This window comes from Minwuia sp. (genome assembly GCF_048007105.1).
In the GTDB taxonomy this organism is placed as follows: domain Bacteria; phylum Pseudomonadota; class Alphaproteobacteria; order Minwuiales; family Minwuiaceae; genus Minwuia.
Genome location: NZ_CP180352.1, coordinates 2,083,369 through 2,307,836, shown reverse-complemented (window position 1 = coordinate 2,307,836; position 224,468 = coordinate 2,083,369). Strand labels below are relative to the sequence as shown.

The window sequence follows — 224,468 nt, the reverse complement described above, 5'->3', positions numbered from 1 at the left end:
GCCGAGCGCGGCCAGGATGGCGAGGGTCAGCAGGCTCCGTTCGCGCGGCTCCAGCCCCGGACGGGTCCAGAGCGCGCCCCAGGCATGTTCGGTGATGAATTCCTGGAACGGCCGGTCGAAGTCGCTGGCATTGCCCAGCGAGCGGTCGACATGCGCGTCCCCCAGCGTCTTCCGCCGCATCGCCATGCCCGCTTCGAAGACATCGCTTCCCGGTCCGCCTGACATTTCCGCCTCCCCGGTTGTTCTGGTTGCAGCGAGGATAGGCGAGCACGGCGTACCGGTCGAGTTGTGTCAGCCCCGGATGCGGGCGGCAGAGGAGCGGTAGAGATTGCGGCTGACGACCGACGGATGCGCCTGGGCGAAGTCGTCCAGCAGCTCGGCCTTGAGCTGGCGCGCCGCCTTCAGATCGGCATCGTCGCCGGGCGCCAGCGCCAGCAGATCGATCACATGCAGCGCCAGTTGCCGCTCGCCGCTGTCGCGGAGCTGGCGCGCCCGTTCCAGCACGGCGGCGCGGTCGGTGATCGCCGAGGCCACGGCGGCGGCGGAATCCTTCGGCGCGCTGGGGTGCAGATCGGTCGCGTTGCGGCTGGTCCACCAGCCGTTCTCGAAGCGGTAGATGTCCCGGACGATGTATTCCGGGCAGCCATAGACCGGTTTCATCGCCGGATGCTCGAAGATCTCCGGCGGGTATTCGATGTCGTGGATGATCTCCAGATCGGTCATGCCCGCATTCATCCGCTCGACCACCGCCTTTCGGAGGTAGCGCAGCGACCGCGCGCCGATGCCGAGCACGTCGGCTACCGCCGCCTCGCCGCGGATCGGCGCCCCCCATTCGGGAATGAGCAGTTCCGCGCCGCGGGCCATCATCGATTCCAGCGTCTCGGCCCAACGGATCGCATCGCGGATGGTCCGGAGCGGCGTCCCTACATTCGGGCAGGACTGGATCATCGCCGATCCGCCGTAGAGAATCCGCTCGCCGGGGATCCAGAAGCCGATGGCGTCATCGGTCTCCGACGGCGCATGGAAGACCTCGATCCGGCGATTGCCGCCGTCGATGGTCAGCGACGTCTCGAAGGTCTCGGTCGGATAGCAGAACTGATCGGCGGAAATGTTGTTACCCAGCCCGCCGTCCGGAAACTGCATCCGGTTGAGGTGCTCCTGAAGCCCGGCTGTCTCGATGTAGCGGTCGTAGCGCCGGACCAGATTGGCGTGGGCGATCAGACGCGGCGGCGGATCGCCCCGCTCCTTCGCGTGCGCCTGGTAATGCGGGATGCCGAAATTGTAACCAAGGTGGCCATGGCTGTAGAGGATCGCGTGCACCGGCAGATCGGTCACCGTGCGCAGCTTTCCGATCATGCGCAGCGGCAGCTTGCGCCCGCCGCCGGTATCGACCTGGACAACGCCGGCATCGGTCTCGACGGCGACGCTGTTGCCCATGGCGCCGATCAGATGGATCCCCGGCGCGATCGTGTCGAAGAATTCGGACGGCCGGACGACCTCCGTTTCGATGCTCATGTCCTGAATACTCCCGGAACGACGGACCGGCCGGACGGTTGCTCCGCCCGGCCGGCGCCGTACGTCACTCGCCCTGCGGCGGGACCAGTTCTTCCGGAATCTCGAGGCCCTGCTCCTTGTAGAAGCGGTAGGCGCCCGCATGCAGCGGCACGTTCATTTCATTGAGGGCGGTCTGCAGCGTGATGATCTTCATCCAGGGTGCGGTCTGGTGCACCTCGTCGAGATGCTCGAAGAAGACACGGACCATGTCGTAGGCCAGCTGTTCGTCGAGCCATTTCTGGGTCTGGATGCCGACCCATGAACCGATGGTGTTGACGGATTCCGTGTTCACCTGGTTCTCGTAGGATCCCGGAGGAATGTCCCAGATCGTGCGGCCCGGGTACTGCAGCGCCGCCTTGATCAGGTCATGCTCGAACTTGTCCTGTGGAATGCCGAGGATGCGGATCGGGCGGACCAGCGCGAACTGCTGGATCTGCGGGCTCGGGATGCTGGTCGGCACGATGTAGACATCCATCTGGCCGTCCAGGAACGCGGTCTCGGCCGAGGACCAGTCGTAGCGCATGGCCTCGTAGCCCTCGTCCGGCACAAGTCCGGTCACGGCTTCGACGACATCCTTCATGACCTTCGTGGCGGCGCCGGCCGGCGGACCCAGGAAGACCTTGCGGCCCTTGATGTCTTCCAGCTTCTCGATGCCGGAATCCGCGTAGGTCACGATCTGATACGGGCCGAGCGGGTAGTTGATCAGGCCGCGCAGGTTCTTGTTCAGCTCCGGCGCGTTCTCAACCTTCGAGTACATCGCCGCCTTGTTCTGCATGTACCAGTTGATGGTCGGCGCACCGGTGTAGAGATCCACCTTCTGCAGCGCCGCGTCGACTGCCGACTTGGTGGACGGCTTGCCGGTCGACATCTGGATCTCGATCGGCAGGTTCTTCTGAACCACCTGGGTGAACGCGATCATGAACTGACCGACCGTCGTGCCGGGCGGGTTGCTGTCCATGGTCAGGAATTTCTTGTCCTGCGCCTGCGCGGTCGCAGCCGCCAGACCCGCAGCGGCAAAGGCAAGGGCCCATGCCGTGGTTTTCAGCCGCTTGAGCATTTGGTTCGTCTCCTCCCCGAGCGAATTAACTCATGCAGGTTAGAGCATCCGCGCGGATTGGCAACAGGGATTCGCCGGGAAAGAAGGCTGATCGACGGCCCAATTCCTTGAAAGCCGGACGACAGCGGCGAATGAAGAAACAGGCTGCAGAAACTGCAGCCGCCGGCCGCAATTCACTCGGATACATTAACCGGCTGAAGCGGTCAGGCCTCTCCGGTCCGGCGCATGGCCGCCACCAGCTCCGGGGACGGCGCTGCGTCGAAGATGGCGACGACAGCGTCGACAAGAGTCACGAATTCTACATCCAGCAATGCCGGATCCGGCAGGGTCTCGGCCTCCTCGGCCACGCGCTCGATACGCGCCAGCGCATTGGTGACCATCTGCAGGGCCAGGCCGAAGCGCTGCCGGACCAGTTGTTCCGGCAGAAACGACCGCGATTCGATGAGCGCCTCCTGGGCCTGCTTCAGGCCGCTGGCTCGTGCATCACGGACGAAGTTCTTCCAGACAGGCCGGTCGAGCCAGAGCATGCACTGGAACCGGAGATAGCAGGTCTCGCCCAGATGGGCGCGCAGGTGATCGATCAGCGGACCGGCAATTGCCTCGGCGATGTCGCGTGACTCGAGAGGCTTGGCGCCCTGCCGCTTGCGAGCGTCCCGGATCATCCGCGTCCGCGCCTCGTTGATCGGCGCGGTCCGCAACTCGAGGATCGCTGCGACCAGCCCCTCGCGCGATCCGAAATAGTAGTGGATAGCGCTCTCGTTGCGCTGCCCCGCCGCCTGGTTGATGCGCCGCAACGATGTACTGGTGATGCCTTCCGCAGAAAAGATCCGCTCCGCGGCGAGAATCAGGGCAAGCCGCGTGTCGCCCGCCGCGTCCGGGCGCGGCTGGGCAGCGGCCGCCTTGGTGCGCGCGCGGTCCTCGGCCTCGTCGGTGAACTCCTGCCTGCTCATGCGCCCCAAGGATAGGCACGCAGCCTTGGCCCGTCGAGCGCGCCGGTGTGGACGGGCATCCAGGGCCCGGCCAGAATGCGTCGCGCATCTCCGGGGAGGAAGCGATGACCGAGACGCTGATCCCGACCATGCTGGTCGGCAGCTACCCGCAGCCCGCCTGGCTGGTCGACAAGGACAAGTTGCTGGGTTCCGGCCCGCCGCGCGTCCGCATGAAGGACGTATGGCGGCCGCCTGAGGAACTGGTCGATGAGGCCATGGAAGACGCCACGCTGATCGCCCTGCGCGATCAGGAACGCGCCGGCGTGACCTTTGTCGGGGACGGCGAGGTCCGCCGCGAGAGCTATTTCAACCACTTCGCCAATGCGCTGGAAGGCATCGATATCGACAACCCGGGCACCGTGCCCGGCAGGACCGGCAAACCCACGCTGGTGCCGCGCGTGACAGGACCGATCCGGCGGACCCGGGCGGTGCAGGCCCGCGAGGTCGAGTTCCTGCGCGGCCAGACCGACCGGCCGTTGAAGATCACCTTGCCCGGCGCCTTCACGATGGCGAAAATGGCGCTGGATGAATTCTACGGCGATCAGGGCAAGCTGATCGACGCCTATGCCGACGTGCTGAACGCCGAGATACGCGACCTGAAGGCTGCCGGGGCCGACGTCATCCAGATCGACGAGCCTCACATGCAGGCTCACCCCGAAGAGGCGTCGCGCTACGGGATCGGCGCCATCGACCGGGCGCTCGACGGGATCGGCGGCCTGACGATTGTCCACATGTGCTTCGGCTACGCCTATGTCGTGAAGGACAAGCCGTCGGGCTATTCCTTCCTGCCTGAACTGGATGCCTGCTCGGCCGATGCGATCTCCATCGAGGCCGCCCAGCCGAAGCTGGATCCGGCAATTCTGGAGAAGCTGCCGTCGAAGAAGATCGTCTACGGCGTCATCGATCTCGGAACCGATGAGGTCGAGACCGCGGAACTGGTCGCCGAGAGGCTGCGCGGGGCGCTGAAGCACATCCCTGCAGAGCGTCTGATGGCAGCGCCGGATTGCGGAATGAAGTACCTGTCCCGCGCAGTCGCCTACGGCAAGCTGAAGGCGCTGGAAGCGGGCGCAGCGCTGATACGTGCGGAAACCGGACGATCCTCCTAGAAGACCGGCGACGTGCCGCCCGGCCCCGCAATCCCGCTTGCCGTTTTTTGTGCAATGCATCATCATGATGCCGCAATGCACAACGAGACGCTTAAGGTAGCAGTCATCGACCGCAACCCGATCCGGGCGGCGATCCTGATCGACGGCCTGTCCGAGGCGGGCGAGGTCGACATCACGCTGATCTCCGACACGCGGGACCTGCTGCAGCGCATCTTCGCCATCGATCCCGATGTCGTCCTGATCGACCTGGAGGACAGCAGCCGCGACGTGCTGGAGCAGATGTTCCAGGTCAGCCGCGATGTCCGCCGTCCCATCGCCATGTTCGTCGATCAGTCCGACCGGGCGATGATCGACGAGGCCATCGAGGCCGGCGTCTCGGCCTATATCGTCGACGGCCTGGTCAAGACCCGGGTCAAGCCGATCGTCGACATGACCATCAGCCGCTTCAACGCCTTTGCGAAGCTGCGCGACGAACTGGAGCGGACCAAGGGCGCGCTGGAGGATCGGAAGATCATCGACCGCGCCAAGGGCATTCTGATGCGATCGAAGCGGATCGACGAACCGGCGGCCTACGCACTGCTGCGGACGACCGCCATGAACGAGAAGAAGAAGATCGCCGAGATCGCGAGAAGCGTGATCACGGCCGCCGACCTGCTGGGCTGACAGGCAGGCCGCGGGCTCAACGTCGAGCCGGCGGACCGAGAACGGAGCGCAACGGCGCGCGCCTTACAGAATGAAGAACGGGGCCGCCGTCCAGCGCGGGCCCGGCGCCGCATGGTGAGGACTGGACGACAATGACTCCGACGCAGAAAGGTACAGGCACGGGCCTCGAGCCCGTTCGCGCCGGCTTCGTGCCGCTGGCGGACAGCGCTCCGCTGATCGTGGCCGCCCGCCGGGGATTTGCAGCCGCGGAAGGCATCGACCTGATCCTCTCGCGGCAGCCGTCCTGGGCCAGTGTGCGCGACAGGATCAACGTCGGACACCTGGACGTGGCCCAGATGCTCGCTGGCATGCCCATCGCCTCTACCCTGGGCATTGCACATGTCACCGTACCCATGATCGCCCCCTTCGCCTTTGGCCGGGGCGGCAACGCCATTGTGCTCAGCCGCCGCCTCACCAGGGAGCTGGAGGCCACCGGCATTGCCTGGCGCGACGGCTCGATGGAGGCCGCGAGCGCCTTCGCCGCCCTGGCTCACAGGCGTTCGGCCGCCGACGAGGCGCCACCGGTGCTCGGCATGGTGTTCCCCTTTTCCAGCCACAATTTCGAGCTGCGCTACTGGCTGGCGGCCGCCGGCTCTGACCCGGACAGCGACGCAAGGCTGGTGGTGATCCCGCCCCCCATGATGGTCGACAGCCTCCGCGCCGGGCAGATCGACGGCTTCTGCGCCGGCGAGCCCTGGGCCAGCCTGGCCGTGGACTCGGGCCTTGCCAGCATCGTGGCGGTGAAACAGGACATCTGGGCCCGGGCTCCCGAAAAGGTGCTCGGCGTAACCACCGCCTGGGCCAGCGAGAACCCCGGCCTGCTGCAGCGCCTGCTTCGCAGCCTCAAGCGCGCCGGCGACTGGTGCAACAATCCCGACAATCTCGACGATCTCTCGAGCCTGCTCTCGTCGGAGGAGTTCGTCGGCGCCCCGCGCCGCATCCTGCGCCGGGCCCTTGCCGGCCAGCTGGTTCTGCATCCTGACATGGCAATGCGTCATGTGCCGGACTTCCTGTGCCTCGGCGGCAATGACGTGAACTATCCGACGCGCGAGGGTGCGCTGTGGATCTACAGCCAGATGGTCCGGTGGGACCAGACCCCCTACGACGCGCGCGACGCGGAGAGGGCGGGCGACACATACAGGCCCGATCTGCTGGCCGCCGCACTGGGGGAAGAAGCGCCTGCGGAAGCTGGCCGCGTCGAGGGCTTCATGGACCGTCTCGCGTTCAATCCGGCGGACCTGCCCGGCTACCTGCAGACCCTGAATGCAGGCAGCGCATGAATTGTGCATCTGCACAATGATGCAGCCACAATGCCCGGCAATTAGGCATTGTGGCGATTGGGCGTTTCAACGGTCCGGTCGCCAAGCAACTGATTTGTAAACAAATTCCTAACCAACCCCGACTGGCATGCGGCTTGCCAGTAGATGACCAGCGCCAACGACGGCGTTTCTGAACATATCGGGCCGCCGATGGCCCGGACGTGGCGAAGCTGCCACCTGCGTTTCCCGGAAAAGATCCGGGGGAGCGGGTTGGCGGCTTTTTTTGTGCCTGATCGCGCTGGAGCGCGGCGGGCGAAGACCCAAAGGAGTGCGGAAGATGGGGATCAATCTCTGGACATCGGTGAAGCGCGGCGCGCTGGCGATGACCGCCGTCATGGCGGTCGGGCTGGCCGGCACGGCGCAGGCCGAGATGCTCGACGTCGAGAAGGACGAGCTGAAGTTCGGCTTCATCAAGCTGACCGACATGGCGCCGCTCGCGGTCGCCTATGAGAAGGGCTATTTCGAGGACGAGGGACTGTTCGTCACCCTGGAGCCCCAGGCGAACTGGAAGGTGCTGCTGGACCGGGTGATCACCGGCGAGCTCGACGGCGCCCACATGCTCGCCGGCCAGCCGCTGGCCGCGACCATCGGCTTCGGCACCGAGGCACACATCATCACCCCGTTCTCGATGGACCTGAACGGCAACGGCATCACCGTCTCGAACGAGGTCTGGGCGGAGATGAAGAAGCACGTGCCGCTGCAGGATGACGGCAAGCCGGTGCATCCGATCAAGGCCGACTACCTGAAGCCCGTCGTCCAGAAGTACCGCCAGGAGGGCAAGCCCTTCAACATGGGCATGGTCTTCCCCGTCTCGACCCACAACTACGAGCTCCGCTACTGGCTGGCGGCCGGTGGGCTGCACCCCGGCTACTACTCGTCCGAGAACATCAGCGGCCAGATCCAGGCCGATGTGCTGCTGTCGGTGACCCCGCCGCCGCAGATGCCGGCGACGCTGGAGGCCGGCACGATCTACGGCTACTGCGTCGGCGAGCCGTGGAACCAGCAGGCCGTCTTCAAGGGCATCGGCGTACCGGTCATCACCGACTACGAGATCTGGAAGAACAATCCGGAGAAGGTCTTCGGCATTACCGCCGAATTCGCCGAGAAGTACCCGAACACGACGCTGGCGCTGACCAAGGCGCTGATCCGCGCCGCGATCTGGCTGGACGAGAACGACAACGCCAACCGGCCCGAGGCGGTCGAGATCCTCTCGCGCTCCGAATATGTCGGCGCCGACGCTGAGGTCATTGCCAACTCCATGACCGGCACGTTCGAGTACGAGAAGGGCGACCAGCGCTCGGTTCCCGACTTCAACGTCTTCTTCCGCTACTTCGCGACCTATCCCTACTACTCCGACGCCGTCTGGTACCTGAGCCAGATGCGCCGCTGGGGCCAGATCACCGAGGGCAAGTCCGACGCCTGGTACGACGAGGTGGCGAAGAAGGTCTACCGCCCGGACATCTACCTGCAGGCCGCGCGCATGCTGGTCGACGAAGAGATGGCGAAGGAAGCCGACTTCCCCTGGGAGACCGACGGCTACCGCGAGCCGCAGTCCGAGTTCATCGACGGCATCACCTTCGATGGCCGCAAGCCCAACGAGTACCTGCAGCAGTTCCCGATCGGCCTGAAGGGTGTCGAGAAGGTGGACGGCAACAGCGTGGTCGGCGGTTGAGCCGGCTGATCCGGGCACAAGGATCCGGCGGGCCGACGTCACCGCCCGCCGGACATCCCGACACTTCAGAATTCAGAGGACCGGTATCATGAGCGCCGCGACCGACATCGAGACCACAAGCGCCGAAGAGGCGCGCAAGCGCCGCACCGAGCGCATCTTCACAGTTATCGGCAAGGCCGACGCCTATCTGAACATGCTGGCCCTGGGCTGGGTGACGCCGCTGCTGAAGATCGCTGCCGGCGAGCCGGCGGGGCATCAGATGAAGGAATTCGGCCGGATGCTCGGCCTGCCCCTTCTCGGCATCCTGCTGTTCATGTTCGCCTGGGCGCAGACCGCGCCGATGGTCAACACCTCGCTGGGCGCCGTGCCCGGCCCGGTGGAGGTCTGGGAGCAGGTCGAGAACCTCTGGGCCGATCACCAGCGCGAGCGCGACAAGGAAGCCGCCTTCATGGAGCGGCAGGAAGAGCGCAACGCCAAGCTGGCCGAGGCAGGCAAGCACGACCGCATCAAGTGGCGCGACTACACCGGCGCGCCCACCTATGTCGACCAGATCTGGACCAGCCTTATCACCGTCGGCTTCGGCTTCCTTCTGGCGACGGTGCTCGCCGTGCCGCTTGGCATCGTCTGCGGCCTCTCCAAGGCGGTGAATGCCGGCGTCAATCCGCTGATCCAGATCTTCAAGCCGGTCTCGCCGCTGGCCTGGCTGCCGATCGTGACCATGGTCGTCTCGGCGGTCTATGCGGGCAATTCGGATCTGTTCCCGAAGAGCTTCGTGGTCTCGGCGATCACCGTGACGCTGTGCTCGCTCTGGCCGACCCTGATCAACACCGCGCATGGCGTGGCCTCGATCGACAAGGACCTGATGAATGTGGGCCGCGTGCTGCAACTCTCCTGGTCGAAGCAGGTCTTCAAGCTGGTCCTGCCCTCGGCGCTGCCGCTGATCTTCACCGGTCTCCGGCTGTCGCTCGGCGTCGGCTGGATGGTGCTGATCGCGGCCGAGATGCTGGCCCAGAACCCCGGTCTCGGAAAGTTCGTCTGGGACGAGTTCCAGAACGGCTCCTCGTCCTCGCTGGCGCGGATCATGGTCGCGGTCTTCACCATCGGCATCATCGGCTTCCTGCTCGACCGGCTGATGCTGGCGCTGCAGACCATGTTCACTCACTCGGCGACCCGTTGAGGAGGGCTGGATCATGGCAATTCTGGAAATCAGGAACCTGACCAGGTCCTACGGGACGGGCGTCGACCGGGAGGTGGTGCTGGACGGCATCGACCTCGCCGTCGAGGAAGGCGAATTCATCGCCATTGTCGGCTTCTCCGGCTCCGGCAAGACCACGCTGATCAACTCGATCGCCGGTCTGATCCAGCCGGACGAAGGCGAGGTGGTGCTGAAGGGCGAGACGGTGAACGGGCCGGGCCCCGAGCGCGGCGTCGTCTTCCAGAGCTACTCGCTGATGCCCTGGCTGTCGGTCCGCGGCAATGTCGCACTGGCTGTGGACTCGGTCTTCCGGAAGGAAGGCAAGGCCGAGCGCGCCGCCCGTGTCGAACGCTATGTCGACATGGTCGGCCTGGCGCACGCCGCCGACCGCAAGCCGGCCGAGCTTTCAGGCGGCATGCGTCAGCGCGTGGCCGTGGCCCGGGCGCTCGCCATGAGCCCCGAGGTGCTGCTTCTCGACGAGCCGCTCTCGGCGCTCGACGCCCTCACCCGCGCCAAGCTGCAGGACGAGATCACCGACATCTGGGCGCGCGACCGCAAGACCGTCGTCCTGATCACCAATGATGTCGATGAGGCGATCCTGCTGGCGGACCGGATCATTCCGCTCAATCCAGGCCCCAAGGCGACGCTCGGCCCGGAATTCAAGGTCACCCTGCCCCGGCCGCGCGAACGCACGGCGATGAACCACAACACCGAGTTCAAGCGCCTCCGCGCCGGCATCACGCAGTACCTCATGCAGGTCGGCATGGAGCGGTCGGCCGGCGCGGACGAGACGCTGAGCCTGCCGAACGTCGTGCCGATCACCCAGGAAGCCTCGGACCAGCCGCCCAAGGCCTATCTGGATGCGGCCGACAGCCCGCGCGAGGACCGCTATCTGGAGTTCATCAACCTCTCGAAGGTCTATCCGACGCCGAAGGGGCCGCTGACTGTCGTCGATGGTGTCGAACTGAAGATGAAGAAGGGCGAGTTCATCTCGCTGATCGGCCATTCGGGCTGCGGCAAGTCCACCGTCCTCTCGATGACCGCCGGTCTGAACTCGATCTCGTCGGGATCGGTGGTCCTCGACGGGCGGGAGATCGACGGCGCCGGACCGGACCGCGCCGTGGTCTTCCAGGCCCCGAGCCTGATGCCCTGGATGACCGCGCGGGAGAACGTCTCGATCGGCGTCGACCGCGTCTATCCGAAGGCCAGTGCGTCCGAACGTTCCGACATCGTGGAGTACTACCTCTCCCGCGTCGGTCTGGCGGACGCCATGGACCGCATGGCGGCCGACCTGTCCAACGGCATGAAGCAGCGCGTCGGCATTGCCCGTGCCTTCGCCCTGTCGCCCAAACTGCTGCTGCTCGATGAGCCCTTCGGCATGCTCGACAGCCTGACGCGGTGGGAGCTTCAGGAGGTCCTGATGGACGTCTGGAAGCGCACCCAGGTCACCGCGATCTGCGTCACCCATGACGTCGACGAGGCGATCCTGCTGGCCGACCGCGTGGTGATGATGACCAACGGCCCGAACGCCCGGATCGGCCGCATCATGGAAGTCGACCTGCCGCGTCCGCGCACCCGCAAGGCGCTGCTGGAGCATCCCGACTACTACCGCTACCGCGAGCAGCTTCTCTCCTTCCTCGAGGAATACGAGCACGGCGCGCGTCCGGCGCCGAAGCCCGATTCCGGCAATGGTTCGGGCCAGACGCAGGAGGAAGCGGCGTGAACAGCATCGTTCAGTTGATCGCCAGGGAACAACCGGTGACCGCCCCGCAATCGCGCACCTTCATCCGGGCCACAGAAGTCTGGACGCTGGATGAAGCCAGCCAGCGGCTGACCCTCGCCAGCGGCATCTATGGCGACATGACCCGCTTCGCCGAGGTCAGCCGCGGCCAGAGTTTCGGCTATGACGAGGGCCTGCCCGGCCGCGCCTGGGCCAGCGGTTGCACAGTCGTGCTGAACGGCTTCGGCGGCAGTTACTTCAAGCGCATCGAGGCCGCGGCTGCCGAGGGTCTCGGCACCGGTGTCGCCATCCCTGTCTTCCGCGCCCGGAAGCTGAAAGGCGTCGTCGTCTTCCTGTGCGGTCAGGATGCCGAGCACATCGGCGCCATCGAGGTCTGGCGCGCCACGTACCATCCCGGCGACACCATGTCCCTGGCCGACGGCTACTACGGCTCGGCGCAGCACTTCGAGTGGATCTCCCGCCGGACGCAGTTCCCGATGGGCCAGGGCCTCCCGGGACGTGTCTGGGAAAGCGGGCAGCCCTGCCTGATCCGCGATCTGGGCAACAGCCACCGCTTCATCCGCTCCGACGACGCCGGCGATGCGGGCATGACCATGGGTCTGGGCATTCCGGTTTCGACCAACGTGCCCGGCGCCGAGGTGCTTGCGCTGCTCTCGGCCCGCGGCACGCCCATCGCCCGGCGCTTCGAGATCTGGACCCATGCCGGCGGGGGACGGCTGCAGTTCGCCGACGGCATGTGCGAGGCGGAAGGCGCGCCGCACCGTGAAGCCGCCCAGGGCTTCATCGAGCCGGGCGAGGGCCATATCGGCGCCGTCGCCGCCACCGGCATTCCGGCTGCCGTGACCGACCTGGAAGCCGGTTCCAGCGCCTGCGAGCGCGCCGCGCTGCGCCACGGTTTCCGTTCCATCGTCGCCCTGCCGGTCTTCGGGCCGGAGGGGCTTCGCAACGTTGCGGCCTGGTACTTCTGATGTGCCGGGCCGACGCATGCACGCATCCGCAAGGAGGATGACATGACAGAGAAACTCGTCGTCATCGGCAACGGCATGGCCGCCGGCCGGGCGCTCGAAGAGCTCTTCGAGCGCGACCCGGACCGCTACGAGGTCACCGTCTTCAACGCCGAACCCCGCGTGAACTACAACCGGATCATGCTCTCGCCGGTCCTCTCCGGCGAGAAGACCTACGAGGAGATCCTGATCCACGACGATCAGTGGTACGCCGACAACAAGGTCAACCTGATCCGCGGCGAGGAAGTCATCGCCATCAACCGCGACGCGCGGAAGGTGATCTCCCGCGCCGGCACGGTCGCCGAATACGACCGTCTGATCGTCGCCACCGGCTCCCTGCCCTTCCTCATTCCTGTACCGGGCAAGGATCTGGACGGCGTCCTGACCTATCGCGATCTGGACGACGTCGACGCCATGCTGGCGGCAGCCGAGAAGGGCGGCCGCGCCGTGGTCATCGGCGGCGGTCTGCTCGGGCTAGAAGCCGCCGCCGGCCTGAAGATGCGCGGCATGGAAGTCACCGTCCTGCATCTGATGCCGACGCTGATGGAGCGGCAGCTGGACCAGAGTGCCGGCTACCTGCTGCAGAGCGCCATCGAGACCCGGGGGATCGAGGTCATCACCCGCGCCAACACCCACGAGATCGTGGATGACGGCACCGGCGCCGTCCGTGCCGTCCGCATGGACGACGGCACAGAGATCGCGGCGGATATCGTTGTCATGGCCGTCGGGATCAAGCCGAACACCGGACTGGCGAAGGAAGCCGGCATCGAGGTGAACCGCGGCGTTCTGGTCGACGACAACATGCGCACCTCCGATCCGGCCATCTACGCGGTCGGAGAGTGCGTCGAACACCGCGGCGCCTGCTACGGCCTCGTCGCCCCGCTCTACGAGATGGCGAAGTCGGTCGGCGCAGGCCTGGCCGGCGACGACAGCCTGACCTATGCGGGTTCGATCACGGCGACCAAGCTGAAGGTGACCGGCGTCGATCTCTACTCGGCGGGCGACTTCGCCGAGGGCGACGACCGCGAGGAAATCGTGCTGCGCGACGCCAGCCGGTCGATCTACAAGCGCCTGGTGATCCGCGACAGCCGGATCGTCGGCGCGGTGCTTTACGGCGACACCGCCGACGGCCCCTGGTTCTTCCAGCTGATGAAGGACCAGACCGACATCTCCGAGATGCGCGAGACCCTGATCTTCGGTCAGGGCTTCGCCGGAGCGGGCCCGCTGGACCCTATGGCGGCCGTTGCAGCCTTACCGGATGACGCAGAAATCTGCGGCTGCAACGGCGTCTGCAAGAGCAAGATCGTCTCCGCCATCGAAGGCGGCCAGAACTCGCTGGACGGCGTCCGGGCGACCACCAAGGCGTCGTCTTCCTGCGGCAGCTGCACCGGCCTGGTGGAGCAGCTTCTGGAGCTGAGCCTCGGCGACGCCTACGCCCGACCGGCCGTACAGTCCATGTGCGGCTGCACCGATCTCGGCCATGGCGAGGTCCGCCGCCTGATCGTCGCCAAGCAGCTGAAGTCGATTCCGGCCGTGATGCAGGAACTGCAGTGGACCACCAGCTGCGGCTGCGCCAAGTGCCGACCGGCGCTGAACTACTACCTGCTGGCCACCTGGCCCAGCGAGTATGTCGACGACCAGCAGTCGCGTTTCATCAATGAACGGGTTCACGCCAACATCCAGAAGGACGGCACCTATTCGGTCGTGCCCCGCATGTGGGGCGGCATCACCACACCGGATGAACTGCGCGCCATCGCCAATGTGGCCGACAAGTTCGCCATCCCGACCGTCAAGGTCACCGGCGGCCAGCGGATCGATCTGCTGGGCGTGAAGAAGGAGGACCTGCCCGCCGTCTGGGCCGACCTCAACGCCGCCGGCATGGTCTCCGGCCACGCCTACGGCAAGGCGCTGCGCACCGTGAAGACCTGCGTCGGCAACGAATGGTGCCGCTTCGGAACCCAGGCCTCGGTCGAGCTGGGCGTCCGGATGGAGCGGTTCCTCTGGGGCGCCTGGACGCCCCACAAGGTGAAGATGGCGGTCTCCGGCTGCCCCCGGAACTGTGCGGAAGCCACAGTGAAGGATTTCGGCGTCGTCTGCGTGGACAGTGGCTACGAGCTTCACTTCGCGGGCGCCGCCGGCATGGAGGTCAAGGAGACCATCCTGCTCTGCCGCGTCGATACGGCAGACGAGGTGATGGAGTACTGCTGCGCCCTGCTGCAGCTCTACCGCGAAGAGGCGCATTACCTCGACCGGATGCACAAATGGCTCGGCCGGGTCGGCATGGATCATGTCCAGAGCGCCGTCGTCGAGGACGCCGAGAGCCGCATTGCGCTGCACGACCGCTTCGTCTTCTCGCAGCAATTCGCCCAGACCGATCCCTGGGAGGAACGGGCGAAGGGCCGCGACGCGCATGAATTCATTCCCCTGCCCACCACCGGACTGGAGGCCGTCGCGTGATGAAACACGTCAACGAGAAATGGCTGGATATCGCGGCGCTGGAGGATATTCCGCGCCGCGGCGGCCGGGTCCTGAAAGCGCCGGACGGCTGCATCGCGGTCTTCCGGACCGTCGATGACCAGGTCTTCGCGCTGGAAGACCGCTGCCCTCACAAGCAGGGGCCGCTGAGCCAGGGCATCGTGCACGGGGCTTCGGTCACCTGCCCGCTGCACAACTGGGTCATCAGCCTGAAGACCGGCGAGGCCCAGGGCGCGGACGAAGGTGCGGTCCGCACCTTCCCGGTCCAGGTCCGCGACGGCCGGGTGCTGATCTCGGAGAGCTGCCTCCGTATCGAGAGGACGGAAGATGCCTGACAGCGGCGGCATGCCGGTCACCCGCACGACCTGCCCCTATTGCGGGGTGGGTTGCGGCGTGCTGGCCCGCCGCATCTCGCCCGATCGTGTGGAGGTGGCCGGCGATCCGGACCACCCCGCCAATTTCGGCCGGCTCTGTTCCAAGGGCGCGGCGCTGGGCGAGACCGTTGGGCTGGAAGGCCGTCTGCTGCACCCGGAGATCGAGGGCCGCCGGGCAGACTGGGAGACTGCCGTCCGTCATGTGGCCGATCGCTTCTCGGCGACCATTGCCGAACACGGCGCCGACTCGGTCGCCTTCTACGTCTCCGGCCAGTTGCTGACCGAGGATTACTACGTCGCCAACAAGCTGATGAAGGGCTTCATCGGCACGGCCAATATCGATACCAATTCGCGGCTCTGCATGGCCTCGTCCGTGGCCGGGCACCGCCGCGCCTTCGGCTCCGACACCGTTCCGGGCACCTATGAGGATCTGGAGTTCGCCGATCTGGTGGTGCTCACCGGATCCAACCTCGCCTGGTGCCATCCGGTGCTGTTCCAGCGTCTGATGGCGGCGCGCGAGAAACGGCCCGGCATGCAGATCGTCGTCATCGATCCGCGCCGGACTCCCACGGCCGACATGGCCGATCTGCATCTGCCAATTCGCGCCGGCGGCGATGTGGCGCTTTTCAACGGGCTGCTGACCTGGCTGCGCGCGAAAGGTCTGACCGACGAGGCCTACGTCGCCGCGCACACGACAGGGCTGGCGAATGCCCTCGACGCGGCTGCGCAGGATATCGACGAAACCGCGGAACTCACCGGGATCGACCGCCGCGACCTGAACACCTTTTTCCGGCTGTTCGCCGCCAACGAACGTGTCGTCACGGTCTACAGCCAGGGCGTCAATCAGGCCGCGGACGGGACCGACCGGGTCAACGCCATCATCAACTGCCACCTGCTGACGGGCCGCATCGGCCGGCCGGGCATGGGCCCCTTCTCGGTCACCGGCCAGCCGAACGCAATGGGCGGACGCGAGGTTGGCGGCCTCGCCAATCAGCTCGCCTGCCATCTTGAGCTCGAGGAGCCGGAACACCGCCGGCTGGTGCAGGAATTCTGGGCCTCCCCCCGCATCGCCGAACGGTCCGGCCTGAAGGCGGTCGATCTCTTCCGTGCGGTGGCCAGCGGCCGGATCAAGGCGATCTGGATCATGGCTACCAACCCCGTCGTCTCCCTGCCGGAGGCGGATCTGGTGCGCCGGGCCCTGGCGGACTGCCCTTTCGTTGTCGTCTCCGATGTCGAGCGCGGCTCCGACACGGCGGCGTTGGCCGATGTGCTGCTGCCTGCTGCGGCCTGGGGCGAGAAGGATGGCACGGTGACCAATTCGGAGCGGCGCATCAGCCGCCAGCGCGGCTTCCTGCCGCTGCCCGGCGAGGTCCACCCCGACTGGCGCATCGTCTGCGATGTCGCCGCCGCAATGGGCTTCGGCGAGGCCTTCGACTATGACGGACCCGCGGAGATCTTCGCGGAATACGCGGCGCTGTCGGCCGAGGGCAATGACGGCACGAGGGACTTCGATATCGGCGCGCTCTCCGATCTGACGCGCAATGCCTACGACGTACTGCGCCCCTTCCAGTGGCCCTTGCGGGCGTCCGGCGAGACGGAAGCGCGCTTCTTCGCCAGGGGCGGCTTCTACACGCCTGACCGCCGCGCGCGTTTCATCGCGACGGCCGCGCAGGCCCGGCCCTATCCGGCGGAAGAGACGCTGACGCTGAATACCGGCCGCATCCGCGACCAGTGGCACACCATGACCCGCACCGGCCGCTCCCCCAGGCTGTCGGGCCACCTGGCTGAGCCCTTCGCCGCGCTCAATCCCGCGGATGCCGCACGCCTGGGTATCGGAAAGGCGGAGCTGGTCGAATTGTCCAACGGTCTGGGCCGTGCGGTCCTGCGCGCGCTGATCACGTCGTCCCAGCCCGAAGGCACGGTCTTCGTCCCGATGCACTGGTCCGGCCAGTGGTCTGGCGCCGCGCGCATCGACGTTCTGGTGCCGGGCGCGACCGATCCCATCTCCGGCCAGCCGGCACTGAAGGCTGCGCGGGTCACGGCCAGCGCCTTCCGCCCGGCCTGGTACGGTTTCGGTGTTGCCCTGGAACGGCCTGCCGCCGATGACCTGGCCTACTGGGCCGTTGCACGGTCCGGTCCCGGATACCGCTTCGAATGCGCCGGCGACGGTGACATGGCCGATCCGGCCCTTGCAGCGTGCCTGCTCGGAATACCGCCGGAAGCCGGTCTGGAGACGCTTCACTATCTGGACAACGCCGCCGGCGCGTTCAGGGTCGCGGCCTTCGACGGCGACCGTCTCGCCGCCGCCTTCATCGCCGGTCCCGCCCCGGTCGCAGCGGAGCGGAACTGGCTGACGGGGCTGCTTGGCAAAAGGATGGCCGACAGCCGCGAGCGCGCACTGCTGCTCGCCGGCCGGCCCGGGGACGCCAATGCCGGACCGGGTGCGCTGATCTGTTCCTGCAACGGCGTCGGCGCCAATGCCATCCGCGCCGCCATCGCCGGCGGCGCCTGCACCGTCCGCGGCGTCGGCGAGGCCACACAGGCAGGAACCGGCTGCGGTTCCTGCCAGAGCGAAATCGGAAGGATGCTGGAAGATGCCCCGGTCGCAGAAGCCGTCTGAGCGCAAGCCCGCCCCCATTGGCCAGCTCGCCGTCCTGCCGCTGTTCCACAAGCTGGACGACCGCGAGGTTCTCGCAATCGGCGGCACCGCCGCCATGGCATGGAAACTGGAACTGCTGATCGCTGCCGGCGCGAGGCTGGTGCTGGCCGAAGGCGCGATGTCGGAAGAGGCAGCCGAAATCGCGGCCCGTGAGGGGCTGGATACGCTGACGCTCGACGAGGCTCTCGTCCGGCTATCGGATTTCGCACTGGTCGTGGCCGACATCGCTGACGAGGCGCTGGCCAGCCGGGTCTTCGACACGGCCCGCGCCGCCGGGGTCCCCGTAAACCAGATCGACCGTCCTGAATTCTGCACGGTCCAGTTCGGCTCCATCGTCAATCGTTCGCCCGTGGTGGTGGGTGTATCGACCGATGGCGCCGCACCGGTGCTAGGGCAGGCCATCCGCGCCCGGATCGAGACCATGCTGCCCCGCGTGCTCGGCGGCTGGGCCGACGCTGCGAAAGGGCTGCGGCCCGAGATTGCCCGTGAAATCGAGCTGCCCAGCCTCCGCCGGGCCTGGTGGCGGCGCTTCGCCGAACGCGCAATGGCGGCGCGTGACCTGCCTGAAACGAATTCGCCGGCGCTTCTCGGGGAGGAGACAGCGTCGGGCCGTGTCACGCTGGTCGGGGCCGGTCCGGGCGATCCCGACCTTCTGACGGTGAAGGCGATCCGCGCCCTGCAGGATGCGGACGTCGTGCTCTACGATGCACTCGTCTCCGACGAGGTGCTGGAAATGGCCCGGCGCGAGGCACGGCGGATGCCAGTCGGCAAGCGCGGCGGGCGGCCCTCCTGCAAGCAGGAGGAAATCAACCGCCTCATGATCCGGTTCGCGCGCGAGGGCCGGCACGTCGTCCGGTTGAAGGCTGGCGACCCGGCGATCTTCAGCCGCGGCGGCGAGGAAGTCCGTGCGCTGGCGGCACTCGGCATTCCCGTCAGCATCGTTCCGGGTATCACCGCGGCGTCGGCGGCAGCGGCCAATCTGCGGCTGACGCTGACCGACCGGCTGAAGGGCCGGCAACTCCTGTTCGTTTCCGGTCACGGTCGCGCAGGCGAGGACTCCGCTGTCGACTGGCGCGCCATCGCATCCGGCGACAGCACCGTGGCGCTCTATATGGGCCGCGGCCGGATCGCCGCCTTTGCGCGCCAGGCGATGGCCTTCGGGGCGGCACCGGACCTGCCGCTTTCGATCGGCGCCGATATCTCGCGGCCCACGGAAAGCTGGCGCCACGCGACACTCGCCACCGCCGCCGAAGCCGCTCTGGCGACGCCACCGGACGCACCCTGTCTGATCTTGCTGGGCAGTGTGCTTGAAGCGGCGCAGACGGCCGAGGTCAGGCCGCGCCCTGCTTCCGGCGAAGGTGATAGGTCAGCGCGTTTCGGATGAGCAGCCGGAGCGGCTCGGCCGGCGGCGGGACATCATCCGGAAAATGGATCGCCCGGTTGCCCTCGAAAGCGAAATCGTCGGGAAACAGGCTGCGGAAATCCGGGATGATGCTGGTCTGGCAGTGGGCGTAGATGGCGTAGCCGCCCTGCTTCGGCAGCCCGATGCGGATCGTCGATCCAGATTTCGTCTCCGGCGTCAGATAGGCTGGCTGGCCCCATTTCAGCGTTTCCTGCAGCGCGCCGACGCCCGGCGTTTCGGCCGCCGTTTCGAAGATCAGGCGGCGCAGCGCCAGCATGCCGGACCGCGCCGGTTCGGGCACGGCCTGAAAGCAGGCTGCGACCGCAGGATCGGCAAAGGGCGGGTCATTCCGGCTCATGATGGATCTCGGGCCTCCGTGTCATCGGCCCGGCAAGTCTAGCGATCCGGACCCTCAGCGCCAGACCGGGCGGCCTTTGCCAGCCTGACCCGCTCCCGCAGATCGGCAAGGTGAAAGACAAACGAGAGCGCCAGAAGCAGGGCCGTCCAGAACCACGGCTTGCCGGATGCGGTGGTCCAGATGGCCGCAGTCAGGCAAGCGCCGGGCAGCAACAGCGAGAACACCGGACGGACGCCCAGCCATCGCAGGATGAGCAGCAGCGCTGCCTCTGCCGCGATCACGGCAAGGACCAGCAGGGCCGCCTGCCCGGTTTCGAAGAACCCGGCCACGTCTCAGGCCCCGAAGGGCGCGTTCATGGCGACGACGGTGTAGTTCAGCCAGCCCGCGAAACTCACCCAAAGAAGATAGGGCACAAGCAGCGCGGCCGCCGACACCCTGTGCGGCCAGAGAAAGACGATCAGGACCAGCACCGACGCCCAGAGAGACAGCACCTCGTAGAGCGCCCAGTCCGGCCGTTTCAGACTGAAGAACAGCACGCTCCAGAAGACGTTCAGCGCACCGTTGAGGCAGAACAGCCCGACCATCCACTCGCGTTGCCAGCGCTTGCGGATGCCGCGCCATCCCGCAACCGCGGACAGTGCCGTCAACGCGTAGATCAAAGTCCAGGCGGGCCCGAAGGCCCACTCCGGCGGCTGCCAGTCCGGCTTGGCGAGCGACTGGTACCAGGGACCGACATCCGTGGCCGCGCCGCCGAGGATGGCAACAAGCAGGGCGGCCGCCCCGGCAACCGCAACGGGTAGCCAGGGGCGGCGGCGCCGGAAGAATGTCATGGCGTCACGAGGCCGAAGAGGTGCGCCATGTCTTTCAGGAAGATCCGCAGATGCGCCATCGGACGGGCCCGGACGAGTTCCTTGTCCATGTAGGCCTTCCAGGTCAGATACTGGACGTCTGGATCGGCGCAGATGTTCACGAACCGCTCACGGCGGCGCTCGGTCTGATACCAGTATTTCTGCATCATCCCGAGCATCCAGAAGATCTTGCCGTGCTGCTTCATGAAGCGCCGGCGGGCGCTGGCAAGCGCCCTGCCGTCAGCCGTTCGCAGGCATTCGTCGACGGCATCCGAGGCCAGACGTCCGCCCAGCATGGCGTAGTAGATGCCCTCGCCCGAAGCAGGCGCGACCATGCCGGCCGCGTCCCCGGCCAGGATCACGTCACGGCCATTGTCCCAACGCGGCAGGGTCTTCAACGGGATCGGCGCGCCCTCGCTGCGCACCGTCGCCTGGCCGTCCAGACCTGTGGTGCGGCGGAGCTCGGCGACAGCACCGCGGAGCGCGAACCCCTTCCGGGCACTGCCGACGCCGATGCTGGCCGTGCCTCCATGCGGGAAGACCCAGGCATAGAAGTCGGGCGACAGCTTGCCCTGATAATAGACGTCGCAGCGTTCCGCGCCGTAGTCGGCGCCTGCAACGCCTTCGGTATCGATGATCTCGTGGTAGGCGAAGACGAAGGGCTGTTCGGCCTTCTCCGGTATCGCCTGCTGGGCGACCGCAGAATTCGCGCCGTCGGCGCCGATCACGACGCGGCATCGAACCTCGTGCAGGTTCGACTTGTCGCCGTCGGCGGCGTATTTCACCAGCGGCGTGCCGTCATTGTCGTGCGCCAGGAATACAAACTTCCCTGTCCGCCGTTCCGCACCGCGGTGGACGGCCCGCTGGCGCAGCCATTCGTCGAAGTCGCCGCGGTCGACCATGCCGACATAGCCGTCGCCGATGGGCATGTCCACGTTCCGGCCGCTCGGTGCGATCACCCGCGCCGTGTCGACCCGGGCGCAGAGCAGGCTGTCGGGAATGCCGAATTCCCGGATCAGCGCCGGCGGCACAGCGCCGCCGCAAGGCTTGATGCGCCCGGCCTGGTCGAGCAGAAGGACCGACCAGCCCTTCAGCGCCAGATCGGCCACGGCCGTGGCGCCGCCGGCCCGCCGCCGACCACAACTGCGTCGTATGTGTGTTCCCTGGTCATGGCGTCACCCCATGCTTGCATCTGCAACGGATACGCCCGGCGGTAGAGACCGGGCGCGGGAGGCCGCCAGGGACTCACGTGCGATGCGGGCAGCGAGCAGCGCCGCCACAAGGAAGGTGAGGCCCTCGGCCGTGAAGACGATGGCGTAGGCGATTTCAGGCGCGGCGATCAGCGCCCGGACCGCATCGATGGCGAGTGTGCCGATGAAGCCGCCCAGCCCGAAGGCGATGGCCTGGGCCGCGCCCCAGAGGCCCATCCGGACCCCTTCGCGGCCGCCGCCGCCCTGGCTGACCAGTTCCATCATCGAGCCGATGGCCGCGACGGCGAACGCGCCGTTGGCCGCGCCGAGGGCGAAGACGGTGGCCTTCAGCGGCCATGTTTCGGCCATCAACCCGCCGGCGCCGACGAGGATCAACGCCGCCGCGGATGCGATGCAGCCGCCGATGGTCCAGGCGCGCAGCGATCCGAGCCGGCGGCCGCGGGCAAGGCTGCCCACGATCGCGACCAGGATCATGCCAACGAAGACACCGCCATGCTGCAGGCCGGCAAGCCTGGTGGACTCGCCCGGCGTCATGCCGAAGACGGTGCCGGCGAAGGGCTCCAGAATCAGGTCCTGGGCGCTGTATGCCAGCATCGAGACGAAGACGAAGACGGTGAAGCGCCGCGCGACCGGCTCACGCCAGACACTGGAAAGCGCCTCGACAAATGCGGGCTTTGGCGCGCCCGCTGCGGCATCGGGCGCCGGAGCGCGGTTCTCGATGCCCCAGATCGCGAGCACCGAGAGTGCAAACGCCGCGGCAGAGACGGTGGCGGTCACCGCAATCAGGCGCTCCGGCGAATAGGGATCGAGAAAGCCGCCGGCCAGTGTCGCCGTCACCGCGAAACCTGCGATCATCATCAGCCAGACGATGGTCGCCGCGGCAGGGCGGCGGCCGGGCGCGACCTGCTTGGCCAGCAGAACGAGCAACGAGGTGCCCGCCGAACCGACGCCGACGCCAATGGCCATGAACGCGATCAGCGCGAGCACAATTCCGGCCGTGAGGTGCGTCTCCATCAGCGCCGTGCCGCCGGCCGCACCCACGCCACCCAGCGCCAGCACAGCCATGCCGCCGACAATCCAGGGGGTTCGCCGCCTGCCTATGTCGGAACCATGGCCCAGACGCGGCCGCAGAAGCTGAACCGCGTAGTGCAGGCCGACCAGCAGGCCGGGCAGCATCGCCGGCAACGCCAGCTCGACCACCATCACCCGGTTCATCGTGGATGTCGTCAGAACGACGATGGCGCCCAGCGCGGTCTGCACCAGTCCGAGCCGGACGATGCCGATCCAGCCGAGCGGCCAGCGGGCTCATCCCGCCGCCTCCAGCCCGCCGGATATCGCGAAGGCAGCGACCAGCATGCCGAGCACATAGAGCGTCGTGCCCGTGGCGTTGTACCAGGGCGCGCGGCGTTCCGGATCATCGAACAGACGCGTCATCAACACGACCTGCACCGCCAGAAGCACGGCGATGCCGGCGGCGTGCCAGGGCCGGTCCCAGAGCATCAACAGGGCGATGACCACAACCTGCGGCGCCGCCATCACCAGACAGGCCAGCCGCGCCGCGCCGTTGACGCCGAGCTGCACAGGCAATGTCCGGATGCCGATCTGACGGTCGCCCTCGATCGACTTGAAATCGTTCAGGGTCATGATGCCGTGGGCGCCGAAGCTGTAGAGCCCCGCGACGGCGACGATCTCCCAGTCAGGCACCGTCGAGGCCAGGATCGCCGCACCGGTGAACCAGGGCAGCCCCTCGTAGCAGACCGCGACCGCGGTGTTGCCCCACCAGCCATTGCGTTTCAGGCGGACCGGCGGCGCGCTGTAGGCCCAGGCCAGTATCAGCCCGACCACCGCAGCGACAAAACCCCAGGTGCCCAGCGTCAGGGCGACGACGAGCGAGAGAAGCGTCCAGCCGACCGCCAGCATCAGGCCGCGGCGTCCGGGGACACGGCCCGACGGGATCGGCCGGTTCGGTTCGTTGATGGCGTCGACGTGACGGTCGAACCAGTCATTCACGGCCTGGCTGGTGCCGCAGACCAGCGGCCCGGCGATCATCACGCCGGCGATGATGACCAGCCAGTGATCGGCAATCGGGGCGCCCGCAGAGATCACACCGCAGCCGAAAGCCCACATCGGCGCGAACCAGGTGATCGGCTTCAGCAGTTCCAGATAGGGTGAGACAGCGGATTTCGACATACCAAAATGGTATGATTGACACTACATAGCGTCAACCAAGATTTACACTGTCAGGAATTTTTGACGATCAGTGGCGTTCCGGCTCGTCGCCCATGCCGAAGCGGCGCAGCTTGACATAGAGGCTCTGGCGGCTGAGGCCGAGCATATCCGCTGCCGAGGCCCGGTTGTCGCGCGTCAGATTGAGCGCCGAATTCGATACAGAGGCGCTCGATATGGTCGGTCGTCTGCCGCACGATATCCTTAAGCGAATGGCGACCGACCAGCTCGGCCATCTGCTCGACGGACTGCGGCATCCGTGTGCCGGGCGCCATATCGGACTGCAGCCGCTGCTTGGTTTCCCGGATCGAGAAGCCCAGGCACGGCGGCCAGCCCGGTCGGCACGGACACGGCGGACACCTCGACCTCGGTCACGCCGCCATACTCGCCGGCGACGACCGTCTGGAAATTGCGGATGGTGCCGTGTTCCTTGAGGTTGGTCATCAACACCTTCATGTCGACGCCGGGACGTCCGAGCCAGCGCTCCAGCCCCTCGCCCTTCAGATCGCCGGCCGACGACAGCTCGGTCATGCCAACGAAGGCCGGATTGATGCTGAGGATCTTGCCCGACGGGTCGGTGACGACGAATCCGTCCGGCGCGCGCTCGATCACCGACAGCATCGGGTTGGCGGCATTGCGGGCCGCGACGCTGGCGTCGGCCAGTTGCAGCCGCACCAGGAAGAAGGCCTCGTTGTCCTTGCGGAACAGGGTGATGGATCCCACCAGATCCTCGCCGATGCGGCTGCGGAACGGCAGTTCGTCGGCGCGGCCTGCCAGCGATACGGCATCCAGCAGGGCTTTCATCCGCCGCTCGCTGCCCTCGTCGAGACCGTAGGGGAAGAGCTGACCGGTGAGATCCAGCCCGTTGCCGGACAGGATGACGCCGGCGGCCTTGTTGGCCTCGATCACGCGGCGATTCTGGGCGTCGACGACAATCAGCCCGTCGCCTGCCATATGGAACAGCAGGCGGTAACGCCGTTCGTCCTGGCGCAGCCGGGAATAGTCGCGCTCCATCGTCTGCTGCGCGGAAACCAGCTGCTGCTGCATGTTCGCCAGCGGACGCATGTCACGGCCAATGGCGATCGACTGGCCCTCGGCGCCGACCCGCACGGCCGTGTAGGCGACGGGGATGTCGCCGCTGTCCGGCGTCAGGTGATTGACATGACGCCAGCGGGGTGCGGTCTTCTCGGCGGCCGAGCGGAGGATCTCGCCGATCTTCGGCCGACTCTCGACCGTGACGGTGTCCTGCCAGGGGCGTCCGCGCCACGATTCGAACATCTGAGGTGTCAGACTACCTTGACGCACCGTGATGTCGGTAATGATGCCATCGGAGTTGACGATCAGCGCCAGATCCGAGGCGGCGGAAACCAGCAGGTTGGCAGTCTCTGCATCCATGGGCCCGATCTGCGCTCCCTTCGAGGGCATGCTTCAGTCTCCGTGTCACGACGCCCGTGACGGACGCGTCAGTCTGGCCGGCGGTCTATCACCAGTTGGCAGCGTTGGAAACCGCTTGTTCTGCAACCCTCAAGGCCATGCGTCCGTCTGCGCCGGTCATGTCGGCGCCCACCGTGGCCGCCAGTTCCGGATCGTCATTGAACACGCGCCCGCCGACCATGACGGTGATGTCACGTTGCCGCGAAAGGTCCCGGACCCTGCCGATCGTCTTCTCCAGGCGCTCAACTCCACTGTCACAACTGAGTGACAGTCCGATCATGTCGAATTCCTGATAGCGGACCAGATCCGCGATCTCGTCTTCGTCCGGCGTATGGCCGCCCACCACATCCCAGCCGCCGCGGCGGAAGAAATCCGCCACCATCACGGCGCCGAAGGTGTGCTGTTCGCCAGGCGCGGCAACCACCAGCGCCAGCCGTCGTTCCCGGAGCACCCGGATCGGCGGTTCACCGCCGGCCGAGCGGGTCAGTTCGTGCATCAACTGCTGCAACCGCCCGAGACCGATCGTGACCTCGGCGAAATCCCTGGTGTCGTTGACCCAGTAGTCGCCAAGCAGCCGGGCTGTCGGCGCAAGCAACTCAAGAAGCAGGACCTCGAGCGAAATGCCGTCCCCGCGGAGCGTCTCTACATAGTTGGTCGCCACCCGGGTCTCGTGCGACAGCACCAGCCGGGCAAGCTCCTCGACGTCCGCCGGCGTCGGCTTCACTTCGGCGTCCCTGCGCCGTCGAAACGCCGCGCCATTCCGGCGTTCCATGCCGGAACCGAGCGCCATAAGCGGGATGATTTCCTGCTCTATCATTGATTTGAGCCGCGAATCGATGTCTGAAGCGGCGCCATCTTTTCGTTGAGCAAAAGCAAAAGCTTCTGCCGGTAGATGGAAGTCGCCCTCTTCTGTGCAGACGACTTTTGGACTTCGCGACGACAGGACATCTCTTTTCGGATATCCCATCCGTCTCCCCCAATCATTTCACCGGGAAAATACCCAGTAGCGTCGAGTGTGACTGAAATGTTGCGAGACATGAACCCCAAAATCGAGAGCAGGACGTGTTCCCAACTCCTTTCCCTCTTTTGACCTAACGTCATGACCAAGCTTGGGAGCACCTGAGGGGCAATGTCAATTAGAAATGACGTAAACTGTAATTGACACTCTGCGAGACCGCGATCTAGAGTCGAAGCTCCCGAAGCCCATCTGGGAGCCAACGCCGCATGGCGAAGCGTGGAACAGCGCGAAGGAGCCGGACACCGCTCTACACCGACGAGGAGCGGCAGCGGCGTGATGAGTCTCCCTGGACGCTGGTGCAGGGCATTCTGGCTCCGGTCCAGTTCCTGGCTTTCGCCGTCAGCGTCGTCCTGGTCGTCTACTACCTCCAGACCGGCGACGGGTTCGCCGCCGCGACGGCTTCGATCATCGTCAAGACGATGCTTCTCTACGCCATCATGATCACCGGCTCGATCTGGGAACGGGTCGTCTTCGGCAAGTACCTGTTCGCGCCCGCCTTCTACTGGGAGGACGTGTTCAGCATGCTGGTCCTGGCGTTGCACACGGCCTACCTGGCCGCGCTGCTGACCGGCACGCTGACCGGCCCGCAGCAGATGTACCTGGCGCTGGCGGCCTACGCGGCCTACGTCATCAACGCCACCCAGTTCCTGCTCAAGCTAAGGGCTGCCCGCCGCGATACAGGCCGCGCCGTCATGGAGGCGGTGTGATGACCGGGCTCGCCATGCGCACCGGAGAGGGGTCGGACATGCCGGGAGAGCGGGACATTCTCCGCGAACGCGGACAGCGGGAGGTCTTCTGCGGCCTCACGGGCATCGTCTGGCTGCACCGCAAGATCCAGGACGCCTTCTTCCTGGTCGTCGGATCGCGCACCTGCGCGCACCTGATCCAGTCGGCCGCCGGCGTCATGATCTTCGCCGAGCCGCGCTTCGCCACAGCTATCATCGGCGAGCGCGATCTCGCCGGCCTTTCCGATGCCGAGGACGAACTGGACCGGGTCGTCGAACGGCTGCTGGCCCGCCGCCCCGACATCAAGATGCTGTTCCTGGTCGGCTCCTGCCCCTCCGAGGTGATCAAGCTGGACCTGTCGCGCTCGGCGGCGCGCCTGAACCGCCGCTTCCATCCGGGCGTGCGGATCCTGAACTATTCGGGCAGCGGCATCGAGACCACCTTCACCCAGGGCGAGGATGCCTGCCTGGCCGCCATGGTGCCGGACCTGCCAGAGACAGATCGTCGGTCTCTGCTGGTGGTCGGAACCCTCGCCGATGTGGTCGAGGACCAGTTCCGCCGCCTGTTCGAAGCCATGGGTATCCGCAATGTCGAGTTCCTGCCGCCGCGGCGCTCGACCGAACTGCCCGCGGTCGGCCCCGAGACACAGTATCTGCTCGCCCAGCCCTTCCTGGCCGACACGGCGCGGGCGCTGGAAGACCGCGGCGCGACTCGGCTGGCCGCCCCCTTCCCCTTCGGCGTCGAGGGCACGACCGAGTGGCTGCGCGCCGCGGCCAACGCCTTCGACGTGAAAGGCGAACGGTTCCGCGCCGCCATTGCGCCGGCCCAGGAGCGGGCCCGCTTCGCCCTGCAGCGCTGGAAGGACCGGCTGGAAGGCAAGCGCATCTTCTTCTTCCCGGATTCGCAGCTCGAAATCCCGCTCGCCCGTTTCCTCAACCGCGAACTGGGCATGACGCCGACCGAGATCGGCACCCCCTACCTGCACCGTCAGCACATGGCCGAGGAGATGGCGCTGCTGCCGGAAACGGTCCGGGTCAGCGAGGGCCAGGACGTCGAGAAGCAGCTGGACCGCTGCCGCGCCGATGCGCCGGATCTGGTCGTCTGCGGCCTCGGCCTGGCCAATCCGCTGGAGGCCATGGGCGTCGCCACCAAGTGGTCGATCGAGCTCGTCTTCTCGCCGATCCACGGCTTCGACCAGGCCGGCGATCTCGCCGAACTGTTCGGCCAGGCCGCTGGTCCGCCGCGACAGGCTGAAGGTCTAGACGATGGAACTCACGGTCTGGACATACGAAGGACCGCCCCATGTCGGCGCCATGCGCATCGCGACGGCGATGAAGGGCGTGCACTACGTGCTGCACGCGCCGCAGGGCGATACCTATGCCGACCTGCTGTTCACGATGATCGAACGGCGCGACCACCGCCCGCCCGTCACCTACACCACCTTCCAGGCGCGCGATCTGGGCAAGGATACGGCGGAGCTGTTCAAGAACGCCGCGCGCGAGGCCTATGAGCGCTTCCGTCCCGACGCGATGCTGGTCGGCGCCTCCTGCACCGCCGAGCTGATCCAGGACGATCCGGGCGGCCTCGCGCGGGCGCTGAACCTGCCGGTGCCGGTCGTGCCGCTCGAACTGCCCTCCTACCAGCGCAAGGAGAACTGGGGCGCCGCCGAGACCTTCTACCATCTGGTCCGCGGCATCCTGACGGCCACGCAGACGGAAGCGGCAGCAGAACGCCCGGCGAACCGTCCCGTCAGCTGCAACATTCTCGGCCCGACGGCTCTTGGCTACAGGCACCGCGACGACCTGACCGAGATCACGCGTCTGCTCGGCGTGATGGGAATCGCCGTCAACGTGACCGCGCCGATGGGGGCGACCCCCGCCGACATCGCCCGCATTCCGGAAGCCGATTTCAACGTCGTGCTCTATCCCGAAACCGCCGACACGACGGCGCGCTGGCTGAAGCGCGCCTTCCGCCAGCCGTATACGACGGTCGTTCCGATCGGCGTGGGCGCGACCCGAGAGTTTGTCGCCGAGGTCGCGGAGCTTGCAGGTATCGATCCGGCGAAGGCCCGTGACGAGATCGAATCCCGCCTGCCCTGGTATTCGCGTTCGGTCGATTCGAACTATCTGACCGGCAAGCGCGTCTTCGTCTTCGGCGACGCCACGCACGCCATCGCCGCGGCCCGCGTCGCCAGCGAGGAACTGGGCTTCGAAGTCGTCGGCCTCGGCACCTATTCACGCGAATTCGCCCGCGACGTCCGCGCCGCCGCCGAACGTCACGGCGTCGAGGCCCTGATCACCGACGACTATCTGGAAGTCGAGGACAGGGTTCAGGAACTGCAGCCGGAGATGGTTCTCGGCACGCAGATGGAACGCCACATCGCCAAGCGGCTCGGCATTCCCTGCGCCGTGATCTCGGCGCCGGTGCATGTCCAGGACTATCCCGCGCGCTACTCCCCGGTGATGGGTTTCGAGGGCGCCAACGTCCTGTTCGACACTTTCGTGCATCCGCTGGTCATGGGCCTGGAAGAACATCTGCTGGGCATGTTCCGCGACGATTTCGAGTTCAACGACGAGGCGCGACCGTCGCATCTGGGCGGCGGCCAGCGGGTCGCCGATACCGCGCCGTCCGACGAAAACACCGCCAGCGACGAGTTGAACTGGGCCGGTGAAGCCGAGTCCGAGTTGAAGAAAGTGCCGTTCTTTGTGCGCGGGAAAGCGCGCCGCAACACCGAGGCCTACGCCCGCGAACGGGGCATAGCCACCATCACGATCGAGACGCTCTACGATGCCAAGGCCCATTTCGGGAAATAGCAGCACGCCGCTGCGCTTCGTCATCGTGACCCTGGACGGTCACCTGTCGAGCGCGCTCGAACGCGTGCGGCCTGACCTGAAGCGGGAGATGCCGGGCTTCGAGATCTCGCTGCATGCGGCTTCCGAGTGGGGCAAGGATGCGGGCGCGCTCGAACGGTGCCGCGCGGACATCGCCAGCGCCGACATCATTGTCGCGACCATGCTGTTCATGGACGACCACATCAAGGCGATCCTGCCGGCGCTGCAGGCACGCCGCGACGATTGCGATGCGCTGGTCGTCTGCATCTCCGCAGCCGAGGTCGCCAAGCTGACCCGCCTTGGCCGTTTCACCATGGACGGCAGTTCCAGCGGTCCGATGTCGCTGCTGAAGAAGCTGCGCGGCAAGTCCAAGCCTGGTCAGAGCGCCGGCGCGCAGCAGATGGCGATGCTGCGCCGCCTGCCTCAGATCCTGCGCTTCATCCCGGGCACCGCCCAGGACGTCCGGGCCTACTTCCTGACGATGCAATACTGGCTGAGCGGTTCGGACGAAAACCTGGTCAACATGGTCCGCTTCCTGGTCGGCCACTGCGCCGACGGTCCGCGCCGGCCCCTGCGGAGCAAGGTCAGTGCGAAGGCGCCGGCCCTCTATCCGGAGACCGGCGTCTACCATCCGCGGCTGAAGCAGAGGATCGCCGAGGACGCCGCCGCCCTGCCCCGGACCGGCAAGGCCGGCACCGTGGGCCTGCTGGTGATGCGCGCGCATGTGCTGGCCGGCGACACCGCCCACTACGACGCGGTGATCGCGGCGCTGGAATCCCGCGGGCTGAACGTCATCCCGGCCTTTGCCAGCGGACTGGACGCGCGGCCCGCCATCGAATCCTTCTTCCGCGACGGCGACACGCCGCGGATCGATCTGCTGCTTTCGCTGACCGGGTTTTCGCTGGTCGGCGGCCCGGCCTACAACGACGCCCGCGCCGCCGAGGATGCGCTTGCCGGTCTCGACGTCCCCTACATCGCCGCACATTCTGTCGGCTTCCAGTCGCTGCAGGAGTGGCAGGCCTCGGACAGGGGTCTGATGCCGGTCGAATCGACCATCATGGTCGCCATCCCGGAACTGGACGGCGCGACCGGACCGATCATCTTCGGCGGCCGTTCCGAGACCGCCACCGGCAAGACCGCACGCGACATGCACCCGGCGGAGGAACGCATCGGCACGCTGGCGGCTCGTGTTTCGAAGCTTGTCACGCTGCGGCGCTCCCGCATCGCCGAACGCAAGGTCGCCGTGGTGCTGTTCAACTTCCCGCCCAATGCGGGCAGCACGGGAACCGCTGCGCATCTGTCGGTCTTCGAATCGCTGCACAACGCGCTGAAAGCCATGGCCGCCCGCGGTTACACGGTCGAGGTGCCGGATACTGTCGACGCGCTGCGTGACGCGGTGCTGAACGGCAATGCCGAGCGCTATGGCACCGACGCCAATGTCTGCCATCAGATCTCCGCCGACGACCATGTGCGCGAGGAGACCTGGCTGAAGGAGATCGAGGCCCAGTGGGGTCCGGCCCCGGGCCGTCAGCTCTCCGACGGACGCTCGATCCACGTGCTGGGACAGCAGTTCGGCAACGTGCTGGTCGCCGTGCAGCCGGGCTTCGGCTACGAGGGCGATCCGATGCGCCTGCTCTTCGAGAAGGGCTTTGCGCCGACCCATGCCTTCTCGGCCTTCTACCGCTACCTGCGCAAGGGCTTCGGCGCCGACGCCGTACTGCATTTCGGCACCCATGGCGCCCTGGAATTCATGCCCGGCAAGCAGACCGGTCTGAGCGCCGAGTGCTGGCCCGACCGGCTGATCGGCGACTTGCCGAATTTCTACCTCTATGCCGGCAACAACCCGTCCGAGGGCGCGATCGCCAAGCGCCGGGCGGCCGCGACGCTGATCAGCTACCTGACGCCGCCGGTGACCGAGGCCGGGCTCTACAAGGGGCTGATCGACCTGAAGGCTTCGCTGGAGCGCCTCCGCGCGCTGCCGCCAGGCGACGATCCGGAACGCGGTCGTCTCGCCGAACTCGTCGCCGCACAGGCCGCAGAGCTCGACATCGAATCGAACGGCAAGACCGAGGACCTCTGGGCCGCTGTCCTGGAGCTGGAGCAGTCGCTTATCCCGCACGGGCTGCATGTGGTCGGCAAGCCGATGTCGGCCGAGGCCCGCGGCGACCTGATCCGCATCGCCGGCGAGGGCCAGGACGACCCGGAGATCGCCGCCCGCAAGGAAGCGCTGCTGTCCGAAGATCATGAACTCCCCGCCCTGATGCATGCGCTGGATGGCGGCTTCATCCGGCCCGCGCCCGGCGGCGATCTGGTGCGCTCGCCGGACGTCCTGCCGACGGGACGCAACATCCACGGTTTCGATCCCTTCCGCCTGCCCAGCGCCTTCGCCGTCGCCGAGGGCCGCGTCCAGGCGAATCTGGTGGTCGAGCGGCACATCAACGAAGGCCACGCCTTCCCAGAATCCGTCGCCCTTGTGCTCTGGGGCACGGACAATCTGAAATCCGAGGGCGTGCCCATCGCGCAGGCTCTCGCCCTGATCGGCGCCGAGCCTCGCTTCGACGGCTATGGCCGGCTCTGCGGCGCCCGGCTTGTTCCTCTCGACCGGCTCGGCCGGCCCCGCATCGACGTGTTGATGACCCTCTCCGGCATCTTCCGCGATCTCCTCCCCATCCAGACGCGCATGCTCGCAGAAGCGGCGCTTCTGGCCGCGGAGGCCGACGAACCGGTCGAGCAGAATTACGTGCGCAAGCATGCGCTGGCGCTGATGGAGGCCGAGGGCGTGCCGCTTCAGACCGCCGCGCTTCGGGTCTTCTCCAACGCCGAAGGCGCCTACGGCTCCAACGTCAACCAGTTGATCGACAGCGGCAGTTGGCAGGACGAGGACGAACTGGCCGAGGCCTACAGCCGCCGCAAGTGCTTCGCCTATGGCGCCGACGGCGAACCCAAGGCGCAGCCGGAACTGCTGCAGAGCGTGCTGGGCGGCGTGCAGCTGGCCTACCAGAACCTCGATTCGATCGAGCTCGGGATCACCACGCTCGACCACTACTTCGACACGCTGGGCGGTATCGGCCGCGCGGTGAAGCGGGCGCGCGGCGACGATCTGCCGGTCTATGTCAGCGACCACACCCACGGCGAAGGCAAGGTCCGCACGCTGTCCGAACAGGTGGCGCTGGAAACCCGCACCCGCGTGCTGAACCCGAAATGGTTCGAGGGGATGCTCAGCCACGGCTACGAGGGCGTCCGCCAGATCGAGGCGCACGTCACCAATACCATGGGCTGGTCGGCCACGACCGGTCAGGTCGCGCCCTGGGTCTACCAGCAGATTTCGCAGACCTTCCTGCTGGACGAAGACATGCGCCGCCGCATGGCGGAGCTCAATCCCAAGGCGTCGATGAAGGTCGCGAACCGCCTGATCGAGGCACACGAACGCAACTACTGGCAACCCGATGCGGCGACCCTGGCGGCGCTGCAGAAGGCCGGCGAAGAACTCGAGGACCGGCTGGAAGGGGTTGCCGCATGATTTTCCGGAAGGACACGCCATGACCTACATGAAACCGGCCGGCGCGCCGGGCCGTGAAGACGGCGAAGGCAGCGTCCAGGTGAAGATGGACCCGAACCTGCAGATCGACACGGCGCAGGTCTTCGCGGTCTACGGCAAGGGCGGGATCGGCAAGTCGACGACCTCGTCGAACCTTTCCGTGGCCTTCTCCAAGCTGGGCAAGCGGGTGCTGCAGATCGGCTGCGACCCGAAGCACGACAGCACGTTCACGCTGACCAAGGCACTGCTGCCGACGGTGATCGACGTACTGGAAAGCGTCGATTTCCACGCCGAGGAGCTGCGCGTCGAGGACTTCGTCTACGAGGGCTACAATGGCGTCATGTGCGTCGAGGCCGGCGGACCGCCGGCGGGCACCGGCTGCGGCGGCTACGTGGTCGGTCAGACGGTGAAGCTGCTGAAGGAGCATCACCTGCTTGAGGACACCGACGTCGTGATCTTCGACGTGCTGGGCGATGTGGTCTGCGGCGGGTTCGCCGCGCCGCTGCAGCATGCCGACCGGGCGCTGATCGTTACCGCCAACGACTTCGATTCCATCTACGCGATGAACCGCATCGTCGCCGCCATCAAGGCGAAGTCGAAGAACTACGATGTCCGCCTGGGCGGCGTGATCGCCAACCGCAGCAAGGACACCGACCAGATCGACAAGTTCAATGCCGCGGTCGGCCTGAAGACGATGGCGCACTTCCAGGATCTCGACGCCATCCGGCGCAGCCGCCTGAAGAAGTCGACCCTGTTCGAGATGGAAGAGACGCCGGAAGTGATCGCCACGCAGAACGAATACCTGCGGCTGGCGGAATCGCTTCTGACGCCCGGCGATCCGCTCGACGCGTCGCCGATGAAGGACCGGGACATCTTCGAACTGCTGGGATTCGACTGACATGCAGGCCGCCTCCTACGAAATCCGCCGTGGCGAACTTGAGACCTACTTCGACCGGACTGCCGTCGAGGCCTGGGCGAAGCTGACCTCCGACGCTCCGGTCAGCCGCATCCGCGCGACCGTACGCGCCGGGCGGGACCGGATGCGGGCGACGCTGCTCGGCTGGCTGCCCGACGACCTGTCCGGCGCCCGCATCCTCGACGCAGGTTGCGGCACCGGCGCGCTGGCGCTGGAGGCGGCGAAGCGCGGCGCCCATGTCACGGCGGTCGACCTGTCGCCATCGCTCGTGACGCTGGCATCCGAGCGGCTGCCTGCGATCCCGGGTGGCGGCCGGATCGATTTCCGCGTCGGCGACATGCTCGATCCGGCCCTCGGTCACTTCGACTACGTCGTGGCGATGGATTCGCTGATCCACTACCGCACCGCCGATATCGTCGGTGTGCTCGACGGACTCTCCCGGCGCACCGCGTCGGCGATCCTGTTCACCTTCGCACCGCGCACGCCCGCTCTGACGCTGATGCACACGGCGGCCGGCTGTTCCCGCGCAGCGACCGCGCGCCCGCCATCGAACCGGTCTCGCCCGTGCGTCTTGACCGGACGGTCGCGAAGAAGGCCGGTCTGGAAGGCTGGCGGCCGGACCGCACCGAGCGCATTGCCAGCGGTTTCTACACCTCACAGGCGAAGGAACTGATACGCAGATGAGACGCCTGACCCAGGGTATTGTCCGCGGATGGGCCTCGCTTGGCCCGCGGTTCCTGCCGTTCGCCGATGTGGCGACGCCGGAACTGCCGCTGGGGCGTATCCTGCGTCTGGCGCTCTTTCAGGTCACGGTCGGCATGGCTGTCGTTCTGCTGACCGGCACACTGAACCGGGTGATGATCGTCGAGCACGGCGTCTCGGCCTGGCTGGTCGCGGCAATGGTGGCGCTGCCGCTGGTCTTCGCGCCGGCCCGCGCCCTGATCGGCTTCCGCTCCGACCATCACCGTTCCTTCCTGGGCTGGCGGCGCGTTCCCTATATCTGGATGGGCACGCTGATGCAGTTCGGCGGCCTCGCCATCATGCCCTTTGCCCTTCTGGTCCTCTCCGGCGACGGCATCGGCGGCCCGGTCTGGGCCGGCCATCTCGGCGCAGCGCTGGCCTTCCTGCTGGTCGGCGCCGGCCTGCACACCGTCCAGACCGCGGGCCTCGCGCTGGCCACCGACCTGGCGCCGGAAGAATCCCGCCCGCGGGTCGTGGCCCTGCTCTATGTGATGCTGCTGATCGGCATGGCCGGCAGCGCCCTGGTCTTCGGCGCGCTGCTGTCCGACTACACCCACATGAAGCTGATCCAGGTGGTCCAGGGCGCCGCCGTGGTCACCCTGCTGGTGAACATCGTCGCGCTCTGGAAGCAGGAAGCCCGCGATCCCTCGAAGACCCGTCACGACCGGCCGCGGCCGACCTTCCGCGAAGCCTGGGCCGATTTCGCCGAGGGCCGACAGGTGCGCCGCCTGCTGATCGTCGTCGGCATGGGTACGGCGGCCTTCAGCATGCAGGACATCCTGCTGGAACCCTATGGCGGTGAGATCCTTTCGCTTTCGGTCAGCGCGACCACAGTGCTGACCGCCCTGCTCGCCGGCGGCACGCTGATCGGATTCGCCCTGGCCGCCCGCAGCCTGTCGCGCGGCGGCGATCCGCACCGTCTTGCCGCCCTGGGCGCACTGGCGGGCATCGTCGCCTTCTCCGCCGTGATCTTCGCCGCGCCGCTCGGATCGCAGCTTGTCTTCAGCGCCGGCACGGTGCTGATCGGCTTCGGCGGTGGCCTGTTTGCCGTCGGCATGCTCACCGCAGCCATGGCGCTCGCCCGCAACGGCGGCAGCGGCATGGCGCTGGGCGCCTGGGGCGCGGTACAGGCGACAGCTGCAGGCGGCGGCATCGCCCTCGGCGGTGCCCTGCGCGACATGGTCGCCAGCCTGGCCGATGCCGGCATTCTGGGCCCCGCCCTGACCGGCCCCGCGGTCGGCTACGGCGTGGTCTATACGCTCGAAATCGTTCTTCTCTTTGCAACCCTGGTCGCTGTCGGGCCGCTTGTACGCGTCGCCGGCCGCACGCGTCAGCGCCCACAATCCGAGTTCGGTCTGGCCGAGTTCCCGGGCTGATCAACTGCCACAGGAGGTATCCATGGTAGGCGCCATCACGAACCACATCGACGTTGCACAGATCGTGCTCTACGCGTTTTTCATCTTTTTCATCGGGCTGGTCGTGTACCTGCGCCGTGAAGACCGGCGCGAGGGCTATCCGCTTGTCTCGGAAGTCGCCGGCCAGTCATCGGTTACCGAAGGGCTGATCCAGTCCACGGCCGCGCCGAAGGAGTTCAGGCTGCACGACGGCACGAGCACCTTCGCGCCGCATGACGAAACCGACGACCGCGAGATCATGGCCGAACCGGTGGCGGGCCATACCGGCGCACCGCTGGTGCCGACCGGCGACCCTATGGCCGACGGCGTCGGTCCGGCGGCCTACTCGATGCGCCGCGACGTGCCCGATGTCACGCTGCACGGCGACCCGAAGATCACGCCGCTGCGCGCGGTGCCGGATTTCTCGATCGACGAGGAAAGCCCGGATCCGCGGGGCATGTCGGTGATTGGCTGCGACGGCGCTCAGGCCGGCACGGTCTCCGACGTCTGGATCGATCGCACCGAGTTCCTGGTGCGCTATCTCGAGGTCACGACTGCCGGTGACGAGGGCCGCAGCGTCCTGCTTCCGATGCCGCTGGCGGTCGTCAGCGCCGGCAGCGGCCAGGTGAAGGTCGACTCGGTGACCGCCGAACAGTTCGGGCGCGCACCGGGCACGCAGAATCCCGATCAGGTCACCTTCCTGGAAGAAGACCGGATCAGCGCCTACTTCGCCAGCGGTCATCTCTACGCGACCCCGGCGCGGCAGGAGCCGCTGCTGTGAGGGAGCATGACGACGAGCCGGTTCCCGGCCTGCCCGGGCGTCTGCCCGAAGGCGAGCATATCGTCTGGCAGGGCCGGCCGGACTGGCGGGCGATGGCCCGGCGAACCTTCCACGTTCGGGTTGTCGCAATCTACTTCGCCCTGCTGATCGCCTGGGGCCTCGCCTCGGCGCTGGCCGATGGCGGCGGTGTCGCCGCGGGGGCGGCCAGCCTTGCGACGTTGCTGCCGATGACCGCGGCCGGACTTGGACTGCTGGTCCTGCTGGCCTGGCTGAACGCGCGGACGACCGTCTACACCATCACCAACCGACGGGTCGTGATGCGTTTCGGCGTGGCATTGCAGATGGCGGTGAACTACCCGTTCGCGAAGATCGGCGGCGCCGCGCTGCGTGAATACCCTGACGGCACCGGCGATATCGTCCTGACCACCACCGGCAATGACAAGCTGGCCTATCTGCATCTTTGGCCGCATGCCCGGCCGTGGCGGTTCCGCAAGCCCGAGCCGATGCTGCGGACGGTGCCCGACGCGGCAAAGGCCGCAGAGCTGCTGTCGACGGCGCTGCAGGGTGGCGCCACCAGCGCAGCGCCGGCCATGGCCGACACGCGGCCTACCCGCCCTGCCCGGTCGGCAGGCGGTCTCGCGGCGGCCTCGCGCTAGGAGAACCGACATGTCTCATGCCCACATGCACGATCAGCAGTTCCCGAGAGGGATGCTCTTCGCGGCGGCTGCCCTCCTCGGGCTGGCGATCGCAACGGCCTGGGCCGGACGTGAGACCGACTACGGCACCGTACGCCTGCCCGCAGCGGCAACCGAGGTGACGCTGGAACTGCGCTTCGAGGACCGGGCCGACGGCTCGGTCGCCGCGATCTCGGCCGCGACCGGTGAGGAGATCCACCGCTTCGCGCCGGAGAGCAACGGCTTCGTCCGCGGCGTCATGCGCGGCCTTGCCCGCGAACGGCGGCTGAACGGCGTCGGCGCCCAGCCGCCCTTCCTGCTCAGCGCGCGGGCCGACGGGCGGCTGGTGCTGCACGATCCGGCAACCAGCCGGACCATCGATCTGAACCCGTTCGGCGAGACCAACGTGCAGAGCTTCGCGCTGCTGCTCCAGACGGAGCCGGCACGATGATCCAGCGCCTGTTCCGGAGCCAGAGCGAACGCCGGACCTGTACGGTGGATGTCGGCTACAGCTGGGAAGAAATGCACGCCGACGTGCTGATCGCCGACGACGGCATCCGCCCCGGCGACAGTGTCCGCGTCTTTGGCCGGCCGGTCTCCGTGACCGAAGGCGGACGCGTGGTCGAGACCCGCGAGGTCGAAATCCGCCGCGCCGGGCCGCTGATGCGGGCCTGGGCACGTTTCATGGGCCATTTCGAGATGGCCGAACTTATCGAAGTGAGCTTCTCGACGAGGAGACGACTATGAGCATGGCCACTGCAAACCCCGAGGAACTCGGGTTCGACACCACGTCGATGGCGAAGACGGAAACGATCCTCAGCCCGCGCTTCTACACCACCGACATCGATGCGCTGGAGAAGATCGACGTCTCCCCGGTCCGCGCCGAATGGGACTCGATGATCGCGGAGATGGTCGAGGACAACAACAAGGGCCACTTCAAGCGCGACGACAGCTGGGACGCCGATCTGGAGCGGCTGTCGCCGGAACTGCGCAAGGAGTTCATCGATTTCCTGGTCAGCTCGCTGACGGCCGAATTCTCCGGTTGCGTGCTCTATTCCGAGATCCGCAAGCGGGTGAAGAACAAGGACATGCACGACCTGTTCAAGTACATGGCCCGCGACGAAAGCCGGCACGCCGGCTTCATCAACGATGCCCTGAAGGATTTCGGAATCGGCGTCGATCTGAGCTTCCTGACCAGGACCAAGAAGTACACCTACTTCAAGCCGAAGTTCATCTTCTACTCTGTCTACCTGTCGGAGAAGATCGGCTACGCCCGATACATCACCATCTTCCGGCATCTGGAGAAGCATCCGGAGCACCGCTTCCACCCGATCTTCCGCTGGTTCGAGCGCTGGTGTAACGACGAGTTCCGTCATGGCGACGCCTTCGCACTGATCATGCGGTCGAATCCGCACCTGCTGCGCGGGCGGAACAAGCTCTGGGTGAAGTTCTTCCTGCTGGCCGTCTTCGCGACCATGTATGTGCGCGACCATTCCCGGACCGCCTTCCACGAGGCGCTGGGTGTGGACATCACCGAATACGACATGCAGGTCTTCCGCATCACCAGCGAGATCTCCCGCCAGACCTTCCCGCTGGAGCTGGATTTCGAGCATCCGTCATTCCGCAGGGGGCTCGACCGGCTGGTCGAGATCGCCCACGGCATCGAGAAGGCGAAGGAGCGCGGCGGGGCCATCGGCCTGATGAAGCGCGCCGCCCTGTCGCTGGCCGCGGCGGCCACTTTCGGCCGGCTCTACCTGCGCCCCGCAAAGAAGAACGCGCTGCCCGGCACCGTCCGGCTGCAGCCCGCCTGGTAGGGAAGCGCCGCCGCCGTGGATTACCTGCTGCCGCTCATCTACGTCCTGTTCGTCTGGTGGTTCTCCACCGGGGCGATCCTCTATCTGGACGGCCTGCCCGACTGGACACGTCCCTGGACGATGGCCGGGGCGACGGCGGTGCTGGGCGCAAGCTTCTATGGCCTGGCGGTGACGTCAGGCGATGCGACGATGACCGGCGCCTATGTCGGCTTCGCCTGCGCCATCGGAATCTGGGGCTGGAACGAGACCGCCTTCCTGCTCGGCTATGTCACCGGACCAAGGCGGACGGCCTGCGGCCACGGTTGCCGGGGGTTGCGTCACGCCTGGCATGCGACCGAGACCATTCTCTATCACGAACTCGCCCTCGCGGCCTCGGGCCTCGCCATGCTGGCGGTCAGCTGGGGCGCGGCGAACCAGGCCGGAATCTGGACCTTCGGCGTTCTCTGGGCGATGCGGCTTTCGACCAAGCTGAACATCTTCCTGGGCGTGCCGCAGACCGCCGAGGAGTTCCTGCCGCCCAGGCTGGATCACCTGAGGCGATATTTCACACGCAAGCCGATGAACGCGCTGTTCCCGGTTTCCGTTACGGCAGCCACGGCTGCGGCGGTGGTTTCAGGCATGGCGGCCGCGGATGCCGCCTCGGGAACCTATGCGGTGACAGCGCACACGGTCATTTGTACATTGATTGTGTTAGCACTTATGGAGCATTGGTTCCTGGTGCTGCCCCTGCCCGTGGCGGCATTGTGGACTTGGGGGATGCGGTCGCGTCAGACGGCGGATCGCACCAGGGAACGGAAGGGCGGCTGTCTCTCGCCGGTCCCGTCCGATGGTTTCGAAGGGAGACCGTGATGGATTACGAAGGCTTTTTCGAGGCGCAGATCGCGGCGCTGCACGATGAAGGGCGCTACCGCGTGTTTGCGGACCTCGAGCGTCACGCCGGCAATTTCCCGAAGGCCACGAGATATGTCGACGACGACACGCAGGAAGTCACCGTCTGGTGCTCCAACGACTATCTCGGCATGGGCCAGTCCGACCGCGTGCGCAAGGCGATGCACGACGCCATCGACAAGTGCGGCGCCGGCGCCGGCGGCACAAGGAACATCTCGGGCACCAACCACTACCACGTCCTTCTGGAGAAGGAGCTGGCGGACCTGCACGACAAGCCGGCCGCTCTGATCTTCACCTCCGGCTACGTCTCGAACTGGGCCTCGCTGCAGGTGCTGGGCTCGATGCTGCCGGGCTGCGTGATCCTCTCCGACGAACTGAACCACGCCTCGATGATCGAGGGCATCCGCCACAGCCGCGCCGACAAGGTGCTGTGGAAGCACAACGACATGGCCGATCTGGAGGCCAAGCTGAAGGCGATCGATCCGGCCCGGCCGAAGATGATCGTCTTCGAGAGCGTCTATTCCATGGATGGCGACATCGCGCCGATCGGTGCGATCTGCGACCTGGCCGACAAGTACGGCGCCATGACCTATCTCGACGAAGTCCACGCGGTGGGCATGTACGGCCCGAAGGGCGGCGGCATTGCCGACCGTGACGGCGTGATGGAGCGGGTCACGGTGATCGAGGGTACGCTGGCCAAGGCCTTCGGTGTGATGGGCGGCTACATTGCCGCCTCGCAGTCGCTCTGCGACTTCGTCCGCAGCTACTCCTCGGGCTTCATCTTCACCACCGCCCTGCCGCCGGCCGTCGCCGCCGGCGCGACCGCGGCGATCCAGCACCTGAAGCAGTCGGACGCCGAGCGCAACAAGCAGAAGGAACGCGTCGCCAAGGTGCGCGCGGCCTTCGACGCCATCGGCATCCCGCACCTGAGCAATCCCAGCCACATCATTCCGGTGATGGTCGGCGATCCGGTGAAGTGCAAGTGGATCTCCGACGTGCTGCTGGACAATTACGGCGTCTACATCCAGCCGATCAATTACCCGACCGTGCCCCGCGGCACCGAGCGCCTGCGTATCACGCCCGGCCCGCTGCACACCGACCAGGACATCGACCACCTGGTCCGGGCGCTGAACGACCTCTGGTCGCAGTGCGCCCTGGCGCGCAAGGTGGCCTGACCCGCCTCACATCGCGGGACGAGACAGCGGGCGGTGGCCGAAAGGCCGCCGCCCGTTTCCTTTTGGCGGGCTGGTCTCCCGCACTTCACGCTGCAGGCCGCTTGGCAGGTCGCCGAACCCTGAGGTTATTGCAGACAAAAAAAGGGGCCCGACCGTTTCCGGTGCGGGCCCATGGGGAAGAGATGGTGACGCCCCGGATGGGGCGCCGGTGGCCTTACTCCTGAAGGGAAGGGAAGCCTTCTGCCATCGCCTCGCCGTAGAGCGGCTTGAAAACACCCTGGTGGCAGGTCGCACAGTTGACCTTGGCCACGTCGCCGCCCGGGCCGAGCCTTTCGGGCGGGAAGGTACCCGTGAGCGGCTCGAGATGTGTGTTGTTCAGCGCCTGGACCATGTTGATGCCGTGCCAGGCCGTGATCCGCTGCGGCCGGCTCTGCGACCAGTCCGAGAAGGCGCGGCTGTTGTGGCAGTAGCCGCAGTTGACGCCCAGCGCCTCGGACATGTGTACCATCAGCGAGTAGGTCTGCTCGGTCGCCTGGATCGATGCTCCGCCCTTGCCCGTCGGCAACGGGGCCGTCGCGGCGACGCGAACCTCACCGTCATCCTTGAGCAGGGGACCGAACGGATCGTAGTGCATCGACGTCGTACCGATCCCGGCGATGTTCTGTCCGCCGCTGCGCGCCGCCATGCCGCGCGCCGCCTTCGGTCCAGGATTTGTGAACCAGACATTCGCCGGCACCGGTTGGCCGCCGTGGCAGCTGTAGCAGGTGACCCCGGTTGCGCCGACATGGTCCTTCCAGTTGGCGTTGATGTCGCGGGTCATCTGGATCATCTGACGCGCCACGATCTTGGTGTAGACGCTGTCGTCGGCCAGATTGTCCTCGTTGTGGCAGTAGGCACAGCCCTGGTCCGGCGACACCCACTGGGTGATCGCCAGCATCAGGCGGATGAACTCGCCGTCGGTCAGATCGCCGAGAACCTGGATGTTCTCGTAGATCTCGCCGACCTTGGGACCGTCCGGCTCCATCGGCGGGCCGACGTCCGGGATGTTCGCCAGACGGGCCTGTTTCGGCGCCTCGCTCTCGGGGTTGTTGATCTCGACCATGCCGACGCCGCGCATGCCGTACTGCTCGGAATCCATGGGCGGGAACTCGAAGGAAGTGAGCGCCAGTGTGACCAGCGCCACCACGCCGAGCGCGGCGCAGATCTTCAGGGTGAAGTTCATTGCGAGCCTCCCGCGGTCAGAGCCGGATCCGATGCCGCCGGCATCAGGTCAGGATAGGGCGGCGCGATACCGTGCTTGATGCCCCAGAGGTACCAGTTGTCGACCACGGTGCCGGTCAGCAGGATGCCGATGCCGCCGGTCAGCGGGCAGAGGACGGCGAACCACCAGGCCCAGCGGTGGATGGATTCCATCGAGGCGTTGAAGCCCATGGTCCAGCGCCAGAACAGCGCGCCGCGTTCGGAGGCCGTCCCGCGGTCCACGATCTGCTCGATCTCGCGGTCGCCGCCAAAGCGGCTGACGGCCAGGATGGTCGCCCCGTGCATGGCGAACAGCAGGGCCGAGCCGTACAGGAAGGCGATCGAGAGCATGTGGAACGGGTTGTAGAAGAGGTTGCCGTACCGGATCGAGAATGCCGCGGTCCAGTCGAGATGCGGGAAGATGCCGAACGGCACCGCTTCCGCCCAGCTGCCCATCAGCACCGGCCGGATGAAGCCCAGCACCAGATAGAGCCAGATGGCGGCGGCGAAGGCCCAGGCCACGTGCGTGCCCATGCCGAGCTGGACCGCGCGGCGATACATGCGCGCCCACCACAGCAGGATCGACGTGGTCAGGAAGAAGCCGGCCATAAGCCACCAGCCGCCCTCCGCGAGCGGTGGTATCGACAGGCCGTGTTCCGGGCCGGGCGGCTCGAGGGCCAGCCAGGGCAGCTGGCGGACGAACTCGATCGGGTCCCAGCCGACAGACGCCATCATGTTGAGACCGATGATCTCGATCGCGATGAAGCCGCAGATCAGCGAGGCAAGCCCCAGACTGCCGAGATAGATCGGGCCGATCTGGGCGTTGCCGAAGATCCCCAGCAGCCGGCTGAAGCCTGGCGTGCCGTCGCGGGACCAGTTGCCTGCAGGCAGCGGGACGCCGGTTTCGGCAGGGCCGCGGACCTGTATTTGCGTGAAGATGTTCTGAAATTCAGCCATTGTTTCCCCCCGGAACTCAGGACCAGACCGGCAGATTCAGCCACCAGTTCCACCACTCGGGCCAGCCGCGGGTCCAGAACGGGCCGCTGATCAGGATGCAGACGGCGCTGAAGAAGACCGCTGCGAGAGCCAGGAACAGGCCAAGGCGATGGACGCCGAGCGTGCCGATGGAATAGCCGATGGTGTCGCGGAAGAAGGTGTCCTCGTGCTCGGGCGAGCGTACCGTCTCGCCTTCCTGCGGATTGACCGCCGAGAGCACCAGGGACCCGTGCAGGGCCAGCGCCAGACACGTCGTGAAGAAGAAGCTCACGGCGATCATGTGCGCGGGGTTGTAGTGGAAGTGGAGGTACTGGTAGCCGACGTTGGAAACCCAGTCGAGGTGACTGATGATCCCGTAGGGGAATCCGTGTCCCCAGGCCCCAAGGAGCAGCGGCCGGATCACCACCAGCGACACATAGGCGAAGATGGCGAAGCCGAACGCGATGGGCACGTGATAGCCGATGCCCAGCTTGCGGCAGATCTCGACCTCCCGCAGTGCCCAGCAGACGAAGGAACCGATGGCGCAGACCGTGATCAACTGCCATGCGCCGCCCTCCAGCAGCGGCGCCAGTGCCAGTCCGTAGCTGATATCAGGCGGCGCAACATTGATCCGCCAGATGTTCCAGGTGGGGCCGTGGGCCACGTCGTAGAGGATCAGCGCGATACCCAGCAGGGTGAAGAACGCGCCCACTACTCCGAAAAACCCGACGAAGAACGGCCCGACCCAGAAATCGAACAGATCTCCGCCGACGAGCGTCCCGCCCCTCACACGATACTTCTTCTCGAATCTCAGCATCGCCATCGCAATATTCCTCCGGCGCAGCCGTGCGGGCCGCGTACTCCCTGACAGGTGTCCGTTACCGGGGCAGCCTGGCGGCGGAACTGGCTAGACTGCCGGTCCGCCGCCGGCCCCTTCCGGGCTCAGCCCAGTCTTGTTGTGTCCGGCGCCAGCTCCGTGATCGAAGAGGCCTCGCTCATGGAAGCGCCTTCGATCCAGTTGAAGCGGTCGGTGCCGAGCAGGATGAAGTGAATGAAGATCGCGAGCACGAACAGGAAGATGAACAGTGCCACCAGAGCCCGTCTCGGATCGAACAGGAGCCATATTTTCCACATGTCTCATGCCCTCCTAGCTGAACAGAGTCACGGCCTGTGCGGCCACGGTCTTCACGGCGCCCTCGATCGACGAGTAGCCGCCTTCGGACGGCAGCCAGGGCCGCCAGATCCAGACGAGGATGTGCGCGATGATCGCGACAACCGTGAAGATGATGAAGCTTCTCATGAATATGTCATGGAACTCCCGGGCTTCGTCGTCGGTCAGGCCGGACAACGATCCCTGTCTTTGCGAGCCGTTTGCCATGGCTTCGCCCTCCACTTTACAGGCCCGAGGGCCCTCGCCGCGGTACCCCGCGGCCGGGACCGCCCCGTCACATGGACGAAGCGGATCTCTGGACCGGCCCTGGGGCCGGCCATGTTCGTCTGCGCCGTCAGGCCATGAAGGCGAACGGCACGATCCTGTCGGCAGCCGCGCGGGCATCCCCGAAGACCGACCGGCGCCGGCCGTCGGCGGGCGCGTAGGCCTGCCGCCCGCCGGGCGCGAGCCGCGAGGCGGTCGCGCCGATCAGGCAGACCGAGAACGTCGCCGCGTAAAGCAGCCGGTACTCGATCTTCTCGGACTGACGCCGCTGCGGGCGTGTGTCGAAGGTGATACTCATCTGTCCCCTCCTGTGAGACGGTGATTGCTGCGGCCTTGTTGCGTCATGCCGCTTGCCCCCTGGCCAGGCGGTGGGCGCCGTGCAGCCTTGCGGCCGTCACGCGGTCCTCGCCAGCGTCGCGCGCCGCCCGCTCCGCCGCATCCCGCAGCCGTTTCGCTGCGGAGATCCGGACCAGAACGGGTTCGGCCTCGACCATGTCGTTGAGCGCCTCGCGGGCGTCGTCGTCCCAGCTCAGCGCCTCGTGCAGGCGCGCCGGCGTCGCATCCACGGCGTCCATGTCGGTCGCCAGCGGCAGGATGTGGAACAGCGCGTCGAACAGCGCGTTGCAGACTTCCTGGACGATGTAGGTTGCACCCGCGTAGCCCATGAAGGGCGTGCCGGTGTGCCGGCGGATGATGGCGCCGGGGAAGGAGGCAGGGATGTAGACGCCCTTGCCGCCGCACTCGGCCAGGTACATGCGTTCGTTGTAGCTGCCGAACAGAACCAGCGGCGGATTGGTATGGATCGCCTCGCGGACCTCGTCGTTGCGGGTCTTCTCGCCGGCGCATCGGGAGACGGCGAAGTTGCAGGGCAGCCCCAGCTCGTCTTCCAGGAAATTTCGGATGCCGCGTGTGTGGGTCTCGTTGGCGACGATGCCGAAGCTTGCCGTGCCGAAGAAATCCTGGGTCACCGACCGCCAGAGGTCCCAGAGCGGCTTGATGGTGGTGTGCTTCTCGCGCTCGATGAAGGGCTCGGGATCGAGATCCAGCAGCTCGCCGAGGCTGCGCAGGAAACTGGTCGTCGAATGCAGGCCGACCGGGGCCTGCAGATAGGGCTTGTCCAGATTCTCGCAGAGCAGACGTCCGAACTCGCGGTACATGCAGATGTTCACATCCGCGTCCACCAGGCGACCGACATCGTCGAGATGCGAACCCAGCGGGAAGACCATGTTGATCTCGGCGCCGATGCCCTCGACCAGACGACGGATCTCGGCCAGGTCCGAGGGCATGTTGAAGGTGCCGTAGCAGGGGCCGATGATGTTGACCCGCGGCTTGTCGCCTTCCTTCCGCTTCTTCGGCTTCGGCATCTTGCCGCGCTTGGCGCCGAACTCGGTCCAGAGCCAGTACATGGCGCGGTTGGCGCTCTGCCACTGGTCCTCGTCGATGGTCCGGGGGAGGAAGCGCATCAGGCCGGTGCCTTCCGGGGTCACGCCGCCGCCGATCATCTCGGCGATGGAACCGGTGACGACCACGCTCGGCTGATCCGGGTCGAGCGTCCCGTGCGCCCGCTTCAGCGCGCCCTCGGTGCCGCTCTGGCCCAGTTCCTCTTCCGAGAGACCGGAAACGACGATGGGCAGTTCGTGCGGCGGCAATCCGTCGGTGTAATGCAGGACCGAGGTGACCGGCAGGTTCTCGCAGCCGACCGGGCCATCGATGACCACCTGCAGGCCCTTGATCGCTGTGAAGACGTAGACCGAACCCCAGTAGCCGCCGGCGCGGTCATGATCGAGAACCAGCATCAGTCCCCTCCTACCGGCACGTGCATGTCATTGGTCGCTGCGCGCTTCTTCCGCGGCTTCGGCGCCTTCGGCGGTCTTCCCAGACCCCGGCGGTGTCGCCATGGCCGACGCCCTCGAAGAAGGCGGTCATGGTCTCGAACCGGGACTTGTTGGCGATTGCGGCGTTGACGACCTGGCCCAGCGAACCGGCGCCCGCCGGCCCCATCAGCGGACGGGCGGAGATCAGGTTGGTGAAGTAGAGCGCGGGAATCGAGCGTTCCTTGGCCTTCTGCACGATCGGCGTCGTGCCGATGGCGAGATCGGGCTCGAACTCGTCGACCGCGGCCAGATCCTGCTCGAGCGAGGCGCGGTACTGCACACGGACGCCCTTCGCCTCCAGCCATTCGCGGTCGGCCTCGGAGAGCTTCGTCTTCGGACAGGCGGTGCCGCAATAACGGACATCGGCGCCGCTCTCGACCAGAAGGCGCGCGACCAGCAATTCGGACCCTTCATAGCCCGACAGGGTGATCCGGCCCTTGATCGGCGCACCGGCCAGCGCGCCGGAAATGGCGCCCAGCATGGCGTTCTTGGTCTGCCCGACCTTCTCGGCCGGGACATTGGCGGCCTCGCCGATGGCGTCGAGCCAGTCCGCGGTACCGTCGCGGCCCACCGGAGCGGATCCGACGATCGGCCGGCCGGCGGCTTCGAACTCGCGGAAGGATGCGGTGTAGAAGGGATGGATGCCGGCGACCACGGCGCAGTCCAGCGCCTGATAGAGTTCCCGCCATTCCCGCGTCGGGACGGTCGGGCCCGCGGCCAGTCCCATTGGCTGCAGCATCTGACCGATCACCACCGGATCGGCCGGGAACATCTCGCCGACCAGGGTCACGGTCGGCCGGTCGCTTCGGCCCTGGCGCGGCGCCTGGACCGGGCCTTCCTCGGCCTCGGTGCGTGCGTAGTTCAGCATCGCCCCGGCGAGAACGTCCTTGGCCTCGGCATGGGTCGGAATGCCGAAGCCCGGCACGTCAATGCCGATGATGCGCACGCCGTTGATCGACTTCGGCAACAGCCGCAGCGGCACGCCGGACGCGGTCGGCACGCAGAGATTGGTGACGACGACGGCGTCGTACTTCTCCGGATCGGCCAGGTCGAAGACCGCTTCGCGGATGTCCTCGAAAAGCTTGCCGGTGACGAGCGTCTCCGAATTGAAGGGCACATAGCCGACGGTGCGGCGCGCGCCGTAGAAGTGCGAGGTGAATGTCAGGCCGTAGACGCAGCAGGCCGAGCCCGAAAGCACGGTCGCCGTGCGGCGCATCCTGAGGCCGACGCGGAGCGAACCGAAGGCCGGGCACATGCTCTGGGGCTGGTCGTGCGGACCCGTCGGATAGTCCTCTGCGTAGCGGTCGAGGACCTCGGACTTGCCGGCTTCGCGAGCGGCCTTCTGCATCTCCGCCTTGCCGCCGTGACAGCCCAGACCGTCGCGCTGGTCGGGCGCCGTGTCGGCGGCCGGTTCTTCCGCGGTTCTGTCGGTCACCAGATCCATTGCCTCAGCTCCGGCCGGTTCGGAGATCAGACGTTGTCATAGAAGACCTCCAGAGAAGGCTTCTCGACGGCGGCCTTGCCGCACATGTCCTCGACGGTCGCAGGCTCCAGTACGACGTTGCGGCCAACATCGTCGCCGTCGAACAGGTTCAGCAGACCGTCCTGGTCCAGAGGCGCCGGCTGCAGCGGCGGTGCGATGGCCACCTGCTCGGCCAATTGCTCGAACATCGGGCCCCATTCGCCGCCGGGAATGCCGACAATCTGGTAATTCGCGCTCTTGCGGCGGATATCCTCGTTGGCGGGGATCGCCGAAAGGACCGGGATCCCGACGGATTCAGCGAAGGCCGCGGCCTCACCGGTGCCATCATCCTTGTTCACCACCATGCCGGCGACGCCGACATTGCCGCCAAGCTTGCGGAAGTACTCGACCGCCGAGCAGACATTGTTGGCGACATAGAGGGACTGCAGATCGTTCGACCCGACGATGATCACCTTCTGGCACATGTCGCGGGCGATCGGCAGGCCGAAGCCGCCGCAGACCACATCGCCCAGGAAGTCGAGCAGGACGTAGTCGAAGCCCCAGTCGTGGAAGCCCAGTTTCTCCAGCAGCTCGAAGCCGTGGATGATGCCCCGGCCGCCGCAGCCGCGCCCGACTTCGGGCCCGCCGAGCTCCATGCCATAGACGCCATCGCGCTTGAAGCAGACATCGCCGATCTGGACTTCCTCGCCGGCCAGCTTCTTCTTCGTCGAGGTTTCGATGATGGTCGGGCAGGCCTTGCCGCCGAACAGCAGCGAGGTGGTGTCCGACTTCGGATCGCAGCCGATCAGCAATACCTTCTTGCCCTGCTGGGCCATCATGTAGCTGAGGTTCGCGAGGGTGAAGCTCTTGCCGATACCGCCCTTGCCGTAGATGGCGATGATCTGCGTTTCCTTCTTCGCCGGCACGACTTCTATGGTGTCGGGCTCGATCGAGGCTTCGGCGCGCAGATCCTCGGCATAGGCCTCGGGGCTGTCGGCAATCGGGCGGTCATAGGGGGCGTTCATCGTGCGTCCCTCCAATCCAGGATCATTTTGAGGCAGTCAGGTTCGCCGAACGCTGTCCGGTAGGCGTCGGCAGCGAGCCGTGCGGGACTGCGGTGGGTGATGACACCGTCGAGACTGAGCCGCCCGTCCTCGACCAGTTCGCGCACGGCGATCAGGTCGGCGGGCTGCCATTCGGCGGCGATGCGGATGCGGGCCTCGCGCATGAAGGCCGGCGGAAATGCGAAGCTGAGCGGCGCGCCGTAGAAGCCGGCGAGTACGATCTCGCCACCCTTGCCCAGACGGGCGATCAGGGTGTCGAGCACCGCGGAGTCACCGCTGACGTCGCAGACACAGCGATAGCCGGCCTGCGCATCGTCTTCCGGCGCCACGACGGGGTAACCGGTTGAACCGGAGCGCCGGCGCGGATCGTTCTCCCAGACGGTGGGAGCCTCGCCGCCCAGCGCCATCGCCAGGCGCGCCATCAGGCGGCCGAGTACGCCGTGACCGACGATCAGCTGCGGCAGGGCCGCACCTTCGACAGCGATGGCGTGATAGGCGGTCGCGGCAAGCGCCATCAGACAGCCTTCCTCGCCCAGCCGCTCCGGGATGGGCAGGGCGCGGTCGCCGTTGACGATCAGCCGGGAAGCCGCACCGCCGAACAGGCCGCGGACCTCGCCGAAGCAGGCCGCGCCGGGGACAAAGACGAAATCGCCGATGCGCGCCGTTGCGCCGGAGCCGGCGCCCGTGATGCGGCCAACAAATTCGTAACCGGGAACCAGGGGATAACCGAGACCGGGAAACGAGGGCATGCGGCCAGACCAGAGAAGCCGTTCGGTGCCGGTGCTGATGCCGCTCCAGTCGATATCGACCACCACGTCGCCGTCCTGCGGCTCGGTGAGGTCAAGTGGCCTGAGATCAAGCTTCTCCGGCTCTTCCAAAACGACGGCTAGCGTCTGCACTGCGGCCCCCCTCTCTGGTGTGGCCCTGACGGCCGGCAAGACCGTCAATGTATGTAAGTCTATCGTGACATTACTATGCGTCAAGTCTGACTTACATTTAAGCGGAAGACTGCGGACGAGCGACGACGACTCGCGTCAGAACCGGCCGCTTTGCCGCCAGAACGCGAGGTTCCCGGAAGCCCGCACCCGCCAGAAGAGCGGAGATTTCCGCCAGCGAACGGGTGCGCCCCTGCCCCATCGCCCTGAGGTAGAATCCGAAATAGGCGTCGGCGACACGGCTGCCCGGATCGATTCCGGATAACGGTTCCGCAATCAGAAGGACGCCGTGCGGGGGAATCGCCCGCCGGATCGCGGCAAGGATTCGCAGGACGCGGTCGTCCGGGTGATCCAGCAGGATCCGGATCAGGCTGTAGACGTCGGCGCCGGCGGGCAGCCGGTCGTTCAGGAAATCGCCGCCATGGACCTCGATGCGGTCTTCCAGGCCCCGTTCCTTGAGACGAGCGCGGGCAATCTCGGCGACCGGCGGAAGGTCGAACAGCGCCAGCGCAAGTTCCCCATGACGTGCGGCGACCGCCTCCAGGAAGCTCCCGTCACCGCCGCCGACATCCACAAGGCTGGTCGGCCCGCGCATTGGATAGACGTCGAGCACCTCTTCGGCGACACCGCTCTGGGACGCCGCCATCAGGCGGGTGTAGGCGTCGATCGCGGCCGGATCGAGCTCGGCAGGTTGGTCCGTATGCGCATAGGGCCAATAGGACCGGAGCAGGGTGTCGTCAGCCTCCCCCTTCAGCAGCGCGACCGGATCGGCCAGATCGCGGTACAGCAGGGCGTGGTGCTCGACCATCGCGGCGACGACCGGGTTTGCGAGCAGCGCGGCGCCGCGGCGTCCAAGGCCGACCCGGCCGTCCCGCCGCATCTCCAGCAGCCGGAGCGACTCGGCAGCCCGCACCAGCCGCACTGTTTCCTCCGGCGCGAGTCCGATTCGCTGCGCCAGGCGCACCGGCTGCATCGGTCCGGCCTCCAGTGCGCGGAAGATGTCCAGGCGCACGCATGCGAACAGGATCTGGCTGTAGACGAAGCCGGCGCAGAGATCGAAGAGAGCGGCCGCCTCGGCGGTCGCAACCGGCCGTGTCAGCGGGAAAAGTGCAGCAAACCGCTGAAATCCGCGGTCGGCCAGCAGGCGGTCTCGCCAGCCCTGCAGCCGGTCTCTCAGCGAGAGCGGCATGAGCGGCACACCGCCTCAGGCGGCGATGCGGCGGGCCAGTTCCTTCGGCAGGAAGCGGCTGGCCTCGGCCATGATCAGCTTCTCGAGCATGCCGCGGCCGGGGCAATCGGGAATGGTATCGGTCGCCTCGGCCACCAGCGCCTTCAGCCGCTTCACAGCGCCGCCAATGCCCAGTTCCAGCGCGGCGCTGGGCCGGTCATGGGCCGTATCCTGGCCGACCGGCTTTCCGATCTCCTCGGGCGTCGCCGCCGCGTCGCGAATGTCGTCGGCCACCTGATAGGCCTCGCCAATGCAGCCGCCCAGACGGTGCCACGCGGCGGAATCTCCGGCCCCCGCAGCCGTTGCCCCGGCGACTGTGGCCGCCGCGAACAATGAACCCGTCTTCGCCCGCTGATAGTCGATGAGGACGGCGCTTTCCTCGCTCTCCCAGGCCTGACCAGCGGCGATGCCGTGCGGCATGCCGACAGAACGGGCGATGATCAGCGTCAGCGGCGCCAGCCGGTCCGGATGCTGCCGGGCTTCCTCGGCCAGCACCTCAAAGGCGGCGACAATCAGGGCATCGCCGGCAAGAACTGCCAGGGGTTCGCCGAATTCCTTGTGCACCGCCGCCTTTCCGCGCCGGAGGTCGGCATCGTCGAAACAGGGCAGATCGTCATGGATCAGCGAGGCGCAGTGCAGGAACTCGATGGCCGAGGCTGCCGCGTCGGTGAGATTGGGCGCATCGTCGCCGCAGGCAGCCGCGACGGCGAGACAGAGCTTCGGGCGAATCCGGTGGCCGGCGGGAAAGACCGCGTAGCGCATCGCGGCAGCCAGCCGGGGTGGCGCGCCGGGGACCTCACCGCGTTGGAGCGCTGTATCCAGCATCTGCTCGATCCGCATCATGGCATCCATTCGGGCCTCCCACGGCACGGACAGGATTTGTAAGATTTTCCTGTCGCTATATAGTGTCAATTAGTCTGGACAGTCGTCTTTTGGCTGTCAACGAGCTTTTCCCGGAGCGCCCATGGCGGAGCATCCGACGGTCATCATCGGAGCAGGGATCGCCGGCCTGGCCGCGGCCCTGGATCTCGCCGTCGCAGGGCGGCCGGTTCTGGTGCTGGAAACAGCCGACCGGCCTGGGGGCAAGATTGCCCAGGCCGGTGTCGGCGACGCGCGGATCGATTGCGGTCCGACGGTGTTCACGCTGAAGCCGGTCTTCGATGCCCTGTTTTCCGAGGCAGGTCTGGATTTCGATGCCGCGGTCAAGGCCCGGCCGGCGACACGGCTCGCCCGGCATGTCTGGCCCGGCGGCGAAACGCTGGATCTGTTTCAGGAGCCGGCGGCTTCGGCGGATGCGATCGGCCGCTTCGCCGGCCGCGCCGAGTCCCGCGGCTATCTGAGGTTTCTCGACGATTCCCGGCGCCTCTTCGAGACCCTCGACCGGCCCTTCATGAGACGGCCCGAACCGGGCATGGCGCAGATGCTCCAGGGCGCGGGGCTGCGCGGGATGAGCCTGCTGGGCCGGGTCCGCACGATGGGCAGCATGTGGGATGCGCTCGGCCGCTATTTCAGGGACGAGCGGCTTCGGCAGCTCTTCGGCCGCTATGCCACCTATTGCGGCGCGTCGCCTTTCGAAGCGCCGGCCACGCTGATGCTTGTCGCCCATGCCGAACAACGTGGCGTGTGGCTGGTCGACGGCGGCATGCAGGCGCTGGCGGACGCCGTGGCCGAGGCGGCCGCCAGCCTCGGTGCGGTTTTCCGCTTCGGCACGGCAGCGGAGCGGATCGAATGCGGTCCAGGCGGCGTCCGGGCGGTGGTCACGGCGGAAGGCGAGCGGATCGAAGCGGGCGCCGCCATCTTCAACGGGGACATCATGGCGCTGAAAGGCGGCCGGCTGGGGCCGGATGTTGCCGGAGCCCTGACATCGGATCAGCAGGCCGCCCCGTCGCAATCCGCGGTCACCCTGTCGATGACCGGTCGGGTATCGGGGCTGAAGCCGGACCGGCACACGGTGCTGTTCTCGGACCACTATCGCGCCGAGTTCGACGACGTGTTCCGGAGCGGCCGGATGCCGAGGAACCCGACAATTTACATCTGCGCGCAGGACCGCGGCGACGATACGCCGCCGCCAGACGGTCCGGAGCGCCTCTTCTTTCTCGTCAATGCGCCTGCAGGACTGGGCGGCGGCGTACCCACGGAGGCCGGGTCATGGATGACAGCACTGCTGCAACGCGCAGCCGCCTACGGAATTCAGGTTTCGCCGGGATCGGATCCGCCAGCGCTGGCGACGCCGGCCAGCTTCGCGGCGCGGTTTCCGGCAACGGGCGGGGCCCTCTACGGACGGGCGCTGCACGGTTGGCAGGCGGCGTTCCAGCGTCCGGGCAACCGGACGCGAATTCCGGGTCTCTACCTGGCGGGTGGCAGCATTCATCCGGGGCCGGGCGTACCGATGGCGGCCATGTCGGGCCGTCACGCCGCCTCCTGTCTGATCGCGGACACCCCCGCTTCGACGCCCCGGTCCCGCCGGGCGGCTATGCCTGGTGGTATGTCGACGGGGTCAGCGACGACGGAAAGAACGCGATCACCCTGATCGCCTTCATCGGTTCGGTCTTCTCGCCCTACTACTGCTGGAGCGGCCGCAACCGGCCCCGCAACCACGTCGCCCTGAACGTGGCGCTCTACGGCAACGACGCCGCGCGCTGGTCGATGACCGAACGCCCCGAGCGCGCGCTGACCACGGCTTCGGACCACATTGCCATCGGGCCGAGTTCGATGACGTTCGAAGGCGACGCGCTGACGATCGACATCGACGAACGTGCCGTTCCCCTGCCTCGGCGCATCAGGGGCCAGGTGCGCCTGATTCCGGAGGCGGTCACCGCCGGTCCCTACGCCATTCATCCGGACGGACGGCACGCCTGGTGGCCCGTCGCGCCGGTCGCACGGATCGAGGTCGATCTCGATGCCCCCGTAATGCGCTGGCAGGGACATGGTTATTTCGATTGCAATGCGGGCGACGCCCCGCTGGAGCAGGACTTCGCACGCTGGGACTGGTCGCGCCACAGCACCGCCCACGGGACCGTCATCCACTACGACACCGAACCGCGCGGGACGCCGGCGCAGGGGCTCGCGCTGGGTTTCGACGGCAAGGGCGAGGTCACCCGGCTCGAAGCGCCGCCACTGGCCGATCTGCCGGCCACGCTCTGGCGCGTTCGCCGCCGCACGCGCGCCGAAGCCGGGTCAACACCGCAGGTTCTGCGCCGGCTGGAGGACGCGCCCTTCTACGCACGCACGCTGATCCGGAGCCGCCTCTACGGCGAGGACGCCGACGGTGTGCACGAGACGCTCGACGGCGATCGGCTCAGGGCCGGCTGGGTCTGGCCCATGCTGCCCTTCCGGATGCCCCGAACCCGGCGCTAGTTGCCGTCGCCGTCGCGTTCGGCCTCCAGCGCCTTCTGCTTCTTGTACTGCTTGTGCTTCCAGACCTCGCGGAAAGCGAAGCCCAGCGCGATGCCGCTGAAGATCAGGATCTCCGCAATGATGATCCAGTTCGACTGCATCGGGGATCACCCTTCCTCCGTGGCTCAGGCGCGCCCCGCGTCCCGGCGCTGCTCCAGCCGCTCGAACAGGTCGACGACATGGCCGACCTGCTTCTCTACATCCCACCAGGCAGGCTCGGCAGGCAGGGCGAGCCGGGGATCGGCGCGGACCGCGTCGAGCAGGAACTGGGTCTCGGGCAAGGCCGGCTCCACGCTTCGCGGCCTCGACAGCGGCGTCGCGGCGACGGCGCCGGCCAGCAGCATCAGTTTCCGGCGGCCGGTGACATAGACGCGGGCACTGACGGAATCGAGGCCGGCCCGTTCCACCTCGCGGCCGATGGCGGCATAGAGCACCCGCGCCGCGTTGATCGCGGGCCGGCAGTCCGGCGGCAGCGCGGCGATGCCATCGCCCGCCCGCCGGTAAAGCCGGTCGGCCGCCGCCAGCAGCCGTTCGACCACGAGCGACAGGGCCGGACTGTGCACCGGGTCAGCCAGCCAGGCATCGGGATCGATACCTGCCTCCCGCATCCAGCTTCGCGGCAGGTAGAGACGTCCCTGACGGGCATCTTCGCCGACATCGCGGGCGATGTTGGTCAGCTGCATGGCGACGCCCAGATCGCAGGCCCGGGCCAGCACATCGGGACGGCGGTCGCCCATCAGCAGCGTCATCATCGTGCCGACCGCGGCCGCAACCCGCGCGGCGTAACCCTGCAGGTCTTCCAGCGTCTCGTAGCGACGGTCTTCGGTATCCCATCGCAGCCCGTCGATCAGTGCGGCGGGCAACGCCTGCGGGATCGTGTGGCGGGTCACCGTATCGGCGAAGGCGCGATCGACCGGGTCGTCCGCCGGATTGCCGCGATAGGCCAGGTCCAGCCGCTTCTCCAGCGCCCGGATCGCGTCTGCGCCCCCTTCTTCGAGATCGACCTTGTCGTCGGAGAGGCGGCAGAAGGCATAAAGCGAATAGGCCGGTTCCCGCACGCGGCGCGGCAGCAGCAGCGACGCGGCGAAGAAGGTCTTCGAGCCATGCCGGATGGCGCGCCGGCAAGCGGCGCGGTCCGCGTCGCTGGCATGGGTTCTACCGGACAAGGGCGTCGGCATCGGGCACCACCCTGTCGAGCACGCGCGCCGTCGACAGCACGCCGGGCAGGCCGGCCCCGGGATGCGTTCCCGCGCCGACCAGATACAGTCCGTCAATATCCTCGCTCTCGTTGTGCGGCCGGAACCACGCGCTCTGGGTCAGCACCGGCTCCAGGCCGAAGGCCGCGCCGAGGGTCGAGTTCAGATCGTCGCGGAAGTCGACCGGCGTCAGCAGCCGCGATGTGAGCACCGCGTCGCCCAGCCCGGGAAGAACTGTATTCTCCAGATGCCGCTGGATCGCCTGGCGGTAGGTTTCCGCCGTCGCCTGCCAGTCCGTGCCGCTGGCCAGATGCGGCACGGGCGAAAGCACGTAGAAGGCATCGCAGCCGTCCGGGGCGAGGGACGGATCCGTCGCCGTCGGCCGGTGGAGATAGAGGCTGAAATCCTCCGCCAGCACCTTTCGGTCGAAGATGTCCTTCAGCAGTTCACGGTATCGCGGTCCGAGAATGATGGTGTGGTGGTCCACATCGTCGTAGCGGCGGTTGGTGCCGAAATACCAGACGAAGAGACTCATCGAATACCGAGCGCGCTCGATCCTGCGGTCCGACCAGCGCCGCCGCGCCTGTGGCGGCACCAGACGCCGGTAGGTCCAGGTCGGGTCGGCATTGGAGACGACGATATCGGCGTCGATCCGCTCGCCCGAAGCCAGCGTCACACCACGGGCCCGTCCGCCCTCGACCATGATCGACGCAACGTCTGCGTTGCAGCGAACCGCATTCCCCTGTCCTTCGATCAGGCCAGCGAGACCGGCGACCAGCCGGTTCGTGCCGCCCATGGTGAAATGCACACCGTACCGACGTTCCAGCCAGGCGATCAGGCAGTAGACGGCGGTGACGGAGAACGGGTTTCCGCCGATGAGCAGCGGATGGAAGCTGAAGACCGTGCGCAACCGCTCGTCACGGAAATAGCGCGCGACCATGTCGTGCACCGTCCGGTGTCCGCCCAGCCGGACGAGGTCGGGCAGAATGCGCAGCATGTCGCCGATGCTGCCGAAGGGGACGTCGCCCAGCTCCTCGAAGCCGATGCGGAAGATGTCCTCGCTGCGGCGCATGAACTTCTCGTAGCCGGAGACATCGTCCGGCGCGAGCCGCGTGATCTCCCGGCGCATGGCCTCCGGATCGCCGTTGTAGTTGAAGCTTTCGCCGTCATCGAAGCGGATGCGGTAGAAGGGATCGGTCGGCACAAGGGTGACATCGTCGGCCAGCCGCCGGCCGCAGAGTTGCCAGAGTTCCTCGAACAGGAATGGCGCCGTGACGATGGTCGGACCGGCGTCGAAGGTGAACCCGTCCTGGCGAAAGACTCGCGCCCGTCCGCCGGGCTGATCGAGCTTTTCCAGCACTGTCACGCGGTATCCCCGTGCGCCCAGCCGAACCGCCGCTGCCAGCCCGCCAAAACCGCTGCCGATCACGACGGCATGCGGGCGCCTGTCCAGCTCCCTCGAGTCCGACCTTCTGTCAGCAACTGTCAACATAGTCTGACAGTCTATGTGTAATTTGAATTGAAAGACAATCGGGAAGCGTTGGCGTCAGTCGTCGTCGACCTTCAGCAGCTTCCGCGCCCGGCGCAGGCTGCGGATGACCAGCAGCGCCACGATCGGGATGCTGACCGCCATGACGAGCGCCGGATCGAGACCGACGCCCAGTTCCTCAGCGCCCTTGGCGGCATAGCCAACCAGCCCGACCGCGTAGTAGGTCACGGCTGCGACGGAAAGAGCCTCGACCGTCTCCTGCAGGCGCAACTGCATCTTGGCGCGCCGGTTCATGGATTCCAGCAGAGCCTGGTTCTGCCGCTCGTGATTGATATCGACGCGGGTCGAAAGCAGATGCGTGGTCCGGGCGACGCGCTGAGACAGCGATTCCTGCCGGTTGGCGACCGTCTCGCAGGTGTTCATGGCCGGCTCCAGCCGCCGTTCGGTGAATTCCTGGAAGGTCTGCAGGCCACGGATTCGGGTTTCGCGAAGCTCGGCGATACGCCGCTTCACCAGCGCGTGGTAGGCCGCAGCCGCTGCGAACCTGTAGTGGTTCTGCGAGTTGCGGTTCTCAAGCTCCGCGTCCAGCCGCGTCAGCCGGTCGAGCAGCAGCGTCTCGTCCCGTTCGTTCGCAGCCGACAGCGTCCGCGTGATCTTTGCGAGTTCGGTCTCGCATTCGTCGAGAAAGGGCGAGGCGACGCGCGCCTGCGGCAGCGCCAGTAGCGCCATGACGCGGTAGGTATCGATCTCGAAGAGCCGCTGCAGCGTTCGTCCGGTCTGGTTCTCACTCATGCTCTTGTTCAGCACCAGCAGCCGACTGAAGCCGTCGCCGCGGATGCGGAAATCGGTCAGCGCCACCCCGGCGCCGTCGGCCACCGCCGAGCCGATCAGGACATTGCCGGCGAAATGCTTCTTCGAGATTTCTTCCGGATCCGGTGCACTGGAGCGGGTCTTCAGTACGGCGGCATGCGCGGCCACGACCACCTCACCTTCCAGCCCAGCCAGCCAGTCCTCCGGCACTTTCGAGATCGCCGTGCCGCCGAACGGATCGTCCTCTCCACCCGGCGCCATGAAGGTGAAGCGGGCGAACTCCGTATGCCGTTCCCACTTGAGACGGAACGGCCCGAAATCGGCGCGGAAGTGGTTCTGGTTTGCGCCCGGCGGGGCGATCTTGAAACGCTCGGCCAGATCGATCAGGGGGGCGATGTCGCGGTCCCGGCGGGCGCGCTCGCCCATGATCGCCAGGTAGGACATCCGGAGCGGCGCTTCCAGCGGTTCCGGCGGCCGCGCATGAACCTCGTCGTTGAGTTCGAAACGAAGCGGATGATCGGCCGGCATGCGCATCCCGTTATCCCCCGCCTCCGGCGTCGCCGATTCGGGCATGGCGCAGCACGATTCCGGCGACCGCGTCGGGCCGCTCCTCGTGGGCGAGATGTCCCAGCCCGTCGAGCTTCTCCAGCTCTGAGCCTGGCACCCTTTCGCGGATCCGTTCCGCGTCACGTGGCGGCACAGCCGTGTCGCGGCTGCCGGCCACAAGGACCAGCTTCGGCTTCAGGGATGGCAGCGCGCGGGCCAGCCGCTCGAGATCCCATCCGGCCATCATGTCCACCGCGCCAGCGACGTGTCCGCTCCGGCGGAGCAGGCGCGTGTAGAGAACCAGACCTTCACGGTCGATCTGCGAGCCCATCCGTTCGATCAGCCGGCGGACGGCAGCCGGATCGGCGGCGCCCCAGGCAAACAGGCGCGGCGCAAGCGAAGTGGCGCTGAGCAGACGCGCCACCGGCGAGAAGGTGAAACCGGCGAGCCCCTGGAATGGCATCAGCGCGCCATTCACACTGACAAGCAGTCGTGGCTCGATCCGGCTGTCGATCGCCATGGCAGCCAGAATGGCGGCGCCGGCCGAATGGCCCAGCGCAATCTCGGGCTGCATATCCAGTTGAACGAGCAGTGCGCCCAGCGCCTCGCCGATTCCTTCGACAGTGACGCTCCGCCGCCTGAGACGCTGCGAAAAGCCGTGGCCCGGAAGGTCGGGCGCAATCACGGTGAAATGCGGCGTCAGCAAGGGCAGCAGATCGCGCCAGGAATGCGTCGCCGCGCCGGTGCCATGGACCAGCAGCAGGACCGGCCCATCGCCGGCCACCTGCACATGCCAGCGGATGCCACCCGCCTCGACGAAACGGCTTGCCGCGGCGTTCGGCCAGTCCTTTCCGTCACGGCTCCAGTCCGGCGCATCGGGGTCCGCCCGGCCGTCCGCGCCGCAGATGGCAGGTGCGCGCAACACGATCAGGCCGCCTTTCCGGCAGGCTGGGCCGCATTCCGGATGGCCATGTCGAGACGGGCCGGATCCGCGTAGGGCAGCGGCAGGTAGTCGGCCCCCATCTCGGCGGCAAGACGGCTCGCCTCGGTTCGCGGCCGCGGCGATACGTCGATCAACAGCGACCTGATGCCCCGCACCCGCAGCACGCGGGCGGCAGCCGTGGCGTCCTCGGCGGCCTGCGCCCGGCCGGGAGCGCCGTCCCGGCCGATATTCGCCCGGCCATCGGTAAGCAGCACGATCAGCGGCGTCGCGCCGGAGCTCTCAATGCTCACGGCCAGAGCTGTGGCCGCCTCGATGCCCGAGGCCAGAGGCGTCCCGCCGCCGCCGGGCACCGTCGCCAGCAACCGTTTCGCCCGTGTCAGAGAACCGGTCGGCGGCAGCACGAGGTCGGCTACAGCGCCGCGGAAGGCAATCAGCGCGACCCTGTCGCGCCGGATGTAGCAGTCGGCGAGCAGCCGCTCGACAGCGCCCTTCGCCTCCGCCAGCCGGTGCACGGCCGCCGAGCCCGAAGCGTCGACGGCGAAGATGGTCGTGGTCTCGCTGCGTTCGCGGAAGCGCTTCACGCGGAGATCTTCCATGTGAACCCGCAACGCCGGCCCGGCATCTCGGCCGCGGCGCAAGGCCTGCCAGGGCGCGGCGGCCCGCAACGTCGCCATCAGGTCGAGCCGGCCATCGCTGCGCGGGTCGCCCCGGCGGCTGCCGACAGGACGCCCACGGCGTCCCGACTTGCGGAAGGCGCCGGCCTTGCCCTGCCGTTGCGCGTTGCGCCGCCTTTCGCCGGAGCGCAGGGCGAGCAGCAGATCGTCGGGCAGAATCGCCTCAACCAATTCCAGCAGGCGGTCCTGCACCGCCTGCCCGTCCTCGGCGTTCGCATCCTCGCTCTCGGGCTCCTCCGGCATCTCCGGTTCATCGGGCTGCTCGGCCGGCTCCTCTTCCGATGGCATCCGGGTGGCGCGGCCGGCCAGCACCAGTTGAACGGCCAGCGCCACATGGAAGTCCGCGACCTCGTTCGACCCGTCCAGCGCAGCAATGATGCGCGCCGCCTTCAACGCCTGCATCGGCGCCCGCAGCGATTCGATGCCAAGAGAGAGCGCCACAGCCGACAGGACTTCGGGCAGTTCGGCGGGTGTCTCGATGTCGGATTGGCGACGCCGCGCGTCATCGATGCGGGAACGGATTTCCTCAACGCCGCAAGGCGGCTCTACCGTTGTGTTGGCACCATGCAGACAGAGGCCGAGCCGGTCGCTGAGGCCTGGCGGCGGGGTCTCGTCGCCGACACCTTCGTCAAAGGCGATCACACCGAAGGATACAGGCCGCGCAATGCCGTCCGGCCCGGGAATGAGGCCATTGTCCATGGCTGCGCCCAGAAGTCCTGCAAGCCTTGGCTCGATCCGCTCAGCCATGCCGACATGAACCAGGCCGCCGCTCACCTCCTCCAGAATGCCGGACTGGAAGACGGGGCGCCCGCGCGCCAGCGTCGCCGAAAGGTCGAGCCCGCCCAGCAGACGATCCTCGGTGATGCCCACCGGCATGCGCATCAGGCGCGCACCCTCGGACATCACCTCGTTCAGACAGGCCAGCCAGCGCCGGCGGATCTCATGGGGCATGCCCTTGATGACCGCGCCGCCCAGCGCGGACGGATCGACGGCGAGAACCTCGAGCGCAATCCAGGGAAGGGCCGCGGCATCGGTGGCTGCGGCCGGCCGGCCCATCAGGCAAAGACCGCCTCCAGCGCCCGTTCGACACGGACGCCGGAGCCGGTATCGTCCAGCGGATCACGGCGGAGCCGGTGACGCAGCGCCGACGGTGCCATCGCCTTCAGATGCGCCTCTTCGACGGCGGACTTGCCGCTCAGCGCCGCCAGCGCGCGCGCCGCCCGGATCAGCGTGAGTTCGCCCCGCAGACCGTCGGTGCCAAGCTCGCTGCAGATGCGTGCAGCCAGTTCCAGAGCGCTGTCAGGCGTTTCGACCGATGGCAGCTTCTTGCGTGCGCGGCCGATCCTGTTGCGGATCTTCGCGTCCGCCTTCTTCCAGCTCTCGGCATACGCTTCGCGATCCCGCTCGAAAGCGTCGCGGCGTCGGATGACCTCGACGCGGGCCTTCAGGTCGGTCGGCGTCGTCACCTCGACGGACAGGCCGAACCGGTCGAGCAACTGCGGCCTGAGTTCACCCTCTTCCGGATTGCCGCTGCCGATCAGCACGAACTGCGCCGGATGCCGGACGCTCAGGCCCTCACGTTCGACGACATTCTCGCCGGAGGCGGCGACATCGAGCAGCAGGTCGACCAGATGATCTTCCAGCAGATTGACCTCGTCGATGTAGAGAAAGCCGCGGTTCGCCCGCGCCAGCAGTCCGGGTTCGAAGACGCGGGCGCCGTCGGACAACGCCCGCTCCAGATTGAGCGAGCCGACCACGCTCTCTTCGGTCGCGCCAAGCGGAAGGTCGATGACCGGCACGGGCTTGCGCGCAACCTTCGGCCGGGCCCGCGAGACCTGTCCTGCGCAGTCGTCCTCGCAATGGTCCAGAGGCTTGTCCGGATCGCAGGCGTAGCGGCACCCGTCGACGACCCGCATGTCGGGCAGAAGTGCGGCCAGCGCCCTGACGGCTGTCGACTTGCCAGTGCCGCGGTCGCCGAAAACGAGGACGCCGCCGACCGAGGGATCCACCGCCGACACCAGAAGCGCCTGCTTCATCTCTTCCTGGCCAACGATGGCCGAGAACGGAAACGCAGTCGCCAAGCTGACCCCCTTCGTCTCGCCGGCGGCCCGCTGGGGGCCGGCATGCGGCGCACATGCGGAAAGGGTAGTCCGCCAAAAGTGTCAAGTCCACTTGACTTTCAGGGTGACAATCGGCCCGGCCAACGCTCAGGCCATGCGGAACGGCCGGTTGCGGCGGTAGACGCTGAAGTTCAGCACGGCAGCAAAGCTGACCCAGATCAGATAGGGGACCAGCAGCCAGGCGGCGGTCTGCGAGAACGGCTGGAACAGCAGGATGGTCGCAACGATCGACAGCCAGAGCAGAACGATCTCGGCCAGCGCCAGATCGGGCCGTCGCATGCCGAAGAACACCGCAGACCAGAGCGCGTTCAGCACCAGCTGAACGCCGTAGACCGCAATCGCCTCCGGCGCGCCGGACCAGCCCGCCGACTGCCACACGAGCCAGCCGGAGACGGCGATCATGCCGTACAGCACCATCCAGACCGGCCCGAAGAGCCAGTCCGGTGGCCGCCATGCCGGCTTGTCGAGATCGCGGTACCAGCCGCCAGGCCGAAACAGCGCACCCGACGAAGCCGCCAGCACGTTCAGACCGATGAAGACAAGAAGCGACAGGGACATGGAACCCGCTTCGCCGCCCGAGCCGCGCCTAGTTCGTGAACTGCTTCAGATACGAGATCACGTCGGCCCGGTCCTGTTCCTTCTTCAGACCGGGAAACGCCATCTTCGTACCCTTTACGACGTCGCGCGGCTTCTCGAGATATTCCATCATCGCTTCCTCCGACCAGACCAGGCCGTCTTCGCCGGCCTTCTGCATCGCGGATGAGTAGCGGTAGCCGTCCAGTGCGCCCGCCTGTCGGCCGAAGACGTCGTTCAGCATCGGTCCCACGCGGTTCTTGGCGCCGTCGCCAACCATGTGGCAAACCTTGCACTTCTTGAAGACATCCTCGCCCGCCACCGGATCGCCCTCGGCGTGAGCGGCCCCTGCAGCCAGCAGAAGACCTGCTGCGACGGGAAGTATGATGCGCCCGATCATGGTTTCCTCCTCTTGCTTTTCGGACGGTTTACGCAGGGGCCGGCGGAACGGTTCCGGGGTGCGACCAATTGACGGAACGCGGCCGCCGCAAGCGCCTTCCATCCGTGACGTGAGGAACTCGCGGACAAGCAATAGCTTGCGGGCCGATGCTGCACTTGCGAAACTGCCGACAGACGCGGACAGGGCCGTCCGCGACCCAAACTTGGCAGTGAAGCCGTGACGGGACCGCGTGTCCCGCTGCGGCTTATTTTGTTTCTGGAGGACCGCCATGGCCGAACTGGACGCCTACAGGCTGGACGAAGAACCTTTCTACGAACCCTCGGGCGAGGAGACCGGCGTCTTCGAGGCTGCCTACAGGCACCGCCTGCCCGTCATGCTGAAGGGCCCCACCGGCTGCGGAAAGACGCGCTTCATCGAATACATGGCGTGGAAGTTGGGCAAGCCGCTGATAACGGTCGCTTGCCACGAAGACATGACGGCGTCGGACCTTGTCGGGCGGTTCCTGCTGGATGGCGCGGGTACGGTCTGGCACGACGGGCCGCTCACCCAGGCCGTCCGCCATGGCGCGATCTGTTATCTGGACGAAATCGTCGAGGCGCACCAGGACACGACGGTCATCATCCACCCGCTGACCGACGAGCGGCGCATCCTGCCGCTGGAAAAGAAGAACGAGCTGGTCAAGGCGCATCCCGACTTCCAGCTCGTCGTCTCCTACAACCCCGGCTACCAGAGCGTGCTCAAGGACCTCAAGGAATCGACGAAGCAGCGGTTCCTGGCCCTCGACTTCAACTACCCGGAAGCCGCCGTCGAGGCATCGATCGTGGCGAAGGAGGCGGCGGTCGAGGACGGTCTCGCCCGGCAACTCGTCGAGCTCGGCGTACGCACGCGAACGCTGCGCGGCGAAGGGCTGGAGGAAGGCGCATCGACCCGCATGCTGATCCAGACCGCGCGCCTGATCGGGGCCGGGGTCGCCCCGCACACCGCCTGTCACGCCGGGATCGTCACGCCGATCACCGATGACGGCGACATGCGCATCGCCCTGGATGAACTGGTGGACGCCTGCATCTGATGGTGCAGGGCGCGGACAGCGGACCGGCGCTCAGCGTCATCACCGCCGAGCCGGAAAGCCCGGTCACCCGGCTGCACCGCTACGTCGCCCGACGTCCCGACCTGCGCGCCGCCTTTCACGCCGAATGGGCGCGTCTCGAGCGAACGGCCCTGATCGGTTACCGCGAAGCCTGGTCCGAAACGGTCATGGCCCTGTTCGACATCAACGCCGGACCGGGTTGCGTGATTGCCTATCTCCGCTTCTCTGCCGGTCATGCCGGGCAGGTGGATGCCGGCGTGATTCTGGAGACGGGGCGGACGGCGCGCGCCATCTGCCGTGAATGCGGAGCACGCCTCGCGACCCGCTTCATCGAAAGCTTCGGCGAACGCGCAGCGCGGCTGGAGACGGAAGCCCGGGCCGCGCCATGGCTGGACGGTCTGCGCCGCACCGCCGAAGCCGGTCCGGCCGCACTGGAACCCACGCTGGAGAACCTGCCGACGGTGTGGCGGGCACTGGAAGGGCCCGCCTTCGTCGACTGGGTTGCGACCGGCCTGCGCGCCGGCGGCGGGGCGCGGGCAAAGCTGAACGCATGGTTCTCGCTCGCCGATCCGCTGGCGCGGCAACTGCTGGAAGACGCCGGCGAAGGCGCCGCCGCGCAGTATGCCGCGCCGCTGCAGAGCTTCGCGCACGCGCTCTGGGACCGGCCGATGAAGCTCGGATTCCTGCCCTTGCCGGACGATCCCGACGCCCCGCCCGGACGGCCCGTGCTGGCTGGCCGGTTCGTCATGCTGCCGCGAACTTTATCGGAAGTGTCCGAGGAGATGCGGCGGAAGGCCTGTTTCGCCGCCGTCGCGCACGCGGCCGCCCACCGCCGCTTCACACCCGGCCGTTTCGACCCGGGCAGTCTGAAGCCGCTGCAGATCGTGCTGACCTCGCTGATCGAGGATGCCCGGGTCGAATACCTGGCAATACAGCGGCTGCCGGGCCTGCGGCGGTTCTGGGGGCCGTTTCATGCCATCGAGCCCGGTACTGCCCGGACCGTGCCGCAACTTCTCGAGCGCCTTTCCCGAGCGCTCTTCGACCCGGACTTCGACGATCCCGAACCCTGGGTCCGCAAGGGCCGCACGATGTTCCAGGACCGCCTGGACAGGATCGACGACCCGGCGATCAGCCGCGAAATCGGCAATCTGCTGGGCAACGATCTGGGGCAGATGCGTATCCCCTTCATCGCCAGGACCTATCGCGCCGAGCCGGTCTACCGCGACGATCATGCCGGACTCTGGGACCGGGAACCGCCCGACGGGCCGCAGATGGAAATGCAGATGTCCATCGATACGGCGCGCAAGGAGGAGCGGGAGAATGATGACGGCGAGCGCCGGGAGGATCAGGCGCCGGACCAGGACACGGGCCGCGTCCGCCCCGCCGGCCGGCCGCCGGAAGACGGTGTGCCCGTGGCCACCTATGCCGAGTGGGACCGGGCCGCCGTTCGCTACCGCCACGACTGGACGACGATCCTGGAAGTGCAGCCGGAACCTGTTCCCCGCAATCCGATGCAGGATGTGCTGGAACGGCATCCCGCACTGGGCCATCGCATCGACGCGCTGGTCCGGTCGGTCAAGTTCGGGCGGCCAAAGCGTCAGAAGAAGAAGGCCGAGGGCGAGCGGCTGGACATGGACGCCGCCATCGCGTCGGTCATTGCCATCAGGGCCGGCGAGGATCCCGATCCGCGGGTCTACGAGACGTTCGAGCGCGAGCAGCGCGATATCTCGATCCTGTTGCTGCTGGACGCCTCGCTGTCGACGGGCGACCGGGCCGGCGCGAAGGGCGAGCGGCTGATCGGGATCGAACGGGACGCTGCCCTGCTTCTCGCGGGCGCAATGGACAGGCTGGGCGACCCGCTGTCGGTCGCCGCCTTCGATTCGGACGGGCGGGAGAAGGTCCGGTTCCGCCCGCTCAAGGCCTTCGGCGAGGATTTCGGCGAGGCGGCCGCGCGGCGCATCGCCGCCGTCGAACCGGGTCTCTCAACCCGGCTCGGCGCAGCCATCCGCCACTGCGGCGCACTGCTGGCCGGAGAGCGGACGCACCGGCGGCTGCTGATCGTGCTCACAGACGGCGAGCCTTCCGACATCGATGTCCGCGATCCGGGCTATCTGACAGAGGATGCGAAACGCGCTGTCCAGGAACTGCGGGCCGAGGCGATCGACGTCTTCGCGATTGGCCTCAAGCCCGAAGCTGGCGCCGCCGGTCAGGCCGTCTTCGGCCGCCGCCAGTTTCTGCCGCTTCGCTCGGTCGAGCAGCTGCCGGAGCGGCTCGCCATGCTCTACTTCCGGCTCATGGCGCGGTAGGCGTCATTTTCCCCGCGGCATGGGCGGGACGCCGGTGGCGGCCTCGAAACCGATACGAAAGACAATGTCGCTCGCAGCCGCAAGGGCAGCGCCGCTTTCCGCCAGCGCGCGGATGACGATCCCGCCCCCCGCCAGCGGCCCGGCGCCAGCGTAGAGACGGTCCCCCGAAAGCGTATTCCGCATCCGCGTCAGCACATTGTCGCCGAATGCCGGACCGGCGAGGAAGTAGCTCGCCATCGCCAGATGACGGCCGTCGGGACTCAATGCCGCCACGAGGCTCTCGCCTTCCAGCCGCTGCCGGTCGATCACCGGATCCATGCCGGGCCGATCAATTACGGTCTCGTTGCGCCAGTGGCGGACGCCATCGGCGTGTCCGCGCGGATCGTGCGCCAGCAGCCCCTCGCAGAGCATCAGGTTGGCGCCTTCGGCCAGCACCGCCCTGACCGTCTGATCCAGCCCCGCGCCCGAGAACAGGATCGACGGATCCGGCATCCAGGCCAGAAAGCCGCCGGCGCCGACGTCAAGCCGCACAGACTGCGCTGAACCCTGACCGCGATGGACGATTGTCGAGGCCTGTGTGGTCAGGTGGAGACCGGCCCCGGGGCCGACCTCGACCGACATGTCCAGCCTGTCCCCTTCGTAGAGGCCGCCGGACGACGACTGCAGAAACAGCGTCGCCAGACCCAGAGGCCGGTCCAGATGGAACGGCCGGGTCAGATGAAAGGGATACTGCGCGAACTGCCGGACCAGCTTCGTCGGTCCGGACGGGGTGCGCCGGAAGTCCAGCGAAAGCCGGGCGAGCCGTCCGGCCGCTTCAGTCAGCGGTGCGTTCACTGGTCGAACAGGACCGCCGACGACAGCGCCTCGACGATCAGATCGACGCCCTTGCCGGATCGGCATTCCGTGAGCACGACCGGACGTCCGTTGCGAACGTCACGTGCCTCGGCGCACATGCGTTCCAGATCGACGCCGACATGCGGGGCCAGGTCGGCCTTGTTGATGACCAGCAGATCGGACTGCACGACACCAGGCCCCTTCTTTCGGGGGATGTCGTCGCCGCCCGCAACGTCGATGACGAACATCCACCAGTCGGCGAGATCCAGCGAGAAGGTGGAGGCCAGATTGTCGCCGCCGGATTCGATCAGGATCAGATCGAGTTCCGGATAGGCCATGTCCAGCTGGTCGGCGGCGGAAATGTTCAGCGTCGGGTCCTCGCGGATGACGGTATGGGGACAGGCGCCCGCCTCGACGGCCAGCACGCGTTCCGGGTCGATCAGGCCGCTGCGCCGGATCCGTTCGGCATCCTCCCGTGTGACCAGATCGTTGGTGATCACACCGACATCGATGCCGCGTTCCGCCAGCAGCGGCAGAAGCGCTTCGATCAAGGCTGTCTTGCCCGATCCGACGGGACCGCCGATACCGACCCGCGCCGCGGCCGCAGCCTGCGCCGGCGCCATCTGCTGCGAAAGGCTGATCATCGGCTCACCTCATCATGTAGCGCTGGGCCAGCGGCAGTTCGGTCGCCGGCTCGCAGGTGGCGAGTTCGCCATCGACATAGACGTCGAAGGTCTCGGGATTGACGGTGATCTCCGGCGCGGTGTCGTTGTGCAGCATGTCGGCCTTGGTCAGGCCGCGCGTGCCGCGCGCCGGGAGAAGCATCTTCGAGAGACCGAGGCTGTCCGAGATGCCGTTCTCGATCGCCAGTGGATTGACGAAGCAGGCGCTGAGATTCTCCTTCGCCCGCCCGAACGCGCCCCATTGCGGCCTGAGCGCCAGCGGCTCGCAGGTCATCAGCGAGGCCGCGCTGTCGCCCATCGCGCCCCAGGCGATGAAGCCGCCCTTGATCACCAGTTCCGGCTTGATGCCGAAGAAGGCCGGCCGCCAGACAACGATGTCGGCCATCTTGCCGTCTTCCAGCGAGCCGATGTGATCGGCGATGCCGAAGGTGCGTGCTGCATTGATCGTGTACTTGGCGATGAAGCGCTTGATGCGCTCGTTGTCGCCGATCCGGGTGCTCTCCTCGGGCAGGCGGCCGCGCTGATCCCGCATCTTGGAGGCCAGCTGCCAGGTCCGGCAGATCACCTCGTTGATCCGGCCCATGCCCTGACTGTCCGAGCCCAGCATGGCGATGGCGCCGATGTCGTGGAGCACATCCTCGGCGGCGATGGTCTGGGCGCGGATGCGGCTCTCGGCGAAGGCCACATCCTCCGGAATTGCCGGATTGAGGTGATGGCACACCATCGTCATGTCGAGGTGCTCGTCGAAGGTGTTCACCGTGTAGGGGTTGGTCGGATTGGTCGACGACGGCAGGCAGTTCGGCACCCCGGCGACGCGGATGATGTCCGGCGCGTGCCCGCCGCCTGCGCCTTCGGTGTGGTACATGTGGATCGTGCGTCCGCCGATGGCCTCCAGCGTCTGCTCCAGGAACCCGCTCTCGTTCAGCGTGTCGGTGTGCAGCTGAACCTGGAAATCGAGTTCGTCCGCCACTTTCAGGCAGTGATCGATGGTCGCCGGCATGGCGCCCCAGTCCTCGTGGATCTTCAGACCGAGACATCCTGTACGGAGTTGCTCTTCCAGCGGCGCCGACTGATGGGAGTTGCCTCGGCCGAGGAAACCGAAATTGATCGGCCACTGCTCGGCGGCCTGCAGCATCTTGCCGACATTGAAGGGACCACCGGAATCGATGCCGACCGTGATCGGCCCCAGCGAGCCGCCAAGCATGGTGGTGATGCCGGATGAGATCGCATGCTCGCAGAGCTGGGCGCTGTCGAAATGGACATGCACGTCGATGGCGCCGGCGGTGACGATCAGCCCCTCGCAATCGCGCACTGTTGTTGCGGACGACGGCCGGAGACGCGGATCGACGCCGTCCATGATCGCCGGGTTGCCGGACTTGCCGATGCCGACGATCTTCCCGTCCCTGATCCCGACATCGCCCTTGACGATCCCGACGACCGGATCGATGACGATGGCGTTGACCAGCAGCATGTCGAGCGCGCCCTCGTCCGAGGTGAGGCCCGACGTCAGCGCGATGCCGTCGCGGAGGGTCTTGCCGCCGCCATGCAGGCATTCCTCGCCATATACGGCGTAGTCGTGCTCGATCTCGGCGATCAGCGAGGTGTCGCCGAGGCGGATGCCGTCGCCCTTGGTCGGGCCGTACATCTCGGCGTAGCGTTCGCGGGAAATTGTCGCCATGGATCAGGCCCCCCGGTAGCCGCGGGCTTTCGCCCGTTCGAGTGCGGCCTGTTTCACGGACTCATCGGTGGCGAGGCCTTCTGTCAGACCGTTGAGGCCGGTCAGTTCCTGACGGCCGCCGAACGGTACCAGCGTTACCTTCTTGGACTGCCCCGGCTCGAACCGGACGGCTGTGCCGGAAGGAATGTCCAGATGCAGGCCGAAGGACGCGGCGCGGTCGAAGTCCAGCGCCTTGTTGGCCTCGAAGAAGTGGTAATGGCTGCCGATCTGCACCGGGCGGTCCCCGGTGTTCAGGACTTCCAGTTCGGTGCGCGCGCGGCCCGCGTTGAGTTCGATCTCGCCATCCGCATAGAGGATTTCGCCCGGCGTGCGGTCGAAGGTGGCGTCCTCGGCGCCGGCCCGGATCGGATCGTGGATCGTCACCAGCTTCGTGCCGTCGGGAAACGTGCATTCGACCTGCAGCATGGGCATCAGATCGGCGACGCCGGGCATGACATCGTCGGTCGACAGGATCGCCGCCCCGTCCGACATCAGATCGGCGACCGACTTGCCTTCGCGCGCGCCTTCCAGGATCTCGTCGGCGATCAACGCCGTGGCTTCCGGGTGATTGAGCTTCAGGCCCTTGGCCCGGTGTTTCCGAGCCAGTTCGGCGGCCACATAGATTGTCAGCCGTTCGTATTCGGTGGGCGTCAGCAGCATGGCGGTCAGGCCCCTCCCTTCAATTCGAGAACAATCGGCTTTCGCCCGTCGCGCCGCGCATGGCCGCGATCTCGGCGAAGGGCGTGAAGCCGCAATAATCTTCGGGCGGTTCGGATGCGGCGCTCTCCTCGATCACGGTCAGCAACCGCGAGAGCAGACCCTGGCCGGCAATGGCGCCGATAAGGTTGAGCCGGATCGCCGCCGCGATCTGACCCGATGCGAAGGCGTAGGCGCTTGCCAGAACGGCAGTCTCCGGATCCATGCCGACCGCGCGCCACATGGCGCCCTGGACGACCGGCAAGTGGCCCGGCGTCCCACCGGCAGCCACCATCCGGGCGAACTCGTCCGCCCCCCGCGTGCCCAGCCTGCGGTGGCTGGCGAGCAGCGCGCGGCCATTGCGGCGCGAGCCCTCCGCCAGCACGGCGACCGTCTGTGTCCGGTCGAAAGCGGCATCGATGACCGCGGTCTGCGCGAGATCGCCCGCGGCGTGAGCACGGAGCAGCGCCAGACGGTCGGCGCAGGCCCATCGATGACTTATCTGCTGAGCGATGAAGGTGAAGAGCGCCTCCGGGGATGGCCGCCCGCCCTCGGACGACCATCCTTCGAGGCCCTGAGAGAACGCGAATCCGCCGTTGGGGAAGGCGGTGTCCGCATGCTGCAGGGCCTGGAGGAGCGCGTTCATGTCTCGGTCATGCCCACCACGACGCCGCCGCCCTGCACCAGTTCGGAAAGACGCTCGATGTAGTCGGTCTCGGGTCCTTCGAGCGCGACCAGGAGATCGTCGCGGTCGAAACGGACCCGCCAGTGCAGATTGCCCGCGTGATAGCCGAGTTGGATGGCATTGGCGGAGGACGTCGGGTGCAGCCTGAGCCAATTCTCGTCCTCGACCCTGACGACGATCGCCAGGTCGTCCTCCAGCCACAGCACCGCGCCATTGTAGAGCCGCTCCTCGCGGGACAGCGCGATGGTGCATTCCGTCCCGCGGTCGGTGGTGGCCCTCAGCCGCCGCCGCGCCGTGTCCTTCGACGGCAGCACGATGTGCTCGACCTTTCCCTTGTGCGCGAGATCGTGGATCGGATCCCGCATGGAAGGGTCGGAAGCGCTGCCCAGTATGCCGGAGAGGTGAGGCATCTCGGTCATCCGGGCCGGGAAGAGCGGAGACCCTCCCCGGCCCCGGACCTTTCTGGCGGTCAGCGGTGGCCGCTGGCCGCGTTGGGGATACCCTCGATGGGCGCTTCGTCGGTGCCGACCGTGTCGCGGGTCAGATTCTCGACCATCTCGCGGGTTGCGTCCGGATCGGTGACCCACTTGGTGTAGAAATCGTACGGGCACGAAGCGACGCCCTTGTCCCCCTCGCCGGAGTTGATCATGCCGGTGTAGCCGCGGTGCAGCAGCTTGAAGAGGTGGTTCTGGGACTGCATGTTCTTGCGCGAATCCCGGATCAGCGACTTCGACAGACCGGCATACTGAATGCCCATGTCCTCCTCGCCGCATTCGCCAAGCGTCCGGCCGTCGAAACCGATCAGCGCCGAATGGCCGAAATAGGAATAGACGCCGTCGAAGCCGGCCGCGTTCGCCACCGCCACGTAGCAGTTGTTCGCCCAGGCCATGGCTTTCGACATGACGACCTGCTGGTCCTTGGCCGGGTACATGTAGCCCTGGCAGCGGATGATCAGCTCTGCGCCCTTCATGGCGCAGTCGCGCCAGATCTCCGGATAGTTGCCATCGTCGCAGATGATCAGGCTGATCTTCATGCCCTTCGGGCCCTCGGAGACATAGGTGCAATCGCCGGGATACCAGCCCTCGATCGGCACCCAGGGCATGATCTTGCGGTACTTCTGGACGATCTCGCCCTTGTCGTTCATCAGGATCAGCGTGTTGTAGGGCGCCTTGTTCGGGTGCTCCTCGTGCTGTTCGCCGGTCAGCGAGAACACGCCCCAGACCTTCGCCTTGCGGCAGGCCTCGGCGAAGATCTCGGTCTCCTCGCCCGGCACTGTGGCCGCGGTCGCGTACATCTCGTCCGGGTCGTACATGATCCCGTGGGTCGAGTATTCCGGGAAGATCACCAGGTCCATGCCGGGCAGGCCCTGTTTCATACCCACCACCATGTCCCCGATCTTCCGGGCGTTCTCGAGCACCTCGGCCTTCGTGTGCAGCCGGGGCATCTTGTAGTTCACGACGGCAACGCCGACCGTGTCGTTACTGCTGGAAATATCACCGTGCAACATGGGTGTTCCTCCTCGTCCGTTGCATGCCGTCAGCGACCCGGCGCCGCGGTCAGACCGACATGTGCCGATGCACGATCTCGTCGGTCAGCCCGTCCACGCCGCCATCGGCGACGATCCTGCCCTTCTCCATCATCGCGAAGCGGTGACAGGCCCGCCGCGCGAAAGCCACGTTCTGTTCGACCAGGATCACGGTCAGCCCGTGGTCGCGGTTCAGCGCGATCACCAGGTTCTCGATCTCCTCGACGATGTTCGGCTGGATGCCTTCGGTCGGCTCGTCCAGCAGCAGGACCTTCGGCTCGACCGACAGCGCCCGCGCGATCGCGAGCTGCTGTTGCTGCCCACCGGACAGCACGCCGCCGGGGCGTCCCAGATTCTCGATCAGATAGGGGAAGAGCTGCGGCACCAGATCGGGGATCTTCTTCGGTGCGCGGGATCGCGCGAAGCCGCCCATCAGGATGTTCTCCTCGATGGTGAAGTCCGGGATGATCTCGCGGCCCTGCGGGACATAGGCAATGCCCGCCCGCGCCCGTTTGAAGGTCTCCTCCTTCGCCAGCGGCTCGTCGCCGAGCACGATCTCGCCATCCATCCGGTCGACCAGCCCGATGATCGTCTTCAGCAGCGTGGTCTTGCCGACGCCGTTGCGGCCCAGCACGGCGACGATTTCGCCCTCCGGTATGTCCAGGCTGACATCGTGCAGGATGTGGCTGCGGCCGTAGAAGCTGTCGACATTGCGCAACGCCAGCATCAGTGAATGCCCCCGCTGCCCAGATAGGCCTGCTGGACATCCTTGTTGGTCTCGATCTCCTCGATCGTGCCTTCGGCCAACAGCCTGCCCAGATGCATCACCGTGATCCGGTTGGCGATGGTGCGGACAAAGGCCATGTCGTGCTCGACGACAAGGATGGTGTGGTCGCCGGCGAGGCTGGTGATGATTTCGGCTGTCTTCTGGGTCTCGCCCTGGGTCATGCCCGCGGTGGGTTCGTCCAGCAGGATCACCTTTGGCTCCTGGATCACCAGCATGCCGAGTTCCAGCCACTGCGTCTGGCCGTGGCTCAGATCGCCGGCCTGCATCTCCTGGACGTCGCCCAGCCCGGTGAGCTCCAGCACCTCCTCGACCCGCGCCTTCTGTTTCGCCGAGAAACCGATGCCCAGATTGGCGAAGATGGAATCGCTGCGGCAGGCGGCAACCTCGAGGTTGCGCCGAACGCTGAGTTCCCTGAACACGCTGGGAATCTGGAACTTCCGACCGAGGCCGCGCCGCGCGATCTTGTGCTCGTCCAGGTTCGTGATTTCCGTGTCGTAGAGGTGAACCCGGCCGGACGTGCTCTTGGTCTTGCCGCTGATCAGGTCCATCAGCGTCGTCTTTCCGGCGCCGTTGGCGCCGAGCAGCACGCGGAGTTCGCCTTCCTTGACGATCATGGAGAAGCCGTCGACGGCGCGGAAGCCGCCGAAGTCAACGGTGATGCTGTCGATGGTGAGAGCGGACTCGGCCATGGGTCAGTCCCCCTCCGCAGCGGCTTCGACAGGCCGTTCGACGGCGGGCTTTCCGGCAGCGGCGGGTTTGCGGCCGTTGCCACCCGCGATGCGCTGAAGAAGGAAGTCGACCGAGTCCTGGGCGAAGCCGGCAAGGCCGCGCGGCAGGAACAGGACGACCGCGACAAAGATGAAGCCGATGATCGCCTTCCAGGCCTCGACCAGTTCCTCGGTCTCGCTCATCGAGGCTTCGATGGTGTTGATCAGGATCGCGCCGATACAGGCACCAAGCAGCGACCCGCGCCCGCCCACAGCCGCCCAGACCACCATGGTGATCGAGAAGCTGAGGTCCATGAAGGTCGGCGAGGCGAACTCGGAGACGACCACGTAGAGCATGCCCGCGAAGCCCGCGATGGCCGCCGAAGCGCAGAAGAAGAAGATCTGGTAGAGCGGCACGTCATGGCCGAGGTAGCGGACGCGGTTCTGATCGTCGCGCGTGGCCTGAAGGATCAGTCCGGCGCGGGTTTCCATCAGCAGCCGCGACAGGATCAGGACGACAATCAGGGAGAAGGCCGCAAGGTAGTAGGTCTCGACCAGATAGGGATCGAACTCGAACCCGCCGACCGTGAACCAGGCCAGATCGGTCAGGCCGTTGAAGCCGTTGGTTATGGGCTGGGCGTCGATGATCAGCAGCCGGACCAGCAGCACCATGGCCAGCGTGATGATGGCGACGAACACGCCCGAGATCCGCTTGCGGAACATGATCGAGCCGAGGATGAAGGCCAGCACCACCGGCAGCACGATCCCCATGAAGATGCCGAAACCCTGCGCCTGGAAGGGGATCCAGAGAAACGAGCCCTGATTGATGCAGCAGAGATCGGTGACCGCGCCCGGCTCGGCGTTCCAGAGCATGAAGTCTGGCACCGGCGTGTCGGAGCCCTGCGCCAGGCTGGTCGGGCTGGCCAGCTTCAGCGACATCGCAAGCATGTAGGCGCCCGCCCCGAAGAACAGGCCCTGCCCCAGATTGAGGATGCCGGCATAGCCCCAGGACATGGCGATGGCGACGCCGAGCATCCCGTAGACCAGATACTTGGCGAAGCGGTTCAGCCAGAAGGCGTCGTAGAAGGCCGGCAGCGCCAGGATCACCGCGAAGAAGACCAGGTAGGCGGCGATGTCGAGCGAGATGCGGACACGATCCATGGATCAGCGTCCCTTGAAGGAAAACAGGCCCTGCGGCTTCAGCACTATGATCAGGATCACCGTGGCGAAGACCACCGCCCGGGCGATGATGTCATTGGTGCCCGAGGCGACAAGGCCGTTGATCTGGCCGAGCAGCCCGGACGACGCCATGGAGCCGAGAAGGCTGCCGACACCGCCGACCACGACGACGAGGAAACCGTCGACGACCATCGAGGTGCCCATGTCCGGAAACACCGTCTTGAACCCGGACATCATCACGCCGGCGACGCCCGCCAGACCGGAGCCATAGGCGAAGGTGAGCGCATTGATGCGCTTCACGTCGATTCCGCAGGCTGCCGCCATCTGCGGGTTGCGCATGATCGCCCGAACCTGGGTGCCGATCGATGTGCGATACATGATCCACCAGGTCAGCGCGGTCAGCGCAAGCGTCATCACGATGATGAAACTGCGATAGGTGCTGATCTCGGCGCCGAGAAACCCGAAGGTGCCGCTCAGCGTGGCGGGTACGTCGACCTTCTGCAGGCCGGGGCCGAGTCCGTCGATATGGATGCCGAAGAAGGAGAAGCCGAACTCCAGCCGGATCGCCTGTTGCAGCAGGATGGCGACGCCCCAGGTCGCCAGCAGGGTGTCGAGCAGCCGCCCGTACAGATACCGGACGACGAAGCGCTCGATCCCCAGACCGATCACCGCGGTCACGATGAAGGCCAGAGGTATCGCGAAGAAAATGTTCAAATTCAGATAGATGCCGGTCGCCACCGTCACATAGGCGCCGAGCATGACCATTTCGCCATGCGCCATGTTGATGACGCCCATGGCCCCGTAGGTGATCGTCAGCCCCAGGGCGACGAGCAGCAGGATGGAGGCCAGCGAAAAGCCGATGAAAAGGACTTCGATCATGTGATCCGGTTCATTCCCGTGAAAGGCGCCGGCCCGCCGGGGAGGCGGCGGGCCGGCAACCGTGGCCGATCAGAGCTTGGAGGTGTCGAGGCCCTTCTCGGTGCAGAACAGGTTGTCACTGCTCTCGCCATAGGCGACGTAGGGAAGCGGTCGGACCGGCGCTTCGTACTCGTCGATGATCTTGCCCTGTCCGTCAGGCAGCCACTCGGCGATGCGCGGTGTCAGGTAGGCGTGCAGATTCTCCGGATCGATGGTGACGTGGCCATTCGGAGCGTCGAATTCCTGCCCCTTCACGCCCTCGCGGATCGCGTCCGGCGTGGCCTCGCCCGCCTTCTCCAGCGCCTGCGCCCATAGATAGACCTGGAAATAGGACGAACTCGAGCGCGTGGTGCGTCACCGCCTTGGGATCGTTGACGTATTTCCGGTAGCGCTCGACGAAGGCCTGATTGACGTCCGTCTGGATGGCTTGGAAATACGGGAACGAGGTGAAGCTGCCTTCGGCAAACTCGGCGCCCATGGCGGCGATCTCGATTTCCGAGGTCACCGTGGCGCAGATCGGCAGCTTGTCGTGGGTCAGGCCCTGGTTCTTGAACTCGCGGTAGAAGGCGACGACCGAGTCGCCCACGACGTTGGACAGCACCACGTCGCAGCCGGAGTTCTTGATCTTGTTGACCATCGCGCCCCACTCGGAGTGACCGAGCTCGAGATATTCGTCCGCGATCCATTCGGCGCCGGCCTGCTCGATCAGGATCTTCGACACCTTCGCCATCTCGCGCGGGTAGATGTAGTTCGAGCCGACGATGAAGAACTTCTTCTTGCCCAGCGTGTTGACGATCCAGGGGATGAAATTCGACAGCTGCTGGTTCGGGACCGCGCCGGTGTAGACGACGTTCTTCGAGCACTCGAAGCCTTCATAGTAGGTCGGATAGAAGTAGAGGTTGCGGCGCTTCTCGAACACCGGCAGCACGGCCTTGCGGCTCGCCGAGGTGTAGGAGCCGAACACCGTCGGCACCCGGTCGGCGATGACCAGCTTGGAGGCCTTCTCGTTGTAGGTCTTGGGGTCCGAAGCGCCGTCCTCGACGATCGCCTTGATCGGCTTGCCCATGACGCCGCCATTGGCGTTGATCTCGTCGATGGCCATCATCGTGGCATCTGCCAGCGACTTCTCGATGATCGACAGGCCGCCCGTCAATGAGAACAGGACGCCCACCTCGATCTCGTCGGCGGCATAGGCGGTGCGGTGGAAGAAATACGGGGCCGCAAGCGCGCTGGACGCCAGCGCGGTCGACTTCAGGAATGAACGGCGGTTGACTTTCATTGGGGATCGCCCTCCTCGACGGACTAATCGTGAAACCTGCCTGTCCGGTCCGGACGCAGGTATGGCGTCAGGTGTCCGGAGGGGCCGCCGGGCACGCCGCACGAAACAGGCGCAGCAGACGGCCGCTTGTCAGTTCTGGTGTTGGTTCAGGTGGGAAAGCAGACGTCCCTGTCCGCTTTCCATGGGGACACAAAGGCGTCCCGCTCTGGTTCCGGCCTGTCCGTCAACCCTGACGGTACGCCGTATTCAGGTGAAACAAGATTTCACCTGATGAAAGTCAATCACACTTCGCGCGGGTGTTCAACAGCTCATCTGCATTAATTATCGCGACGGCCATTTCATCGATGCTCACCCGCTTCGCCATGGCACGGCTGCGGATGGTGGCGTATGCCTCGTCCTCGCTCAGGTCCTGCTGGCGCATCAGGATGGATTTCGCCTTCTGGATCCGCTGGAAGCCCTGCAGCCGCCGTTCCAGCTTGCGGATCCGCCGCTGCGATTCCGCCTGTTGCTGCCAGATCGACCGCGCGATGATCAGGTTGGTCAGCAGACCGAAGGGCCGGATCGGGCGTTCGATGATGCCCGTCGCGCCGGACTCGATGACCAGTTGCAGGGTGCTGGGGTTCTCGTAGCCGACGATGCCGATCAGCATTGGTGCGCGTTCGCCGCCTGATCGGACGAACTTGAGGATGGCGTCGCGCTTTTCCTGCTCGATCGCAAGCAGCACCACTTCATAGCTTTCCGGCATCTTCTTCGGCATCGGCCAGAGCGCCTCGACGGTGCAGCCGATCCGGCGCAGGTGCTCGACCAGGCGCACGCCCTCGTCGTCCGGTTCGTGCACGACCAGCACACGGAGACCCTTGATGTCGCGAAGCAGCTGAATGGCCATGGCGTCCGCTCGCCCCCGTCAGCTGTGCGTCGCCTGCGCCATCTCGGCGGACCAGTCGTCCAGCGACGGCGCAACGAAATAGGGATCGGGCTTGAGACGGACACCGGGATTCCAGACCACGTCGAAACGTCCCTTCGAGTTGACCCGGGCGACGCGCGGCCAGAGCAGCGCATGATTGTTCTCGGGATCGATGCGGACGGGCCCCTGGGGCGCAGCGAACTCCACCTTGCGCACTTCCGGCAGCAAGTCGGGGAAGTTGTCGCTGCCTGCGCGCTCGAGCGCCCTCGCAAACAGATGCACCTGGAAATAGGCCGCCTCGGCGCCTGCGGTGACGGGCCGGTCCTCGCCGAAACGGGCGCGGTAGGCGGCTACAAACTTCTTCGCAGCGGGCAGGCCGAGTGATTCGAAGAAGGGCGCGGCCGTGATGCTGTTCTCCGCCGCACCAGGGGCCATTTCGGCAACCTCGGCCTCCGAGGTGGTCAGGCTGGCGATCGGCAGTTCGCGGGGCGAGATGCCCGCTGCGCGGATCGCTTCATAGAGCCGCGCGGTTCCTGAGCCGACGACGGTCGAGAACAGGACCTCGGGCTTTGCCTTGGCAATATCGCGGATCACCTTGTCCAGATCGCCGGCGCGCGGCTCCAGCGGCAGGTAGGACTCGCCAAGGACACGCCCCCGCGACTGCACCACGAAATCCGACATGATCCGGTTGGTCTCGTAGGGATAGACGTAGTTGGACCCGACCATGTAGATCCGCGTCCCGACGAACTCGAACAGGTATTTCGCCAGCTGCACCATGTTCTGGTTCGGCGCGGCGCCGGTGTAGATGCAGTGCGGCGAGTATTCGAACCCCTCGTAGAGGGTCGGATAGAACAGCAGCCCGCGAAAGCTCTCGACCGTCGGCAGTACGGCCTTGCGGGTAGAGGACATGTAGCAGCCGAAGATCACCCGGACCCGGTCATGACCGAGCAGCCGCTCGGCGTTGGCGCGGAAGACCTTCGGATCCGACCGGCCGTCATAGATCAGGGGCTCGAGCGGCTTGCCCCGGACGCCGCCGGCATCATTGATCTCCTCGATGGCCAGCATCGTTCCGTCGAGCTGGGTCGATTCGATGCCGGCCGTGACGCCGGTCTGCGAGAACAGGACGCCGACGCGCCAGGTGGAGGGACCGGCCATCAGATTTCCGAACGCCGTGCGTCGCGGATTGACAGCGGCGGCTCGTCATCCCTAGTGGAAACAGGGCGCTTCACGGTGAGGCCGCCCGCCGGGAGAGCGCGATCATGGCCCGCAACCGACAGGACGACGAACCGGCCAGCACCGCTCAGGGCGACAGCGCAGCGCGGACGCTGGAGATCGAGGTCGGACGGCAGGTCCGCGATTTCAGGCAGTCGCTCGGCATGACCATAGCCGACCTGGCGCGGGCCACGAAACTGTCGCCCGGCATGCTTTCGAAACTGGAAAACGGCCAGACTTCGCCCTCGCTGGCAACGCTGCAGGCGCTGGCGGCGGCGCTGAACATTCCGCTGACCGCGCTCTTCGCCAGCTATGACGAAAAGCGGGACGCGACCTTCGTCAGGGCGGGCCAGGGCCTCGCCATCGAACGACGCGGCACGCGGGCCGGCCATCTCTATCAGCTTCTGGGTCATTCGTTGCGGGGCTCCATCCAGGTGGAACCCTACCTCATCACGCTCGATCAGGGTTCCGACGCCTTCCCCATCTTCCGCCACCCGGGCTACGAGTTCATCTACATGCTCGATGGCGAGCTCTCCTATCGTCACGCCGACCGCACCTATGTGCTCGGTCCGGGCGACTCGCTCTTCTTCGACGCCGACGCCCCGCACGGGCCTCAGGAACTCCGCCGCCTGCCCGCGACCTATCTGTCAGTGATCGTATCACCCATGAAATCATGAAAGTAAAATTTATTTCATGACATGAAACCATGTTTCTGCTTGGATTTCGCGCGGCGCGCCGGTGCGCCAGTCGTCGGAGCGGCGGAGCATGTGTGGAATTGTCGGTCTCTATCTGAAGACGCCGAAACTGGAAGGCGAGCTCGGTCGCATGACGGCCCTGATGCTGCACGAGATGCGCGACCGCGGTCCGGATTCCGCAGGGTTCGCCGTCTACGACCGAGCCGGGAACCGGGCGAAGATCACCGTGATGGGGCCCCTCGAAACCGACTGGGATGCCCTGCGCCGCGAACTTGAGCAGGGTCCAGCGCCGGACGCCGAATTGCGGCCGCTGGAAGATCATGCGGTGATCGAGACGGCGAGCGGCGCCGACGACATTCGCCGCTGGCTGCTCGACAACCGGCCCGACCTGACGCCGCTCTCCGGGGGCGCGTCCATCGAGATCTACAAGGGTGTCGGCGACCCCGACCGGATTGCAGAGCGCTACGGCCTGCCGGGCCGCAGCGGCAGCCACGCCATCGCCCATACGCGGATGGCGACCGAGTCCGAGGTGACCATCGCCGGGTCCCACCCCTTCTCCACCGGGCAGGATACCTGCCTGGTCCACAACGGCTCGCTGTCCAACCACAACTGGCTGCGGCGCGACCTGATGCGGGCCGGCGAGCGGTTCCAGACCGAGAACGATTCGGAAGTCGCCGCCGGCTACCTCTCCCACCGCATGGCGGAAGGCGATAGTCTGAAATCCGCGCTGGAGCGGGCACTGGTCGACCTCGACGGCTTCTTCACCTTCGCCGTCGGCACCGCCAGCGGCTTCGCCGTCCTGCGCGATCCCGTCGCCTGCAAGCCGGCGGTGATCGGCGAAACGGACGACTGGGTTGCCATGTCGTCGGAATTCCGCGCCATCGCCCGGCTGCCGGGCGTGAAGCACGCCGCAGTCTGGGAGCCGGAACCGGGCATCGTCTATTCTTGGGAACGGGAACAGGCCGCATGAACGCTGCCGCAGAAACAGCAGCAGGCCGCAAGCTCGACGTCGCAAAACAGGGCGTCACGGCAGTCAACAGCGCCCTCAAGCAATCGCCCGAAGGTGCGTTCAAACTGACGAATCCGGGCGGAGAGCATGCATTGGCCTGCGGCCTGAACGCCCCGGTCGAGGTCACGATCGTCGGCAATGCGGGCTACTACTGCGCCGGCATGAACCGGCAGGCCGCCGTCACCGTCGAGGGCAATGCCGGCACCGGTCTTGCGGAGAACATCATGTCCGGCTCGGTCCGGATCACGGGCAACGCCAGCCAGTCCGCCGGCGCCTCGGGCCATGGCGGGCTGGTGGTGATCGGCGGCAACGCCTCGGCCCGCTGCGGCATCTCCCTGAAGGGCGCGGACATCGTCGTCGGCGGCAATGTCGGACACATGAGCGGCTTCATGGCGCAGTCGGGCCGGATCGTCGTGCTCGGCAACGCCGGGCCTGGGCTGGGCGACAGCATCTACGAGGCGCAGATCTACGTCCGGGGATCCGTCAGCGGCCTGGGCGCCGACTGCGTCGAGAAGCCCATGAAACCCAAGCACCTGAAAGCCCTGGGCGAGTTGCTGGCGCAGGCGGGCATGGATGCCGATCCTGCCGGGTTCCGCCGCTACGGCTCGGCCCGGAAGCTCTACAATTTCCACATCGACAATGCAGGCGCGCGCTGACATGGCGAAGGACCCCAGAACCATCCGCCCGGCGGCCACCTTCCCGCCCCATGTGGTCGCCGAGATTCAGCGCGCCGCCGACGAAGGCATCTACGACATCCGCGGCTTCGGCGCGCGCCGGTCCGTGCCCAGCTTCGACGACCTGATCCTGCTCGGCGCGTCCATGTCTCGCTATCCGCTGGAGGGTTACCGGGAAGCCTGCGGCACCGATGTCGTGCTCGGCGACCGCTTTGCGAAGACACCCATCGAGCTGAAGATCCCGATCACCATCGCCGGCATGAGCTTCGGCGCGCTGGGCGCCAACGCCAAGGAAGCGCTCGGCCGGGGCGCCAGCGCCGCGGGCACCTCGACCACCACCGGCGACGGCGGCATGACGCCCGAGGAGCGGAAAAGTTCGGAAAAGCTGGTCTATCAGCTGCTGCCCTCGCGCTACGGCATGAACCCCGAAGACCTGCAGAAGGCGGACGCCATCGAGGTCGTGGTCGGTCAGGGCGCCAAGCCGGGCGGCGGCGGCATGCTGCTCGGCCTGAAGATCACCGAGCGGGTCGCAGCCATGCGCGACCTGCCCGAAGGCATCGACCAGCGCTCGGCCTGCCGCCATCCCGACTGGACCGGCCCGGACGATCTGGAAATCAAGATCCGCGAGCTCCGCGAGATCACCGACTGGCAGAAGCCCATCTACATCAAGGTCGGCGCCAGCCGCCCCTACTACGACACCGCGCTGGCGGTGAAGGCAGGCGCGGATGTTGTCGTGGTCGACGGCATGCAGGGCGGCACCGCGGCCACCCAGGACGTCTTCATCGAGCATGTCGGCATCCCCACCCTGCCCGCCGTCCGCGAGGCCGTACGTGCACTGACCGAGCTGGGCATGCACCGCAAGGTGAAGCTGATCGTCTCCGGCGGCATCCGCACCGGCGCCGATGTCGCCAAGGCGATGGCCATGGGCGCGGATGCGGTCTCCATCGGCGTCGCCGCCATGATTGCGCTGAACTGCAACCGTCCGCTCTACGAGGACGACTACGCCGCCATCGGCGCGGCGCCAGGCGCCTGCGCTCACTGCCATACCGGCCGCTGCCCGGTCGGCATCGCCACCCAGGATCCGGCGCTGGAGAAGCGGCTCGATCCGGAGGCCGCCGGCCGCCGCGTCGCCAACTATCTGAATGTCATGACCATGGAAGCCCAGGCGCTGGCCCGGGCCTGCGGCAAGTCACACCTGAGAAATCTCGAGCCCGAGGATCTCGCCGCGCTGACCATCGAGGCGGCGGCGATGGCCGGGGTGCCGCTGGCCGGCACCGGCTGGATCCCCGGCCACTCCGTCTGACCGTCACGACAAGCAAGGAGACGCCGCGATGACCATCGACCTGCCGAAAGAGGCCAAGGACCGCGGCATCAAGTATTTCCTGATCAGCTTCGTCGATCTGTTCGGCGTGATGCGGGCGAAGCTGGTCCCGGCCCAGGCCATCGGCCAGATGGCGGAAGAAGGCGCGGGCTTCGCCGGATTCGCCGCCTGGCTGGACATGACCCCGGCTGACCCGGACATGTTCGCCGTGCCCGATCCCGAGAGCCTGATCCAGCTGCCCTGGAAGCCCGAGGTCGGCTGGCTCGCCGCGGACCTGTTCATGGACGGCAAGCCCGTCGAGCAGTCGCCGCGACGCGTGCTGAAACAGGTCTCCGAGAAGGCGCTGGCGCAGGGCTACCGCTTCCGCCACGGCGTCGAGTGCGAATTTTTCCTGATCCTGCCCGATGGCAGCGCCATCTCGGACCCAGCCGACATCCAGGCCAAGCCCTGCTACGACCAGTCGGCCCTGATGCGGCGCTACGACGTCATCACCGAGATCTGCGACGCGATGATCTCGCTCGGCTGGGGCAGCTACCAGAACGACCACGAGGACGCGAACGGCCAGTTCGAGATGAACTGGGATTTCGACGACGCGCTGAAGACCGCCGACCGCCACGCCTTCTTCAAATACATGGCCAAGGCCATCGCCGAGAAGCACGGGCTGCGCGCGACCTTCATGCCCAAGCCCTTCGGGCACCTGACCGGCAATGGCTGCCACGCACACGTCTCGGTCTGGAACAAGTCGGGCAAGAAGAACCTGTTCGACGACGCCAAGGGCGAACTCGGCGTCTCGGACCTGGGCTACAGCTTCCTCGGCGGGCTGATGGCTCATGCGCCGGGCTTCGCCGCCATGGCCGCGCCGACGGTGAACTCCTACAAGCGCCTCAACGCGCCTGTCACCAGTTCCGGCGCCACCTGGTCTCCCAACACGATCAGCTATGGCGGCAACAACCGCACGCACATGGTCCGCATCCCCGACGCCGGCCGCTTCGAGATCCGTCTCGGCGACGGCGCGGCAAACCCCTACCTGATGCCGGCGGCCTATCTGGCGGCGGGCCTGGACGGCATGGAACGCAAGCTGGACCCGGGCAAGCGGCTCGACATCGACATGTATGCGGAGGGACACAAGGCCCGCGGCGTGAAGACCCTGCCGCTCAACCTGCTCGACGCCCTGCGCGCCTTCGAGAAGGACAAGGCGCTGATCGAAGCGATGGGACCTGACTTCGCATCTGCCTATCTGAAGCTCCGCCACAATGACTGGCAGGACTACACCCGCCACCTCACCGACTGGGAGCGGGAAAACACGCTCGACTGCTGACCGGGATCAGCTCTGGTTCGGTTCGAAGAAGGCCGTGGGGCAGATACGGCGGCTGCGCAATTGCGCCTTCGCTTCCTCGGTGCGGCGCCATTCGTCGAGCTCCTGACGTATCGCGCCCATGTCCAGCTTCACCGCCTGTTTCAGGATCGCAGCGGTCTCGGCCGGGGGCCGGGCATCCAGCGCCGAACTGTAGAGAACGACCTTGTCGGACATCATCAGCAGATGCGCTTCGGCGCCCTGCAGCCCGAACATGCCGGCGATGTCCGGCGCCGTCTCGAGATCCAGCGAGGCCCAGCGCAAGCCGCCGCCTTCGCCGGCCGCCGCGACGACATCACCGGCCCTGTCCGGCTGGCCGCGGTGCAGAAAGCAGACCGTGGCGCCGCTTCCGGCCATGGTTTCGTGAAAGGTCTCGGACGTCAGCTCGATCATCGCCGGTCTCCATCGCCAGCGGCAGGCAATGGAACGATACCACGACGATCCGGCGACGCGTATACCTTCGAGCGACATGTCTGGAATGGCGGAGAGGATGAAGTTAGGTCTGCGCCAATTGGTCTTTCGCCACATGCCGCGCTGCCGATCCGCTATCGGCTGGCTGGTTCCAGGTTCTCCGCCCAAGCCCTCACGGACCTTGTTGGCCTGCCAGAGTTGGCGCCCCCATTTGTCCTTCGTCTGGGATGCATAGATGAGCCCGTGGCAGGCCCGGCAGCGGAACAGCCCCCCACGGGGAACAAGGGGACACGCAGCGTCGGCCGCAGCTGTCCCCCGGGCAAAGGAAGAAGCTTCGGCGACCACCTTAGGTACAGCCGACTGAAACCAATTCGATGACCTGCTGGTCCAGTGTCGTCGCGCCGGGGTGCCGGTCAAGGGTCGATGAACAGCCAGCGCGGATCCGGCTACAGCCGCATCACCAGCGCTGGTTCCTCGCCCAATAGGTACTGAGTGTCGAGCGCGTTCGAGGCGTCAGCTCTCCTACTTTCTGCAGTTGATCGGCATTCAGATCAATACACTCCTCGACCTTCAAGCGAGGGCGTCTAGGTTCGAACAAGATGCTGACTCAGTTTCGGGATCCTCATATCGAAATATCTAGCAAACTTTGCCATGCACCACGAGGCAGACCCCAGTTTGCGGACACAATCCGGTTTGCGTCGGTTGTCCACGCGATCACCGCAACGGATTGCGTCCTGTGCCATGACAATGCGTCATGGAGGAGCCGCAAAGGCGTCGGCCGGCAGGGGATCGGTCCGGCAATCCGGACCGGATCTCAGGAGGTTGCGCCGCCGGACCTGCACGCTGCTAAGATGATCCGTGAACGAAAGGATCGCGATTCCGGAGTTGCCGCGTGACCGATGATGCCCCGAAGATCCTGATGGTCGAGGACGATCCGGCCAGCGCGATGCTCTACGAGCAGGGGCTGCTGCCGTCCTTCCCCCTTATCACGCGCGCCGACACGCTGAAGCTGGCGCGGCAGCGCATCGGCGAGCACCTATTCGATCTCATGATCCTCGATCTGCGCCTGCCGGACGGCAACGGGCTGGATCTGCTGAGGGAAGGCGCCGAGGACAGCCGGGTGCCGCCGACGATCGTGCTCACCGGTCAGGGATCGGTGAAGACGGCGGTGGAGGCGATGCATCTGGGGGCGATGGAATTCATCGTGAAACCTTGCAGCCCAAAGAAGCTGCGGGAAGCCTGCGAGACGGCGCTGGCGCGGCGGGAACGTGCTGCGCCCGAAACCGTCGCCGAAACGGCGTCAAGCTCTCCGGCCCGGACGGGCGCAACCAAACGGAAGCGGGGGCCGTCGGGCTTCCTCGGCGAGAGCCCGTCCATGAAGAATGTCTTCGCGCTGATCGAGGCGGCCGCGCCGTCCGATGCGCCCGTCTTCATCACCGGCGAGAGCGGCACCGGCAAGGAACTCTGCGCCAACGCCATCCACAATGCCGGCGAACGCCGCAACGGCCCCTTCGTCGCCATCAATTGCGCCGCGATCCCGCGCGAACTGATGGAAAGCTCGATCTTCGGCCACCGGAAGGGCGCCTTCACCGGCGCGGTGAACGACCATGTCGGCGCCGCCGAGGAGGCCGATGGCGGCACCCTGTTCCTGGACGAGATCTGCGAGATGGATCTGGACCTGCAGGCGAAGCTGCTGCGTTTCATCCAGACCGGCACCTACCGCCGCGTCGGCGATTCGAAGGACCGGCCGACGGACATCCGCTTCGTCTGTGCGACCAACAAGAACCCGCTCGAGTACGTGCAGCTGGGCCGCTTCCGGGAGGATCTCTACTACCGCCTGCATGTGGTCCCGATCCTGATGCCGCCGCTCAGGGAGCGGACGGGCGACATCTCCCTGCTCGCACGGCGGTTCCTGAAGGACTATGCCGCGGTGGAGGGCAAACGCTTCACCGGCTTCGATGCCCAGGCAAGCGCCGCCATCGAGCACTATTTCTGGCCGGGCAATGTGCGCCAGCTGGAGAACGCGATCCGCAACATCACCGTGCTGCATGACGGGGAGATGGTGACGCCGGCGATGCTGCCTCCCTTGCCGCCGCCGGCCCCGCCCGTCGCCGCGATGCAGCCCGCTGCGCCGCAGGGCTGGCAGGCCCAGCCCGTGCCCCAGCCGGGCTTCGCCAGCCATCCGCTGCCGCCGGCTCATTCCGCGCCATCGCCCGCGCCCGCGGCGCCGGCGATGGCGGCCGATGCGGCCGATATCCTGGTTCGACCGCTGGCCGAACTGGAGATGATGGCGATCGAGGCGGCGATTGAGAAGTTCGAGGGCAATGTCACCCAGGCCGCCCGGGTGCTCGGGATCTCAACCTCGACGATCTACCGCAAGCAGATGGCCTGGGAGAAACGGAAGCCGGATTGAAAGCAGGTGCGCGAGCGCCGGCGGCAGCGGCGCCGCGACCAGCGCGAAGCCCGTGATCGCCAATGCGGCGGTCACGCCTGCGGCAAGTTCCGCCAGCCAGTCCGACTGCATCCAGATCGCGGCGAGAGCCGCGGCGCCCAGCGCCAGCAGCACGGCGATGGCGCGGAGAGGGTAGGGAACCGGCCGCCGCTTCTGCGCCAGCCCGACGACCAGGATCATGCGCCCGGCCTGCGCCAGCGCCGTCGCACTGATGGCGCCCTCGACGCCGAAGCGCGGAATCAAGAGACCATAGAGCGCCAGCGCGGCGAGCGCGACCGCGCCCTCGACACGGAAGGCGTCCCAGCCGGTCCGGCCGCTGTAGATGCCGACATTCAGCAGGCCGGTGACGGCGTGCAGCACGGCAATGCCGGAAAGCCAGGGGACCAGATCGGCCGCGCCATGATAGGCGGCGGGCGTCATTGTCCGGATCAGCTGCGGCGCCACCGCCGCAACGCCGACACCGCAGAGCACGACCCAGACCGTACCGGTCCACGCCGAGGCGGCGACCAGGCGGGGCCCGTTCTCACCGCCCAGCATCGGGAAGCGCCGCGCCTGCCACCAGAGCTCGAAGGGCTGCGCGCCCATCGCCACGATCAGGCCGAATTTCACCGCCACGGCGTAGGCCGCGACTGCCGCGGTCCCGTCCAGCGCCGCCAGGAACCAGCGGTCGCAACTGCCCAGCACGAAGGCGGCCGCGCCGGCCAGCACCAGCGGACCGCCGAAGGCCGCGTGCCGTCGGACGTCCTCGCCCTGCAGCACCAGTCCGGTCTGGCGGAGTTGCATGACGACCATCCAGGTGGTCAGCGCGATGCACGCGATCATGCCGGCCAGCAGGACGCCGGCAACCCCGAAACCGAGGGAAAGCAACAGAGTGGCGAGGAGCGCCTGCAGCACCGCCCGGCCGCCGCTGGCCAGGGCGTAGGTGCCGGCGCGGCCGTTCAGTCTCAGCCAGGCGAGGGGGACGAGGATCAGGCCGGAGGCGGCCAGGCTGATCAGGATCAGCCGCGTCTCCGATACCTGCACGCCGCCCGGAAGCAGATTGGCCACCCAGGGGGCGGCAAGCTGCCCTGCGGCGAGGAAGATCGCGCCCGAGGCCATGGCCAGTCCGAACACCGAAGCTGCGGCCCGGCGCATGCGCGCCGGGTCGTTCTCGGTGCCCGCAAACCGGTAGACGCAGTCGGCCAGACCCAGCCCGATCACCACGGACAGCAGATCCGCCAGCGTCTGCAGGACATCGAGCCGCCCATAATCCTCCGGCGTCAGGAACTGCGTGAACACAGGCACCATGACGAAGGACACCGCCTTGGCGGTCGCGATCGACAGCGCGTAGAGCAGCGTCTGCCGCAGTGCCGGCGGCAGGCGGCGGGCAGCCCGGGCGATCATGACCCGGACTTCCGCCTGCGGCGCGCCGCAGCCAGCAGGCCGCCGGCCAGGATCAGACCGCCGGCGCCCGCGCCGAGGCCCGGCGCCGGTGCGGCGCTGACCTTGGGGATGTTGGAGTTCTGCAGCGCCTCGGCCGGGTCGGAACGGACGATGAAGACGGCGTCGTTGAAGTCGTTGTCGCCGGTGGCGCGGTTGAGGTCCTCGAAGCCGACGACGATCTGGTTGGCATCGCTGACGTTCAGCATGGCGAGGTGGCGCGTGTCCCGGCTGACGTCCTCGATGGTGGCGTCCGGATCGTTTTCGGGATTGAGGAAGTCCATCGACCAGTAGGTTGCGTTGTCGGCCAGGTTGTCGACGCCGTTCACGCCGCTGCCGTTCCAGCCGTTGGCGATCAGGAAGAATCCGACATTGGTGCCCGCGTCGAAGACCGTGCCGCCGTCCATCAGCCAGCTGCCGTCGCCATTGAGGCTGATGCCGCCGCCGCCGATGACCGTGGTGTCGCCCGCAGTCAGCGAACCGCCCGATCCGGCGGCCGAGAAGTTGCCGAACAGGACGCCGATTTCGTCGACCGCGCCGGATCCGGCCATTTCGCTGTAGCTGATATTGCCCGACCCGTTCATGTCGAAATCGGAGAAGCTGTAATTGTCGAAGGCCCCGTCCTGATAGGTGAAGTAGCCAACCGCGTTTCTGTAGCCTGCGCCTTCGCTGACGAAGGTGACCGACAGGTGCGACGCCGCGTCCAGACGCAGGCTCGGATAGTAGCTCTCGTTCAGAAACTCCGCGCCGACGGCCTCTGCCTCTGGCAACTGGCGGTCGACGGTATCCAGAATGGTCCGGTCGACGCCGATATTGGTCAGGTTCTCCGGCACCTCCTGCGCGAACGCCTGGCCGGCTGCGGTGCCGGCGGCGATCAGGATCGTGGTCAGGACAGGCAGTCTCATGTCGGTTTCCCTCATTCTGTACGGTGCGGCGCGTCGCAAACCGTGGGCCGCAATAGAAGCTCTTGTGTTTCAACAGGTTGTAGGTCGGTTTTGGCTGCAGCACTGCGGCTTGCCGCGGCGGCGCTGCAATCCGCAGCGGTGGCCGCGTACTGTCGCAGCGCGATGGCCAGGGCCAGCATGATGTAGATAGGCCAGACGAAACCCTGGGTCAGGAAGGTGCCGCTGACGCAAAACCCGGCGAAGCCGCCGACCAGGGCGCTGCCGGCTGCGCGCATCACCGCCGGACTGTCCGGATCGGCGAGCAGGCGGTTGCGCACCCGCCAGGCCGAGATCCCCAGTGCCGCGACCATGGTGACGAAGACGAGGAAGCCCAGGATCCCGGTCTCGGCCATGACGCCGAACCATGTCGAGTGCACGGCGTGGTTCTGGCCGTCCCAGTGCGGGCTGTAGAGGTAGTAGTTGAACAGGAAGTTGTCGACGCCGACGCCGAAGAGCGGCCTGGCGACCGCCATGCCCATCGCCGCCTGCCAGGCGTAGATGCGGCCCATGGCGGATTCGTCGATGCCTTCCTCATGCGCGCCGCCGGACTGGCGGTCGTCGATCCCGGCGACGGCGAACAGTACCATCATGGCCAGTCCGCCCATGGACCCGAGCAGCAGCTTCGACTTGATCCGCCGCGAGGCGAAGACCCCGACCACCGAAGCGATGCCCAGCAGGCCGCCGCGGCTCTGGGTGGCGACAACGGCAAGAGCAATCAGCACGAAGACGACGACCCCGGCGATCCGCGCGAAACGGCCGAGACCCTTCGTGTCCGCAGCGCCCAGCGCCCAGCCGGCGCCGAACAGCAGCACCAGCGACAGGTCGTTGGGATCACCGAGCATCGAGCCGATATCCCGGCCGATGGTGACGCGTGTGCCTTCCACCAGCCCGATGCCCGCTGCCTTGTTCTGCAGCGCGACCAGCGCGACCAGCGTTGCCGACCCGAGCATCACGACCAGCAGCTTCGCGAAGTCGCGCGGATGCCGCAGCAGCCAGGCGAGAGCGAACACCATGATCGCAATCTTGATATAGGTGTCCTTCCAGTAGCCGAAGGCGTTGCCGGTATTGGTGCCGGCGAAGACCCCGATGGTCACGATCAGGAAGAAGAGCAGGAACGGCGTGAACAGCGGATCCCAGTAGGTCTTCGTGCGCCTGAAGGCGAGATTCCAGCCCAGCGTGCCCAGCACGCCGAGCGCCAGCAGCAGCGGCAGCTTCAGCGGCATCAACTGCGGCACGACCTCGTGCAGCCGGAAGAAGGAGAAGGCGACGAACAGGATGCCCAGCATGCAGGCCTGACGCAGCGCGCCCAGCAGCACGACAGGCAGCAGGCCGAGCGCCACGGGCACAACCGGGTGGGCGAAACCTGTCAGCGCCCCGAAGACGAACAGGCTGAAGCCCGCCGCGATGGCGAGCTGCGTGCCTTTCCCGGTTGCCGCCAGCGAGACCATGGTTCAGGCCATCACCGCGGCATAGCCGCTGACCATCGTGTCGAGGGAGCCGTGGCGCTCGGCGAAGGTCCGCGCCGCACAGCGGCGGGACGACCAGAGCACCTGATCCAGCGCCGCGGCCAGCGCCACGATATCCCCGTCGGCGACCAGCCGGCCCGAAACCGGGCAGACCGCCTCGGCCACGCCGCCGACATTTGTGGCGACGACCGGGGTCCCGCAGGCCTGCGCCTCGATCAGGCTGAGGGGATAGCCCTCGAACCGGCTTGGCAGGCAGATGACGTCGACGGCGCGGTAGAACCGCTCGATTCCGTCCAGGTGGCCCAGGAAATGGACGCGGTGGCGGATACCCAGCGCCTCGGCCTCGGCCTCCAGCGCGGCCCGTTCCTCGCCGTCGCCGGCGAAGGCGAGATGGATCGATCCGGCGGGCAGGCGGGTCAGCGCCTTCAGGGCCGCCGACTGGTTTTTCACCGCCGCAAGGCGGCCGGCCACGCCGATCAGTTCGACATGCGCCGGCAAGCCCAGTGCGGACCGGGCGGCCATGCGGTCGCCGGGGCTGAAGCGGTCCAGATCGACGCCGTTGCGGACGATGGCTGCGACCGGAATGCGGGCCAGTTCGCGGACCTGGTCGGCGACCAGCTGCGCGTCGGCGACAAGGCGCGGCAGCAGCAGCGACCAGACCCGGCGGACCAGGCGGGCGCGCTTCCGTTCCTGCAGATGCCAGGCGTCATGTTCGGTATGGACGAGACGGCGGATCCGGGCGAGCCGCGCCGCGGCGCCGCCGTAGATCATCGGGCCGACGTGGTGGGTGTGGACCCGGTCCACGCCGTGCTGCCGCAGCACCCGGGCCAGCCGGAAGACCAGGCCGAGATCGGCACCGGGCCGCTTGCCCAGGAAGACCAGGCGGTCGCGATGGGCGGCAAGCCGCGGCCATTCGCGGATCGCGGTGTCGGCATCGCCTTCCAGGCTGATCAGCAGGCCGTTTCCGCTGCCCGGCGGATTGCGCAGCAGCTCTAGGGCGAGGCATTCAATTCCGCCGGGGCGGAGATGCTGGACGATCTGGGCGACGGTGCTCATGAGAGTAGCTCCTTGCGGCTGAGGCCCTGGAGCCGGATCAGGTTCCGGACTTCCAGTTCGACGGGAGAGATGCGGGGAAGCACGGCGACCACCGGCGGACCGGCCTGGGCGGCCTGCTCGCGGGTGCGGACCGAGCTGTCGAGGACCTCAGAAAGGGCGACGAGGCCGGCGCCCGCGCCGATGGCGGCGAACAGGCCGGCGATCACGAAGGCCATGGCCGGCAGGCCGTTGGGTCCGCCCGGCACGGTCGGCAGGTCGATGATCTTGACCCGCTCCGGGGCCTCGAACTGACCGAGTGCGCCGGTGACGCGGGCCATTCCGGCGCGCTTCAGCAGCTTCTCGTGCACGTCGCGCTGGACAGCCACGTCGCGCTCCAGCGTGTCGAGCTGGCGCTGCACTTCGCCGAAGCCGGCGGTCTGCATCTCCATGCGCTCGACCTCGGCGCGCAGAACCTCGACCTGACGCTGCATCTGGACGTGGCCGGCCTGGGCGGCGCGCAGCGCCTCGACCTGGCTTACCAGCAGCTGCTGCAGGCCGCTGTCCGGCTCGGTCTGGCGCAGGGCGGCGCCCCAGACCTCCTCGATCTTCTGCATGTCCATTTCCTGCGCGCCCTGGACCAGGGCGTCGCGTTCGGCGGTCAGCCGGGCGAGCTGGCGCTCGGCGGCGCGGACGGCGGAATGGCTGTCGGTGTAGCGCGCCCGCATGGCGGCCAGGTCGGTCCGCACCTGCACGATCCGGTGCTCGATGTTCAGCACCACAGGATTGGCGGCGGCGACGCGGCGGCGGAGATCGGCGAAGGCGGCGTTCGCGCCTTCCAGTTCCACCTCGCGAAGGGACAGTTCCTGCCGCAGATCGGCGAGGCGGCGCATGTTGCCCGCATGCAGGTCGGGCAGGCTGTCGGCATTATCCGAACGGAAGGCGCCCAGCGCCGATTCGGCCTTGGACAGTGCCTGCTGGCTCTCGGCGATCTGCTTTTCCAGGAAGTTCACCGATCCGGCGATCGACGAGCGTTCCGGCGCCAGCACCTTCTCCATGAAGCGGCGGGCGATCGCCATCAGCACCTTGTCGATATCGGTGGGAGAAGACTGCTTGTAGTTGAGCTCGATCAGCTCCTCGCCGACCAGCCGCAGCGAGACCGCTTCCGAAAGCTGGCGCACGACGCGCTCGCGCTGCGCGGCTTCGGTATCGTCGTTGACCCATTCCAGGTCGATGGCGACGCCCAGCAGGATGTGGCGGCTGTGCAGCAATGCGTTCAGCGCCGACAGCCGGTCCTTCACCCGGGTCTCGACGGCGAGATCTTCCAGGAAGGGATTATGCTTCGCCGATTCCTGGATCAGGATCGACATCTTCGTCTCGTAGGTCCGCGACCGCAGCTGGCTGGCGACGCCGCCGATGACGGGCAGCAGGATCAGCAGTGCGCAGATCAGGTAACGCAGCCGCCACGCGGTCTGGATCCAGAGACGGATCAGTATGCGCCATTCGTCCTTCATGCCTGCCGGCCCCCGCGGATGAGACGGATGGTGCCGGGCGCGAGGCCCGGTTCGCGCCGGATCTCGGCAGCGGCGCCGACGAACTCCAGCAGCTTGCGGACGGTCAGCGCCCGGCGGTGCGCGCGCAGGCCCTCGGCGTCCAGGCCGGAGCCGCAGGCGATGGTGATCTTCCCGGCGGGCGCCGCGGCGACGAAGCTGCCGACCGATGCAAGGTGACCCGGCCCGGCCACAACGGCTTCGCCTTCGAACGCGAGGTCGAGCTGCATCGGAACCGGGGCCGCGGCGGGCCCCGCGTCCTTGCCCGTCGCCCGGGCCTGGGCCAGCAGGTCGTCGACCGATATGGCCTCCTTCTCGACCGGGGCGGAACTGCGGATCAACGCGAGCTCCGAGGCCGGCACCAGCGCGAGCGGATTTCCCTTGGTGATGCCGATGCAGCCGGTCGCGCCCAGTCCCAGGGTCATGACGGCCATCAGGCGGATGACGGTTCGTTTCATGGCAGTGCTCCTCAACACGTGCCCGGGTACCCGCAAGCGCCGTTCCGCCTTTTGGACCGTTCAACTCATTGAAAACATTGAGATCGATCTCAGGCCGTTCTGGAGCGGTTGCTGCCTCACGCAGCGGCCGCTGCAATCCGCAGCGGTGCGGCCCGGCCTTCCAGGCGCCGCAGCATCGTCTCCACTTCGGCGGCGCGGTCGTCCCAGCTTTCGCCGGCCACGATGCGCCGCCGGACAGCCGGCATTGCCGAGGATTCATTGGCGGCCGCATCCAGGCTGAGCGCGAAGGTCTCCGCCCGCATCGCGACCCGCACCATGCGCCGGTACGGTTTCAGCGCCGGGAACGGCGTCGCGACGACCGGCCGCCGGTGGCCAGGTATTCGCGGAGCTTCAGCGGGTTGCAGGCGCGGATCTGCGGCGTGTCCCGGAAGGGCAGAATGGCCGCGGTCCAGTGCTGGACATAGCCCGGCAGCGCCGCATGCGGCACCGCCGGGCGGAAACGGGTGTTGGGCAGGGCCATCAGCGCTGCCAGATCGGGCGAGCGGCTCTGCACATTGCCGACGAACTGGAACTGCCAGTCGGGACGCAGGCTGGCCACCCGTTGCAGCATCTCGTAGTCCAGCCAGTCGGCTAGGCTGCCGTAGAACCCGGCGACCTTTGCGCCCCCGGGCACATCGTCGGCGCGCGAGGCCGGGGTCGAAAAGAGCTCCAGATCGCAGCCATGTGTCAGCACGACAGTCTTCTCCGCCGGAAACTTGGCGGCGATGACGTCGCTGGCGGCGATGATCAGGTCGGCCTTTGCAGCCAGTTCGCGTTCCATCCGGCCGACGGGTCCGTGATCGACGCCTTCCAGGCCTTCGAAATCGTCACCGGCGTAGTAGACCACGGCCTGCTCGCCGAACTGACCCACGGCGTCCACCGCGGTCGGCAACGAGGTCCAGAGAATCGGCCGCTCGCCAAGGCGTGCCAGATGCGGCTTCAGGGAACCCGGGATCAGCGCGCGGTTCAGCCGCCGGGCGATGGACGAGCCAGGCCAGGACACGGCGGTCGCGGAGGCGACCCTGAGCCGTTCGGGCGTCGCCAGGGGCGCCGGGCTTCCGTCATCGCCGCCGCGGCGGGCCATGGCGGTGAGCTTGGCTGCTGCGCGCCGGGCGTCGGCGCGGTTCAGCCGGGGCCGCCGCATGCCGATGGAGTTGACCCAGAGCACATCGCGGTCGGCGGCGATGCGGCGGATCAGGTGCTGGGTGCTGGAGGGGTGCGCCCCCCAGTCCTCGCCGAACACGATCAGGGGGGCGTTCATCCGAGGCTCCTGTCTTCGGGGTTAAGTGCGCGGATCACGCGGGCGGGCACGCCGCCGGCCAGCACGCCGGCCGGCAGGCTCTTCGTCACCACGCTGCCGGCGGCGACGATGGTGCCCGCGCCGATCTCGACGCCCACATTGACAGTGCAGCCGGTGCCGATCCAGACATCGCGGCGCAGCACGATGTCGCCGATCTGGTCGTCGGTGTCGGGCAGGCCTGCGGCGCGGTCGGCGGCGTTGACGGGATGGCCCGGATAGCCGGCGAAGAAGGCGCGCCCGCCGATGCGGACGTTGTCCTCGAACACGATGCAGCTGCCGACGGCGACAGTAGTCTGCCAGCCGATGCCGACATTCTCGCCGCAGATGAACTCGGGCGTTGCCTTCGAGCGGCCGTGGCCGGAAATGGTCATCGCCGACGAGAGACGGCAGTCGTCGCCGAGCTGGATCCGGACCGGACCGCTGACAAAGGGCATGCCACCCCCGGCGATGTGCAGCCGGCGGCCGGTGCCGCCGCAGCGGGCGCGGAACATCGGCGTCCAGTACACCCGGCGGATCAGGTCGCTGCCCAGACCGGTCAACAGACGGTGCGTCCGGTAGAGCGTCATGTGCAGACCCGGCAGGACCGGCATGTCCAGAACCTGGACACGTTTGATCAGGCGATAGAGACGATCGGCCATCGGGTCTTCCCGGCGGCGGATCCAGTTGGCGGTGGTCGAGATCATGGTCGCTGCTCCTCGATGAGATCAGTGGTGGCGGCGGGTCTCCGGCCAAGAGACCCGCCGCCGGGGCAATGGGACGCGGCCCGGGGCTCTCGCCCCGGTGTGAGGAGCTAGCGGCCGCGTCCCAGGGCCATGACGGACAGCGTCTGGCCGATGATCCGGAGATCGCTCCTCAACCAGTCGCTGAAACGGAAGGTCTGGACGGCGTAGGCGTGGTCGAACATGACCTTGGAACGCACGTCCTCGATGGTCTCGTCGTAGCCCTGGCTGACCTGGGCCAGACCGGTGATGCCGGGGCGGAGGCCGAAGGTGCTGGCCGCTGTAGTGCGGGATCGCCGTCTCCAGCCGCTTGTAGAATTCAGGGCGCTCCGGGCGCGGGCCGATCAGGGACATGTCGCCGCGCAGCACGTTGATGAACTGCGGGATCTCGTCCAGCCGGGTCTTGCGCAGGACGTTGCCGACCCGGGTAATGCGGGGGTCGCGCTTGCTGGCCCAGACCGCGCCGCTCCGGGCTTCGGCGTCCTGGCGCATGGAGCGGAACTTGATCATCCGGAACAGCTCGGTGCGGTCGGCCAGCATCCGGCCGACGCGCAGCTGGCGGAAGAAGACGGGGCCGCGGCTCTCCAGCTTGATAGCCAGCGCGATCACGGGAATGACCGGCGCGGTCAGCATCAGGCCTGTCACGGCGCCGGCGATGTCGACGCTGCGTTTGGCCACGCGCGTGGCGCGGTCCATGTGTGTCTCTGTCATGGCGTGGCTCCTCTCAACTGCTGGCCTGACGAAGCGGCTTTGGTTCGATGCGGACCATCTGGTCCGCGGTGGCGAGATGCCCGGCCAGTTGAGCCATCAGCTCCTTGAGCGGGCGGCGTCGGCCGTCGCGGCCGAGAATGAAATGCGTTGTCATGCGGCGGCTCCCGGGTTCCGGTTTCCGCCACCGACACGCCCCCAGGCGCCGCGGCGGCGGGCAAACGCGAAGCGCATGGCGCCGATGGCGGAAGCGATATGGCCGGCGACGAGGTAACGCAGCGCCTCGACGGTGCCGATCCGGCGCAGTTCGGGAACCATCCACGCGGCCGCGGCGACGCCATAGGCGGCGCCCTGCATGGACGCAGCCATCAGCATCAGGTCGGAGCCGGCGGCGGCCATCGCCGCTCCGGCGAGGCTGAAGGCCATCAGGAACGGCATCGCCACCCGCAGGCCCTTGCCTGACAGGAAGGCGAAAGCGAGTCCGGGGCGGTCGAGACGCAGCTTCGGCAACAGGCGCCAGAGCTGCTGCGCGTTGCCCTCCCCGATACGAATGCGGCGGCGGAAATCGGCCTGGTCGGTCGCGGCATCAAGCTCGATGCAGGCGATCGAAGGGTCGTAGACCGTGCGCCAGCCCTGCAGCGCGATCTCCATCGGCACGATGAAGTCGTCATTGACGGTATCGGCCTTGAGCGGACGCCAGGCGCCGGTCTGGATGGCATAGCAGGCGCCATGCGCGCCGATCAGACCGCCCAGCACCGACTCGCCGGCCTTGATGCGGCGCTGATAGTCCCAGTAGGCCTTCTCGCCGGGATTGGTCTCCAGCGCCGGGCGATAGCCCGCACCGACCGCGCCGACGCGTTCGTCGCCGAAATGCGCCGCCAGCCGCGAGAGACCGTTGACCGGCAGCAGGGCCGAGACGTCGGTCAGCACCGTGACCGCGCCGGTGGCCCGCGCCATCAGGTCGTTCAGCATCGCGATCTTGCCGCGGTTCTCGGGAAACTCGATGACCTGGATATCGTGGCCGGGGTGGCAGGCGGCGGCCCGGCGGGCCAGATCGGCGGTGGCATCGCTGCAGCCGTCGCATCCGATGAGGATCTGCAGCTGCCCTGCCGGATAATCCTGTCCGGCGATGTTGTGGATCTTGGCCGCGATGCAGCCGGCCTCGTTGTAGGCGGGCATCATGATCGAAAGCGCCGGCAGACGCCGGAGCAGCGGACGCTGCGTGGCGTCCTCGCTGCGGCGGCCCAGACGGGCGGCCAGCTTCGGATAGACCGCGTGGTGGTAGACAACCGCCGCCATGCTTGCGGCGGTCGCGTTCTCGAGAATGGTATCGAACATCGGCTTGCTCCTCGGACGTTCACTGCGGCCTCTGGCGCAAGCCGCCCGCCAGTCGTGCTCCGGACCATGCCGAAGCGCTGTTTTCCGCTGGTTCCGGCCGTTGGCGATGAATCGGCCCGGCGTTCGCTGCCTGCTGCGGATTGGCGGGGTGCAGCGGCCGACCGCTGCGGAATGCAGCACCTTGCGACAGTCGAGGCAGCAAACCGGGGAGCCGGTGCTGGCATTCCTGTTGCGGTGAGTCCGCCGACACTCATTCGCGGGGAAAAGACCCATGGAAAAAATCGTGCTCGCGCTCGACAGCCGGGACATCGGCGGCATCGAGACCCATGTGCTGATCCTTGCCGGCGCGCTGAACGCGGCAGGGCATGCCGCAACGGTGCTGAGGATCGCTGATCACGGCCCGCATCCGATGGACGCCGCCGCATCCGGGCACGGCGTGGATGTTCGGGTTCTCCCGCACGAGGGCGGCAACCTGCCGGCCTGGCTGAAGCGGAACGGCATCTCGCTGCTTCACACGCACGGCTACAAGGCCGGCATCCTGGGCCGCATGACCCGGCCGCTGCACTGCCGGCCCGTGGTCTCGACCTTCCACAACGGCGATCGGGGTTCGGGCAAGCTGGCGCTCTACACAGCCACCGACCGCCTTACAGCCCGGATGTCGCACAACATCGCGGTGTCGCGGGAGATTGCCGGGCAGCTGCCGGGCACGCCGACCGTCATCGACAACTTCGTCGATGTCCCGCCGCCGGACTGCAGGCCGCAGGGCCGCTGCGTCGGCTTCGTCGGCCGGTTGAGCCACGAGAAGGGGCCGGACCTTTTCGTCGAACTGGCGCGGCGGCTGCCCGACATCGATTTCGTCATGTTCGGCGGCGGTCCCATGCAGGACGAGCTCTCTCGCGGTCTGCCGGTCAACCTGACCATGGCCGGCAGCGTGCCCGGCATGGACCGGCACTGGCGGTGCCTGTCGTTGCTGGTGATGCCGTCCCGGCAGGAAGGCCTGCCGATGGCGGCGCTGGAGGCGATGGCGCATGGCGTTCCGGTCGCCGCCTTCGGGGTCGGCGGTCTGCCGGACCTGATTGGTGACGGCGTCGACGGATATCTCGCACGGCCCGGCGACATGGACGCGCTCGCCCGGACTGTCTTCGCCCGGGCGTCCTCGACCGATGCCGAACGCCGGGCGATGTCGCAGGCGGCCCGGGAGACGATCCGGCGGTGCTTTTCCGCCGAAGCCCAGTTAACGAAAGTGCTCGAGGTCTACGCCAGAGCACTGGGGCGGGAACTCTGAAATGAGTTACGCGATCTCGAAAGGTGCAGTGCACATGGCTGCCGCGGCGGTGGTCGCCGGCAATGCCGTGGCGGGTCCTGTGACCCAAGCCGGCCTCTTCGCCGTCGATCCCGTGGTCTGGCTGGCGCTCGCGCTCGGCATGTGGCGGCTGTGGCGGGAGGGGCGGGATGTCCCGCCGGCGCCTTCCGATCTGGTCCTGGCCGTGGCGGTCGCCGCGGCCTGTCTGCTGCCTTCCGCCCGCATCGCCTGGATCGCCGGCGCGGCGGCGTTTGGCTGGCTGGCGGCAACAGAATGGCGGCGCAACGGTGTCGTCCCGGCCGGCATGGCCGTCCTGTTGGCTGTGAGCCTGCGCGAACCGGTCACCTGGCTGCTCACGACCCTGTTCGCCGAATCCCTGCTTCGCGCCGATGCGCTGCTGGCTGGCTGGCTGGCATCCCTGTTCCTGCCCGTCGAGGCGGTGCGCGCCAACATCATCGTCACCGGCAACGGCCACAGCCTGTTCGTGATGACCGGATGCAGTTCGGTGAACAACCTGTCGATGGCGCTGCTGTTCTGGTTCGCGGTGACGCGGGGCATGGGTGTCCGTGCCGGGGCGGGGCACGCCATCTTTCTCGGCAGCCTCATCGTGGCTCTGAACGTCGTTCGCCTGGCGGCCATGTCTGTCTCGCCCGCCAGCTATGCCTGGCTTCACGACGGCGGCGGCGCGACGGCCATCAGCCTGTTCACGGCGGTGCTGACCGCCGCCGTCACCTGGACTTCGCTGGAGACGCCCCATGCGCGCCCGCAACCTGCCTGAGATCGCGATTGCCCTGGCGCTTCTGCTCGGTGCGGCGGGGATCGCAGGCAAGGCCGCGCCTGCCATGCCTGCGCGCGGCTCCGGTGCCGCCGTTCTGGACCCGGCGATCGCTCGCCGGGTCGAGACGCACAGCTTCAGCGACCGGGGTCCCTATGTCGCCGGGCGTTATGCCGCCATCGGCTGTCTGGGCGAGATCTGGCTGCTGGAACTTCACCGCAATGGGGAAGCTGCCGATCTGTTGCCCGGCGCCGACGGATATCTGCTCGACGGTGTGACCCATCGGCGCTATCCCGCCTTCCGGATGTTCCGGGAACACATGGCGGCGTTCGCCGGCCTGCGCGCCGGTCCGCCCCGGGTGTTCGCCTACAGGGAGGCCGGCCGTTGCGGCTTGGCGGAAAGAGTTCAGGCCGGTTGATCCGTGCCGCGATCGCAGCCTTCGCCTCGGTGCTGCCGTCGCTGGCGTCCGCCGGTGATCTGTCTGTTCTGCACCCGCTCGAACGGCCCGCCTTCAGCGAAGACTGGCGCACGGAGACCCGGCGCACCGCCGCGCCCGGCGACATGGTCCTTGCGATCCTGAAGCTGGACGGCAATCCCTGCGTCCGGCTGTCGGCCAGCCGCCCGGACATCGCCTTCTGGCAGATGCTGCCGCTGGAAACGGAAACGCCGAGCGACGAAGCCACGGCGACCGGCACCTTTCACGAGGTCCTGGCGCCCCGCTCCGCAGCGACTTGCACGCTCTCCCGCCTGGTGCTGGCGGAATGGCGGGCCGAGCGGAACGAGACCGTCGAGATCGGCGGGGGCCATGTCCGTATCGAGGTGCGCACAATTGAACCGGCTGCCGGACCGCGCCTGCCCTTCATGGTCGGAATCAACCCCGCCAACCTGTTGCGGGGTCACTGCGCAGGGACCGCCTGCACGGATCCCTCGGCGCTGTACCGCAACTATGCCGCGATGCTGCGCGATCACGGACTTCAGCCGATGCAGGCCTATGTGAAGTTTCCGCCCATCGTCGACGGCCGGCTCGATCTGGATGCCGGCGCGGGGTCAGGCGTCTCCTTCCGGCAGACGGTGATGGATCAGGTCATCCACGGCCTTGTCGGGTTTCCGCGCGCGAGCCGCTATCCGGACCCGGCCGCCTATCTGAAGGCGCTGCAACGCACGGTCGAGATCGAGGGGCTGAAGGGCCGGGCCTGGGTCTATGCCGCTGACGAGCCGGCGGATCTTGACGCGCTTGCCGAGACGCTGGGCAACTACAGGCGTCTCGCCCCGGATGTGCGCGTGCTGGTGACCACGGACCGCGACCCTCGCCTGGAGGGACTGGTCGATACCTATGCCCCGGTCTTCAACCGGCTGGTCTCCGGCCGCCATCCCGGTTTCGGCGACTACGCCGACATCGGCCTCTGGACCTATCTGAGTTGCATGGGTTCCTGCGGTCCGCACCGCGCCGAAGCCCCTGAAGCCGAGCGGAGCCCGGGTCCGGCAACCGGCATCGCCGACCTGCTGATCGACCGGCCGGCCCGCCGCCTGTTCCGTTTCTTCCGCCAGATCGACGGCCGGGTCGACGGGCTTCTCTACTACGAGGCCATCGAGAGCTACCGCCTCGTTCCGATGGGCGTCGACATCTTCCGCGACACCTGGAATTTCGGCGGGAACGGCGACGGGCTGCTCGTCTTTCCGGGCCGGCCGGGCGAATTCGGGGGGTCGCGGCATGGTCCGCTGCCGTCGCTGCGTCTCAAATTCCTGCGGCATGCGCTGCAATCTGCCCGCGCCAGAGCGCAGCGCTGACCGCTGCATCCTGCAACACTGCAGGATGTTCGTCCTGTCCATGCTTCTTAACTAACTGAAATAAAGACGAAAAATCTCGGCCCAAAAGCGGGCCGGGAATTGCGAACCCCCGTCTCAGAAACCATCCGTTGGGAGACTGAGACCATGACCGAGTTCCGCTTCGACGCCCCTGGCGCCGTCTTCTTCCGCCCCGAGGGCCCGCTCGACGCCATCGGCGTCCTGGATGCCGCGGGCCACATCGAGGCGCTGTCCGAGCCGGGCATCGACCACATCACCGTCGACCTGCGCGACGTACCGTTCATGGATCCGTCGGGCCTCGGCCTGCTGGTCGATATCGCCAAGCGCATGAAGATGCGCCGTGGCGAGTTCGTGATCCGCGGCATTGCCGGTCAGCCGCTGCGCATGCTGCAGCAGCTGAAGCTGACCCGCCCGCTGAACGTTCATCCTGCCGCGGCGATCGGCGACCGCGCCGATGACGGCTTCATGCCGCTGGCCCAGGCCGCCTGACATGACGCGTTCCGGTTCCATGCTTGCCGTCATCGCCCTCGCGGCGATGGCCGGCGGCTGCGCGGTGACCTGGCCCGAGCACCGGGGCGGCGGCGCGGCGGAGATCTCCGCCATGCCCCACCCGGTCCATCTGGTGACCGCGGCCGATGCCGGGGAGCAGGCGCTGCAGGTGCAGCATGCCCGCTGCCTGCGCCGGCTGGAGGACGCGGTGCAGCGCGACGCGCTGCGCTGGGCGCCCGCCGAACTGGTGCTGGCCGAACGCCTCGCCATCCGGGCCGGCCGGGAGATCGCTGGGGGCCTGGACGCGTCGGCGGCCCGGAACCTGATCGCACTCCGCGAACGCATCGAAAGGATCGAAAACGCCATCGCGCGGGCGGCCAAGCCGCGCGACGGCGTCGACCTATGACAACCCGTCAACTCAAGGTGAGGAGCTTCACCAATGACCCGCTTCCACGCGCTTGCGCTGTATGCGCTGCTTGCGATCGTTGCCGCCATCTTCATGCGGCCGGCGATTGCCGCCGATGACAATCCGGTCCTGACCGCCGGCGACATCATCCAGATCGTCCTGCCCGGCGAGCCGGATTTCGACGCGCCCTTCCAGCTCGATTCGCGCGGCGTCATCCAGTTGCCCGAGGCCGGCGCGCTGCCGGTCTCCGGCATCGACGTCGACACGGCGCGCCGCCGCATCTATCTGGCCCTGTCCAGCGCCTACCGCGATCTCTCGCAGCTGGAGGTGCGGTTGAAGGAACGGCGGCTGGTGATCTCCGTGCTCGGTTTCGTGAAGGAGCCGAAGGAAGTCGATCTGCCGGAGTACGGCAATGTCCAGATGGCGGTTTCGGCCGCCGGCGGCCTGCGCCAGGGCGCCCAGCTGGACCGCTTCCAGCTGCGCCGCGGCGAAGACACCCGCGTCTTCGACTACAAGGCCTATCTGGACTCCGGCGACCTCAACGCCATTCCCGCGCTTCAGTCGGGCGACACGATCTTCGTGCCGTCGTCGCCGCTGATCGGAAATGTCGAGGTCGAATTCGACGCGAAGACCCTGACCGCAGCCGGCGACGCCGGCGAGGAGCGCGGCGCCGTCAAGGTCTTCGGCGAGGTCCAGAATCCCGGCACCTTCGCCTTCAAGTCCGACCAGACTGTCGTTGACGTGATCATGCGCGCGGGCGGCCTGACCCGGTATGCCGGCGTCGAGAAGATCCGCATCATGAACGGCGGCGCGCCGGTCGTCTTCGACCTGAAGAAGTACTTCGACACCGGCGATGCGACCCTGCTGCCGAAGCTTCAGGAAGGCGCAACCGTCTATGTCCCGATCAATGTCGACGAGGTGAAGGCCGGCGTCCGCACCGTCTATGTCATGGGCGAGGTCGCCAAGCCCGGTTCCTACGAGATGACCGAGGGCGCGAACTTCTTCGACGTGCTGGCCAATGCCGGCGGCCCGAACCGCTATGCCGAGACCCGCCAGCTTCGCGTCATCCGCGCCAATGGCGAAGTGCTGCCCTTCGACCTGGCCGGCTACACCGAAGGCCGCCCTGGCCTGACCGTGCCGGCGATCCACCCCGGCGACGCCATCTTCGTGCCGGAGAAGACCGACCAGCTGGAGAAGTCCTGGCTGAAGATCGGCACCGACCGCGCCATCCGCATCATCGGGCAGGTGCACCGTCCGGGCCGCTACGAGTGGTCCGACGAGATGTCCCTGCTGGACCTGATGGCCCATGCCGGCGGCCCGACCCAGTACGGCGACGCGACCAGGATCAAGATACTGCACCAGAATGGCGACCGGGCCGAGGCGCGGGTCTTCGACCTGCAGAGCTTCATCAACGAAGGCGGTTCGCTGGCCGACCTGCCGCGGCTGAACGCCGGCGACACGGTGACCGTGCCGGAACTGCCGCGCGATCCTTCCGACAACCGCAGCCAATGGACCCGGCTGGACTCCGACCGCGCGATCTACGTCATGGGCGCCGTCGGCGCACCGGGCCGCTACGCCTTCAACCCCAGCCTGCACTTCCTGGACATCGTCTCGGCCGCGAACGGCCCGACGCCGAACGCCGATCTGCAGAACATCCGCATCAGCCATCGCGACGGCAGCGGTTCGCGGGTCTCGAAGGTCAATCTGGCACTCTATTTCGAAACCGGCGACGACAGCCTGCTGCCGCAGGTGGTGCCGGGCGACGTGATCTATGTCCCCGGCCGCGACCGCGACTACACCGAGACCGATCCGGCCGCCATGGTCCGGGTGCTCGGGTCCGTCCGCAACCCCGGGCGCTACAAGTTCGACGACAGCATGACCATTCTGGATCTGCTGGCCGAGGCCGGCGGCCCCGCCGCTGATGCCTGGCAGGAAAAGATCGTCGTGGTCCACGTCGTCGACGGCGAGCCGAAGGCAACGGCCTTCGACCTGGTCCAGTTCGCCCGCGGCGGCGATTTCTCCGAGCTGCCGGTGGTCCGAAAGGGCGACACGGTCTACGTCCCCTCGCTCAGCCAGAGCGACTGGCAGATCTTCATGAACGGCGTGCGCGACGTTTTCCAGGTCGTCTCCATCTTCGCCGTGCTGGGGGCGCTGTGATGACCCCGCTGCCGATCGACCATGTGGAGCTGGACCGCATCCTGAACCAGCTCCGCACGCTGGCAGGCGGCGAGCGCTGCCCGGCGGTGCTGTTCACCGGTGCCACCCGTGGCGCCGGCGCCTCGACCCTCGCCTGGGCGGTCGCCCAGCGGGCGGTGATGTCGGGCCAGCGGGTCCTGTTCGTCGATCTGGATCCGCTGAAGCCTTACACCGAGCAGGTCCTGTTCCTGGATCTGGAGACCGGGCCTCAGCCACTCGAGGGTGTGCTGACCGCGCCGAAGACCATCCCCGGCCGCACCCTGGATGTCACCCGCATCCGCAGCTGGGCCGGCGCGAGGCGTTCCGGACAGAAGGATGGCAGCCTGCTTGCCGCAGAGCTCGAAACGCTCGGTGCGAGCTATGACCTGATCGTCGCCGATGGCGCTCCTGTCGCCGCCAGACGGACCAGCGCAACGGTCGACGGCTGCGCGGTCACGGCGCTGTTCGACGTCACCTATCTGGCCGTTGCCGGCGCGGTGACGTCTGCGGCCCGGCTGCAGGCCGCCACGGACCGTCTGACCGAGATGGGCGGGCGCATCGCCGGGACGGTCCTCAACGAGCGCGAGATGGAATTGCCCTTCCAGGGCCTGTCCCGCCGCTTCCGGCAGCTCTCGGCGCTCTTGCCGTGGCTGCCCCGGCTTCTGGGTTTCCGGTTTCGTAGCGTGGGGTGAACCCTGGGCCCTCCCCCCGGAGGGCTTCAGTTTCCGTAGTGTCGTGTCGCGTGGCCTTCCATTTCCCGCATCGATCGTCTTGCCAATTCGGGCAAGCCGGCGGCGAGCTGGAAGGCCTCACCCTCATTGCCGGCCGCGACCGCCGCCTCGATGGCGCGGCAGGTGCGGAACAGCTGCATCGCACCGAAAGAGCCGCTGCTGCTGCCGATACGATGAGCGACCGCATCCAGTGAGGCCGCGTCGTGGCTTGCCGAGGCCGCTTCAATCTCCGGCAGCGATTCGGTCAGATGTTCGGTGAAGACCTGAAGCATCTGCGGGATGACCTCCGGCGAGGTCTCCTCCGCAAGGCGGTCGAGTACCTCGGGATCGAACAGCGGATGTTCGTGCTGCGGTTCGGGCGCCACCGCCTCCGGCACAGGGGCCTCGGTCAGCACCCAGCGGTCGATGGTGCGGATCAGATGCGCCCGGTCGATCGGCTTGGCGACGAAATCGTCCATACCCGATGCGAGGATGTTCGACTTCTCGCTTTCCAGCACATGCGCGGTCATGGCGATGATCGGCACCTGGCCCCGTTCGCCGGGAAGGGCCCGGATCGCGGACGTCGCCTCCAGCCCGTCCATCACCGGCATGCCGATATCCATCAGTACCGCGTGATACGGACGCCGCTCCACGGCCTCCACGGCCTCGGCGCCGTTGCCGGCCAGGTCCATGGCGAAGCCGGCCTTCTGCAGCATCACCTGGACAACCATCTGGTTCGCCGGATTGTCTTCGGCGACCAGAAGGCGCACGTGGCTGCGCCGGGCGATTGTGTCGGCGTCGTCGATGGCGGGGCCGGCGGCCGCTTCCGCCGGCGCGGACAGCGAGGCCCGCTCCAGATCGGCCTCGAACCAGAAGGTGCTGCCGCGGCCGCGCTCGCTCTCGAAGCCGATCTCGCCGCCGATGGCGTCGACGATGCGCTTGCAGATCGCCAGCCCAAGACCCGTGCCGCCGAGCTGGGCATCGCCGTCGCCGGTGGTCGCGAACTCGGTGAACAGCCGGTCGCGCACTTCCTCGGAAACGCCCGATCCGCTGTCGGTGACCGAGAACCGCAGCCTCGGCCTCGCCTTGTGACCGCCGGCCTGTTCGACGCGGAACACGATCTCGCCCTGCTGGGTGAAACGTGCGGCATTTGAACCGAAATTCAGCAACACCTGACGCATGCGGCCCGGATCGCCGAGCAGCGGCGCCGGCAGGTCGGGGTCGGCTTCCAGCCGCAGGTCCACGCCTTTCTCCCGCACCCGCGGTTCGAGTACCTCCATCACCAGCCGCACCAGATCGGCCGGGTCGAAGGGCGAGACCTCCAGTTCCAGCTTCCCGGCTTCCATCTTGGAGAAGTCGAGAATGTCGTTGATGACCGTCAGCAGCGCCTCGGCGGAGCGGCGGCCGGTGGTAACGTATTTCTCCTGGTCCCCGGAGAGAGGGGTTTCGGTCAGCAGGCCCAGTACCCCGAGCACCGCGTTCAGCGGCGTGCGGATCTCGTGGCTCATCATCGCAAGGAACCGGCTCTTGGCACGGTTCGCCTCCTCGGCGCGGTCGCGCTGCAGCGTCAGCTCGGCCCGGGCGTCCCGGAGCTCGGTGATGTCGCGCAGATAGCCGATGAACTCGGGTCCGCCGCGCCCGTCCGCGACGCTGATCGCCAGCTCGATCGGGAAGATGCGCCCGTTTGCATCCATGGCCTCGATCTCGATCCGGTTGCCGATCACCGGGCCCTCGCCGCTGACGAGGTAGTGGGCGAGCCCCTTGCGGTGCGCCTCTCTGAGGTCCGGCGGAATGACCAGATCCGCCATCTCCTTTCCGACCACCGCCGCCGCGTCGTAGCCGAACAGTTTCTCGGCGGCCGGGTTGAAGCGCACGACATTGCCGTCGCGGTCCATGATGATGATGCAGTCGAGCGCGGCGTCGATGGTGGCGCGGATGCGGCCCTCGCTCTCCCGCAGGCTGAATTCACGGCGTTTCAGTTCCGTGATGTCGGTGCGGAAGCCGACCGTGCCGCCGTCCGGCGTCCGCCGCTCGACGATCGACAGCCACCGGTCTCCGTCCAGCTGCTGTTCGATGGGCTTCTCGGGCGGATTGCGGTGGGCGGCCATGCGTTCGGCGATCCATTCCTCCTCCCGGCCGATGGCGGCTGGATACTGCCCGCGCCAGGCGCCGTGATGAATGATGTCTGCGAACAGCGTGCCCTGGACCATCAGATCGGCACTCTTGTCGTAGGTCTCGCGGTATTTCTGGTTGCAGATCACCAGCCTGTCGTCGGCGTCGTAGACGACGAAGGCGTCCGGCACCGCCTCGATGGCCGAGACCAGCCGTTCCTGCGCCTGGCTGAGCTCGAACTCGCGCTGCTTCAACTCGGTGATGTCGGTGCGGAAGCCGACGATGCCGCCCTCCGGCGTGCGCCGTTCGGTGATCCGGATCCAGCGCCCGTTGGCCAGTTGCTGCTCGATCGGCTCGTCCGGCGGATTGTGGTGGGCGGCCATGCGCTGGGCGATCCACTCTTCCTCGCGGCCGACCGCATCCAGATACTCGCCGCGGCCGACGCCCGCACGCAGCCCGTCCTCGAACCGCGTGCCAAGGGTCATCATGTCGGCGGAGCGGCCATACATCTCCCGGTACTTCTCGTTGCAGATGACCATCCGGTCCTCGGCGTCGAACAGCACGAAGCCGTCCGGCACCGCCTCGATGGCTGCCAGCAGGCGTTCCTGCAGCATTCGGGCGGTCTCCTGGGCCTCCCGTTCGGCCGTGCGATCGGTCAGCACGCCGGTGAACAGCCGCTCGCCATCGATCACGGTCTCGCTGAAGGAGATATCGCCCATCAGCCGGCGGCCGGACTTGTGCAACGCCGTCATCGTCGTCTGCCGGTCAGGCAGCGGGATGGCCCCGGCCAGATAGGCCTGGAAGACCTGGTTGTAGAGTTCGAACTGCTCCGGCGGCATCAGATCGCTGACGTGCAGCTTGAGGAACTCAGCCTCGGTGTAGCCGAACTGACGGCAGACGGCGGCGTTGCAGCCGACGATCTTCATGTTCAGGTCATGGGTCAGCAACCCCTCTGACAGCGTGTCGAAGATGGAGGCCATCAGCCGGTCGCGTTCCGATCGCTGATCCTGAAGGCGGGATTCCTGCTCGTGTTCTGCAGCAGCCCGCTCTGCCTCGATCCGCTGCACGAACGCCGCGGAAATCTTGCCGATCTCGTCGTCCTGCTCTGCGATCCGGCGCAGCTGCTCCACGTCGGCTCGCGCCTGGCTCGCCGCCCGCAGCACGGGCTGAAGGCGTCTCTGAACGATCATGTGATTGGTGAGGATCGAGGCCAGAAGCGCGGTCAACAGCGATAGGCCGAGCGCTGCGCCGACATACTGAAGCTCGTAAAGGATCGTGTCGCGGACCCAGCTGCCGCCATGATCGATGCGGACATCGCCACCGCCGCGGACCGGAAAGACGGCGGTCTTCTTCGCGGCCCGCGCAGCGCAGCTGTCGGTCGGCCAGCTCTCGATCACCTTGCCCGCTGCGTCGAGCAGCGTCACGCAGCGGACCGAGCGGAGCCCCTGGCCGAGACGCAGCAGATGCCCGAGATCCTCCGACCGGCCCGCCTCCGCCGCCGCGGCGACCGCCGTTGCGATATTGAAGCCGACCGATGCCACCTCAGCCGCCAGCTCCGCCTCGAGCTCAGCGCGGCGGTGGGATTCGTACCAGAGCAGGAATCCGCCGATGAAGACGACGAAGATGGCCGAAAAGACCACTGCCATCCGGACATGCATCGAGGAGAGGAATTGTCGCAAGGCCGTCTGCTTTCAGTTGGATCTTCAGAATCCGCAACCGGGATTCACCATAGGCGCAGCGAAAGCGGCAGAATTCGCATTGGGTCGCAGCAGGCAAGAGAACGCGCGCCGCGGCCCCGCGCTCTCCTGAGCTGCATTGGCGCTCTGCTCAAAGAGTCTGTACATCAAGCAAGCTCCCGGCGCTTCCCATGATCAGGAACGCATGTGAACGGAATGCGAATTCGAGGCGATCCCGATATCGATTGGCCCTGATTGCCTAACCACTGCAACATTTTCCTTGGGCAGTCCACGATGCGCGAACCGCCCCGCGCTTGCAGGCTGCAGATGAGTGTCGCCCACCACGCGATGGAGGGCTGGGAATGACAGCATGACCGCGCGCTTAGGCATCTGCTTGTGGTTCTGCTTCCCGACAGCCCAGACAATTCTATGGGCCACCGAATGCAAAAATCCCATTCGGTCGCCCAAACGCGCTCCGAACAGCAATGACACTGGGCGGCGGATTGCCGATCCTGCCGCCCCCTTTCAGTGGATATAGCCGCGAAAGCCAGCGGACCGTCTTGCGCGGCCTGGCTTGTCAGACACTATTGGGGCTGGATGGGACCCATTGGCGATCGTGAGGTGGGGGTATTGGAAAGCCTGCATCCCGTCTCCGAATTATACAGCATCGAAGAACGGCGCGATCGACGGCCAGGTACTGGTGAAACGCGCTCCTCAACCGCCTTTCAAATGTGGGCCTCAATGTGGGATCAAGAAAATCCCTCCAACTCAAACACACACTAATTCAATATCTTGATGGCAACAAATGGCGGAGAGGATGGGATTCGAACCCACGAGGGAGGATTAGTCCCTACTCCCTTAGCAGGGGAGCGCCTTCGACCACTCGGCCACCTCTCCGCCGCCGGGTATACGGAAGCCCGGCGCCGGAACGCAAGGGGTTTCGGACAGGGGTCAGCGCGGGCGGGCGTTGGCGTCGCCGAAGGCGGTCGTCCCGCCGGGGACATCGCGGATCACGGACGAGCCCGCGCCGACGGTCGCCCAGGCGCCGATCCGCGCGCCCGGCCGCGCCACCACGCCTGCGCCGAGAAAGCCGCCCTCACCCACATGGACATTGCCGGCCAGGTTCGCGCCGACGGCCACATGGCAGAAGTCGCCCACTTCGCCGTCATGGCTGACGGTGGCGCCGGTGTTGAGGATGACATGCCGACCCAGCCGCGCCTCGGTCTGGACCACGCAGCCGGCGAAGATCATGGCGCCCTCGCCGATCGTGGCGCTGGGCGAGATCCAGCTGAAGGGATGGACAAGGCGGGCGAAACGGGCGCCGGCGAGCTTCTCCGCCGCGGCCTTGCGCCGGGCGTTGTCCCCGATGGCCAGGATCAGCCCCGTGGCGCTGTCCAGGCCCGTGACGGCGTCCAGCCCGCCGCGCGCCACCTCGACGCCGAGCCGTTCCTCGCCCCAGCGGGCCTCGTCCTCGTCGATCAGGCAGTCGACGCCTAGGCCGGCGGCGCGGGCCGCCTCGATGCATTCGCGGGCGTGACTGCCGCTGCCGACGATGGCGATGGCTCGAATCTCGGATGCTCCGGACATGGCCTGCATTCTGGAGGCCGCGTGCGCCCCGGGCAATCGGACGATTGTTTCCCCGGCGCCCGGCGGCGTATGGTCCGCCCGCCCGGCCGCCGAGGAGCCCCCGAACCGATGTCAGACGCCGACGATCAGATCCTGCTGTCCCCGCCGCACATGGGGCCTGAGGAACGCGCCATGGTGACGGAGGCCTTCGACACCAACTGGATTGCACCGGTCGGCCCGCATGTCGACGCGTTCGAGGCCGAGCTGGCCGCCGCGACCGGCGCCGGTGGCGCCGTGGCGCTGGCATCGGGGACGGCGGCGCTGCATCTCGCGCTGCGGCTGATGGATATCGGGCCCGGCGATACGGTCTTCTGCTCCACGCTGACCTTCGTCGCCAGCGTCAATCCGGTGCTCTACCAGGGTGCGGCGCCGGTCTTCATCGACAGCGAGCCGGCCAGCTGGAACATGTCGCCAGAGGCGCTGGAACGCGCGCTTGCGGCTGCCGCCGCGAAGAGCCGCCTGCCGGCCGCGATCATGGTCGTCCACATCTACGGCCAGAGCGCCGACATGGACGCGATCATGGCGCTTGGGGACCGATACGGCGTGCCGGTGATCGAGGACGCCGCGGAATCCCTTGGCGGGCTCTACAAGGGCCGCGCCAGCGGCACCATCGGCCGCTTCGGCGTCTACTCCTTCAACGGCAACAAGATCATCACCACCTCGGGCGGCGGCGCGCTGGTCTCCGACGATCTCGATGCGCTGGCGCTGGCGCGCAAGCTGGCGACGCAGGGTCGCGATCCGGCCGAGCACTACCAGCACAGCCAGATGGCCTACAACTACCGGCTCTCGAACGTGCTGGCGGGGATCGGCCGGGCGCAGCTGCACAAGCTGGACGACCGTGTGGCGGCGCGGCGGCGGATCTTCGCCCGCTACCGGGACGGGCTGGCGGACCTGCCCGCGGTCGGCTGGATGCCGGAGCCGAACTGGAGCCGCAGCAACCGCTGGCTCAGCGTCTGCACCTTCGATCCCGCGCAGACCTTCGTGACACCGGCCGACGTCATGCTGGCTCTGAGGGCGGAGAAGATCGAGGCGCGGCCGGTCTGGAAGCCGATGCACCTGCAGCCGCTGTTCGACGGCGCACCCTACTGGCCGCACGCCGACGGGAACAGTGTCAGTGACCGGCTGTTTGCGACCGGCCTCTGCCTGCCTTCGGGTTCGGCCCTTAGCGAGGCGCAGCAGGACCGCGTGATCGGGGTGATGCGGAAGGCGCTTGGCGCCTGACGCGGCGCCGGCTCAGCGGCCGCGCGTGGTCAGCTTGTAGAGGCTCTCGACGATCTTCTGCCCGACCGGATCCTCGCTGCCCTGCACGTCGAAGCGGATGATCGCGCGCAGCGCCTCGACATGCGGGGCGATGATGGTCAGGTGATCGACGGAGGGGCTTTCCAGCGTGTCGAGATAGCGGCAGAGGCTGTCGCCGATGCTGGTAAGCAGGGTGAAGCCGAAGGTCGAACCCTGGCCCTTCAGATCGTGGACGGTGTCGAAGATTTCCTGGTAGCAGGCCGCAATGTCGTCCGACGACGGCGCGCGCATCACCATGTCGTTGATCTCTTCGAGTTCGATACGGGCGCGCTCACGGAACTCGGTCGCCATGCCGTCGACGGCGCGCTGCGCCTTCTTGATCAGCGCCGGATCGACCCGGGTCCCCGACCCGACCTTCGCGCGGAGCGTGTTCGGGACATGGATGATCTGGTGACCGGGACCGCTCTCGACGGCGACAGGTTCACCAAGGTCCTTGTCCGCGCGTTTGGTCATGTGCTCCATATCACTCAGCCTTTACAACACTCTGAAACCGAAACGATGCTCCTCATGCTGGCCTCGATGAGTAAACAATCCGATAACGATGTTTGGAAAGCTGCGTGGAAACGCCAAGTTTTCCGCGCCTTTTCGGTCCTCGCGATGGTATTGCTGCCTTTCGGCTCCGGATTTGCCACGGATATCAACGCTGTGCGGAACTTCACCTACTGGCTCGCCAATCCGCAACCCGCGCTGATTGCATCCAGCGGATTCGAACTCGCGGTTGTCGATCATTCCCGCGATGGAACCCTGGCGGGCGCCTTCGCCGCGTCAGAGGTCGAACTGATGCAGCGGATGCCGGATGGCGGACGGCGGGTCGTCCTGTCCTACCTGTCCATCGGCGAGGCCGAGGACTACCGGGGCTACTGGAAGGCGGAATGGTCGAAGAAGCCGCCGTCGTGGCTGGAAGCCGAGAACCCGGACTGGCCCGGCAACTACAAGGTCCGCTACTGGGATCCGGACTGGCAGGCGCTGATCTTCGGCAATCCGGAAGCCTCGCTGGACCGGATCATCGCAGCCGGTTTCGACGGGGTCTATCTCGATATCATAGACGCCTACTGGTACTTTCAGGAGAAAGGCCGCAAGAGCGCGGCAGCAGACATGATCGGCTTCGTCACGGCGCTGGCCGCCTATGGCCGCAAGAAGAAGCCGGGCTTCCTGATCGTGCCGCAGAACGCCGCCGATCTGCTGGCCTATCCCGAGTATCTGAATGTCATCGACGCCCAGGGGCAGGAAGACCTGTTCTACGGGCTGGACGGACCGGACACGCCGAACCAGAAGGAATTGGTCGACTGGCCGATGAAACACCTGCAACTGGCGCTCGACGCCGGCAAGCCTGTGTTCCTGATCGAGTATCCCGAAACCCGGGCAACGGTCGAGACCGTCTACAAGCGGGGAAATGAGGCCGGGCTGGTACCCTACGCTACGGTCCGCGGGTTGGAGCGCATGGTGATCAACCGTGGTCTGGACCCGGACCTTTCAGGCCTGCTCCTGCGCGATTGAGGCGGCCAGCGCGGCCGCGTCCAGGTCGCCCGCCGGCTGGTCCAGCCGGACGGTCGCCGGTCGCCCGCCCAGCACCACGACGCGCTGCGCCAGTTCCAGGGCCTCCGCCGGATCGTGGGTGACAAGCAGCGCCGGCACCGGCGCGCGCGCCAGCAGATCCTGCAACAGGCGCCGCAGCCGGGACGCGGTCTCCGCATCCAACGAGGCGAAGGGTTCGTCCAGCAGCAGCAGGTCCGGCTGGACGGCGAGCGCCCGCGCGATCGCGACCCGCCGCGCCATGCCAAGGGAAAGCTGCGCCGGATACAGGTGCGCGGCCTCGCCGACACCGACGTCATCGAGCAGCGCCAGCAGATCCGCCTCGGCCCGCTCCGGCGCGACGATGCGCAGGTTCTGCAGCGCTGTCCGCCAGGGCAGCAGCCTGGGCGACTGGAAGACATAGCCGACCCGGCCGCCGAAGCCCTCGATCTCACCGTCGAAATCGCGATCCAGCCCGGCTATCAGATGCAGCAGCGTCGTCTTGCCGACACCGGAGCGGCCGCAGACCGCCACCGTCTCCGCATCGCCGATGTCGAAGGCGACGGAACCGAGCACGTCGGCGTCCGCGTGGCGCTTGGCGGTAACCCGGACGCGGATCATGCCTGCCGCCAGCGGTTGGCGCGCCGTTCCATCGGGCGCAGCACCAGCCACTCGATCAGCTGCATCACGGCGATGAAGCTGAGCGCATAGGCCAGGATGGCGTCGATCTCGAACAGCTGAAAATGCAGATGCAGCTTGAAGCCGACGCCGTCGCCGCGGCCCAGCAGTTCGACCACCAGCACGATCTTCCAGATCAGCGCGATCCCGGAGCGGGTGGCCGCGGCGAGATAGGGCGCCAGTTGCGGCACGATCAGATGGACCAGCCGGCTCTGCCAGGACAGGCGGTAGACACGGGCTACCTCGTCGAGATCGCGGTCCAGCGCCCGGACGCCTTCGCGCACGGTGACCACCACGTTCGGGATCTTGTTCACCGCCACAGCCAGCACGGCGGCGGTCTCGGTCAGGCCGAGCCAGACATAGGCCAGGATGATCACCACCAGCGCCGGCAGGTTGAGGAAGAACACCAGCCAGAGATCGAGAAAGCGGTCCGCGGTCCGGCTCAGGCCCATGACAAGGCCGATTCCGATGCCGGCGGCCATCGCGATCACAAAGGCAAGAACGACCCGGAACAGGGTCACCCCGACGTGGCGGAACAGCTCGCCCGTGGCGGCCTCTGAGGCGATGACGGCTGCGACCCTGGCCGGGCCGGGCAGCACCTGCGGGTCGCTGAACGCCGCCGCCACCAGCCAGATCGCCAGCATCGCCGACAGCGACAGCAGCCACCAGATCGCCGCCGAACCTGCCCCGGAACGCACCAACAGGATCAGAAACGGGCTGCGGGGTGATAGGCCGCCGCGTCCAGTTCGTTCGCATCACCGACCAGAGCCTTCCCGCCGATCCCGGCGAGAACGGCATAGAGATTCCGCGCGGCGGCGATCTCAGCGTCGCCGAACTGCCGGGGTATCCCCTCGCGGAACCGCTGCCTGAGCGTCGCGAGTTCCTCGTCCGACGCGGCGCGTGTGAGCGGCCGGAGGCGCTCCCATTCGGCGTCGTCGTTCAACATCAACCGCTTCGCAGCGAGGGACGCCCGCAGGAACGCGGCGGCCCTGTTCTCGCCGGGCGCGGACAGTTCCGGCGAGAAGACGTAGCCGACGATGGCAACGTCGCGTACGCCGGCAATGGCTTCTGCAATGCCGTTCATGTCGGCCAGACGCCGGTAACCGGCCGCTTCCAGCCGGGCGGCGTAGTGCCAGAAGGTCAACAGCGCGTCCATGCCGCCGCCTTCGAACTGCTTCCTCAGCAGCGGCGGCGCGCCGAAGACCGCTTCCGCCTCATCGGAAAGATCGAAGCCCTGATCGCGTTTCGTGAGCGCCCGGAGCAGCAGCCAGGACTTGTCGAGCGGGCCGCCGGCGACGCCGATCTTCCGTCCCTTCAGGTCCGGGATGGACTGCACAGGCCCGACGGCCGGCACCATGACGGCGCCGACGGTGGACGAATAGGGTGCGAAGGTAATCGCGCGTCCGGCTTCGCGCTGCCGCGCCACCCAGACGATGTCGGAGACGATGGCGTCCACCTCGCCGCCCTGGAAGGCGATGGCAGCGGCCTGCTTGCCGGCGAAGCCGACGACCTCCAGTTCGATGCCCTCGGCCCGGTCAAGGCCGTGATGTCGGATCGTGTCCAGTTCCCATGCCACGGTCCCGAACTCCAGCACACCGAGCCGCAGCGTCTCCGCTGCGGCCGGCGCCGCAAGAGCCAGCAGGGTGAATCCGGTCACGACCGCGGTCTTGAGCCGCTTGATCATGATTCCTCCCGTGTGTCGTGCGGCGAGGATATCGCCGGACGGCCCGGTCTGTCAGCCTGCATCCTGTTCAGCGCGGTAGGCGGCAGCCTCGGCGATTACCCAGTCGCGGAAGACGGCGATCTTGGGCTGGTCGGCCACCCTGGGCAGATGCACCAGGAAATAGGCGAAATCGGAGGCCAGCGTGATCGGAAACGGCCGCACGAGACGCCCGGCCTGCAGATCCGCAAAGGCGAGCGCATGCCGCGCCATGGCGACGCCCATGCCTTCGACCGCCGCCTGCAACAGCATCGCCGAGTTGTCGAAGGTCGGACCGCGCTTCGGATCGACGCCCGAGACCCCGGCGGCGACCAGCCACTCGGCCCAGCCGACCGGGTAGTCGTCGTGCAGCAGGGTGTGCCGGGCCAGATCGTCGGGGCGCCGGAGCGGGTTCGCGCCGGTCAGCAGTTCCGGGCTGCAGACGGGAAAGACCGAATCGTCGAACAGCCGGTGCACGGCGAGCCCGGGATAGTTGCCGGCCCCGGAGCGGATGCCGATGTCGAAGGGCTCGACCTCGAGGTCGACGAGCCCCTCGCCGGTCGACAACAGTACATCGATTTCAGGATGATCGGCGCGGAAGTGCCCCAGACGCGGGATCAGCCACTTCGCGGCGAAGGACGGCATGCAGGTGACGCGCAGCTCGTTGCCGCCATCGCTGCTGGCGATGCGCTGCACCGAACTCTCCAGCAGATCGAGCGCATCGCGAACGCCGGGCAGGAGCATCTGGCCGGGCTCGGTCATCAGGATCTCTCGGTTGCGCCGCTGGAACAGCTTGATGCCGAACCATTCCTCCAGCCCCTTGACCTGATGGCTGATCGCAGCCGGGGTCACGTTCAGCTCGTCCGCTGCCCTCGTGAAACTTAAGTGACGGGCAGCCGCCTCAAAGGCTCGAATTGCGTTAAGGGGCGGTAAACGGCGGGACACGACGATCTCTCCAGCTTAAATTTTCTAATCAATATCGTGAAAAAGCATCGTTTGTCACGGCCCAATCCCGACCCTATCTCCGCCCTCAAGCTGGATGGGCCAGCTCTCTCTGCACTAGGAGCAAGAACAATGACGAAGATGGTCGAAACCGCCGGCCGCACCAGGCTGGGTCTGAACCCCCTTGCCGCTCTGGTCGACGGCGTGCTGAACTCCGGTGGTCTTTTAGCCGCGTGGCAGCAGCGTGCCAACGAGCGGACCGCGCTCGCGAGCCTGGATGACCGCCTGCTGCGCGACATCGGCATCGATCGGCAGAGCGCCGCCGTCGAAGCCAAGAAGCCGTTCTGGAGGTCCTGATTTATGGACAAGGACGGTCGGCACCAGTACCGGACCAGCCTGACCTGGACCGGAGCCGCCGCCGGATTTGACGGGTACGAGTCCTATGACCGGACCCATCGGATCGCGGCGCCTGGCAAACCGGTGCTGACCGTCTCCTCCGACCCGGCGTTTCTCGGCACGCCCGAGCTCTGGAATCCGGAGGACATGCTGCTGGCGGCCCTGTCGAGCTGCCACATGCTCAGCTATCTCGCCTGCTGCGCCCGCGCGCGCATCGAGGTGATCGACTATGTCGACGAAGCCACCGCGACGATGGTCGAGGATGGCAAGGGCGGCGGCCGTTTCACCGAGGCCGTGCTCAATCCCCGCGTGGTCATCGCGGACGCGGCGAAACTGGAGCATGCGGAGCGGCTGCACGGCACCGCCCACAAGGTCTGCTTCATCGCCAATTCAGTCAATTTCGACGTCAGGAACGCCCCGGTAATCACGGTTCGCTGAGTTCCGACCGCCGCAATATTGCGGTTTTGTTGCGGAACGTGCTAGCTGCCACCGATGATGAACCGCCGTTCCCTTCTGCTCGGCGCCGCGGCCACGCTGGCGCTTCCGGGCCTCGCCCGTGCCGTTCCACGCCCCGGTCCGGAGGCGCTGCTGTCGCTCATCGGGCTGCCGGGGATCGACGGGCCGCCGCTGGGCATCGAGGAAATCGCCAACAGGCCGGTGCTGATCACCTTCTGGGCCAGCTGGTGCCCGCCCTGCCGCCCGGAGTTCCACCATTTCAACCTGGCGCACCGGGCCTACGGTCCGAAGGGACTCACGACCATCGGCATCAACGTCCACGAGACCCTCGACGGCCTCTCCTCGCCCGAAAAGCGCGCCCGGTTCATCAGACAGACAGCCCCTGAATTCCGGCTGATCGAGGCCGAGCCGGACATTCTGGAAACCTTCGGCGGCGTCGACCGGATCCCGACCGTGTTCCTGTTCGACAGGCGCGGCGAAATCGCGTTTCTCTATGTCCACGAACGCGGTGCGGAGAAGCAGCACGTCACCTTCGGCGAGTTGCGGCCTGCGCTGGAAAACCTGTTCCCGGCACGCACCGGGAGCTGATCCGGCGGATCAGCCGGCCGCGCCGACGTCGAAGGTCGGACCGCCGAACCCGGCTTCGGCCGGGATATCGATGAACCGTCGGCCATCCTTCGCGTAGACCTTCGGCGTCACCGGCACCAGCGGGTCCTCCCGCGCCTGCGACATGGCCTCGGCGACACTGTTTGCGCGCGACAGCTTGATCAGGTTGAGGCGCGTGGCGAACACCATCGTGACCTCCTTCGCATCGGCGCGCCGGACGGCCTCGGCCGGATTGATCCAGACGCTTTCCACAGCTTCGGTGCCGTCATGCAGCGCCGAGGCGCTCTGCGATTCCGGGATCTCGGCCATGTAGAAGGGCGTGTCGAACCGTTTCGGCAACACCGCCGGCGTGATCCAGTGGGCGAAGGGCTGCAGCATGCGCAGATCGAACATCAGACGCTCGCGCTCGGCCATCTCGCCCATGGTGACCCGGTTGGCTTCCATGTCGGCGGCGTAGGTCTCCTTCAGCGCCAGATAGCGGCCGGTGCCCAGATCCTCGCCCTCGTGCCCCGAGGCCAGCAGCACGCCGGTTTCCTCGAAGGCCTCACGGATCGCTGCGATCCGGAACCCCAGCTGCGTGTCGTCCAGCGCCTCCGCGCCGATGCAGACCTGCCGCACTGACGCGTCTGAATCCGCCGCATCGACCTTCCCGCCGGGGAAGACCATCGCGCCGGAGGCAAAATCGATCTGGTGGTGCCGGGTGACCATGAAGACCTCCAGCCCGGTCTCACCGTCCCGGACCAGCAGGATGCTGCTGGCCGGCTTCGGCACCACGTCCGCAAATTTTCCCGTCAGATCCGGTCCGTCCATGCGTTCCGCCTCCCCTGCTTCTGCATGTTGTCCGCGCTGCGGCGATCTCTGTCACAGATATATCGCAACGCAGGGTCGACAGTTGCCAACCTGGACGCGATTCTGCGTTAGAGTACCGGCAGTTCCGTATCTGCGTCCACGTTCGGAGACCTGCGCTCGCGGCAACCCGCCTGCACGGCGCGCCGGACCAGTACGACAGGGAGATCGACATGAAACGGGTCCTCATCATCATCGGCGTCATCGTGGTGCTGCTCATAGCGGTCGTCGTCGCCCTTCCCTTCATCGTGCCGAAGAGCGCCATGACGGCCTATGTCGTCGGCCAGATCGAGGAGGCCACGGGCCGCAAGGTGACCGTCGGGGCCGAACCCGAATTCTCGGTTTTCCCCGAAGTGAAGCTCTCTCTGAGCAAGGTCACGCTGTCCAACGCCGAAGGCGGTGAGGCCGAGAACCTGGCCGAGATCGGCGAGGCCGATATCGAGGTCGACCTCATGGCTGCGCTTTCGGGCGAAGTCGTGATCCAGAAATTCGTCCTGATCGACCCGATCATCGTGGTCGAAAAGGACAAGCAGGGCCGCTTCAACTTCGAGATGGGCGACACCGGACAGGGCACCCCGTCCGACAGCGGCAGTTCGTCCGCCGGTGAAGGCGGGCTGGGCGACGGCCTGAAGCTGTCGCTGGACGATGTGCGCCTGCAGAACGCCACGCTGGTCTACGCCGACGCGACGACGGGCGAGCGACAGGAGATCAAGGGTTTCAACGCGAGCCTGTCCCTGCCCGCGATCACCGGTCCCTTCGACGTCGAGGCGGACGCCGAATGGCAGAACCGCCGCGTGGCGCTGGTCGCGCATGTCGACAATCCGATCGCCATCGCCAACGGCGAGCGCTCGACCGTCAAGGCCAACGTCTCCAGCGACGGGCTCTTCCGGGTCGAGTTCGAAGGCGCCGTGACCGGCGGCGACCTGCCGAGCGGCGCGGGCCGCACCTCGATCTCGGTCGAGGACCTCGCCGGACTTCTGGCCTGGGTTCCGGTCGCGCTGGGCAACGACGTGAAACTGCCGGCAACGATCGGCATTGCCGGCGACCTGACGGGCTCTCCCGAGAAGGTCGCCCTGGCCAACGCGACGGTCAGCTTCGACGACAACAGTCTGAAGGGGAACATCTCGGCCGGCCTGACAGGCGGCAAGCCGTTTGCTGTCGCCGATCTGACGGCGGGCGCGCTCGACCTCAGGGCCTATCTGCCTGAGGGCGGCGCCGGTGGCGGCGGCGCTGGCGCCGGTGGCGGCAGCGCCGGATCCGACGACTGGTCGGACGAGCCCATCGACCTGAGCGGTCTCACGGCGGCGGACATCGACATCCGTCTCCGCGCCGACCAGATCACCACCGGCATCGTCGACACGGCGAGGACCGACGTGGCCTTCGTCGCCAAGGGCAAGCAGGCCGATCTGACCATCAATGAACTCAATCTCTATGAGGGCGCGGCGACCGGATCGGTGAACATCGACCAGCGGCAGGCGGAGCCGGCCATCGCGATCATTCTCAACATCAGCAACATGCAGGCGCGTCCGGCGCTGCAACAGCTGGCCGACTACGGCGATTTCCTGGGCACCGTCAATGCAGCCGCCAACCTGACGACCCGCGGCAATACCGAGCGCAAACTGGTCACGGCGCTGAACGGCAAGGGCAATGTCGTCGTCACCGACGGCGCCATTCTCGGCTACAATCTGGCCGCCGCGGTCCGCAACATCTCCACCGGCGGACTCGACATGAACTACGACGAGTCCGAGAAGACCGACTTCGCCGAGATCTCGGCCAGCTTCACCGCGAAGAACGGCGTGGTGAACAATCCCGACCTGAAGATGAATGCGCCCCTGCTGCGCGTCACCGGCCAGGGCGACGTCCTGCTGCCGCCGAAGACCATCGACTACCGCGCGCTGCCGAAGCTGGTGGCCAGCCTGACCGGCCAGGGCGCGAGCGAGAGCGGCGGCCTGGGTATCCCGATCCTGATCACTGGCGCCTGGGCCGACCCGTCGATCAAGCCCGACCTTGAGGGCGTGGTCAAAGGCGTGCTTCAGGCGCCGGGCGATGCGGTCAAGGGCGTTGCGGACACCGTCAAGGGTGTCGGCGGCGCGGCCTCGGGTGGCGTCAAGGGCGTCCTCGACAGCGTGACCGGCAGCGGCAGTTCGTCCGGCGAGACGACACCCGAGAAGACCGAGGGCGACTCGGACTCCTCGAACCCGATTTCCGGCGCGACCAAGAAACTGAAAGGGCTGTTCGGCAACTGATGAGCCGATCCGGCCGGAAACGCAAACAGACACCCGGAGTGCATTGATGGAAGAAGAGACATCCGTTTCGGCGGAAGTGCTGCAGGCCTATGTGGTCGAGTATGCGATCGCCATTGCCGGCGTCGCGATCATTCTGGTGGTCGGCTTCTGGGCCGCCGGTATGATCTCCCGCCTGGCCGGCAAGACCATGGTGAAGACCGGCAAGGTCGACGCCATGCTGGCGAACTTCCTGTCCACCCTTGTCCGTTATGCGATCATCGCGGTCGCGGTGATCGCCGCGCTGGACCAGTTCGGCGTCGAGACCACCAGCTTCGTCGCGATCATCGGTGCGGCGGGCCTGGCGATCGGCCTCGCCCTCCAGGGCACGTTGAGCAATCTCGCGGCCGGGGTGATGATCCTCATCTTCCGCCCCTTCAAGCAGGGGCAGTTCATCGAGGCCGGTGGCATTTCCGGCACGATCGATGACGTCTCCCTGTTCGTGACCGAGCTCCACACCGCCGACAATATCCAGATCCTGGTGCCGAACGGTCAGCTCTGGAACACCGCGATCCGGAACTACAGCCACCACCCGACCCGCCGCCTCGACCTGATGCTGGGCATCGGCTACGGCGACGACATCGGCAAGGCGATCGAGGCCCTGCGGGAGATGGCTCAGACCGAGGACCGTGTGCTGAAGGATCCGGCCCCGATGATCGCCGTCGCCAACCTCGGCGAGAGCTCGGTCGATCTCACGATCCGGCTCTGGTGCACCGCCGGCGACTACTGGGGCCTGAAATGGGACTTCCAGCGCGCCATGAAGGAGAAGATGGACGAGATCGGGGTCGAGATCCCGTTCCCGCAGCGCTCGGTTCACATGATCCAGGAGGCCGCCGAATAGGCACACCGCCTGGATTGACCGTCAGAAGCCAAAGGCCCGCCGGAGACGGCGGGCCTTCTTGCTGTTCAGCCTACTGGTCTTCCAGGATGCGGAACGGGCTGCGGATGCGGACGCCCCAGAATTCGTAGATGACGTAATAGCGCCGTCCGGCTTCGAGTTCGCCGCCGCGGACTTGCATCGTGGCGCCTTCCTGGATCTGGCCGCCGGGCGGAATCGTGACCTGCACCTCGCCGCCGCCGCATTCCTTCTTCGCATTGACGATCACCGGATCGTTGTTCGGCAGCACGATGGCGTAGTTGTGGATCGCGCACTGCCCCGGCGCCGTTATGGTCAGTTCCTCGGTGCCCGTGTTGCGCAGCGCGACATTGACGTGAATGCGGCTGGTCGCGCCGCCCTGTGCGAGCCGGACCCGCCGTTCGATCTGGATGGTGGCTTCCAGGTTCTCGTCGGTGGTCGCGACTTTCGCGGAACTCGGGGCGGCCAGCGGCATCGCGGCGGCCGCAGCCAGCGCAAGGCCGGTAATGAAACGGCGGATGGCCATGTCTTTCTCCATCGGCAGAAAACGGTCGGCGCTAAGGTGGGTCCATACGCCTGCAAGGGCAAGTCATGGCCGTCACGCCGCCCCCGGAACTTGCGGATCGCCGCTGCCGGAGCCAATCTCGGGCCTCCCGAAATCACAGACCGAGAGGGGCGAGCCGTGACCCATACCGTGCTGCTGGCCGGCAAGCTGTCCATGCACAAGGGCGATTTCCTGAGGAAGCACCTGACTGAGGACTGGCGGATAGAGACGTGCGACCCGGCCGAGGACAGGGCCGCCTTCGAACGTCTCGCGCCGGAAGCGGACGCCATGGTCGGCGGCCACATCGCCGCACCCTGGCCGGCCATGCCGAAGCTGAAGCTGTTCCAGATCCCCTTCACCGGCTTCGACTTCCTGAAACCGGAGGTGCTGCCGGCGGGTTGCCTCGTCTGCAACACCTATGAACACGAGACCTCCATCGCCGAATACATCCTGCTCGGCATGCTGGAATCGGAGATCGGCCTGGCGAAGACCAGCGCCGCCTTCAGGGCGAAGAGCTGGAACGGCAAGGGGCCGGCGCAGAGCCCGGTACATGGCGAGGTCCGCGGCAAGACCGTCGGAATCGTCGGATACGGTCATATCGGCCATGAAGTGGCGGTCCGCGCCCGCGCCTTCCAGGCCCGGGCTATCGGCATCGGCCGCCGGGACCGTGAGACGCCGCCGGAACTGGACTGGTACGGCAAGGCCGACAGGCTGCAGGACCTGTGCGCCGAGGCCGATTACGTCGTGGTCTGCGCCCCGCTCAACGACGACACCCGCGGCATGATCGGCGCGCACCAGTTCGCCGCCATGAAGCCGACGGCCGTGGTGATCAATGTCGGGCGAGGACCGATCGTGGATGAGGATGCGCTCTACGAGGCGCTCTCGGCGAAGCGGATCGGCGGCGCGGTGATCGACGTCTGGTACAACTACCCGACGCCGGACGACCCCAGCCCCTGGCCGTCGAAACACCCGCTGCAGGAACTCGACAACATCATCATGTCGCCGCACAACTCGGGCTGGACGCAGGAGCAGATCGACCGCCGCTGGACATTCGTCGCAGCGAACCTCGACCGCCTCGCCCGGGGCGAGACGCCGCTCAACAAGGTGATGGAAGGGGCAGGCTGACGCCTACATGCCGACGGCGCGGACTTCCTCGACTTCCGGGACGTAGTGGCGAAGCAGGTTCTCGATACCGTGCTTCAGCGTCATCGTCGATGACGGGCAGCCCGAGCAGGCGCCCTGCATCGCCAGATAGACGATGCCATTGTCGAAACCGTGGAAGACAATGTCGCCGCCATCCTGCGCAACCGCCTGCCGCACGCGCGTATCCAGCAGTTCGACGATCTGGCTGACCACTTCCTTGTCGGCTTCGCTTGCCTCGGCGTGACCGCCGCCGGCCGGGGCCTCAGCGCCCTCCTTCATCACCGGCAGCCCGGCGGTGAAGTGCTCCATGATCACGCCGAGAATGGCCGGCTTGATGTGGTGCCACTCAAAGTTCTCGTGCTTCGTCACGGAAACGAAATCGAGTCCGAGGTAGATGCCGACGACCCCTTCGACCTCGAACAGGCGCTCTGCCAGCGGCGACGCCTCGGCGTCGGCGGCGGTGCGGAAATCGGCGACTCCCTCCGCCATGACCGTGACTCCCGGAATGAATTTCAGGGTCAGCGGGTTCGGTGTCGGTTCGGTCTGGATGAACATGTGTTCCTCCGTTTGGCCCATGGGGCGATGCGGGCCCTAATTGGCGCGGAGGCCAGCCCGGATCAAGGGTTTGTGCAGCCTGTTTCGCGATTTGTCAAAGACAAGGCGGGGACCTACCCTTCCAGACATGCAGCAGGCCGAAGAAAAGACCGCCTTACAGGTAACGCCCCGGGGATGGCGGTCGGACCCGCTTGCCGCTTGGCTGATCACCGAACTGCACAGGCCTAATGCCGAGCTCGATTTCTTCGCCGAGCTCTGCGAGCGGCTGGCCGGCGAAGGCATCGATATCGCCCGGGCCTTCTGCGGCCTGCTGTCGCTGCATCCGCTGTTCGTGTCGCGCAACCTGGTCTGGACGCCCGAGACCGGCAGCAGCCTGATCAAGCGGCCGCACGGCGTCGCTTCGACCGACTTCTACTACAAGAGTCCCGTCTACCTGATCCATCAGGGCGCGCCGGAAGTCCGCCAGCGGCTGGATGTCGACGAGGACCTGCTCGAGTTCGACATCTGGAAGGAAGGCCGTGCCCAGGGCATGACCGACTATGTCGCCGTGCCGCTGCGCCATTCGACCGGCGAGGTGAACGTGCTCGCCTTCTCGACGCGGCGGCGGGCCGGCTTCACACCCGCCCAGATCGCCCGGCTGAAAGACATCGCGCCGCTGATCGCCCTGCGCATGGAGCTGATGAACAGCTATTTCGCGACCGGTTCGCTGCTGAACACATACCTGGGCGAGGCGGCTGCCAGGCGGGTTCTGGCCGGCACCATTCACCGCGCGGAGGGTGAGACGCTGACGGCCGCGGTCTACCTCTGCGACCTGAAGGGGTTCACGGCGCTCTCCGAACAGCTCGAGGCCGAGCAGATCATCGAGGTGCTGGACGACTATTTCGACTGCATGATCGAGCCGATCCGGGCCATGGGCGGGGAGGTGCTGAAGTTCATGGGCGACGGAATGCTTGCCATCTTCCCGATGGACAGCCGGACGGCCCAACTCGCCTGCCAGTCAGCGCTGGCGGCGGCGGAGGAAGGTCAGCGGAACCTCGCAGCGCTTAACCGACGACGCTGCGAAACGGGGAAATGCGAGCTTTCCGCCGGTATCGGCCTGCATGTCGGCGAGGTGATTTTCGGCAATATCGGCTCGGCCGACCGGCTGGATTTCACTGTCATCGGACGGGCCGTCAACGAGGTCAGCCGCGTCGAAGGCATGACCCGGGCGCTCAGGCATCCGATCCTGATGACCGCCGAATTTGCGACGGTGCATGCAGACGGCCGGGAGTTGCAATCACTCGGCTTTCATGCTCTGAGCGGTGTCACCCGCCCGACGGAAATCTTCGCTCCCGCCTGAAGGTCCCCGACCGACATGCTCTACTTCACGATGGCCGTCATGGGCCTGCTCATCACGCCCGGTCCCGGCGTCCTCAGCGTTGCGGGTGTCGGCGCAGGCTTCGGCGCACGCCGCGGGACCCAGTTCATCGCCGGGCTGTTCGTCGGCACCAATCTGGTCGGTCTCCTCGTCGCCAGCGGTCTCTGGGGCATCGTCCGCAATGTGCCCTACCTGGAAGAGATCCTGCTCGGCGTGTCGCTGGCCTTTCTGGCCTATCTGGCCTTCCGCATCGCCTTCGCCGGTTCCGACATCAGCTTCAGCCGGGCGACGCGGATGCCCGGGGCGGTGGACGGGCTGCTGCTGCAGTTCGTCAACCCGAAGGCCTACGCGGTCAACACGACGCTCTTCGGCTCGATGCCGCTTGGGTTCGGCGACCCGGTCGCGGAAATCGCCACCAAGTTCCTGATCATCAACCTGATCTGGGTACCGGTACATTTCGGCTGGCTCTGGCTGGGCATCACGCTGAAGCGGCTCGATCTGCCGCCGAAGACGCAGCGGCTGGTCAATTACGCCATGGCCGTGGCGATGCTGGGCGCCGTGGCCCTAGCGCTGGTCGCCGGCAGCAGCGGCAGCGGCACCGCCGGCTAGGCCTCGCGGTCCGCCAGCAGCTTGCGGATCTCGCCCTTCTGGATCTTGCCGGTGGCCGTCATCGCGAACTCCTCGACGAACTCGACGATCCGCGGAACCTTGTAGCTGGCCAGGTTCTCCCGGCAGTGCTTCTGCACGTCCTCGGCCGTGATCGACGCCCCCGCCTTTGCCACGATGAAGACGCCAACCTCTTCGCCGAACAGCTTGTCGGGCACACCGATGACGGCGCAGAGCGAAACGCCGTCCATCATGTAGACGACGTCCTCCACCTCGGTTGAGTAGATGTTCTCGCCGCCGCGGATGATCATGTCCTTCGAGCGGTCGACCAGGAACAGGTAACCGTCCTTGTCCAGATAGCCGAGATCGCCGGTGTGCAGCCAGCCGCCGCGCAGGGTCTCCTCGGTCGCTTCGGGACGGTTGAGATAGCCGGTCATGTTCTGGGGACCGCGGCTGACCAGCTCGCCGACCTCGCCCTGGGGTACATCGTTGTCCTCCGCATCGACGACCCGGATCTCGTTGCCGGGCAATGCCAGCCCGACCGAGCCGATCTTCTTGAAGGCCTCCTTCGAGGACAGCGCGACGATCATGCCGCAGCTTTCGGTCTGGCCCATGCAATGCACTAAGCCAGCGTTCGGGAACATGTTCTGGACCGCCTGGAGACGCTCGATCGCCATGGGCGCCGCGCCGAACGTGACAACCCTGACATGGCTGAAATCGAGTTCCGACCTGAGCGGATGCTGCTCCATCATCAGCAACTGGGACGGCACCGCGAAGAAGGCGTCAATCCTGTGGTCGGCGATCTGCCGCATCGTCCGTTCGGTCTGGTAGCTGTCAACAATCAGGGTCGCGCCCAGCGTCAGGATCACCAGAAAGAAGACATGGCTGGCGATGTGGAACATCGGCGTGAAGGCGAGAAACCGGCTGGACGGTCCGGAATGTTCCCAGGCCTCGGGACTGAGAAACGCGCCGGCCATCAGGCTGAAATGGGTATGGATGACGCCCTTGGGCGAACCCGTCGTGCCGGAGGTGTAGTAGATCGCCGCCGGTGCATGCAGGCCGGTCTTCGTGGTGTGCTGCCACTCGCCGGCGTAGGGCGGCGGCGGGTCGCGGTCGACGACGAAGCGCGGCAGTTCGTGACCCGCCACGGCAAACGCGTCATCGATCAGCTTGTCGAAGCGGGATTCCTGGACCATCAGGACCGGCTCGGCGTCGCCGATCATGTAGGCCAGTTCGCGCGGCACGAGCTTCGGATTGATCGGCACGGCTACCGCCCCGGCGGCAAGGATGCCGAGATACCAGATCGGGTAGTGGTCCGAATTGTCGACCAGCAGCGCCACACGCTCGCCGGCTTTCACGCCCTTCTCGTTCGTCAGCCAGGCGCGGACCGCCTGCACCTTCCGGATCACCTGGGCGTAGGTGAGGATGCGGCCGTGATGAACGATGGCGACCTTGGCCGGGAACTGTTCGGCGGCCCGGGCGACAAGGCGCGGGAAGGTCATGCCTTCGCGGATGCCATGTTTCGTGGCCATCTCCTTCGCAAAGGCATCCGGGCTGACGCCGTAGCGGCGCTCGACCCCGGCCCAGTCCTCCAGATCCATCATGCGCTGTCCTCTCTTTCGCGCGCGGCCTTGGCAGCCTGCACCTTGTCCTTCGGCGTCACCTTGCCGGTGGCCGAGGCGCGGATCAGCAACTCGCCCTTCTCGTCGAAGAGCGAGCCTTCCAGAAACGCGACCGACTTGCCCATCCGCACGACCTGGCCTTCGGCGGTCATCGGCCCGGGATATCCGGCGCGGAGGAAGCTCACCTTCAGTTCAAGCGTCGGGATGAAGATCGAGAAGCGGGCCATCGAAACGCAGGCCACGGCCATCGCCTCGTCCACCATGGCGGTCAGGAAACCACCCTGGATCACCCCCAGCGGATTGCAGAAATCGGGCTTCGCCAGATAGCCAACGCGGGCATAGCCCCTGTCCGGATCGATATCTAGCACATGAAAGCCCAGCATCTGACTGGCTGGCGCCAGCGGCCGGTTGGTCAGGATCTCCTTGATCCGGGCGGCGTCCATCGGCTGGTGGTTCATGCGTCGGTCTTTCTGAACATGTGATAGCGACCGGGCTTCACGCCGTCCGGCAGCGCTGCAGGCGCCAGCCTGCGATCTCCGAAAGGCTGATCGGCCAGCAGCAGTCCGCCCGAGGCCATCAGATCGACGACAGCCGAGCCGATCGTGGCCGCCAGCGCCATGCTGGCCTGTTTGTCGCCGGTTCCGATATCCGCGTGGACCAACGCCGCCGGTTCGCCGATGCGCAGCATCGCCTCCGGCAGGTGATCCATGAAATCGCCAAGGAACAGATCCTCATCGGGCGGAATGCAGTCGGGGTGGGCGTTGACCTGGCGTTCGAAGACGAAAATCCTCCGGCCGGGCAGACGGGCTCGCAGGTGGTCATAGGTACGGCCGTTCCCGAGCCCCAGTTCCAGCACCGGACCCGGAACACTCGAGACGGCGGCGGCGGCAGCGTCCAGACAGGCGCGCTGCGCCATCAGCCGATCAATGACCGAATCGAGACGCGACATGGGTTGCGGGTCAGCCGCCGGACGACTTGCGGAGTTCGGTCAACTCGTTGCGCGTCGACTGCAGGTCCTGGGTGGTCCGGTCGAGACGGGCGGCGATCTCGCGCATGATCTCGATGGTCATCTGCGGGAACTCGGACACCAGCCGGTAGAACAGGTCCTTGGTGATGCGGAGCGTGGTGAGCTTGCTGGTCGCCTTCACGGTCGCGGTCCGGGGCACGTCGCACAGGATCGCGATTTCGCCGAAGAAGCTGTTCTTCTTCAACGTGGCGACGGTGAGCGGCCCGTTCGGCAGATTGACGATGACATCCGCCGCGCCGTCAACGATGACGTACATGCTGTCGCCGGGCTCGCCCTGCTCGCAGACGGTCTGGTCCGGCTGGAAGACCAGGCGCTCCGAGGTAAAGGCAAGCAGCTTCAGCTTGGACTGTTCGACCTTCTGGAACATCGGGATCTGGCGGAGCAGATCGACTTCTTCGTTGAGGCTCATGGGGTGGGTCCTCCCGGTACGCGCGCCGTCACGCCGCTTCGTTGGCGATCAGTTCACTGAGCGCCGTACCTTCCTTGTTCAGTTCCTCGAACGTCCCGCTCTCCACCACGGTTCCGCCCTTCATGACGATAATGTGGTCGAAGCGCTCGGCCATCTGCGGCCGGTGGACGCCCCAGATGAGGCCGCCGCCGCTGAAACGCTCCAGCAGTCGTTCCAGTATCCGGGCCTGGCTGTTGGAATCGAGCGACGCCGTCGCTTCCGACAGTATGAGCACATCCGGGTTCTTGACCACCGCCCGTGCGAGCGCCAGCTTCTGGCGCTGTCCGGCGGAAAGCCTGGCGCCACCAATGCCGGCCTCGTAGGCCAGTCCGACCTCGGACACGGTATCGATGATGTCCAGTTCGGCCATGACTTCACGGATGAGCGAACTGACGCGCTCCTGGGCCTGCGCCTGGCCGTAGGCGATCTTGCCGAACAGGATGTTGTCCAGAATGTTGGCCGCGGCGTTGTATTCCGCCGGGTCGAAGAAATCGACCGCGCCCTGCAGATCATCCGGCAGGTTGTCCGCGAAGGCCTTCCGCGCCTCCAGCAGCCGGGCCCGGACGTCTTCGCTGATGATGCCGAGACGGTGCCGGGCGGGGATCAGCTTGAAGGGCAGCGACATCAGCCGGAGCTTCTCGGACTCGTCGATGTTGTCGAGCTGCTCGCGGTCGTACTGCGCCAGAATCGCCTGGAACTCGGGCAGATCGTCGGCCGAGATGAAGCTGAATTGCTGGAACAGCTCGTGATCCGGCGGCAGGTCCGAGAACAGTTCCACCATGGTCGCGGCAGCCTGGTAGCCCATTTCCAGGAACATCCGGGTCATGCCCACCTTCTCGAGCACCTCCTGGATGTAGGGGTGTTCGGCCAGGTGGTCGAAGTCGAACGCATCGCCGACCGGCGTGCCGAACAGCAGGTTCTCGGCCACGGAAGCGTTGGTGTTGTAGCTCTCCGGATCGTAGCGCTCGATCAGGCTGGCGAAGGACGGATCGGAGAGCCGCGCGCTCAGGGCCTCGCGGGCCTTCAGAACGCCTTCGGCGATCTCCGGCTGCACGCCCGGATCGATCTGCCCGCGCAGACCGAACTGGTAGACATCCTCATCCAGCCCGACGATCCGCAACGCCTCGATGCCCACCGCGCGGAGACCGGCAAGATCGGTGACGCCGGCTGCCTCGTAGTCGATCCAGTCGGCCCGGGGATCGTACTCCAGATTGCCGGAGGCCCGCGCCTCGGAGATGTACTTCTCGAGTTCGCTCCTGTCGTCGCCCTCGACCGAGCGGGAACCGAGCGGCCGGTGCCGGAGGCCATAGAACAGGTTGTCCCCCAGCGTCATGTTGAAGACGAAGGACGAGCCGCCGACATAGGAAATGCGCCGCCCGGTAACCGCTTCGGACAGGGTCTGCAGGTCGTGATCGCCATACTGGATGCTGCCGCGGTCCGGTTCCTCCAGCCGCGCCAGCAGGTCGGCCACTTCGGAAGAACCGGATCCGCTGGCGCCGACAAGGGCGATGCGTTTGCCCAGCGATGCCGATGTCGACAGGTTCTCGACCAGGCTGGAATTCTGCTCGTCCAGCATGGTGACCCCGGTCAGCTTCAGATCGCCGGTCAGGCGGATCGACGGATCGGCGTCGTGCATGATCCGGTCTTCGGTGTACAGCCCTGCCGGCGCGAACTGCTCGACAACCTGCTCGTACTTGATCCGGGCGTCGGCCTGGCGCTGGTAGTAGCCCAGAAGCTCCTTCCAGGGCGCGCCGATTTCCTTGTGCGCCGAGATCGCGGCGAACAGCGTGCCGAGATCCAGCCCGCCGGTCAGCACCAGATAGCCGCCGATCGAGTAGAACATCACCGGACCCAGCTGCTGGATGAAGTTGTTCACGAACTTGATGACGAACTTCCAGATGTAGATTTCCAGCCGGACCGAGTAGATGCCGTGCAGCTGGTTGGCGAAGTTCGACAGTTCCAGATTGGTAGTGTCGTTGCTGTGGATCTCGTTCACGCCGGTGACGCTTTCACCGATCTTCTCGGAGAGCTTCCGCACCCGGCGGACGCGCTCCTTGCCCATCATGTTCACCTTCTTCTGCAGCTTGGGGATGATCCAGAACTGCAGCGGGTAGAGCGAGACGGCAGCCAGCGCGAGGATCCAGTTGGCGTAGAGCATGTAGCCCAGCGACATCAGCATGATGCCGCCCTGCATGACCGGCAGCGAGAAACACTCGCCGACGAATCCGCCCAGCGGCTCGACCTCGGCCGTGATCATGGAGATCAGTTCGCCCTGGCTGACCTTCTTGAAGGTACGACGGGGGAAGCGGAGGATCCGTTCGAACAGCGTGTAGCGCAGCCGGCGCAGCATCCGCTCCGCGGTCTGGCCGCGGTAGACGTTCAGGATGTACTTGATGCCCTGCAACAGCAGGATGTTGATCAGGAAGACGCCGACAAGGATGAACAGGAAGGTGATCTGGTCGAATTCAGGCCCGATTCCGAAGACCAATTCGGGGAATTCGATACTCTGCTTCACCGTCTTGGAGACGGTCTCGCCATCGACAACCTCTTCGACCGCAACCTTGCGGAAGCCCTGGAGTCCCTCGTTGACGATCGTCTCGACCAGCGTATAGCCGAAGAAGGTGATGGGCATGTTGATGACCGCCAGCGCCACGAGGACGATCTGCTGGCGATAGCTGTGCTTCACGATGAAGCTGAATACATTGCGTTCCATGCCGTCCCCTCCTGCCGCCCGCGCCCCCGCGGCGGCAGTATCCCTCATTCATTCAGCCCGAGTTCACACTAGTGAAGCAGATTGGAACCGACAATCATTGACGACGGTCAATCTGACGATTTGCCGGTTCAGTAGTGTTCTGGCATAGTCCCGCAAAAATCCAAGGCGTATTGGGGTTTAGAACATGGCATCAAGCCGCGGATCGCGCGTCCTGATCTACAGCCACGATACGTTCGGGCTCGGTCACCTGCGACGCTGCCGGACCATCGCCCATTCTCTGGTCGAGAACCACAAGAACCTGTCGGTACTGATACTTTCCGGCTCGCCCATCATCGGCAGTTTCGACTTCCGGGCCCGCGTCGATTTCGTCCGCGTCCCCGGCGTCATCAAGTTGCGCAACGGCGAATACACGTCGCTGAATCTGCACATGGACATCGAGGACACGCTGGATCTCCGAGCCTCGATCATCCGCCACACGGCCGCCAGCTTCGACCCGGACATCTTCATCGTCGACAAGGAGCCGCTTGGCCTGCGCGGCGAGGTCACGGCCACCCTGAAGATGCTGAAGGAGCGCGGCACGCGGCTGGTTCTGGGCCTGCGCGACGTCATGGACGAGCCGAAGCTGCTGGCGCCGGAATGGCAGCGCAAGAACGTGATGCCGGCCCTCGAAGACCTCTATGACGACATCTGGGTCTATGGCCTGCCCCAGATCTGCAATCCGCTGGAAGGCATGGATCTGACCCCGGGCGTGCTGCACAAGATGATCTACACCGGTTATCTGCCCCGCCGCCCCGGTACGGCTGCCAGCGTGTCTCTGCCCGAGATCACCAACCGGCCCTTCCTGCTGGTCACCACTGGCGGCGGCGGCGACGGCGAGGGGCTGATCGACTGGGTGCTGAAGGCCTACGAAAGCGACCCGCTGCTGCCCTATCCGGCCCTGCTGGTGCTCGGTCCCTTCATGCCGCCTGAACTGCAGTCCAGCTTCCATGAGCGCGCCTCGAAGCTGGACCGCGTCGAGGTCATCACCTTCGACCCGCATTTCGAGAACCTCATGGCGGATGCCGCCGGCGTTGTCGCCATGGGCGGCTACAACACGTTCTGCGAGATCCTGTCGCTGGACAAGCGGGCGATCATCGTTCCGCGGCGCGTGCCCCGTCTGGAACAGACCATCCGCGCCGAGCGGGCCGCCGAGCTGGGCCTGGTGCAGATGATGGCCGACGACGGGGACCGCGATCCCGCGGCGATGGCGGCGGCGCTGCGGCTGATGCCGCGCCAGAAACGGCCTTCGGAGGTCGTGGTGCCGGGCCTGCTGGAGGGCCTCACCAACGTCAACCGGCTTGCGGAGCCCTGGCTGGAACGGGCGAAGCCGCGCCTCAGCCGCGCGGAACGGGCCGCCGGCTGAACCCGGGTCTCCCACCCCTCCCCTTTTTGCTGCGCCTCCACTACTCTCTCGGCAAGCGCATCGACGCGCATCGGGAGGAACGTGCATGACCCTGCAGGTAGACCTATTCTGGTCATTCCGCAGCCCCTATTCCTATCTGGGCATGGAGCGCTTCAAGCAGCTGGAGCGGGACTGGAACCTGACCGTCAATGTCCGGCCGGTCTATCCGATCGCCATCCGCACGCCGGAGTTCTTCTCCCAGGTCAATCTGATGTGGCCCGCCTATCTGATGAAGGATGTCTTCCGGGTCGCGGAGCATCTGGGCGTCCCCTTCCAGTGGCCCGATCCGGATCCGGTGGTCATGGACATGAAGACACGCACCATCCCCAAGGAACAGCCCTACATCCACAGGCTGACACGGCTGGGAATCGAGGCCGTGAACCGCGGCCGGGGCCTCGCCTTTCTGGACGAGATCTCGCGCACCATCTGGGGCAAGGCGGTGAAGAACTGGCACCAGGGCGATCACCTGAAGGACGCCACGGCGCGCGCCGGACTCGATCTGGCGGCGATGGAGCAGTCGATCGAGGGCAACGAACAGGCCTATGAGGACGCCATCAAGGTCAATGAGGACGCGCTGGAAAAGTGTGGACACTGGGGTGTGCCGACACTCGCCTTCAAGGGCGAGCCCTTCTTCGGGCAGGATCGGATCGACATGTGCCTCTGGCGGATGAAGCAGGCCGGACTGGAGCCCCGCACCTGAATGGCTGACGACGACGAAACCGGCGAGGAGAAGGGCTTCAAGGTCAACGGCCACAAGCTGCCGAACCTGACCGCGCTGTTTGGCAGCGGTCCGGCGGCCGCGGCCGCGGCGGTGACGCCGGCCGAGAATGACGATCTGCCCTTCGATGTCGAGGCCGTGCACCGTGCGCTGACGCCCCTGCAGGCGGAAATCCCGGAAGACGCCTTCACCGCGCCCCTGCTCGGGACCGAGCGCGCCGGCGGCGGGATCGTCATCGGCGCCGGGGGCCTGATCCTGACCATCGGCTATCTGATCGTGGAGGCCGAGAGCGTCGCCGTGCTGGATTCGGAGGGCCGCCCCACCGAAGCGGATGTGCTGGCCTACGATTTCGAGAGCGGGTTCGGCCTTGTCCGCGCCGTCTCGCCGCTGAACCGCCCGATGCTGAACTTCGGCACGGTGCGCGACCTGAAGGTCGGCTCCTCCGTCGTCACCAGTTGCGGCGGCGCGGAGACCATCGTCCAGACCGTCACCGGCAAGCGGCCCTTCCAGGGATACTGGGAATACGCCCTGGACGAGGCCATCTACACCGCACCGGCGCATCCGAACTGGGGCGGTGCGGCGATGATCGGCATGGACGGGCTGCTCTACGGTGTCGGCTCCCTCTACATCGAGGACGCCACGGCCGGCGGCAAGCCCCGGCCCGGCAACATGATCGTGCCCATCGACCTGCTGGAGCCGATCCTGAACGACCTGATCATCAAGGGCCGGCGCAACGCGCCGCCGCGGCCCTGGCTGGGCCTGTTCGCCGACGAGCGCATGGGCCATGTCGTCGTGCTCGGAACCTCGCCAAGCGGACCGGCGGCGCATTCGGGGCTGGAACAGGGAGACATCATCCTGCGCGTCAACGGCGTCGCGGTCGGCAGCCTGGCCGAGTTCTACGAACAACTATGGTCGGCGGGCCCGGCTGGGTCCGACATCGCGCTGACCCTGATGCGGCAGGATGCGGGATCGTCATTCGAGACCAGTATCCGCAGCGCCGACCGCGACAGCTACCTGAAGATCCAGCGCTGGCAGAAATAGGGAGGGACCGGCGATGGCGAAGAAGACGCCCCATGGCGGGCCGCCTGCGGCCCACGCCATCGAACATCTCGCAGACGCCGTGCACGCGGACCAGTCGCTGGTCTGGCGTGGCCGCTTCGTGAACCTCGAGTGGGTCTGGCAGATCGGCGAGGTTCCCTATCACATCCATATCCGCGACGGGCTGATCGTCGAATTGGTGCGCGGTCCGGTGCTGATGCGCCCCTTCACCTTCGCCATCCGCGGGCCGGTCGAGAACTGGGAGCGATTCTGGGCGCCGCTGCCGAAACCCGGCTGGCACGACCTGTTCGCCATGACCAAGACCGGGCGCGCCTCGATCGACGGCGACCTGCAGCCGCTGATGGCCAATCTACGCTACTTCAAGGACATCCTCGCCGCGCCGCGCACGATGGAGGATCACTGACATGGCCGAGTTCGAACCGATCACGGGCCGCTATGTCCATCTCGACATCGCCGGCCGCGCCGCCCGCATCTATTTCGAGGAAGCTGGCGAAGGCATCCCGCTGGTCTGCCTGCATACCGCGGGCGCCGACGGGCGGCAGTTCCGCCACCTGATGACGGACACCCAGATCACCAGCCGATTCCGCGTCATCGCCTTCGACCTGCCCCACCATGGCAAGTCCAACCCCTACGAAGGCTACGAGCACGAGGAATACCGTCTGACCACCGAGACCTACGACGCTGCCATCACCGCCTTCTGCCAGGCGCTGGAACTCGATCGCCCGGTGCTGATGGGCTGTTCCATGGGCGGGCGGATCGTGCTGCACATGGCCGGCGCACACCCCGAGGCCTTCCGCGCCGTGATCGGGCTGGAGGCCTCCGACCATCAGCAGCCCTGGTACGATACCGACTGGCTGCACCGCCCCGACGTGCATGGCGGCGAGGTCTGCGCGGCGATGATTTCCGGGCTCGTCGCGCCGCAGAGCCCCGACGTCCATCGCTGGGAAACGCTCTGGGGCTACCTCTCCAGCGGACCGGGCGTGTTCAAGGGCGATCTGCATTTCTACCGCCAAGACAGCGACTTCCGAGACCGCACGCACCTGATCGACACGACGAAATGCGCGGTCTTCCTGCTGACGGGCGAGTACGATTTCTCCTGCACGCCGCAGGACACGATGCGCACCGCCGGTGACATTCCGGGCGTGGAGGCCGAGATCATGGAAGAACTCGGCCATTTTCCGATGTCGGAGAACCCGGAACAGTTCCGGGCCTACCTGCTGCCGGTGCTGAAGAAGGTCGAACGGTTGTGAGCGAGGGTCCTGTTGTGCTGGTCACCGGCGTCGGTCCCGGAACCGGCGCGGCCGTCGTCCGCCGCTTCGCCGAGGGCGGCTACCGCGTCGCCATGCTCGCGCGCGACGCGGAGCGTCTGGCTGGGCTGGAGGACGAGATCGACGGTGCGAAGGCCTATCCCTGCAACGTGCTGGATGCCGATGCCCTGCTGGATGTCTGCGGCCGGGTCAGGGCCGAGTTGGGCGATCCCCGCGCCGTCATCCACAACGCCGTCGGCGCGGCCTTCGGCAGTTTCGCCGAGATCGAGCCGAAGGTGCTGGAGCGCAACTTCCGCATCAACACCATGGGCCTGCTGCATCTGGCGCAGCAGTTCACCCCGGCAATGATCGAGGCTGGCGACGGCGCGATCATCGTGACCGGGAACACCGCGGCGCACAGGGGCAAGGCCCGCTTCGCCGGTTTCGCGCCGACCAAGGCGGCCCAGCGCATCCTCGCCGAATCCATGGCCCGCGATCTGGGGCCGAAGGGCGTCCACGTCGCGTATCTGACCATAGACGCCATGATCGACCTGGAATGGACCCGCGCCGGGCCCGGCAAGGGCAAGCCCGACGACTTCTTCATCCAGCCCGCCGCTATCGCGAACGAAGTCTGGCACCTGGCGCACCAGGACCGCTCGGCCTGGAGTTTCGACCTGACCATCCGGCCCTTTGGGGAGGAGTGGTAGCGGAATTGTCGGCTACCACGTCATCCCGGCCCCCGAGCCGGGATCCGGGCAGACGTCAAATCGCAGACACCAGCGTCGTCCCCAAATGCAGACACCAGACCCCGGCTCAAGGCCGGGGTGACGGTGGAGGTGGCCTGGAGGCCGGAGACCTTCAGTTCGGCAACTACACCCAGGGGCAGTTGCTGTTGCGGTCGCCGAAGGTCTCGCCGGTCGAAAAGCGCTTCAGGTTGAAGGGCTTCAGCGTTTCCGGCATCGCGTTGCCGGCCAGCGTCTCGGCGATCATCCGGCCGACACCGATCATCTTGAAGCCATGGTTGGAATCCGCGGCCATGAAGACGTTCGGCGCAACGAAGTCGAAGACCGGGACATTGTCCGGCGTGAAGGCGCCGATGCCGCCATTGCGGCGTTCCTTGAAGTCGGCGCGGCAGCCCTTGAAGCGGTCCATCAGGTAGGCGAGCGTCGCGCAGTAGTAGTCGGCGAACCAGTCGTCGGCCTGGTAGAGATCGTTCAGGTGGCCATAGGGTTCCAGCTGCGCCTCGGGGCCGATCTGTACCGGGATGGTGCCGCCCTGCACGCCCGGCTGGCCGACCCTTTCGGCGGCGTAGCGGACATAGGTGTAGAAGTGGTCGGAGATCTCCCGCCCGTCTTCGGTCACCACCGGCGTGTTCATCAGTTCCACATGCAGCACCGGCGCGTCGTGGCCGTTGGCGTCGCGGAAATCGATGCCGGGCTTCAGATAGACCTCGCCCTCCAGCAGCCGCCAGTAGGTCCACATGTCGAAATCCTTTTCGACATGGCCGTCGCGGTAATGCATGTCGAGCTTGTCCGACAGCCCCACCCAGCGCCAGTGCACAGGGTTCCAGGCGCCGGCCGCCAGCACGACCTGCTCGCAGCGGATGTCGCCGGCCGAGGTCTTCACCGCCGCGACCTGCCCGTTGGTCATGTCGTAGCCGGTGACCTCGACGCCGTAGACGCGCTTGACGCCCATCTGGCGGCACTTCTGGTCCAGCCCCCAGACCGCCATGTGCGTTCCCGCATAGCCCGACGGCCGTTCATGCAGCACGCAGTGGGCGACGTCGGTGTTGAAGTCCGGCCAGATCGATTTCAGATGCTTCCTGGCGTCGGCGCCGAGATAGAGGTCCGACGGATAGCCCTGATCGTTCTGGGACTTGTGGATCCTGATGTAGTCGGCTTCCTGGTTTTCCTCGCCGACCGAGATGTAGCCGACCTGCTGGAAGCCGAAATTGACCGGATCCTCGGTCCAGACATCGACGCTCTCGCGCAGTATGCCGTGCAGCGGGCCGGTCATGTACATGTTCCGCACGCAGCCGCAGGCGAGGCCCGTGGCACCCGCGCCGGGACCCTGCTTGTCGATCAGGACGACATCCGAGCCTTTGCCCCGCCCGGTTTCCTCCAGCTTCCGCGCCAGATGCCAGGCCGTCGACATGCCGTGCACACCCGCGCCGACGACGACGAACATGGCGCTCTCCGGCAACTTCGCCACGTCGAACAGCGGCACCACCGAGGGATTGGCCAGCACGCCGTCGACCATCTGCGGTTCCGGCCGGTTCTGGAACGGAAAGTACTGATCGTGCGCGGTCATGGCAGGCTCCCTCTCATACGCTGCGGGCAGAATAGTGCCGCGGCCGCGCGCCGACCGTCATTCGCGATGCGACAGCGCCCGGCGCAACCGCGTCACGCGGCGGCCATGATGAAGAGAACCAGCACGGCGGCCTCGGACAGCAGGCAGGCCGCGCCATAGACATCACCGGTCACGCCGCCGAACCGCTTCTCCGCCAGACTGCCGATGCGGTCCGTCACCGCGACGGCAAGCAACGGCCCGAGAACCAGACCGGCAAGACCGTACCCGGCAGGGACCGCCAGCAGCAGGACCGTCGCAACAGCGATGACCAGCGCAACTGTCATCGCGGCGAGACCCGTCTCGCCGGCGGTGGCTGCCGCGCCGTCGGCCCTCGCCCTTGGATAGCGGCGCATCAGCATGGCCATCGACGCCCTGGACAACGCCAGCGCCGGGATCAGGATCAGCGCATGTTCCAGCGCCGCCAGCGCCGCGATGCGGGCCAGCGTGACGAACAACAGCGCGAGGACACCGTAGCTGCCGATCCGGCTGTCGCGCATGGCGGCGAGTTTCTCTGCCTTGCCCCCGCGCGCGCCGAGGCCGTCGAAGTAGTCCGCCAGTCCGTCCTCGTGCAGCCCGCCAGTCAGCACGGTCAGCGCGCCGACCGCCAGAACCGCGCAGAGCAGCGGCGGCGCGCCCAGCCAGCCCGCCAGGCCGAAGATGGCGGCCCCGGCCGCGCCCAGCATCACGCCGACCACCGGGAAGGCCCAGGCTGCCATGCCCAGCGGCTGCGCGCTGGCCGGAAACGCGACCGGCAAGCGCGTCAGCCAGCCAAGGGCTACCGCCAGATCGTCGTTCATCCGGCTGATGTTCATGGCCGTTTCATCACCATGGGCAGGCCGGCGGCGGTGAAGATGACGCAATCGGCCGCCGCCGCCACGGCCTGATTCAGGATTCCCTGCGCATCCCGGAACCGGCGCCCCAGCGGCGTATCCGGCACGATGCCGAGACCGACCTCGTTGGACACCAGAACCGTTGGCGCGCGCCGGTCGGCCAGCGCCGCCATCAGGCCGGCCCGGTCGGTCTCGAGATCGGCGTCCGCCAGCATCCGGTTGCTCAGCCAGAGCGTCAGGCAGTCCACAAGCGCGGGCACGGTGCCCGCAGCGCGGATCGCACCTGAAAGATCCTCCGGCGCTTCGACTGTCATCCAGTCCGCGCCACGATCCGCCTGATGCTGCGCGATCCGGGCCCGCATCTCGTCGTCGAAGGCCTGTGCCGTGGCGATGTAGACCGGCATCGCGGCCGGGTCGGCGTCACGCGTCAGCCGTTCCGCAAGACGGCTCTTGCCCGAGCGTGCGCCGCCCAGCACCAGCGTCAGGCGCGGCGGTGCGTCCACTCCGGGCAGCTCGCTCCAGGCATTCATTCAGCCATTCTTGCCTGCAACGGCGGCTTCCTCAAAGGTCGCCATGCCGTTGTGGCAGGCCACCGCGGCCCTCACGATGCCGAGCGCCGTCGCCGCGCCGGATCCCTCGCCGAGCCGCATGCCCAGATCCAGAATCGGGTCGAGACCGAGGAAATCCAGCAGCTTGCGGTGACCGTGTTCCTGAGAAGCATGGCCCGACAGGCAGTGCGCCAGGCCTTGCCGGCCGAGCGGCGCAACCGAAGCCGTGGCGATGAAGCCGTCGATCAGGACCGGGATGGATTTCTTCCGGGCCTCCAGGCAGGCGCCGAGGATCGCCGCCATCTCCCGGCCGCCAAGGCAGCGCAGCACCTCGACGGGATTGCCGCTTGAGGCCGGGTTCGCCATCAGACCGCGCCGGACGACGTCGGCCTTCCGGGCCAGCCCGTCCTCGTCGACGCCGGTGCCCTGCCCGACCCATCCGGCAGGATCGCCGCCGCAGATCGCCGCCGCGACCGCAGCCGCAGCCGTCGTGTTGCCGATGCCCATTTCACCGAAGATCAGCAGATCCTCGTCGCCGCGGACGCTCGCCCGGCCCTTGCCGACCGCCTCGGCAAATGCCGCCGCATCCATGGCAGGGCCGACCGTGAAGTCATCCGTCGGATGCGCCACACCGCAGTCGATCGCCTTCAGTTCTGCGCCGAAGGCTTCCGCCAGCTGGCAGACCGCTGCAAAACCGGCATGGAATCCGCCGAGCATCTGGGCATTGACCTCGTCGGGAAAGGCCGAGACGCCATGCTTCGTGATGCCGTGGCTGCCGGCAAAGACCGTGATCGTGACCGTTTCCAGCCGGGGGCGTTCCGCGCCCTGCCAGCGTGCGAGGTGGACGGCGATGTCCTCCAGCCGGCCCAGCGAACCGGTCGGTTTCACCAGTTGCCCCTGCCGCGCCCTGGCGGCAGCCTCGGCCGCGTCATCGCCGCGAGGCAGGCTGTCGAGCAGGGCGTCGATGTCGGGAAGTTCGGGAGTGATGTTCATACGGGCTGCTTAGACCATCGCCAGCGCGCTTGGAATCCTGAAAGCGACCCGCTAATCACGCGCGATGGACAAGATCTTCCTCACCGCCAACGATCTGTTGCGCGACTCCTTCGAGCTCGGCCTCAGGGTCTACGAGAGCGGCTTTCGCCCCTCCTTCATCGTCGGCATCTGGCGCGGCGGCGCCCCCATCGGCATCGCGGTGCAGGAGGTCCTGGACTATTACGGCGTGAAGAACGACCACATCGCCATCCGCACCTCGTCCTATGTGCGGCCCGGCGAGCAGTCGAGCACGGTCCGCGTCTTCGGACTGAATTACATCATCGACAATATCGACGCCGCGGACGACCTGCTGATCGTCGACGATACCTTCGATTCAGGGCGCAGCATCGATGCGGTGATCACCGAAATCCAGCGCAAGTGCAGGCGCAACACCCCCGAGGACATCCGGGTGGCGACGGTGTTCTACAAGCCGACGCTCAACCGGACCGACCGCGCCCCGGACTACTTCATTCACGAAACCGACCGATGGATCGTCTTCCCGCATGAGATCGACGGGCTGACGCCCGAGGAGATCGCCCGCCACAAGGTGCATAACGGGCTCGACCGCGCCCGCTGACGGGCAGGATCAGACGACGGCGCTGCCGCCGAAGAACTCGACCGTGGTCTGGAAGTAGCGGACCTCGCCGCTGTCGATCAGGGCCAGCCGCCGGTTCCAGGTCTCCAGTTCGGCGACCAGCGCCGGCTGCAGCCGTGCAGCGTCGGGACCGGCCGCCCTCATCACCTCGACCGACTTGCGGAAGGAGGCGCGGATGCTGGACGCATGCAGGTCCGTGACGTCACGGTAATCCGGATAGTCGAAGCCGATCTTGTAGGCCTGATCCGCGAAGCTGTTCGGCTGCAGCAGGTATTGCGGACGCTCGTTCAACGCCGACCAGATGGCCACTTCGGGGCAGTCCGGATCCATGCCGGTGACGAAGAAGTCGAAGAAGACGATCTTGCCCTTGGGCCGCAGGATCTGCAGCAGATGGCTGAACAGGCGGCGCTTGTCGCGGACATGGGAGAAGCCGCCGAACGCCACGATCGCATCCGCATAGCCCGGCTTCAGACCGGTCTCGAAAAAGTCGCGGCGATCGACCTTCAGGGTTGCGCCGTTCTCCGAGACCCAGTTCTGCGCCAGGTCGGCAACATCGACGCGGTCGTCCAGCAGGATGGTGTTGGACCCCGACAGCTCGGCAAGCCGCGCCGCGGGACCGCCCAGACCGCCGCCCAGCACCACAGCCTTGGAATCCTCCGTCAGCAGAAGCTCGCGCAGCATGGGCTCGTGAATCTCGTCAACCCAGGGCGCGTCGAGTCCGGGTCCGAACAGGCCTTCCAGCACCTGCAGGCGCTCCTTCGGCCAGATCGTCGCCTCGGCGGCAGCCTTGCGCACGTTCGGCGCCGGGGCGCCGCTCCGCCCGGCAGACGGCATCTCCTCACCGCCCCACCAGCTGTTGAGGCGGCGCCAGAGGCCGGCTTTCTCTTCCGGGGCATGCTCGTGCTGCGCGCTCAAGGGACCGTCCGATGCTCGTGTCGACGGGCGGCCGGATGCCGCCAATCCCCGATCCTAGGCGGATCGCGTTAAGCGCCGGTAAACCGGAATGCGCTCAACCGAGGCCCAGCTTGCGGGCAAGCACGACGTTCTGAATCTCGGTGGCGCCGTCCATGTACTGGGACATCTTCGCCGTCGCGAGGTGCCGCGCCGCCGGCTCTTCCAGCCGGAAACCGTTGGCGCCCATGACCTGCATGCAGTCGGCGAGCCGGGCCAGAGACGCACGGGTCGCGAACTTCTTGGCGTGGGCCGCGGCCGCGGTGGCGTCTGCACCGGCATCCAGCAGAGCCGACGCGCTGTAGGTCAGCAATCGGGTCGCCTCGATATCGGTGGCGACATCGGCCAGCATCCACTGCACACCCTGGAACGCGGAAATCGTCTGACCGAAGGCGGGGCGCGTCTTCGTGTAGTCGACCGCCCGCGACAGCGCCGCCCGCATCATGCCCAGCGACATCGCCGCAACGTAGACACGGGCGGAATCGATACCCGACATCGCGGCCTTGAAGGCCTCGCCCTGCGGGATCAGGACATCTTCCTTCGTCACCCGTGCGCCGTCGAAGCGGAAGCCGCCGGTGCCCAGCGCATGCCCACCGGCCATGTCGTAGGGTCCGGTCCGGTGCACGCCCGCCCGGTCGGTTTCGAGGGTGAATGCGATGAGCCCCCGCGATCCCCTTGTCGGATCGGCCTGGGCATAGAGCGACAGGATCTCGGCGTCAGAGGCGCTGGAAATCCAGGCCTTCTCGCCCTCGATCCGCCAGCCGTCCTCGTCAGGGATCGCGCGGCAGGCGACGGCAGCGGCATCCGAGCCCATGCCCGGCTCGGTCAGCAGGAAAGTGCCGATCTTCCGGCACGCCAGCATGTCCGGGAGGTATTTCCGCTTCTGTTCGGCAGAGCCATTGGCCGAGATCGAGAGCACGAAATTGTTGTGCACGACCAAGCTGAAGGTGAACGCCATGCAGCCCCGGGCCAGTTCCTCGAAGACGCGGCAGGCCGCCGTGAAGGACATGCCGAGACCGCCATCGGCCTCGGGCGTCAGGAGGCCGCCAAGGCCGAGTTCCGCCGCCTTCATCTGCACATCGCGCGGATATATGCGGTCCCGCTCCCAGGCAGCCGCATTCGGCATGATCTCCGTGTCGGTGAAGTGCGCTGCGGCCTCCACCAGGTCGCGTTCCCGCGCCGTCAGGCTGGCTTCGAAGCCCATCCGTTTCCTCCCCTGCAAGCGAGGCGGAGCATAGGCGATGACACCGGGGCCGCGAAGGTCCTAGAGTCGGATGCGGTTTGCAGGGAGGAGCGGCCGATGCCCGACACAGCGTCCGACGATCTGGCGCGCGTCTATGCGCGCGACGGCTTCGCCTTCCCGTTCCGCGCCATGCAGGCAACCGAGGCGGCAGACTATCGCCGCCGCCTCGAGGCGACCGAAGCCTCCCTTGGCGGCCCGCTGAAATCCAACATGCGCCAGAAGGTCCACCTGCTGCTGACCTGGGCGGCCGAACTGGTCCGGCACCCCGCCATTCTCGATCAGGTGGAGCGGATCATCGGTCCCGACATCCTCTGCTGGAACACCAACCTGTTCATCAAGGAACCGCACGATCCGGCCTTCGTCTCGTGGCACCAGGATTCGACCTACTGGGGCCTCGACCCCGCAGATGTCGTCACCGCCTGGCTGGCGATCTCGGATGCGCCGGTCGAATCGGGGGCGATGCGGTTCCTGTCCGGCTCCCATGGCAGCCAGATCGCGCACCGCGACACCTTCGATGCCGACAACCTGCTCAGCCGCGGTCAGGTCGCCGACCTGGAGATCGACGAAGCAAGAGCCGTCGACGTGCCGCTCAAGGCGGGCGAGTTCTCGCTGCATCACATCAGGCTGATGCATGGCTCCAAACCCAACACGACCGGCGACCGGCGGATCGGGCTGGCGATCCGCTACCTGCCGCCGCATGTCCGGCCCGAGCGATCGGCCAATGCCGCGACGCTGGTCCGCGGCGAGGACCGCTTCGGCCATTTCCGTCACGAACCCGCACCCGCCGCCGACCTCGACGAGGCGGCGCTGTCGGCCCACGGGCAATCCATGAACGCCCACATCGGCGCCATCTATCAGGGCACCGGCATCACCCGCGCACGCGACTAGGAGGCAGACTTGGCACGCATTCCCTATCTTTCCGAAGCCGACATCACCGACGACAACCGGGACGTTCTGGAGCGGCGGATCAACCTCTACTGGGCCGCCGGACACGCCATCGGCGGCGCGCGGAACTTCTCCAACATGGGGCTTTGGCTGCGCTTCGACAGCAAGTTCGACACCCGTCTGCGCGAGTTCGCCATCCTGACCGTCGGCTACGTCACCCGGGCGCCCTATGAATGGGCGCAGCACTGCAAGCTGGCGCTCGATTTCGGCGCCACCGAGCAGGATATCCGGCAGCTGATGGCCGAACTGGACGGCGAGGATACAGGCTTCAACGCCGTGGAGAAGGCGATCATCCACGGCACGGCCGAAATGGTCCGCGGCACGAAGATGAGCGATGCCCACTGGGACACGCTGTCGGCTGAATACGGCACCGAACTGATGGTCGAACTGGTGATGACCGTGTCGTTCTATGTCGGGCTGGTGCGCTTCCTGAACACGATGGAGATCGACCTGGAACCCGAGATCCGGCCCTGGCTGGACAAGTTCCCCTTGCCCGCCTGACGCCGGGGGGTATTTTCAGGCCGCTGCATTTGGGAGGAGACGGCAATGGATCTGGCGCTGACCGAGGACGAAGTCCGCTTTCAGGACGAAGTGCGGGACTTCCTGTCGACGTCCATCACTGAGAAGGCGAAGGAAGCGGGACGCCTGACAGCCGGCGTGGTCTCGGACTTCGAGGGGTCCATGGACTGGTACCGCGCGCTGGCCGAAAAGGGCTGGTCCACACCGGCCTGGCCGGTCGAGCATGGCGGCACCGGCTGGACCCCGATGCAGCGCTACATCTTCGAGAGCGAGTGCCAGCGCGCCTCCGTGCCGCGGCTCTTCGCCATGGGCGTGCGCATGGTCGGCCCCGTCATCATCAGGTACGGCACGCCGGAGCAGCGCGCCCACTACCTGCCGAAGATCCAGTCCGGCGAACACATCTGGTGCCAGGGCTATTCCGAGCCGGGTTCCGGCTCCGACCTCGCCAGCCTGCAGTGCAAGGCCGAGCGGGACGGCGACGACTACATCATCAACGGCACCAAGATCTGGACCACCGGCGCGCACCACGCGAACATGATGTTCTGCCTGGTCCGCACCAGCCGCGAGGGCAAGCCCCAGCAGGGCATCAGCTTCATCGTCTTCCCGATGGACCTGCCCGGCATCAAGGTCGAGCCGATCCTGACCATGTCCGGCGACCACGAGGTCAACCAGGTCTTCTTCGACGACGTCCGCGTCCCCGTCGCCAACCGCATGGGCGAGGAGAATGACGGCTGGACGGTGGCCAAGTACCTGCTGGAGTTCGAGCGCGGCGGTACGGCCTACAGCCCCGGCCTGCACGGCATGCTGCAAAAGCTGAAGAAGGTCGCCAGCGACGAGGCCGGCGGCCGCGGCGAGGCGCTGATCGAGGACGCCAGCTTCCGGCGCAAGCTCGCCGACATCGAGACCCAGGTGACGGCGCTGGAGTTCTACGAGAAGAAGACCATGAGCGCGCTGAGCGCCGGGCAGAACCCCGGCGCAGCCTCGTCGGTGATGAAGCTGCGCGGTTCGGAATGCCTGCAGGCCACCGCCGAACTGGCGGTCGAGGCCATTGGCTACTACGCCAACCCCTACGAGCCGGAGACCCGGACGCCATTCTCCAACGCGATCCCGGTCGGACCGGACCACTCGGTCGGCGTCATGGCGAAACACCAGAACAGCCGCGCGGCGACGATCTACGCCGGCGCCAGCGAGATCCAGCGCAACATCATGGCGAAGCTGGTTCTGGGGCTCTGAGCCTCAGGCCGGTTCGATGCCCAGCCGCTCGTCGCGCTTGCGCAGCAGGTGGATGAAGGGCAGTGCCAGGATGACCATCCAGGCCTTGCCGACGATCTGACCGGCGATGTAGTCGAAGCTGCCGAAGGCGACGTAGAGGAAGATCGCGCTGTCGACGACCAGGCCGACGAAGCTGCTGGCGAGAACGGCCGCGATCAGGCTGCGCTTCTGCAGCGGCGTGTAGACGGCCAGATCGGCGGTTTCGGAAACGAAGAAGGCCAGCGTCGAGGCCAGCACGAGCGCCGGCGGCGCGATGCCGTAGCTGATCGCCGCGCCGAAGACGATGGCGCCGAAGGCGAAGCCGACGCCGAGGCGGCGCTGCACCAGATCGCGCAGCACCAGCGCCAGTCCGATCATCAGCACGCCGCTGGGCGCCATGATGCCGGGCACCACCGGAATGAGGCACGGGCCGTCAGGAACACAGACTGTGCCGGCATTGCCGATCAGCCAGTTGGCTGCCGGAATGCAGAGCCCGAACAGTACGAGAAAGATCGTGCCTTCGACGATGCGACGGTCCATGAACCCCACCTTGTCAGTCTGAGGCGCTCCGATACTCCCGATAGCCATCCCTGCGCAACCCGCAAGCGGGACATTCTCCGCATCCCATGCCCCAGTCGTGCACGGTTTCCGTATCGCCGTTGTAGCAGGTCAGCGTCCGCTCCCGGATGACATCGACCAGCATCCCGCCGCCAAGCTGCTCGGCCAGCGACCAGCTCTGCGCCTTGGTCAGCCACATCAGCGGCGTGTGGACGACGAAGCGGCGGTCCATGCCGAGATTGAGCGCGAGCTGCATCGCCTTGATCGTATCGTCACGGCAATCCGGGTAGCCGGAGAAGTCGGTCTCGCACATGCCGCCGACGATGTGGCGGCAGCCGCGCCGGTAGGCCAGCGCGCCGGCGAAGGTCAGGAAGATCAGGTTCCGGCCGGGCACGAAGGTGTTCGGCAGCCCGTCGTCGCGCATGGCGATCTCGGCGTCGCGGGTCAGCGCGGTCTCCGACATCTCGCCCAGCACGGCGAGATCGATCACGTGATCTTCCCCGAGCCGGGCCTCGCCGCCCGGCAGCGCCGCCGCCACGCCGCGGCGCACCGGTCCCCGGACATCCATCTCGGCGGCATGCCGCTGCCCGTAGTGGAAACCGACCGTCTCCACATGGCCGAACCGCTCCAGCGCCCAGGCGAGACAGGTCGCGGAATCCTGTCCGCCGGAGAAGAGGACGAGAGCTGCATCAGTCATCGGCCTGCTCCTTGAGCCTGTAGAGCGCCTCCAGCGCCTCCCGCGGCGTGAGGTCGTCAGGATTGATCTCGGACAGCGCAGACACCACCGCCGACGGACCTGCTGGCGCGGCGGGGGAAGGCTGGGCGGCCATGGCCTGGAACAGCGGCAGATCATCGGCGATCGACACCGCCTTCCGCCCCTGCCCGCTCTCCTCCAGCTTCTTCAACACGGCCTCGGCCCGGCGGACAACGGCGTCCGGCAGACCGGCCAGCCGCGCCACCTGTACGCCGTAGGAGCGGTCCGCGGCGCCGGGAATGACCTGGTGCAGGAACTTCACCGTCCCCTGCCACTCCATCACCCGCATGGTGCGGCAGGTCACCTGGTCCAGCTTCTCGGCCAACGCCGTCAGTTCGTGATAGTGGGTGGCGAACAGGCCGCGCGCCCGGTTGGCCTCGTGCAGCGCCTCGACCGTCGCCCAGGCGATGGCGAGGCCGTCATAGGTCGCGGTGCCGCGGCCGATCTCGTCGAGGATCACAAGCGACCGCTCGCCAGCCTGATTCAGGATCGCCGCCGTCTCGACCATCTCGACCATGAAGGTGGAGCGGCCGCGCGCCAGATCGTCGGCCGCGCCGACGCGACTGAAGAGCCGGTCGACAGTGCCGATCCGCGCATTTGTGGCCGGCACGAAGGACCCGGCCTGCGCCAGAATGGCAATGAGCGCGTTCTGCCTCAGGAAGGTCGACTTCCCCGCCATGTTCGGACCGGTCAGCAGCCAGAGTCGGCCTTCGTCTGCCCCAAGATCGCAGTCATTGGGCTGGAACCCGCCGCTGTCGCCCACCGCCAACGCCTCGACCACCGGATGCCGCCCGCCCTCGATCTCGAAGTCCAGACTGTCGTCCACGTGCGGGCGGACATAGTTCCGTTCCCGCGCCAGCTCGGCCAGCGCGGCGGCGACGTCGAGCCGGGCCAGCGCGCCCGCGCAGGCGGCCAGATCCCGGCTCCCGTTCAGGATCGCCGCCGACAGCGCCTCGAAATGCCGCTCTTCCAGCGCCTGTGCCCGGTCGCCGGCCGAGCGCATCCGGTTCTCCAGTTCGCCGAGTTCCGTGGTGGTGAAGCGCATCGCCTGCGCCATCGTCTGGCGGTGGATGAAGTCGTCGCCGAGCTTGTCGGCATGGCGCTGCTGCACTTCGACGAAGTAGCCCAGCATATTGTTGTGGCGGACCTTCAGCGTCGCGATGCCGGTGCGGTCCGCATAGGTCTTCTGCAGGGCCGCGATATGCTTGCGGCCCTCGTCGCGCAGCGTCCGGTGTTCATCCAGTGCGGGATCGAAACCCTCGGCGATGAAACCGCCATCCCGTGTCAGCAGTGGCACATCCTCGTTCAGCGCCGTCTGCAGGGTCTGCAGCAACTCGCCGAAGCCCTCCATGCGGGACGCCGCCTCGAGAATGCCCGCCGGGCCGGAGGAACCGAGCACCTGACGCGCGGCGGACGCCGCAACCAGCGCATCGCGGATGGCCGTCAGGTCGCGCGGGCCGCCCCGGCCAAGGCCCAGCCGCGAAAGCGCGCGTTCGATGTCGGGTGCGCGGCGGATGGCGTCGCGGAAATCGCCGCGCAGCGCATCGGCGTCGTGGAAGAACTGCACCATGTCCAGCCGTTCGCCGATGGCATCCGGGTCGGTGAGCGGGCCGGAGAGGTCGGCGACCAGCCGCCGGCCGCCCGCCCCGGTAACGGTGCGGTCGATCACCGACAGCAAGCTGCCTTGCCGCGAACCGGAGAGCGTTTCGGTCAGTTCCAGATTGCGCCGCGTCGACTGGTCGAGGCCCATCGCCGAGCCGGGTTCGATCCGCTGCGGCGGGAGGATGGGCGGCAGCTTGCCCTTTTGGGTCAGGTCGACATAGTCGACGACGGCCCCGGCGGCAGCGATCTCGGCGCGGGTAAAGGCGCCGAATCCGTCCAGCGCACCAACCTCGAAGACCTGTTTGAGACGCTTTTCGGCCGAGACGCTGTCGAAGCGCGCCGACGGCAGCGGCGTCAGCCGGTCCTGCCAGTCCGCGAACGCCCCCGGTCCGTCCTCGACAAGGCTGTCCGGCAGCAGGATCTCTCCGGGCTGCAACCGGGCCAGCTCGGCGGAGAGCGCGGCTTCGGAGACGGCGCTGGCCGAGAGTTCGCCGGTCGACATGTCCAGCCAGGCCAGGCCGTTCGTCCCTCCCGCACGGGCGATGGCGAGCAGGTAGTTGTTGCGGCGCGCGTCCAGCAGCGATTCCTCGGTCAGGGTACCCGCCGTGACCAGCCGGACGACATCGCGCTGCATGACCGACTTGGACCCGCGCTTCTTCGCCTCGGCCGGGTCCTCGATCTGCTCGCAGACGGCGACGCGGTGGCCGTCGCGGATCAGCCGCGCAAGGTATTGGTCGGCCGAATGAACGGGCACCCCGCACATCGGGATGTCCTCGCCCAGATGCTTGCCGCGCTTTGTCAGTGCGATGTCCAGGCTGGCCGACGCGCGCTTCGCGTCGTCGAAGAACAGCTCGTAGAAATCGCCCATGCGGTAGAACAGCAGCGAATCCGGATGCGCCGCCTTGATTTCAAGGTATTGCGCCATCATCGGAGTGGGTTCGCCGCCAGCCATGGCCGGCGACCATAGACGATTCTGCATGCCTATCCGAAGGGCAAAGCGGCGTTGCAGCCCCGCCGGGGCCATGCCAATCTCCGGCCCGCAATGACGATGGACTATGACGATCCGATCACGTTCTCCGGCTCCCGGCTGGACCGCGTAGATCAGAAGCGAAAGGACGGCGACTGGCTGTCCGATCAGCTGATGAACCCCAGCACCCGCCTGCTGCCCATGTCGCGTTTGCGCGCGCTCGTCGATCTGGACGTGGAGGCCGAGATCGGCTGGCGCTCCCCGATCGAGGCTCTGGATCTGCTGGAAGACAACCGCCCGCTGCTGCTGGGCGTCGAGGACGGCGTGGCGCATTTCGCCATCGAGGCCGACCCGCGCAAGGCGCCCCGCGACGCCGCCTGGCTGAGCCGCGGCAAGTTCATCGACGTCCGCTCGATCGCGCCGTCGCTGCCGACCGGCGATGCGGCGATCCTGGCCCAGGCGCGCTCCATGATCGACTGGCATCAGCGGCACGGCTTCTGCGCCGTCTGCGGCCAGCCGTCGGAAATGCGCGATGCTGGCTATATGCGGCAGTGCACCGATGAACGCTGCAACGCGCAGCATTTCCCGCGCACCGATCCCGTCACCATCATGCTGGTCTTCAATGGCGACGACTGCCTGCTGGGCCGTCAGCCGCGGTTCCCCGAAGGCTCCTATTCGGCGCTGGCCGGGTTCATGGAGCCGGGCGAGTCGATCGAGGAATGCGTGCAGCGCGAGATCTGGGAGGAAGCCGGCCTGAAGGTGAAGAAGGTCCGCTACGTCGCCTCGCAGCCCTGGCCCTTCCCGTCCAGCCTGATGATCGGCTGCTTCGCCGAGACCGATGACCGGGAGATCACCATCGACCCGGCCGAACTGGACGATGCCCAGTGGTTCAGCCGCGATCAGGTCCGGGAGATGATCGAGCGATCCGAATCCGGCGAGGGGCTGAGAATGCCGCCGTCGCTGTCATTGGCGCACCAGCTTGCACGCCGCTGGCTGGCCGGTATCTGAGGCCTAGGCCCCCTTCTCCCAACCGCCGCGTTCGGTCTGTTTCCAGTAGGTGACGGTATGGCCGGCGGCCCGCGCGGCGCGGAAGCGTTCGCGCGCGGCCTGCACGGCTTCCTCGTCGAGGCCGTTGAACATGTCGAGGCAGCGGTCGAAGTCGCCCTTGAAGCCTGCGTCCTGCCCGTCGACCAGCATCAGCACCCCCGCGCCGTTGGGGTTCTCTTCCTCCGATGTCAGCCAGACGGGATGCTCGGCCGGGTCGCCGTCGCCGTCCGCGCCGTGCGGCAGGAACGAGCCCTTGTCCCAGGTCCAGAGATGATCGTTGAGTTGCCGCACCCGCTCGGCTGAACCGGCGATGACGACGCAGCGGAGGCCGCGCTCCACCGCCTTCTCAAGCAGCTCGGGCATGGCCCGCTCCAGCGGCTTTCGGGTCAGGTGATAGAAGGCGACTTCGGTCATGCGGACTGCACGAAAACGGGCCGCGCTGCGTGCCGGTCAGTCCCCGGCACGCAGCGCGATCTCCCTACCCTTCGTAGTGGCGGCGCACCAGCTCGTCGAGGACGCGGACGCCGAAGCCGGTGCCGCCCTTCGGCGACGTCGGCTTGCTGGCGCCGGACCAGGTAACGCCGGCGATGTCGAGATGTGCCCAGGGCACATCGTTGACGAAGCGCTGCAGGAACTGCGCGGCCGTGATCGACCCGGCACCGCGAGCATTACCGATATTGCGCATGTCCGCGATCTCGGACTTCAGCTTCTTGTCGTAGTTCTTGTGCAGAGGGAAGCGCCAGAGCTTCTCGCCGACCGCCTCGCCGGCGGCGGAAAGGCGCTCCGACAGCTTGTCGTTGTTGGAGAACATGCCGGCATATTCATCGCCAAGGGCGATGATGATCGCGCCGGTCAGCGTCGCCAGATTGATCATGAACTCGGGCTTGAAGCGGTCCTGCGTGTACCAGAGCGCATCGCAGAGCACGAGGCGGCCTTCGGCGTCCGTGTTCAACACCTCGATGGTCTGGCCCGACATGGAGGTCACCACGTCGCCGGGGCGCTGCGCATTGCCGTCGGGCATGTTCTCGACCAGGCCGACCACGCCGACGGCATTGACCTTGGCCTGACGGCCGGCCAGCGCCGCCATGGTGCCGATCACCGCCGCGGAACCACCCATGTCCCACTTCATGTCTTCCATGCCGGCGGCGGGCTTCAGCGAAATGCCGCCGGTGTCGAAGGTGACGCCCTTGCCGATGAAAGCGACCGGCTTCTCCTTCTTGGTGGCGCCATTCCACTGCATCACGACCAGGCGGCTCTCACGCTCCGAGCCCTGACCGACGCCCAGCAGCGCGCCCATGCCGAGCTTCTTCATCTGCGCCTCGCCGAGGACCTCGACCTTGACACCGAGCGCCGTCAGTTCCTGGCAGCGGTCGGCAAGCGAGGCCGGAAAGAGAATGTTCGGCGGTTCGCTGACCAGATCGCGGGTCAGGAAGACGCCATCACCGACGGCCGAGAGTTTCTCGAAGGCATCGCGAGCCGAAGCCGCCGCGCGTGCGCCGATGGCGACGCTCTCCAGCGAGGGCTTGTCCTCGTCCTTCAGCTTGGTGTGGTACTTGTCGAAGCGGTAGCTGGCCAGCTTCGCACCCAGCGCGATATGCGCCTGCACCTGGCCGCGCGACAGCCTGGTCTTCGCGCCCATGTTCTCGGCGTCGATCACCACCTTCACCTGCTTCGAGCCGCTGCCGGCAAGCTGGCTGTAGGCCCGGCCGCCGATCGCTTCCAGATCGATCTGGGTCAGCGACTTCGGATCGCCGATGCCCAGCAGCAGGATGCGGTCGAGACGGGTGCCGCGCGGCGCCTGGATCATGGCGGTCTGCCCGCTGGCGCCGTTGAAACGGCTGGAACGGATGACCTGGCGGATCGCGCCGTCGGTCTTGTCGTCCAGCGCCTTCGCAGCGGGGCTCAGCTTGCCGTCCTTGGCAACGCCGACCGCTACCGCACCGCGCCCCGGAATCGAGGCGCCCGTAATCGAAATGTCCATCCCTAACCGTCCTGTTGGCCGTTTGTATGCCGAATTTATTGCAGTCTTTCAGGTGGTGCGCAAACCGCACGTTGGCCAACGCAGTGAGCCCGCAATCAACTGTTACGGCAATCGCCTTTGACAGGCCGGGCCCCTCGCTATACTCCGGCTCACATGGGCCAGTTGGTGAAGTACATCATCCGGAATGCGGCCGGACCGTGCCTGTTCGTCACTGCGGTCCTGACCGGCATCATCTGGGTCGTCCAGGCGCTCCGTTTCGTCGACGAGATCATCAACTACGACATGTCGTTCGGCGCATTTGCACTGATTACCGTTCTGCTGCTGCCGCAACTGCTGCCCGTCACGATGCCCATCGGCGTCTTCTGCGGCATGCTCTACGCCTACTGGCGGCTGTCGACCGACAGTGAGCTCGTGGTCATGCGTGCCGCGGGCCTGAGCCGGGTGTCGCTGGCCCGGCCCGGCCTGATCCTGGGCGGTGCAGCCGCGATCCTCGTCGCTTCCATGACCTTCTATTTCATGCCGGCGGCCAACTCGACCATGCGCGACACGCGCTTCGCCTGGAAATACATCTACTCGACCATCGTGCTGCGTGAGGGCGCTTTCACTGCGCTGAAGGACCGCCTGACCATCTATGTCCGCGAACGGCGGCCGGGCGGCGAACTCTATGGCCTGCTGATCCACGACGACCGCAACCCTGGCCGTGCGGTCACCATGATGGCCGAGAAGGGCACGTTGCTGCGGGCGGAGACGGGGCCTGAGATCATCCTGCTGAACGGCAACCGGCAGGAACGGAACCTGTCGACCGGCGAAGTCAGCCTGCTCTATTTCGACCGCTACAATGTCGAGATCGACAGTTTCGCCGCCGGCGTGCCCGTCCGACGACAGAAGATCGAGGAACGCGACATCGCCGAACTCTTCAGCGTCGGCGCCGACGATGTGGGCGACGAACTGGACAAGTACCGGGCGGAGGGTCACCGGCGGATCGCCCTGCCCCTGCTGACGGTCGCCTTCGCGCTGATCGCGATCGCGACAGTACTTTCGGGCGAGTTCGACAGACGGGGCTCGTGGCGAAGACTGACACTCGGATGCATATGCGCCGGCATGTTGCAGGGCGCGGTGCTGGGGCTGCTGCAGGCCGCAAACACCGAACCGTTGATGATCGGACTGCTCTATCTTCTGCTCGCGGGTTCCATCGGGTTCGCACTGTTCCTGATACGCGCCGGGGCCGGCATGAAGCAGGTGCCGCAGAACGCGCCGGAAGGCGCTGCCTGACCATGCTCGGCGCCTCGATGACGCTCAACTTCTATCTGATCCGTCATTTCCTGATCGGCATCGGCATCGTGCTCGCGCTGCTGGCGCTGGTCATGTTCACCGCCGAGACCGTCGAGCATCTGCGCCGGGCCAGCAACAAGCCGGATGTCGGTTTCGGCCTTGTGCTGCAAATGTCGCTCTACAAGCTGCCGTCGATCATGGGCAAGCTGTGGCCCTTCGTGGCGCTGTTCGGCGCCATGCTGGCCCTGACCCGGCTTTCCCGCTCGAGCGAACTGGTGGTCGCCCGCTCCGCCGGAGTCTCGGTCTGGCAGATTCTGGGCCCGCTGGTGGTGACCGCGGCACTCCTCGGCACCTTCCTGATCATGGTGCTGAATCCGCTGGCGGCGGCGCTGACCAGCCGCTACGAGCAGAAGTTCAACGCCATCTTCAAGGGCCAGTCGAGCCAGATCACGGTCTCGGCCAACACCGGACTGTGGCTGCGCGAGCTTTCCGAGGACGGCCAGCAGGTGATCTACGCCCGCGGCGTCGCGGCCAGCGGCACGGTTCTGGACACCGCGACCTTCTTCACCTTCGGCAATGGCGACCAGTTCGCACGACGGATCGATGCCCGCGAGGCCGTGCTGGGCGACCGACAGTGGCGGCTGACCGAAGGCACAGTGACCGCGCCCGATCAACCGCCCGAGTCGTTCGACGTGATGGCCGTGCCGACGACGCTGACCCTGAGCCAGATCGTCGACAGCCTCGCGACGCCGGAGACCTTCTCGTTCTGGCAGCTGCCGGGCTTCATCGAGGTGCTGGAGAACGCCGGCTTCAACGGTCTCGCCCACCGCCTCTACTTCCATTCGCTGCTGGCGCTGCCCCTGCTGCTGGCGGCGATGGTGTTGCTGGCGGCGACCTTCTGCCTGCGAATATCGGTGCGGCAGGGCGGCACGGGTTGGGTATTCTTCCTCGGTGCCATGTCAGGATTCGCGGTCTTCTTCATTACCGATCTGGTCGAGGCCTTCGGCTCCGCCGGCAAGCTGCCCGTGATGCTGGCCGCTTGGACGCCGGCCGCCGTGACCAGCATGTGCGCCATGGCCGCCATGTTCCATCTGGAGGACGGCTGACCGTGCGCCGGGCGTGGGGGGTACCGCTTCTGGCCGCGCTGGCGTGCCTGCTGACGCTGGCTGCCCGTGCGCAGCAGGACCTGCCCGTCGAGCTCACCGCCGAGCGGATGATCTACGAACGCGATCTGGATCTCGTGACAGCGCGCGGCAGCGTGGAGATCGTCCAGGGCGAGCGTATCATGCTCGCCGATACGGTCAGCTACAACCAGCGCGACGATGTCGTCACCGCCAGCGGCAATGTGGTGCTGCGGGAGCCGACCGGCGACGTCCTGTTTTCCGACTACGTGGAACTGCGCGACAACTTCAAGCAGGGCGTGGTCCGCGAGTTCAAGGCGCGGCTTTCGAACAATGCCCGTCTCTCCGCGCGCGAGGCGCGCCGGGAGGGCGAGAACGTCACGGTACTGGAGCAGGCCGTCTTCACCCGGTGCGAGGAATGCCCCGAACACCCGGCCGGCCGCCGATCTGGCAGCTGAAGGCCGGCAAGGTCACCCGCGACCTCAACGAGGAGATCGTGGAATATGACGACGCGATGCTGGAACTGTTCGGCATCCCGGTCTTCTACACGCCGTATTTCTACCATCCGGACCCGACGGTCGAGCGCAAGTCGGGGCTGCTGGCGCCGACCTTCGCCCATTCGGGCGAACTCGGCTTCCAGTACGAGCAGCCTGTCTACTTCGTCATCGACGACCAGTCCGACCTGACCCTGTCGCCGCGGCTGACCTCACGCGAAGGCCCTGTGCTGCGCGGAGAGCACCGTCAGCAGTTCAGCTTCGGTTCTATCGAAAGCGATGGCTCGATCACCTATGTCGAGGACGAGGACGGCAACGGGCGCAAGAACGGCGACAACGTCGTCCGCGGTCATTTCAAGAGCGTCGGCAACTTCCGCCTGAACGACAACTTCACGTCCGGCTATGACGTGCTCTACACCTCGGATGACACGTACATGCGTGTCTATGACATCCAGGGCGGCACGCAGACGCGCTCCCGGGCCTTCGTCAACGGCTTCAACGGCCGTGATTTCGCCGGCATGGAAGCCTTCTATTTCCAGGATCTCACCGATGGCGCGAAGGAGGGCGACATCCCGATCGTGTTGCCGCTGGCCGAGCTTGTCGTCGGTGGCGAGCCCGACGTGATCGGGGGGCGGGTCCAGGCCGAGTTCACCGGTCTGGCGCTGCAGCGGACCGGCGGCCGGGACGTGCGGCGCCTGTCGCTGGACACAGGCTGGGAGCGTCAGTTCGTGGACGGCATTGGCGGCGTGACGACGATCGGCGGCTATGTCAGCGCGGACGGCTACAACGTCTCGGAGGCCCAGGCCACCGACCCGACCGCGTCAGAGGACGACTACTTCATCGGCCGCATCTGGCCGATGGCCGTGCTGGACTGGCGCCTGCCGATGGTCCGTACCGGCGAACGGATCGATCAGACCTTCGAACCCCGCATCCAGATCATCGGCTCGCCGGCGGTCGGCAACGCCAACGATATCCCGAACGAGGATTCCCAGAGCTTCGAGTTCTCGGACGCAAACCTGTTCTCGAAGAACCGGTTCGCCGGCGAGGACCGGATCGACAGCGGCTCGCGGGTCAACTACGGCTTCACCACGGCGCTGCTGGGGTCCAGCGGCGGCTCGACCGAGTTCGCAATCGGCCAGTCGGTGCGCCTGAACGACAATTCCCAGTTCGGCGTCGGCAGCGGTCTCGAGGACCGCTTCTCCGATATCGTCGGGCGCCTCACCATCGCTCCCAGCAGCTGGTTCAACTACACCTTCCGCTACCGCGTCGGCCTGGACCGGCCGGAACTGAACCGCCACGAGCACCAGCTCCGCTATCTGGGCGACATCTTCACCCTCGACCTCGGCTACGTCTCCGTGCCGCGGGACATCAACGGCGTGAACGCCGGGAATATCGAGGAAGTGAATTTCGAGGGGACGGTGAACTTCCTCGACAACTGGTCGCTGATCGGCGGATATCGCGGCGACCTCGACGGCGGCCCGATCCGCATGGAAGGCGGCATCCGTTATCTGGACGAATGCTTCGACTTCCAGTTCGGCGCGTCGCGCGACTTCACCAGCGACCGGGATGCCGACGCGACGACCGCGTTCCTCGTCCGGTTCCGGCTGCGCGGCCTGAACTGACTGAAGCCGGGCCCCCTACTCTGCGGCGGCGGCGGCGGCGTGGGCGGCGGTCGGCATGTCCCCGCGTATGATGAAGGCCAATGCCTGGACGACCTGCTCCGGCTCGCGGGCCACGCCATTGGCGGCGCCGTCGACTTCCTTCAACGCGTGATCGTGCTGTTCCGGATGCAGGGTGATGTAGGGCTTTCCGAGCGCGGCCGCATAGCCCGCGTCGAACGCCGCATTCCACTGCTTGTATTTCTCGCCGAACCGGACGACCACCAGATCGGCGTCGCGCATCAGCGTCTGGGTCCGCATGGCGTTGAGCTGGGCACCCTTGCGGTCGTGCCAGAACTTGTCCGGCTCGCTGCCGAAGACAGCCACGCCGCAATCGTCGGAATCCTCATGCACCGTCACCGGCGAGACCAGCCGCACCGGCAGACCTGCGGCGGCAACGCCGTCGCGAATGCGCTCGCGCCAGTCGGAATGAATCTCACCGGAAAGATAGACCGTCCACTGCCGTTCAGTCATCGCGTTTCTCCCTGTCGCACCGATCCGGACTATAGTGCCCGGAGCCGGTGCGGCAAGGCGCGCGGGTCAGCAGCTGTAGGAGGGGAAGCCCTGGAAATCTTCCTTGGTGCGGACCAGAACCTTGGCGCGGCCGCCGCCATCTCGACGAAATCCGACGGTAGAATCCGACGCCCGCCAAGATAGCCGTACATGATGCCTTCCTCGGCGATCACGAACGCTTCGGCGTCACCGTCGGAGTTGCGGACCTCGGCCACCAGTTCACCCAGTTCGATCCCGGTTGCCGTGAAGGCCGGACGCGGATTGTCCAGCGCCGTGGCGCAGGCCGACTGGGCCGATGCGGAATTGGAAGCAAGGAACAGGCTGCCTGCGATCGCCATCGTGGCCAGCCCCGTCGCGGATAGAAGTCTCATGGATCCCTCTCGTATCAAGAACGTTTGACCTTGCGTCAGATAGGGGCTGGTGAGCCGGTCTCAAGACTGAAAAAGCCGATCTCGGCAACTTGATCCGGTGCGGCGCAGATACCGTGGCGGTGATTGTACTCGCCCCACTCTGGCGTCGTGATCGGGCCCTGGCGTCCGGACCTGTACTTCGCAACAGGGCGAGACGAGAAAGGCGCCGACGCGTACGAAATCTACCTTTACTTCCGGGAGACTTGGACTTCCACCATCTGGAGTTGGCGAATATTCATTCCGGCGGCGGAAATAGAACACCTGCGATCTGGAGATTCAGAACCTGTTAAGAACCGAGGCGTACCCGTGGCTACCGACAAGTAACAATCAATTGCAGATGGTGGCGATGTACCTAACCCGATTTTCTCGCGACGATTCCAGAACGCTGGCGGCCATTGGAGAAACACAGGCGCTGATCGAGTTCGATCTGGACGGCCAGATCAGACATGCGAACGACCTGTTTCTGGACCTGTTCGGCTACGAGTCCGCCGAGATGATCGGCCGGCATCACCGGATGTTTGCCGATGCCGCCTACGCCGAGTCGGCCGAATACAAGGCGTTCTGGAAGGACCTGCGTGAGGGGAAGGCGAAGTCGGGCGAGTTCCCGCGCCGGACAAAGGCCGGCAAGGAAATCTGGATTCACGGCGTCTATGCGCCGGTCCGCGACGCCCGGGGCAACCCCGTCAGGGTCGTGAAGGTCGCCATGGACGTGACGGAGCGCAAGCTCCAGGCCGCGGACAACGAAGGCCAGCTGTCCGCCATCCGGCGTTCGGAAGCCGTCATCGAGTTCGATCTCGACGGCAACATCCTGTGGGCGAACGACCTGTTTCTCGGCGCGATGGGTTACCGGCTGGAGGAGATCACCGGAGAGCATCACCGTATCTTCGTGACCCGCGAGGAACGCGAATCAGAAGCCTACGCAGCCTTCTGGCGCGACCTGCGGTCCGGGTCCTTCAAGTCGGCGGAGTTCCGGCGGAAGGACAAGCACGGCAACGACGTCTGGATCCAGGCCACCTACAATCCGATCCTCGATCCCGCAGGCCGTCCCTTCAAGGTCGTCAAGTTCGCAACCGACATCACCGAAGCCGTCCGCCTTCGCATGGAGACGGAATGCGTCGGCAGGGAAGTCGAACGGGGTCTGGAAGAGATCGTGAACTCGGTTTCCCGAGCCGGCGCCCAGAGCAATGAGGCCCGGAACGCCGCTCACACGACCGTCGACAACGTCAAGTCGGTAGCAGCCGCGGCTGTGGAATTCGAAGCCTCGGCGCAGGAGATCGCCCGCAACATGGAATCCTCGCGGGCCTCTGTCGAAACCGCGATGACGGAATCGTCGGCCGCCGACGACGCCACCACGTCGCTCGAAAGCGCGGCGCTCGCCATGAACGGGGTGGTCGAGATCATCGGAGACATCGCCGCCCAGATCAATCTGCTGGCGCTCAACGCGACCATCGAGGCGGCCAGGGCGGGCGACGCCGGCAAGGGCTTCACGGTCGTCGCCGGTGAAGTGAAATCGCTGGCCAGCCAGGTCGCCGGAGCCATCGGCGACATCTCGAACGAGATCCGCAACGTGCAGGCGACCTCGACGGACGTGGTCGGCCGCCTCAAGGCCATCAAGACTGCCATCGAATCCGTCCAGGGCCACGTGACGTCGGTCGCCAGCGCACTCGATCAGCAGACAGCCACGAGCCAGGATCTTTCCGGCAATATCGGCGAGGTCTCGAACTCGATCGAGGCGATCGGATCGTCACTCGCAGACATCGACGAGGCCATCGCCGCAGCCAACGCGTCCGCGCAGAACGGGATGGACATGTACCGGGAACTGGAAGGGCTGCGGGCCTGACGGGACAGCCGGCCGACTGTCCGGGAAACGAAAGCGATGGGGGAAGAATTGGCTCCGCGGGTAGGACTCGAACCTACGACCGAGCGGTTAACAGCCGCTTGCTCTACCAACTGAGCTACCGCGGAGCATTCTTGGCGGAGGCGGCTGATAGCAAAGCCCGCTGGCCTTGACCAGAGAAAAGTTGCCCGCCGCACCGCCTGCATTCGCCCACCGCCGACCCCGCGCCTTCCGGCTGCGGAGCCACACGGAAAACTGGAGGCGCGGACCGGAATCGAACCGGTGTACACGGATTTGCAGTCCGTTGCGTCACCACTCCGCCACCGCGCCTCGTCACATCGAGTGGTGGGCGGCGATATAGGCTCCACCGGGCCGGAGGGTCAAGTCCGGAACGCCGCCAGCGTTGCGGATCAGTCACAAACCGTTGCGCCCGCTGCATTGCACGCTCTGGCCCCGCACCGTATAACCCCCAGCTGTAACGTTAAATCCGCGGCAGGGCACCGCCCCGCCGCCCGTGCGACAGGAAGATTTGGATGTCCGCCAGCCTGGATTTCGAGGCCGCCCGCACGGCCATGGTGAACAGCCAGCTGCGGCCCAACAAACTCGTCGACGACCGCCTCACCGATGCGCTGCGTACGGTCCCGCGGGAACGCTTCGTGCCGAAGGACCTGCAGGGCATCGCCTATATCGACGAGGATCTGCCGTTCGGCGGCGGGCGCTATCTGATGGAGCCGATGGTCCTGACCCGCCTGCTGCAGTCCGCGGAGATCGAGGCGGACGACATGGTTCTCGATGTCGGCTGCCTGACCGGATACGCCGCGGCCGTGATGGCCGCGCTCGCCAACACGGTGGTCGCCGTCGACAGCGATCCGGCCTATGTCGCCGGCGCGACGGAGACGCTTGCGGCGCTCGACATCACCAATGTCGCCGTCGTCGAAGCCCCGCTGGCAGAAGGCCTGCCCGACCAGGGACCCTACGATGTGGTTCTGGTCGAGGGCGCGGTCGCCGAAGTGCCGCAGGCGCTGCTGGACCAGGTCGCCGAAGGCGGCCGGCTGCTGACCGTCCTGCGCCGGGACGGCATGGGCGTGGCGCATCTGTTCACCCGCCAGGGCAATATCGGCAAGCGGCCGCTGTTCGATGCGGCGACGCCGGTCCTGCCGGGCTTCGAGATGAAGCAGGGGTTCGTCTTTTGAGCAATTCACTGCCGCTTCAGGTCGGCGTCCAGGAAGCCGCGACGATGCGCGACGCCGGCGCAGCCGTCGTCGACGTCCGCGAGCAATGGGAATTCGACCAGGGCCACATCGAGGGCGCCATCCACATCCCGCTGCAGACCCTGCCGGCCCGGCTGGCCGACGTGCCCGCCGACCGGCCGGTGGTGATCAATTGCCACCATGGCGGCCGCAGCATGCAGGCGGTGCAGTTCCTGCGCAGCCAGGGCCGCGACAACGTGACAAATCTTGAAGGAGGCCTCGACCGATGGTCGCTCGATATCGATCCGTCCATCGCCCGCTACTGACAGCTGCCGGGGCGCTCTGCCTTCTGGGCCTGTCGGCGGCGGCGAGCGCCGAGACCCTGCGTGACGCGCTGGTGGCGGCCTATGCCACCAACCCGACGATCCAGGCGGAACGGGCCAATCAGCGCGCCAACGACGAGAACGTCAACCAGGCGATCTCGGGCTGGAAGCCGACGGTGATCGTCACCGGCGATCTCGGCGCGCAGCTCAACGATCAGGAAGTCCGGGGCATCGCGTCGACGAACTCGACGCTGCCGGCCAACGCCAACCTGAACATCGTGCAGCCCCTGTATGAAGGCGGCACCGTCGATGCGCAGATCGAATCGGCGGAAGCGCTGGTCAAGGCGGGCCAGGAGAACCTCCGCTCGACCGAACAGGACGTACTGCTCGACGTCGTCACCGTCTATCTGGACGTGCTGCAGAACTATGCCGTCGTGCAGCTGAACCTGAACAACGAGGAGCGGCTGGAGCGGCAGCTGGAGGCCGCGAAGGACCGCTTCGAGGTCGGCGAAATCACCCGTACCGACGTGTCCCAGGCCGAGGCCGCGCTGTCGCGCGCCGCCGCCGACCGGGCGCAGGCCGAGGGGAACCTGATCGCCGCCCGCGCCGCCTATTCGCGCGCTGTCGGCAACGCGCCGGGGCAGCTGGAGCCGCCGCCGCCCCTGCCGCAGCTGCCTGCCAGCGAGGACGAGGCGGTGACCATCGCGCAGGCCGAGAATCCGGACCTTCTGGCAGCCATGAGCACCGCCAACTCCGCCAAGGCCGATATCCGCGCCACCTCGGGGCAGCTGCTGCCGCAGGTCGATCTGGAAGGCCTCGCCAGCCATCAGCGCAATGGCACCCAGGGCGGCGATTTCAGCAACACGCTGCGGCTCCGCGGCGTCGTGACCGTACCGCTGTACCAGCAGGGGGCCGTCTACAGCGGCGTCCGCCAGCAGCGCAACGTCCACAACCAGCGCCGCCTGCAGGTGCAGGAAACCCAGCGGCTGGTGATCGAGGGCGTGACCCAGGCCTGGGAAGCGCTGGAGACCGCACGGGCCCGCATCACCGCGGGCCGCGCCGAGGTCCGCGCCAACGAGATCGCGCTGGAAGGCGTCATCCAGGAAGCCCAGGTCGGCTCCCGGACCACGCTGGACGTTCTCGACGCCGAACAGGATCTGCTCGATTCCCAGGTCGCTCTGGTCCAGTCGGAACGCGACGAATACGTCGCCGCCTTCCAGTTGCTGGACGCCATCGGGCGCCTGGATGTAGCCAGCCTGGGGCTGGATGTGGAGGTCTATGACCCCACCATCCACTACCGGGAGACGCGCGATCGCTGGTACGGTACGGACGGCGGGCTGGACTGAGCCTTTCCGACGCGTTAACCAAAACTTAGCGTCGCCCGTGCAGTGTGAAGCAGGACTGCCGGCCCGAGCGGGCGGCCAACCCATTGACGCGGAACTGGCATGAGCGACGCAAACGCCCAGAGCGAACCGACGATGGAGGAGATTCTCTCCTCCATTCGCCGCATCATTTCGGAAGACGAGGACGGCGAGCCGAAGCAGCAGCCGGCCCCTGTCGCTGCCGAACCGGAGCCTGAGCCGGAACCCGAGCCTGAGCCGGAACCCGCTCCCGAGCCGGAACCGGAACCCGAACCCGAGCCGGAAGAGGAAGATGTGCTCGAACTCGACCAGCTGGTCGAGGATGACGGCTCGGTCACCGATCTGTCCGGCGACGCCGGCGAGGATGACCTGTCCTTCGAGGAAGAACCCGCGCCGGCCTACCGTCCGCAGCCGGATCCCTACGCGGCGCAGGATCTCTCGCGGCTGATCTCCGACGACACGGCCGCGGATGCCTCGGCTTCTCTGGCCTCACTGGCCCGCACCGTTTCGGCGCAGCGCGATATCTCGGTGCCGACGCACCGGACGCTGGAAGACATCACCAAGGAACTGCTGCGGCCTATGCTGAAGGAATGGCTGGACCAGAACCTGCCCGCCATCGTCCAGCGCATCGTCGAACGCGAGATTGCCAAGCTGGCCGGCGAGGTCGACGACAAGAAGGGCTGACGCCGCTCAGCCGTAGCGCTTCCGCGTTTCCCGGATCAGCTCCAGCAGCGCCTCGTTCACGTCGCGCCCCTCGGCTTCGGCCTTCTTCTTGGTCTCGACCCAGGCTTCCAGGTCCGCGCGCCCCTGACCGGCATGGCGGTTCCAGTCCGCTTCGAGCGGCGTCGTGATCTCCAGCCGGATTCCGTTCGGGTCATGAAAGTAGATCGACAGCAGCATGCCCTTGTGATCCACCGGACCGATCACCTCGATGCCGTTCGAGACCAGCCAGTCGCGCCAGGCCTCCACGCCGGCACGGTCGGGCGCCTGCATGGCTAAATGTTCGAAGACGTCATAGGCCCGGTGGGTCGAGGCCGCTTTCTCCGGCAGGCCCGGCGCCTCGAAGAAGGCCACGGTCGATCCGTCGGCCATGCGGAAGAAGATATGGAAATAGGGGAAGGCATCGCCGGTCGATGGCACGGTGTCGTCATAGATCGTGCTCGCCAGTTCCATCCCCATGACCCGGGTATAGAAGTCGGCCGTCGCCTCGACATCATGGGTGACATAGGCGGCGTGGTTCAGCATCTGTGGCGTCAGGCCCGGATTGGCGGGCCGCGATGCGGCAGGTGCGGGGCGCAGTTCGTTCATCGTCGGACCTCCCGTTCCGGACGGACTGGATCAAGCCTGCACCCGAACCGGCGCGGCGGCCAGAAATTCTGCAGCGCCCGGCGCTTCTGTGCTTTGCTGCCGCCTCGCCGCCGACCGGTTCCGGAAGCCCCATGACCAGTTCCCCGCAAGACGACGAGCCGCCGCCCCTGCCTCATGGCGCCGTGCGGGTGCTGCTGATCGTGCTGGGCTGGACCTGCACGGTGGTCGGCGTCGCCGGCGTGATCCTGCCGGGACTGCCCGGCGTGCCGTTCCTGCTGATCGCCGCCTGGGCATTCTCGCGCTCCAGCCGCCGCTTCCACGACTGGCTCTACCATCATCCCTGGCTCGGCGCGCCGGTGCAGGACTGGGAGAAGTACCGCGCCGTCCCGCGCAAGGCCAAGATCGCCGCCGTTCTGGTCATGAGCTCCAGCTTCGCCCTGCTGCTCTGGCTCTACGGCCCGGAATCCTTCATCCCCTGGGTCGCCGGCACCTGCATGGCCGCCGTCGGAATCTGGCTGGTGACCCGGCCGAACCCGCCCGTGGCGGCGGAAAGCCGCCCAGCCCCTTGACCAGCGGCCCCTCGCCGACCTAGGACAGCGGCCTATTCCGCGGGCGCGGCTTTCGGGCTGCGGGCGGCCATTCACGGACAGGACGATGCTGGACAAGACTTACCGGCCCAACGAGGTCGAGCAGCGGCTCTACAAGGAATGGGAAGAGGGCGGCCTCTTCCGGTGCGGATCGGTCGACGGCGATCCCTTCACCATCGTCATTCCCCCGCCCAACGTGACCGGCAGCCTGCACATGGGCCACGCGCTCAACAACACGCTGCAGGACATCCTGATCCGCTGGCGGCGCATGAAGGGCCGCGACGCGCTCTGGCAGCCGGGCACCGACCATGCCGGCATTGCGACCCAGATGGTCGTCGAGCGCCAGCTGGCCGAAAAGGGCGAGGACCGCCGCGACATGGGCCGCGAGGCCTTCGTCGAGAAGGTCTGGACCTGGAAGGAGGAGTCGGGCGGCACCATCACCAACCAGCTCCGCCGCCTGGGCGCCTCCTGCGACTGGGACCGCGAACGCTTCACCATGGACGACGGTCTCTCGGCCGCGGTCCGCAAGGTCTTCGTCGATCTCCACAAGGACGGGTTGATCTACCGTGACAAGCGGCTGGTCAACTGGGACCCGAAGCTGCTGACCGCAATCTCGGATCTGGAAGTCGAGAACCAGGACGTCCAGGGCCACATGTGGCACTTCCGCTATCCGGTCGAGGGCGAGGACGGCACCTTCATCACCGTCGCCACCACCCGGCCGGAGACCATGCTGGGCGACACCTGCGTCGCCGTGCATCCGGACGACGAGCGCTACACCAGGCTGGTCGGCAAGCATGTCATCCTGCCGCTGGTCGGCCGCCGCATCCCCATCGTCGCCGACGAATATGCCGATCCCGAGCAGGGCTCAGGCGCGGTCAAGATCACGCCGGCGCACGACTTCAACGACTTCGAGGTCGGCAAGCGCCACAGCGCCGAGATGATCAACATCTTCGACCAGCACGCGCATCTGAACGAGAACGTCCCCGAGGCCTATCGAGGCATGGAGCGGTTCGCGGCGCGCGAGAAGGTCATTGCCGACATGGAGGCCGCCGGCCTGCTGGAGAAGATCGACGACATCACCCACACGGTCCCCTATGGCGACCGCTCGGGCGTCGTCATCGAGCCGTGGCTGACCGACCAGTGGTATGTCGACGCGGCGACCCTGGCCAAGCCGGCCATCGAGGCGGTCGAGAGCGGGAAGATCCAGTTCGTCCCGAAGAACTGGGAGAACACCTATTTCGAATGGATGCGCAACATCCAGCCCTGGTGCGTCAGCCGCCAGCTCTGGTGGGGTCATCAGATCCCGGCCTGGTACGGACCGGACGGCGCGATCTTCGTCGAGCACACCGAGGAAGAGGCGCAGGCCGCCGCCGACAAGCACTACGGCAAGCCGGTCGAACTGACCCGCGACGAAGACGTTCTCGACACCTGGTTCTCGTCGGCGCTCTGGCCGTTCTCGACGCTGGGCTGGCCGGAAGAGACGCCGGAACTGGCGCGCTACTACCCCACCGACGTGCTGATCACCGGTTTCGACATCATCTTCTTCTGGGTCGCGCGGATGATCATGATGGGCCTGCACTTCATGAAGGAAGCGCCGTTCCACACGGTCTACATCCACGCCCTGGTCCGCGACGAGAAGGGCCAGAAGATGTCGAAGTCGAAGGGCAACGTCATCGACCCGCTGGAGCTGATCGACGAGTTCGGCGCCGACGCCCTGCGCTTCACCCTGGCGGCGATGGCCGCGCAGGGCCGCGACATCAAGCTGTCCAAGCAGCGCGTCGCCGGCTACCGCAACTTCGCCACCAAGATCTGGAACGCGGCCCGGTTCTGCGAGATGAACGAATGCGCCGCGCCGGCCGCCTTCGATCCGGCCGCGCTGACCCAGCCGCTGAACCGCTGGATCGCCGGCGAGGCCGCAAAGGCCGCCGCCGATATCGACCGCGAACTGGAGGCCTACCGATTCAACGAGGCGGCCAACACCATCTACCGTTTCACCTGGAACACCTTCTGCGACTGGTATCTGGAATTCGCCAAGCCGGCCTTCGGCGCCAACGATCCGGAGACGGTCCGCGAGACCCGCGAGACCGCGGGCTGGGTGCTGCGGCAGATACTGACCATGCTGCATCCCTTCGCCCCCTTCGTCTCCGAAGAGCTGGCGCAGCGGACCGGCGCCGAGACAACGCTGATGACCGCCGACTGGCCGGCCATCGGCTTCGAGGATGAGGCGGCGAGCCGGGAGTTCGGCTTCGTCATCGACCTGATATCGGATATCCGCTCGGTCCGCGCCGAGACCAACGTGCCCGCGAAGGCGGAGATGGTGGTCCACTTCCCCGAAGCCGATCAGCGCCAGAAGGACTGGATCAACGGCAACTGGGGCATGATCAGCCGCCTCGCCCGCCTGTCCGCCTGCGAATTCTCGCAACCCGGCGGCAGTGGCGCTGCCGAGATGGTCGTCGACGGCATGCGTGTCGTGCTGCCGCTGGCCGACGTCATCGATCTCGGCGCCGAGAAGACCCGGCTGTCGAAGGAGATCGGCAAGCTGGACGGCGAGATCGGCAAGATCGAGAAGAAGCTCGGCAACGAGAACTTCGTCTCCCGCGCGCCCGCACACGTCGTCGAGCAGGAGCGCGAGCGCCGCGACGAGGCGTCCGAAGCCCGCGCCAAGCTGCAGGCGGCGCTGGACCGGCTGTCCGCCGCGTAATGAGGCCGCGCCGCGCGGGTTGGCTCGACCGGCGCGCTGCGCGGCTGTTTGCGTTGGCCTCGGCGCTGATGGTCTGTATCCCGGCGGTCACCGCCGAGCCTGACTGGGCTGCGCCGCTGCGGAAGTACGTTTCGTCGTCTGCCTATCTCGAGGACATCGGCCGCGCGATCGCCGGCCTGGAACGGCTGATCGCCCCCGGCTGCACGCGCGAACTGAAGGGCATGCAGCGGCGGGAACTCCGGATCGTCGCCGAACCGGTCTTCTTCGGCGCGCTGCCGATCCCCCAGGGCGGGCAGTGGCGGGAGCAGATGGCGATCGACCGCTGCGGCGAGACAGTGCTCCACAATGTTCTGGTATCCGGCATCGAGGGCGATTCGCCCCATCTGACCCTGCTTCTGCCCGGCAGTTCCAAGGCCGACGGCAAGCTGCAATACGACGCCTCGGAAGCCGCTTTCGCCATCGCGGGCGCGCGGGCGGGGCGGAAATGCCGCGAGGGGGCGCGGCGGATCGTGGATACACGCTTCGTGCGCTATCTCGGGCGTTCGGCCGAGGCGGCCCCAGCGGAACGGCTCTGGCGGGAGGTCTGGACGGTACGGCTCTGCGACAGCGAAGTCCGCGTCCAGATCGATTTCGCACCCGACGGCAAGGGCAGCTTCACCTTCCGCGCCGACCTGCCACAATCCAGCCCCTGAGCCGCAGTACTTTACCTGCCTGAGCCCATTCGGCATATTCGCCGCGACTTCACATCGGAGCCCCTGACAAGATGCCCAACGCGATCACCCGCTTCCTGACCTGGCGGACCGGCAAGAAGGTCGGCGAGGACCAGTTCGGCAACGCCTATTACGTCAGCCGCAAGGACGAGAGCCGCCGCTGGGTGGTCTACAAGGGGATCGAGGAAGGATCCAAGGTGCCGCCGCTGTGGAACGCGTGGCTGCATCACACTATCGACCAGGCGCCGGCGAGCGGCGATCCCCAGTACAACTGGGAGAAGCCGCATCAGCCGAACCTGACCGGCACGCCGCACGCCTACCGTCCGAAGGGCCACGTCACCCGTGGCGGCCGCCGCGCCGCAGCCACGGGCGACTATCAGGCCTGGTCGCCGGACAGCTAGAAGCGCGGGGAGTCATGGCAAGCAACGTCCTGGAAACCGTCATCGGCGCGGTGGTCATCGCCATCGCCGTGATCTTCGTGATCTTCGCCTACCGGACCGCCGACATCTCGCCGTCGGCCGGCTATCCCCTGGGGGCGAAGTTCAACAATGTCAGCGGGCTGAATGTCGGCGCCGACGTGCGCATGTCAGGCATCTCCATCGGCTCGGTAACCGAAATGGATCTTGAACAACCCAGCCTGCTGGCCGTGGTCAAGATGAGCATCCGCAATGGCGTGGGCATCCCCGACGATTCGGCCATCCGCGTGCTGACCGACGGTCTGCTGGGCGACACCTTCCTGTCGGTCGAGCCGGGCGGCGGGCTGGACAATCTGCAGGCCGGGGACGATTTCCGCTTCGCCCAGGGGTCGGTGAACCTGATCGACCTTGTCGGCCAGGCGATCTACTCCAGCGGCAAGAGCGAATGACCGCGACGTCCCAGGACTGGAAATCCGACCGCTACCAGACAAATGCCGGCTTCGTGCCGGTACTTGGCATGCCTGTCGTCGAACTGCTGGATCCCCGCCCGGGCGAGCGCATTCTCGATCTCGGCTGCGGCGACGGCTATCTGACCGAGAAGCTGGTTCAGGCAGGCTGCGATGTGGTCGGGGTCGATGCGGGCGCGGACATGATCCGCGTCGCCCGGGAGAAGGGGCTGAACGCCCATGTGATGGACGGGCACGCCCTCGACTTCGATGCCGAGTTCGACGCCGTCTTCTCCAATGCGGCGCTGCACTGGATGCTGCAGCCTGAGAAGGTCGTGGCCGGCGTCAAGCGCGCCCTGCGGCCCGGCGGCCGGTTCGTCGGCGAATTCGGCGGGCACGGCAATGTCGCCGCCTGCCTGACGGCCATGATTGCCGTACTGAACGCCCGCGGCGTCGACGGCGCGGCGCATTCGCCCTGGTACTTCCCGACGCCGGAGGAATACGGCTCGCTGCTGACCGCCGCGGGATTCCAGGTGCATACAGCCGATCTGATCCCCCGCCCGACGCCGCTGCCGACCGATGTCGGCGGATGGATGGACACCTTCGGTCAGGCCCTGTTCAGCGCCCTGCCCGAAAACCAGCGCGAGGCCGCCCGCTCGGAAGCGATCGAGCTCCTGCGGCCAAGCCTGTGCGACAGTGAGGGACGATGGACCGCCGACTACGTCAGATTGCGCTTTTCGGCCTCCTTGCGGGCCTGAGCGCGCTTCCCGCAGCCGCCCAGACGGCCGGCGGACAGCTGGACTATTCGAAGAGCGGCGAGGTCGCCATTCTGCGCGCCCTCGACAAGGTGACAGCCGACCATACGGATCTCGAGGTTCCGGTCGGCAGTACGGTCCGTTTCGGGACGCTGGAGATCACCGTCGACTACTGCCGCAGCCGGCCGCCCCAGGAACAGCCCGAATCCTTCGTCCTGCTTTCCGTCCGCGACCTCTCGCCGGAGCGGGATATCGCCGTTGCCTTCGAAGGCTGGATGCTCGCCTCGATGCCGTCACTCAACCCGCTCGAACATCCGGTGTATGATCTCTGGGCCATCGACTGCCGGATGCCCCGGCCGGCGGACGAGGAAACCCAGAAGGCGGACGGCAACGGCTGACCCGACCGCCTGCGACGGGAGGGGATCATGGAAGAAACCGGATTTGCCGCCTATCACCGGCTTCTGGACGAATACTGGCCTGAATCGGACGGGGAAACCCGCCATCGCATCGAGGACGAGATCTGGCGGCGGTTCGGGATCGAGGCCGCCGTTCTGGTCCTCGACATGTCCGGTTTCTCGCGGCTGACGCAGCAGTACGGCGCGGTTCACTATCTGTCGATGGTGCGCCGGATGAACATCTCGATGGAAGACGTCATCGCCCGCAATCAGGGCCAGCTCGTGAAGTTCGAGGCCGACAACAGCTTCGCCATCTTTCCAACCGTCAACGACGCCCTCCGTTGCGCCATCGCCGCCAACATGCAGTTCCAGGGCATGAACCTGCTGACCGTGGAGCGCTTCGACATCCGCGTCTGCATCGGCATCGCCTACGGAAAGATCCTGCTGGTCGACGGACGCGACTTCTTCGGCGAGGCGGTCAACACGGCATCGCGCCTGGGCGAGGATCTGGCCGATCCGGGCGAGATCCTGGTGGATGCGGCACTTGAAGACGCGCTCGCCGCCTTCCGCTTCGACCGGATCGAACGGGACACGCCGCGCGGCCGCGTGGACGCGCTCAGTATCCGCTACTGACAGGTTTTCAGGAGATCAGGCGCCGAGGCGGGACTTCAGCGCGGAAGCGATCTGACCGAGCTGTGCCTCTTCGAGATCGCCGATCAGCATGTAGCCAAAGCCGCCCTGCACCCAATGAACGATGCCCAGACCGTTGCGGGTCTCGAAGGCCGCTTCGCTGTTGGGATTGCCGGACGCGATGACACAGAACGAGACCGGCTGCTGATCGACGCTGAGATACGCCAGCTGTACCAGCGGCTTCTGGTTGAACTGCAGGACCTGGATACGGCGGAAGTTGAGGCCATCCACATCGGCGGTCAGCGGCTCGAAGTCGAAGCCCGCGGTCGCATTGGCCAGTTCCAGGCCCGAGTCCCCGCCCTGATAAGGCGTCAGGGAATCGCCGGTAAACAATGACTGGTAGTCGGCGACGGCCTGACGCCAGCCGCGTGGTGCGGGCGTGGCGGCCGGTTCGGTCGTGGCTTCGACGCCTGCGGTCTGGATCGCGCCCTGCGGCATCACCATGCCGCCGAGAAAACCGCCGACAAGCGCGACAAGTACGGCGGCAGCGGCTGCCATCGGCGCCCAGCCGCCCGAAGCGGTGGCGGCCTGCGGCGCGGCGGCTGGCGCCACGGGGATACCGGCACGCAGCCGGTCCAGCGGCGCCTGCCCGAGCAGCACATCAAAGGCCTCCGCAAACGGTCTCTCGCCGCGGCGGAGCATCTCGAGCCGTTCGCGGGCATCTTCGGAAACGGAGAGAACGCGATTGACCTCCCGGCGCGCCTCAAGAGGCAGTTCGCCATCCAGATACGCGGTGAGTTCCTCATCACTCAGCGCAGGAATGTCAGCCGCCCCGTTCATCTGCCGTCGTCATCCTCCAACGTCTTCGATACGCCACCATCATCCGACAGCTTCGCAAGGGTCGAGCGCGCCGCTGCCAGCCGGGACATGATCGTCCCGATCGGTACTTCCAGGACCTCTGCAGCTTCGCGGTAGGTGAAGCCTTCCGCGTAGACCAGAACCACCGCCTGGCGCTGCGCTTCGGGTAGCCTTTCGACTTCTGACAACACCCGCCGCAACAAATTATTCGCCACCAGGTCCTTGCTTCCGTCTCCAAGCAAGACCTGTTCCGGATCCTCGAATCCACTTCCGGTCCGCACCTTCTCGGCGCGAAGATGGTTTTTCCAGATCGACGACAGGATGGTGAACAGCCAGGCGCGAAGGTTCGTGCCGGGGCGGTATTGCGACTGCCGCTCCAGCGCGCGCACGCAGGTCGCCTGCACCAGATCCTCGGCCAGCGTCGGGTTGCGGCTGAGCACAAGCGCGTAGCGCCAAAGCCTCGGCAGACAGGCTTCGAGACCATCCCTCACATTTTCGTGATTGCTCTCGGTCATTCCTCTGCCGAATAGGAACGGGGGTTGGGCTGTTCAGCTATCGACCAGCTTAACGGAGCCGGTCCGCCGACACGATGCATTTTGGGTCTCAGCGGGACAAGCCCTTCGCCCCGCAGGACTGATAAGCATCTGAAGCGGCGGAATTATCCGGCTCCACCAATACGCTCCCATCGGGGTCGGGGGCGTTAGGGCCGGCGGCATCACCCTCACGCCCGGATGCTGCCGGCCCGTCTATTTCGGGACCGGCGAAATGTCGTCCCGTCGTCGGGCGCGGGGATGGGCAAGCTCAGGCCAGACCAGTTTCAGGCGCCCGTCCCCGATCCCGGGGGACCGCGAAAAATGGTTCCGCGCGGTCCCCCGGTTGATTCTATGATCCCCTCTACAAGACCAATCGTTGGGGGAGAAACATGCCGGAACTGGCCTACAGAAGCGCGTCGGATCTGGCCGGAATGATCCGGCGGGGCGAGATCGGGTCGGTCGAACTTCTGGAACACTACACCGACCGCATCGACCGCATGGACAACCGCGTGAATGCCGTGGTCGTGCGCGATTTCGAACGCGCGTTCGATCAGGCGGTCGAGGCCGACAAGGCGATGGCGCGCGGCGACGATCTGGGGCCGCTTCACGGCCTGCCGATGACCGTCAAGGAAAGCTTCAACATCGCCGGGCTGAAGACGACCTGGGGCGTACCGTCCATGAAGGACAATGTCGCCGAGGCGGACGGGGTGGTCGTGGAGCGGCTGAAGGCCGCCGGCGCGGTGATCTTCGGCAAGACCAACGTTCCCTACCTGCTGGCCGACTTCCAGTCCTACAACAAGAACTACGGAACGACCCACAACCCCTGGGCCCACGGTCATACGCCCGGCGGATCGTCGGGCGGCGGCGCGGCGGCACTCGCGGCCGGCTTCACCAGCCTGGAATACGGCTCCGACATCGGCGGGTCGATCCGCAACCCGGCGCACTATTCGGGTGTCTTCGGACACAAGCCGACCTACGGCATCGTTCCGATCCGCGGCCATTCGCTGCTGCCGGCCTTCGCGCCGGCCGACATCTCGGTGGTGGGCCCCCTCGCCCGGTCGGCCGACGATCTGGCGCTGGCGCTCCAACTCACGGCCGGCGCCGACGGCCTGCATGCGCCGGGCTGGGACATCAACCTGCCCGAGGGGCCGAAGAGCGCGAAAGGGCTGAAGGTCGCGCTGTGGCTCGACGATTCGATGTCGCCGGTCGACGACCGTGTGAAGGCGCGGATCGCGGCCGCCGCCGAGGCGCTGGCCGATGCGGGCGCGGAGATCGACGATACTGCCCGGCCCGGTTTCAGCCCCGAGGAATGCCACGCGGTCTATCTGCGTCTGCTGTGGTCGGCGCTGGCTGCCCGCCAGACCGACGAGGACTTCGAACAGACGCTGAAGCGCGCCGAGGCCCTTGCCCCCTCCGACGAGAGCGCCGCCGCCGCGGTCGTCCGGGCGCAGACAATGCGCCATCGGGACTGGGTGCGGATGAACGAGGCCCGCTGGGCGATGCGCTGGGCCTGGAAGAAGCTTTTCGACGACTACGACGTGCTGCTCTGCCCGGTCGCGTCCGTTCCTGCCTTCCCGCACGACGAATCCGAGGACATGAACGCCCGCCGCCTGAAGGTGAACGGCCAGGACGTGCCCTATTTCCAGCAGCTGTTCTGGGCCGGACTGACCTGCGTCAGCTATCTGCCGGGCACGGTCTATCCGGCCGGCCAGACCCCGGACGGCCTGCCGGTCGGCGTGCAGATCGTCGGGCCCGAGATGGGCGACCTCAAGACAATCGCGGTCGCGCGGATGCTGGAGCAGATCATGGGCGGCTTCGACGCACCGCCCGGTTTCGACCAGGCCTGACGGCGGCCGGTGGACGGTCTCCCCACCGCGAGTGCCGCACGGATCGCGGCGCATCTCCGCCGCGGCGATGTCGGCGCGCTGGAACTTCTCGACCATCTCATCGCGCGGATCGAGCGCCATGACGGCCGGATCAACGCCGTCGTCGCCCGCAACTTCGAGAGAGCGCAGACAGCAGCGCGCGATGCCGATACCGCATGGGCCCGCGGCGAGACCCTCGGCCCGCTGCACGGCGTCCCCATGACACTGAAGGACGGTTTCGATATCGCGGGCCTGCCGACGACCTGGGGCGTTCCCGCCTTCAGGAACAATCTCGCCGCCCGGGACAGCGCGGTCGCGGAGCGGTTGCGGCGCGCCGGCGCGGTGCTGTTCGGGAAGACGAACATCCCCTTCATGCTGTCCGACTACCAGTCCTACAACGAGATCCATGGCACGACCGAGAACCCCTGGAAGCCAGGCCATACGCCCGGCGGGTCCTCGGGCGGCGCTGCCGCGGCCGTGACGGCCGGGTTCACCGCACTGGAATTCGGCACCGACGTGGGCGGCTCGGTACGGCAGCCCGCACATTGCTGTGGCCTGTTCGGGCACAAGCCAACATACGGCATCGTTCCCATGCGCGGCCACGCCCTGCCGGAGCATCAGGCCCCGATCGACATCTGGGTCGCCGGACCGCTCGCCCGGTCGGCGGAGGATCTGGTGCTGTCGCTGGACATCGTCGCGGGCGCAGGCGGCCCTGCCGCGCCAGGCTGGCGTCTCGATCTGCCGCACGGACCGGCAGGCGCAAAGGGATTGCGGGTAGCGCTCTGGGCCGACGATCCCATGGCGCCCGTGGACGATGCGATCCGCGACGGCGTCGTCCGGGCCGCCAGGGCGCTGGAAGAGGCCGGCGCCGTAATCGACGATACAGCCCGACCGGATTTCAGCACGGCGCACTGTCACGAAACCTATCTGGCGGTGATGCTCGGCGCTCATGCGAACTGGTTGCCCGACACCGACTTCGACCAGGCCGTGGCCGGGAGCCGAAGCCTGCCGCCCGGCGACCGGTCGCCTGAAACACGGGCGATGCGGGGGACCGTCGCCCGGCACCGCGACTGGGTGCGCCAGAACGAGGCCCGCTGGGCGATGCGCTGGGCCTGGAAGCGGTTCTTCGAGCGCCATGACGTGCTGCTCTGCCCGCCAGCCTGCGCCCCGGCCTTTCCGCACGACCACAGCGAACCGATCGGCGCGCGCACACTGAAGGTCAACGGACGCGATGCGCCCTACATGCAGCAGCTCTTCTGGGCCGGCCTGACGGGCATCAGCTACCTGCCGTCATCGGTCGCGCCGGCGGGCCGGACCGCGGACGGCCTGCCGGTCGGCGTCCAGATCGTCGGACCCGAGATGGGCGACCGCACCACCATTGCCGTCGCCGCCATGCTGGAGCGCATGACCGGCGGCTTCGAGGCGCCGCCGGGCTTCGACTGAAAGCCGGTCAGATCCCGATCGCCACGCCGTCATGGCCGGGGTCGGCGCCGCCGTCGAGGCCGCCGTCCGGCCGGACGCGGATGCCGTGAACGGCAGCGATGCCGAAGGTCTCGGCGCTGCGCACGACCTGATAGCCCATGCCCTCCAGTTCGCGCTGAACGAAGCGCGGGATACGGTTGGTCAGGTCGATGATGTCGCTGGTCGCCGAGAACCGCGGCGCGCAGACCGCCTCGGTCATGGTCATGCCGTGATCCAGAACGTTCAGCGTCGCCTGCATCACGCCCATGGCGATCTGGGTGCCGCCCGGCGCGCCGATGGCGAGCTTAACCTCACCGTCACGGAAGACGATGGTCGGACAGACCGAGCTGAACCGCGCCTTGCCCGGCGCAATGGATCCGGCCCGGCCCGGCCGCGGATCGAAGACGCCCATGCAGCCATTGTACATGAAGCCCAGCCCGTCGGTGATGACGCCCGACGGCATGCCCAGCGAATGGGTCATCGTGACGACGTTGCCGTCGGCGTCGATGACGGCGACATGCGTGGTCTGCTTGGATTCCTCCATGCCGATGCGTTCGACATGGTGCTTCTCCCCGTTCTCGATGCGCTTCGCCGCTTCGGCTGCGTGATCTTTCGATGTCAGCCAGTCCATCGGCACATCATAGAAATCGGGGTCGCCGACATGATTGTCCTTGTCGGAGGTGGCGATCTTCATCGCCTCCGAGACGATCCGGATGTACTCGACCGTGTTGTGGCCGATCCGAGCCAGATCGAAGTTCTCCAGGATATTCATCATCTCGTTGACCATAATGCCGCCGCCGGGCGGATGGTTCGTGGTCAGCCGATAGTCGCGATAGGTGAAGTCGATCGGGTCTCGCCGGGTGGTGCGGTAACTCTTCAGGTCGCCATAGCTCAGCAGCCCGCCATGCGCCGCGAAATCCTCGGCGATGCGCTCGGCGATCTCGCCCTCGTAGAAGACCTGCGGCCCCTGCTCGGCGATCATCCGCAGCGTCCTCGCCAGATCGGGATTGGCGACATGATCGCCGACCCGCTTCACCGTCCCGTCGGCCCGGAAATAGGCGTCCCGGCCGGTGGCCGAGAACCTCAGCCGCTCGGTGACGTCAGCCCGACCGTAGTCGGAGCCGGAATTCCACCAGTAGTGGACATGCGGCCGGACGTGGAAACCTTCCTCGGCCTGAGCCACGGCGGGCGCGCAGATGTCGGCCCAGTCCCACGACCCGAACTCGCTGGCCGCCTCGTGATAGGCCTTCAGGCTGCCGGGCGAGGTCACCGACTGGTAGCCGAGATCATTGACCTTGTCCTTCAGGACAAAACCGAACCCGTCCCGGGTCTCGCCCTCGATGATGTCTTCCCACATGTCGGGCGTCGCCGCGCCCGGGGTCTTGCCGTGGAAGTCGATGAAGGTGTGGACGCCCTTCTTCGGCATGTAGATCTGGCAGGATCCGAAACCGGCGATGCCGCACATCTGCGGATCGACCACGCCCTGCACCAGCGCCGCCGCCATCGCCGCGTCGACGGCATTGCCGCCCTTCATCAGCACTTCGGCGCCGGCTTCCGACGCCTCGGGCTGCGCAGTGACGATCATCGCCCTGTGCTTGTTCGCCATGCTTTCCTCCCCTGATCTGTGACTGCCGATCTTGCCGCAGCAGGCGTGATACGGAAAGGTGGGGCCAGTCAAGCGAGGTACCGTGCCCACCGTCATTCTTGTCGCCGCCGTCCTGGGCGGCATCCTGCTTGTTGTCGCCGCGCTGCCGCAGCTGGAGATCCGGCTGCCGCGGCGCTACCGCGACATCATCTATGTCCGGCTCCGCCGCAACGGCGGCCGCATCGACCTGTGGCGCGGCAAGCCCGTGCGGATGACCCGCAGCGAGACCTTCGAATGGGAATCCAGCGAAGCCTGGGCCTTCGACAATGACGGCGTGCCTACCCACGACACGCGCGCCCTTCAGGCCGTCCGTGACCGGCTGGCCCCGTACCGCCGGCGCTTTCCGTTCGGCCCGATCATCGTGCTGCACGCCATCGACAAGGCCATGCGCGGACTGGAAACCGGGGACCGCGAGCGGCTCAACCGGCTGGGTTACGAACTTGGCGGCCTGGTTCTGGTCGGGGACTTGCCGAACGCCTTTCCGGAGCGCGCCTTCGCTGAACTGCGCGAGAACGGCCTGGCGGTCTGGAGCGAGACCTGATCAGTCGGGCGGGCCGTGAAGCCGTGACTTCGAATGAAAGACGATGCCGCCGAAGATCATGTCGATGGTCTCGCCATCCGACGACAGCGGCAGGTTCAGCGTCTCGTAGTCATAGAAGTCCCGGTCCTCGTAGAACGCCTCGCCATAGGTCCTGAGCGGCGCCCGGTTTTCCAGAATCCATTGGAAGCTCTTGTAGATGTCGGACAGAAGCTCCTGGCCGTAGATCTCGTCGTAGTACCGGCCAGTGTTGTCCCGGCCCATCGTCTGCGTGATCTTCGTGCCCAGAAGCCGGTAACGCAGCCGGAACGGATCCTGTTCGATGTCGATCATGACGACGACGCCGAGCAGATGCCGTATCTCGATCGGGTCGACGTCGCGACGGGCAGGAAACACGCGCCCTGCCTTCTTCCCCTCCCAGTAGTCGAGAAGCGAAATCAACTGCGCATCCTCGCAGTTCAGCGCGGGATCCATACGCACCCAGAATGGCGGCCGGTACCCATCCATGCTCTTGTCCCCGCACCTCGAATGCTCGGCAATGCGGCCTGAACTCCGGTGGTTCACGCCGACATGCAAACGCTGGCTTCGTCAGTCTAAGGTGATAGCGTTTCCCGGGCCAAGATCACAGAACAGGAACAATGCCGTGGAATCATCGGACGCCGTTTTGGTCCGTAGCGCGGGGGCCGGCGACATCCCCGCCATCACCGATATCTATCGGCACTGGGTCGAGACCAGCACGTCGACATTCGAGCTCGAGGCGCCATCGGACGATGAGATGCAGCGCCGGTTCGAGGGCTATCTGGAAGCCGGATATCCCTATCTTGCGGCGACCGTCGGCGAACGGGTGGCCGGCTACGCCTATGCCGGCGCCTACCGGCCACGCCCGGCCTACCGCTTCACCGCCGAGAACTCGATCTATGTTTCACCCGACGCCGTCGGCACCGGTATCGGCCGCCTCCTGCTCCGCGCCCTGCTGGACCGGCTGGAGGCCGACGGTTACCGCAGCGTGATCGCCGTCGTCGGCGATCCGGATGCGAACCGGGCCTCTATTGCCCTGCATCAGAGCGCCGGTTTCCGGGAGTTCGGGCGCGCCAAAGCGATCGGCTTCAAGTTCGAACGCTGGCTCGACGTGGCCTATCTCCAGCTCCGTCTGGCCGATTCAGGTTGAAAGCTGCAGCGGCCCGGTGCGACCATGTTGCCGGACCGGATCACTTGAATGGCCTGCCGCCACCCACAACACTTGATACCGGTCAGGAGGCACATGCCAAACAAGAACGAAGACATCTACGACGAGATGTGGGCCGGAAACGGTGAAGTCCGTGAAGCCTATGTCAATCTCAAGAGCTGGCTGGAGAACACACCGCCGGAGACCTTCCGCCGCAAGCGCGAGGAAGCCGAGTTTCTTTTCAGACGGCTGGGCATCACCTTCGCCGTTTACGGCGAGGGCGGGGATCCCGAGCGGCTGATCCCCTATGACATCGTGCCGCGCGTGCTCAGCGGGCAGAAGTGGCGCGAGATGGAAAAGGGCATGGAGCAGCGGGTCCGCGCGATCAACGCGTTCCTTGCCGACATCTACGACAAGCAGGAAATCGTCGCCGCCGGCGTGGTGCCGAAGGAAATCATCGACGCCAACGAGGCCTATATTCCCGAGATGCGCGGCGTGAAGCCGCCATCCAGCGTCCACGCCCACATCGCCGGCGTCGACATGGTCTGCGTGGACGGCGACTTCGTGGTGCTTGAGGACAATGTCCGCACGCCGTCCGGCGTCTCCTACATGTTGGGCAACCGGGAGGCCGAGATGCGGCTGTTCCCGGAACTGTTCAGCCTGCACCGCATCCAGGCCGTCGATCACTATCCGGACGAATTGAGGAAGCGCCTGCAGTCGGTATCGCCGAACCAGGAACGCATGCCGCGGGTCGTGGTGCTGACGCCGGGCCGGTTCAATTCGGCCTATTTCGAACACGCCTTCCTGGCGGACAAGATGGGCGTCGAACTGGTGGAAGGCCCCGACCTCTTCGTGGATGAGGACAATGTCGTCTACATGCGGACGACGCGCGGGCCGCAGCGCGTCGACGTGATCTACCGCCGGATCGACGACGCCTTCCTTGATCCCGAGGCCTTCAATCCCGATTCCGTCCTCGGCGTCCGGGGGCTCGTCGGTGCCTACCGCGCCGGCAACGTCGCCATAGCCAACGCGATCGGCAACGGCGTCGCCGACGACAAGGCGATCTACGTCTATGTGCCGGAAATGGTCCGCTTCTATCTCGGCCAGGAACCGATCCTGAAGAACGTGCCGACCTTCATGGGCCGCAAGGCGGACGACCTGAAATACATCAAGGACAACCTGCAGGACCTTGTGGTCAAGGAAGTTCACGGTTCCGGCGGCTACGGCATGCTGGTCGGGCCGAAATCGACCAAGGAAGAGTGCGAGACCTACTGGAAGCGAATCGAGGCCGACCCCGACGGCTTCATCGCCCAGCCGACGCTGGCGCTGTCGACCTGTCCGACCTTCGTCGGCGAAGGCGTGGCGCCCCGTCACGTCGATCTGAGGCCCTTCGTGCTGAGCGGCGCCGACGGCATCAGCATCGTGCCGGGCGGCCTGACCCGCGTGGCAATGAAGGAAGGGTCGCTGGTGGTGAATTCCAGCCAGGGCGGCGGCACCAAGGACACCTGGGTGCTGGAGGACTGACGCCATGCTGAGTAGAACCGCCGACGACATATTCTGGATCTCGCGCTACATCGAGCGCGCCGAGAACCTCGCCCGCCTGCTGGAAGTGGCCGACCGCATGGCCCTGATGCCGGCTGAGGTGGACACGACCCGCGAATGGCATTCGGTGCTGATCGCGGCCGGTGTGGAACCGCTCTATCTGAAAAAGCACCGGCAGGTCACAGAGGCCGACGCGCTGCACTTCATCGCCTTCGACGAGGAGAACCCGTCGAGCATCCACAACTGCCTGAAGGGCGCGCGGGAAAACGCCCGCGCCCAGCGCCACACCATCACGCGCGAGCTCTGGGAAGCGATCAACGATACCTGGCACGGCTACCGCGACATGACGCCAGAGAAGATGGCGGCACGCGGCCGGGTCGAGGTGATCGAATGGGTCAAGCAGCGCTCGCATCTGGTTCGCGGCGCCGTGGCGGGCACCATGATCCGCGACGACCTCTACAACTTCATGCGGCTGGGCACCTTCATCGAGCGGTCGGATTCGACCGCCCGTATCCTGGACGTGAAATACCACCTGATCCTGCCCGAGGGCGCGCCGGTGGGCGGCGCCGCCGACTACTATCAGTGGACGGCGCTGCTGCAGTCCGTGTCGGCGCATGTGAACTATCGCCGGCTGTTCGGCGAGGCCGTGCGGCCGATCCGCGTGGCCGAGCTGCTGGTGCTGCGCCCCGAGATGCCGCGGTCGATCCGCAGCTGCTACGACGAGATCGTGCGCAATCTGGAGATGCTCGCCCAGGACTACGGCCGCAAGCTTGAATCCATGCGCATGGCCGGGAAACTCCACAGCGAGCTCAAATACGACACCGTGGACGAGGTGTTCCTCGGTCAGGGCGGCCTGCACGCCTTCCTGACCAAGGTCGTGGACATGAACATCCAGATCGGCAAGCAGATTCAGCGGGACTTCCTGCTGCTGCCGGCGGATCTGGAGGAGGACGAGTCCCAGTCACAATCCGTGGCGTAGCGGCCCTTTTTCGGATAACAGGACGTCGGGATCCCATCCGGACGAGGAGCGCTTCCGTTGACCTATTGCGTTGGCACGCTGACCGCCGAGGGGCTGGTGATGCTGGCGGACACCCGCACGAATGCCGGCATCGACCACATCTCGACCTTCAGGAAGCTGAAGATCTGGACCAAGGACGGCGAGCGCACCGTGGCGCTGATGTCGGCCGGCAATCTGGCCGTCACCCAGGCGGTGGTGGGTCTGCTGAACGAACGCATGGACGATCCGGAGTGGGACCAGACCCAGACGATCCTTGGCGCCCCCTCGATGTTCATGGTCGCTCGCGTCGTCGGCGAGGCGATCCGCGACGTCCGCCGCGTCGACGGACCGTCGCTGGACCAGGGCGCCGGCGGGTTCCACGCCTCCTTCCTGCTGGGCGGTCAGATCGCGGGCCGCAACCTGCGCCTCTACCAGATCTACGCCGAAGGCAATTTCATCGAGGCAACCCAGGACACGCCCTTTTTCCAGATCGGTGAGACCAAGTACGGCAAGCCGATCCTCGACCGGGTGATGAACTTCGACGTGCCGGTCCGCGAGGCGGTGAAGGTCTGCCTGATCTCGATGGATTCGACGCTGCGTTCCAACATGTCGGTCGGTCTGCCGCTCGATCTGATGGTCTACCGCCGCAACTGCGCCGGCGAGTTCGTCGAGCGCCGCATCACCGAGGACAATGCCGACTACGCCCGCATCCGCGACGGCTGGGGCGACGCGCTCCGCAAGGCCTACCGGAACATCGCGGACGTGGATCTGCCGGTCTGATGAACGACGACCAGATCGAACGCTACGCCCGCCACATCGTCCTGAAGGAGGTCGGCGGCGCCGGCCAGCAGAAGCTGCTGCGCGCGAAGGTGCTCTGCATCGGCGCCGGCGGCCTGGGCTCGCCCCTGATCATGTATCTGGCCGCGGCCGGCGTCGGCACCATCGGCGTGGTCGATGACGACGAGGTATCGCTTTCCAACCTGCAACGGCAGGTGCTGCACCGGACCGGGGATATCGGGCTGTCGAAGACCGAAAGCGCCGAGGCTGCTGTCCGCGCCATCAATCCGGACGTGCGCATCGTTGCGCACGCCGCGCGCATCAGCGCCGACAACGCCGACAGCCTGATCGCGGACTACGACCTTGTCTGCGACGGGTCCGACAATTTCGCCACCCGTTTCGCCGTACATGACGCCTGTTTCCGGGCGAGGAAGCCTCTGGTATCGGCGGCGGTGCTGCGCTTCGACGGGCAACTCGCTACCTGGCGCGGCTACGAGGCCGACAAGCCCTGCTACCGATGCCTGTTCCCGGACATCCCGCCTGAGGAGCAGACCTGCGCCCAGGACGGCGTGCTCGGCGCCATCGTCGGCGTCATGGGCTCGCTGCAGGCGACGGAGGCGATCAAGGAACTGCTCGATCTGGGCGACGGGCTGGCCGGACGGCTGATGATCTATGACGGGCTGGCAGCGAGCTTCCGCACACTCAAGGTCCGGCCCGATCCCGAGTGCCCGCTCTGCAGCGCTGGCTGAGCCTCAGCTTTCGCGCATCGCCCGGCGGATCGAGATCCGGATCGGCTCCAGCAGATACTGCAGCGGCGTCTGTTCGCCGGTGACGATCATGACCTCTGCCGGCATGCCGGGCTGCAGTTCTGCGCCGGGCGGCAGGGGCGACAGGTCCTTCAGTTCGATCTGCGCGACATAGAAGGTCTCGCCGGTGCGCTCGTCCTGCAGCGCATCGGCCGACACCGTACGGACGCTGCCTTCAAGGATCGGATTCTCGGCGATCTTGAAGGCAGCGATGCGGACCTGAGCGGGTAGCCCCTGATGCACCACATCGATGTCGGCCGGCGAGACGCGCGCCTCGACGGTCAGGCCGCCATTGACCGGCACGATGTCCATCAACGGCTGGCCGGGAGAGATGACGCCGCCAGTCGTGTTGACCTGCTTGTTGACGACGATGCCGCGGACCGGCGCCCGCACCTCTGTGCGGCGGATGACGTCGTCGGCGGCGGACATGCGGTCGCGCAGGTCGGCGATCTCCGCCTGCACCTCCTGCAATCGCCCGACGACCTCGTTCAGGAAGCGCGTGCGGATGTCGAGGATCGTCAGTTCGGTCTCGCCGATCTGCTGCTGCGCGCGGGCGATGGCAGCCTTGTTGCGTGCCAGTTCGCCGTTCAGATCGGCCTGCTGACGCTGCAGCGCGAGCAGCTGCGGCTTGCGGGCGAGCCCTTTCTCCACGAGTCCGGACAGCCCCTGCTCTTCCTCGCCGATGAGAAGAAGCTGCCGGTTCAGGGCAACGACTTCGTCCCGCAGTCCGGCGATTTCGGATTTGAGCTGCTCGATCCGCTGGCGGTTGATCTTGGTCTGGCTCTGCAGGAAGTTCCGGCGCTCCTCGAAGACTGTCAACTCGCCCTCGATCAGTTCCAGCCGCTCGGTCTCGTTGCCGATCAGGCGCTCAAGTTCCTCGGGGAACGCCACGCCTTCGGACCGATCGCGTTCGGCCGCAAGCCGCGACCGCGCCGCCAGCGCCACGCCCAGGCGGCCGCGCAGAAGTTCGACGTCGGACTTCGCCCGGATGTCGTCCAACACCAGAAGGACATCGCCCTTATCGACCAGATCGCCCTCGCTGACCGGGATGTCCCGGACAATGCCGCCTTCCAGATGCTGGATCGTCTTGCGCCGTCCATCGACGGTGACCTGGCCCTGTGCAATGGCGGCGCTGGTCAGCGGCACGAAGACCGCCCAGCCCCCCAGACCGAGGAAGAAGGCGGCGATGACGAGGCCGCCGATCAGCACCAGCTTGCCGATGCCGAGCTTCGGTTCACGGTCCAGCGGTCCCTGCGAAGGCGCCGCACCGAGCTGACCGAGAGTCATGCTCACGACTTGGGTTCCGCGGGATGGACCTGCCGGATGGCCGGCTTCTGCGCCTGGGCGCCGAACTTCGCCATCACCGTCTTGGCGTCGTCGAAATCGGTCACGCGACCGTCCTGCATGACCATGATCAGGTCCACGGACTGCAGCAGCGACGGCTTGTGGGAGATCATCAGCACGGTGTGTCCGTCGGCCTTCAGCGCGGCGACTGCCTTAAGCAGCGCGTCTTCGCCTTCCGAATCGAGATTTGCATTCGGCTCGTCGAGCACCAGCAGCCGCGGCCGGCGGAAGACCGCGCGGGCCAGCGCGATACGCTGACGCTGGCCGCCGGAGAGGGCCGCGCCGCGTTCGCCGATCGGCGTCTCGTAGGCCTGCGGGAGCTTCAGGATCAGGTCGTGCACACCGGCAAGCCGCGCCGCCTCGATCACTTCCTCATCCTCGGCCTCGCCCATGCGGGCGATGTTTTCCTTTACCGTGCCGTCGAACAGCTCGATGTCCTGCGGCAGGTAGCCGACATGGCGGCCCCGGTCGAGCGGATCCCAGACGGCCATGTCGGCATTGTCCAACCGGACCGTGCCACGCTGGGCCATGCGCGTGCCGATGACGACGCGCGCCATCGTCGTCTTGCCGGAGCCGGTGGGGCCGATGACGCCCACGGTGCTGCCGGCGGGAATACGGAAGGACACGCCTTTCAGGACCGGCTCGGCCGCACCCGGCGGCTGATAGACGACGCTGTCGGCGACCAGTTCGCCCTTCGGGTCGGGCAACCGCGTCCCCTGCCCCAGCGCCGGACGGTTGGCGAGCACGTCCTTCAGCCGCCGCCACGCCGCCTGGGCGTTGACCAGACCCTGCCAGGCCGTGATGGCCTGTTCGACGGGCGCCAGCGCGCGGGACAGCATGATCGAGCCCGCGATCATCATGCCCGGCGTGAGCTCTCCGCCCAGCACGAGCCATGCGCCGGCGCCGAGCACGACCGATTGGAGCAGCAGCCGCAGGGCCTTGGCCGCCGCGCCCAGCAGGCCCGAGCGTCCGCCAGCCCTGAGCTGTTGCGCCCGCCAGGCCTCGGCCAAGTCATCGATGCGGCGCGCCACCGCCGGCATCATGGCCATGGCGGCGATGACATCGGCGTTCCGGACGGCGGCATCCGCGGAATTGAAGGTCTTGTTCGAAGCCCCGGACGCTTCCTGTAGCGCCTTGCGGGTCGTCAGTTCATTGGCCAGTGCGATCAGGAACAGCACCACGGCGCCGGCGATGGCGATGATCCCGAGGATCGGATGCATGATGAACAGGATCAGGATGAAGAACGGTGCGATCGGCGCATCGAACAGCGGGAAGATCGCGGGCGAGGCGAGATAGCTGCGGACCGTGGTGACATCGCGCAGCCCCTGCGCCGAAGCCGCACTGCCGCCGAGCGCCTGACCGATCCCGCCGGCGAGCGTCGGCCCGAACAGCTTCCTGTCGACCCAGACGCCGACCCGTTGAGCGACGAGCGTCCGCAGGCCTTCCAGCAGACCAAAGACCACCAGCGCCAGGACCAGCATGACCGAAATCGCAATCAGCGTATCGACATTGCCCGTGTTGATGACCCGGTCGTAGATCTGGAGCATGTAAAGCGGACCAGCCAGCATGAGCAGGCTGGAACACACACTGAAAATCCCGATGACCGTGAAGCCCTTCACGAAAACCGACCGGGTCTTCTCCAGCGGTGAGGGTTGCGGTTGCAAGTCCTGCGGCTCCCGTCGTCACGCCCTTCAGGGCCGAAGCACTGCATATCACAGGCCAGTTGGCGTTAATATGTCGTTCTCGCGCCCGCTGCGCGGCGCTGGCAGCGCTCCGGCGCGGCCGCCGATGCGGTAGCGCTGCGAGGGAAGCAACCGTCCGGAGAACGACCGCATGGCGATCAGCGTCTTCGACCTCTTCAAGGTCGGCATCGGCCCGTCCAGTTCGCACACGGTCGGCCCGATGGTCGCCGCCCGGCGCTTCCTGCTGCAACTTGAGACGCAGGACGCAATCAAACGGGTCGCACGTGTGAAGGTCGAACTCTACGGCTCCCTCGCACTCACCGGTCTCGGCCACGCGACGGACAAGGCGCTGATCCTCGGCCTGGCGGGCAATACGCCGGACGGCGTCGACCCCGACGAGGCCGATGCGCTGGTCGCCCGTATCCGTGAGGCGAAGCGCATGCCACTGAACGGCGGGGCGGAGATCGATTTCGATCCGAGGCGCGATCTGGACTTTCTGGTCAACGATATCCTGCCCGAGCATTCGAACGGCATGATCTTCCAGGCCTTCGACGCCGATGGCGAAATCCTCTCGCAGGAGACCATGTTCTCGGTCGGCGGCGGCTTCGTCCAGGACCTGAAGGAGATGCACGGCGACGCCCCACCGCTAGCCGGCCACAATGTGGTCGCGCCCTACGAGTTCGCGAACGCCGCGGAACTGCTGGCCCATTGCGAGCGCGACGGCATTCCGATCTCCGAGGCGATGCGGCTGAACGAACGGGCCCTCAACCCCGACGGCGCGGTCCGCGACCGCCTGTTCGGCATCTGGCAGGTGATGGAAGGCGCCATCGAGCGCGGCTGCCGCGAGGAGGGCCTGCTGCCCGGCGCGCTGAAGGTCCGCCGCCGCGCGGCCGCCATCCGGCGCAGCCTGACAGACAAGCCCGAGGCCTCGCTGCGCGACCCGCTGACGGTGATGGACTGGGTCAATCTCTACGCCCTTGCCGTGAACGAGGAGAACGCCGCCGGCGGCCGCGTGGTCACCGCACCGACCAATGGCGCGGCGGGTGTCATCCCCGCCGTACTGGCCTATTACGCGCGCTTCGTGCCGGGCGCGAGCGAGGACGGCATCGCGCGCTTTCTGCTGACCGCTGCCGCCATCGGGTCGCTCTACAAGATGAACGCTTCCATTTCGGCCGCCGAGGTCGGCTGTCAGGGCGAGGTCGGCGTCGCCTGCTCGATGGCGGCCGGCGCCCTGACCGAAGTTCTGGGCGGCACGGTCCGCCAGGTCGAGAACGCCGCCGAGATCGGCATGGAACACAATCTGGGCCTGACCTGCGACCCCATCGGCGGGCTGGTCCAGGTGCCCTGTATCGAACGCAACACCATGGGCGCCGTGAAGGCGATCAACGCCGCCCGGCTGGCCCTGAAGGGCGACGGCGAGCATTTTGTCAGCCTGGACCAGGTGATCGACACCATGCGCGAGACCGGCCGCGACATGGCCTCGACCTACAAGGAAACCTCGACCGGCGGCCTGGCGCGCCAGATCCCGGTGACCGTCCCCGAATGCTGAGCCGCAATTGCACGCGGGGCGCGATCCGTTAGAGTCACCTGCACCTGCCAAGAACCGGAGTCCGGCCATGAACTGGTATATTGCCGTCCTGAAGAACTACGCCGTCTTCCAGGGGCGGGCACGCCGGGCCGAGTTCTGGTGGTTCTTCCTGATCAACCTGATCATCAGCCTGATACTGGGGACGATCGACGGCGCCCTCGGGTTCAGCACGGGCCCGGCCGGAGAGGATCCGCAGCCCGGCCTTCTGAGCTCGATATACAGCCTTGCCGTGCTCATACCCGGTCTGGCGGTGGGCGTCCGTCGGCTTCACGACACCGGCCGCAGCGGCTGGTGGCTGTTGCTCTACCTGGTGCCGATCCTGGGCTGGATTGCGCTGGTCGTGATGTGGGTGCTGAACAGCGACGAAGGCGACAACCGCTTCGGGCCCAACCCCAAGACCGGCGGTCCGCAGCCCGGTGGCGGCGACGACAACATCCTGCCGGTCTGATCCGGCGTGCGGTCCGCCTCAGTGGCGGGTCTGCTGCTCCAGATGCTCGATCATCTCTTCGGGGTCCGCCTCCTCGGTGCCCGGCAGCACATAATTGCCGCCGAGCCACTTGCCGAGGTCGATGTCGGCGCAGCGCTTCGAGCAGAAGGGCCTGACCTTCTCCGCCGCCGGCTTGCCGCAGATCGGGCAGTCCTGTTCGTTCCGCTTGCTCATGGCCTCACCTTTCACGCGTCAGCGCAAAGGCGTCAACCGCGCAGGAACCGAAAGCGACCGTCAGCGGCCGGCCCAGACGGGCCGACAGTCTTGCCGCCAGGTCGTCGCCGGCCGCGTCCGCAAGGTCCTCGGAGAGTTCGATCCGCATCGGCAAGGGCCCGACGCCGTCGAGTTCCCGCGTCACACGCCGGAGCACCCGAGCGAGAGCCGCGCTTGGGCTGAAATGCGGCGCCCGGACCGGCGCCTCACAGAGCTCCGCAGCGAGGGAAAGACCCGAACGCCGCCGGACAAGCGTGGCGATTCCGAAGCGGTCGATCGTCCCGATATCGACGGGTTCGGGGTCGCGGGCAACGGCCTGACGCAGGGCCGTCTCCACCTTCTTGCGGTCCGGCGCCCTGCTCATGCTGACGAAATCCACGGCCACCGGCCCGCCGATCCGCCGCAGCCGCAGTTGGCGCGCTATCTCCCGCGCCGCCTTGACGTTGACATCCCGCGGCTCCCCGCGGCCGTCGACATCGACTGTGGTCATCGCCGCTGTCGTCTCGATGATCAGCCGGACGCCGCCGCTTTCGACTTCCTGAGACAGCGCCGACGCGATCTCTTCGTCCAGATCAAGCGGTCTGTCGGCGTCGCAAAGCTCGATCCGGTCGGCGATATCCGGGGCAATGCGCTTGGCAAGCCCGATCAGATCGGCCCTGAGGCCCCGGTCGGGCGTCAGCACCGTTTCCGGCTCCGCCCCGGCAAACTGGAGGAAGGCGCGCTCCAGCAGACCCGGCGCAGCACGGAGCAGACCCGGTTTGCCGGCTCCGGTCTCCGTCGCCTCGCGCCATTCGGCCACCAGCCGTTCGGCTTCGGCGGCCACGGTTGCAACATCGGCGGCGTGCGCCGGCGGCCGGATCACCAGCCCGGCCTCGCCGGCGAGCGGCGTCAGTGCGGCCTCCAGTTCCCCGGACGGCGGCCGCTTGCCGGATTCCAGACCCCGGCGCATCGGATGCAGGATCAGATAGCGGCCGGCCAGCGCGATATCGGCACTGGCCCGCGCCTGCTTGCCGTCGGCGGCATCGCGTCCGGTCTGTACGGTCAGCAACTGGCCACGCTGGACGAGTTTCGAGATCGCCGGCTTGCGGCCCTCGCCGTCACCGGCAAGCACCTTTGCATCTGTCGCGCGAAGAAACAGCGAGATGCCGTCGCCCGCATCGAGTGTCGCCGCCTGAAGATCATTGGAAATGTGGGTGACCCGGGCGCGGCGGATCTCACCGATGCCGGACTCGCCGCCGGGCCGTTCGAGATGGATCTCGGCGATGCGTTCGTCCTCGATGACCGCCAGCCGGGTCTCCATCAGATCGCTGTCGATGTAGAGGCTGCGGTTCATCGGGGTTTCCAGACAGGGTAACCGGCGCCGTCCAGCAGCGTCGCGACATCCTGAAGGGGCAGGCCGACGACATTGGAATAGGAGCCGTTCAGCGAGCGGACGAAGACGTCGGCCAGGCCCTGGATGGCGTAGCCGCCGGCCTTGCCGTCCCATTCGCCGGACGCGAGATAGGCGGCCTTCTCCTCGCGCGACAGGCGCTTGAAGGCGACGATCGTGGTCACGCCGCGCACCACGACACCGCTGCCGGGACGACCCAGAGCAATCCCGGTGGTGACCCGGTGACGGCGGCCCGACAGCAGGTCGAGGCAGCGCGCCGCCTCTTCCCGCGATGCGGCCTTGGGCAGGATGCGGCGGCCGCAGCCGACGACCGTATCCGCCGCCAGCACGAAGTCGCCCGGGAAGCGCGCATGCACCACAGCAGCCTTCTGCCCGGCCAGACGCAGTGCAAGCCGGTGCGGCAGTTCGCCGGGCAGCGGGCTCTCGTCGATGTCGGCAGGTTCGATGGCGTCGGGTTCGACGCCGATCTGATGCAGGAGGTCACGCCGCCGGGGCGACGCCGACGCCAGGATGAGGCGCGGCATGGCGCCTTCCGTCCGGCGCTACTTGAAACGGTAGGTGATGCGGCCCTTGGTCAGGTCGTAGGGGGTCATCTCGACCATCACCTTGTCGCCCGCCAGCACGCGGATGCGGTTCTTCCGCATCTTGCCCGAAGTATGGGCCAGAACTTCGTGATCGTTCTCGAGTTCGACGCGAAACATCGCGTTGGGCAGCAGTTCCACGACGCGCCCCTCGAATTCGAGCAGTTCCTCTTTCGCCATTACACACCGTTTTCCAAGTCGTCAGGGTTGGCGCAACATGGTCAATTGCCGGAATTTTATCAAGCCCTCGGCACAGCATCCGGCCCTTGCGCCGACCGGCGGGCTCGGTTATACGCAGCGCTCGACCGGCGGTCAGCGAACCGCAGCGGTCACGCCCAGGTAGCTCAGTTGGTAGAGCAGTGGACTGAAAATCCGCGTGTCGGTGGTTCGAATCCGCCCCTGGGCACCACTTTCCGGAGAAATCACAGGATCGCCGGCGCGCCGCGGATTACTCCGGGACCAGCGCCAGCAGGTTGACGGCGCGCTCGTCGCCGGCGTCCAGCATCGGCTGCAGCGTTTGCTGGACCTTGGACCGGCTGGCGCCCTGACGCACGAACATCACAGCCAGGCGATAGCGGGCGAATTCCTCGCCGCTTGCCATGGCCTGCCTGTAGTAGATCTCCGCTTCGACGACATCCTGATCGGGACCGTTCGCGGCGTACATTTCGGCCAGAAGCAGCTGTGCGTTCGCCGATCCGATGGGGTCCAGATAGGCCTTTGCCCGCACCGGGTCGTAGACCGGAGATTTCGGGTCGGCATGCAGGCGTCCGACCAGCAGGGCCGCCCGCGCATTGCCCCCATCGGCCAGCGGCGTGAGCGCCGATGCGACCAGCACAGGCCGCGGCGCCACGCTGTCTATGCGGCCCGAGAACAGGTCCGCGATGTAGAAGGGCGCGTTCTCGTCGCCCTGCTGGGCCGCCGCCTGGAAATGCTGCAGCGCCCGCTCGGCGTCGAATTCCGGTTGGGCCGGATCGGAATAGAGTCTGCCGATCTCGGTTTCGGTGCGGGGTGCGCCCAGCGCTGCAGCCTTGCGATACTCGGCCTCCGCGGCCGGAACATTGCGCGGCGGCCGAAGCCTTCGGCATAGAACCGGCCCAGATTGATGTGACCGGCGGTGGACGGCATCTCCCGGACCGATTTCTCGAGGATCTCGAGCACCTCCGATGGCTGGTAACCGCCATGGTCGTCGAGACGTTTTGCCGAGAGCGCCAGCCCGAGATAGGCGTTGGAATCGCCCGCGCGACCGGCGATCAGGTAGTGTTCGAACGCCTTCCGGTGGTCGATGTCACCCGAGTATCCATAACCCTGGCTGTAGAGGTTGCCTGCCAGGATCGATGCCGGCGTGTAGCCGCTGCGGGACAGATCTTCGGCGCGCGCGAGGATCTGTGCCTCCGCCTCCGGCGAGTTGTCCTTGCGGTAGTCCTCGACGATTCCGGCATAGACCTCCTGATCGGTCGGCACGCCGAGTTCCTCTCCGTCGGCATCCGCGGCCGGCGGCGGTGGCGTCCGGCCGAACTGTGGCCAGGTCGGCGGTTCGCAGGCCGCGAGCAGGAGAGAGATGGCGCCGACGCTGGCCAGAAGCCTGACTGAGTGAGACATGAACGGATCCGGGGACAAACGGTGAAACACGGCACCGCAGCCTAGTGGAACTCCGGACCGCTTGAAACCGCCGGGGCCGCGCGTTGTGACCGTGCGCGCATTTGCCCGGGCATGTTCCACATTCACGCTGCGTATATCGACAGGAAGTCGCAAACCCGTCCCCTGCGAGGACAGCGGAGCCTCTTTATGTTCGAATCCCTGAATGCGGAAGTTCTGGCGCGGATCCAGTTCGCATTCACGGTCTCGTTCCACATCGTCTTCCCGGCCTTTTCCATCGGGCTCGCCAGCTATCTGGCGGTGCTGAACGGGCTGTGGCTCTGGAAGCGCGAAGCCGTCTATTTCGCCCTGTTCGAATACTGGAAGAAGATCTTCGCCGTCGCATTCGGCATGGGCGTCGTCTCGGGCATCGTCATGTCCTACCAGTTCGGGACCAACTGGGCCGTCTTCGCCGACAGGACCGGCCCGGTTCTGGGACCGCTGATGGCCTACGAGGTGCTGTCGGCCTTCTTCCTGGAGGCCGGTTTCCTGGGGATCATGCTGTTCGGCCGCGACCGTGTCGGCGAGCGGCTGCACATGTTCGCGACCGCCATGGTCGCCGTGGGCACGCTGGTCTCGGCAACCTGGATCCTGAGCGTGAACAGCTGGATGCACACCCCCGCCGGCTACGCGGTCAACGAGGCGGGCCAGTTCGTGCCCCAGGACTGGCTGGCGGTCGTCTTCAACCCGTCCTTTCCCTACCGACTGACTCACATGGTCCTCGCCGCCTACCTGACGACCGCCTTTGTCGTCGGCGCGGTCGGCGCACTGCACATCCTCCGCGACCGTGCCGACCATCGCGCGCAGCGGATGTTCTCCATGGCGATGTGGATGGCCGCCCTCGTCACCCCCTTCCAGATCGCGGCCGGCGACATGCACGGGCTCAACACGCTGGAGCACCAGCCGGTCAAGGTCATGGCCATGGAAGGGCATTACGAAAGCCATCCCGACGGCGCGCCGCTGATCCTGTTCGGCATTCCCAACCCGGAAGAGAAGCGGATCGACTACGCGGTCGAAGTGCCGGGACTTTCCAGCCTGATCCTGAAACACCGGTGGAGCGCGCCGCTCGACGGGCTGGACACGGTGCCCGACGAGGACGAGCCGCCGGTGGCGATCGTGTTCTGGAGCTTCCGTATCATGGTCGGGCTCGGATTCGCCATGCTGGGCCTGGGGGTCTGGAGCCTGGCGCACCGCTTCCGGGGACGGCTCTACGATTCCAGACGCATGCTCTGGTCGGCGGTGCTTATGGGGCCGAGCGGATTCGTGGCCGTGCTGGCCGGCTGGGTCACCACGGAGGTCGGCCGCCAGCCGTTCACCGTCTACGGGCTGATGCGGACCTCGGAGTTGCTGGCGCCAATTGATGCGCCGGCGGTCGCAACCTCCCTTGTCGCCTTCATCGTCGTCTATTTCTTCGTCTTCGGCGCCGGCACCTTCTACATCCTGCGCCTGATGGGCCTGCCGGTGCCGCCGAAGCCGGCCGACGAGCCCGCCCCCCCCACTCGCGCCGCCGGAATCACCCCGGCGCAGCAACTGGGCGGAGGCCGCGGCCATGCCGGCTGAGTTCACCTTCGATCTGCCGACGATCTGGGCCGGGCTGATCGCGTTTGCGGTGCTGACCTATGTCGTGCTCGACGGTTTCGACCTGGGCGTCGGCATCCTGTTCCCGACCGCCCGGTCGAAATCCGAACGCGACGTGATGATGAACTCGGTCGCCCCGGTCTGGGACGGCAACGAGACCTGGCTGGTGCTGGGCGGGGGCGGCCTGTTCGCCGTCTTTCCGCTGGCCTACGCCATCGTGCTGCCAGCGCTCTACATGCCCATTACGCTGATGCTGCTGGCCCTTGTCTTCAGGGGGGTGGCCTTCGAATACAGATGGCGCACCGTCCGCTGGAAGCCCGTCTGGGACATCGCCTTCACCGGCGGTTCGGCGGTTGCGGCGCTCTGCCAGGGCATCGCGCTGGGCGCGCTGGTGCAGGGGATCGAGATCGAGGGCCGCGCCTATGCCGGCGGCTGGTGGGACTGGCTGACTCCCTTCTCCATACTGACCGGCCTCGCCGTGGTTGCAGGCTACGCGCTGCTCGGTGCGACCTGGCTGGTGCTCAAGACCGAGGGAGCCATCGCCGCCCGGATGCGCCGCCTGGCAACAGGTCTCGGCGCTGCGACGCTGGGCTTCATCGGCCTGGTCAGCATCCTCACTCCGTTCCAGGACGACAGATACTTCGACCGCTGGTTCGACCTGCCGGCCAGTCTCTATTCCTACACCGTGCCCGTGCTGCTGATCGGCGCGGCGTGGCTGCTCTGGAGCGGCCTGACGCGGGGCCGGGACCTGCAGCCCTTCCTCGCCGCCCTCGCCATCTTCGTGCTGAGCTTCGTCGGGCTCGGCATCAGCTTCTACCCGATGATGCTGCCGCCAGACCTGACCATCCACCGGGCCGCCGCCCCGGACGAGAGCCTCGCCTTCGCGCTGGTCGGGGCCGCGATCCTGATCCCGATCATCCTCGCCTACACCGCCTACGCCTACTGGGTCTTCCGCGGCAAGATCGACTCGGACAAGGGCTATCACTGATGACGCGCACCGCGCGGCGGCTGGGCTGGTTCGTCCTCTACTGGCTGGCTGGCGTCGCCGCACTCGGCGTGGTGGCGCTGCTGATCCGGCTGGCGCTCTGATCGGTTGCCGGTCCACCATGGGCCGGTCGCCAGATCCAGGGAGACCGGCATGATCCTCTATGAACACCCGCTTTCGCCCTACGCCCAGAAGGTGAAGATCGCGCTTCGCCACAAGGGCGTCGCATTCGACCTGAAGCGGCCCGACGGCATCGGTTCAGGCCAGGTGGCCGGCGATTTCGGCGACGGCAACCCGCGCGGGGAGGTGCCGTTCCTGATCGACGGCGACCTCCGGATCTTCGATTCCACGATCATGCTCGACTACGTCGAGGAACGCTGGCCCGCGCCGGCGCTGATGCCCGAGGATCCAGCCGCCCGCGCCCGCATGCGGATGATCGAGGACGTGATGGACACGCATTACGAAGCCATCAATTGGGGCCTCGGCGAGATGAAGTATTTCCGCCGGGCCGAAGGCGAACTGGCCGAGACGCTGCACTCCGCTGCGGCCGCCCAGACCCACGATCTCCAGGCCTGGCTGACGGCGCAACTCGGCAGCGTGGAATGGTTCGGCGGCGAAAGCTTCGGCCGCGCCGATCTTTCGGTCGCGCCGTATCTGAATTCGTCCGCCGGATTCGGTCTCGGTCCGGCCGACGGCAGCCCGCTCGCTGCCTGGCTCGTCCGGGTGAACGCGGTGGAGAGCGTGCGGCAGACCGCTGACGAGGCCGCCGCCTCCATCGCCACCATCGGCAAGGCCTACCGCGCGGTCGAAAGCGGCGCCTTCAAGCGCCAGTACCGCGACCACCGGCTGGAATGGATGATCCGCTCCGGCGGCATCGACGTGGTTCGCAAGGGCCTGGAGAAGGGCGACATCCGCTTCACGGGCGGCTTCTCGGGACCTCTCGCGAATCCAGAACATTGAAAGAACATGCGCGATCCGGCATCATCGACAGATGACCACCGCCGAGGAAAAGCAGATCCGGATCGAGATCGCCGCCAGCGGCTTCGGCGAGACCGTCGAAGGACACGGGTTCCGGAAGGTCGGCGCAACGCACTGGCGCCGCGACGGCGAAGAAGTGAGCTGGCGCGTGGCGCTCGTCCCGGCCGGCTACAAGCGCTCGCCGGGTTGTTTCCATGCCGTCATGGGTGGGTTGGTTCACGGCCTCGACGAGCTGGCCGCGAAGGTCGACGGAAAGCCGGTGAGCAGCCCGATCCAGGGCCTCAGCGCACGGGCGCATGTGCATCGGAACATGGGTGCGGACCTGATGAGCGAGTATCATCGGGAAAGCTGGGATCCGTTCGACGACGACTTGCCCGAGGCCATCCTCCATCCCGAGCACACTCGGCGCAAGTACCAGGGCAAACTGCTCTATCGTCTGCCGGAAGGCACTCATATGGAAGAGCATGGCGAGGTCGTCTGGTATTGGGGCCTCGCTGGGGACACGGCGACCGCCTGGGCGTTCATGCCGGATGGCAGAGATCCTGGCGACATTGCGCGGAGGATCTCTGGCTATTTCGAACTCTTCTATGCCTCCGCGATCGACCGCTGGACGTCGTTCAGCAACGTCTACAAAGACTTCTACGCCAGGAACGCACCCTATTTCTGGCCACAACGCGTCCGGGAGAATTTCTGTGCCGCCAAACTGGCGGGCGACCATGCGCATATCCAGTCCATGATACGGTCGGTATTCTCGCAGGCATCGCGATCCGTCGATCAGATCTACGAAGAACTGATGGCCTCACCGAGATCGCCGAAGCATCTTCTGGAAAATCCGCAGCTTGCGCGCGAGGTCTTCTCGCGAAATCGCAGGATCGGCGCACTGAATGCCGCGAAGGAAGTTGTCGAAATTTGCCATGCCATTGGCGAACCGGTACCAGACCATGCCTATGATTTCGGGGAAATCCCCAAGTTAGAGGCAAAGATGCGAGATGCGGCAAAACGGATCCCGTTGCCAGACCGATGACTGCAAGCTCTTATTGGCCATCTTCGGTATCAGGTAAGGCGACTGCGCCAATCAAAATTCCGATCGGAAGCAGCGTTGCGACGCCAGGGCCACCGTCATTGCGATCCTCCAGGTCTTCTCTCAAAACCGCCCTCAATCGTGACTCTGCGGTATCAACATATTCGTCCGGAACTTTGTTGGAGCTCAACATCTTGCGAAGTTCGGAAATGAGCCCCTCCTCATCAAGATCACCCATCGGAATTCGGTAGTTCAAAACCTCAGGCTCGAGTTTGGCCGGATAGTATTTTGCTCCGCTCTTTGACGGCAGCAAGTGAACTACAATGCCTCTTTCAAGAGCCGAATCGAAACGCCGCTGATTTGTGCTTTTTTGGGCACCGGCAAACTTGGCCTCCGAAAGCCAGGTCTTGTCAGCATCGACGATGTCAAACTCGCCGGTTTTCTTATTTTCTTCAATCCTGCCATGCTCAAAAGCATCTCCGTGTCGCGTTCGCTGCTTGCCTTCCAAATCCGTGAGCCGGCTGCGCTTTAGGATATCCCTCGAACCTGGCTCAATAACGCCGGCGTCGCGACCAGTCACGTAGAATTCGGCCTCACTTTCCCGGCGCTTCAGTGAAGCATATGCAGACCTCAGAGTTTTCCTCCTTCTGTTTGAAAGCTGACTCCAGTATCTTTCATCGATTAATTCATCGATGGAACTGGTTCGAAGCTTCTTGAGCCAATTTTCTCGCCAATCCACTCTTTTGCGGCGAGCCCTTTGAACGACATCAGGATTGGTACTAGCAAGGTCCTCGTCTGTTCGCCTGCTATCGTCGGCTGAATTTTCTCGGCTTTTGTCAGGTCCTGAATTTCCTTGAACCTCGCTTGACCTGTCAGCTTTCCCACCTGTATCTCCGCCGCCATCCCCCTTACCCTTCTTGCCCGCCTTCTTCCCGACACCCGGGACACCGGGCACCATTGCGGCCAGGGCCATGCCGATGGTCGGGATGTCGTAGTCGCCGGTTTCGATCGCGTCCTTGACGTTGTTGAACAGGTCCATGCCGTCCAGCGCAAAGAACAGCGGGCCGGTGTATGGCGTGAAACTGAGCAACAGTTCGGCCTGCTCGTTGCTCAGGCCCATGCCGACCGCGGCCTTTTCGAGAACCATCCGGTTGACGTCGTTATCTGACAGGCCCGGGTTCTCGGCGCGGTAGCGCTCCGCCAGCACTTCCATGTGAGCAACGACGAGACGGGGATAGAGAAGCCTCTTGTGCGGATCGTCCCCGGACCGCGGCGTGTGCGGGTCGGCCAGCCGGCGCGCCTGCTGCATGACGCCGCGCAGTCCCGTCTCGATCGCTCTGGTGGACTTGTCTGCGTAGTAGTTGCGCCTGCTTTCGATTGTTCGCGCCTGCAGGTCCGGATCGTCGTCGAGCCCGGCGAAACGCCGGGTTTGCAGCAACGACATGAGGCGGTCCACCGCATCGCCGACGTTGTTGTGATACAGCGGCGCTTCGTCGACATCAGGCTCGCCGTCGGATGCAATCCGGTCGTCACCCGCTTCGCCAATGAGGGTGTCGTCCCCGGCGCCGCCTCCCGCGGCGTCCCCGAGGCGGAGGTCGGCATCGTAGTCCGCCATGGCCCGGTTCAGGTCGAGCGCGGCCCGGTATTCGTTCTCGTTGTCGAGGTCCTCATCGTCCTGGAAGCGGGTGCGGATCGTGGTCGACCGGCCGGGCACGCGACGCCCGACGATCTGGGGTTCGGGGCGCGAGAACGGCATCGGCTGCGCGGGATCGGCGCCCACGAGCCAGTCCAGGCGCGGTCCGAGCACGTGATCCAGCATGTCATGGGTCGGTCCGTAGGGTTCCGCCAGTCCGTCGATGCGGAGACCGTGGCTCTTCTGGAACGCGCGGACAGCGCCGGTCACCGCGTCCTCCTTTTTGCCGGCAGCCCCGTTTCCGAGGTGCCCGGTCAGGGTGAGCGCGTTCGTCATCGCCTGACGGTCGCCAGGCAGGTTGATGCCGCCCGCACCGACGGAACCCCAGAGCGGCAGATTGGCGCCGCGGCGCGGCGGACCGGAGATGCGCCGCCGGCTCATCTGTTCGGCGGCGATACGCTGGGCGGTCGCGCCCTTCGGATTGATCAGGCCGTCGGGAACAAGGCCACGGCTTTGCTGATACCGTCTCGCCCGGTCGATGACCGCGTGCTGGTCGAACCTGCCCGGGACGCGCCGGACCGCCGGGCGGCCCTCGATCTCATCCAGGGCGGACGCAACCTTGATGACCTCGTCCTGGTCATTCGCGCCGCCGGGCTCGATCCGGTCGTTGAGGAAAAGCAGATCGCCGGACATGCGGAACACCTCTCGTCGAAGGAGCAGATGTTCCGGTAAATAAACCGTGTGCGGTTATGCGTTCCGGGTTTCTCCGGCAGCGGGAGCTCGGCGTCAGTCCTCTTCTGGCCGCCCCCGCATCATGCGCAACGGATTGTAGGTGAGCACCACGTCGCCCTTCTGGTTGATCACCTTGTTGTCGGTGCGGACCAGGGCGCGGTTGCCCTTCGAGGCGGGGCGGATCTCGGTGACCTCGCCTTCGACATGGATCGTGTCGCCGGCGAAGGTCGGGCCCTTGATGTCGATCTCGCAGTTCAGGAAGGCGAGGCCCGTGCGCGCGATCGTGCCCGGGATCACCAGCCCCTCGGCTAGCGCGAAGACCAGGCTGCCCGGCGCCAGACGCCCCTCGAAATTCGTGTGCTCCTCCAGATACCAGTAGCTGGTGAACAGCTCCTCGGTCATCCCGGAAACGCCGACGAAGTTCATGATGTCGGTCTCGGTGATGGAGCGCGTCAGCGTCCTGAACTTCCAGCCGACATGCCAGTCCTGAAAGTAGAATCCGTGTCCCAGAAGCTGCATCAGATCGCCTTTTCCTTCCTGTCGATGGCGGCCCCGGCGGCCAGCATCGCGTCGATGGTCTCGTCGTCATAGCCCAGTTCGTGCAGCACCTCGCGCGTCTGCTCGCCCTGGTGCGGCGTGTGACGGCGGATGCTGGCGGGGCTCTTCTCGAAATTGACCGGATACTTCATCGACCGGAGCGGTCCCTCGGTCGGATGGTCGTAATTCTCCCAGAACCCGACATCGGCCAGATGCTCGTCGGTCAGCAGATCCTCGGGCGTGTTCACCCGGCTGCAGGGCACCCCCTTCGGGTCCAGCGCCGCGATCCACTCGTCGGTGGTCAGGTTCTTCGACAGCTCGGACAGGGTCTCGTAGACCTTGTCGACATTGGCCTGCCGCGCCGCGAAGGTCATGAACATCGGATCCTCGGCCAGGTCCTGCCGGCCCGCGGCCTCGAAAACGATGCGCCACTGCCGGTCGTCATAGGGCAGGATCGCGACCCAGCCGTCCTTCGACGGATAGGGCTTCCGCCACGGCGTGCGCAGGCGGATATAGCCGGTCGGCCCCATCGCGTCCGCGAAGGTCGCGCCGTCCAGATGCTCGATCAGGTTGATGTGCACCATGGTCTCGAACATGGGCACCTCGACGAACTGCGCCTCGCCGGTGCGTTCGCGGTGCAGCAGGGCGGCGGTGACGGCATTGGCCGCCATCAGGCCCGTCGTCTTGTCGGCCTGGATGAAGCCGACATAGCGCGGCTGGTCCAGCAGCCAGCCCTGGATCGCGGCGCCGCCCGAGGCCGACTGGATGATATCGTCGAAGGCGGCCTTGTGGCCGTAGGGGCCCTTCTCGGAGAAGCCGTAGCAGCCGACATAGATCAGGTTCGGATTGACCGCCTTCAGATCCTCATAGGCGATGCCGAGCTTGCGCACGGCCTGGGGGCGCAGCGCGTGGATGAAGACGTCCGCCGTCTCGATCAGCTTCAACAGCGCGTCGAGGCCGTCCTTCTGCTTCAGGTCCAGCGAGACCGAGCGCTTGTTGCGGTTGCAGTTGAGGAAGCACGACGCCATGCCGGCCGTGCCGCCGGTGCCGATGGCGCGGGCCAGATCGCCCGACGGCTCCTCCACCTTGATCACGTCCGCGCCCAGATCGCCCAGCATCTGCCCGGCCAGCGGGCCCAGGACGATGCGGGTCAGATCGACAATACGATAGCCCTTCAGCGGGCCGCGGTTCTCCGATTCAGGCGTCACGCTCAGTAGCTCCGGGGCAGGCCGAGCTTCCGTTCGGCGATGTAGTTCAGGATCATCTGCATGGAGACGGGCGCGATGCGGGCGATCATGCTTTCGCGCATCAGACGCTCGACGTGATACTCCTTGGCGTAGCCCATGCCGCCATGGGTCATCACCGCCTGCGTCGCCGCCTTGAAGCCGGCCTCGGCGCCCAGATACTTGGCGGCGTTGGCCTCGCCGCCGCAATCCTCGCCGCGGTCGTAGCGGTCGGCGGCCAGCATGCACATCATGTAGGCGGCTTCCAGTTCCGCCCAGTTGACCGCCAGCGGGTGCTGGATCGCCTGGTTCATGCCGATCGGACGACCGAAGACGACGCGTTCCTTGGCGTACTCAGCGGCGCGGGCCAGCGCGTTCTGGCCGATGCCGACAGCCTCGATACCGACCAGCACGCGTTCCGGGTTGAGGCCGTGGAGAAGGTAGTAGAAGCCCTTGCCCTCCTCGCCGATCAGGTCCTCCTTCGGCACCGGCAGACCATCGATGAAGACCGCGTTCGAATCCACCGACTTGCGGCCCATCTTCGGGATGCGCCGGGCCTCGATGTAGTCGCGGTTGAAGTCGGTGTAGAACAGCGAGATGCCATCGGTGGACTTCTTGCTGTTCTCCTTCGCGGTGGTGCGGGCCAGCAGCAGGATCTTGTCCGCCTGCTGCGCGGTCGAGGTCCACATCTTCCGGCCATGGACGATGTAGTTGCCGTTCCCGTCCTTCTCCGCCTTGGTCTTGATCGAGGTCGTGTCAAGGCCGGCATCCGGCTCGGTCACGCCGAAGCAGGTCTTCTGCTCGCCACGGATCAGCGGCGGCAGGTGACGCTCCTTCTGTTCCTGGTTGCCGGCGACGACCAGCGGATGCGGGCCGAAGATGTTGATGTGAATAGCGGACGCCGCACTCTGCGCGCCGGACGATTTCGCGACCTGATGCATCAAGATCGCCGCTTCGGTGACGCCGAGTCCAGCGCCGCCGAATTCCTCCGGCATGGCGATGCCGAGCCAGCCGCCATCGGCCATGGCCTTGTGGAAATCGTTCGGAAACTCGCCGCTCTCGTCTCGGGCCAGCCAGTAGGCGTCATCGAAGGGCTCGCAGATCTTCGCGACGGCGTCGCGGATCGATTCCTGCTCTTCGGTCAGTCGAAAATCCATTGATCTACTCCCCAGTAGCGTTTCTGCACATTAGCGCGGCGGCCACCGCGAAAGAAAGACGAAGGGTGCGCCGGCAGCCACAAGCACGACGCCGCCCACCCAGAAGAGCGCCGCATGGCCGCCGGCGGCCTCGTGAATGAAGCCGCCGATCCAGGCCCCGATGCCCCCGCCCAGCCCGCCGAAGGCCAGGATCGCCCCATAGATGCGGCCGAAGGCCGGCCCCTGGAAGGTGCGGCTGACCATGGTCGAGACCATCGGTCCGCGGCTTCCGAGCGTCAGCCCGAGACAGACCGCCGAACCGTAGAGCAGCGCCTTGCTGAAATGCTCCGGCAGCAACAGGAAGCCGCCATAAGCCAGCAGCGTCAGGCCGTAGGACAGTGTCGCGGCGCGCCACATGCCCAGCCGGTCGGCGATGATGCCGAAGGCGATCATCCCGGCGGGCGCAAGGGCACCGGCGACACCATAGATCGAGGCGGCTTCCAGCGCCGGCACGCCGAGAACCTGGAAATAGTCGACCAGCTGCGTCACGGCGACATAGATGCCCATGCCCGTGATCGCGTAGATCCAGCACATGGCCCAGAAACGCCAGCCGCGGACGGCTTCGGCCAGGCTGCGGTAGCGGATGGCGCCGGGCGCCGCCGCCACTGCGGCGCGGATGTCGGGGTGCCCTTCCATGAAGCGGTTCCAGGGCGCCAGAATCGCGATCGGCAGGACGACGGCCAGACCGATCACCGTCAGCCCCCGATAGGCGCCCTGCCAGCCGAAGGCGTCGATCAGCAGCTGCGTCACCGGCGAGAACAGCAGCACGCCGATGCCCATGGACGAATGCACCAGTCCCAGCGCCGTGGCGCGGCTGCGGTCGAACCAGCGGCTGACCAGCGCGGCATGGGTGACCGTCCCGAGCAGCGCCGTCGAAGTGCCGACCGCGATGCCGTGGCCGAGGTAGAAGCTCCAGAGACCCCAGTCGGTGCTGGCCAGCAGCAGGCCGCCTGCCGCGAAGGTGATGCCCAGCAGATAGACAGGCCGCGCGCCGCCGCGGTCGAAGATCACCCCGGCCAGCGGCGCGCCCAGCCCCCAGCAGACCATGGCGATGGCGTAGATCGCCGTCAGCTCGTCGCGGCTCCAGTCGTGGCTGAGATCCAGCGGGCGCAGCATGACGACGAAGCTGTCGAACAGCCCCCGTCCCGTCATCCCGAGCAGGAAGCAGAAGAACAGGACGCCGGCCGCATACAGGCGGTTCCTGCGCAAGTCCGCTGGTGCGTCTCCCCGGTCAGAAGGGGAGACGTTTTCCGCTGTCATCGCGGCCCTACGCCGCCAGAAGCGGCTCGATCGCCCGCATCAGCGCTCGCGGCTGTTCGAACATCATCATGTGCCCGCAATCGTCGAGTTCCGCGACGCTGGAGCCCTTGATCATGGAAGCCGTCTTCCGCCCCAGCTTCGTCGGCGTCATCTGGTCGTTCCGGCCCAGTATCACGGTGGTCGGACAGGTCACCTTCGCGGCCGCGGCCTCGCCACCGCTGTAGGCAGAACAGATGGTCAGGCACTTGTGCAGCACGCCCGGCTTCGCCTGTTCGATGACCCGCGTATCGGTGCCGACCATCCACAGACCCGGCACCTGGAACCCGCCAAGATGCGCCTTCGGCCCATGCGCCCAGTCGTTCATCAGACCGATGGCGAGCGGCAGGTCATCCTTCGCCGCAGCCAGAAAGGCGTCGTTGACGCCAAGCGGGTAGCAGACGCCCAGCATGCCCAGGGCGGTGATCCTGTCCGGTTGCTGGCCGGCGGCTTCCAGCGCCACGAGGGCGCCCATGGAATGACCGATCAACGCCGCCTTTCCGACCTCCAGTTCGTCCAGAACGCGGTGCACCCAGGCGCCGCAGTCCTCGACACTGTCGGGGACTTCGCCTTCGGACGCACCGCATCCGGGCAGGTCCAGCGCCAGAACCGAATGCCCGTGATGGGCGAGGTAGCGGGTCTGCAGCGCCCAGGCGAGATGGTTCATGGCGGCGCCGTGGATCAGGACGACCACGCTGCCTGCCGGATCGAAATCCTTGCCGCCCGTATGGGCGTAGACCTTGCGGCCGTCGACCTTCAGTTCCATCGCCCTACTCCGCCGCTGCCTTGAGGACCCGCTGGCTGGCGCGCAGCGCCCCCTTCAGGTCGTCGATCAGGTCGTCCACGTCTTCCATGCCGACGGACAGGCGAACCAGATCCTCTGAAATGCCGGCGGCCTTCAGCGCCGCGGCGTCCATCTGCTGATGCGTCGTCGAGGCCGGGTGAATGACCAGCGACTTCGCATCGCCGACATTGGCGAGGTGGGAGAAGATCTTCAGGTTCTCTATGAAGACCCGGCCCGCCTCGCGGCCACCGTTGACGCCGAAGGAGAAGATCGCGCCGCAGCCCTTCGGCAGCAGCGTTTTCGCCCGCTCGTGATCGGGGTGGCTGGCGAGCGTCGGATAGGACACCCAGCCGACCGCCTCGTTGCCGTCCAGGAACTCGACGATCTTCTGCGCGTTCTCGACGTGGCGCGGCATGCGGACATGCAGCGTCTCGACGCCCTGCAGCAGGTAGAAGGCATTCTGCGGCGACATGCAGGCGCCGAAGTCGCGCAGGCCTTCGCCGCGCGCCCGCATGGAGAAGGCGGCCGGGCCGTACTCTTCCCAGAAGTTCAGACCGTGATAGCCCTCATAGGGCTCGGTCAGTGTCGGGAACTTGCCCGAGGCCTTCCAGTCCATGCCGCCGCCATCGATGATCGCGCCGCCGATAGCGATGCCGTGCCCGCCCAGGAACTTGGTCACCGAATGCATGACCAGATCGGCGCCATGCTCGATCGGGCGGAACAGGTAGGGCGTGGCGAAGGTGTTGTCGATCATCAGCGGCAGGCCGTGGCGATGGGCGATCTCCGCCAATGCCGGGATATCGATGATCTCGAGGCCCGGATTGCCCAGAGTCTCGCCGAAGATCAGCCGCGTCTCGGGCCGGATCGCCTTCTCGAAGGCTGCGGTGTCGCGCGGATCGACGAAGGTCGTGGTGATACCGAAGCGCGGCAGCGTGTGGTGGAACATGTTGTGGCTGCCGCCGTAGACCGAGGCCGAGCTGACGATGTGTCCGCCCTGCCCCATCAGCGTCGAGACCGCCAGGAACAGCGCCGCCTGGCCGGATGCCGTGCACACCGCGCCGACACCACCCTCCAGCGCCGCCAGACGCTCCTCCAGCACCGCAACGGTGGGGTTGGAGATGCGCGAATAGATGTGGCCGGGCGTCTCCATGTTGAACAGGGACGCCGCGTGATCCACGTCCTCGAAGACGTAGGACGTCGACATGTAGATCGGCTGCGCCCGAGCCCCGGTCGCCGGATCCGGATGCTGACCTGCATGCAGGCTCAGCGTATCGAACTTCGGATATTTCGGCTTCATCGGATCCCTCCCCGGAGCGCTGCGGCCGCGGCCCGGGAAGCTATCAGCACCGGGATGGCCAGGAAAAGAAAAACCGCGTCCGACGGTCGGACGCGGCCTTCTTCGGTGTTCCCCTCGGGAGAGCCTTTTGCGGCTCTTTTTCCCAGCCATCCCTGTCAACTCGGCTGTGGGGCGAGATTAAGACCGGACTCGGAGCGGCAGTCAAGCGCCTGAATTTAATGAACGAACAGAACAGCGCCGTTTGACGCAATCTTCTTTCGTAGATGGCATGGAAAAAGAAAGGACGGCCGCTCCGAGGGGGAGGAAACGGAGCGGCCGAGTTCGACAGGGAGGGTGAGAGACATCTGTCTTCTCACCCCGCACATTGCCACGACAGCTGTTAATAAAGGTTAAAGACGCAGAGAAAATTTTGCGGTGTCCGATCGTTTCGATAGGATGCGGGCATGCGGCTCCCGGGGAATGGGCGATGAACGACGCGCATTTCAGGGCGTCCGGAACGGTTGACGGACACCCGGTTCCAGCGGGCGCCCTGTCCTTCGTGCACGGGCTGTGGCTGGAATCGGCCGTCGATGGCGGGTTGCCCGGCCGTCAGGACTTTTCGCCCGAGCGCCTCCTCCGCTATCTGCCGCAGATTTTCCTCATCGACGTCGAACCCGGCGGCGAGAGATTCCGCTACCGGCTCATCGGCACGCAGATTGCCGCATGGTCCGGCGGCGACGCGACCGGCAGGTGGCTCGACGACCCGAAGTGCGGACCGGGACGGTTCGAGTTCATCGATCTTGTCAGCCGCGTGGTCGAGGGGCGCGGCCCCGTCATGACGACCGGCAAGGAGGCCCTGTTCGACGGCAGCGCCTACCTGTTCGACCGGTTGATGCTGCCGCTCGCCAGCGACGGCGCCGTCATCGACATGGTCCTCGGCGTCGCGAACGGTCAGCCCCGCGGCCCGATGTCTAGCGCTTGAAGACGGCGTCCGCCGCGCTGAGATGCGCAGTCTTCTTCTCGATCGCCTGCTTCAGCCGATCGATCTCCGCTTCCAGACCGGCGATCCGCTCACGCAGTTCCTCGACCGACACATCATCCAGATCGCGTTCGGCGAAGAATGTCTCCCGGGCGCGTTCCTCGTCGTCCATTCCAGATTCCTTTCTTGCCGCCGTCGGATCATCACAATAGATCGAACCCAGACCCGGCACCAACACGCCCGGACAGCACAGGGAGACAGGCATGACATCGCTGCCAGAGGAAATGAACGCTGTCGAGATCGACGGCTTCGGCGGACCCGAGGTTCTGAAGCCCACGAAGCGCCCGGTGCCCGAGCCTGCACACGACGAAGTGCTGGTCCGCGTCGCCGCTGCGGGCGTCAACCGTCCCGATGTCGCCCAGCGGTCCGGCAATTATCCGCCGCCGCCGGGCGCCTCGGACCTGCCGGGTCTCGAGATCGCGGGCGAAGTGGTCGCGACCGGCGCCGGCGTCAGCCAGTGGAAGACCGGTGACCGGGTGATGGCGCTGGTTGCGGGCGGCGGATATGCGGAGTACTGCACCGCCCCCGCCCTGCAGTGCATGCCGGTGCCGCAGAACCTGGACATGGTCGCCGCCGCGGCCGTGCCGGAGACCTATCTGACCGTCTGGACCAACGTGTTCGACCGGGGACGCCTGCAGGGCGGCGAAAGTATCCTGATCCACGGCGGTTCCAGCGGCATCGGCACGACCGCAATCCAGCTCGCGAAGCGCTTCGGCGCGCGGGTCTTCGCCACCGCCGGCTCGGCCGACAAGTGCGCCGCCTGCGAGAAGCTCGGGGCAGAGCGCGCCATCAACTATCGCGACGAGGACTTCGTCGCCATCGTCGACGAGCTGACCGGCGGCGCGGGCGTGAACCTGATCCTGGACATGGTCGGCGGCGACTACATCGCCCGCAACGTCAAGGCGCTGGCTGTCGAGGGACGGCTGGTCCAGATCGCTTTCCTGCAGTCGCCCAAGGTCGAGTTCAACTTCCTGCCGATGATGCTGAAGCGGCTGACGCTGACGGGATCGACGCTGCGCGCCCGCTCGGTGCAGGAGAAGGCCACCATCGTCGATGCCGTCACCGAGCACGTCCTGCCGCTGCTGGAAGCCGGCGCCGTCGCGCCCGTGATCGATACGGTCCTGCCCCTTGCGGACGCAGCGAAGGCCCACCAATTGATGGAAGAGAGCAACCATGTCGGCAAGATCATGCTGAAGGTGCGTGACGGCGGCTAAGCCCCTGCTCGGGAAACTTGCAGCCGGCGCGCCAAAGCTGTATTCCGGCGATAATCTCACTTCCAATTTCGTCAGGAGAAGACATTGGCATTGCCCCTGATGCCGAAGGCGACCGCCGTATGGCTCGTCGACAACACGACCCTCAGCTTCCGGCAGATCGCCGACTTCTGCGGTCTGCATCCGCTGGAAGTCCAGGGCATCGCCGACGGCGAGGTCGCCCAGAACATCGTCGGTCTCGATCCGATCGCGAACAGCCAGCTGACCCGCGAGGAAATCGAGCGCTGCGAGAAGGATACGGCTGCGAATCTGGAACTGCGCGAAAGCAGGAGCATGCCCAGCCGCACGACCAAGGGCGCCCGCTACACGCCGGTCTCCAAGCGTCAGGACCGGCCCGCCGCGATCGCCTGGATCCTGCGTCATCATCCGGAACTGACGGATGCGCAGGTCCAGCGCCTGCTCGGCACCACCAAGGACACGATCAACAAGATCCGCGAGCGGACCCACTGGAACATCCAGAACATCAAGCCGACCGACCCGGTCAGCCTGGGCATCTGCACGCAGACCGAACTCGCGGCCGCCGTCGAGAAGGCCGCCGAGCGCCGGCGCAAGGCGATCGCCGACGGCACGGAGCTGCCTGACGCCGCGCCGGAGCCTGTGGATCCCGCGAACCGCCTGAGCGCGGACGCGGCCGGTCTCGCTGCCGCTGCGTTCAACATGGGCCGCAACAACGACGACAAGGACGACGACGAACCGACCGTCGATTCCGTTTTCGGAAAGAGCTGACACCACGATGGACGAGAATTCCCTCGAAGATCGCAATCGTCTCGAGGACAAGGTCGAGAAGGAATTCGACAAGCTGAAGCTGTTTCTCGCGCTGGCCTGGCGCGAGAATCCGGTCTTCGTCCAGATGATGATCGACCGGCTGAGCGTCGAGAACCTGACAGCGGACGTCACCCGTCCGCGCCGGCAGATCTACCGCACGATCATCGACTACCTTGAGGACGCGCTGGAAGAGCGGACAGACGCGGACCGCAAGCGCGAGCGCGGGCGCGAGGGCCGCAAGGGCTACATCAAGCGCTTCTTCGACCGCGGCTCCGACTGAGACCCGCCATTCCGCGGCGACGCTCCGCGTGGCCTTGATGGCCCGGCCGCTGGCCGGGTTCGGCCAATTGATCAGACGGTCTGCAGGGCCTTCCCGTCGACGCGGACCTCGCCCGCCTCGTTGTCCAGCACGACATTGTTGTCGTAGATCTCCAGCGTGGGGCGCACGCCGAAGCGGCCTTCCATCCAGTCCGCCCAGCCGTCATGAAACCACGCCTCGGCCGCCTCGCGGGTCGCGAACTCGTAGACGCCGCCACCACCTGACTCGCTGTTGAGGTAGTACTTCCGGCGAAGACCTTTCACGTCCTTGTAGATCTCGGTCGATTTCACGGACTGTTCGATGACCGTGTCCTTCGGACGCTTTCCGCCCTCCATGGGAATGCGGACGATGGCAATGATCATGGCGTTTCCTCCCGGTTGCTCGACGGTCATGATACGTTTCGAAGGCGGGCCGAGACAGTCATTTGATCGCTCGGCCCCGCAGCGCCCGAGCCAGGCAGACAAGGTGGTGGCGCTGGAAGGGCTCATGTGCTGGGAGGACACATGTCGGACGCGCCGGTCTACAACATCGATCCAGCGGTCTTCTGGAAGGATCCCTACCCGGATCTGAAGCGGATGCGCGCGGAGCAACCGATCAGCTTCGTCCCCCAGCTCGGGGCGACGCTCATCACCCGCCGGGACGACATCTTCGAGAACGAGAAGAAGATCGAGATCTTCTCCTCCGACCAGCCGAACGGGCTGATGACGAAGCTGATGGGCCAGAACATGATGCGGAAGGACGGCGCGCCGCACCGGGCCGAACGCAAGGCTACCTTCCCCGTCTGGTCCCCGGCGACCGTGAAGGCCGTGTGGAAGGCCGCGTTCGAAGACTTCACCCGGGAAACCCTGGACGAGATCGCGCCCCTCGGCCGGGCCGACATGGTGCGTGAGATCGCCATGCGTATCTCCGGCGAGGCGCTGAAGGTGATCACCGGCCTGACCAACATGAGCTGGCAGGAGATGGACCGCGTCAGTCAGGGCATGATCGACGGCTGCGCGAACTATCGCGGCGACGCGGCAGTCGAGGCCAACTGCCACGACTGCACGGCGTCGATCGACCGGCACATCGACGAGATGATCCCCAAGCTGACGGCGGAGCCGGACTCATCGCTGCTTTCCATCCAGCTTCAGGCCGGCTTCAGCGAGGCGCAGTACCGCGCCAATGTGAAGCTCGCCATCTCGGGCGGCCAGAACGAACCTCGCGACGCCATCGCAGGGCTGGTCTGGGCGCTGCTGACCCATCCCGACCAGTTGCAGATGGTCCTCGAAGGCAAGGTGAGCTGGCTGGACGCCTTCCACGAGTATGTGCGCTGGATCGCGCCGATCGGGATGTCGCCCCGGCGTATCGCAAGGGAACACAGGCTGGAAGGGGTGACGCTGGAGCCCGACGATCTGGTGTTCTTCATGTTCGGCTCCGGCAACCGCGACGAAAGCCAGTTCGCCCGCCCGGACGTCTTCGACATCACCCAGGACGCAAGGGCCGCGATCCCCTTCGGCGCCGGACCGCACTTTTGCGCCGGCGCGGCCGCATCGCGGTGCCTGATCGCCGACGTGGCGCTGCCGATGATCTTCGAGCGGCTGAAGGGGCTGCGGCTGGACGGCGAGACCGGGTTCGGCGGCTGGGCCTTCCGCGGCCCGCTGAACATGCCGGTCGCCTGGGAAACGGCGCTGGCCTGAAACGGAAAAGGCCGCGTCCCTTGCGGAACGCGGCCTTCCCGATTGGTCTGGGCTGGATGCCCGGACGGATGGACCGTCCGATTACATCATGCCGCCCATGCCGCCCATGCCGCCCATGTCGGGCATGCCGCCGCCGGACGACTTCTCTTCCGGCTTCTCGGCAATCATGGCCTCGGTGGTGACCAGCAGGCCGGCCACCGAAGCGGCATCCTGCAGGGCCGTGCGGACGACCTTGGTCGGGTCGATGACGCCGGCCTTCACCAGATCGCCATACTCTTCGGTCTGCGCGTTGAAGCCGAAGTTGGTGTCCTTCTGGTCCAGCAGCTTGCCGGCCACGACGGCACCATCGACACCGGCGTTCTCGGCGATCTGACGCGCCGGCGCCTGCAGCGCACGGGCGATGATCTCGATACCGCGGGTCTGGTCCTCGTTGGCGCCCTGAAGGTCCTTCAGCGCGCGGGTGGCGTACAGCAGGGCCGAACCGCCGCCCGGAACGATGCCTTCCTCGACGGCCGCGCGGGTGGAGTGCAGGGCGTCGTCGACACGATCCTTCTTCTCCTTCACCTCGACCTCGGTGGCGCCGCCGACCTTGATCACGGCAACACCGCCGGCCAGCTTCGCCAGCCGCTCCTGCAGCTTCTCGCGGTCGTAGTCCGAGGTGGTCTCCTCGGCCTGACGGCGGATCTGGTTGCAGCGCGCCTGGATGTCTTCCTTCTCACCGGCGCCGTCGACGATCGTCGTCTCTTCCTTGGTGATGGTGACATTCTCGGCGGTGCCCAGCTGGTCGAGAGTGACGTTCTCCAGCTTGATGCCCAGGTCTTCGGAGATGACCTCACCACCGGTCAGGATGGCGATGTCTTCCAGCATGGCCTTGCGGCGGTCGCCGAAGCCCGGCGCCTTGACGGCGGCGATCTTCAGGCCGCCACGCAGCTTGTTGACGACCAGGGTGGCCAGGGCCTCGCCCTCGACGTCCTCGGCGATGATCAGCAGCGGACGCTGGGACTGAACGACAGCTTCCAGGATCGGCAGCATCGGCTGCAGGTTGGAGAGCTTCTTCTCGTGCAGCAGGATGTACGGCTTCTCCAGCTCGACCTGCATCTTGTCGGCGTTGGTCACGAAGTACGGCGACAGGTAGCCTCGGTCGAACTGCATGCCCTCGACGACGTCGAGCTCGGTGTGCAGGCCCTTGGCCTCCTCGACCGTGATGACGCCTTCCTTGCCGACCTTCTCCATCGCCTCGGCGATGATGCGGCCGATCTCGGCCTCGCCATTGGCGGAGATGGTGCCAACCTGGGCGACCTGATCGGAGGTGGTGACGGTGGTGGAGCGGCTCTTGACGTCCTCGATGACCTTCTCGACGGCCAGATCGATGCCACGCTTCAGATCCATCGGGTTCATGCCGGCGGCAACCGACTTCAGACCCTCGCGGACGATGGCCTGGGCCAGAACGGTCGCGGTGGTGGTGCCGTCGCCGGCTTCGTCATTGGTCTTCGAGGCGACCTCGCGGACCATCTGCGCGCCCATGTTCTCGAACTTGTCCTTCAGTTCGATTTCCTTGGCGACGGTGACGCCGTCCTTGGTGATGCGCGGGGCGCCGAACGACTTCTCGATGACCACGTTGCGGCCTTTCGGGCCCAGGGTGGTCTTCACGGCATCGGCCAGAATGTCGACACCCTTCGCCATCTTGGCGCGGGCGTCGGTGCCAAACTTCACGTCCTTAGCAGACATATCTCATCAATCTCCCATTGATCTCCGCGCGCCGGCGCTCCGGCGCTGCAGGAATTCGGTTGAGCGGTGTCGGTGGTCGTCGGAGCCTCAGGCGGCCTTCGCCTGAGCGGCGCTGTCGATGACGCCCATGATGTCCGACTCCTTCATGATCAGCAGGTCTTCACCGTCGATCTTGACCTCGGTGCCGGACCACTTGCCGAACAGGACCCGGTCGCCCGGCTTCACGTCCAGCGCGATCAGTTCGCCGTTCTCGTTGCGCGCGCCATTGCCGACGGCGACGATCTCGCCCTCGGACGGCTTTTCCTTCGCGTTGTCGGGGATGATGATGCCGCCCTTGGTCTTCTCCTCGGAGTCGACGCGACGGACAAGCACACGATCGTGCAGAGGCCGAAAGCCCATAAGTACCCTCCATCAGGTATGTTTCTGAACCTCCGTTAGCACTCCCATCAGGCGAGTGCTAACGATGTCGGGCCGGAGATAATTTCTGGGCTTCCACCTGTCAACTGGGCGCGAAGCGAAAAAAGTCCATGGCCGGGCAACATCGCGTCCCGACGCGCTGGCAGCACTCACCCTTGATGACTGCTAACATATTGATTTAACTTATATTATTGAATTCGATGAAGAATCCGTGGAGCATTTCCTACTGCCTGTCGATTCCCATCCGAGGAGTGACCATGAGCGAATTCGGACAGCAACTCGCCGGCTACCGGCTGACCACGGCGGAAATCCTCTATCACATGCCGGACCATCCCGACCTGCTGCAGAGCTTCGTCTGGCAGACGCTGGATCTGGCGCCGGACTACCCCCGCATCCGGAAGTTCCTGGATTTCTGGGAACGCGAGATCGAGGGGCGCCTGCATTCGGTACGGATCGCAGGCGGCGACCTGATCAAGCCGGCGTCGGTCGGTCACCGCGATACGGTCGTGACACTCCACTAGGCGACAAGGGCCGGCGTGCGGCTGTTCAGACGCCGCACGGTATCCTGGAACCGGGTCAGCGAGATCGGGTGCTCCAGCACTTCGCGCACGCCGATCCGTTCGGCCTGGACCTTGTTCACCAGCTCCGCGCTGCTGGTCACCACGAACAGCGGCGTCCGGCGGTTTGCGAACGCCCGGTCCCGAATGGCCTGCCCAAGTTCAAGACCGGTCATGTCGTCGAGGACCGCATTGCAGGCAATGGCCGAGTAGGTGGCCTCGCCCGCCAGGCTGACCGCTTCAGCCCCTGTCGCGGCGGTCATCAGCGCCCAGCCGCTGGCAAGGCAGTAGCACTCGGCAAGCCGCCGGCTCAGCGGGTCGGAATCCACATAAAGCACCCGCGGCACACGTCCTGTTACACCGAATTGAGACATCATCACGCCCATTGCACTCTCCCATGCGATTTTTATTGCTTGTAGCAATTATAATGCCAGCGCCGGAAAGACCGATGTCGCATTCGCACGTTCGCGCCGGGCGCCCGAATGCTATCAGCGCGAGAGAGGAAACAACCGAACCGGAACCGGGGAGAAAGATGACGACACTGGACTGGCACGCCGACCGCGGCGCCATGCCCGATCTGGCTTTGCTGGACGGCGCGCCGGAGAGCGCGGGGATCGATCTCGCCGCAGTGCGTTCATACCGGCTGGGCCGGGTCCGGTCCGAGATGGCGCGCCGCGACATCGATGCCGTGATCCTGTCGGACCCGGTCAATGTGCGATACGCGACCGGCACACGGAACATGCAGGTCTTCACCCAGCGGAACACGCCGGCGCGCTACCTGTTGCTGACTGCCGACCGGTCGATCCTCTATGAATTCGCCGGCTGCGCGCACCTGGCCGAAGGCATTGAGACCGTCGATGAGGTTCGGCCGGCCTTCACCGCCAGCTTCGTCTCTGCCGGCCCGGGCATCGCGGCGCGGGAACGCGCCTGGGCGAAGGGAATGGCGGGTACGCTGACCGGTCTCGCGGGCGCCGGCGCCCGGGTCGGTCTGGAGCGGATGAACGCCGGAGCCGCGATCGCGCTCGCCGGCGAGGGCATCCGCGTCATCGACGCACAGGAGCCGGTCGAGATGGCGCGGGCGATCAAGTCGGACGAGGAAGTGAAGTGCATTCGCGCTTCCCTGCGCGCGACCGAGCGGGCGGTCGCGGAGATGCGCGCCGCCATCCGCCCCGGCCAGACCGAGAACGAGCTCTGGTCCGTTCTGGTGCAGGCCGTGACCGCCGGCAATGGCGACTATTGCGAGACACGCCTGCTGAACTCGGGCCCGCGCACCAATCCGTGGTTCCGAGAGGCCGGACCGCGCGTCATCGGCGAGAACGAACTGATCTGCCTCGACACCGATGTCGTCGGCTGCCATGGCTACTATTCCGACTTCTCCCGCACCTTCCACAGCGGGCCGGAAGCGCCGACCGAAGACCAGAAGGCGCTGTACCGGCTGGCGCACGAGCAGGTGCACCACAACATGTCGATCCTGAAGGCCGGCATGAGTTTCCGCGACTACGCCGACGCCGCCTGGGACATTCCGGAACGCTACGCGCCCCACCGATACTATCTGTCAGCCCATGGCTGCGGCATGACCGGCGAGTATCCCTACCTCTACCACCGCGCCGATTTCCCCGACGCCGGCTATGACGGCGAGATCCTGCCCGGCATGACGCTGTGCGTGGAGAGCTTCATCGGGGCGGGCGATGGCGGCGAGGGCGTGAAGCTGGAACAGCAGGTGCTGATCACCCCGGACGGCCAGGAGCTGCTATCGCGGTTTCCCTTCGAGGCGGTGCTACTGACTTGAGCCGTTGCTGCCGGCGGCGTCGCGGACGGCTTCCCAGTAGCGCGACTTGTAGTCCTCGATCTCACGCATCTTCGACTGGAAGCGCTGCTGGATGTCCGGCGAGATCGGCTGATAGCTGGCGTCATAGGCCGGCCAGGGCAGTTCGGAGACCATCCGGCAGAAGTTCTGGTGGTACTCGGCGTGGTTGGTCACCAGCCGCTCGTAGCGGCTGTCGCCCATACCCGGCAGGTCGCCCACATCGGCGGCGACAAGATCCTCCATCGCACGGCCGATATCGCTCTCGGGCGTGCAGCCCGGATACTGATAGACCATGCGGATGAAGGCAGCGTCGTCTTCATTCGTCAGTCCGCAGAGCTTGCGGTAGATCACCGGGCGAATGGCGAAGCCGAGCGCGTAGTCCTCCATGCTGAAGCCTTCCGGTGTCGGCAGGGTCCCTTCAGGGGCGGGTCCGGTATAGCAGTGGGCGTATCGGGCCGCGGCAGGCTGGGCGAGAACCAGGCCGGACAGAAGAAGACCAAGGGTCAGCAGATATTTCATGCCCGGCGCCTCCATGCACATTGTTGTTGGCCGACGACTGATATGGATCGCGGCTCATGACCTGCAACCTCACGGAAGGTGACTACCCGCTGGCATCAATCGTTTCAAACGGATAGACGGCGGATATGGAACCGATCCTCAACATCGTGCTGCCGGTGTTCGCCATTGTCGCCGCCGGGTACGCCTGCGGCGCGGGAAAGGTGCTGGGCGAGGAAAGCAGCGCGGCGCTGAACGGTTTCGTCTACTGGGTGGCGCTGCCGGCCATGCTGTTCCGCGCGATGGCGACGGTCGAGGTGGCGCAGCTCTGGCAGCCCGACTTCCTGATCGGGTTTCTCACGCCGCTCCTCGCGATCTGGCTGGCGGCCATCGTCGCGGCGCGTTTCCTGTTCCGCCGCACGCTCGCCGAGGCGGCCATTCACGGCATGAACGGCGTCTACGGGAATTCCGGCTACATGGGCATCCCGCTGGCCGTCGCGGCCTTCGGCGAGGCAGCGGCCGTGCCGGCGGTGGTGGCGACCGTGATCAACACGGCCGTTGTCGTCGGCATCGCCGTCGGCCTGATCGAAGCCGGCAGCAAGACCGGTAACGGCGGCTTTCAGGTCCTCGTCAACATCCTTCGGCGGATGGCGCGCAACCCGATGCTGATCGCGCCCCTGCTCGGGCTGGCATGGGCCTTCACCGGCCTCGATCTGCCGGTCCCGCTGGATTCGTTCACCGGCATTCTCGGCTCTGCCGCCGGCCCCTGCGCCCTGTTCGCCATCGGCCTGTTCATGGTGGGCAAGCCGCGCAGCGAAGGCCGCATGGAAGTCGGGGTGATGACCGCGGTGAAACTTATCGGGCAGCCGGCCGGCACGGCGCTTGCCTTCTTCTGGCTGCTGCCGGTCGATCCCCTGTGGGCCAAGGTCGCCGTTCTCATGGCGGCCCTGCCAACCGGCGCCGGCAGCTTCGTGCTGGCGCAGGCCTACGGCATCTACGTGCTCAGGACCTCGTCAGCGATCCTGCTGGGCACGGTGCTGTCGGTTGTGACGATCTCGATCTATTTCATCGTCTTTCCGCCGATCGTCGGCGGATAGGGAAGGCGCCGGCCGAAACGGGTCCGGCCGGCTCCCCGCTCAGGCGGCTTCCTTGGCGGCGTCCTTCATGGTCGTCGCGACCAGGCCATAGGTCTCAACCCAGGCATCCCGGACCTCGGGCGTGAAGTCGTCGCCCAGCCCCTTGCCGAGGGTGAAGATCAGGGCTTCGCCGACCTTGTCGTAGTGCTCGTCCTTCACGTCATAGCCGGCATGGCGCTTCCCCAGCGCCTGCACCGGCGCGACGATGGTCTCGACCTGATGCAGGTTGGTCACCGCGGTGGCCAGCATCTGCATCAGCTTCTTCTTCTGCTCGCGCATGTCTTCCGGAAACAGCGGCCGGACTTCCGGCGCGATCTCGAACAGACGGTCGTAGAAGATGTCCGCCGCAGTGTCCGCGATCGGCGCGACCTTCTTGAAACTGCCCTGCACCAGGGCGACTTGCTCAGGCGTCATTCGATCCCTCCTTTCGTTCTGGATCCCCGTCCCGGCCGGACCCCTCCGGCCAGTCCCTCGTTCGGCGGCCTGTTTCCGCTACTCATCCATCGGAATTCGGATGACGACGCCACCCATCACGTCATCCAGCACGAAATCGTTCTTCGGCGTGTCCTTGTGGCCATTGTGGCAGCTGGCGCAAGCCTGGGCCACGGCGACGTCAGCATAGACGGCGGTAAAATACTTCGCGCCGCCCAGTTCTTCTTCGCCGTAGAAGTTCTCGCCGGGATTGTCGACGACGTATTGCAGCCCCTCCCGCTCGACGTCGGTCTTCGGCGCATTCTGCTTGTTGATCGGCCACAGCGACAGCAGCGAATAGGAAAACGCCTCGGTCTTGTCGGAGACGCGTTCGGCGCCGAAGCGGAACATCTGCGCCGGCAGCGGCAGGGCCTTGTCGTCCTGGAAGTGTTCGGAGGCCTTGATCACCTTGTCGTCCGCGGTCAGGCGCTGGACCACCATCTTGGTGTAGACGGTGCGGTCCGATTCCATGACAAGGTGCAGCATGTCGGCGACCTTCTCGTAGGACAGGCTGTCGGCGTGGGCCGTGCCCACGGCCATCAATGCGGCGCCGGCGGCAAGGCCGGCAATGCGGGTTCTGGTGGACTTCATGGTTCGATCCTTTCCTTCATCAAAAGGCATGAAAGCGACGCGAGCAGCTACCGGTCCCCGTCTTCATCCGGCTTCTTCTCGCTGACACGCCGGACCGCCCAGTCGATGCTCTCGACATGGCGGGCCGTACGTCCCTGGAAGTTCCGCTGCACCAGATCCGCATCCGCCAGCGCGTCGATCGCGAAGCGGAGCCCGTGGCAGTCCATGCACACGGGCCGGATCATCTTTTCGTTGGGCCGCAGAACGTCGTTCTGATTGTGATTGGTGGCGACGCGGTCGCGCGTCTCGGTCTTCGGCATGTGGCAGGAGGCACAGCTGACGCCGGTCCCGGGCGCGCCCTCCCCGGCCAGCTCGGCCTGCCAAAGCGTGTAGTGAGGGCTGTCGAAATAGGCCTTCGTGTGCTCGTCGGCGTGGCACCCGGCACAGGCCTCAACGGCGGCGCGGCGGGTGTCGACCGAATGCACGTCGTGGCAGGTGCCGCAGCCGAGTGTCTTGTGCGCCGCCTCGGCGTGCATCGGCACCCGGGCCTCCGCCACTTTCATCCGGGCGGGCGGCGCCGGATCCTCCAGCATCCCCAGCACCCAGTCCGGCATGGCGTCCTTCAGCCCCAGCTTCGCCAGCTGACGGTCGGCCTTTCGGGGTGTTGCGATCTCCTTGTGGCCGCGCATGCCATGCCGGCCCATCGAGAAGGTCTTCCCCTGATCGCGATGACATTTAGCGCAGGACGCCGTGTCGGGCGCGTCGGACCAGTTGGCCAGCACATCCGCAGCCGATGGCGACTTGCCGGCCTCGGCAGCATGGCAGGCTCCGCAGTTCACACCGCCGGCGGCATGGTTCGACTCCGCCCATCCGGCAATAGCCTTCGTGTCCGCCAGCGCGGTGTCGGGCGCGACCGCATCCGCGGCCGCCAGCGCCAGAGACGCATCCGGCTGCGCGGCGCGCCTCTTCGCCGTCAACGCATGAACCGGCTTGTCCGCCAGCCAGGGCTGTTCGGCATGCTTGACCAGGAAATCCTCGTAGAGCGCCCGGTTGTCATGGAAGTTGTGGCAGCCGGCGCTGGCGCAGGTGTCGTATTCCAGTCCGGCGTGGCTTGGCCGGTTCACACGGACGTCGCGCTCCCCTTCGGAATGGCAGGCGATGCAGTAGTTCATCGGCAGCGTCACCGCGCCCGGCCGCGTGATCTCCGGTCGGTGCTCGACATGGCAAGAGGTGCAGTTCCGGACGTCCACCCGCTCCCAGTAGTCGGCCATGCGCGGGCTGCGGAACTTCTTCCTCGGGTGGCTGTCGTCGGATTCCGCCAACTCGTCGTCGTGGCAGTTGCGGCAGGCGGCGTTGAGCTCGCTTTCCATCTTCTTCGCGGAGACGAGGGTGCCGCCCGCGTGACAGGTCTCGCAGGAGACCTCGAATTGGTGGTGGGCGCCGGTGGTCTCGCCGATCAGCAGGCTGGTCCGGTCGCCGCCGACCAGAATCATGGCGGCGACGCCGCCAGAAGCGATGAGGCTCGCCAGGATCCAGACCGTCCAGAGGATCGCGTTGCGGGGCATCGTCCGGTCCTCAGTACAGGTACACGCTGGCGACATGCGCCGCGAGCAGGACCGGGATCGGCCATATCGCGAGGATGTGCAGCCAGGCCGGAATGCGGCGGGGCGGACGGCGCAGGCTGCCGATACCCCGTTTTCGCAGCCAGTGCTCGCCGCCGGTCGCCAGTCCCGCCACGGCGCCAAGCGCGAGCGTGGCGAGGTAGCAGAGCATCAGCGCCGAGTTCAGGTTGGACCCGAGGCGGAAGCCCGTGTGGGCGAACAGGCCGGCGACACAAACGACGCCGAGGACGATGTGGATCAGGCGCCACCAGTCGAAGCCGCCGGCCCACTTCGCCGCGCCGAAGCGCTTGCGGAGACCGAGCAGCAGCGCCGCCACGGTCAGACCCAGCAGGATGTAGCCGCTCCACTGCTTCCAGATGGTGTCGACCCAGAGCTTCTCGAACAGGGTCGGCCCGTAGGTATCCGGAATCGGTACCGACGGCAGGGACAGCGTCGCCAGCGCGCCCAGCGCCGCAACGGCGGAGGCCGGGAGCAACACCTTCCAGTGGCGGACCTTCTGGCCGTCCTGGCCGCCGATCAACCCGGCGACGAGCGGCCCGCAGCTGCCGCAGACCGTGTTCGCGCCGGTGGCAACGCGGACCGCCTCCAGCGTCGCACCGCCGTCGCCCGCGCAGGCGCGGATGCGCCCGCAGGTCACGCCGGTGCAGTTGCAGGCCACCGCGGCGTCCGGCAGGAAGGCCGGATCGGGCTCGCCGCCCTGCCACAGACGCCCGGCAGCCTGGAATCTCAGCCGCATCCAGGGCTGCAGCGTGAGCCCTTCGGCGACCGCCTGCTGCAGCCGGCCGGCTTCGTCCCATTGCCCCACTGCGATAGCGCCGACCAGAACGCCCTGTTCCACGAAAATGCGGCGGTAGGCGTCCTGCGGCCCGTACCAGGTGAAGCTCTTCACCTTCTGCGCCGCTTCCAGCTGTTCCACCGGGCCTATGGAGAAGACATCGGTACCGGCCAGCTTCAGCTTGGCGACCACAGTCCCGCGGCGGTAGGCCGCCTCCTCGCCCGCGATCGCACGCACCGCAGCCTCGGCCTGCTCCAGACCCGGTCCGACCAGACCGACCACCTGCTCGCGATGTTCCGCGCATTCGCCCACGGCATAGATGCCGGGTATCCGGGTCTGCATTACGTCATCGACCACGATGCCGCGGCCGATGGGCAGACCGGCTTCCGCCGCCAGCGAGGTTTCCGCGCGGACGCCGGTACAGACGATGACCGTGTCGCACTCGATCACCTCGCCGCCGCGGAGCCGGACGCCCGTGACCCACTGCTCGCCCTCGACCGCCTGGACAGAAAGGCCGGTCCGGATGTCGATCCCGATCTCTTCGAAATTGTCGGCGAGGATCTGGCCGCCGGTCACGTCGAGCTGCCGCGGCATCAGCCGGTTCTCGTGTTCGACCACATGCACCCTTGCGCCGCGACGGTGCATGCCGCGCGCCGCCTCCAGCCCCAGAAGGCCGCCGCCGATGACCACGACGCTGCGCGCCGACAGGCTGCGCGCGATCAGGGCGGAAACGTCGGCGGCGGAGCGAAAGACATAGATGCCGTTGCGGTCGATCCCCTCGATCGCCGGCACATGCGCGCGAGAACCCGTGGCCAGCACGAGGGCATCATAGCCCCAGCGCCGGCCATCGGCCGTCAGCACCTCGTGATCGTCGGGCAGGATCTGCGTGACCCTGAGACCGGTCACCGTGGTCACCCGGCCAGGGCCGGGAAACTCGGCCGGCAGGGCGATGTCTCCGATCTGCACGTCGCCGGCCAGCAGCGGCGTCAGCTTCACGCGGTTGTAGGGCAGGAAGGCCTCGGCCGAGAACAGGGTGACGTCATGGCCGCGGGCGCTGAGCCCCTGCGCAGCGCGAACGCCGCAAGGGCCGCCGCCCACAACAATGACGCGGGCCGCCCTTGCGGTCTCGCGCGCCTCGTCCTGTCCGAAATCGTATGAAAGTGCCGCTTCGCTCATGCCGCCCGTCCAGACACATGCAGCGCCGTCCATGGCGGCCACACTGGTCAGTCAACGAGCGCCGGTGCTCGAAATTTGCCCGGATACCGGCTCCGGATGTGCCGCAGCTTCCTTGTCACGGCAACGACATGACGACACCACAGTGTATGCCGCAGCGCAACACAATTCTGCTGAATGAATCAGCTTTTCTGGCGACTGATCAATAAATAGTCAGCGTGCCAAATAATTGAGAAGACTATGTTTATGACGGCAACGTCACTGCCCTTCGCACATGCACAAC

At 66.5% G+C, this 224,468-nt stretch carries 218 protein-coding genes, 4 tRNA genes and 5 pseudogenes (1 of these 227 running past the window's edge); 105 read left to right on the top strand and 122 right to left on the bottom strand.

Translation table 11 applies throughout. From position 1 onward, the window contains the following. The 4 genes from pcaC to ACMVY4_RS11180 all read right to left on the bottom strand — a co-directional run. Positions 1 to 225, bottom strand: the 5' portion of a protein-coding gene (pcaC, locus tag ACMVY4_RS11195) for a 4-carboxymuconolactone decarboxylase (protein ID WP_416900224.1). The gene continues 165 nt to the left of window position 1, outside the view; only the first 225 of its 390 coding nucleotides appear in the window; its start codon is at positions 223 to 225; its stop codon lies off the left edge, out of view. Positions 226 to 291: 66 nt separating this feature from the next. Further along, positions 292 to 1,515 carry an alkyl sulfatase dimerization domain-containing protein gene (locus ACMVY4_RS11190; RefSeq protein ID WP_416900223.1) on the bottom strand — a complete coding sequence of 408 codons (1,224 nt, stop codon included), beginning with the start codon at positions 1,513 to 1,515 and terminating at the stop codon, positions 292 to 294. A gap of 64 nt (positions 1,516 to 1,579) precedes the next feature. Further along, positions 1,580 to 2,611: a TAXI family TRAP transporter solute-binding subunit gene (locus ACMVY4_RS11185; protein ID WP_416900222.1), complete on the bottom strand. Its 1,032-nt coding sequence runs from the start codon at positions 2,609 to 2,611 to the stop codon at positions 1,580 to 1,582. A gap of 203 nt (positions 2,612 to 2,814) precedes the next feature. Then, positions 2,815 to 3,561 (bottom strand): TetR family transcriptional regulator, encoded by a 747-nt coding sequence (locus ACMVY4_RS11180; RefSeq protein WP_416900221.1) that lies wholly within the window; start codon positions 3,559 to 3,561, stop codon positions 2,815 to 2,817. Positions 3,562 to 3,665: 104 nt separating this feature from the next. Between ACMVY4_RS11180 and ACMVY4_RS11175 the strand changes: the two genes are divergently transcribed. The 11 genes from ACMVY4_RS11175 to cysG all read left to right on the top strand — a co-directional run bounded on the left by ACMVY4_RS11175 (position 3,666) and on the right by cysG (position 19,231). After that, positions 3,666 to 4,706 carry a 5-methyltetrahydropteroyltriglutamate--homocysteine methyltransferase gene (locus ACMVY4_RS11175; protein ID WP_416900220.1) on the top strand — a complete coding sequence of 347 codons (1,041 nt, stop codon included), beginning with the start codon at positions 3,666 to 3,668 and terminating at the stop codon, positions 4,704 to 4,706. Between the two features lie 75 nt (positions 4,707 to 4,781). Continuing rightward, entirely contained in the window at positions 4,782 to 5,369 is a 588-nt protein-coding gene (locus ACMVY4_RS11170) for an ANTAR domain-containing response regulator (RefSeq protein WP_416900219.1), read from the top strand. 131 nt (positions 5,370 to 5,500) lie between these two features. Next, the gene (locus ACMVY4_RS11165) at positions 5,501 to 6,688 is read left to right on the top strand and encodes a CmpA/NrtA family ABC transporter substrate-binding protein (protein ID WP_416900218.1); all 1,188 of its coding nucleotides are present in this window, start codon (positions 5,501 to 5,503) and stop codon (positions 6,686 to 6,688) included. Positions 6,689 to 7,049: 361 nt separating this feature from the next. Then, positions 7,050 to 8,399 (top strand): CmpA/NrtA family ABC transporter substrate-binding protein, encoded by a 1,350-nt coding sequence (locus ACMVY4_RS11160; RefSeq protein WP_416900301.1) that lies wholly within the window; start codon positions 7,050 to 7,052, stop codon positions 8,397 to 8,399. Between the two features lie 88 nt (positions 8,400 to 8,487). Then, positions 8,488 to 9,576, top strand: a complete 1,089-nt coding sequence (locus ACMVY4_RS11155; protein WP_416900217.1) for an ABC transporter permease — start codon at positions 8,488 to 8,490, stop codon at positions 9,574 to 9,576. A 13-nt stretch (positions 9,577 to 9,589) separates the two neighbouring features. Then, complete coding sequence (locus tag ACMVY4_RS11150; RefSeq protein ID WP_416900216.1) at positions 9,590 to 11,317, top strand: ABC transporter ATP-binding protein; 1,728 nt, start codon at positions 9,590 to 9,592, stop codon at positions 11,315 to 11,317. Further along, positions 11,314 to 12,303, top strand: a complete 990-nt coding sequence (locus ACMVY4_RS11145; RefSeq protein ID WP_416900215.1) for a GAF domain-containing protein — start codon at positions 11,314 to 11,316, stop codon at positions 12,301 to 12,303. The genes ACMVY4_RS11150 and ACMVY4_RS11145 overlap by 4 nt, the downstream gene beginning before the upstream one ends. A gap of 42 nt (positions 12,304 to 12,345) precedes the next feature. Continuing rightward, positions 12,346 to 14,796, top strand: a complete 2,451-nt coding sequence (gene nirB, locus ACMVY4_RS11140) for a nitrite reductase large subunit NirB (RefSeq protein ID WP_416900214.1) — start codon at positions 12,346 to 12,348, stop codon at positions 14,794 to 14,796. Continuing rightward, entirely contained in the window at positions 14,796 to 15,149 is a 354-nt protein-coding gene (gene nirD, locus ACMVY4_RS11135) for a nitrite reductase small subunit NirD (protein ID WP_416900300.1), read from the top strand. Before nirB ends, nirD begins: the two co-directional genes overlap by 1 nt. Then, on the top strand, positions 15,142 to 17,808 hold the full coding sequence (locus ACMVY4_RS11130; RefSeq protein ID WP_416900213.1) for a molybdopterin-dependent oxidoreductase: 2,667 nt from the start codon (positions 15,142 to 15,144) through the stop codon (positions 17,806 to 17,808). The genes nirD and ACMVY4_RS11130 overlap by 8 nt, the downstream gene beginning before the upstream one ends. Next, positions 17,783 to 19,231 (top strand): siroheme synthase CysG, encoded by a 1,449-nt coding sequence (cysG, locus tag ACMVY4_RS11125; protein WP_416900212.1) that lies wholly within the window; start codon positions 17,783 to 17,785, stop codon positions 19,229 to 19,231. Before ACMVY4_RS11130 ends, cysG begins: the two co-directional genes overlap by 26 nt. Here cysG and ACMVY4_RS11120 read toward each other — a convergent pair. The 9 genes and pseudogenes from ACMVY4_RS11120 to ACMVY4_RS11080 form a co-directional block, all read right to left on the bottom strand. Beyond that, positions 19,179 to 19,607 (bottom strand): DUF1801 domain-containing protein, encoded by a 429-nt coding sequence (locus ACMVY4_RS11120; protein WP_416900211.1) that lies wholly within the window; start codon positions 19,605 to 19,607, stop codon positions 19,179 to 19,181. The two genes, cysG and ACMVY4_RS11120, sit on opposite strands and share 53 nt — an antisense overlap. 38 nt (positions 19,608 to 19,645) lie before the next feature. Next, positions 19,646 to 19,936, bottom strand: coding sequence for a hypothetical protein (locus tag ACMVY4_RS11115; protein ID WP_416900210.1), 291 nt, complete (start codon positions 19,934 to 19,936; stop codon positions 19,646 to 19,648). Positions 19,937 to 19,939: 3 nt separating this feature from the next. Further along, entirely contained in the window at positions 19,940 to 20,437 is a 498-nt protein-coding gene (locus ACMVY4_RS11110; protein ID WP_416900209.1) for a TspO/MBR family protein, read from the bottom strand. Beyond that, positions 20,434 to 21,626 (bottom strand): annotated as a pseudogene (locus ACMVY4_RS11105) (geranylgeranyl diphosphate reductase). The gene ACMVY4_RS11110 and the pseudogene ACMVY4_RS11105 overlap by 4 nt, the downstream one beginning before the upstream one ends. A gap of 4 nt (positions 21,627 to 21,630) precedes the next feature. Continuing rightward, positions 21,631 to 22,926 (bottom strand): BCD family MFS transporter, encoded by a 1,296-nt coding sequence (locus ACMVY4_RS11100; RefSeq protein ID WP_416900208.1) that lies wholly within the window; start codon positions 22,924 to 22,926, stop codon positions 21,631 to 21,633. Positions 22,927 to 22,971: 45 nt separating this feature from the next. Then, positions 22,972 to 23,856, bottom strand: a complete 885-nt coding sequence (chlG, locus tag ACMVY4_RS11095) for a chlorophyll synthase ChlG (RefSeq protein ID WP_416900207.1) — start codon at positions 23,854 to 23,856, stop codon at positions 22,972 to 22,974. A 67-nt stretch (positions 23,857 to 23,923) separates the two neighbouring features. Beyond that, complete coding sequence (locus ACMVY4_RS11090; protein WP_416900299.1) at positions 23,924 to 24,001, bottom strand: hypothetical protein; 78 nt, start codon at positions 23,999 to 24,001, stop codon at positions 23,924 to 23,926. A 95-nt stretch (positions 24,002 to 24,096) separates the two neighbouring features. Further along, positions 24,097 to 25,317, bottom strand: coding sequence for a transcriptional regulator PpsR (gene ppsR, locus ACMVY4_RS11085; RefSeq protein WP_416900206.1), 1,221 nt, complete (start codon positions 25,315 to 25,317; stop codon positions 24,097 to 24,099). 58 nt (positions 25,318 to 25,375) lie between these two features. Then, entirely contained in the window at positions 25,376 to 26,293 is a 918-nt protein-coding gene (locus tag ACMVY4_RS11080) for a cobalamin B12-binding domain-containing protein (protein WP_416900205.1), read from the bottom strand. Between the two features lie 257 nt (positions 26,294 to 26,550). Here ACMVY4_RS11080 and bchF point away from each other — a divergent pair, with 257 nt between their 5' ends. From bchF to hemA, 14 genes and pseudogenes are all read left to right on the top strand, one after another. Next, the gene (gene bchF / locus ACMVY4_RS11075; RefSeq protein ID WP_416900204.1) at positions 26,551 to 27,051 is read left to right on the top strand and encodes a 2-vinyl bacteriochlorophyllide hydratase; all 501 of its coding nucleotides are present in this window, start codon (positions 26,551 to 26,553) and stop codon (positions 27,049 to 27,051) included. After that, positions 27,051 to 28,332, top strand: a pseudogene (locus ACMVY4_RS11070) (ferredoxin:protochlorophyllide reductase (ATP-dependent) subunit N). Before bchF ends, ACMVY4_RS11070 begins: the two are co-directional and overlap by 1 nt. A gap of 3 nt (positions 28,333 to 28,335) precedes the next feature. Further along, a complete protein-coding gene (gene bchB / locus ACMVY4_RS11065; protein WP_416900203.1) occupies positions 28,336 to 29,883 on the top strand; it encodes a ferredoxin:protochlorophyllide reductase (ATP-dependent) subunit B in 1,548 nt (515 codons plus the stop codon). Continuing rightward, positions 29,858 to 33,421, top strand: coding sequence for a magnesium chelatase subunit H (locus ACMVY4_RS11060; protein ID WP_416900202.1), 3,564 nt, complete (start codon positions 29,858 to 29,860; stop codon positions 33,419 to 33,421). The genes bchB and ACMVY4_RS11060 overlap by 26 nt, the downstream gene beginning before the upstream one ends. 19 nt (positions 33,422 to 33,440) lie before the next feature. Further along, a complete protein-coding gene (gene bchL / locus ACMVY4_RS11055) occupies positions 33,441 to 34,337 on the top strand; it encodes a ferredoxin:protochlorophyllide reductase (ATP-dependent) iron-sulfur ATP-binding protein (RefSeq protein ID WP_416900201.1) in 897 nt (298 codons plus the stop codon). Between the two features lies 1 nt (position 34,338). Beyond that, positions 34,339 to 35,039: pseudogene (bchM, locus tag ACMVY4_RS11050) on the top strand (magnesium protoporphyrin IX methyltransferase). Continuing rightward, a complete protein-coding gene (locus ACMVY4_RS11045) occupies positions 35,036 to 36,472 on the top strand; it encodes a BCD family MFS transporter (protein WP_416900200.1) in 1,437 nt (478 codons plus the stop codon). The pseudogene bchM and the gene ACMVY4_RS11045 overlap by 4 nt, the downstream one beginning before the upstream one ends. A 22-nt stretch (positions 36,473 to 36,494) precedes the next feature. Beyond that, positions 36,495 to 37,271 carry a photosynthetic reaction center subunit H gene (gene puhA, locus ACMVY4_RS11040; RefSeq protein WP_416900199.1) on the top strand — a complete coding sequence of 259 codons (777 nt, stop codon included), beginning with the start codon at positions 36,495 to 36,497 and terminating at the stop codon, positions 37,269 to 37,271. Next, positions 37,268 to 37,927, top strand: a complete 660-nt coding sequence (puhB, locus tag ACMVY4_RS11035; protein ID WP_416900198.1) for a photosynthetic complex putative assembly protein PuhB — start codon at positions 37,268 to 37,270, stop codon at positions 37,925 to 37,927. The genes puhA and puhB overlap by 4 nt, the downstream gene beginning before the upstream one ends. Before the next feature lie 10 nt (positions 37,928 to 37,937). After that, entirely contained in the window at positions 37,938 to 38,396 is a 459-nt protein-coding gene (gene puhC, locus ACMVY4_RS11030) for a photosynthetic complex assembly protein PuhC (protein ID WP_416900197.1), read from the top strand. After that, positions 38,393 to 38,692, top strand: a complete 300-nt coding sequence (locus tag ACMVY4_RS11025) for a hypothetical protein (protein ID WP_416900196.1) — start codon at positions 38,393 to 38,395, stop codon at positions 38,690 to 38,692. Before puhC ends, ACMVY4_RS11025 begins: the two co-directional genes overlap by 4 nt. Continuing rightward, on the top strand, positions 38,689 to 39,759 hold the full coding sequence (gene acsF / locus ACMVY4_RS11020) for a magnesium-protoporphyrin IX monomethyl ester (oxidative) cyclase (protein WP_416900195.1): 1,071 nt from the start codon (positions 38,689 to 38,691) through the stop codon (positions 39,757 to 39,759). Before ACMVY4_RS11025 ends, acsF begins: the two co-directional genes overlap by 4 nt. Before the next feature lie 15 nt (positions 39,760 to 39,774). After that, entirely contained in the window at positions 39,775 to 40,608 is an 834-nt protein-coding gene (gene puhE, locus ACMVY4_RS11015) for a putative photosynthetic complex assembly protein PuhE (protein ID WP_416900194.1), read from the top strand. Beyond that, positions 40,608 to 41,822 (top strand): 5-aminolevulinate synthase, encoded by a 1,215-nt coding sequence (gene hemA, locus ACMVY4_RS11010; RefSeq protein ID WP_416900193.1) that lies wholly within the window; start codon positions 40,608 to 40,610, stop codon positions 41,820 to 41,822. The genes puhE and hemA overlap by 1 nt, the downstream gene beginning before the upstream one ends. Positions 41,823 to 42,036: 214 nt before the next feature. Here hemA and pufC read toward each other — a convergent pair whose 3' ends face one another. From pufC to ACMVY4_RS10950, 12 genes are all read right to left on the bottom strand, one after another. Beyond that, a complete protein-coding gene (gene pufC / locus ACMVY4_RS11005; RefSeq protein WP_416900192.1) occupies positions 42,037 to 43,044 on the bottom strand; it encodes a photosynthetic reaction center cytochrome PufC in 1,008 nt (335 codons plus the stop codon). Next, entirely contained in the window at positions 43,041 to 44,018 is a 978-nt protein-coding gene (gene pufM, locus ACMVY4_RS11000) for a photosynthetic reaction center subunit M (RefSeq protein WP_416900191.1), read from the bottom strand. Before pufM ends, pufC begins: the two co-directional genes overlap by 4 nt. A 16-nt stretch (positions 44,019 to 44,034) precedes the next feature. Further along, positions 44,035 to 44,859, bottom strand: a complete 825-nt coding sequence (pufL, locus tag ACMVY4_RS10995) for a photosynthetic reaction center subunit L (RefSeq protein WP_416900190.1) — start codon at positions 44,857 to 44,859, stop codon at positions 44,035 to 44,037. A 119-nt stretch (positions 44,860 to 44,978) separates the two neighbouring features. Then, positions 44,979 to 45,170, bottom strand: coding sequence for a light-harvesting antenna LH1, alpha subunit (gene pufA / locus ACMVY4_RS10990; protein WP_416900189.1), 192 nt, complete (start codon positions 45,168 to 45,170; stop codon positions 44,979 to 44,981). Between the two features lie 13 nt (positions 45,171 to 45,183). Further along, on the bottom strand, positions 45,184 to 45,414 hold the full coding sequence (pufB, locus tag ACMVY4_RS10985; RefSeq protein WP_416900188.1) for a light-harvesting antenna LH1, beta subunit: 231 nt from the start codon (positions 45,412 to 45,414) through the stop codon (positions 45,184 to 45,186). 127 nt (positions 45,415 to 45,541) lie between these two features. Next, a complete protein-coding gene (locus ACMVY4_RS10980) occupies positions 45,542 to 45,769 on the bottom strand; it encodes a hypothetical protein (protein ID WP_416900187.1) in 228 nt (75 codons plus the stop codon). Between the two features lie 43 nt (positions 45,770 to 45,812). Next, entirely contained in the window at positions 45,813 to 47,267 is a 1,455-nt protein-coding gene (gene bchZ / locus ACMVY4_RS10975; protein ID WP_416900186.1) for a chlorophyllide a reductase subunit Z, read from the bottom strand. 10 nt (positions 47,268 to 47,277) lie between these two features. Further along, entirely contained in the window at positions 47,278 to 48,789 is a 1,512-nt protein-coding gene (gene bchY, locus ACMVY4_RS10970) for a chlorophyllide a reductase subunit Y (RefSeq protein WP_416900185.1), read from the bottom strand. A gap of 26 nt (positions 48,790 to 48,815) precedes the next feature. Beyond that, positions 48,816 to 49,832: a chlorophyllide a reductase iron protein subunit X gene (locus tag ACMVY4_RS10965; RefSeq protein ID WP_416900184.1), complete on the bottom strand. Its 1,017-nt coding sequence runs from the start codon at positions 49,830 to 49,832 to the stop codon at positions 48,816 to 48,818. After that, positions 49,829 to 50,770, bottom strand: coding sequence for a chlorophyll synthesis pathway protein BchC (gene bchC, locus ACMVY4_RS10960; RefSeq protein ID WP_416900183.1), 942 nt, complete (start codon positions 50,768 to 50,770; stop codon positions 49,829 to 49,831). The genes ACMVY4_RS10965 and bchC overlap by 4 nt, the downstream gene beginning before the upstream one ends. Before the next feature lie 97 nt (positions 50,771 to 50,867). Further along, the gene (locus ACMVY4_RS10955; protein WP_416900298.1) at positions 50,868 to 51,995 is read right to left on the bottom strand and encodes a methyltransferase; all 1,128 of its coding nucleotides are present in this window, start codon (positions 51,993 to 51,995) and stop codon (positions 50,868 to 50,870) included. Between the two features lie 15 nt (positions 51,996 to 52,010). Next, positions 52,011 to 52,886, bottom strand: coding sequence for a polyprenyl synthetase family protein (locus ACMVY4_RS10950; RefSeq protein ID WP_416900182.1), 876 nt, complete (start codon positions 52,884 to 52,886; stop codon positions 52,011 to 52,013). Positions 52,887 to 52,998: 112 nt separating this feature from the next. On the opposite strand from ACMVY4_RS10950, the gene crtD reads away from it, so the two are divergent. Together crtD and ACMVY4_RS10940 are read left to right on the top strand one after the other, a co-directional pair. Next, complete coding sequence (crtD, locus tag ACMVY4_RS10945; RefSeq protein WP_416900181.1) at positions 52,999 to 54,564, top strand: 1-hydroxycarotenoid 3,4-desaturase CrtD; 1,566 nt, start codon at positions 52,999 to 53,001, stop codon at positions 54,562 to 54,564. A gap of 80 nt (positions 54,565 to 54,644) precedes the next feature. Next, positions 54,645 to 55,391: a carotenoid 1,2-hydratase gene (locus ACMVY4_RS10940; RefSeq protein WP_416900180.1), complete on the top strand. Its 747-nt coding sequence runs from the start codon at positions 54,645 to 54,647 to the stop codon at positions 55,389 to 55,391. On the opposite strand, the gene ACMVY4_RS10935 is transcribed toward ACMVY4_RS10940, so the two are convergent. The 9 genes from ACMVY4_RS10935 to ACMVY4_RS10895 form a co-directional block, all read right to left on the bottom strand. Further along, on the bottom strand, positions 55,388 to 55,531 hold the full coding sequence (locus ACMVY4_RS10935; RefSeq protein ID WP_416900179.1) for a hypothetical protein: 144 nt from the start codon (positions 55,529 to 55,531) through the stop codon (positions 55,388 to 55,390). The genes ACMVY4_RS10940 and ACMVY4_RS10935 overlap by 4 nt on opposite strands. A 24-nt stretch (positions 55,532 to 55,555) precedes the next feature. Further along, positions 55,556 to 56,608: a phytoene/squalene synthase family protein gene (locus ACMVY4_RS10930; protein ID WP_416900178.1), complete on the bottom strand. Its 1,053-nt coding sequence runs from the start codon at positions 56,606 to 56,608 to the stop codon at positions 55,556 to 55,558. Next, on the bottom strand, positions 56,586 to 58,118 hold the full coding sequence (locus ACMVY4_RS10925; RefSeq protein WP_416900177.1) for a phytoene desaturase: 1,533 nt from the start codon (positions 58,116 to 58,118) through the stop codon (positions 56,586 to 56,588). Before ACMVY4_RS10925 ends, ACMVY4_RS10930 begins: the two co-directional genes overlap by 23 nt. A 54-nt stretch (positions 58,119 to 58,172) precedes the next feature. Continuing rightward, the gene (locus ACMVY4_RS10920; RefSeq protein ID WP_416900176.1) at positions 58,173 to 59,459 is read right to left on the bottom strand and encodes a DUF3422 family protein; all 1,287 of its coding nucleotides are present in this window, start codon (positions 59,457 to 59,459) and stop codon (positions 58,173 to 58,175) included. 4 nt (positions 59,460 to 59,463) lie between these two features. After that, complete coding sequence (gene bchO / locus ACMVY4_RS10915; RefSeq protein ID WP_416900175.1) at positions 59,464 to 60,396, bottom strand: alpha/beta fold hydrolase BchO; 933 nt, start codon at positions 60,394 to 60,396, stop codon at positions 59,464 to 59,466. A 2-nt stretch (positions 60,397 to 60,398) separates the two neighbouring features. Continuing rightward, positions 60,399 to 62,144, bottom strand: a complete 1,746-nt coding sequence (locus ACMVY4_RS10910; protein ID WP_416900174.1) for a magnesium chelatase subunit D — start codon at positions 62,142 to 62,144, stop codon at positions 60,399 to 60,401. Further along, a complete protein-coding gene (bchI, locus tag ACMVY4_RS10905) occupies positions 62,144 to 63,169 on the bottom strand; it encodes a magnesium chelatase ATPase subunit I (RefSeq protein ID WP_416900173.1) in 1,026 nt (341 codons plus the stop codon). Before bchI ends, ACMVY4_RS10910 begins: the two co-directional genes overlap by 1 nt. Before the next feature lie 126 nt (positions 63,170 to 63,295). Next, positions 63,296 to 63,766, bottom strand: coding sequence for a TspO/MBR family protein (locus ACMVY4_RS10900; protein ID WP_416900172.1), 471 nt, complete (start codon positions 63,764 to 63,766; stop codon positions 63,296 to 63,298). A gap of 28 nt (positions 63,767 to 63,794) precedes the next feature. Then, entirely contained in the window at positions 63,795 to 64,181 is a 387-nt protein-coding gene (locus tag ACMVY4_RS10895; protein WP_416900171.1) for a c-type cytochrome, read from the bottom strand. A 268-nt stretch (positions 64,182 to 64,449) separates the two neighbouring features. Between ACMVY4_RS10895 and ACMVY4_RS10890 the strand changes: the two genes are divergently transcribed. After that, entirely contained in the window at positions 64,450 to 65,250 is an 801-nt protein-coding gene (locus ACMVY4_RS10890; RefSeq protein WP_416900170.1) for a CbbQ/NirQ/NorQ/GpvN family protein, read from the top strand. Next, positions 65,250 to 67,574 carry a nitric oxide reductase activation protein NorD gene (locus tag ACMVY4_RS10885; protein WP_416900169.1) on the top strand — a complete coding sequence of 775 codons (2,325 nt, stop codon included), beginning with the start codon at positions 65,250 to 65,252 and terminating at the stop codon, positions 67,572 to 67,574. The genes ACMVY4_RS10890 and ACMVY4_RS10885 overlap by 1 nt, the downstream gene beginning before the upstream one ends. A gap of 3 nt (positions 67,575 to 67,577) precedes the next feature. On the opposite strand, the gene ACMVY4_RS10880 is transcribed toward ACMVY4_RS10885, so the two are convergent. The 14 genes and pseudogenes from ACMVY4_RS10880 to ACMVY4_RS10815 all read right to left on the bottom strand — a co-directional run bounded on the left by ACMVY4_RS10880 (position 67,578) and on the right by ACMVY4_RS10815 (position 80,643). Further along, on the bottom strand, positions 67,578 to 68,408 hold the full coding sequence (locus tag ACMVY4_RS10880) for an urease accessory protein UreD (RefSeq protein ID WP_416900168.1): 831 nt from the start codon (positions 68,406 to 68,408) through the stop codon (positions 67,578 to 67,580). Further along, a complete protein-coding gene (gene ureG, locus ACMVY4_RS10875) occupies positions 68,405 to 69,052 on the bottom strand; it encodes an urease accessory protein UreG (RefSeq protein ID WP_416900167.1) in 648 nt (215 codons plus the stop codon). Before ureG ends, ACMVY4_RS10880 begins: the two co-directional genes overlap by 4 nt. 4 nt (positions 69,053 to 69,056) lie before the next feature. Further along, positions 69,057 to 70,769 carry an urease subunit alpha gene (gene ureC, locus ACMVY4_RS10870; protein WP_416900166.1) on the bottom strand — a complete coding sequence of 571 codons (1,713 nt, stop codon included), beginning with the start codon at positions 70,767 to 70,769 and terminating at the stop codon, positions 69,057 to 69,059. Positions 70,770 to 70,772: 3 nt separating this feature from the next. Further along, the gene (locus ACMVY4_RS10865) at positions 70,773 to 71,468 is read right to left on the bottom strand and encodes an urease subunit beta (protein ID WP_416900165.1); all 696 of its coding nucleotides are present in this window, start codon (positions 71,466 to 71,468) and stop codon (positions 70,773 to 70,775) included. A gap of 19 nt (positions 71,469 to 71,487) precedes the next feature. Then, entirely contained in the window at positions 71,488 to 72,150 is a 663-nt protein-coding gene (locus ACMVY4_RS10860; RefSeq protein ID WP_416900164.1) for an urease accessory protein UreF, read from the bottom strand. Continuing rightward, complete coding sequence (ureE, locus tag ACMVY4_RS10855; protein ID WP_416900163.1) at positions 72,147 to 72,599, bottom strand: urease accessory protein UreE; 453 nt, start codon at positions 72,597 to 72,599, stop codon at positions 72,147 to 72,149. The genes ACMVY4_RS10860 and ureE overlap by 4 nt, the downstream gene beginning before the upstream one ends. A gap of 59 nt (positions 72,600 to 72,658) precedes the next feature. Next, positions 72,659 to 73,696, bottom strand: coding sequence for an aliphatic amidase (locus ACMVY4_RS10850; RefSeq protein ID WP_416900162.1), 1,038 nt, complete (start codon positions 73,694 to 73,696; stop codon positions 72,659 to 72,661). A gap of 49 nt (positions 73,697 to 73,745) precedes the next feature. Further along, positions 73,746 to 74,441 (bottom strand): urea ABC transporter ATP-binding subunit UrtE, encoded by a 696-nt coding sequence (gene urtE / locus ACMVY4_RS10845; protein WP_416900161.1) that lies wholly within the window; start codon positions 74,439 to 74,441, stop codon positions 73,746 to 73,748. Then, positions 74,441 to 75,190 (bottom strand): urea ABC transporter ATP-binding protein UrtD, encoded by a 750-nt coding sequence (gene urtD, locus ACMVY4_RS10840; RefSeq protein WP_416900160.1) that lies wholly within the window; start codon positions 75,188 to 75,190, stop codon positions 74,441 to 74,443. Before urtD ends, urtE begins: the two co-directional genes overlap by 1 nt. A 3-nt stretch (positions 75,191 to 75,193) precedes the next feature. Beyond that, positions 75,194 to 76,369 (bottom strand): urea ABC transporter permease subunit UrtC, encoded by a 1,176-nt coding sequence (urtC, locus tag ACMVY4_RS10835; protein ID WP_416900159.1) that lies wholly within the window; start codon positions 76,367 to 76,369, stop codon positions 75,194 to 75,196. A gap of 3 nt (positions 76,370 to 76,372) precedes the next feature. Continuing rightward, positions 76,373 to 77,266 (bottom strand): urea ABC transporter permease subunit UrtB, encoded by an 894-nt coding sequence (gene urtB / locus ACMVY4_RS10830; RefSeq protein WP_416900158.1) that lies wholly within the window; start codon positions 77,264 to 77,266, stop codon positions 76,373 to 76,375. Positions 77,267 to 77,335: 69 nt separating this feature from the next. Beyond that, positions 77,336 to 78,584 (bottom strand): annotated as a pseudogene (locus tag ACMVY4_RS10825) (ABC transporter substrate-binding protein). Positions 78,585 to 78,861: 277 nt separating this feature from the next. Next, positions 78,862 to 79,470: an ANTAR domain-containing response regulator gene (locus ACMVY4_RS10820; protein ID WP_416900157.1), complete on the bottom strand. Its 609-nt coding sequence runs from the start codon at positions 79,468 to 79,470 to the stop codon at positions 78,862 to 78,864. 18 nt (positions 79,471 to 79,488) lie between these two features. Beyond that, positions 79,489 to 80,643, bottom strand: a complete 1,155-nt coding sequence (locus ACMVY4_RS10815) for a transporter substrate-binding domain-containing protein (protein WP_416900156.1) — start codon at positions 80,641 to 80,643, stop codon at positions 79,489 to 79,491. A gap of 104 nt (positions 80,644 to 80,747) precedes the next feature. Between ACMVY4_RS10815 and ACMVY4_RS10810 the strand changes: the two genes are divergently transcribed. The 5 genes from ACMVY4_RS10810 (at position 80,748) to glnT (ending at position 85,717) form a co-directional block, all read left to right on the top strand. Continuing rightward, positions 80,748 to 81,377, top strand: a complete 630-nt coding sequence (locus ACMVY4_RS10810; protein WP_416900155.1) for a helix-turn-helix domain-containing protein — start codon at positions 80,748 to 80,750, stop codon at positions 81,375 to 81,377. An 88-nt stretch (positions 81,378 to 81,465) separates the two neighbouring features. Continuing rightward, positions 81,466 to 82,365, top strand: a complete 900-nt coding sequence (locus tag ACMVY4_RS10805; protein ID WP_416900154.1) for an amidophosphoribosyltransferase — start codon at positions 81,466 to 81,468, stop codon at positions 82,363 to 82,365. Then, complete coding sequence (locus tag ACMVY4_RS10800; RefSeq protein ID WP_416900153.1) at positions 82,362 to 83,060, top strand: protein glxC; 699 nt, start codon at positions 82,362 to 82,364, stop codon at positions 83,058 to 83,060. The genes ACMVY4_RS10805 and ACMVY4_RS10800 overlap by 4 nt, the downstream gene beginning before the upstream one ends. 1 nt (position 83,061) lies before the next feature. Continuing rightward, on the top strand, positions 83,062 to 84,381 hold the full coding sequence (locus tag ACMVY4_RS10795) for an FMN-binding glutamate synthase family protein (RefSeq protein WP_416900152.1): 1,320 nt from the start codon (positions 83,062 to 83,064) through the stop codon (positions 84,379 to 84,381). Between the two features lie 28 nt (positions 84,382 to 84,409). Next, the gene (gene glnT / locus ACMVY4_RS10790; protein WP_416900151.1) at positions 84,410 to 85,717 is read left to right on the top strand and encodes a type III glutamate--ammonia ligase; all 1,308 of its coding nucleotides are present in this window, start codon (positions 84,410 to 84,412) and stop codon (positions 85,715 to 85,717) included. A gap of 6 nt (positions 85,718 to 85,723) precedes the next feature. On the opposite strand, the gene ACMVY4_RS10785 is transcribed toward glnT, so the two are convergent. Continuing rightward, positions 85,724 to 86,146 (bottom strand): hypothetical protein, encoded by a 423-nt coding sequence (locus ACMVY4_RS10785; protein WP_416900150.1) that lies wholly within the window; start codon positions 86,144 to 86,146, stop codon positions 85,724 to 85,726. 937 nt (positions 86,147 to 87,083) lie between these two features. Here ACMVY4_RS10785 and ACMVY4_RS10780 point away from each other — a divergent pair. After that, positions 87,084 to 88,577, top strand: a complete 1,494-nt coding sequence (locus tag ACMVY4_RS10780) for a sigma-54-dependent transcriptional regulator (RefSeq protein ID WP_416900297.1) — start codon at positions 87,084 to 87,086, stop codon at positions 88,575 to 88,577. Here the strand turns inward: ACMVY4_RS10780 and ACMVY4_RS10775 are convergent. The 12 genes and pseudogenes from ACMVY4_RS10775 to ACMVY4_RS10720 all read right to left on the bottom strand — a co-directional run bounded on the left by ACMVY4_RS10775 (position 88,521) and on the right by ACMVY4_RS10720 (position 99,589). Further along, complete coding sequence (locus ACMVY4_RS10775) at positions 88,521 to 89,999, bottom strand: lipopolysaccharide biosynthesis protein (RefSeq protein ID WP_416900149.1); 1,479 nt, start codon at positions 89,997 to 89,999, stop codon at positions 88,521 to 88,523. The two genes, ACMVY4_RS10780 and ACMVY4_RS10775, sit on opposite strands and share 57 nt — an antisense overlap. Continuing rightward, a complete protein-coding gene (locus ACMVY4_RS10770; RefSeq protein WP_416900148.1) occupies positions 89,996 to 90,940 on the bottom strand; it encodes a DUF4114 domain-containing protein in 945 nt (314 codons plus the stop codon). The genes ACMVY4_RS10775 and ACMVY4_RS10770 overlap by 4 nt, the downstream gene beginning before the upstream one ends. Positions 90,941 to 90,951: 11 nt before the next feature. Continuing rightward, positions 90,952 to 92,427, bottom strand: a complete 1,476-nt coding sequence (locus ACMVY4_RS10765; RefSeq protein WP_416900147.1) for an O-antigen ligase family protein — start codon at positions 92,425 to 92,427, stop codon at positions 90,952 to 90,954. A gap of 3 nt (positions 92,428 to 92,430) precedes the next feature. Then, positions 92,431 to 93,501 carry a glycosyltransferase gene (locus ACMVY4_RS10760; protein WP_416900146.1) on the bottom strand — a complete coding sequence of 357 codons (1,071 nt, stop codon included), beginning with the start codon at positions 93,499 to 93,501 and terminating at the stop codon, positions 92,431 to 92,433. After that, positions 93,498 to 94,991, bottom strand: coding sequence for a capsule biosynthesis protein (locus ACMVY4_RS10755; RefSeq protein ID WP_416900145.1), 1,494 nt, complete (start codon positions 94,989 to 94,991; stop codon positions 93,498 to 93,500). The genes ACMVY4_RS10760 and ACMVY4_RS10755 overlap by 4 nt, the downstream gene beginning before the upstream one ends. Further along, entirely contained in the window at positions 94,988 to 95,485 is a 498-nt protein-coding gene (locus ACMVY4_RS10750; RefSeq protein WP_416900144.1) for a hypothetical protein, read from the bottom strand. The genes ACMVY4_RS10755 and ACMVY4_RS10750 overlap by 4 nt, the downstream gene beginning before the upstream one ends. 116 nt (positions 95,486 to 95,601) lie before the next feature. Further along, entirely contained in the window at positions 95,602 to 95,802 is a 201-nt protein-coding gene (locus tag ACMVY4_RS10745) for a hypothetical protein (protein WP_416900143.1), read from the bottom strand. Positions 95,803 to 95,816: 14 nt separating this feature from the next. Beyond that, positions 95,817 to 96,785 carry a glycosyltransferase family 1 protein gene (locus tag ACMVY4_RS10740; RefSeq protein WP_416900142.1) on the bottom strand — a complete coding sequence of 323 codons (969 nt, stop codon included), beginning with the start codon at positions 96,783 to 96,785 and terminating at the stop codon, positions 95,817 to 95,819. Continuing rightward, on the bottom strand, positions 96,782 to 97,507 hold the full coding sequence (locus tag ACMVY4_RS10735) for an acyltransferase (RefSeq protein ID WP_416900141.1): 726 nt from the start codon (positions 97,505 to 97,507) through the stop codon (positions 96,782 to 96,784). The genes ACMVY4_RS10740 and ACMVY4_RS10735 overlap by 4 nt, the downstream gene beginning before the upstream one ends. Positions 97,508 to 97,614: 107 nt before the next feature. After that, positions 97,615 to 98,254, bottom strand: a pseudogene (locus ACMVY4_RS10730) (sugar transferase). Between the two features lie 13 nt (positions 98,255 to 98,267). Next, positions 98,268 to 98,408, bottom strand: a complete 141-nt coding sequence (locus tag ACMVY4_RS10725; RefSeq protein ID WP_416900140.1) for a hypothetical protein — start codon at positions 98,406 to 98,408, stop codon at positions 98,268 to 98,270. Then, the gene (locus ACMVY4_RS10720) at positions 98,405 to 99,589 is read right to left on the bottom strand and encodes a glycosyltransferase family 2 protein (RefSeq protein WP_416900139.1); all 1,185 of its coding nucleotides are present in this window, start codon (positions 99,587 to 99,589) and stop codon (positions 98,405 to 98,407) included. The genes ACMVY4_RS10725 and ACMVY4_RS10720 overlap by 4 nt, the downstream gene beginning before the upstream one ends. A gap of 271 nt (positions 99,590 to 99,860) precedes the next feature. Here ACMVY4_RS10720 and ACMVY4_RS10715 point away from each other — a divergent pair, with 271 nt between their 5' ends. The 8 genes from ACMVY4_RS10715 to ACMVY4_RS10680 all read left to right on the top strand — a co-directional run bounded on the left by ACMVY4_RS10715 (position 99,861) and on the right by ACMVY4_RS10680 (position 107,235). Then, the gene (locus tag ACMVY4_RS10715) at positions 99,861 to 100,874 is read left to right on the top strand and encodes a glycosyltransferase family 4 protein (protein WP_416900138.1); all 1,014 of its coding nucleotides are present in this window, start codon (positions 99,861 to 99,863) and stop codon (positions 100,872 to 100,874) included. Position 100,875: 1 nt separating this feature from the next. After that, positions 100,876 to 101,670: a hypothetical protein gene (locus ACMVY4_RS10710; protein ID WP_416900137.1), complete on the top strand. Its 795-nt coding sequence runs from the start codon at positions 100,876 to 100,878 to the stop codon at positions 101,668 to 101,670. Beyond that, a complete protein-coding gene (locus tag ACMVY4_RS10705; RefSeq protein WP_416900136.1) occupies positions 101,648 to 102,085 on the top strand; it encodes a hypothetical protein in 438 nt (145 codons plus the stop codon). The genes ACMVY4_RS10710 and ACMVY4_RS10705 overlap by 23 nt, the downstream gene beginning before the upstream one ends. Further along, positions 102,082 to 103,455 carry a hypothetical protein gene (locus ACMVY4_RS10700; protein ID WP_416900135.1) on the top strand — a complete coding sequence of 458 codons (1,374 nt, stop codon included), beginning with the start codon at positions 102,082 to 102,084 and terminating at the stop codon, positions 103,453 to 103,455. Before ACMVY4_RS10705 ends, ACMVY4_RS10700 begins: the two co-directional genes overlap by 4 nt. Before the next feature lie 144 nt (positions 103,456 to 103,599). After that, positions 103,600 to 103,962 (top strand): STAS domain-containing protein, encoded by a 363-nt coding sequence (locus ACMVY4_RS10695; protein ID WP_416900134.1) that lies wholly within the window; start codon positions 103,600 to 103,602, stop codon positions 103,960 to 103,962. A gap of 1 nt (position 103,963) precedes the next feature. Then, entirely contained in the window at positions 103,964 to 104,368 is a 405-nt protein-coding gene (locus ACMVY4_RS10690; RefSeq protein WP_416900133.1) for a hypothetical protein, read from the top strand. A 33-nt stretch (positions 104,369 to 104,401) separates the two neighbouring features. After that, complete coding sequence (locus ACMVY4_RS10685) at positions 104,402 to 106,525, top strand: SLBB domain-containing protein (protein ID WP_416900132.1); 2,124 nt, start codon at positions 104,402 to 104,404, stop codon at positions 106,523 to 106,525. Then, positions 106,525 to 107,235, top strand: coding sequence for a hypothetical protein (locus ACMVY4_RS10680; RefSeq protein WP_416900131.1), 711 nt, complete (start codon positions 106,525 to 106,527; stop codon positions 107,233 to 107,235). Before ACMVY4_RS10685 ends, ACMVY4_RS10680 begins: the two co-directional genes overlap by 1 nt. Before the next feature lie 26 nt (positions 107,236 to 107,261). Here the strand turns inward: ACMVY4_RS10680 and ACMVY4_RS10675 are convergent, their stop codons facing one another. The 3 genes from ACMVY4_RS10675 to ACMVY4_RS10665 all read right to left on the bottom strand — a co-directional run bounded on the left by ACMVY4_RS10675 (position 107,262) and on the right by ACMVY4_RS10665 (position 112,628). Then, on the bottom strand, positions 107,262 to 111,011 hold the full coding sequence (locus ACMVY4_RS10675) for a PAS-domain containing protein (protein WP_416900130.1): 3,750 nt from the start codon (positions 111,009 to 111,011) through the stop codon (positions 107,262 to 107,264). A gap of 836 nt (positions 111,012 to 111,847) precedes the next feature. Next, a tRNA-Ser gene (locus ACMVY4_RS10670) sits at positions 111,848 to 111,938 on the bottom strand. 54 nt (positions 111,939 to 111,992) lie between these two features. Then, on the bottom strand, positions 111,993 to 112,628 hold the full coding sequence (locus tag ACMVY4_RS10665; RefSeq protein ID WP_416900129.1) for an acetyltransferase: 636 nt from the start codon (positions 112,626 to 112,628) through the stop codon (positions 111,993 to 111,995). A gap of 108 nt (positions 112,629 to 112,736) precedes the next feature. Here ACMVY4_RS10665 and ACMVY4_RS10660 point away from each other — a divergent pair, with 108 nt between their 5' ends. Beyond that, positions 112,737 to 113,888 (top strand): DegT/DnrJ/EryC1/StrS family aminotransferase, encoded by a 1,152-nt coding sequence (locus tag ACMVY4_RS10660; protein WP_416900128.1) that lies wholly within the window; start codon positions 112,737 to 112,739, stop codon positions 113,886 to 113,888. 12 nt (positions 113,889 to 113,900) lie between these two features. Here the strand turns inward: ACMVY4_RS10660 and ACMVY4_RS10655 are convergent, their stop codons facing one another. Beyond that, positions 113,901 to 114,419, bottom strand: coding sequence for a hypothetical protein (locus ACMVY4_RS10655; RefSeq protein WP_416900127.1), 519 nt, complete (start codon positions 114,417 to 114,419; stop codon positions 113,901 to 113,903). Positions 114,420 to 114,611: 192 nt separating this feature from the next. Between ACMVY4_RS10655 and ACMVY4_RS10650 the strand changes: the two genes are divergently transcribed. Beyond that, complete coding sequence (locus ACMVY4_RS10650; RefSeq protein WP_416900126.1) at positions 114,612 to 115,463, top strand: MJ1477/TM1410 family putative glycoside hydrolase; 852 nt, start codon at positions 114,612 to 114,614, stop codon at positions 115,461 to 115,463. Here ACMVY4_RS10650 and ACMVY4_RS10645 read toward each other — a convergent pair. Genes ACMVY4_RS10645 through ACMVY4_RS10630 form a run of 4 tightly spaced genes read right to left on the bottom strand, consistent with a single transcriptional unit; the run spans position 115,440 to position 118,800 of the window. Next, positions 115,440 to 116,099, bottom strand: a complete 660-nt coding sequence (locus ACMVY4_RS10645) for an ABC transporter ATP-binding protein (RefSeq protein ID WP_416900125.1) — start codon at positions 116,097 to 116,099, stop codon at positions 115,440 to 115,442. The genes ACMVY4_RS10650 and ACMVY4_RS10645 overlap by 24 nt on opposite strands. Then, complete coding sequence (locus ACMVY4_RS10640) at positions 116,096 to 116,854, bottom strand: ABC transporter permease (RefSeq protein ID WP_416900124.1); 759 nt, start codon at positions 116,852 to 116,854, stop codon at positions 116,096 to 116,098. Before ACMVY4_RS10640 ends, ACMVY4_RS10645 begins: the two co-directional genes overlap by 4 nt. 8 nt (positions 116,855 to 116,862) lie before the next feature. Continuing rightward, positions 116,863 to 117,840, bottom strand: coding sequence for an ABC transporter substrate-binding protein (locus ACMVY4_RS10635; RefSeq protein WP_416900123.1), 978 nt, complete (start codon positions 117,838 to 117,840; stop codon positions 116,863 to 116,865). A gap of 51 nt (positions 117,841 to 117,891) precedes the next feature. Beyond that, positions 117,892 to 118,800 carry a transcriptional regulator GcvA gene (locus tag ACMVY4_RS10630; protein WP_416900122.1) on the bottom strand — a complete coding sequence of 303 codons (909 nt, stop codon included), beginning with the start codon at positions 118,798 to 118,800 and terminating at the stop codon, positions 117,892 to 117,894. A gap of 129 nt (positions 118,801 to 118,929) precedes the next feature. On the opposite strand from ACMVY4_RS10630, the gene ACMVY4_RS10625 reads away from it, so the two are divergent. The 3 genes from ACMVY4_RS10625 to ACMVY4_RS10615 are packed head-to-tail and all read left to right on the top strand — an operon-like array spanning position 118,930 to position 120,237. Next, positions 118,930 to 119,154, top strand: a complete 225-nt coding sequence (locus tag ACMVY4_RS10625) for a DUF1127 domain-containing protein (RefSeq protein WP_416900121.1) — start codon at positions 118,930 to 118,932, stop codon at positions 119,152 to 119,154. A 3-nt stretch (positions 119,155 to 119,157) separates the two neighbouring features. Continuing rightward, complete coding sequence (locus ACMVY4_RS10620) at positions 119,158 to 119,631, top strand: OsmC family protein (protein ID WP_416900120.1); 474 nt, start codon at positions 119,158 to 119,160, stop codon at positions 119,629 to 119,631. Positions 119,632 to 119,688: 57 nt separating this feature from the next. Beyond that, entirely contained in the window at positions 119,689 to 120,237 is a 549-nt protein-coding gene (locus ACMVY4_RS10615; protein ID WP_416900119.1) for a TlpA family protein disulfide reductase, read from the top strand. A gap of 9 nt (positions 120,238 to 120,246) precedes the next feature. On the opposite strand, the gene ACMVY4_RS10610 is transcribed toward ACMVY4_RS10615, so the two are convergent. Continuing rightward, entirely contained in the window at positions 120,247 to 121,065 is an 819-nt protein-coding gene (locus tag ACMVY4_RS10610) for an NUDIX hydrolase (protein ID WP_416900118.1), read from the bottom strand. A gap of 209 nt (positions 121,066 to 121,274) precedes the next feature. Here ACMVY4_RS10610 and ACMVY4_RS10605 point away from each other — a divergent pair, with 209 nt between their 5' ends. Continuing rightward, on the top strand, positions 121,275 to 123,347 hold the full coding sequence (locus ACMVY4_RS10605) for an AsmA family protein (RefSeq protein ID WP_416900117.1): 2,073 nt from the start codon (positions 121,275 to 121,277) through the stop codon (positions 123,345 to 123,347). A gap of 46 nt (positions 123,348 to 123,393) precedes the next feature. After that, the gene (locus ACMVY4_RS10600; RefSeq protein ID WP_416900116.1) at positions 123,394 to 124,224 is read left to right on the top strand and encodes a mechanosensitive ion channel family protein; all 831 of its coding nucleotides are present in this window, start codon (positions 123,394 to 123,396) and stop codon (positions 124,222 to 124,224) included. 70 nt (positions 124,225 to 124,294) lie between these two features. On the opposite strand, the gene ACMVY4_RS10595 is transcribed toward ACMVY4_RS10600, so the two are convergent. After that, a complete protein-coding gene (locus ACMVY4_RS10595) occupies positions 124,295 to 124,765 on the bottom strand; it encodes a hypothetical protein (RefSeq protein ID WP_416900115.1) in 471 nt (156 codons plus the stop codon). Between the two features lie 156 nt (positions 124,766 to 124,921). Between ACMVY4_RS10595 and ACMVY4_RS10590 the strand changes: the two genes are divergently transcribed. Then, entirely contained in the window at positions 124,922 to 125,908 is a 987-nt protein-coding gene (locus tag ACMVY4_RS10590; RefSeq protein WP_416900114.1) for a 2-hydroxyacid dehydrogenase, read from the top strand. A 3-nt stretch (positions 125,909 to 125,911) separates the two neighbouring features. Here the strand turns inward: ACMVY4_RS10590 and ACMVY4_RS10585 are convergent, their stop codons facing one another. Continuing rightward, positions 125,912 to 126,481 carry a NifU family protein gene (locus tag ACMVY4_RS10585; protein ID WP_416900113.1) on the bottom strand — a complete coding sequence of 190 codons (570 nt, stop codon included), beginning with the start codon at positions 126,479 to 126,481 and terminating at the stop codon, positions 125,912 to 125,914. A gap of 127 nt (positions 126,482 to 126,608) precedes the next feature. Between ACMVY4_RS10585 and ACMVY4_RS10580 the strand changes: the two genes are divergently transcribed. Both ACMVY4_RS10580 and ACMVY4_RS10575 read left to right on the top strand, forming a co-directional pair. Next, positions 126,609 to 127,820, top strand: a complete 1,212-nt coding sequence (locus ACMVY4_RS10580; protein ID WP_416900112.1) for an adenylate/guanylate cyclase domain-containing protein — start codon at positions 126,609 to 126,611, stop codon at positions 127,818 to 127,820. A 15-nt stretch (positions 127,821 to 127,835) separates the two neighbouring features. Continuing rightward, a complete protein-coding gene (locus tag ACMVY4_RS10575; protein WP_416900111.1) occupies positions 127,836 to 128,447 on the top strand; it encodes a LysE family translocator in 612 nt (203 codons plus the stop codon). On the opposite strand, the gene ACMVY4_RS10570 is transcribed toward ACMVY4_RS10575, so the two are convergent. The 5 genes from ACMVY4_RS10570 to ACMVY4_RS10550 are packed head-to-tail and all read right to left on the bottom strand — an operon-like array spanning position 128,444 to position 134,254. After that, positions 128,444 to 130,048 carry a class I adenylate-forming enzyme family protein gene (locus ACMVY4_RS10570; protein WP_416900110.1) on the bottom strand — a complete coding sequence of 535 codons (1,605 nt, stop codon included), beginning with the start codon at positions 130,046 to 130,048 and terminating at the stop codon, positions 128,444 to 128,446. The two genes, ACMVY4_RS10575 and ACMVY4_RS10570, sit on opposite strands and share 4 nt — an antisense overlap. Further along, a complete protein-coding gene (locus ACMVY4_RS10565) occupies positions 130,045 to 130,524 on the bottom strand; it encodes a PaaI family thioesterase (RefSeq protein WP_416900109.1) in 480 nt (159 codons plus the stop codon). Before ACMVY4_RS10565 ends, ACMVY4_RS10570 begins: the two co-directional genes overlap by 4 nt. After that, the gene (locus ACMVY4_RS10560; protein WP_416900108.1) at positions 130,521 to 131,015 is read right to left on the bottom strand and encodes a class I SAM-dependent methyltransferase; all 495 of its coding nucleotides are present in this window, start codon (positions 131,013 to 131,015) and stop codon (positions 130,521 to 130,523) included. The genes ACMVY4_RS10565 and ACMVY4_RS10560 overlap by 4 nt, the downstream gene beginning before the upstream one ends. Positions 131,016 to 131,025: 10 nt before the next feature. Beyond that, the gene (locus ACMVY4_RS10555) at positions 131,026 to 131,502 is read right to left on the bottom strand and encodes a cyclic nucleotide-binding domain-containing protein (RefSeq protein ID WP_416900107.1); all 477 of its coding nucleotides are present in this window, start codon (positions 131,500 to 131,502) and stop codon (positions 131,026 to 131,028) included. Positions 131,503 to 131,530: 28 nt separating this feature from the next. After that, positions 131,531 to 134,254, bottom strand: coding sequence for an ABC transporter transmembrane domain-containing protein (locus tag ACMVY4_RS10550; RefSeq protein ID WP_416900106.1), 2,724 nt, complete (start codon positions 134,252 to 134,254; stop codon positions 131,531 to 131,533). 184 nt (positions 134,255 to 134,438) lie between these two features. On the opposite strand from ACMVY4_RS10550, the gene ACMVY4_RS10545 reads away from it, so the two are divergent. The 6 genes from ACMVY4_RS10545 (at position 134,439) to ACMVY4_RS10520 (ending at position 139,426) form a co-directional block, all read left to right on the top strand. After that, positions 134,439 to 135,656, top strand: coding sequence for a glycosyltransferase family protein (locus ACMVY4_RS10545; protein WP_416900105.1), 1,218 nt, complete (start codon positions 134,439 to 134,441; stop codon positions 135,654 to 135,656). Positions 135,657 to 135,741: 85 nt separating this feature from the next. Then, positions 135,742 to 136,395 (top strand): 2-hydroxychromene-2-carboxylate isomerase, encoded by a 654-nt coding sequence (locus tag ACMVY4_RS10540; protein WP_416900104.1) that lies wholly within the window; start codon positions 135,742 to 135,744, stop codon positions 136,393 to 136,395. After that, positions 136,396 to 137,454 (top strand): S1C family serine protease, encoded by a 1,059-nt coding sequence (locus ACMVY4_RS10535; protein ID WP_416900103.1) that lies wholly within the window; start codon positions 136,396 to 136,398, stop codon positions 137,452 to 137,454. 13 nt (positions 137,455 to 137,467) lie between these two features. Further along, a complete protein-coding gene (locus ACMVY4_RS10530) occupies positions 137,468 to 137,875 on the top strand; it encodes a hypothetical protein (protein ID WP_416900102.1) in 408 nt (135 codons plus the stop codon). A gap of 1 nt (position 137,876) precedes the next feature. Beyond that, complete coding sequence (locus ACMVY4_RS10525; RefSeq protein WP_416900101.1) at positions 137,877 to 138,722, top strand: alpha/beta fold hydrolase; 846 nt, start codon at positions 137,877 to 137,879, stop codon at positions 138,720 to 138,722. Continuing rightward, a complete protein-coding gene (locus tag ACMVY4_RS10520; RefSeq protein WP_416900100.1) occupies positions 138,719 to 139,426 on the top strand; it encodes an SDR family NAD(P)-dependent oxidoreductase in 708 nt (235 codons plus the stop codon). The genes ACMVY4_RS10525 and ACMVY4_RS10520 overlap by 4 nt, the downstream gene beginning before the upstream one ends. Positions 139,427 to 139,589: 163 nt before the next feature. On the opposite strand, the gene ACMVY4_RS10515 is transcribed toward ACMVY4_RS10520, so the two are convergent. From ACMVY4_RS10515 to cobT, 4 genes are all read right to left on the bottom strand, one after another. Then, positions 139,590 to 141,029, bottom strand: coding sequence for an NAD(P)/FAD-dependent oxidoreductase (locus tag ACMVY4_RS10515; RefSeq protein ID WP_416900099.1), 1,440 nt, complete (start codon positions 141,027 to 141,029; stop codon positions 139,590 to 139,592). A gap of 92 nt (positions 141,030 to 141,121) precedes the next feature. Beyond that, on the bottom strand, positions 141,122 to 141,880 hold the full coding sequence (gene cobS / locus ACMVY4_RS10510) for an adenosylcobinamide-GDP ribazoletransferase (RefSeq protein WP_416900098.1): 759 nt from the start codon (positions 141,878 to 141,880) through the stop codon (positions 141,122 to 141,124). Then, positions 141,877 to 142,428 (bottom strand): bifunctional adenosylcobinamide kinase/adenosylcobinamide-phosphate guanylyltransferase, encoded by a 552-nt coding sequence (cobU, locus tag ACMVY4_RS10505; protein ID WP_416900097.1) that lies wholly within the window; start codon positions 142,426 to 142,428, stop codon positions 141,877 to 141,879. Before cobU ends, cobS begins: the two co-directional genes overlap by 4 nt. After that, complete coding sequence (gene cobT, locus ACMVY4_RS10500) at positions 142,429 to 143,439, bottom strand: nicotinate-nucleotide--dimethylbenzimidazole phosphoribosyltransferase (RefSeq protein WP_416900096.1); 1,011 nt, start codon at positions 143,437 to 143,439, stop codon at positions 142,429 to 142,431. Between the two features lie 64 nt (positions 143,440 to 143,503). Between cobT and ACMVY4_RS10495 the strand changes: the two genes are divergently transcribed. After that, entirely contained in the window at positions 143,504 to 144,055 is a 552-nt protein-coding gene (locus ACMVY4_RS10495; RefSeq protein WP_416900095.1) for a phosphoribosyltransferase, read from the top strand. A 9-nt stretch (positions 144,056 to 144,064) separates the two neighbouring features. On the opposite strand, the gene ACMVY4_RS10490 is transcribed toward ACMVY4_RS10495, so the two are convergent. Together ACMVY4_RS10490 and ACMVY4_RS10485 are read right to left on the bottom strand one after the other, a co-directional pair. Next, positions 144,065 to 144,988 carry a methyltransferase domain-containing protein gene (locus ACMVY4_RS10490; RefSeq protein ID WP_416900094.1) on the bottom strand — a complete coding sequence of 308 codons (924 nt, stop codon included), beginning with the start codon at positions 144,986 to 144,988 and terminating at the stop codon, positions 144,065 to 144,067. A gap of 94 nt (positions 144,989 to 145,082) precedes the next feature. Then, positions 145,083 to 146,228 (bottom strand): acyl-CoA dehydrogenase family protein, encoded by a 1,146-nt coding sequence (locus tag ACMVY4_RS10485; RefSeq protein WP_416900093.1) that lies wholly within the window; start codon positions 146,226 to 146,228, stop codon positions 145,083 to 145,085. Positions 146,229 to 146,324: 96 nt separating this feature from the next. Between ACMVY4_RS10485 and ACMVY4_RS10480 the strand changes: the two genes are divergently transcribed. From ACMVY4_RS10480 to ACMVY4_RS10470, 3 genes are read left to right on the top strand one after another with little or no spacing between them, the layout of a single operon-like run. Then, entirely contained in the window at positions 146,325 to 147,155 is an 831-nt protein-coding gene (locus tag ACMVY4_RS10480; protein ID WP_416900092.1) for a phytanoyl-CoA dioxygenase family protein, read from the top strand. A gap of 9 nt (positions 147,156 to 147,164) precedes the next feature. Next, the gene (locus ACMVY4_RS10475; protein ID WP_416900091.1) at positions 147,165 to 147,713 is read left to right on the top strand and encodes a carboxymuconolactone decarboxylase family protein; all 549 of its coding nucleotides are present in this window, start codon (positions 147,165 to 147,167) and stop codon (positions 147,711 to 147,713) included. Positions 147,714 to 147,758: 45 nt separating this feature from the next. After that, positions 147,759 to 148,964, top strand: a complete 1,206-nt coding sequence (locus tag ACMVY4_RS10470; RefSeq protein WP_416900090.1) for an acyl-CoA dehydrogenase family protein — start codon at positions 147,759 to 147,761, stop codon at positions 148,962 to 148,964. 3 nt (positions 148,965 to 148,967) lie between these two features. On the opposite strand, the gene ACMVY4_RS10465 is transcribed toward ACMVY4_RS10470, so the two are convergent. The 3 genes from ACMVY4_RS10465 to mutS are packed head-to-tail and all read right to left on the bottom strand — an operon-like array spanning position 148,968 to position 152,875. Beyond that, entirely contained in the window at positions 148,968 to 149,522 is a 555-nt protein-coding gene (locus ACMVY4_RS10465; RefSeq protein ID WP_416900089.1) for a VUT family protein, read from the bottom strand. A 13-nt stretch (positions 149,523 to 149,535) separates the two neighbouring features. Continuing rightward, positions 149,536 to 150,237, bottom strand: a complete 702-nt coding sequence (gene queC, locus ACMVY4_RS10460; RefSeq protein ID WP_416900088.1) for a 7-cyano-7-deazaguanine synthase QueC — start codon at positions 150,235 to 150,237, stop codon at positions 149,536 to 149,538. After that, a complete protein-coding gene (mutS, locus tag ACMVY4_RS10455; protein ID WP_416900087.1) occupies positions 150,230 to 152,875 on the bottom strand; it encodes a DNA mismatch repair protein MutS in 2,646 nt (881 codons plus the stop codon). Before mutS ends, queC begins: the two co-directional genes overlap by 8 nt. A gap of 24 nt (positions 152,876 to 152,899) precedes the next feature. Here mutS and nudC point away from each other — a divergent pair, with 24 nt between their 5' ends. Continuing rightward, positions 152,900 to 153,871 carry an NAD(+) diphosphatase gene (nudC, locus tag ACMVY4_RS10450; RefSeq protein WP_416900086.1) on the top strand — a complete coding sequence of 324 codons (972 nt, stop codon included), beginning with the start codon at positions 152,900 to 152,902 and terminating at the stop codon, positions 153,869 to 153,871. A 3-nt stretch (positions 153,872 to 153,874) separates the two neighbouring features. Here the strand turns inward: nudC and ACMVY4_RS10445 are convergent, their stop codons facing one another. Beyond that, a complete protein-coding gene (locus tag ACMVY4_RS10445; RefSeq protein WP_416900085.1) occupies positions 153,875 to 154,324 on the bottom strand; it encodes a DNA polymerase III subunit chi in 450 nt (149 codons plus the stop codon). 64 nt (positions 154,325 to 154,388) lie between these two features. After that, a complete protein-coding gene (locus tag ACMVY4_RS10440; protein ID WP_416900084.1) occupies positions 154,389 to 155,891 on the bottom strand; it encodes a leucyl aminopeptidase in 1,503 nt (500 codons plus the stop codon). Positions 155,892 to 156,056: 165 nt separating this feature from the next. Here ACMVY4_RS10440 and lptF point away from each other — a divergent pair, with 165 nt between their 5' ends. The 4 genes from lptF to ACMVY4_RS10420 are packed head-to-tail and all read left to right on the top strand — an operon-like array spanning position 156,057 to position 160,400. After that, complete coding sequence (gene lptF / locus ACMVY4_RS10435) at positions 156,057 to 157,163, top strand: LPS export ABC transporter permease LptF (RefSeq protein ID WP_416900083.1); 1,107 nt, start codon at positions 156,057 to 156,059, stop codon at positions 157,161 to 157,163. A 2-nt stretch (positions 157,164 to 157,165) separates the two neighbouring features. Beyond that, complete coding sequence (gene lptG / locus ACMVY4_RS10430; protein WP_416900082.1) at positions 157,166 to 158,269, top strand: LPS export ABC transporter permease LptG; 1,104 nt, start codon at positions 157,166 to 157,168, stop codon at positions 158,267 to 158,269. A 2-nt stretch (positions 158,270 to 158,271) separates the two neighbouring features. After that, positions 158,272 to 158,742, top strand: coding sequence for a hypothetical protein (locus tag ACMVY4_RS10425; RefSeq protein WP_416900081.1), 471 nt, complete (start codon positions 158,272 to 158,274; stop codon positions 158,740 to 158,742). Then, positions 158,703 to 160,400: an LPS-assembly protein LptD gene (locus ACMVY4_RS10420; RefSeq protein ID WP_416900080.1), complete on the top strand. Its 1,698-nt coding sequence runs from the start codon at positions 158,703 to 158,705 to the stop codon at positions 160,398 to 160,400. The genes ACMVY4_RS10425 and ACMVY4_RS10420 overlap by 40 nt, the downstream gene beginning before the upstream one ends. 15 nt (positions 160,401 to 160,415) lie before the next feature. On the opposite strand, the gene ACMVY4_RS10415 is transcribed toward ACMVY4_RS10420, so the two are convergent. Together ACMVY4_RS10415 and ACMVY4_RS10410 are read right to left on the bottom strand one after the other, a co-directional pair. Continuing rightward, complete coding sequence (locus ACMVY4_RS10415) at positions 160,416 to 160,910, bottom strand: YtoQ family protein (protein WP_416900079.1); 495 nt, start codon at positions 160,908 to 160,910, stop codon at positions 160,416 to 160,418. Positions 160,911 to 160,939: 29 nt separating this feature from the next. Then, the gene (locus ACMVY4_RS10410) at positions 160,940 to 161,320 is read right to left on the bottom strand and encodes a hypothetical protein (protein ID WP_416900078.1); all 381 of its coding nucleotides are present in this window, start codon (positions 161,318 to 161,320) and stop codon (positions 160,940 to 160,942) included. A gap of 385 nt (positions 161,321 to 161,705) precedes the next feature. On the opposite strand from ACMVY4_RS10410, the gene ACMVY4_RS10405 reads away from it, so the two are divergent. Continuing rightward, positions 161,706 to 163,199 carry a PAS domain S-box protein gene (locus tag ACMVY4_RS10405; RefSeq protein WP_416900077.1) on the top strand — a complete coding sequence of 498 codons (1,494 nt, stop codon included), beginning with the start codon at positions 161,706 to 161,708 and terminating at the stop codon, positions 163,197 to 163,199. 49 nt (positions 163,200 to 163,248) lie between these two features. Here ACMVY4_RS10405 and ACMVY4_RS10400 read toward each other — a convergent pair. After that, positions 163,249 to 163,324: transfer RNA gene (locus ACMVY4_RS10400), tRNA-Asn, on the bottom strand. A 128-nt stretch (positions 163,325 to 163,452) separates the two neighbouring features. Then, positions 163,453 to 163,526: transfer RNA gene (locus ACMVY4_RS10395), tRNA-Cys, on the bottom strand. Positions 163,527 to 163,729: 203 nt separating this feature from the next. Between ACMVY4_RS10395 and ACMVY4_RS10390 the strand changes: the two genes are divergently transcribed. From ACMVY4_RS10390 to ACMVY4_RS10375, 4 genes are all read left to right on the top strand, one after another. Further along, the gene (locus tag ACMVY4_RS10390; protein WP_416900076.1) at positions 163,730 to 164,389 is read left to right on the top strand and encodes a protein-L-isoaspartate O-methyltransferase family protein; all 660 of its coding nucleotides are present in this window, start codon (positions 163,730 to 163,732) and stop codon (positions 164,387 to 164,389) included. Beyond that, positions 164,386 to 164,712, top strand: a complete 327-nt coding sequence (locus ACMVY4_RS10385) for a rhodanese-like domain-containing protein (protein ID WP_416900075.1) — start codon at positions 164,386 to 164,388, stop codon at positions 164,710 to 164,712. Before ACMVY4_RS10390 ends, ACMVY4_RS10385 begins: the two co-directional genes overlap by 4 nt. After that, complete coding sequence (locus ACMVY4_RS10380) at positions 164,673 to 166,055, top strand: TolC family outer membrane protein (RefSeq protein ID WP_416900074.1); 1,383 nt, start codon at positions 164,673 to 164,675, stop codon at positions 166,053 to 166,055. The genes ACMVY4_RS10385 and ACMVY4_RS10380 overlap by 40 nt, the downstream gene beginning before the upstream one ends. A gap of 99 nt (positions 166,056 to 166,154) precedes the next feature. Continuing rightward, positions 166,155 to 166,754 carry a DUF2497 domain-containing protein gene (locus tag ACMVY4_RS10375; RefSeq protein WP_416900073.1) on the top strand — a complete coding sequence of 200 codons (600 nt, stop codon included), beginning with the start codon at positions 166,155 to 166,157 and terminating at the stop codon, positions 166,752 to 166,754. A gap of 6 nt (positions 166,755 to 166,760) precedes the next feature. On the opposite strand, the gene ACMVY4_RS10370 is transcribed toward ACMVY4_RS10375, so the two are convergent. After that, a complete protein-coding gene (locus tag ACMVY4_RS10370) occupies positions 166,761 to 167,378 on the bottom strand; it encodes a VOC family protein (RefSeq protein ID WP_416900072.1) in 618 nt (205 codons plus the stop codon). Positions 167,379 to 167,509: 131 nt separating this feature from the next. Between ACMVY4_RS10370 and ACMVY4_RS10365 the strand changes: the two genes are divergently transcribed. The 8 genes from ACMVY4_RS10365 to ACMVY4_RS10330 all read left to right on the top strand — a co-directional run bounded on the left by ACMVY4_RS10365 (position 167,510) and on the right by ACMVY4_RS10330 (position 174,021). Next, a complete protein-coding gene (locus tag ACMVY4_RS10365) occupies positions 167,510 to 167,947 on the top strand; it encodes a YbaN family protein (RefSeq protein WP_416900071.1) in 438 nt (145 codons plus the stop codon). A gap of 85 nt (positions 167,948 to 168,032) precedes the next feature. Next, a complete protein-coding gene (locus tag ACMVY4_RS10360) occupies positions 168,033 to 170,666 on the top strand; it encodes a valine--tRNA ligase (RefSeq protein ID WP_416900070.1) in 2,634 nt (877 codons plus the stop codon). A 53-nt stretch (positions 170,667 to 170,719) separates the two neighbouring features. Next, positions 170,720 to 171,358, top strand: coding sequence for a hypothetical protein (locus ACMVY4_RS10355; RefSeq protein WP_416900069.1), 639 nt, complete (start codon positions 170,720 to 170,722; stop codon positions 171,356 to 171,358). 71 nt (positions 171,359 to 171,429) lie between these two features. Further along, positions 171,430 to 171,777, top strand: a complete 348-nt coding sequence (locus tag ACMVY4_RS10350; protein ID WP_416900068.1) for an NADH:ubiquinone oxidoreductase subunit NDUFA12 — start codon at positions 171,430 to 171,432, stop codon at positions 171,775 to 171,777. Between the two features lie 14 nt (positions 171,778 to 171,791). Next, positions 171,792 to 172,241 (top strand): outer membrane lipid asymmetry maintenance protein MlaD, encoded by a 450-nt coding sequence (locus tag ACMVY4_RS10345; protein ID WP_416900067.1) that lies wholly within the window; start codon positions 171,792 to 171,794, stop codon positions 172,239 to 172,241. Continuing rightward, positions 172,238 to 172,996 carry a class I SAM-dependent methyltransferase gene (locus ACMVY4_RS10340; protein ID WP_416900066.1) on the top strand — a complete coding sequence of 253 codons (759 nt, stop codon included), beginning with the start codon at positions 172,238 to 172,240 and terminating at the stop codon, positions 172,994 to 172,996. Before ACMVY4_RS10345 ends, ACMVY4_RS10340 begins: the two co-directional genes overlap by 4 nt. Continuing rightward, positions 172,945 to 173,391, top strand: coding sequence for a DUF2155 domain-containing protein (locus ACMVY4_RS10335; RefSeq protein ID WP_416900065.1), 447 nt, complete (start codon positions 172,945 to 172,947; stop codon positions 173,389 to 173,391). Before ACMVY4_RS10340 ends, ACMVY4_RS10335 begins: the two co-directional genes overlap by 52 nt. A gap of 27 nt (positions 173,392 to 173,418) precedes the next feature. Beyond that, the gene (locus tag ACMVY4_RS10330; protein ID WP_416900064.1) at positions 173,419 to 174,021 is read left to right on the top strand and encodes an adenylate/guanylate cyclase domain-containing protein; all 603 of its coding nucleotides are present in this window, start codon (positions 173,419 to 173,421) and stop codon (positions 174,019 to 174,021) included. A gap of 15 nt (positions 174,022 to 174,036) precedes the next feature. Here the strand turns inward: ACMVY4_RS10330 and ACMVY4_RS10325 are convergent, their stop codons facing one another. Together ACMVY4_RS10325 and ACMVY4_RS10320 are read right to left on the bottom strand one after the other, a co-directional pair. After that, positions 174,037 to 174,858, bottom strand: coding sequence for an anti-sigma factor family protein (locus tag ACMVY4_RS10325; protein ID WP_416900063.1), 822 nt, complete (start codon positions 174,856 to 174,858; stop codon positions 174,037 to 174,039). After that, a complete protein-coding gene (locus tag ACMVY4_RS10320; RefSeq protein ID WP_416900062.1) occupies positions 174,855 to 175,391 on the bottom strand; it encodes an RNA polymerase sigma factor in 537 nt (178 codons plus the stop codon). The genes ACMVY4_RS10325 and ACMVY4_RS10320 overlap by 4 nt, the downstream gene beginning before the upstream one ends. A gap of 407 nt (positions 175,392 to 175,798) precedes the next feature. On the opposite strand from ACMVY4_RS10320, the gene ACMVY4_RS10315 reads away from it, so the two are divergent. Together ACMVY4_RS10315 and ACMVY4_RS10310 are read left to right on the top strand one after the other, a co-directional pair. Further along, on the top strand, positions 175,799 to 177,256 hold the full coding sequence (locus ACMVY4_RS10315; protein ID WP_416900061.1) for an amidase: 1,458 nt from the start codon (positions 175,799 to 175,801) through the stop codon (positions 177,254 to 177,256). 9 nt (positions 177,257 to 177,265) lie between these two features. Then, positions 177,266 to 178,717, top strand: coding sequence for an amidase (locus tag ACMVY4_RS10310; protein ID WP_416900060.1), 1,452 nt, complete (start codon positions 177,266 to 177,268; stop codon positions 178,715 to 178,717). Between the two features lie 7 nt (positions 178,718 to 178,724). Here ACMVY4_RS10310 and ggt read toward each other — a convergent pair whose 3' ends face one another. After that, positions 178,725 to 180,341: a gamma-glutamyltransferase gene (ggt, locus tag ACMVY4_RS10305; protein ID WP_416900059.1), complete on the bottom strand. Its 1,617-nt coding sequence runs from the start codon at positions 180,339 to 180,341 to the stop codon at positions 178,725 to 178,727. Positions 180,342 to 180,423: 82 nt separating this feature from the next. Here ggt and ACMVY4_RS10300 point away from each other — a divergent pair, with 82 nt between their 5' ends. Continuing rightward, the gene (locus ACMVY4_RS10300; protein WP_416900058.1) at positions 180,424 to 180,921 is read left to right on the top strand and encodes a hypothetical protein; all 498 of its coding nucleotides are present in this window, start codon (positions 180,424 to 180,426) and stop codon (positions 180,919 to 180,921) included. On the opposite strand, the gene ACMVY4_RS10295 is transcribed toward ACMVY4_RS10300, so the two are convergent. After that, positions 180,922 to 181,425, bottom strand: coding sequence for a PAS domain-containing protein (locus ACMVY4_RS10295; protein WP_416900057.1), 504 nt, complete (start codon positions 181,423 to 181,425; stop codon positions 180,922 to 180,924). It lies immediately after the preceding gene. A 157-nt stretch (positions 181,426 to 181,582) separates the two neighbouring features. Between ACMVY4_RS10295 and ACMVY4_RS10290 the strand changes: the two genes are divergently transcribed. From ACMVY4_RS10290 to ACMVY4_RS10270, 5 genes are all read left to right on the top strand, one after another. After that, complete coding sequence (locus ACMVY4_RS10290) at positions 181,583 to 182,086, top strand: GNAT family N-acetyltransferase (protein WP_416900056.1); 504 nt, start codon at positions 181,583 to 181,585, stop codon at positions 182,084 to 182,086. A gap of 93 nt (positions 182,087 to 182,179) precedes the next feature. Then, positions 182,180 to 183,607 carry a circularly permuted type 2 ATP-grasp protein gene (locus ACMVY4_RS10285; RefSeq protein WP_416900055.1) on the top strand — a complete coding sequence of 476 codons (1,428 nt, stop codon included), beginning with the start codon at positions 182,180 to 182,182 and terminating at the stop codon, positions 183,605 to 183,607. A 4-nt stretch (positions 183,608 to 183,611) separates the two neighbouring features. After that, positions 183,612 to 184,604, top strand: a complete 993-nt coding sequence (locus ACMVY4_RS10280) for an alpha-E domain-containing protein (RefSeq protein ID WP_416900054.1) — start codon at positions 183,612 to 183,614, stop codon at positions 184,602 to 184,604. Between the two features lie 57 nt (positions 184,605 to 184,661). Beyond that, positions 184,662 to 185,402, top strand: a complete 741-nt coding sequence (locus ACMVY4_RS10275; RefSeq protein ID WP_416900053.1) for a peptidase — start codon at positions 184,662 to 184,664, stop codon at positions 185,400 to 185,402. Beyond that, complete coding sequence (locus tag ACMVY4_RS10270) at positions 185,402 to 186,148, top strand: HesA/MoeB/ThiF family protein (RefSeq protein ID WP_416900052.1); 747 nt, start codon at positions 185,402 to 185,404, stop codon at positions 186,146 to 186,148. Before ACMVY4_RS10275 ends, ACMVY4_RS10270 begins: the two co-directional genes overlap by 1 nt. Positions 186,149 to 186,151: 3 nt before the next feature. On the opposite strand, the gene ACMVY4_RS10265 is transcribed toward ACMVY4_RS10270, so the two are convergent. Beyond that, positions 186,152 to 187,492, bottom strand: coding sequence for an HlyD family type I secretion periplasmic adaptor subunit (locus ACMVY4_RS10265; RefSeq protein ID WP_416900296.1), 1,341 nt, complete (start codon positions 187,490 to 187,492; stop codon positions 186,152 to 186,154). A 2-nt stretch (positions 187,493 to 187,494) separates the two neighbouring features. After that, positions 187,495 to 189,213, bottom strand: coding sequence for a type I secretion system permease/ATPase (locus tag ACMVY4_RS10260; RefSeq protein WP_416900051.1), 1,719 nt, complete (start codon positions 189,211 to 189,213; stop codon positions 187,495 to 187,497). Positions 189,214 to 189,382: 169 nt separating this feature from the next. Between ACMVY4_RS10260 and ACMVY4_RS10255 the strand changes: the two genes are divergently transcribed. Beyond that, positions 189,383 to 190,780, top strand: a complete 1,398-nt coding sequence (locus ACMVY4_RS10255; RefSeq protein ID WP_416900050.1) for an L-serine ammonia-lyase — start codon at positions 189,383 to 189,385, stop codon at positions 190,778 to 190,780. A gap of 67 nt (positions 190,781 to 190,847) precedes the next feature. Next, entirely contained in the window at positions 190,848 to 191,267 is a 420-nt protein-coding gene (locus ACMVY4_RS10250; RefSeq protein WP_416900049.1) for a DUF805 domain-containing protein, read from the top strand. A gap of 18 nt (positions 191,268 to 191,285) precedes the next feature. Here the strand turns inward: ACMVY4_RS10250 and ACMVY4_RS10245 are convergent, their stop codons facing one another. From ACMVY4_RS10245 to infA, 4 genes are read right to left on the bottom strand one after another with little or no spacing between them, the layout of a single operon-like run. Next, entirely contained in the window at positions 191,286 to 191,480 is a 195-nt protein-coding gene (locus tag ACMVY4_RS10245) for a DNA gyrase inhibitor YacG (RefSeq protein WP_416900048.1), read from the bottom strand. A 4-nt stretch (positions 191,481 to 191,484) separates the two neighbouring features. Continuing rightward, positions 191,485 to 192,852: a ribonuclease E/G gene (locus tag ACMVY4_RS10240; protein WP_416900047.1), complete on the bottom strand. Its 1,368-nt coding sequence runs from the start codon at positions 192,850 to 192,852 to the stop codon at positions 191,485 to 191,487. Next, positions 192,849 to 193,433, bottom strand: a complete 585-nt coding sequence (locus tag ACMVY4_RS10235) for a Maf family protein (RefSeq protein WP_416900046.1) — start codon at positions 193,431 to 193,433, stop codon at positions 192,849 to 192,851. Before ACMVY4_RS10235 ends, ACMVY4_RS10240 begins: the two co-directional genes overlap by 4 nt. Positions 193,434 to 193,451: 18 nt before the next feature. Next, positions 193,452 to 193,670: a translation initiation factor IF-1 gene (gene infA, locus ACMVY4_RS10230; protein ID WP_416900045.1), complete on the bottom strand. Its 219-nt coding sequence runs from the start codon at positions 193,668 to 193,670 to the stop codon at positions 193,452 to 193,454. 153 nt (positions 193,671 to 193,823) lie between these two features. Between infA and ACMVY4_RS10225 the strand changes: the two genes are divergently transcribed. Further along, positions 193,824 to 193,899: transfer RNA gene (locus tag ACMVY4_RS10225), tRNA-Phe, on the top strand. A gap of 39 nt (positions 193,900 to 193,938) precedes the next feature. Here the strand turns inward: ACMVY4_RS10225 and ACMVY4_RS10220 are convergent. Together ACMVY4_RS10220 and ACMVY4_RS10215 are read right to left on the bottom strand one after the other, a co-directional pair. Then, on the bottom strand, positions 193,939 to 194,340 hold the full coding sequence (locus ACMVY4_RS10220) for a hypothetical protein (RefSeq protein ID WP_416900044.1): 402 nt from the start codon (positions 194,338 to 194,340) through the stop codon (positions 193,939 to 193,941). A 5-nt stretch (positions 194,341 to 194,345) separates the two neighbouring features. Continuing rightward, positions 194,346 to 195,089: a hypothetical protein gene (locus ACMVY4_RS10215; RefSeq protein ID WP_416900043.1), complete on the bottom strand. Its 744-nt coding sequence runs from the start codon at positions 195,087 to 195,089 to the stop codon at positions 194,346 to 194,348. 186 nt (positions 195,090 to 195,275) lie between these two features. On the opposite strand from ACMVY4_RS10215, the gene ACMVY4_RS10210 reads away from it, so the two are divergent. Genes ACMVY4_RS10210 through ACMVY4_RS10190 form a run of 5 tightly spaced genes read left to right on the top strand, consistent with a single transcriptional unit; the run spans position 195,276 to position 199,690 of the window. After that, positions 195,276 to 196,685, top strand: a complete 1,410-nt coding sequence (locus ACMVY4_RS10210; protein WP_416900042.1) for a cytochrome ubiquinol oxidase subunit I — start codon at positions 195,276 to 195,278, stop codon at positions 196,683 to 196,685. Continuing rightward, positions 196,675 to 197,691, top strand: coding sequence for a cytochrome d ubiquinol oxidase subunit II (gene cydB, locus ACMVY4_RS10205; RefSeq protein WP_416900041.1), 1,017 nt, complete (start codon positions 196,675 to 196,677; stop codon positions 197,689 to 197,691). The genes ACMVY4_RS10210 and cydB overlap by 11 nt, the downstream gene beginning before the upstream one ends. Beyond that, positions 197,691 to 197,792, top strand: a complete 102-nt coding sequence (locus tag ACMVY4_RS10200) for a DUF2474 family protein (protein WP_416900040.1) — start codon at positions 197,691 to 197,693, stop codon at positions 197,790 to 197,792. The genes cydB and ACMVY4_RS10200 overlap by 1 nt, the downstream gene beginning before the upstream one ends. A 49-nt stretch (positions 197,793 to 197,841) precedes the next feature. Next, complete coding sequence (locus ACMVY4_RS10195; RefSeq protein ID WP_416900039.1) at positions 197,842 to 198,648, top strand: glutathione S-transferase family protein; 807 nt, start codon at positions 197,842 to 197,844, stop codon at positions 198,646 to 198,648. A gap of 31 nt (positions 198,649 to 198,679) precedes the next feature. Next, complete coding sequence (locus ACMVY4_RS10190) at positions 198,680 to 199,690, top strand: hypothetical protein (RefSeq protein ID WP_416900038.1); 1,011 nt, start codon at positions 198,680 to 198,682, stop codon at positions 199,688 to 199,690. A 10-nt stretch (positions 199,691 to 199,700) separates the two neighbouring features. On the opposite strand, the gene ACMVY4_RS10185 is transcribed toward ACMVY4_RS10190, so the two are convergent. From ACMVY4_RS10185 to ACMVY4_RS10155, 7 genes are all read right to left on the bottom strand, one after another. Further along, positions 199,701 to 202,013, bottom strand: a complete 2,313-nt coding sequence (locus ACMVY4_RS10185) for a hypothetical protein (RefSeq protein WP_416900037.1) — start codon at positions 202,011 to 202,013, stop codon at positions 199,701 to 199,703. 93 nt (positions 202,014 to 202,106) lie between these two features. Continuing rightward, complete coding sequence (locus ACMVY4_RS10180) at positions 202,107 to 202,571, bottom strand: MaoC family dehydratase (protein ID WP_416900036.1); 465 nt, start codon at positions 202,569 to 202,571, stop codon at positions 202,107 to 202,109. Continuing rightward, the gene (locus ACMVY4_RS10175; protein ID WP_416900035.1) at positions 202,571 to 203,797 is read right to left on the bottom strand and encodes a CaiB/BaiF CoA transferase family protein; all 1,227 of its coding nucleotides are present in this window, start codon (positions 203,795 to 203,797) and stop codon (positions 202,571 to 202,573) included. The genes ACMVY4_RS10180 and ACMVY4_RS10175 overlap by 1 nt, the downstream gene beginning before the upstream one ends. A 2-nt stretch (positions 203,798 to 203,799) precedes the next feature. Then, positions 203,800 to 204,969 carry an acyl-CoA dehydrogenase family protein gene (locus ACMVY4_RS10170; RefSeq protein WP_416900034.1) on the bottom strand — a complete coding sequence of 390 codons (1,170 nt, stop codon included), beginning with the start codon at positions 204,967 to 204,969 and terminating at the stop codon, positions 203,800 to 203,802. 30 nt (positions 204,970 to 204,999) lie between these two features. Next, positions 205,000 to 206,217 carry an MFS transporter gene (locus ACMVY4_RS10165; protein ID WP_416900033.1) on the bottom strand — a complete coding sequence of 406 codons (1,218 nt, stop codon included), beginning with the start codon at positions 206,215 to 206,217 and terminating at the stop codon, positions 205,000 to 205,002. A gap of 58 nt (positions 206,218 to 206,275) precedes the next feature. Then, on the bottom strand, positions 206,276 to 207,070 hold the full coding sequence (locus tag ACMVY4_RS10160) for an alpha/beta fold hydrolase (protein ID WP_416900032.1): 795 nt from the start codon (positions 207,068 to 207,070) through the stop codon (positions 206,276 to 206,278). A 4-nt stretch (positions 207,071 to 207,074) separates the two neighbouring features. Next, positions 207,075 to 208,385: an O-acetylhomoserine aminocarboxypropyltransferase gene (locus ACMVY4_RS10155; RefSeq protein ID WP_416900031.1), complete on the bottom strand. Its 1,311-nt coding sequence runs from the start codon at positions 208,383 to 208,385 to the stop codon at positions 207,075 to 207,077. A gap of 466 nt (positions 208,386 to 208,851) precedes the next feature. Between ACMVY4_RS10155 and ACMVY4_RS10150 the strand changes: the two genes are divergently transcribed. Next, positions 208,852 to 209,346 (top strand): PAS domain-containing protein, encoded by a 495-nt coding sequence (locus ACMVY4_RS10150; RefSeq protein WP_416900030.1) that lies wholly within the window; start codon positions 208,852 to 208,854, stop codon positions 209,344 to 209,346. Here ACMVY4_RS10150 and ACMVY4_RS10145 read toward each other — a convergent pair. Continuing rightward, positions 209,336 to 209,515 (bottom strand): DUF1192 domain-containing protein, encoded by a 180-nt coding sequence (locus ACMVY4_RS10145; protein WP_416900029.1) that lies wholly within the window; start codon positions 209,513 to 209,515, stop codon positions 209,336 to 209,338. The two genes, ACMVY4_RS10150 and ACMVY4_RS10145, sit on opposite strands and share 11 nt — an antisense overlap. A gap of 91 nt (positions 209,516 to 209,606) precedes the next feature. Between ACMVY4_RS10145 and ACMVY4_RS10140 the strand changes: the two genes are divergently transcribed. The 3 genes from ACMVY4_RS10140 to ACMVY4_RS10130 all read left to right on the top strand — a co-directional run bounded on the left by ACMVY4_RS10140 (position 209,607) and on the right by ACMVY4_RS10130 (position 211,719). After that, entirely contained in the window at positions 209,607 to 210,617 is a 1,011-nt protein-coding gene (locus tag ACMVY4_RS10140; protein WP_416900028.1) for an NAD(P)H-quinone oxidoreductase, read from the top strand. 84 nt (positions 210,618 to 210,701) lie between these two features. Continuing rightward, positions 210,702 to 211,400, top strand: a complete 699-nt coding sequence (locus tag ACMVY4_RS10135) for a DUF1013 domain-containing protein (protein ID WP_416900027.1) — start codon at positions 210,702 to 210,704, stop codon at positions 211,398 to 211,400. Positions 211,401 to 211,407: 7 nt separating this feature from the next. Next, positions 211,408 to 211,719: a hypothetical protein gene (locus ACMVY4_RS10130; protein ID WP_416900026.1), complete on the top strand. Its 312-nt coding sequence runs from the start codon at positions 211,408 to 211,410 to the stop codon at positions 211,717 to 211,719. 71 nt (positions 211,720 to 211,790) lie between these two features. Here ACMVY4_RS10130 and ACMVY4_RS10125 read toward each other — a convergent pair whose 3' ends face one another. After that, positions 211,791 to 212,120, bottom strand: coding sequence for a hypothetical protein (locus ACMVY4_RS10125; RefSeq protein ID WP_416900025.1), 330 nt, complete (start codon positions 212,118 to 212,120; stop codon positions 211,791 to 211,793). A 141-nt stretch (positions 212,121 to 212,261) separates the two neighbouring features. On the opposite strand from ACMVY4_RS10125, the gene ACMVY4_RS10120 reads away from it, so the two are divergent. Continuing rightward, complete coding sequence (locus tag ACMVY4_RS10120) at positions 212,262 to 213,434, top strand: cytochrome P450 (protein ID WP_416900024.1); 1,173 nt, start codon at positions 212,262 to 212,264, stop codon at positions 213,432 to 213,434. Between the two features lie 81 nt (positions 213,435 to 213,515). Here the strand turns inward: ACMVY4_RS10120 and groL are convergent, their stop codons facing one another. Continuing rightward, positions 213,516 to 215,162 (bottom strand): chaperonin GroEL, encoded by a 1,647-nt coding sequence (gene groL / locus ACMVY4_RS10115; protein ID WP_416900023.1) that lies wholly within the window; start codon positions 215,160 to 215,162, stop codon positions 213,516 to 213,518. 87 nt (positions 215,163 to 215,249) lie between these two features. Beyond that, positions 215,250 to 215,561, bottom strand: a complete 312-nt coding sequence (gene groES / locus ACMVY4_RS10110; protein ID WP_416900022.1) for a co-chaperone GroES — start codon at positions 215,559 to 215,561, stop codon at positions 215,250 to 215,252. Between the two features lie 275 nt (positions 215,562 to 215,836). On the opposite strand from groES, the gene ACMVY4_RS10105 reads away from it, so the two are divergent. Next, positions 215,837 to 216,100 carry an usg protein gene (locus ACMVY4_RS10105; RefSeq protein ID WP_416900021.1) on the top strand — a complete coding sequence of 88 codons (264 nt, stop codon included), beginning with the start codon at positions 215,837 to 215,839 and terminating at the stop codon, positions 216,098 to 216,100. Here the strand turns inward: ACMVY4_RS10105 and ACMVY4_RS10100 are convergent. Next, a complete protein-coding gene (locus tag ACMVY4_RS10100; protein WP_416900020.1) occupies positions 216,097 to 216,522 on the bottom strand; it encodes a response regulator in 426 nt (141 codons plus the stop codon). The genes ACMVY4_RS10105 and ACMVY4_RS10100 overlap by 4 nt on opposite strands. Before the next feature lie 146 nt (positions 216,523 to 216,668). Here ACMVY4_RS10100 and ACMVY4_RS10095 point away from each other — a divergent pair, with 146 nt between their 5' ends. Continuing rightward, entirely contained in the window at positions 216,669 to 217,925 is a 1,257-nt protein-coding gene (locus ACMVY4_RS10095; RefSeq protein WP_416900019.1) for a M24 family metallopeptidase, read from the top strand. Here ACMVY4_RS10095 and ACMVY4_RS10090 read toward each other — a convergent pair. Continuing rightward, the gene (locus ACMVY4_RS10090) at positions 217,914 to 218,462 is read right to left on the bottom strand and encodes a hypothetical protein (protein WP_416900018.1); all 549 of its coding nucleotides are present in this window, start codon (positions 218,460 to 218,462) and stop codon (positions 217,914 to 217,916) included. The genes ACMVY4_RS10095 and ACMVY4_RS10090 overlap by 12 nt on opposite strands. Before the next feature lie 125 nt (positions 218,463 to 218,587). Between ACMVY4_RS10090 and ACMVY4_RS10085 the strand changes: the two genes are divergently transcribed. Continuing rightward, a complete protein-coding gene (locus ACMVY4_RS10085; RefSeq protein WP_416900017.1) occupies positions 218,588 to 219,535 on the top strand; it encodes an AEC family transporter in 948 nt (315 codons plus the stop codon). A gap of 39 nt (positions 219,536 to 219,574) precedes the next feature. Here the strand turns inward: ACMVY4_RS10085 and ACMVY4_RS10080 are convergent, their stop codons facing one another. From ACMVY4_RS10080 to ACMVY4_RS10065, 4 genes are all read right to left on the bottom strand, one after another. Continuing rightward, on the bottom strand, positions 219,575 to 219,988 hold the full coding sequence (locus tag ACMVY4_RS10080; protein ID WP_416900016.1) for a globin family protein: 414 nt from the start codon (positions 219,986 to 219,988) through the stop codon (positions 219,575 to 219,577). Between the two features lie 78 nt (positions 219,989 to 220,066). Further along, a complete protein-coding gene (locus ACMVY4_RS10075; protein ID WP_416900295.1) occupies positions 220,067 to 220,585 on the bottom strand; it encodes a Tll0287-like domain-containing protein in 519 nt (172 codons plus the stop codon). A gap of 98 nt (positions 220,586 to 220,683) precedes the next feature. Then, entirely contained in the window at positions 220,684 to 222,180 is a 1,497-nt protein-coding gene (locus tag ACMVY4_RS10070; RefSeq protein WP_416900015.1) for an ammonia-forming cytochrome c nitrite reductase subunit c552, read from the bottom strand. A gap of 10 nt (positions 222,181 to 222,190) precedes the next feature. Beyond that, positions 222,191 to 224,188, bottom strand: a complete 1,998-nt coding sequence (locus tag ACMVY4_RS10065) for an FAD-dependent oxidoreductase (protein WP_416900014.1) — start codon at positions 224,186 to 224,188, stop codon at positions 222,191 to 222,193. Between the last annotated feature and the right edge of the window lie 280 nt (positions 224,189 to 224,468).

Coding starts and splice junctions, on each gene's coding strand:
- ACMVY4_RS11190 (WP_416900223.1), bottom strand. CDS start 1,515: ATGAGCATCGAAACGGAGGTCGTCCGGCCGTCCGAATTCTTCGACACG.
- ACMVY4_RS11185 (WP_416900222.1), bottom strand. CDS start 2,611: ATGCTCAAGCGGCTGAAAACCACGGCATGGGCCCTTGCCTTTGCCGCT.
- ACMVY4_RS11180 (WP_416900221.1), bottom strand. CDS start 3,561: ATGAGCAGGCAGGAGTTCACCGACGAGGCCGAGGACCGCGCGCGCACC.
- ACMVY4_RS11175 (WP_416900220.1), top strand. CDS start 3,666: ATGACCGAGACGCTGATCCCGACCATGCTGGTCGGCAGCTACCCGCAG.
- ACMVY4_RS11170 (WP_416900219.1), top strand. CDS start 4,782: ATGCACAACGAGACGCTTAAGGTAGCAGTCATCGACCGCAACCCGATC.
- ACMVY4_RS11165 (WP_416900218.1), top strand. CDS start 5,501: ATGACTCCGACGCAGAAAGGTACAGGCACGGGCCTCGAGCCCGTTCGC.
- ACMVY4_RS11160 (WP_416900301.1), top strand. CDS start 7,050: ATGACCGCCGTCATGGCGGTCGGGCTGGCCGGCACGGCGCAGGCCGAG.
- ACMVY4_RS11155 (WP_416900217.1), top strand. CDS start 8,488: ATGAGCGCCGCGACCGACATCGAGACCACAAGCGCCGAAGAGGCGCGC.
- ACMVY4_RS11150 (WP_416900216.1), top strand. CDS start 9,590: ATGGCAATTCTGGAAATCAGGAACCTGACCAGGTCCTACGGGACGGGC.
- nirB (WP_416900214.1), top strand. CDS start 12,346: ATGACAGAGAAACTCGTCGTCATCGGCAACGGCATGGCCGCCGGCCGG.
- nirD (WP_416900300.1), top strand. CDS start 14,796: ATGAAACACGTCAACGAGAAATGGCTGGATATCGCGGCGCTGGAGGAT.
- ACMVY4_RS11130 (WP_416900213.1), top strand. CDS start 15,142: ATGCCTGACAGCGGCGGCATGCCGGTCACCCGCACGACCTGCCCCTAT.
- cysG (WP_416900212.1), top strand. CDS start 17,783: ATGCCCCGGTCGCAGAAGCCGTCTGAGCGCAAGCCCGCCCCCATTGGC.
- ACMVY4_RS11120 (WP_416900211.1), bottom strand. CDS start 19,607: ATGAGCCGGAATGACCCGCCCTTTGCCGATCCTGCGGTCGCAGCCTGC.
- ACMVY4_RS11110 (WP_416900209.1), bottom strand. CDS start 20,437: ATGACATTCTTCCGGCGCCGCCGCCCCTGGCTACCCGTTGCGGTTGCC.
- chlG (WP_416900207.1), bottom strand. CDS start 23,856: ATGTCGAAATCCGCTGTCTCACCCTATCTGGAACTGCTGAAGCCGATC.
- ACMVY4_RS11090 (WP_416900299.1), bottom strand. CDS start 24,001: ATGCTCGGCCTCAGCCGCCAGAGCCTCTATGTCAAGCTGCGCCGCTTC.
- ppsR (WP_416900206.1), bottom strand. CDS start 25,317: ATGCCCTCGAAGGGAGCGCAGATCGGGCCCATGGATGCAGAGACTGCC.
- ACMVY4_RS11080 (WP_416900205.1), bottom strand. CDS start 26,293: ATGGGATATCCGAAAAGAGATGTCCTGTCGTCGCGAAGTCCAAAAGTC.
- bchF (WP_416900204.1), top strand. CDS start 26,551: ATGGCGAAGCGTGGAACAGCGCGAAGGAGCCGGACACCGCTCTACACC.
- bchB (WP_416900203.1), top strand. CDS start 28,336: ATGGAACTCACGGTCTGGACATACGAAGGACCGCCCCATGTCGGCGCC.
- ACMVY4_RS11060 (WP_416900202.1), top strand. CDS start 29,858: ATGCCAAGGCCCATTTCGGGAAATAGCAGCACGCCGCTGCGCTTCGTC.
- bchL (WP_416900201.1), top strand. CDS start 33,441: ATGACCTACATGAAACCGGCCGGCGCGCCGGGCCGTGAAGACGGCGAA.
- ACMVY4_RS11045 (WP_416900200.1), top strand. CDS start 35,036: ATGAGACGCCTGACCCAGGGTATTGTCCGCGGATGGGCCTCGCTTGGC.
- puhA (WP_416900199.1), top strand. CDS start 36,495: ATGGTAGGCGCCATCACGAACCACATCGACGTTGCACAGATCGTGCTC.
- puhC (WP_416900197.1), top strand. CDS start 37,938: ATGTCTCATGCCCACATGCACGATCAGCAGTTCCCGAGAGGGATGCTC.
- ACMVY4_RS11025 (WP_416900196.1), top strand. CDS start 38,393: ATGATCCAGCGCCTGTTCCGGAGCCAGAGCGAACGCCGGACCTGTACG.
- acsF (WP_416900195.1), top strand. CDS start 38,689: ATGAGCATGGCCACTGCAAACCCCGAGGAACTCGGGTTCGACACCACG.
- hemA (WP_416900193.1), top strand. CDS start 40,608: ATGGATTACGAAGGCTTTTTCGAGGCGCAGATCGCGGCGCTGCACGAT.
- pufC (WP_416900192.1), bottom strand. CDS start 43,044: ATGAACTTCACCCTGAAGATCTGCGCCGCGCTCGGCGTGGTGGCGCTG.
- pufM (WP_416900191.1), bottom strand. CDS start 44,018: ATGGCTGAATTTCAGAACATCTTCACGCAAATACAGGTCCGCGGCCCT.
- pufL (WP_416900190.1), bottom strand. CDS start 44,859: ATGGCGATGCTGAGATTCGAGAAGAAGTATCGTGTGAGGGGCGGGACG.
- pufA (WP_416900189.1), bottom strand. CDS start 45,170: ATGTGGAAAATATGGCTCCTGTTCGATCCGAGACGGGCTCTGGTGGCA.
- pufB (WP_416900188.1), bottom strand. CDS start 45,414: ATGGCAAACGGCTCGCAAAGACAGGGATCGTTGTCCGGCCTGACCGAC.
- ACMVY4_RS10980 (WP_416900187.1), bottom strand. CDS start 45,769: ATGAGTATCACCTTCGACACACGCCCGCAGCGGCGTCAGTCCGAGAAG.
- bchZ (WP_416900186.1), bottom strand. CDS start 47,267: ATGCTGGTTCTCGATCATGACCGCGCCGGCGGCTACTGGGGTTCGGTC.
- bchY (WP_416900185.1), bottom strand. CDS start 48,789: ATGGATCTGGTGACCGACAGAACCGCGGAAGAACCGGCCGCCGACACG.
- ACMVY4_RS10965 (WP_416900184.1), bottom strand. CDS start 49,832: ATGAACGCCCCCTATGACCGCCCGATTGCCGACAGCCCCGAGGCCTAT.
- ACMVY4_RS10955 (WP_416900298.1), bottom strand. CDS start 51,995: ATGCCGCTCTCGCTGAGAGACCGGCTGCAGGGCTGGCGAGACCGCCTG.
- ACMVY4_RS10950 (WP_416900182.1), bottom strand. CDS start 52,886: ATGGATGCCATGATGCGGATCGAGCAGATGCTGGATACAGCGCTCCAA.
- crtD (WP_416900181.1), top strand. CDS start 52,999: ATGGCGGAGCATCCGACGGTCATCATCGGAGCAGGGATCGCCGGCCTG.
- ACMVY4_RS10935 (WP_416900179.1), bottom strand. CDS start 55,531: ATGCAGTCGAACTGGATCATCATTGCGGAGATCCTGATCTTCAGCGGC.
- ACMVY4_RS10930 (WP_416900178.1), bottom strand. CDS start 56,608: ATGCCGACGCCCTTGTCCGGTAGAACCCATGCCAGCGACGCGGACCGC.
- ACMVY4_RS10925 (WP_416900177.1), bottom strand. CDS start 58,118: ATGTTGACAGTTGCTGACAGAAGGTCGGACTCGAGGGAGCTGGACAGG.
- ACMVY4_RS10920 (WP_416900176.1), bottom strand. CDS start 59,459: ATGCGCATGCCGGCCGATCATCCGCTTCGTTTCGAACTCAACGACGAG.
- ACMVY4_RS10910 (WP_416900174.1), bottom strand. CDS start 62,144: ATGGGCCGGCCGGCCGCAGCCACCGATGCCGCGGCCCTTCCCTGGATT.
- ACMVY4_RS10900 (WP_416900172.1), bottom strand. CDS start 63,766: ATGTCCCTGTCGCTTCTTGTCTTCATCGGTCTGAACGTGCTGGCGGCT.
- ACMVY4_RS10895 (WP_416900171.1), bottom strand. CDS start 64,181: ATGATCGGGCGCATCATACTTCCCGTCGCAGCAGGTCTTCTGCTGGCT.
- ACMVY4_RS10890 (WP_416900170.1), top strand. CDS start 64,450: ATGGCCGAACTGGACGCCTACAGGCTGGACGAAGAACCTTTCTACGAA.
- ACMVY4_RS10885 (WP_416900169.1), top strand. CDS start 65,250: ATGGTGCAGGGCGCGGACAGCGGACCGGCGCTCAGCGTCATCACCGCC.
- ureG (WP_416900167.1), bottom strand. CDS start 69,052: ATGATCAGCCTTTCGCAGCAGATGGCGCCGGCGCAGGCTGCGGCCGCG.
- ureC (WP_416900166.1), bottom strand. CDS start 70,769: ATGGCGACAATTTCCCGCGAACGCTACGCCGAGATGTACGGCCCGACC.
- ACMVY4_RS10865 (WP_416900165.1), bottom strand. CDS start 71,468: ATGCTGCTGACGCCCACCGAATACGAACGGCTGACAATCTATGTGGCC.
- ACMVY4_RS10860 (WP_416900164.1), bottom strand. CDS start 72,150: ATGAACGCGCTCCTCCAGGCCCTGCAGCATGCGGACACCGCCTTCCCC.
- ureE (WP_416900163.1), bottom strand. CDS start 72,599: ATGCCTCACCTCTCCGGCATACTGGGCAGCGCTTCCGACCCTTCCATG.
- ACMVY4_RS10850 (WP_416900162.1), bottom strand. CDS start 73,696: ATGTTGCACGGTGATATTTCCAGCAGTAACGACACGGTCGGCGTTGCC.
- urtE (WP_416900161.1), bottom strand. CDS start 74,441: ATGCTGGCGTTGCGCAATGTCGACAGCTTCTACGGCCGCAGCCACATC.
- urtD (WP_416900160.1), bottom strand. CDS start 75,190: ATGGCCGAGTCCGCTCTCACCATCGACAGCATCACCGTTGACTTCGGC.
- urtC (WP_416900159.1), bottom strand. CDS start 76,369: ATGGATCGTGTCCGCATCTCGCTCGACATCGCCGCCTACCTGGTCTTC.
- urtB (WP_416900158.1), bottom strand. CDS start 77,266: ATGATCGAAGTCCTTTTCATCGGCTTTTCGCTGGCCTCCATCCTGCTG.
- ACMVY4_RS10820 (WP_416900157.1), bottom strand. CDS start 79,470: ATGGCCATTCAGCTGCTTCGCGACATCAAGGGTCTCCGTGTGCTGGTC.
- ACMVY4_RS10815 (WP_416900156.1), bottom strand. CDS start 80,643: ATGGCCGGTCCCTCCACCTGGCGCGTCGGCGTCCTGTTCTCGCAGACC.
- ACMVY4_RS10810 (WP_416900155.1), top strand. CDS start 80,748: ATGGCCCGCAACCGACAGGACGACGAACCGGCCAGCACCGCTCAGGGC.
- ACMVY4_RS10805 (WP_416900154.1), top strand. CDS start 81,466: ATGTGTGGAATTGTCGGTCTCTATCTGAAGACGCCGAAACTGGAAGGC.
- ACMVY4_RS10800 (WP_416900153.1), top strand. CDS start 82,362: ATGAACGCTGCCGCAGAAACAGCAGCAGGCCGCAAGCTCGACGTCGCA.
- ACMVY4_RS10795 (WP_416900152.1), top strand. CDS start 83,062: ATGGCGAAGGACCCCAGAACCATCCGCCCGGCGGCCACCTTCCCGCCC.
- glnT (WP_416900151.1), top strand. CDS start 84,410: ATGACCATCGACCTGCCGAAAGAGGCCAAGGACCGCGGCATCAAGTAT.
- ACMVY4_RS10785 (WP_416900150.1), bottom strand. CDS start 86,146: ATGATCGAGCTGACGTCCGAGACCTTTCACGAAACCATGGCCGGAAGC.
- ACMVY4_RS10780 (WP_416900297.1), top strand. CDS start 87,084: ATGGTCGAGGACGATCCGGCCAGCGCGATGCTCTACGAGCAGGGGCTG.
- ACMVY4_RS10775 (WP_416900149.1), bottom strand. CDS start 89,999: ATGATCGCCCGGGCTGCCCGCCGCCTGCCGCCGGCACTGCGGCAGACG.
- ACMVY4_RS10770 (WP_416900148.1), bottom strand. CDS start 90,940: ATGAGACTGCCTGTCCTGACCACGATCCTGATCGCCGCCGGCACCGCA.
- ACMVY4_RS10765 (WP_416900147.1), bottom strand. CDS start 92,427: ATGGTCTCGCTGGCGGCAACCGGGAAAGGCACGCAGCTCGCCATCGCG.
- ACMVY4_RS10760 (WP_416900146.1), bottom strand. CDS start 93,501: ATGAGCACCGTCGCCCAGATCGTCCAGCATCTCCGCCCCGGCGGAATT.
- ACMVY4_RS10755 (WP_416900145.1), bottom strand. CDS start 94,991: ATGAAGGACGAATGGCGCATACTGATCCGTCTCTGGATCCAGACCGCG.
- ACMVY4_RS10750 (WP_416900144.1), bottom strand. CDS start 95,485: ATGAAACGAACCGTCATCCGCCTGATGGCCGTCATGACCCTGGGACTG.
- ACMVY4_RS10745 (WP_416900143.1), bottom strand. CDS start 95,802: ATGGTGCGGGTCGCGATGCGGGCGGAGACCTTCGCGCTCAGCCTGGAT.
- ACMVY4_RS10740 (WP_416900142.1), bottom strand. CDS start 96,785: ATGAACGCCCCCCTGATCGTGTTCGGCGAGGACTGGGGGGCGCACCCC.
- ACMVY4_RS10735 (WP_416900141.1), bottom strand. CDS start 97,507: ATGATCTCGACCACCGCCAACTGGATCCGCCGCCGGGAAGACCCGATG.
- ACMVY4_RS10725 (WP_416900140.1), bottom strand. CDS start 98,408: ATGACAACGCATTTCATTCTCGGCCGCGACGGCCGACGCCGCCCGCTC.
- ACMVY4_RS10720 (WP_416900139.1), bottom strand. CDS start 99,589: ATGTTCGATACCATTCTCGAGAACGCGACCGCCGCAAGCATGGCGGCG.
- ACMVY4_RS10715 (WP_416900138.1), top strand. CDS start 99,861: ATGGAAAAAATCGTGCTCGCGCTCGACAGCCGGGACATCGGCGGCATC.
- ACMVY4_RS10710 (WP_416900137.1), top strand. CDS start 100,876: ATGAGTTACGCGATCTCGAAAGGTGCAGTGCACATGGCTGCCGCGGCG.
- ACMVY4_RS10705 (WP_416900136.1), top strand. CDS start 101,648: ATGCGCGCCCGCAACCTGCCTGAGATCGCGATTGCCCTGGCGCTTCTG.
- ACMVY4_RS10695 (WP_416900134.1), top strand. CDS start 103,600: ATGACCGAGTTCCGCTTCGACGCCCCTGGCGCCGTCTTCTTCCGCCCC.
- ACMVY4_RS10690 (WP_416900133.1), top strand. CDS start 103,964: ATGACGCGTTCCGGTTCCATGCTTGCCGTCATCGCCCTCGCGGCGATG.
- ACMVY4_RS10685 (WP_416900132.1), top strand. CDS start 104,402: ATGACCCGCTTCCACGCGCTTGCGCTGTATGCGCTGCTTGCGATCGTT.
- ACMVY4_RS10680 (WP_416900131.1), top strand. CDS start 106,525: ATGACCCCGCTGCCGATCGACCATGTGGAGCTGGACCGCATCCTGAAC.
- ACMVY4_RS10675 (WP_416900130.1), bottom strand. CDS start 111,011: ATGGCAGTGGTCTTTTCGGCCATCTTCGTCGTCTTCATCGGCGGATTC.
- ACMVY4_RS10665 (WP_416900129.1), bottom strand. CDS start 112,628: ATGTCCGGAGCATCCGAGATTCGAGCCATCGCCATCGTCGGCAGCGGC.
- ACMVY4_RS10660 (WP_416900128.1), top strand. CDS start 112,737: ATGTCAGACGCCGACGATCAGATCCTGCTGTCCCCGCCGCACATGGGG.
- ACMVY4_RS10655 (WP_416900127.1), bottom strand. CDS start 114,419: ATGACCAAACGCGCGGACAAGGACCTTGGTGAACCTGTCGCCGTCGAG.
- ACMVY4_RS10645 (WP_416900125.1), bottom strand. CDS start 116,099: ATGATCCGCGTCCGGGTTACCGCCAAGCGCCACGCGGACGCCGACGTG.
- ACMVY4_RS10635 (WP_416900123.1), bottom strand. CDS start 117,840: ATGATCAAGCGGCTCAAGACCGCGGTCGTGACCGGATTCACCCTGCTG.
- ACMVY4_RS10625 (WP_416900121.1), top strand. CDS start 118,930: ATGACGAAGATGGTCGAAACCGCCGGCCGCACCAGGCTGGGTCTGAAC.
- ACMVY4_RS10620 (WP_416900120.1), top strand. CDS start 119,158: ATGGACAAGGACGGTCGGCACCAGTACCGGACCAGCCTGACCTGGACC.
- ACMVY4_RS10615 (WP_416900119.1), top strand. CDS start 119,689: ATGAACCGCCGTTCCCTTCTGCTCGGCGCCGCGGCCACGCTGGCGCTT.
- ACMVY4_RS10610 (WP_416900118.1), bottom strand. CDS start 121,065: ATGGACGGACCGGATCTGACGGGAAAATTTGCGGACGTGGTGCCGAAG.
- ACMVY4_RS10605 (WP_416900117.1), top strand. CDS start 121,275: ATGAAACGGGTCCTCATCATCATCGGCGTCATCGTGGTGCTGCTCATA.
- ACMVY4_RS10600 (WP_416900116.1), top strand. CDS start 123,394: ATGGAAGAAGAGACATCCGTTTCGGCGGAAGTGCTGCAGGCCTATGTG.
- ACMVY4_RS10595 (WP_416900115.1), bottom strand. CDS start 124,765: ATGGCCATCCGCCGTTTCATTACCGGCCTTGCGCTGGCTGCGGCCGCC.
- ACMVY4_RS10585 (WP_416900113.1), bottom strand. CDS start 126,481: ATGTTCATCCAGACCGAACCGACACCGAACCCGCTGACCCTGAAATTC.
- ACMVY4_RS10580 (WP_416900112.1), top strand. CDS start 126,609: ATGCAGCAGGCCGAAGAAAAGACCGCCTTACAGGTAACGCCCCGGGGA.
- ACMVY4_RS10575 (WP_416900111.1), top strand. CDS start 127,836: ATGCTCTACTTCACGATGGCCGTCATGGGCCTGCTCATCACGCCCGGT.
- ACMVY4_RS10570 (WP_416900110.1), bottom strand. CDS start 130,048: ATGATGGATCTGGAGGACTGGGCCGGGGTCGAGCGCCGCTACGGCGTC.
- ACMVY4_RS10565 (WP_416900109.1), bottom strand. CDS start 130,524: ATGAACCACCAGCCGATGGACGCCGCCCGGATCAAGGAGATCCTGACC.
- ACMVY4_RS10560 (WP_416900108.1), bottom strand. CDS start 131,015: ATGTCGCGTCTCGATTCGGTCATTGATCGGCTGATGGCGCAGCGCGCC.
- ACMVY4_RS10555 (WP_416900107.1), bottom strand. CDS start 131,502: ATGAGCCTCAACGAAGAAGTCGATCTGCTCCGCCAGATCCCGATGTTC.
- ACMVY4_RS10550 (WP_416900106.1), bottom strand. CDS start 134,254: ATGGAACGCAATGTATTCAGCTTCATCGTGAAGCACAGCTATCGCCAG.
- ACMVY4_RS10545 (WP_416900105.1), top strand. CDS start 134,439: ATGGCATCAAGCCGCGGATCGCGCGTCCTGATCTACAGCCACGATACG.
- ACMVY4_RS10540 (WP_416900104.1), top strand. CDS start 135,742: ATGACCCTGCAGGTAGACCTATTCTGGTCATTCCGCAGCCCCTATTCC.
- ACMVY4_RS10535 (WP_416900103.1), top strand. CDS start 136,396: ATGGCTGACGACGACGAAACCGGCGAGGAGAAGGGCTTCAAGGTCAAC.
- ACMVY4_RS10530 (WP_416900102.1), top strand. CDS start 137,468: ATGGCGAAGAAGACGCCCCATGGCGGGCCGCCTGCGGCCCACGCCATC.
- ACMVY4_RS10525 (WP_416900101.1), top strand. CDS start 137,877: ATGGCCGAGTTCGAACCGATCACGGGCCGCTATGTCCATCTCGACATC.
- ACMVY4_RS10515 (WP_416900099.1), bottom strand. CDS start 141,029: ATGACCGCGCACGATCAGTACTTTCCGTTCCAGAACCGGCCGGAACCG.
- cobS (WP_416900098.1), bottom strand. CDS start 141,880: ATGAACATCAGCCGGATGAACGACGATCTGGCGGTAGCCCTTGGCTGG.
- cobU (WP_416900097.1), bottom strand. CDS start 142,428: ATGAATGCCTGGAGCGAGCTGCCCGGAGTGGACGCACCGCCGCGCCTG.
- cobT (WP_416900096.1), bottom strand. CDS start 143,439: ATGAACATCACTCCCGAACTTCCCGACATCGACGCCCTGCTCGACAGC.
- ACMVY4_RS10495 (WP_416900095.1), top strand. CDS start 143,504: ATGGACAAGATCTTCCTCACCGCCAACGATCTGTTGCGCGACTCCTTC.
- ACMVY4_RS10485 (WP_416900093.1), bottom strand. CDS start 146,228: ATGGGCTTCGAAGCCAGCCTGACGGCGCGGGAACGCGACCTGGTGGAG.
- ACMVY4_RS10480 (WP_416900092.1), top strand. CDS start 146,325: ATGCCCGACACAGCGTCCGACGATCTGGCGCGCGTCTATGCGCGCGAC.
- ACMVY4_RS10470 (WP_416900090.1), top strand. CDS start 147,759: ATGGATCTGGCGCTGACCGAGGACGAAGTCCGCTTTCAGGACGAAGTG.
- ACMVY4_RS10465 (WP_416900089.1), bottom strand. CDS start 149,522: ATGGACCGTCGCATCGTCGAAGGCACGATCTTTCTCGTACTGTTCGGG.
- queC (WP_416900088.1), bottom strand. CDS start 150,237: ATGACTGATGCAGCTCTCGTCCTCTTCTCCGGCGGACAGGATTCCGCG.
- mutS (WP_416900087.1), bottom strand. CDS start 152,875: ATGCAGAATCGTCTATGGTCGCCGGCCATGGCTGGCGGCGAACCCACT.
- ACMVY4_RS10445 (WP_416900085.1), bottom strand. CDS start 154,324: ATGACCGAAGTCGCCTTCTATCACCTGACCCGAAAGCCGCTGGAGCGG.
- ACMVY4_RS10440 (WP_416900084.1), bottom strand. CDS start 155,891: ATGGACATTTCGATTACGGGCGCCTCGATTCCGGGGCGCGGTGCGGTA.
- lptG (WP_416900082.1), top strand. CDS start 157,166: ATGCTCGGCGCCTCGATGACGCTCAACTTCTATCTGATCCGTCATTTC.
- ACMVY4_RS10420 (WP_416900080.1), top strand. CDS start 158,703: ATGCCCCGAACACCCGGCCGGCCGCCGATCTGGCAGCTGAAGGCCGGC.
- ACMVY4_RS10415 (WP_416900079.1), bottom strand. CDS start 160,910: ATGACTGAACGGCAGTGGACGGTCTATCTTTCCGGTGAGATTCATTCC.
- ACMVY4_RS10410 (WP_416900078.1), bottom strand. CDS start 161,320: ATGAGACTTCTATCCGCGACGGGGCTGGCCACGATGGCGATCGCAGGC.
- ACMVY4_RS10405 (WP_416900077.1), top strand. CDS start 161,706: ATGTACCTAACCCGATTTTCTCGCGACGATTCCAGAACGCTGGCGGCC.
- ACMVY4_RS10390 (WP_416900076.1), top strand. CDS start 163,730: ATGTCCGCCAGCCTGGATTTCGAGGCCGCCCGCACGGCCATGGTGAAC.
- ACMVY4_RS10380 (WP_416900074.1), top strand. CDS start 164,673: ATGGTCGCTCGATATCGATCCGTCCATCGCCCGCTACTGACAGCTGCC.
- ACMVY4_RS10375 (WP_416900073.1), top strand. CDS start 166,155: ATGAGCGACGCAAACGCCCAGAGCGAACCGACGATGGAGGAGATTCTC.
- ACMVY4_RS10370 (WP_416900072.1), bottom strand. CDS start 167,378: ATGAACGAACTGCGCCCCGCACCTGCCGCATCGCGGCCCGCCAATCCG.
- ACMVY4_RS10365 (WP_416900071.1), top strand. CDS start 167,510: ATGACCAGTTCCCCGCAAGACGACGAGCCGCCGCCCCTGCCTCATGGC.
- ACMVY4_RS10360 (WP_416900070.1), top strand. CDS start 168,033: ATGCTGGACAAGACTTACCGGCCCAACGAGGTCGAGCAGCGGCTCTAC.
- ACMVY4_RS10350 (WP_416900068.1), top strand. CDS start 171,430: ATGCCCAACGCGATCACCCGCTTCCTGACCTGGCGGACCGGCAAGAAG.
- ACMVY4_RS10345 (WP_416900067.1), top strand. CDS start 171,792: ATGGCAAGCAACGTCCTGGAAACCGTCATCGGCGCGGTGGTCATCGCC.
- ACMVY4_RS10340 (WP_416900066.1), top strand. CDS start 172,238: ATGACCGCGACGTCCCAGGACTGGAAATCCGACCGCTACCAGACAAAT.
- ACMVY4_RS10335 (WP_416900065.1), top strand. CDS start 172,945: ATGGACCGCCGACTACGTCAGATTGCGCTTTTCGGCCTCCTTGCGGGC.
- ACMVY4_RS10330 (WP_416900064.1), top strand. CDS start 173,419: ATGGAAGAAACCGGATTTGCCGCCTATCACCGGCTTCTGGACGAATAC.
- ACMVY4_RS10325 (WP_416900063.1), bottom strand. CDS start 174,858: ATGAACGGGGCGGCTGACATTCCTGCGCTGAGTGATGAGGAACTCACC.
- ACMVY4_RS10320 (WP_416900062.1), bottom strand. CDS start 175,391: ATGACCGAGAGCAATCACGAAAATGTGAGGGATGGTCTCGAAGCCTGT.
- ACMVY4_RS10315 (WP_416900061.1), top strand. CDS start 175,799: ATGCCGGAACTGGCCTACAGAAGCGCGTCGGATCTGGCCGGAATGATC.
- ggt (WP_416900059.1), bottom strand. CDS start 180,341: ATGGCGAACAAGCACAGGGCGATGATCGTCACTGCGCAGCCCGAGGCG.
- ACMVY4_RS10295 (WP_416900057.1), bottom strand. CDS start 181,425: ATGGATGGGTACCGGCCGCCATTCTGGGTGCGTATGGATCCCGCGCTG.
- ACMVY4_RS10285 (WP_416900055.1), top strand. CDS start 182,180: ATGCCAAACAAGAACGAAGACATCTACGACGAGATGTGGGCCGGAAAC.
- ACMVY4_RS10280 (WP_416900054.1), top strand. CDS start 183,612: ATGCTGAGTAGAACCGCCGACGACATATTCTGGATCTCGCGCTACATC.
- ACMVY4_RS10270 (WP_416900052.1), top strand. CDS start 185,402: ATGAACGACGACCAGATCGAACGCTACGCCCGCCACATCGTCCTGAAG.
- ACMVY4_RS10265 (WP_416900296.1), bottom strand. CDS start 187,492: ATGACTCTCGGTCAGCTCGGTGCGGCGCCTTCGCAGGGACCGCTGGAC.
- ACMVY4_RS10255 (WP_416900050.1), top strand. CDS start 189,383: ATGGCGATCAGCGTCTTCGACCTCTTCAAGGTCGGCATCGGCCCGTCC.
- ACMVY4_RS10250 (WP_416900049.1), top strand. CDS start 190,848: ATGAACTGGTATATTGCCGTCCTGAAGAACTACGCCGTCTTCCAGGGG.
- ACMVY4_RS10245 (WP_416900048.1), bottom strand. CDS start 191,480: ATGAGCAAGCGGAACGAACAGGACTGCCCGATCTGCGGCAAGCCGGCG.
- ACMVY4_RS10240 (WP_416900047.1), bottom strand. CDS start 192,852: ATGAACCGCAGCCTCTACATCGACAGCGATCTGATGGAGACCCGGCTG.
- ACMVY4_RS10235 (WP_416900046.1), bottom strand. CDS start 193,433: ATGCCGCGCCTCATCCTGGCGTCGGCGTCGCCCCGGCGGCGTGACCTC.
- infA (WP_416900045.1), bottom strand. CDS start 193,670: ATGGCGAAAGAGGAACTGCTCGAATTCGAGGGGCGCGTCGTGGAACTG.
- ACMVY4_RS10215 (WP_416900043.1), bottom strand. CDS start 195,089: ATGTCTCACTCAGTCAGGCTTCTGGCCAGCGTCGGCGCCATCTCTCTC.
- ACMVY4_RS10210 (WP_416900042.1), top strand. CDS start 195,276: ATGTTCGAATCCCTGAATGCGGAAGTTCTGGCGCGGATCCAGTTCGCA.
- cydB (WP_416900041.1), top strand. CDS start 196,675: ATGCCGGCTGAGTTCACCTTCGATCTGCCGACGATCTGGGCCGGGCTG.
- ACMVY4_RS10200 (WP_416900040.1), top strand. CDS start 197,691: ATGACGCGCACCGCGCGGCGGCTGGGCTGGTTCGTCCTCTACTGGCTG.
- ACMVY4_RS10195 (WP_416900039.1), top strand. CDS start 197,842: ATGATCCTCTATGAACACCCGCTTTCGCCCTACGCCCAGAAGGTGAAG.
- ACMVY4_RS10190 (WP_416900038.1), top strand. CDS start 198,680: ATGACCACCGCCGAGGAAAAGCAGATCCGGATCGAGATCGCCGCCAGC.
- ACMVY4_RS10185 (WP_416900037.1), bottom strand. CDS start 202,013: ATGTCCGGCGATCTGCTTTTCCTCAACGACCGGATCGAGCCCGGCGGC.
- ACMVY4_RS10180 (WP_416900036.1), bottom strand. CDS start 202,571: ATGCAGCTTCTGGGACACGGATTCTACTTTCAGGACTGGCATGTCGGC.
- ACMVY4_RS10170 (WP_416900034.1), bottom strand. CDS start 204,969: ATGGATTTTCGACTGACCGAAGAGCAGGAATCGATCCGCGACGCCGTC.
- ACMVY4_RS10160 (WP_416900032.1), bottom strand. CDS start 207,070: ATGGAACTGAAGGTCGACGGCCGCAAGGTCTACGCCCATACGGGCGGC.
- ACMVY4_RS10155 (WP_416900031.1), bottom strand. CDS start 208,385: ATGAAGCCGAAATATCCGAAGTTCGATACGCTGAGCCTGCATGCAGGT.
- ACMVY4_RS10150 (WP_416900030.1), top strand. CDS start 208,852: ATGAACGACGCGCATTTCAGGGCGTCCGGAACGGTTGACGGACACCCG.
- ACMVY4_RS10145 (WP_416900029.1), bottom strand. CDS start 209,515: ATGGACGACGAGGAACGCGCCCGGGAGACATTCTTCGCCGAACGCGAT.
- ACMVY4_RS10140 (WP_416900028.1), top strand. CDS start 209,607: ATGACATCGCTGCCAGAGGAAATGAACGCTGTCGAGATCGACGGCTTC.
- ACMVY4_RS10130 (WP_416900026.1), top strand. CDS start 211,408: ATGGACGAGAATTCCCTCGAAGATCGCAATCGTCTCGAGGACAAGGTC.
- ACMVY4_RS10125 (WP_416900025.1), bottom strand. CDS start 212,120: ATGATCATTGCCATCGTCCGCATTCCCATGGAGGGCGGAAAGCGTCCG.
- ACMVY4_RS10120 (WP_416900024.1), top strand. CDS start 212,262: ATGTCGGACGCGCCGGTCTACAACATCGATCCAGCGGTCTTCTGGAAG.
- groL (WP_416900023.1), bottom strand. CDS start 215,162: ATGTCTGCTAAGGACGTGAAGTTTGGCACCGACGCCCGCGCCAAGATG.
- groES (WP_416900022.1), bottom strand. CDS start 215,561: ATGGGCTTTCGGCCTCTGCACGATCGTGTGCTTGTCCGTCGCGTCGAC.
- ACMVY4_RS10105 (WP_416900021.1), top strand. CDS start 215,837: ATGAGCGAATTCGGACAGCAACTCGCCGGCTACCGGCTGACCACGGCG.
- ACMVY4_RS10100 (WP_416900020.1), bottom strand. CDS start 216,522: ATGGGCGTGATGATGTCTCAATTCGGTGTAACAGGACGTGTGCCGCGG.
- ACMVY4_RS10095 (WP_416900019.1), top strand. CDS start 216,669: ATGACGACACTGGACTGGCACGCCGACCGCGGCGCCATGCCCGATCTG.
- ACMVY4_RS10090 (WP_416900018.1), bottom strand. CDS start 218,462: ATGAAATATCTGCTGACCCTTGGTCTTCTTCTGTCCGGCCTGGTTCTC.
- ACMVY4_RS10085 (WP_416900017.1), top strand. CDS start 218,588: ATGGAACCGATCCTCAACATCGTGCTGCCGGTGTTCGCCATTGTCGCC.
- ACMVY4_RS10080 (WP_416900016.1), bottom strand. CDS start 219,988: ATGACGCCTGAGCAAGTCGCCCTGGTGCAGGGCAGTTTCAAGAAGGTC.
- ACMVY4_RS10075 (WP_416900295.1), bottom strand. CDS start 220,585: ATGGCCGTGGGCACGGCCCACGCCGACAGCCTGTCCTACGAGAAGGTC.
- ACMVY4_RS10070 (WP_416900015.1), bottom strand. CDS start 222,180: ATGCCCCGCAACGCGATCCTCTGGACGGTCTGGATCCTGGCGAGCCTC.
- ACMVY4_RS10065 (WP_416900014.1), bottom strand. CDS start 224,188: ATGAGCGAAGCGGCACTTTCATACGATTTCGGACAGGACGAGGCGCGC.